At 65.3% G+C, this 165844-nt stretch carries 155 protein-coding genes, 3 tRNA genes, 2 rRNA genes, 3 pseudogenes and 2 riboswitches (2 of these 165 running past the window's edge); of the genes and pseudogenes, 84 read left to right on the top strand and 79 right to left on the bottom strand.

Annotation, left to right across the window (positions count from 1 at the left end; genetic code table 11):
- From ACV7JP_RS01595 to ACV7JP_RS01580, 4 genes are all read left to right on the top strand, one after another.
- Positions 1 to 1170: ribosomal RNA gene (locus ACV7JP_RS01595) — 23S ribosomal RNA — on the top strand; it begins 1768 nt to the left of the window's first position.
- Between the two features lie 154 nt (positions 1171 to 1324).
- A 5S ribosomal RNA gene (rrf, locus tag ACV7JP_RS01590) occupies positions 1325 to 1440 on the top strand.
- Positions 1441 to 1559: 119 nt separating this feature from the next.
- Positions 1560 to 1636, top strand: a tRNA-Met gene (locus ACV7JP_RS01585).
- Between the two features lie 498 nt (positions 1637 to 2134).
- Positions 2135 to 2449, top strand: a complete 315-nt coding sequence (locus tag ACV7JP_RS01580) for a hypothetical protein (RefSeq protein ID WP_457797534.1) — start codon at positions 2135 to 2137, stop codon at positions 2447 to 2449.
- A gap of 265 nt (positions 2450 to 2714) precedes the next feature.
- On the opposite strand, the gene ACV7JP_RS01575 is transcribed toward ACV7JP_RS01580, so the two are convergent.
- The 17 genes from ACV7JP_RS01575 to ACV7JP_RS01495 form a co-directional block, all read right to left on the bottom strand.
- Positions 2715 to 3320 (bottom strand): toxin-activating lysine-acyltransferase, encoded by a 606-nt coding sequence (locus ACV7JP_RS01575; RefSeq protein WP_457797533.1) that lies wholly within the window; start codon positions 3318 to 3320, stop codon positions 2715 to 2717.
- Positions 3321 to 3569: 249 nt separating this feature from the next.
- Positions 3570 to 5015 (bottom strand): TolC family outer membrane protein, encoded by a 1446-nt coding sequence (locus ACV7JP_RS01570; RefSeq protein ID WP_457797532.1) that lies wholly within the window; start codon positions 5013 to 5015, stop codon positions 3570 to 3572.
- 34 nt (positions 5016 to 5049) lie between these two features.
- Positions 5050 to 6507 (bottom strand): HlyD family type I secretion periplasmic adaptor subunit, encoded by a 1458-nt coding sequence (locus tag ACV7JP_RS01565; protein ID WP_457797531.1) that lies wholly within the window; start codon positions 6505 to 6507, stop codon positions 5050 to 5052.
- Positions 6504 to 8660 carry a type I secretion system permease/ATPase gene (locus ACV7JP_RS01560; RefSeq protein ID WP_457797530.1) on the bottom strand — a complete coding sequence of 719 codons (2157 nt, stop codon included), beginning with the start codon at positions 8658 to 8660 and terminating at the stop codon, positions 6504 to 6506. Before ACV7JP_RS01560 ends, ACV7JP_RS01565 begins: the two co-directional genes overlap by 4 nt.
- Positions 8661 to 8786: 126 nt before the next feature.
- The gene (locus tag ACV7JP_RS01555; protein ID WP_457797529.1) at positions 8787 to 9374 is read right to left on the bottom strand and encodes a hypothetical protein; all 588 of its coding nucleotides are present in this window, start codon (positions 9372 to 9374) and stop codon (positions 8787 to 8789) included.
- Between the two features lie 1171 nt (positions 9375 to 10545).
- Positions 10546 to 11850, bottom strand: a complete 1305-nt coding sequence (locus ACV7JP_RS01550) for a cobyrinate a,c-diamide synthase (RefSeq protein WP_457797528.1) — start codon at positions 11848 to 11850, stop codon at positions 10546 to 10548.
- The gene (gene cobM, locus ACV7JP_RS01545) at positions 11847 to 12611 is read right to left on the bottom strand and encodes a precorrin-4 C(11)-methyltransferase (protein WP_457797527.1); all 765 of its coding nucleotides are present in this window, start codon (positions 12609 to 12611) and stop codon (positions 11847 to 11849) included. Before cobM ends, ACV7JP_RS01550 begins: the two co-directional genes overlap by 4 nt.
- Entirely contained in the window at positions 12608 to 12997 is a 390-nt protein-coding gene (locus ACV7JP_RS01540; protein WP_457797526.1) for a cobalamin biosynthesis protein, read from the bottom strand. Before ACV7JP_RS01540 ends, cobM begins: the two co-directional genes overlap by 4 nt.
- A gap of 151 nt (positions 12998 to 13148) precedes the next feature.
- The gene (cbiE, locus tag ACV7JP_RS01535) at positions 13149 to 14351 is read right to left on the bottom strand and encodes a precorrin-6y C5,15-methyltransferase (decarboxylating) subunit CbiE (RefSeq protein WP_457799012.1); all 1203 of its coding nucleotides are present in this window, start codon (positions 14349 to 14351) and stop codon (positions 13149 to 13151) included.
- Complete coding sequence (gene cobJ, locus ACV7JP_RS01530) at positions 14351 to 15103, bottom strand: precorrin-3B C(17)-methyltransferase (protein WP_457797525.1); 753 nt, start codon at positions 15101 to 15103, stop codon at positions 14351 to 14353. Before cobJ ends, cbiE begins: the two co-directional genes overlap by 1 nt.
- Positions 15100 to 15864 (bottom strand): precorrin-2 C(20)-methyltransferase, encoded by a 765-nt coding sequence (locus tag ACV7JP_RS01525; RefSeq protein ID WP_457797524.1) that lies wholly within the window; start codon positions 15862 to 15864, stop codon positions 15100 to 15102. Before ACV7JP_RS01525 ends, cobJ begins: the two co-directional genes overlap by 4 nt.
- Entirely contained in the window at positions 15861 to 16493 is a 633-nt protein-coding gene (locus ACV7JP_RS01520; RefSeq protein ID WP_457797523.1) for a precorrin-8X methylmutase, read from the bottom strand. Before ACV7JP_RS01520 ends, ACV7JP_RS01525 begins: the two co-directional genes overlap by 4 nt.
- Positions 16478 to 17758: a precorrin-3B synthase gene (locus ACV7JP_RS01515; RefSeq protein WP_457797522.1), complete on the bottom strand. Its 1281-nt coding sequence runs from the start codon at positions 17756 to 17758 to the stop codon at positions 16478 to 16480. Before ACV7JP_RS01515 ends, ACV7JP_RS01520 begins: the two co-directional genes overlap by 16 nt.
- Complete coding sequence (gene cobN, locus ACV7JP_RS01510) at positions 17742 to 21104, bottom strand: cobaltochelatase subunit CobN (protein ID WP_457797521.1); 3363 nt, start codon at positions 21102 to 21104, stop codon at positions 17742 to 17744. Before cobN ends, ACV7JP_RS01515 begins: the two co-directional genes overlap by 17 nt.
- A 6-nt stretch (positions 21105 to 21110) precedes the next feature.
- Entirely contained in the window at positions 21111 to 22181 is a 1071-nt protein-coding gene (cobW, locus tag ACV7JP_RS01505; protein ID WP_457797520.1) for a cobalamin biosynthesis protein CobW, read from the bottom strand.
- A complete protein-coding gene (locus ACV7JP_RS01500; protein ID WP_457797519.1) occupies positions 22142 to 22810 on the bottom strand; it encodes a CbtA family protein in 669 nt (222 codons plus the stop codon). The genes cobW and ACV7JP_RS01500 overlap by 40 nt, the downstream gene beginning before the upstream one ends.
- An 18-nt stretch (positions 22811 to 22828) precedes the next feature.
- Positions 22829 to 23008: a CbtB domain-containing protein gene (locus ACV7JP_RS01495; RefSeq protein WP_457797518.1), complete on the bottom strand. Its 180-nt coding sequence runs from the start codon at positions 23006 to 23008 to the stop codon at positions 22829 to 22831.
- 49 nt (positions 23009 to 23057) lie between these two features.
- A riboswitch (cobalamin riboswitch) is annotated at positions 23058 to 23251 on the bottom strand.
- A gap of 37 nt (positions 23252 to 23288) precedes the next feature.
- On the opposite strand from ACV7JP_RS01495, the gene cobO reads away from it, so the two are divergent.
- Positions 23289 to 23906 carry a cob(I)yrinic acid a,c-diamide adenosyltransferase gene (gene cobO, locus ACV7JP_RS01490; RefSeq protein WP_457797517.1) on the top strand — a complete coding sequence of 206 codons (618 nt, stop codon included), beginning with the start codon at positions 23289 to 23291 and terminating at the stop codon, positions 23904 to 23906.
- 198 nt (positions 23907 to 24104) lie between these two features.
- Here the strand turns inward: cobO and ACV7JP_RS01485 are convergent, their stop codons facing one another.
- Positions 24105 to 24299 carry a hypothetical protein gene (locus ACV7JP_RS01485; protein WP_457797516.1) on the bottom strand — a complete coding sequence of 65 codons (195 nt, stop codon included), beginning with the start codon at positions 24297 to 24299 and terminating at the stop codon, positions 24105 to 24107.
- A gap of 458 nt (positions 24300 to 24757) precedes the next feature.
- On the opposite strand from ACV7JP_RS01485, the gene ACV7JP_RS01480 reads away from it, so the two are divergent.
- The 16 genes from ACV7JP_RS01480 to ACV7JP_RS01405 all read left to right on the top strand — a co-directional run bounded on the left by ACV7JP_RS01480 (position 24758) and on the right by ACV7JP_RS01405 (position 42816).
- On the top strand, positions 24758 to 25774 hold the full coding sequence (locus tag ACV7JP_RS01480) for a 30S ribosomal protein S2 (protein WP_457797515.1): 1017 nt from the start codon (positions 24758 to 24760) through the stop codon (positions 25772 to 25774).
- A 135-nt stretch (positions 25775 to 25909) separates the two neighbouring features.
- Complete coding sequence (gene tsf / locus ACV7JP_RS01475; RefSeq protein ID WP_457797514.1) at positions 25910 to 26836, top strand: translation elongation factor Ts; 927 nt, start codon at positions 25910 to 25912, stop codon at positions 26834 to 26836.
- A gap of 789 nt (positions 26837 to 27625) precedes the next feature.
- On the top strand, positions 27626 to 28036 hold the full coding sequence (locus ACV7JP_RS01470; RefSeq protein ID WP_457797513.1) for a hypothetical protein: 411 nt from the start codon (positions 27626 to 27628) through the stop codon (positions 28034 to 28036).
- Positions 28037 to 28247: 211 nt separating this feature from the next.
- Positions 28248 to 29144, top strand: a complete 897-nt coding sequence (locus ACV7JP_RS01465) for an SDR family oxidoreductase (RefSeq protein WP_457799011.1) — start codon at positions 28248 to 28250, stop codon at positions 29142 to 29144.
- A gap of 97 nt (positions 29145 to 29241) precedes the next feature.
- Positions 29242 to 29967: a UMP kinase gene (pyrH, locus tag ACV7JP_RS01460; protein WP_457797512.1), complete on the top strand. Its 726-nt coding sequence runs from the start codon at positions 29242 to 29244 to the stop codon at positions 29965 to 29967.
- A gap of 152 nt (positions 29968 to 30119) precedes the next feature.
- Complete coding sequence (gene frr / locus ACV7JP_RS01455; protein ID WP_457797511.1) at positions 30120 to 30680, top strand: ribosome recycling factor; 561 nt, start codon at positions 30120 to 30122, stop codon at positions 30678 to 30680.
- 80 nt (positions 30681 to 30760) lie between these two features.
- Entirely contained in the window at positions 30761 to 31537 is a 777-nt protein-coding gene (locus ACV7JP_RS01450; protein ID WP_457799010.1) for an isoprenyl transferase, read from the top strand.
- A 13-nt stretch (positions 31538 to 31550) separates the two neighbouring features.
- The gene (locus ACV7JP_RS01445; RefSeq protein WP_457797510.1) at positions 31551 to 32405 is read left to right on the top strand and encodes a phosphatidate cytidylyltransferase; all 855 of its coding nucleotides are present in this window, start codon (positions 31551 to 31553) and stop codon (positions 32403 to 32405) included.
- A gap of 7 nt (positions 32406 to 32412) precedes the next feature.
- Positions 32413 to 33645 carry a 1-deoxy-D-xylulose-5-phosphate reductoisomerase gene (gene dxr / locus ACV7JP_RS01440; protein ID WP_457797509.1) on the top strand — a complete coding sequence of 411 codons (1233 nt, stop codon included), beginning with the start codon at positions 32413 to 32415 and terminating at the stop codon, positions 33643 to 33645.
- Positions 33646 to 33721: 76 nt separating this feature from the next.
- Positions 33722 to 34861, top strand: coding sequence for a M50 family metallopeptidase (locus ACV7JP_RS01435; RefSeq protein WP_457799009.1), 1140 nt, complete (start codon positions 33722 to 33724; stop codon positions 34859 to 34861).
- Positions 34862 to 35149: 288 nt separating this feature from the next.
- Positions 35150 to 37645 carry an outer membrane protein assembly factor BamA gene (gene bamA, locus ACV7JP_RS01430; RefSeq protein ID WP_457797508.1) on the top strand — a complete coding sequence of 832 codons (2496 nt, stop codon included), beginning with the start codon at positions 35150 to 35152 and terminating at the stop codon, positions 37643 to 37645.
- 73 nt (positions 37646 to 37718) lie between these two features.
- Positions 37719 to 38780 carry a UDP-3-O-(3-hydroxymyristoyl)glucosamine N-acyltransferase gene (gene lpxD / locus ACV7JP_RS01425; RefSeq protein WP_457797507.1) on the top strand — a complete coding sequence of 354 codons (1062 nt, stop codon included), beginning with the start codon at positions 37719 to 37721 and terminating at the stop codon, positions 38778 to 38780.
- A 50-nt stretch (positions 38781 to 38830) separates the two neighbouring features.
- Positions 38831 to 39295, top strand: a complete 465-nt coding sequence (fabZ, locus tag ACV7JP_RS01420; RefSeq protein ID WP_457797506.1) for a 3-hydroxyacyl-ACP dehydratase FabZ — start codon at positions 38831 to 38833, stop codon at positions 39293 to 39295.
- A 22-nt stretch (positions 39296 to 39317) separates the two neighbouring features.
- A complete protein-coding gene (gene lpxA / locus ACV7JP_RS01415; protein ID WP_457797505.1) occupies positions 39318 to 40118 on the top strand; it encodes an acyl-ACP--UDP-N-acetylglucosamine O-acyltransferase in 801 nt (266 codons plus the stop codon).
- Positions 40115 to 41254 carry a lipid-A-disaccharide synthase gene (gene lpxB, locus ACV7JP_RS01410; RefSeq protein WP_457797504.1) on the top strand — a complete coding sequence of 380 codons (1140 nt, stop codon included), beginning with the start codon at positions 40115 to 40117 and terminating at the stop codon, positions 41252 to 41254. Before lpxA ends, lpxB begins: the two co-directional genes overlap by 4 nt.
- Before the next feature lie 131 nt (positions 41255 to 41385).
- A complete protein-coding gene (locus ACV7JP_RS01405; protein ID WP_457797503.1) occupies positions 41386 to 42816 on the top strand; it encodes an amino acid permease in 1431 nt (476 codons plus the stop codon).
- A 229-nt stretch (positions 42817 to 43045) separates the two neighbouring features.
- Here the strand turns inward: ACV7JP_RS01405 and ACV7JP_RS01400 are convergent, their stop codons facing one another.
- From ACV7JP_RS01400 to ACV7JP_RS01390, 3 genes are all read right to left on the bottom strand, one after another.
- Positions 43046 to 44377, bottom strand: a complete 1332-nt coding sequence (locus ACV7JP_RS01400) for an AmpG family muropeptide MFS transporter (protein ID WP_457797502.1) — start codon at positions 44375 to 44377, stop codon at positions 43046 to 43048.
- 100 nt (positions 44378 to 44477) lie between these two features.
- Positions 44478 to 44885, bottom strand: a complete 408-nt coding sequence (locus tag ACV7JP_RS01395; RefSeq protein ID WP_457797501.1) for a VOC family protein — start codon at positions 44883 to 44885, stop codon at positions 44478 to 44480.
- The gene (locus ACV7JP_RS01390) at positions 44882 to 45871 is read right to left on the bottom strand and encodes a small ribosomal subunit Rsm22 family protein (RefSeq protein WP_457797500.1); all 990 of its coding nucleotides are present in this window, start codon (positions 45869 to 45871) and stop codon (positions 44882 to 44884) included. Before ACV7JP_RS01390 ends, ACV7JP_RS01395 begins: the two co-directional genes overlap by 4 nt.
- Positions 45872 to 46016: 145 nt before the next feature.
- On the opposite strand from ACV7JP_RS01390, the gene leuC reads away from it, so the two are divergent.
- The 3 genes from leuC (at position 46017) to ACV7JP_RS01375 (ending at position 49901) form a co-directional block, all read left to right on the top strand.
- On the top strand, positions 46017 to 47432 hold the full coding sequence (gene leuC, locus ACV7JP_RS01385; protein WP_457797499.1) for a 3-isopropylmalate dehydratase large subunit: 1416 nt from the start codon (positions 46017 to 46019) through the stop codon (positions 47430 to 47432).
- Positions 47433 to 47637: 205 nt separating this feature from the next.
- On the top strand, positions 47638 to 48084 hold the full coding sequence (locus ACV7JP_RS01380; RefSeq protein ID WP_457797498.1) for a metallopeptidase family protein: 447 nt from the start codon (positions 47638 to 47640) through the stop codon (positions 48082 to 48084).
- A gap of 110 nt (positions 48085 to 48194) precedes the next feature.
- The gene (locus ACV7JP_RS01375; protein ID WP_457797497.1) at positions 48195 to 49901 is read left to right on the top strand and encodes a class I SAM-dependent methyltransferase; all 1707 of its coding nucleotides are present in this window, start codon (positions 48195 to 48197) and stop codon (positions 49899 to 49901) included.
- Between the two features lie 3 nt (positions 49902 to 49904).
- Here the strand turns inward: ACV7JP_RS01375 and ACV7JP_RS01370 are convergent, their stop codons facing one another.
- Complete coding sequence (locus ACV7JP_RS01370) at positions 49905 to 52325, bottom strand: glycosyltransferase family 4 protein (protein WP_457797496.1); 2421 nt, start codon at positions 52323 to 52325, stop codon at positions 49905 to 49907.
- Between the two features lie 158 nt (positions 52326 to 52483).
- Between ACV7JP_RS01370 and ACV7JP_RS01365 the strand changes: the two genes are divergently transcribed.
- From ACV7JP_RS01365 to ACV7JP_RS01345, 5 genes are all read left to right on the top strand, one after another.
- On the top strand, positions 52484 to 54175 hold the full coding sequence (locus ACV7JP_RS01365; RefSeq protein WP_457797495.1) for a glycosyltransferase family 4 protein: 1692 nt from the start codon (positions 52484 to 52486) through the stop codon (positions 54173 to 54175).
- A gap of 15 nt (positions 54176 to 54190) precedes the next feature.
- A complete protein-coding gene (locus ACV7JP_RS01360; protein WP_457797494.1) occupies positions 54191 to 57061 on the top strand; it encodes a glycosyltransferase family 4 protein in 2871 nt (956 codons plus the stop codon).
- 98 nt (positions 57062 to 57159) lie between these two features.
- Positions 57160 to 57393 carry a hypothetical protein gene (locus ACV7JP_RS01355; protein ID WP_457797493.1) on the top strand — a complete coding sequence of 78 codons (234 nt, stop codon included), beginning with the start codon at positions 57160 to 57162 and terminating at the stop codon, positions 57391 to 57393.
- Between the two features lie 306 nt (positions 57394 to 57699).
- A complete protein-coding gene (locus ACV7JP_RS01350) occupies positions 57700 to 58128 on the top strand; it encodes a hypothetical protein (RefSeq protein WP_457797492.1) in 429 nt (142 codons plus the stop codon).
- Positions 58129 to 58157: 29 nt separating this feature from the next.
- Positions 58158 to 60008 (top strand): FG-GAP-like repeat-containing protein, encoded by a 1851-nt coding sequence (locus ACV7JP_RS01345; RefSeq protein ID WP_457797491.1) that lies wholly within the window; start codon positions 58158 to 58160, stop codon positions 60006 to 60008.
- 229 nt (positions 60009 to 60237) lie between these two features.
- Here the strand turns inward: ACV7JP_RS01345 and ACV7JP_RS01340 are convergent, their stop codons facing one another.
- Complete coding sequence (locus tag ACV7JP_RS01340; RefSeq protein ID WP_457797490.1) at positions 60238 to 60954, bottom strand: hypothetical protein; 717 nt, start codon at positions 60952 to 60954, stop codon at positions 60238 to 60240.
- Between the two features lie 242 nt (positions 60955 to 61196).
- Here ACV7JP_RS01340 and ACV7JP_RS01335 point away from each other — a divergent pair, with 242 nt between their 5' ends.
- The gene (locus ACV7JP_RS01335; protein WP_457797489.1) at positions 61197 to 61457 is read left to right on the top strand and encodes a hypothetical protein; all 261 of its coding nucleotides are present in this window, start codon (positions 61197 to 61199) and stop codon (positions 61455 to 61457) included.
- Between the two features lie 12 nt (positions 61458 to 61469).
- On the opposite strand, the gene ACV7JP_RS01330 is transcribed toward ACV7JP_RS01335, so the two are convergent.
- From ACV7JP_RS01330 to ACV7JP_RS01315, 4 genes are all read right to left on the bottom strand, one after another.
- Positions 61470 to 62126, bottom strand: a complete 657-nt coding sequence (locus ACV7JP_RS01330) for a hypothetical protein (protein WP_457797488.1) — start codon at positions 62124 to 62126, stop codon at positions 61470 to 61472.
- Complete coding sequence (gspM, locus tag ACV7JP_RS01325; RefSeq protein WP_457797487.1) at positions 62123 to 62713, bottom strand: type II secretion system protein GspM; 591 nt, start codon at positions 62711 to 62713, stop codon at positions 62123 to 62125. Before gspM ends, ACV7JP_RS01330 begins: the two co-directional genes overlap by 4 nt.
- The gene (locus ACV7JP_RS01320; protein WP_457797486.1) at positions 62710 to 63840 is read right to left on the bottom strand and encodes a PilN domain-containing protein; all 1131 of its coding nucleotides are present in this window, start codon (positions 63838 to 63840) and stop codon (positions 62710 to 62712) included. The genes gspM and ACV7JP_RS01320 overlap by 4 nt, the downstream gene beginning before the upstream one ends.
- 129 nt (positions 63841 to 63969) lie before the next feature.
- On the bottom strand, positions 63970 to 64674 hold the full coding sequence (locus tag ACV7JP_RS01315) for a DUF1190 domain-containing protein (RefSeq protein WP_457797485.1): 705 nt from the start codon (positions 64672 to 64674) through the stop codon (positions 63970 to 63972).
- A 142-nt stretch (positions 64675 to 64816) separates the two neighbouring features.
- On the opposite strand from ACV7JP_RS01315, the gene ACV7JP_RS01310 reads away from it, so the two are divergent.
- The 5 genes from ACV7JP_RS01310 to ACV7JP_RS01290 are packed head-to-tail and all read left to right on the top strand — an operon-like array spanning position 64817 to position 69305.
- Positions 64817 to 66571, top strand: a complete 1755-nt coding sequence (locus ACV7JP_RS01310) for a GspE/PulE family protein (protein ID WP_457797484.1) — start codon at positions 64817 to 64819, stop codon at positions 66569 to 66571.
- 4 nt (positions 66572 to 66575) lie between these two features.
- The gene (locus ACV7JP_RS01305) at positions 66576 to 67793 is read left to right on the top strand and encodes a type II secretion system F family protein (protein ID WP_457797483.1); all 1218 of its coding nucleotides are present in this window, start codon (positions 66576 to 66578) and stop codon (positions 67791 to 67793) included.
- Positions 67793 to 68254 carry a GspH/FimT family pseudopilin gene (locus tag ACV7JP_RS01300; RefSeq protein ID WP_457797482.1) on the top strand — a complete coding sequence of 154 codons (462 nt, stop codon included), beginning with the start codon at positions 67793 to 67795 and terminating at the stop codon, positions 68252 to 68254. Before ACV7JP_RS01305 ends, ACV7JP_RS01300 begins: the two co-directional genes overlap by 1 nt.
- A complete protein-coding gene (locus ACV7JP_RS01295) occupies positions 68239 to 68655 on the top strand; it encodes a type II secretion system protein (RefSeq protein ID WP_457797481.1) in 417 nt (138 codons plus the stop codon). Before ACV7JP_RS01300 ends, ACV7JP_RS01295 begins: the two co-directional genes overlap by 16 nt.
- On the top strand, positions 68652 to 69305 hold the full coding sequence (locus ACV7JP_RS01290; RefSeq protein ID WP_457797480.1) for a prepilin-type N-terminal cleavage/methylation domain-containing protein: 654 nt from the start codon (positions 68652 to 68654) through the stop codon (positions 69303 to 69305). Before ACV7JP_RS01295 ends, ACV7JP_RS01290 begins: the two co-directional genes overlap by 4 nt.
- 10 nt (positions 69306 to 69315) lie before the next feature.
- Here the strand turns inward: ACV7JP_RS01290 and ACV7JP_RS01285 are convergent, their stop codons facing one another.
- Positions 69316 to 69876, bottom strand: a complete 561-nt coding sequence (locus ACV7JP_RS01285) for a prepilin peptidase (protein WP_457797479.1) — start codon at positions 69874 to 69876, stop codon at positions 69316 to 69318.
- Positions 69877 to 70291: 415 nt separating this feature from the next.
- Here ACV7JP_RS01285 and gspD point away from each other — a divergent pair, with 415 nt between their 5' ends.
- Positions 70292 to 72640, top strand: a complete 2349-nt coding sequence (gspD, locus tag ACV7JP_RS01280) for a type II secretion system secretin GspD (protein WP_457797478.1) — start codon at positions 70292 to 70294, stop codon at positions 72638 to 72640.
- Between the two features lie 19 nt (positions 72641 to 72659).
- Here gspD and ACV7JP_RS01275 read toward each other — a convergent pair whose 3' ends face one another.
- From ACV7JP_RS01275 to ACV7JP_RS01265, 3 genes are read right to left on the bottom strand one after another with little or no spacing between them, the layout of a single operon-like run.
- Positions 72660 to 73628, bottom strand: coding sequence for a type II secretion system protein GspK (locus ACV7JP_RS01275; RefSeq protein ID WP_457797477.1), 969 nt, complete (start codon positions 73626 to 73628; stop codon positions 72660 to 72662).
- Positions 73625 to 74107: a type II secretion system major pseudopilin GspG gene (gene gspG, locus ACV7JP_RS01270; RefSeq protein WP_457797476.1), complete on the bottom strand. Its 483-nt coding sequence runs from the start codon at positions 74105 to 74107 to the stop codon at positions 73625 to 73627. The genes ACV7JP_RS01275 and gspG overlap by 4 nt, the downstream gene beginning before the upstream one ends.
- A gap of 46 nt (positions 74108 to 74153) precedes the next feature.
- A complete protein-coding gene (locus tag ACV7JP_RS01265) occupies positions 74154 to 74528 on the bottom strand; it encodes a hypothetical protein (protein WP_457797475.1) in 375 nt (124 codons plus the stop codon).
- 340 nt (positions 74529 to 74868) lie between these two features.
- Here ACV7JP_RS01265 and ACV7JP_RS01260 point away from each other — a divergent pair, with 340 nt between their 5' ends.
- A complete protein-coding gene (locus ACV7JP_RS01260; protein WP_457797474.1) occupies positions 74869 to 75960 on the top strand; it encodes a fatty acid desaturase in 1092 nt (363 codons plus the stop codon).
- 235 nt (positions 75961 to 76195) lie between these two features.
- Positions 76196 to 76366 (top strand): hypothetical protein, encoded by a 171-nt coding sequence (locus ACV7JP_RS01255; RefSeq protein WP_457797473.1) that lies wholly within the window; start codon positions 76196 to 76198, stop codon positions 76364 to 76366.
- On the opposite strand, the gene ACV7JP_RS01250 is transcribed toward ACV7JP_RS01255, so the two are convergent.
- Positions 76363 to 76617 carry a hypothetical protein gene (locus ACV7JP_RS01250; RefSeq protein WP_457797472.1) on the bottom strand — a complete coding sequence of 85 codons (255 nt, stop codon included), beginning with the start codon at positions 76615 to 76617 and terminating at the stop codon, positions 76363 to 76365. The genes ACV7JP_RS01255 and ACV7JP_RS01250 overlap by 4 nt on opposite strands.
- 68 nt (positions 76618 to 76685) lie before the next feature.
- Positions 76686 to 77009, bottom strand: a complete 324-nt coding sequence (locus ACV7JP_RS01245; protein WP_457797471.1) for a hypothetical protein — start codon at positions 77007 to 77009, stop codon at positions 76686 to 76688.
- 381 nt (positions 77010 to 77390) lie between these two features.
- Between ACV7JP_RS01245 and ACV7JP_RS01240 the strand changes: the two genes are divergently transcribed.
- On the top strand, positions 77391 to 77513 hold the full coding sequence (locus ACV7JP_RS01240; protein WP_457797470.1) for a hypothetical protein: 123 nt from the start codon (positions 77391 to 77393) through the stop codon (positions 77511 to 77513).
- Positions 77514 to 77593: 80 nt separating this feature from the next.
- Here ACV7JP_RS01240 and ACV7JP_RS01235 read toward each other — a convergent pair whose 3' ends face one another.
- A complete protein-coding gene (locus tag ACV7JP_RS01235; protein ID WP_457797469.1) occupies positions 77594 to 79126 on the bottom strand; it encodes a L,D-transpeptidase in 1533 nt (510 codons plus the stop codon).
- A 288-nt stretch (positions 79127 to 79414) separates the two neighbouring features.
- On the opposite strand from ACV7JP_RS01235, the gene ACV7JP_RS01230 reads away from it, so the two are divergent.
- Positions 79415 to 79663: a hypothetical protein gene (locus ACV7JP_RS01230; RefSeq protein WP_457797468.1), complete on the top strand. Its 249-nt coding sequence runs from the start codon at positions 79415 to 79417 to the stop codon at positions 79661 to 79663.
- A gap of 14 nt (positions 79664 to 79677) precedes the next feature.
- On the opposite strand, the gene ACV7JP_RS01225 is transcribed toward ACV7JP_RS01230, so the two are convergent.
- A complete protein-coding gene (locus tag ACV7JP_RS01225; RefSeq protein ID WP_457797467.1) occupies positions 79678 to 80610 on the bottom strand; it encodes a magnesium transporter in 933 nt (310 codons plus the stop codon).
- 280 nt (positions 80611 to 80890) lie between these two features.
- On the opposite strand from ACV7JP_RS01225, the gene ACV7JP_RS01220 reads away from it, so the two are divergent.
- Together ACV7JP_RS01220 and ACV7JP_RS01215 are read left to right on the top strand one after the other, a co-directional pair.
- Complete coding sequence (locus ACV7JP_RS01220) at positions 80891 to 81232, top strand: DUF5132 domain-containing protein (protein WP_457797466.1); 342 nt, start codon at positions 80891 to 80893, stop codon at positions 81230 to 81232.
- A 2-nt stretch (positions 81233 to 81234) separates the two neighbouring features.
- Entirely contained in the window at positions 81235 to 81663 is a 429-nt protein-coding gene (locus ACV7JP_RS01215; protein ID WP_457797465.1) for an HMA2 domain-containing protein, read from the top strand.
- 2 nt (positions 81664 to 81665) lie between these two features.
- Here the strand turns inward: ACV7JP_RS01215 and metK are convergent, their stop codons facing one another.
- The 10 genes from metK to ACV7JP_RS01165 all read right to left on the bottom strand — a co-directional run bounded on the left by metK (position 81666) and on the right by ACV7JP_RS01165 (position 95384).
- Positions 81666 to 82841: a methionine adenosyltransferase gene (gene metK, locus ACV7JP_RS01210; RefSeq protein ID WP_457797464.1), complete on the bottom strand. Its 1176-nt coding sequence runs from the start codon at positions 82839 to 82841 to the stop codon at positions 81666 to 81668.
- Complete coding sequence (locus ACV7JP_RS01205) at positions 82831 to 85830, bottom strand: HAD-IC family P-type ATPase (RefSeq protein WP_457797463.1); 3000 nt, start codon at positions 85828 to 85830, stop codon at positions 82831 to 82833. Before ACV7JP_RS01205 ends, metK begins: the two co-directional genes overlap by 11 nt.
- Before the next feature lie 157 nt (positions 85831 to 85987).
- Complete coding sequence (locus ACV7JP_RS01200; RefSeq protein WP_457797462.1) at positions 85988 to 86506, bottom strand: NADH-quinone oxidoreductase subunit B family protein; 519 nt, start codon at positions 86504 to 86506, stop codon at positions 85988 to 85990.
- Between the two features lie 13 nt (positions 86507 to 86519).
- A complete protein-coding gene (locus ACV7JP_RS01195) occupies positions 86520 to 88034 on the bottom strand; it encodes a hydrogenase large subunit (protein WP_457797461.1) in 1515 nt (504 codons plus the stop codon).
- Between the two features lie 19 nt (positions 88035 to 88053).
- Positions 88054 to 89502 carry a hydrogenase 4 subunit F gene (locus ACV7JP_RS01190; RefSeq protein WP_457797460.1) on the bottom strand — a complete coding sequence of 483 codons (1449 nt, stop codon included), beginning with the start codon at positions 89500 to 89502 and terminating at the stop codon, positions 88054 to 88056.
- Positions 89499 to 90161, bottom strand: coding sequence for a hydrogenase-4 component E (locus ACV7JP_RS01185; RefSeq protein ID WP_457797459.1), 663 nt, complete (start codon positions 90159 to 90161; stop codon positions 89499 to 89501). The genes ACV7JP_RS01190 and ACV7JP_RS01185 overlap by 4 nt, the downstream gene beginning before the upstream one ends.
- Positions 90162 to 91115, bottom strand: coding sequence for a respiratory chain complex I subunit 1 family protein (locus tag ACV7JP_RS01180; RefSeq protein WP_457797458.1), 954 nt, complete (start codon positions 91113 to 91115; stop codon positions 90162 to 90164).
- Entirely contained in the window at positions 91112 to 93109 is a 1998-nt protein-coding gene (gene hyfB / locus ACV7JP_RS01175) for a hydrogenase 4 subunit B (RefSeq protein ID WP_457797457.1), read from the bottom strand. The genes ACV7JP_RS01180 and hyfB overlap by 4 nt, the downstream gene beginning before the upstream one ends.
- A gap of 71 nt (positions 93110 to 93180) precedes the next feature.
- The gene (locus ACV7JP_RS01170) at positions 93181 to 94827 is read right to left on the bottom strand and encodes a SulP family inorganic anion transporter (RefSeq protein WP_457797456.1); all 1647 of its coding nucleotides are present in this window, start codon (positions 94825 to 94827) and stop codon (positions 93181 to 93183) included.
- A gap of 287 nt (positions 94828 to 95114) precedes the next feature.
- Complete coding sequence (locus ACV7JP_RS01165; RefSeq protein ID WP_457797455.1) at positions 95115 to 95384, bottom strand: hypothetical protein; 270 nt, start codon at positions 95382 to 95384, stop codon at positions 95115 to 95117.
- Positions 95385 to 96565: 1181 nt separating this feature from the next.
- Here ACV7JP_RS01165 and ACV7JP_RS01160 point away from each other — a divergent pair.
- The 5 genes from ACV7JP_RS01160 to ACV7JP_RS01140 are packed head-to-tail and all read left to right on the top strand — an operon-like array spanning position 96566 to position 101008.
- Positions 96566 to 97369, top strand: a complete 804-nt coding sequence (locus ACV7JP_RS01160) for a cytochrome c oxidase subunit II (protein WP_457797454.1) — start codon at positions 96566 to 96568, stop codon at positions 97367 to 97369.
- Between the two features lie 19 nt (positions 97370 to 97388).
- A complete protein-coding gene (locus ACV7JP_RS01155) occupies positions 97389 to 99152 on the top strand; it encodes a cytochrome c oxidase subunit I (protein WP_457797453.1) in 1764 nt (587 codons plus the stop codon).
- Positions 99149 to 99853: a cytochrome c oxidase subunit 3 gene (locus ACV7JP_RS01150; protein WP_457797452.1), complete on the top strand. Its 705-nt coding sequence runs from the start codon at positions 99149 to 99151 to the stop codon at positions 99851 to 99853. The genes ACV7JP_RS01155 and ACV7JP_RS01150 overlap by 4 nt, the downstream gene beginning before the upstream one ends.
- A 15-nt stretch (positions 99854 to 99868) precedes the next feature.
- On the top strand, positions 99869 to 100594 hold the full coding sequence (locus ACV7JP_RS01145; RefSeq protein ID WP_457797451.1) for a heme-copper oxidase subunit III family protein: 726 nt from the start codon (positions 99869 to 99871) through the stop codon (positions 100592 to 100594).
- A gap of 27 nt (positions 100595 to 100621) precedes the next feature.
- Positions 100622 to 101008, top strand: coding sequence for a cytochrome C oxidase subunit IV family protein (locus ACV7JP_RS01140; RefSeq protein ID WP_457797450.1), 387 nt, complete (start codon positions 100622 to 100624; stop codon positions 101006 to 101008).
- Here ACV7JP_RS01140 and ACV7JP_RS01135 read toward each other — a convergent pair.
- Both ACV7JP_RS01135 and ACV7JP_RS01130 read right to left on the bottom strand, forming a co-directional pair.
- Entirely contained in the window at positions 101005 to 101454 is a 450-nt protein-coding gene (locus ACV7JP_RS01135; protein ID WP_457797449.1) for a universal stress protein, read from the bottom strand. The two genes, ACV7JP_RS01140 and ACV7JP_RS01135, sit on opposite strands and share 4 nt — an antisense overlap.
- A gap of 82 nt (positions 101455 to 101536) precedes the next feature.
- Complete coding sequence (locus tag ACV7JP_RS01130; RefSeq protein ID WP_457799008.1) at positions 101537 to 102667, bottom strand: HupE/UreJ family protein; 1131 nt, start codon at positions 102665 to 102667, stop codon at positions 101537 to 101539.
- Between the two features lie 185 nt (positions 102668 to 102852).
- Between ACV7JP_RS01130 and ACV7JP_RS01125 the strand changes: the two genes are divergently transcribed.
- Both ACV7JP_RS01125 and ACV7JP_RS01120 read left to right on the top strand, forming a co-directional pair.
- Complete coding sequence (locus ACV7JP_RS01125) at positions 102853 to 103377, top strand: copper resistance CopC family protein (protein WP_457797448.1); 525 nt, start codon at positions 102853 to 102855, stop codon at positions 103375 to 103377.
- An 86-nt stretch (positions 103378 to 103463) separates the two neighbouring features.
- Complete coding sequence (locus ACV7JP_RS01120; RefSeq protein WP_457797447.1) at positions 103464 to 104033, top strand: hypothetical protein; 570 nt, start codon at positions 103464 to 103466, stop codon at positions 104031 to 104033.
- 47 nt (positions 104034 to 104080) lie between these two features.
- Here the strand turns inward: ACV7JP_RS01120 and ACV7JP_RS01115 are convergent, their stop codons facing one another.
- Complete coding sequence (locus ACV7JP_RS01115) at positions 104081 to 105157, bottom strand: PepSY-associated TM helix domain-containing protein (RefSeq protein ID WP_457797446.1); 1077 nt, start codon at positions 105155 to 105157, stop codon at positions 104081 to 104083.
- 36 nt (positions 105158 to 105193) lie between these two features.
- On the opposite strand from ACV7JP_RS01115, the gene ACV7JP_RS01110 reads away from it, so the two are divergent.
- From ACV7JP_RS01110 to ACV7JP_RS01100, 3 genes are read left to right on the top strand one after another with little or no spacing between them, the layout of a single operon-like run.
- Positions 105194 to 105625 (top strand): hypothetical protein, encoded by a 432-nt coding sequence (locus ACV7JP_RS01110; protein ID WP_457797445.1) that lies wholly within the window; start codon positions 105194 to 105196, stop codon positions 105623 to 105625.
- 24 nt (positions 105626 to 105649) lie between these two features.
- Positions 105650 to 106804 (top strand): tyrosine-type recombinase/integrase, encoded by a 1155-nt coding sequence (locus tag ACV7JP_RS01105; protein ID WP_457797444.1) that lies wholly within the window; start codon positions 105650 to 105652, stop codon positions 106802 to 106804.
- Positions 106795 to 107094, top strand: a complete 300-nt coding sequence (locus ACV7JP_RS01100; protein ID WP_457797443.1) for a hypothetical protein — start codon at positions 106795 to 106797, stop codon at positions 107092 to 107094. The genes ACV7JP_RS01105 and ACV7JP_RS01100 overlap by 10 nt, the downstream gene beginning before the upstream one ends.
- A 177-nt stretch (positions 107095 to 107271) precedes the next feature.
- On the opposite strand, the gene ACV7JP_RS01095 is transcribed toward ACV7JP_RS01100, so the two are convergent.
- Together ACV7JP_RS01095 and ACV7JP_RS01090 are read right to left on the bottom strand one after the other, a co-directional pair.
- A complete protein-coding gene (locus tag ACV7JP_RS01095; RefSeq protein WP_457797442.1) occupies positions 107272 to 107964 on the bottom strand; it encodes a hypothetical protein in 693 nt (230 codons plus the stop codon).
- A gap of 88 nt (positions 107965 to 108052) precedes the next feature.
- The gene (locus ACV7JP_RS01090) at positions 108053 to 108304 is read right to left on the bottom strand and encodes a helix-turn-helix domain-containing protein (protein ID WP_457797441.1); all 252 of its coding nucleotides are present in this window, start codon (positions 108302 to 108304) and stop codon (positions 108053 to 108055) included.
- A 222-nt stretch (positions 108305 to 108526) separates the two neighbouring features.
- Between ACV7JP_RS01090 and ACV7JP_RS01085 the strand changes: the two genes are divergently transcribed.
- The 5 genes from ACV7JP_RS01085 to ACV7JP_RS01065 all read left to right on the top strand — a co-directional run bounded on the left by ACV7JP_RS01085 (position 108527) and on the right by ACV7JP_RS01065 (position 110298).
- Complete coding sequence (locus ACV7JP_RS01085) at positions 108527 to 108745, top strand: hypothetical protein (protein ID WP_457797440.1); 219 nt, start codon at positions 108527 to 108529, stop codon at positions 108743 to 108745.
- A complete protein-coding gene (locus ACV7JP_RS01080) occupies positions 108742 to 109068 on the top strand; it encodes a hypothetical protein (RefSeq protein WP_457797439.1) in 327 nt (108 codons plus the stop codon). Before ACV7JP_RS01085 ends, ACV7JP_RS01080 begins: the two co-directional genes overlap by 4 nt.
- Positions 109069 to 109096: 28 nt before the next feature.
- Complete coding sequence (locus ACV7JP_RS01075; protein ID WP_457797438.1) at positions 109097 to 109255, top strand: hypothetical protein; 159 nt, start codon at positions 109097 to 109099, stop codon at positions 109253 to 109255.
- Positions 109256 to 109466: 211 nt separating this feature from the next.
- Positions 109467 to 110105 carry a hypothetical protein gene (locus ACV7JP_RS01070; RefSeq protein WP_457797437.1) on the top strand — a complete coding sequence of 213 codons (639 nt, stop codon included), beginning with the start codon at positions 109467 to 109469 and terminating at the stop codon, positions 110103 to 110105.
- Positions 110086 to 110298 carry a hypothetical protein gene (locus ACV7JP_RS01065; RefSeq protein WP_457797436.1) on the top strand — a complete coding sequence of 71 codons (213 nt, stop codon included), beginning with the start codon at positions 110086 to 110088 and terminating at the stop codon, positions 110296 to 110298. The genes ACV7JP_RS01070 and ACV7JP_RS01065 overlap by 20 nt, the downstream gene beginning before the upstream one ends.
- 272 nt (positions 110299 to 110570) lie before the next feature.
- Here ACV7JP_RS01065 and ACV7JP_RS01060 read toward each other — a convergent pair.
- Positions 110571 to 110838: pseudogene (locus ACV7JP_RS01060) on the bottom strand (con-10 family general stress protein).
- Positions 110839 to 111086: 248 nt separating this feature from the next.
- Between ACV7JP_RS01060 and ACV7JP_RS01055 the strand changes: the two are divergent.
- Positions 111087 to 111392 carry a hypothetical protein gene (locus tag ACV7JP_RS01055; RefSeq protein ID WP_457797435.1) on the top strand — a complete coding sequence of 102 codons (306 nt, stop codon included), beginning with the start codon at positions 111087 to 111089 and terminating at the stop codon, positions 111390 to 111392.
- Between the two features lie 212 nt (positions 111393 to 111604).
- Here ACV7JP_RS01055 and ACV7JP_RS01050 read toward each other — a convergent pair.
- A tRNA-Glu gene (locus tag ACV7JP_RS01050) sits at positions 111605 to 111680 on the bottom strand.
- A 111-nt stretch (positions 111681 to 111791) separates the two neighbouring features.
- Positions 111792 to 111920, bottom strand: a complete 129-nt coding sequence (locus ACV7JP_RS01045) for a hypothetical protein (protein ID WP_457797434.1) — start codon at positions 111918 to 111920, stop codon at positions 111792 to 111794.
- Positions 111921 to 112068: 148 nt separating this feature from the next.
- Here ACV7JP_RS01045 and ACV7JP_RS01040 point away from each other — a divergent pair, with 148 nt between their 5' ends.
- Positions 112069 to 113919: an ABC-F family ATP-binding cassette domain-containing protein gene (locus ACV7JP_RS01040; RefSeq protein ID WP_457797433.1), complete on the top strand. Its 1851-nt coding sequence runs from the start codon at positions 112069 to 112071 to the stop codon at positions 113917 to 113919.
- A gap of 188 nt (positions 113920 to 114107) precedes the next feature.
- Here the strand turns inward: ACV7JP_RS01040 and ACV7JP_RS01035 are convergent.
- Positions 114108 to 114334, bottom strand: a pseudogene (locus ACV7JP_RS01035) (endonuclease domain-containing protein).
- A 253-nt stretch (positions 114335 to 114587) separates the two neighbouring features.
- Positions 114588 to 114863 carry a GNAT family N-acetyltransferase gene (locus ACV7JP_RS01030; RefSeq protein ID WP_457797432.1) on the bottom strand — a complete coding sequence of 92 codons (276 nt, stop codon included), beginning with the start codon at positions 114861 to 114863 and terminating at the stop codon, positions 114588 to 114590.
- A gap of 151 nt (positions 114864 to 115014) precedes the next feature.
- Between ACV7JP_RS01030 and proS the strand changes: the two genes are divergently transcribed.
- The 3 genes from proS to ACV7JP_RS01015 all read left to right on the top strand — a co-directional run bounded on the left by proS (position 115015) and on the right by ACV7JP_RS01015 (position 118450).
- The gene (gene proS / locus ACV7JP_RS01025) at positions 115015 to 116358 is read left to right on the top strand and encodes a proline--tRNA ligase (RefSeq protein WP_457797431.1); all 1344 of its coding nucleotides are present in this window, start codon (positions 115015 to 115017) and stop codon (positions 116356 to 116358) included.
- 106 nt (positions 116359 to 116464) lie between these two features.
- Complete coding sequence (locus tag ACV7JP_RS01020) at positions 116465 to 117748, top strand: lipoprotein-releasing ABC transporter permease subunit (RefSeq protein ID WP_457797430.1); 1284 nt, start codon at positions 116465 to 116467, stop codon at positions 117746 to 117748.
- An 18-nt stretch (positions 117749 to 117766) separates the two neighbouring features.
- Positions 117767 to 118450, top strand: coding sequence for an ABC transporter ATP-binding protein (locus ACV7JP_RS01015; RefSeq protein WP_457797429.1), 684 nt, complete (start codon positions 117767 to 117769; stop codon positions 118448 to 118450).
- Between the two features lie 78 nt (positions 118451 to 118528).
- Here the strand turns inward: ACV7JP_RS01015 and ACV7JP_RS01010 are convergent, their stop codons facing one another.
- A complete protein-coding gene (locus ACV7JP_RS01010) occupies positions 118529 to 119098 on the bottom strand; it encodes a hypothetical protein (protein ID WP_457797428.1) in 570 nt (189 codons plus the stop codon).
- A gap of 393 nt (positions 119099 to 119491) precedes the next feature.
- On the opposite strand from ACV7JP_RS01010, the gene ACV7JP_RS01005 reads away from it, so the two are divergent.
- The gene (locus ACV7JP_RS01005) at positions 119492 to 120181 is read left to right on the top strand and encodes an enoyl-CoA hydratase-related protein (protein ID WP_457797427.1); all 690 of its coding nucleotides are present in this window, start codon (positions 119492 to 119494) and stop codon (positions 120179 to 120181) included.
- Positions 120182 to 120260: 79 nt separating this feature from the next.
- On the opposite strand, the gene ACV7JP_RS01000 is transcribed toward ACV7JP_RS01005, so the two are convergent.
- From ACV7JP_RS01000 to ACV7JP_RS00985, 4 genes are all read right to left on the bottom strand, one after another.
- The gene (locus ACV7JP_RS01000) at positions 120261 to 122555 is read right to left on the bottom strand and encodes a putative bifunctional diguanylate cyclase/phosphodiesterase (protein WP_457797426.1); all 2295 of its coding nucleotides are present in this window, start codon (positions 122553 to 122555) and stop codon (positions 120261 to 120263) included.
- A 22-nt stretch (positions 122556 to 122577) separates the two neighbouring features.
- Positions 122578 to 123507: a crotonase/enoyl-CoA hydratase family protein gene (locus tag ACV7JP_RS00995; RefSeq protein ID WP_457797425.1), complete on the bottom strand. Its 930-nt coding sequence runs from the start codon at positions 123505 to 123507 to the stop codon at positions 122578 to 122580.
- A 294-nt stretch (positions 123508 to 123801) separates the two neighbouring features.
- The gene (locus ACV7JP_RS00990; protein ID WP_457797424.1) at positions 123802 to 125142 is read right to left on the bottom strand and encodes a multicopper oxidase family protein; all 1341 of its coding nucleotides are present in this window, start codon (positions 125140 to 125142) and stop codon (positions 123802 to 123804) included.
- Positions 125143 to 125230: 88 nt separating this feature from the next.
- Positions 125231 to 125842 (bottom strand): MliC family protein, encoded by a 612-nt coding sequence (locus tag ACV7JP_RS00985; protein WP_457797423.1) that lies wholly within the window; start codon positions 125840 to 125842, stop codon positions 125231 to 125233.
- Positions 125843 to 126088: 246 nt separating this feature from the next.
- On the opposite strand from ACV7JP_RS00985, the gene ACV7JP_RS00980 reads away from it, so the two are divergent.
- From ACV7JP_RS00980 to ACV7JP_RS00965, 4 genes are all read left to right on the top strand, one after another.
- A tRNA-Leu gene (locus tag ACV7JP_RS00980) sits at positions 126089 to 126173 on the top strand.
- An 80-nt stretch (positions 126174 to 126253) separates the two neighbouring features.
- Complete coding sequence (tig, locus tag ACV7JP_RS00975; protein WP_457797422.1) at positions 126254 to 127603, top strand: trigger factor; 1350 nt, start codon at positions 126254 to 126256, stop codon at positions 127601 to 127603.
- Positions 127604 to 127883: 280 nt separating this feature from the next.
- Positions 127884 to 128516, top strand: coding sequence for an ATP-dependent Clp endopeptidase proteolytic subunit ClpP (clpP, locus tag ACV7JP_RS00970; protein WP_457797421.1), 633 nt, complete (start codon positions 127884 to 127886; stop codon positions 128514 to 128516).
- A 256-nt stretch (positions 128517 to 128772) separates the two neighbouring features.
- On the top strand, positions 128773 to 130782 hold the full coding sequence (locus ACV7JP_RS00965) for an acetyl-CoA carboxylase biotin carboxylase subunit (RefSeq protein WP_457797420.1): 2010 nt from the start codon (positions 128773 to 128775) through the stop codon (positions 130780 to 130782).
- Positions 130783 to 130917: 135 nt separating this feature from the next.
- Here the strand turns inward: ACV7JP_RS00965 and ACV7JP_RS00960 are convergent.
- Positions 130918 to 131676 (bottom strand): annotated as a pseudogene (locus ACV7JP_RS00960) (IS5 family transposase).
- Between the two features lie 33 nt (positions 131677 to 131709).
- Here ACV7JP_RS00960 and ACV7JP_RS00955 point away from each other — a divergent pair.
- Positions 131710 to 133185: a MerR family transcriptional regulator gene (locus ACV7JP_RS00955; RefSeq protein WP_457797419.1), complete on the top strand. Its 1476-nt coding sequence runs from the start codon at positions 131710 to 131712 to the stop codon at positions 133183 to 133185.
- A 120-nt stretch (positions 133186 to 133305) separates the two neighbouring features.
- Here the strand turns inward: ACV7JP_RS00955 and ACV7JP_RS00950 are convergent, their stop codons facing one another.
- From ACV7JP_RS00950 to recQ, 4 genes are all read right to left on the bottom strand, one after another.
- Positions 133306 to 134004, bottom strand: coding sequence for a DUF2490 domain-containing protein (locus ACV7JP_RS00950; protein WP_457797418.1), 699 nt, complete (start codon positions 134002 to 134004; stop codon positions 133306 to 133308).
- Between the two features lie 254 nt (positions 134005 to 134258).
- On the bottom strand, positions 134259 to 135497 hold the full coding sequence (locus tag ACV7JP_RS00945; protein WP_457797417.1) for an HlyD family efflux transporter periplasmic adaptor subunit: 1239 nt from the start codon (positions 135495 to 135497) through the stop codon (positions 134259 to 134261).
- Between the two features lie 2 nt (positions 135498 to 135499).
- The gene (locus ACV7JP_RS00940) at positions 135500 to 137086 is read right to left on the bottom strand and encodes an efflux transporter outer membrane subunit (protein WP_457797416.1); all 1587 of its coding nucleotides are present in this window, start codon (positions 137084 to 137086) and stop codon (positions 135500 to 135502) included.
- Positions 137087 to 137109: 23 nt separating this feature from the next.
- Positions 137110 to 137170: riboswitch (Fluoride riboswitch) on the bottom strand.
- A 258-nt stretch (positions 137171 to 137428) separates the two neighbouring features.
- Positions 137429 to 139228 (bottom strand): DNA helicase RecQ, encoded by a 1800-nt coding sequence (gene recQ / locus ACV7JP_RS00935; protein WP_457797415.1) that lies wholly within the window; start codon positions 139226 to 139228, stop codon positions 137429 to 137431.
- A gap of 334 nt (positions 139229 to 139562) precedes the next feature.
- On the opposite strand from recQ, the gene ACV7JP_RS00930 reads away from it, so the two are divergent.
- Positions 139563 to 140732 carry a zinc-dependent alcohol dehydrogenase gene (locus ACV7JP_RS00930; protein WP_457797414.1) on the top strand — a complete coding sequence of 390 codons (1170 nt, stop codon included), beginning with the start codon at positions 139563 to 139565 and terminating at the stop codon, positions 140730 to 140732.
- 138 nt (positions 140733 to 140870) lie between these two features.
- Here ACV7JP_RS00930 and ACV7JP_RS00925 read toward each other — a convergent pair whose 3' ends face one another.
- The 3 genes from ACV7JP_RS00925 to ACV7JP_RS00915 are packed head-to-tail and all read right to left on the bottom strand — an operon-like array spanning position 140871 to position 142725.
- Entirely contained in the window at positions 140871 to 141059 is a 189-nt protein-coding gene (locus ACV7JP_RS00925) for a hypothetical protein (RefSeq protein WP_457797413.1), read from the bottom strand.
- A gap of 3 nt (positions 141060 to 141062) precedes the next feature.
- On the bottom strand, positions 141063 to 142184 hold the full coding sequence (recF, locus tag ACV7JP_RS00920) for a DNA replication/repair protein RecF (protein ID WP_457797412.1): 1122 nt from the start codon (positions 142182 to 142184) through the stop codon (positions 141063 to 141065).
- A 16-nt stretch (positions 142185 to 142200) separates the two neighbouring features.
- Positions 142201 to 142725: a DUF3124 domain-containing protein gene (locus ACV7JP_RS00915; RefSeq protein ID WP_457797411.1), complete on the bottom strand. Its 525-nt coding sequence runs from the start codon at positions 142723 to 142725 to the stop codon at positions 142201 to 142203.
- A gap of 237 nt (positions 142726 to 142962) precedes the next feature.
- Here ACV7JP_RS00915 and coaBC point away from each other — a divergent pair, with 237 nt between their 5' ends.
- The 6 genes from coaBC to dnaA all read left to right on the top strand — a co-directional run bounded on the left by coaBC (position 142963) and on the right by dnaA (position 148801).
- Positions 142963 to 144225: a bifunctional phosphopantothenoylcysteine decarboxylase/phosphopantothenate--cysteine ligase CoaBC gene (gene coaBC, locus ACV7JP_RS00910; protein WP_457797410.1), complete on the top strand. Its 1263-nt coding sequence runs from the start codon at positions 142963 to 142965 to the stop codon at positions 144223 to 144225.
- Positions 144222 to 144686, top strand: a complete 465-nt coding sequence (dut, locus tag ACV7JP_RS00905; RefSeq protein ID WP_457797409.1) for a dUTP diphosphatase — start codon at positions 144222 to 144224, stop codon at positions 144684 to 144686. Before coaBC ends, dut begins: the two co-directional genes overlap by 4 nt.
- Positions 144683 to 145120 (top strand): RrF2 family transcriptional regulator, encoded by a 438-nt coding sequence (locus ACV7JP_RS00900; protein WP_457797408.1) that lies wholly within the window; start codon positions 144683 to 144685, stop codon positions 145118 to 145120. The genes dut and ACV7JP_RS00900 overlap by 4 nt, the downstream gene beginning before the upstream one ends.
- A 40-nt stretch (positions 145121 to 145160) precedes the next feature.
- Complete coding sequence (locus tag ACV7JP_RS00895; protein ID WP_457797407.1) at positions 145161 to 145934, top strand: enoyl-CoA hydratase; 774 nt, start codon at positions 145161 to 145163, stop codon at positions 145932 to 145934.
- Positions 145935 to 146070: 136 nt separating this feature from the next.
- The gene (gene rpsT, locus ACV7JP_RS00890) at positions 146071 to 146343 is read left to right on the top strand and encodes a 30S ribosomal protein S20 (RefSeq protein WP_457797406.1); all 273 of its coding nucleotides are present in this window, start codon (positions 146071 to 146073) and stop codon (positions 146341 to 146343) included.
- Between the two features lie 949 nt (positions 146344 to 147292).
- Positions 147293 to 148801: a chromosomal replication initiator protein DnaA gene (dnaA, locus tag ACV7JP_RS00885; protein WP_457797405.1), complete on the top strand. Its 1509-nt coding sequence runs from the start codon at positions 147293 to 147295 to the stop codon at positions 148799 to 148801.
- A 244-nt stretch (positions 148802 to 149045) separates the two neighbouring features.
- Here dnaA and ACV7JP_RS00880 read toward each other — a convergent pair whose 3' ends face one another.
- Positions 149046 to 150125: a polyamine ABC transporter substrate-binding protein gene (locus ACV7JP_RS00880; protein WP_457797404.1), complete on the bottom strand. Its 1080-nt coding sequence runs from the start codon at positions 150123 to 150125 to the stop codon at positions 149046 to 149048.
- A gap of 94 nt (positions 150126 to 150219) precedes the next feature.
- Here ACV7JP_RS00880 and ACV7JP_RS00875 point away from each other — a divergent pair, with 94 nt between their 5' ends.
- Entirely contained in the window at positions 150220 to 150693 is a 474-nt protein-coding gene (locus tag ACV7JP_RS00875; RefSeq protein WP_457797403.1) for an MmcB family DNA repair protein, read from the top strand.
- Between the two features lie 38 nt (positions 150694 to 150731).
- On the opposite strand, the gene ACV7JP_RS00870 is transcribed toward ACV7JP_RS00875, so the two are convergent.
- The 7 genes from ACV7JP_RS00870 to yajC all read right to left on the bottom strand — a co-directional run bounded on the left by ACV7JP_RS00870 (position 150732) and on the right by yajC (position 157440).
- The gene (locus tag ACV7JP_RS00870; RefSeq protein WP_457797402.1) at positions 150732 to 151325 is read right to left on the bottom strand and encodes an ActR/PrrA/RegA family redox response regulator transcription factor; all 594 of its coding nucleotides are present in this window, start codon (positions 151323 to 151325) and stop codon (positions 150732 to 150734) included.
- 78 nt (positions 151326 to 151403) lie between these two features.
- Positions 151404 to 152738, bottom strand: a complete 1335-nt coding sequence (locus tag ACV7JP_RS00865; protein WP_457797401.1) for an ActS/PrrB/RegB family redox-sensitive histidine kinase — start codon at positions 152736 to 152738, stop codon at positions 151404 to 151406.
- A gap of 39 nt (positions 152739 to 152777) precedes the next feature.
- Positions 152778 to 153584, bottom strand: coding sequence for a phytoene/squalene synthase family protein (locus tag ACV7JP_RS00860; protein ID WP_457797400.1), 807 nt, complete (start codon positions 153582 to 153584; stop codon positions 152778 to 152780).
- Between the two features lie 148 nt (positions 153585 to 153732).
- On the bottom strand, positions 153733 to 154107 hold the full coding sequence (locus ACV7JP_RS00855) for an Mth938-like domain-containing protein (RefSeq protein WP_457797399.1): 375 nt from the start codon (positions 154105 to 154107) through the stop codon (positions 153733 to 153735).
- 25 nt (positions 154108 to 154132) lie between these two features.
- Positions 154133 to 155227 (bottom strand): protein translocase subunit SecF, encoded by a 1095-nt coding sequence (gene secF / locus ACV7JP_RS00850; RefSeq protein ID WP_457797398.1) that lies wholly within the window; start codon positions 155225 to 155227, stop codon positions 154133 to 154135.
- Between the two features lie 15 nt (positions 155228 to 155242).
- On the bottom strand, positions 155243 to 156832 hold the full coding sequence (gene secD, locus ACV7JP_RS00845) for a protein translocase subunit SecD (protein ID WP_457797397.1): 1590 nt from the start codon (positions 156830 to 156832) through the stop codon (positions 155243 to 155245).
- Between the two features lie 47 nt (positions 156833 to 156879).
- On the bottom strand, positions 156880 to 157440 hold the full coding sequence (gene yajC, locus ACV7JP_RS00840) for a preprotein translocase subunit YajC (RefSeq protein ID WP_457797396.1): 561 nt from the start codon (positions 157438 to 157440) through the stop codon (positions 156880 to 156882).
- A 390-nt stretch (positions 157441 to 157830) separates the two neighbouring features.
- On the opposite strand from yajC, the gene ACV7JP_RS00835 reads away from it, so the two are divergent.
- A complete protein-coding gene (locus ACV7JP_RS00835; RefSeq protein ID WP_457797395.1) occupies positions 157831 to 158145 on the top strand; it encodes a hypothetical protein in 315 nt (104 codons plus the stop codon).
- Positions 158146 to 158240: 95 nt separating this feature from the next.
- Positions 158241 to 158657 (top strand): hypothetical protein, encoded by a 417-nt coding sequence (locus tag ACV7JP_RS00830; RefSeq protein WP_457797394.1) that lies wholly within the window; start codon positions 158241 to 158243, stop codon positions 158655 to 158657.
- A gap of 103 nt (positions 158658 to 158760) precedes the next feature.
- On the opposite strand, the gene argE is transcribed toward ACV7JP_RS00830, so the two are convergent.
- The gene (gene argE / locus ACV7JP_RS00825; RefSeq protein ID WP_457797393.1) at positions 158761 to 159918 is read right to left on the bottom strand and encodes an acetylornithine deacetylase; all 1158 of its coding nucleotides are present in this window, start codon (positions 159916 to 159918) and stop codon (positions 158761 to 158763) included.
- On the bottom strand, positions 159918 to 160310 hold the full coding sequence (apaG, locus tag ACV7JP_RS00820) for a Co2+/Mg2+ efflux protein ApaG (protein ID WP_457797392.1): 393 nt from the start codon (positions 160308 to 160310) through the stop codon (positions 159918 to 159920). The genes argE and apaG overlap by 1 nt, the downstream gene beginning before the upstream one ends.
- 202 nt (positions 160311 to 160512) lie before the next feature.
- On the opposite strand from apaG, the gene ACV7JP_RS00815 reads away from it, so the two are divergent.
- From ACV7JP_RS00815 to ACV7JP_RS00790, 6 genes are all read left to right on the top strand, one after another.
- Positions 160513 to 160884, top strand: coding sequence for a hypothetical protein (locus tag ACV7JP_RS00815; protein ID WP_457797391.1), 372 nt, complete (start codon positions 160513 to 160515; stop codon positions 160882 to 160884).
- A 134-nt stretch (positions 160885 to 161018) separates the two neighbouring features.
- A complete protein-coding gene (locus ACV7JP_RS00810; RefSeq protein ID WP_457797390.1) occupies positions 161019 to 163466 on the top strand; it encodes a TonB-dependent receptor family protein in 2448 nt (815 codons plus the stop codon).
- A gap of 98 nt (positions 163467 to 163564) precedes the next feature.
- Positions 163565 to 163984, top strand: coding sequence for a DUF2946 family protein (locus ACV7JP_RS00805; RefSeq protein WP_457797389.1), 420 nt, complete (start codon positions 163565 to 163567; stop codon positions 163982 to 163984).
- Between the two features lie 113 nt (positions 163985 to 164097).
- Positions 164098 to 164310 (top strand): hypothetical protein, encoded by a 213-nt coding sequence (locus tag ACV7JP_RS00800; RefSeq protein WP_457797388.1) that lies wholly within the window; start codon positions 164098 to 164100, stop codon positions 164308 to 164310.
- An 18-nt stretch (positions 164311 to 164328) separates the two neighbouring features.
- Positions 164329 to 164742, top strand: a complete 414-nt coding sequence (locus ACV7JP_RS00795) for a hypothetical protein (protein WP_457797387.1) — start codon at positions 164329 to 164331, stop codon at positions 164740 to 164742.
- 97 nt (positions 164743 to 164839) lie between these two features.
- Positions 164840 to 164974 (top strand): hypothetical protein, encoded by a 135-nt coding sequence (locus ACV7JP_RS00790; RefSeq protein ID WP_457797386.1) that lies wholly within the window; start codon positions 164840 to 164842, stop codon positions 164972 to 164974.
- A gap of 15 nt (positions 164975 to 164989) precedes the next feature.
- Here ACV7JP_RS00790 and ACV7JP_RS00785 read toward each other — a convergent pair whose 3' ends face one another.
- Positions 164990 to 165844, bottom strand: the 3' portion of a protein-coding gene (locus ACV7JP_RS00785) for an O-succinylhomoserine sulfhydrylase (protein WP_457797385.1). It continues 339 nt past the right edge of the window; only the last 855 of its 1194 coding nucleotides appear in the window; the start codon falls outside the window, past its right edge; its stop codon occupies positions 164990 to 164992.

The raw sequence follows: 165844 nt of genomic DNA, 5'->3' as shown, positions 1-165844 counted from the left end.
GTAACTTCGGGATAAGGAGGCCTTCGGCTCGCGCAAGCGGGTCGGAGGGCACAGACCAGGGGTGGCAACTGTTTAACAAAAACACAGGGCTCTGCGAAATCGCAAGATGACGTATAGGGTCTGACGCCTGCCCGGTGCCGGAAGGTTAAGAGGAGGTGCAAGCCTTGAATTGAAGCCCCGGTAAACGGCGGCCGTAAATATAACGGTCCTAAGGTAGCGAAATTCCTTGTCGGGTAAGTTCCGACCTGCACGAATGGCGTAATGACTTCCCCGCTGTCTCCAACGTCAGCTCAGTGAAATTGAATTCCCCGTGAAGATGCGGGGTTCCTGCGGTCAGACGGAAAGACCCCGTGCACCTTTACTGTAACTTTGCATTGGCATTCGTGTCGGCATGTGTAGGATAGGTGGTAGGCTTTGAAGCATGGGCGCCAGCTCGTGTGGAGCCACCCTTGAAATACCACCCTTATCGTCATGGATGTCTAACCGGGCGCCGTCATCCGGCGTCGGGACAATGCATGGTAGGCAGTTTGACTGGGGCGGTCGCCTCCCAAAGAGTAACGGAGGCGCGCGATGGTGGGCTCAGAGCGGTCGGAAATCGCTCGTCGAGTGCAATGGCATAAGCCTGCCTGACTGCGAGACAGACAAGTCGAGCAGAGACGAAAGTCGGTCATAGTGATCCGGTGGTCCCTCGTGGAAGGGCCATCGCTCAACGGATAAAAGGTACGCCGGGGATAACAGGCTGATAACCCCAAGAGTCCATATCGACGGGGTTGTTTGGCACCTCGATGTCGGCTCATCACATCCTGGGGCTGGAGAAGGTCCCAAGGGTTCGGCTGTTCGCCGATTAAAGTGGTACGTGAGCTGGGTTCAGAACGTCGTGAGACAGTTCGGTCCCTATCTGCCGTGGGTGTAGGAGAATTGAGAGGATTTGTCCCTAGTACGAGAGGACCGGGATGAACATACCTCTGGTGGACCTGTTGTGGCGCCAGCCGCAGTGCAGGGTAGCTATGTATGGACGGGATAACCGCTGAAGGCATCTAAGCGGGAAACCCACCTCAAAACCAGTTCTCCCTCGAGAGCCGTGGAAGACGACCACGTTGATAGGCCGGGTGTGGAAGCGCAGCAATGTGTGAAGCTTACCGGTACTAATCGCTCAATTGGCTTGATCGCTCTCATTTATCAACGCCCATCGCGCAACAACGGCGCAATGAGCAAACGGAAAGACCGGAAGCGAAATAGCGAATAGGGAGTAGCGAATAGCAATAATTCCATTCGCCACTCCCTATTCGCTATTCGCCCCTTGCTTCGAAATGTGTTTCGCCGGCCTGGTGGCCTTCGGCGAAGCGATCAGACCCGATCCCATCCCGAACTCGGCCGTCAAACGCTTCCGCGCCAATGGTACTATGTCTCAAGACCTGGGAGAGTAGGTCGTCGCCAGGCCTGCCAAACACATCAAATCCTCTTCAGCGATCGCGCATGCAAATGGCAAGCGAATAGGGAGTGGCGAATAGCGAGTAGACTAAACTATTCGCCATTCGCCACTCCCTATTCGCTCCTGCCGCGGGGTGGAGCAGCCCGGTAGCTCGTCAGGCTCATAACCTGAAGGTCGTAGGTTCAAATCCTACCCCCGCATCCAGGAAAACAAACCCATTCGCCATCCCCCTACGCCGTCGTTGACCGCAGACGGACGCGCGCGTAACCTCCATAAAGCAGTGGGTTCCTTCACAATAAATCTTTACCCAGGATTCTCGCTTCTCCTCCGCCCAGTTGCCCGCAATCCGTCCCGCTCCCCCCCCCAGACAAGGCGACCAAAGGTCAATCTTGCCAACTCAATGCCTCGAACTGGTCGCGGAATTGTGATAGGCGAGGCCCCTCAAAGCCCGGCGGCCTTGGTTAGACTGACCCTGAAGCGGTTCGCCCAAATCCTTTCGCGTCGGGAACAGAAGCGTCGCTTCGGCCGAGCCGCTGGCATGTCGCCGTAAGGCTAGTCGTACGTCACATGCTTGCGCATCGACAGAGACTCGTTCCGTCTGGCGCCGTGATCGAAAGGCGGAGTGGGAGCACAAACATGTTGAAGGATCGATTCCTCAGGCGCCTTGGCAAGAAAGCCCGAAAAGGACTGCGGGGATGGCCAATGGCGACGATTGCCTTCTATGGTCCGAACCTAAGCCAAGCGACAAAGGTCGTTGTCGGCGTCGCGCCATCCGAGAATGGGGCGATCGAAACGTTGCGCGATTGGAAGGTTGAACAGGGCGACGTCCGCGCCAAGCCTGAAATTATTCGTGGAATACTTCAATTTATTGAGAAGCATGAGGTGCGAACCGTGACCATGACCGATGGCGTGATCGGGTGTCCTCATCAGGAAGGAATCGATTATGAAGGCGAATGGCGCCCGATCTGCGAATTTTGGCGCGGACGGGATCGCTTTACGGGACAGATCGTCCATTGACCTTGGGGAAATCAATATAGCGGCGCAACGAGACCCCGATCACGCCTAGGACGCGGCTCCGCGGCAGGGCGCCGCGCGGCGTTTCGGGGCCCGCCTCACGGCGGAGCGCCGCAGCCGCTGCGGCCCGGCGAAGCCGTGAGGAGCATGGCGCATCTGCGCGCCGTCCCGATCCTCGGCTCGTCCCGGCCCCCGCCGAGCGTCATGGGCTGAGGCGAGCTACGCCCGAGAGTCGCGGGCGTTTTTCAGTCGCGCATTTGCCCGGCCGCTATTCCGTCTTTGCTTCTTTCGCCGCGGGAGCGGAGGCGACCAGGCGTTTCAGGAGCTCGGGGTCGACCATGCGCCCGACAATGGGGTGGATGCGCACATCGCCCTGCTTCACAACCTGGCTGAAATTGGCGAGCACGGCGGAGGCGAGTTTCTGCGAGGGCGCGATCACGTCGAGCAGCCAGGCCTTGTCGCCGCTCGCCCAGTCCTCGGGCTTGAGGCGGATCGGAAAGACGCCGGCCTTAATCTGCTCGCGGATTTTAGCGTCGACCTCGTCCGAAACGCTCGCCCAGATGGCGACGCCAGCCATTTGTGCGCCCGCTTGCGGCTCGTCTCCCTCGATGTCGCCTTTCGCCGGCGCCACGGAAGCGATGGCGATGCGATCGCGCATAAGCGGATCGATGACGAGCGATTGCAGATCGGCGAGAGACTGGTGCCGATAGCGCGGCACGGCCGACATGGCGAGCACGATCTGCCCCGCCGCCGCATGCAGTCGCGCGCGAATGTCCGCAATCTGCCGTTCGGCGGCTTTCTTGTCGGCTGGCGGCGACGCCCCGTTACCCTCCGCGCCATTGCCCTTGTTAAAAAGACCTTGCTCCATCGCCATAATTTACTCCCGCAATTCATTTCAGACCGCAGCATTCATGCCCAACAAATGCGAGCCTTACAATAGGGAAGCGGAGCCGAAAGGCGAGATTATTGCGCGCGGAATCGAAGCAGCCTGAAAAGAAAAACAGAAACGCGCGGTTACGACAGGCGCGAATGCAGTCCCCCGCTCATCAGCGTTCAGACGAGGCTTCGCCTCGTATCCTGGATCACGCTGCGTTTAGGCGGAATCGCCTGAACGCAGTCGAATCTATTCTCCACTTGGCGTCGATGCGCCGAACCATTTGTCTTTGACTTGTTCGAAATGCTCGGCAGGCCGATAGGCGGGGGCGTGGCTCGCCAGCATCCCGGCGGAGAGTTGGCCGGTCGCGGCCAGTATGGCGTAGGACGCGACAATCTGATCGCGTTGAGCGGTGACGAGATTGACGCGGGCGTCGAGCAGGGCCTGCTGGGCGTTGAGCACGTCGAGCGTGGTGCGCTGGCCGAAAAACGCTTCGTCGCGCACCCCTTTCAGGGCGGCTTCCGCGGATTTAACGGCCGCGAGCGTCGCAGCGATGGAAGCCTTGGCGGTTTTGAACTGGCTGAAAGCCTGCACGACATTGGCGCGAACGGCGTTGCGCTGGGCGATGGCGTGGATGCGCGCCTGACCGAGCTGCTCCTTCGCCTGCCGGATCGAGGAATATTCGGCGCCGCCCTGATAGAGCGGCACATTGAGCTGGCCGCCGACCTGCGCGGAGAGTTGGCGTGTGCCGGGAATCCCGAGATAAGAATCGATCTGCTGATTGACTTGGACAGTCACCGCCGCGGTCGGCAGCAGCGCGCCTTCCTGCACCTTGACGGCCGCCTCGGCGGCGTCGATCTGATGCAGGGCCGCGGCGATCCCCGGATGCTGCGTCATCGCCTGTTCCACGGCCTCGTCGCGAGACTTCGGCAGCAAGGCGTCGATTGGCGCGGCCGGCTCGAGCCGCGTCGGCGCTTCGCCGATCACGCGGACATAATTCGCGACGCTGATTTCGAGGGATCCCTGCGCGATCGCGAGATCCGAATGGGCCTTCGCCAGCGAGGCTTGGGATTGCGCCACATCCGTCACCGTCACCTCGCCGACGGAGAAGCGGTCGCGCGTCACGCGCAACTGTTCGAGGAGCACGGCGATATTGCTCTTGCGCAGACGAAGCACCGCCGTGTCGCGCAGAACATTCATATAGGCGGTCGCCGCGTCGAGCAGCGTTTCCTGTTCCGAACCCCGCATCGCCTCGCGGGCCGCAAGGACGCCGGACTCGGCCTGTCGAATGGAATTATCGGTTCGCCAGCCGTCGAATATGGGCGCCGAGAGGCCGAAGGAGGCGCCGCGCGGATAGCCGAAAAGCTGTTCCTCGGAGAAAAGGCGCAGGTTGTTGCGATCGCGTCCGGCCGGCTGCCGAATCTTCGAGAATTGCGGTCCGCCGTTGACGGAGACGTTCGCCCGGGGACGCATGCCCGCCGCGGCTTTCGGAACGTCCTCGTCACGGACTCGAACATTGGCGCGCTGTTCATTGAGGTCGGGATTGGCGACATAGGCCTTGGCCATGGCGCCCGCTATTGTTTCGGCGGCGGATTGCCCGGGCGCATATGCGAGGCTCGCGGCGAAGAGGACGCCGAGCGCGCGCGCGCAAAGCCGGCCTTGCGGACTATCTTCAAAACTTCTGTTTGAATACATGTCGCCAACAATCGAAATTGACTCGACAATCCGTCTATCTTTCCTTCATCGCGCGCGACGCCGTCTCGACGAGCGGTGAAAACAGATATTCGAGAATCCGTCGCTTGCCCGTTCGGATCTCCACAGTGACCGCCATGCCCGGAGTCAGCGGCACGTCCACCCCGTCGATATTCATCGACGATCGCTCGGTGACGAGCGTTATCGGGAAGACGAGGTTCTGGGTGCGTTGCGCGCCGGCAAAACCATTCGACTTTGGCGGATGAACGAGATTCCCCTCGATATTCTGGGCGTCCGGCTCCGGAATTGCGTCATGGGCGACGCGCGTGACGCGGGCGTCGAGCGTTCCATAGCGGGTAAACGGAAAGGACTCGATCTTCACGACCGCCGTCTGGTCGCGCTTCACGAAGCCGATGTCCTTATTCTGGAGGTAGCATTCGACTTCCAGCGTGGCGTCGTCGGGAACGATGCGCATCAATTCCTCACTGGTGTTGAGCACCTGATTCCTGGTGGTCACGGAAAGCCCCAGCACCGTCCCGGAGATGGGGCTTTTCAAAACCATGTGCCCCGTCTTCTCATGCGCTTTGACGAACTTCTGGCGGAGGTCGTCGATTTGCCGCTCGACCTCTGAAAGCTTTTGATCGTTCTCGGCGAGAAAGGCGCGGATCGCCTTGCGTCGCTCCTTGACGAGCACATCGGCCGCGGCGCGCGCCTCGGCGAGCTGTCCTTTTTGCGTCGCGAGGGCGGTCTGCTGAGTCTGCAACGACTCGATGGCGTCGATGACGGCCGCCCTGGGCGCCGAGCCGCGGGCAAGAAGGTTCTGACGCATGGTCACGCGCTGCCGGAGCGTCGTTATCAGCGCTTCCTGCGCGCGCAAGGTCGCTTCGAGGCGACGTTCCTCTTCTTTCCTTTGGGCAAGTTGCGCGTCCAGGCTTTGAATGGCCGCATGGAGCTGCGCGAGGTCGCCGTGAAGCACGCGCTCTTCCCGCTGGCGCATGGCGGCGGGCATATCCGTCGGCCAGGCAATCGGAAGCGGGTCGGAAAGACGCATCCTTTCCACCGCGTCGATCGCCATTCGCCGGCGCAGGCTCTCGGCGCGGAACGCCGCGAGCGCGCTTTCTGAGGCCTCTTCATCCGCGCGCGCTTCCGCCGCGTCGAGCTCCACCAGCAGATCGCCAGTCTGAACATGTTGCCCGTTCTCGACGTGAACCGCGACGACGCGGCCCGTCTCCAGCGGCTGAATGGTCTTGACGCGGCCGGTCGGCTGGATCTTCCCTTGAGCGATGGCGATGATGTCGATTTCTCCGAAATAGCTCCATGTAAGGGCGAAGGCCGCAAGCAGGCAGATCGACCAGATCAATGTGATGCGAACCGGAGAGGGCGGCGTCTCGAGGATGGCGAGCGCGGCCGGCAGGAATTCGCGGTCGTCGCGCACGCCTTTGGCGAGAAGGGTCCGTTTCGCCCAGTTGCGCCAGCCAATGGCGTCGCTGATCATGACGCCCTCGTCAGATCGTTCTGCAACGACCAGAGATGGGCGTAGAGACCTTTCGGGTTGCGCAGCAATTCGTCGTGAGGCCCGACCTCGACGATCCTGCCCTCGTCCATTCCGATGATGCGGTTGCAGTGACGCACGGCCTGGAGTCGATGCGCGATGATGATCACCGTGCGTCCTTTGACGATCTGGAACATATTCTTCTGGATCAACTGCTCGCTTTCATAGTCGAGCGCGCTCGTCGCTTCGTCGAAAATCAGAATGGGCGGATTGGTGGCGAGCGCCCGCGCGATGGCGATGCGTTGGCGTTGGCCGCCGGAGAGATTGGCGCCGCGCTCCTCGATGATCGTGTCGTAGCCCTGCGGCAGACGCGTGATGAATTCGTCGGCGCCCGACAGGCGCGCCACGGCCATTGCTTGCGCTCGCGTCATCGTCGGATTGGCGAGGACGATGTTGTCGTGAAGCGAGCGGTTGAAAAGGAGGTTCTCTTGCAGCACGACGCCGATCTGCGCGCGCAGCCAGGCCGGATTGGCCTGCGAGACGTCGACGCCGTCGACGAGAACCTGACCGGCCTCGGGCATGTAGAAGCGCTGAACGAGCTTGGCGAGAGTGGACTTTCCCGATCCCGACCGACCGACGACGCCGATGACCTCGCCAGGCCGGATCGCGAGGGTGACGCCCTTGAGGATCTCCGGCCCGCCAGGTTTATAGCGGAAGGTCACGTTGCGGAATTCAACCGCGCCCTTGGCCGGCGGCAGGCTGCCATGGGCGAGATTGAGCGGTTCGGTCGGCGTGTTGAGAATGTCGCCAAGCCGGTCGATTGAAATCTGAACCTGCTGGAAGTCTTGCCAAATTTGCGAGAGCCGCAGGATCGGCTGGGCGACCTGTCCGGAGATCATGTTGAAGGCGACGAGTTCGCCCACTGATATTTCGCCGTCAATGACGGCCTTCGCGCCGAAGAGCAGCAGAGCGGCGTTGGTGAGCTTGGTCACATATTGGATGGCCATCTGCCCGCCCGAGCCGATCAGCCCGGCGTCGAAAGAAGAGCTGACATAGGCGGCGAGCCTCTCCTCCCATTGCGACTGGATCATCGGCTCGACGGCCGCGGCCTTGATCGTCTGCACGCCCACGATCGCCTCGACCAGCATTTGCTGACTTTCCGCGCCGCGATTGAATTTCTCCTTGATCGTCTCCCGCAGGATCGGCCGCACCAGAGCGGCGATGAGGATGTAAAGCGGGATCGACGCCAGCACGATCAGCGTCAGCTTCCACGAATAAGCGAGAAGAACGACGATGAAGACGACGGTGAAAAGAATATCGAGCGCCGAAAACAATCCCTGGCCGGTGAGGAAGGAACGAATGGTCTCGAGCTCGCGCACCCGCGCGACGGTCTGTCCCGCCGAGCGCGTCTCGAAATAGTTCATCGGCAGGCGGAAGAGATGGAAGAACAGTCGCCGGCCGAGCTCGACGTCGATACGGTTTGTCGTGTGGGACAGCGCATAGCTGCGCAAATACTGAAGGACGACGTCGAATATGCCCACCACCGCCAGGCCGCCAACCAGAACGAAGAGCGTATCGTAGCCTTTGTGGCTCAGCACCTTGTCGATGACGACTTGGAAAAACAGCGGCGTCACCAAGGCGAAGATCTGCACGAAGAAGGAAGCGAGCATGACGTGGGAGAGCGGGCGCCGGTAACGCCAGATCGACGGCAGGAACCATTTGAGGCTGAAGGTTTGCGGATCGACGCCGGCGCCTTGAAACCGGCGGGAGACGAGAATCGCCTCGCCCGCGCATTCCTCGAAGAGCTGATCGAGCGGCAGCATGCGGTCGCGCCGGGTGATCGGGTCGACAAGCCTGAACGCGCCCGACGGCATCAGACCGCCAAAGACTTCATAGGCGCCGCTGCGCATCTTCAGTATCGAGGGCGCCGGAAGCGCCGCCAATCTTTCCTTCTTCAGCTTGGAAATGATGCGCGCCTTCAGTCCCACGATCTGCGTGGCGCGGACAATGGCGCCCGAATCCGCCAACGCCTCTCCGAGCGCGAGTTCCCGGCGCAGCAAGGCTGGATCCGCCATGATGCGAAAATAGGCCGCGATTCCGGTCAGCGCCTGCAAGCCGGAATCCGCTTTCGCCTTTGTATCGGAGGCGTCAGCCATGACGGCGGACGGCTAATGACGGCGAAGCGGCGTTACGCGCGGATGCGCTTTCAACATGCCGGGTCGAACGAAAGCCAACTCTCTTGGAAACCCTCATCACAAACGCACCGACGCTTCGCAATAAAATCAGCTCGCGGGAGCGGCCAGGATCGAATCGGCGCTCGCCGTCGACGGAGTCGCGATTATCGCTTCGGCCGCCGCGATATGCGGATCGAGCAGCGCCGTCCACGTATTGAAAATCGCCGTCGCCGCCGGGCTTTCCGCCAGAAAGCGCGCGTCGCCCGGCAGGATCGACGACGCATAGCTTGGCTGCGCGTCCTGATAGATGAACGGCGTCGCCGCCGAGATCGGCGACAAGGATATTGTCGCGGCATAGGGCTTATCGCCAAAGGCTGACATATCCGCCTTGGATATGGTCGATATCGGATCGACCGGATAAAGATCGGTAGGCACGACGGCGCTTGTCGTCTCATCCGCCGGCGTCGAGGGCGGAATGTCGGCGGTCGTTATTGGATCGATCGGATAAAGATCGGTGGGCACGACGGCGCTTGTCGTCTCGTCCGCCGGCGTCGAGGGCGGGATATCGGCGGTCGTTATTGGATCGACCGGATAAAGATCGGTGGGCACGGCGGCGCTTGTCGTCTCGTCCGCCGGCGTCGAGGGCGGGATGTCGGCGGTCGTTATTGGATCGACTGGATAAAGATCAGTAGGCACGACGGCGCCGGTCGGCTCACTCGATGGCGCCGAGGGCGGCTCCGCCGGATGAAGATCGACAGGCGCAGCGGCGCTTGTGAGGGCGCCCAACGGCTTTGACGGCGGAGGATCGTCGGATGTCGGCGGCTCTTTCGTCGAGAGGGCGGATGCAGAGGCTTGGGCGCTCGTCCCGAGCAAGGATCCGCTTGCGGACGCGCTCCCGTCGGAAGACTCCGGGAGGGGCGGCAATTCAGCCGATTTCTCCCACGAGACCTCTACTTGCGGGGAGGAAAGCGCGCTTGTCGAAGCGTCCCCCCCATCCAGCGTCAGCCCCGCGCTCGTGCTCCCATCCAGATTTTTTTCAACGCCGGACGACGCGGCGGTTTGCTGGATTAATAGGAAGAAGAGAGCGACATTGGGATCGAACCCCGCATTGACGAGAAAAATATAAGGCAGCCAAAAGTTCGGAGTGTCTCCCGCCGCGGGCGGGATTGATCCGTCGCCGGCTGAGGTCGCCGCGGCGACTGAAGTCCCATCCGCGCCGATGAAGTCGGATTTGTCGCTCGGCATTCGAAATAACCTCGCTCAATTATTACTTAGCTATTTGCGCGCATGAAGCCGCAATTTCTGTTGAGAATGGTCGATGAGCGTCACCGTAGCAGAATGAAGGCGCCCGTCAATGATTGAATTTACGAGGTTTTCCCCGCTGGACGACCAGACGCCGACCGCCGCGCCTATCTCGATATAAATGCTTATGTTTTCACCTCGGTCATCCGGCGGCTTCGGCGTAGCGGACTACAGCTTTTCCGAAAGCGCCGGGCTTCGGAAGCGGCGGCGACCGAGCGATTCCGGTCTTGTCGGCTCCTTCTGCGGACACGCTGATCAGGGATGACGGCGAACCGCTCCAAGGTTGGCGAAGGCGATAATGCGCTTGCGGGCGCGGCCGGCACTGACACACATCGGTCATCTATCATGACCTTCGGCATAAGACATTGATTCCGATTTCGCTTCTCGGCCCTGCGACAATCTGTCCCGTTTCTAATGCCAGGTTTGTCACGGACAGGCTTGACACTTGTGCAATGCAGCAATATAACAGTGCGACGCAGCGAGAGTTGTCTCGCTCCGTAGCCCTCCTTGGGCGTTTCCTCCCTTGACTTGGGCCGCTGGCTTTCCGGCGGCCCTTTTTTTGCGCTCATCCGATCAAATGGAAGAAGGAGCCGGAGACGCGGCCCTGCCTGAGGCCGGCGGGCGCATCGTCCTCGCTATAGGCGTCTCTCGCCAGCGCAAAGGGGTCGCCGGATTCTTTCAGCACCGACGCATAGTGAAATTCGTGACCGCGCAGCGCGCCCCCCGCCGGGCCGAGAACATGATCCGCGGCAAGGCGCGCGCGGCGATAGCCGAGACGCAATTTTCGCTTCGCGAAGCTCGTCTCGAGCGCGAGCAGCCCCGCCATTTCATGCGCGTCGCCCCCGGCGTCGACGAGCGCCCGCCCGAGGACCATGTAACCTCCGCATTCGCCGTGAACCGGGCGGGTCTCGGCGAACCGCCTGAGTCCGGCGAGAAACCGCCCCGCCTGGGCGAGACGGCCGGCATGCAGCTCCGGATAGCCGCCCGGAAGCCAGCATAGGTCGCAATCGGGAGGCGGGGGATCGTCGGCAAGAGGGGAGAAGAAAAAAAGCTCGGCGCCGGCCATGCGCCAGGCGCGAGAGAGATGCGGGTAGAAAAAGGAAAAGGCGTCGTCCCGCGCCACGGCGATTCGCTGTCCTGGCGGCCGAAACGCCGCCGCCGGCGCGCAAAGGGGCGGCGCGGCCGCGCCGGCGGCCGCGGCGAGGGCGGCGAGATCCACATGCGCCTCGATGAAATCGGCGAGCGCCTCCAATCGCATCTCGAGATCCGACGTCTCCTCCGCCTGGACAAGGCCGAGGTGACGCTCCGGCAGCCCGACGCGGTCGTCGCGCGGAAGAGCGCCGAAGACCGGGAATCCCATCCCCTTCAGGCCGGATGCGACAAGGCGGCGATGTCGCTCGCCGCCGACCCGGTTCAAAACGACGCCGGCGATGCTGATCCTCGTATCGTATGTCGCGAGGCCGTGAATGACCGCCGCGCCGGTCTGCGCCTGGCCGGAGACGTCATGCGCCAGCAGGACCGGCCAGCCGAGGAGCGCGGCAATGTCCGCGCTTGCGCCAATGCCGCCGGCCCCGCCGGGGGCGCCGTCGAACAGGCCCATCGCGCCTTCGGCGATGATGATATCCGCGCCTTTGCCGGCGCTCGCCGCGAGCTCGGCGATCCGCGCGGGCTCCATGGCCCAGGAATCGAGATTGAGGCTGTCGCGCCCGGTCGCGGCCGCATGGAAGGCGGGGTCGATATAATCCGGCCCGCATTTCACGGCGCCGACCCGCAGGCCGCGCCGCGTCAGGGCGCGCATCAGCCCGAGCGCAAGCGTCGTCTTGCCGGACCCGGAGCGCGCCGCGCCGATCAGCAGGCCGGGGGTCGTCACGCGCCGCCTCTCGGTCGGAAGCGCCGGTCATAGCCCGCGTCGTAAAGCGCGCTTTCGCGGAAATCCTCGGCCCCGAGCGATGGGCCGACAAGGATGAGCGCGGTGCGCTCCATGGGCGCTTCGGCGGCGCGCGATTCGATGTCCGACAGAGAGCCCCGGACGATGCGCTCGTCGGGCCAGGAGGCGCGATAAACGAGCGCGACGGGACAATCGGCGCCGTAGAAGGGCGTCAATTCCTCGACGACCTGCGAGAGGACGTGAATGGAAAGATGGATGGCGAGCGTCGCGCCGGATTGCGCGAAGGTCGCGAGCTTCTCGCGCTCGGGCATGGCGGAGGCGCGGCCCGAGACGCGCGTGAGCACGAGAGACTGAGCGACCTCGGGCAAGGTGAGCTCGCGGCCGAGCGCGCTCGCCGCCGCCGAGAAGGCGGGGACGCCGGGCGTCATCGTATAGGGAATGTCGAGCGCGCGCAGCCGGCGCGTCTGTTCGCCCGTCGCGCTCCAGATTGAGAGATCGCCCGAATGCAGCCTTGCGACGTCAAGCCCGGCGTCATGCGCCGCCTTCATCTCGGCGACGATGTCGTCGAGGGAGAGCGGCGCCGTGTCGACGATGCGCGCGCCCGGGGGGCAATGCGCAAGAATTCCAGCGGGAACCAGCGAACCGGCGTAAAGACAGACAGGGCAGCGCGCGATCAGCTCGCGGCCGCGAATGGTCAGTAGATCGGCGGCGCCGGGGCCGGCGCCGATGAAATGCACGGTCATTCTTCTTCCTCGGCGCTGACGGCGAGCGCGCAGGCGGCGTAAGGCGTCGCGACGCGCGGCGCTAATAATCTGCTTCCTTTTCCCGCGCCGACGAGCGCGGCGGCTTCCGCCACGCTGCCGACGCCGAACATGGCCTGCACGCGCGGGGAATGCGTGGGCGCGGCGCCTCTGCGCGCCTTCAGCGCGTCGAGCGGGAGAAAGACGAGCTCGACGCCGAGCGTCTTCGCCGCGTCGTGCAGGCCTTGCTCCTGCGCCTTGCTGTCGAGCGTGCAGAGCGACACTTGCGAGAGCGGCGCGCCGTGCCGCGCGGCGACCGCGCGCACCAGATCGACGATCGCCTCCGCCGCCACGCCGCGACGCGCGCCAATTCCCGCCGCATATCTCATACGGTTTCCGCCTGATCGCTTCGCGACAATGCTGGCGCCGTCATTGCGCGGAGCGAAGCGACGAAGCAATCCAGGGCCGTCATCACGGCTCTGGATTGCTTCGCTCCGCTCGCAATGACGGCGCAGGAGAATGAATCAAACGGAACCGGTATCACGGCTTCGTCACGCGCCATTGCAGCACCCCCATGGCGGGATCGAGCGCGTGAAAACGCCCCACGGGCCGCGCGCGCGCGACCTGCAAATGGGTGAGATCGCCACCTTTGTTCTCGAAAGCTTGCGCGAGCAGCGCCTGCGTTTCGAGCGTCACCGCGTTGACGACGATCCGCCCCTGCGCGCGAAGTGCGTTCCAGGCGGCTTCGAGCATTTCCGAATTCGCGCCGCCGCCGATGAAGATCGCGTCGGGCCGACGCAGATCGCCGAGCGCACGCGGCGCGGCGGCGACCACGATTTCGAGGTCGGGGACGCCGAGCGCGAGCGCGTTGCGCGAAATGCGCGCCGCGCGTTCGGCGTCGCGTTCGAGCGCGACGGCCCGATTGGAAGGATGGCTGAGCATCCATTCGATGCAGATGGACCCCGCGCCCGCGCCGATGTCCCACAAGGTCTCGCCCTTGCGCGGCGCCAGCGCCGAGAGAGTCACGGCGCGGATTTCGCGCTTGGTGAGCTGCCCGTCATTCTCGAACCAATCGTCGGGCAGGCCCGGCGCCAATGGAATGAGGCGGGCGCCCGGCTCGGCGACGATTTCGAGGGCGACCGTATTGAGCGTGGCGACGTCGTTCAGGGCGAAAGCGTCGGCGCGCGTTTCGCGAACGCGCTCGCGCGGTCCGCCGAGACGTTCGAGCACGACGAGGCGCGAGGCGCCCATGCCGTTGGATGCGAGATGGCGCGCGATCCGCGCCGGCGTGGTTTCGTCCCAGGATAAAGCGATGATGCGCGCGCGGGGCTGAAGATGCGGCGTGACGCGTTCGAAGGCGCGGCCATGCAGTGACAGGAGCGCGCAATCCTGCTGGCTCCAGGCGAGCCGCGACGCCGCGAGCGAGAAGGCCGAAGGGGAGGGGATGCAGAAGACTTCCCCGCGCGCGACATGGCGCGAGATAAGGTCGCCGACGCCGTAGAAGAACGGATCGCCGGACGCGAGCACGACGGTCGGCTCGCCGCGCCGCGCAAGGATTCGCGGCATGGCGTCGGCGAGGGGCGACGGCCATTGCAGGCGTTCGGCCGCGCTTTCGCCGATCAAAGCGAGATGCCGCGCGCCGCCGACGATCAGCGTCGCTTGCGAGAGAAGCGTGCGCGCCGCCGGCGGCAGCGATTCCGCGCCGTCCTCGCCAATGCCGACGATGGAGAGCCATTTCTCCATCACGGCGCCTTTCGCGACGTATAGACCCAATCGCGCGCGTCCTCGCGCGCAATGCGCTTCGTGCCGCTCGCGCCGATGACGACGAGAGTCGACATGTCGACTTGTCCCGGATCGACGGCCCCGAGCGAGGCGAGGATGATTTCCTCCTTCTCCCGCCCCACCGATTTCGCGAGGCCAACGAAAGTCTCGCCCGGCAGGAAGCGGCGCAGCAGCGCGAAGGCGTCGGCGATGCGCGTCGGCCGGGCGCGCGAAGCGGGATTGTAAAGCGCGATGACGAAGTCGCCGCGCGCCGCATGTTCGAGCCGCCTCTCGATCACGTCCCACGGCTTGAGATTGTCGGACAAGGAAATGGCGCAGAAATCATGGCCGAGCGGCGCGCCGAGACGCGCGGCGGCGGCCTGCATGGCGGAGACGCCGGGAATGACGCGGATGTCGAGATCGCGCCATTCGCGCGGGCCGTGATCGACCGCTTCGAACACGGCGGCCGCCATGGCGAAGACACCGGGATCGCCGCCCGAGACGACCGCGACGATGCGGCCTTGCATCGTGCGCGCCAGCGCCTCGCGGGCGCGGTCGATCTCGACGCGATTGTCGCTGGGAAGGCGCGCCTGGCCGTCGCGCCGAGGGACGCGCGCCACATAGGGCGCGTAGCCGATAATGTCCTGCGCCTGCGCCAGCGCCTCCCGCGCTTCCAGAGTCAGCCAGCGCTCGTCCGCCGGACCCAGACCGACGATGTAAAGCGCGCCGCTCACGGACGGCGCCCTTGTCCGGGCACGAGGGCCATGGAGAAATAAGGCGCGACGTCGTCCTGCTTCTCGGCAAGACGCATGATCTTCTCGCCGGACATGGTGCCGCGCTCGACATAGATCGCGCGCGAAATAACGCCCGCGCGCGTCATGGCGCGGCGCAGCTTCGGGAAATTGCCGCCGAGCTTCATCACCACGGCCGCATCCGTCGTCTTGAGGCGTTCGGCCAGCGTGTCTTCGTCGAGCGTCGCGGGAAGGACGGTGAGAACATCGTCGCCCCAGGTCATGGGCTGGCGCGCGGCGGCGAAACATCCGGACATGCCGGAGACGCCCGCGCAGATCTCGACGCGAAAGCGCCCGTCCAGCCGCGTGAACATATGCATGAAGGAGCCGTAGAGCAGGGGATCGCCCTCGCAGAGAAGCGCGACGTCGCGGCCTTGCTCCAGCGCGGCGCCGAGGCGCTGCGCGCTCTCTTCATAGAAGCCGGCGAGCGCCGAGACATAGTCGGGCTCGTCGAAGGGAAGCTCCGTCGTCACCGGGTAGAGGAGCGGCATCTCCTCGCAACTGGGCGTGAAATAGCGTTCGGCGATCCTGCGCGCATTGCTGGGCCGGCCCCGCTTGCCGAAATAGGCGACGATCCGCGCTTCGCCGATGAGGCGCGCGGCCTTTACGGTGACGAGCTCCGGATCGCCGGGGCCGAGGCCCACGCCGATCAGCGCGCCGAGCGTCGCGGCGCGCGCCTGCGATTTTTCCGCGAGCGCGCTCATTCCTTCTCGCTCGCGAGCGCGTTGATCGCCGCGGCGGCCATGGCGCTGCCGCCCTTGCGGCCCCTGACGATCGCATAAGGTATCCGCCCGTCGGCGGCGAGCGCCTCCTTCGACTCCGCCGCGCCCACGAAGCCGACCGGCGCGCCGATGACGGCGGCGGGGCGCGCCACGCCTTCGTCCAGCATCTCGAGCAGGCGAAAAAGCGAGGTCGGCGCATTGCCGATGGCGACGACGGCGCCGTCGAGGCGATCGCGCCACAGCTCCATCGCGGCGGCGCTGCGCGTATTGCCGAGCCTGGCGGCCAACGCCGCGACTTCGGGTTCGGCGAGCGTGCAGACGACCGCATTATTGGCGGGCAGGCGCGCGCGCGTCACGCCATGCGCCACCATGTTGGCGTCGCACAGAATGGGCGCGCCCTTGCGCAGCGCGGCCCTGGCCGTCGCGACGAAGGCAGGCGAGAATTCAATGTCGCCGGCAAGCTCGACCATGCCGCAGGCATGGATCATGCGCACCGCGACTTTCTCTTCCTCGGCCGTGAAGCGCGCGAGATCGGCCTCCGCGCGAATGATCGCGAAGGATCGCTCGTAGATCGCCGCGCCGTCGCGGATGTAACTCAAGGCGTCGGACATTTGCATTCCTCCGCGCGCGCCGAGAGCGCGCGTTCGACGGCGTCGATGTCGAGACCGCGCGAGACCGGCGCGTCGCTCGCGCCGCCATTATCGACGAGATCGAAGCGGCCCTCATTGGCGACGAATGTGACGGGCGCGGCGCCCGGCCTTGCGCAGCCCTTCGCGCAGCCGGAAATATGAAGGCCGACGCCGTCCGTCCCTGCAAGCTTTTGCGCCAGCGGCGCGAGCCGCGCAAGGGCCGTGCGCGTCTCTCCTCGCGCCTGGGGGCATTCGGGCGCGCCGGGGCAGGCGACGACGGCGAGACGGGGATCGTCCGCCGAGACGATGAGATCGAGCGCGCGGGCCGCCTGGAGCATGCGCTGCGCGGCTCTAAGATCATATGCGCCGATCATGAACAGGCGCCAATGAGTCGGGGCGAGAACGCCGTCGCCATGGCTTTCCGCGAGATCGGCAAGGGCCGCGAGCTCATGCGCGCGCCAGCGGCCAAACGGCGCGGCCACGCCGACGAAGGCGAAGCCCGCTTCCTCTCGCGCGCCGAAAGCGGACCGGGGCGAAACGGGCGCCCGCCATTTATAGGGCTGCATGTCCAGCCCCGCTTCGCGCAGCACGGGGTCGAGTCCGAGCGCCGAAACGACATGTCGCATGCGCCGTAATTGCAAGGGCCGTTCGGCGCGCAGCGCCATGAAGGCGCGCATGAGCTTGCGGGCCGTCTCCGGCGCGTCTTCCGCCGCGACGATGGCGCCGCGATCAGGCGCGCCCGCCACGCAAATGGCGGCGCGCGCGGCGTCGATCGCCTCGATGCGGATATCGGCTTGCGCATCTGCAAGCGTGACGCCGCCCGTATCGATCGAGATCAGAAATTTCGGCGGCAAGGCGCGCAGGGCGGCGTCGTTTTCCCTCACATGCGACAGAGCCAGCGCGAGCGCGTTCGCGTCGAAGGCCGATGGGGCGCCGAGACCCATATAGCCGCCTTGCAATATATCCACGAGGGAGTCCCGCGCGGGGTGATAAAGTTCGTGCGCCTGCAGGCGACGGCGCGCCTCGTCCAGCGTCGACGGCGTCAGGCCACGAAGCTGGAGCTGCGAGCGCTGTGTGAGATCCACCCGTCCGTTGCCGCAGCTCGCCGAAATCTCGGCGACGGCGCGCAACTGCTTCGAGGCGAGCCTTGCATGCGTCGGCCTGGCGCGGATGAGCAGGCCGTCGCCGCTCTCCATGGGCCGATGCGCGCTCGGGCACCAGCCCTTGATCTCAAAGCCCGGCGGCATCACGTCCTCCGACGCTGGTCAAAACATCCAGCGTGCTGTTGCGCCGGGTCCGCCACAGCTCTCTCGCGCGGGCTTCGCTGAAGACATGCGCGATCGCCTCCAATGCGCGCGGGTTTTCGCGCGCAAGAAAGTCGCGCACTCTATCGTCGCCGAGTGTCGCCGAGAAGGCGAGGTCGAATTGCGCGTCGCTGACGAGGCCGCTCGCGGCCGCGAAAGCGTAGAGATTGTCCACGCCTTCCGCGATCTCGGCGCCGCCGCGATGGCCGTGGCGCATTTGCCCCTCGAGCCAGCGGGGATTGGCGAGGCGCATGCGCAGCACGCGGGCGATCTCGTCCCGCAAGGGCCGCGCGCGCAGGCGGTCGGGGCGCGTCGCGTCGAGACGCAGGAAATCGGCCTCGCCGCCGAGCATCTTGTTGGCCGCCGCGAAGCCGCCTTCGAAATCCGCGAAAGCGGGTCCGGTCAGCGCGTCGACCTCGGCCATGTCCTGCACATGCACATGCGCGTCGGCGCGCGCGACTTGCTTGCTGAAGGCCTCGAAAGCGGGCGCGCTTTCGCCGGCGCGGTCGAACGCATGGCCGCCGGCCTCGAGATAAGCGCGCGCGAGATCGTCCCGCGACGACCACTCGCCCCGCACGATCCGGTCGGCGACGCCGAGGCCGTAGGTTCCCTGCGCGGCGCCGAAGATTCGGGCGAGGTCCTGGGACTCCTTCAGCGGATTGAAATCGGCGTCCTCGTCGAGCGCCGCGACGGCGCGCACGGCGTCGTCGAACAGCGCGATGAGGCCGGGGAACATGTCGCGGAAGAGGCCCGAGACATGCAGCGTCACGTCGACGCGCGGAAAATCGAGCCTGGCCTGCGGCAGGATCTCGAAGCCGATCACGCGCGCGCTCGCCGCATCCCAGCGCGGCGTGACGCCGAGAAGCGCGAGGGCCTGCGCGAAATCCTCGCCGCCGGTGCGGATTGTCGCGCTGCCCCAGAGGTCGAGCATGACATGACGCGGGAATTCGCCATGAATCTGCGCATGGCGCGTCGTGATTTCATGCGCCGCGCGCCGGCCGATGTCATAGGCGGTCTGCGTGGGCGCGTGGCGCGGATCAATGCAGAAGAGATTGCGGCCGGTGGGGATCACGTCCGCGCGGCCGCGCGAGGGCGCGCCGGCGGGGCCCGGCTCGATGAAGCGGCCGGCGAGCGCGGCGACGAGCGCGCGGCGTTCGTTCCTCGCGCAGGCGCTTCGCGTCGGATCGTCGCCGTCGCGGCCATAGACGTGCAGCCCGTCGCCGATGCGCATCTCCTTGAGGTCGCACATCCAGGCGTCGAGGCGCGTCAGCGTCTCCGCAAGATCGGTCTCGCGCGTCACGCCGCATTCCGCCGCGAGACCACTGCGTTCCGCCTCGTCGAGAATGGCGCCCGCGACAAGCTTGGCGCGGCGAGGATCCAGCGCGGCGGCGGTGGCGTATTCGTCGAGCAGCGTCTCGACGGTCGCGGCGGCGTCGAAGAGTTCCGCCTTGACGAGAGGCGGCGTGAGATGGCCGATCGTCACGGCGCTCGTGCGGCGCTTGGCCTGCGCGGCTTCGCCCGGATCGTTGACGATGAAGGGATAGACGAGCGGCGTCGGGCCGAGCACGGCTTCGGGCGCACAGCCTTGCGAGAGCATCACGGATTTGCCCGGCAGCCATTCGAGCGTGCCATGCGCGCCGAGATGGATGAGCGCGTCGATTTTCCGCGCGTGACGCAGCCAGAGATAGAAGGCGACATAGGCGTGGCGCGGCGGCCGCTGCATGTCGTGATAGGCTTCGTAGCGCGCCGCGCGCGCGCCGCGATCGGGCTGCAGCGCGATGACGAGATTGCCGTCGACGATGCAGGAGAAGCGGAAGGCGTCGCCGACAATGGCGGGGTCGTCCTGGGGCGAGCCCCATGTTTCGGCGACGGAAGCGGCGAATTCGGCGGGGAGATCGGCGAGAAGGGACGCATAGGCGTCGAGAGGGAAGTCGACGGCGTAGGCCTGATCCTCCAATAAACGCATTAAGGAAGGCGCGCCGTCATTGCGAGCGCAGCGAAGCAATCCAGGACGATGAGAGGAATGCTGGATTGCTTCGCCTTCGGCTCGCAATGACGGTTGAGAGTCTGGCGCATAGCCCGCTTCGCGCAGCGCCTCGACGATCTCCGTAACGCTCGCTTCGGCGTCGAGCCCGATCGCATAGCCGCCGCGTCCGCGCCGCGCGGGATAGTCGGAGAGGATGAGCGCAAGGCTCTTTTCCGCATTCGGCTTACGGCGCAGCCGCGCCCAATTCGCTGCGAGCTCGGCGACGAAAGCGATGCGCGACGCGTCCGGCGCGTGACGCGGCTCTTCGAGCTCGGCGGCGCCGCGCGCGGCGATTTCCTTGAAGGAGATGGCGCGGGTGAAGATGCGGCCGTCGACCTCCGGCAGCACGACGTTCATGGCGAGATCGGCGCCATTGGCGCCGCGCGCGGAGACTCGCCACGCCTCACGCGCGCAGGTCGCGAGCGCGACTTGCAGCACGGGCGCGTCGGCGCGGTCGAGCACGGAGCTTGAGTCGCGGCGCGCCGAGAAGGCGGTGGCGTTGAGGATGACGTCGGGCGCGAAGCGGTCGAGCGCCTGCGCCGCGAAGGCTTCGCTCTCCGGCTCCTTCAGGCTCGCGACATACAGCGCCTCGACCGCGAAGCCGCGTTCGGCGAGCGCATCGGCGAGCGCGACGATCGGCGCGACGTCGTCGGCAAGATATAGCGAGCGGTAGAAAACGACGATCGCGCGCGGCGCGTCGCTTCCGCCTTCGCGGCAGGCTTGCGCGAAGCGGCCGGCATTGGCGACGGGAACGCTCTCTCGCCATTCGGCCGGCCTTCCGGCGAGCGTCGACGCATAGCCGAGGAAGGCGCGCAGATTCTGCGGCCCGCCATGCTGGAAGAAGCGCCAGATGCGGTTCAGCGCTTGCGGGTCGAGCGTCGAGGCTTGCGTGAGACGGCTGTCCTCGACCGTGTCGCCGGGCAGGATGGCGAGCGGAATCTTGTGCATGCGCGCGAGCGCTTCGAGCCGCTCGACGCCATAGGCCCAATAATCCTTGCCGCCGAGCAGCCGCACGACGATGAGCCTGGCGTGTCGCGCCACCGTCTCGAGATAGAGATCGACGGAATAGGGGTGCTTCAATTGCGCGAGCGGCGCGCAGCGCAAGCTCGGCAAGGAAGCCGCGTCGCGCGCATGCAGCCGCGCGACAAGGCGAAGCTCGGAGTCCGAGAAGGAAAGGAACACAATGTCGGCCGGGGTCTGGCCGAGATCCGTCGCCGCGCCGGCGTCGTCGAGATTATGAAGATCGCGCGGGAGAAGATGCATGGCGCGTCACGGCTGCGCCAGCATGGCGGTTATGGCGTCCCGGTCGAGGCCTTTTTCGCCGATGACGACGAGACGGCTCGCGCGTGGCTCGCCGGGCTTCCAGGCGCGGTCGAAATGATGCTGGATTCGCGCGCCGACGCCCTGCACGAGAAGCCGCATCGGTTTGCCCGCGACTTCCACGAAGCCCTTCACGCGCAGCACGTCATGCGCGCGCGCGACTTCGGCGAGCCGTGCGGCGAGCCTCGCCGGATCCGGCGTCGCGGGAACGCTCACGACGAAACTGTCGAAATCGTCATGATCGTGATCCGGCTCCGCGTCGTGATGCGACGGGCGGTTGTCGAGATCGCTTTCCGCGGCGGCGGCGAGGCCGAGCAGCACGATCGGATCGACGCGGCCGTCGCGCGCGCGCACGACCTTCACGGCGTCGCGCGCGCCTTGCGAGAGCCGCAAGGCGACCGACGCTTCTTCCGCGGCGTCGAGCAGATCCGTCTTGTTGAGGATGACGAGATCGGCGCAGGCGAGCTGATCCTCGAAGACTTCCTCGAGCGGATTGTCGTGGTCGATCGTCTCCGTCTCGGCGCGCGTGCGCGCGACGGCGTCGAGATCGTCGGCGAAGCGGCCTTCCGCGACGGCCTTTCCGTCGATGACCGCGATGACGCCGTCCACGGTGAGCCTGGATCGGATCGCCGGCCAGTCGAATGCCTTCACCAGCGGCTTGGGCAGAGCGAGGCCGGAGGTCTCGATGATGATATGGTCGGGCCGTTTCTCATGCGACAGCAGGGCCTCGATCGCCGGCGCGAAGTCGTCGGCGACGGTGCAGCAGAGGCAGCCATTCGCCAGCTCGACGATGTTCTCCTCGGGGCAATTCTCGACGCCGCAGGCGCGAAGAATTTCTCCGTCGACGCCGACGTCGCCGAACTCGTTGATGACGAGCGCGAGACGGCGGTCGCGCGCATTTTCGAGCACATGGCGAATGAGCGTCGTCTTGCCGGCGCCGAGAAAGCCCGTGACGATGGTCGCCGGAATTTTCGCAGCGTTCACGCCGCCTCCGTTTCGTCGCCGGAAGCAAGGCGCCATATCAGGCCCGCAAGGGCGCCGGCGAGAACCCAGCTCAATGCTTGCACGGCTAGGGAGGACGCCGCGAAGCGCGCCGCGAGTTCGGCCGGGACCGCGCTTTCGGGCGCGGCGGGCGTGGGCCAGAAGAAATGCGGCGCGACGAGCAGCGCGGCGCCGATCGCTTTCGCGATCGTCGCGTGGATGCGCAGCAGCGCGTAAAGTCCCACGCCCGTTGAGGCGGCCGTGGCGAGCCACCAGATTTGGCGCCCCGCGAGATCGGTCTCCGCCGCGCCCGGCAATTGCGGCGCGAGGCCGAGGCTCGTGGCGAGCCCCGTGGCCGCAAAGGCGCAGGCGCCCCAAAGCGCGGCGCGGCGCGACCCGATGGCTTCGCCCGCCAAGAGCATGCAGGCGAGGAGGATCAGCGCATAGCCGGTCGAGACGGCGATGGTCGCCACGCTCGTCGCGGCGGTCCGGCGCAGACCCTCGAAGGCGGAGGCGTGCTCCGCCGAAGCCTCATGGGCGCGCTGGGCCGCCTCATAAACCTCCGCGGCGAGAATGAGGGGCGTCGTGGTGACATGCTGCAGGGCCGCGACGGCGAGGCCCGCAACAATGCCGGCGACAAGGCCGGCCGCCAGAAGGCGCGCGATCACGGTTCGCGTGAAAGGCGGTCAATGGCAGGGGAAGGAGAGCGCGTGGCGCGAATCATGCGCCGCGTCGTGGACGCTCTCGGAATTCGCGAATCCCGCGCCAAAGACGAGGCCGAAGCCGAGGATGAGCGCCACGAAGGCGGCCTTCAGCGTCTCGGTCCTCGAGGTTGCGAATGTGCGGGCGGCGGCGCTGGTCTTCATTCTTGTCTCCCTGCCGCCCCACCGGCGGCGAAAAATTGCGACAGGCGATCGGATGATCGCCGGGACGGCAGGTCTCCTGGCTTCCGGACGCGTCATCCGCGCCGCCTTCCCAGGCTTTCGCCCAGTGGCTGATGGCGCGGCCATTTCCGGTTACAGTTGCGGGGGCAGCCGCGGATTAGGGCGAGGCCCGCACCGCGTTCCCTGTTCGCCTCCTTGCGAAGGACCGTCTTTTCCACTCATATGCGCGCCTCGCGCCGACGTCAAACGGCAAGGAACGGCCTTGACAGAAGATCAGGAAAAAGAAGCCGCCCGCCGCCATCGCGAGAAGATGGAGAAGCGCAAGGCGGCGCAGGACGCCGAGGTCGCGTCGAAGACCGTCGCGCGGAAGGGCCTGCTGATGGTTCACACCGGGCCGGGCAAGGGCAAGTCGACCGCGGCCTTCGGCTTGGCGTTGCGCGCCCTCGGCCATGGCTGGAAGGTTGGCGTTGTGCAATTCGGCAAGGGCGCCTGGCGCTCGGGCGAGCGCGACATGCTCGAGAAGCTCGGCGCCGTATCCTGGCACACGCTCGGCGAGGGCTTCACCTGGGAGACGCAGGACCGCGCCCGGGACGAGGCGGCCGCGCGGCGCGCCTGGGAAAAGGCCTGCGAGCTGATGGACGATCCCCAAATTCGCCTGCTGGTGCTCGACGAATTGAACATCGCGCTGCGTTACGACCATCTCCCGCTGGAGGAGACGCTGGCGCGGCTGGCGGCGCGCCGCGACGATCTGCATGTGGTCGTGACCGGCCGCAACGCGAAGCCGGAACTCGTCGCGGCGGCTGATCTGGTCACCGAGATGACGCCCGTGAAGCACCATTTCGCGGCCGGCGTGAAGGCGCAGGAAGGGATCGAGTTCTGAGGGGGGATTTCCGGGCGGGCGGACCAGGCCGCGGGCGCGCAATCGAAACAGGACAAGACAGCGCCAGAAACAAGGAGGCCGACGCTCGACCTTGTCGAGAGCGTCGGCTCCCATTTGTCGGTCTATTCCAAGGAAACGACCGACCCTGCAAAGACAAGACCGGGAGCGGAAGCTCCCGGCAAGTCGATCGCAGGGGTATTACTGAATCATGCGCGCGGTGGCGCCGGTGCCGGCGGTGCCGAGAGCGTCGCGGCCATTGCCCGTGCCGTTCGTGCCCTCGGGGGAGATCCAGTCCGGAACCCAAGTGAGAGCGACGACGACGAAGCCGACGAAGGCGGCGACCCAGATCAGCATCTTGCCGATATCGCCGGAGCTGTGAACGTTGACGGCCATGCGTTTTCCCCCTGTTTGATTTTTTACCTGAATGCTTGCCGCATCGAGGTAACCCTAGCTCGATTCAAAACGCTTGGCAATGTGCCTGCGGCGCCTATTTTTAGGCATTCAAAAACGGACATTTACTAATTAGATTCAGTTACTTAACATGCGACAACTGGTCGCGGGCGGAAAATTTTTTGCGTCGCAATATAGAAAGATTGGATGGGGCGACGCCTTCTGTGGCGCCACTCTCCGGCCGACTTTCTTGATCCTTGTCGGCGCGCGCCCTTCCGGCCCCGCCGGAGGCCCTTCCGCGGGCGGGCGGCGACCCCTTGCTCCTTTCCGGCGCTTCGCATATAAGCCGGCGCATTCCACAGGCGAAGGTCATGCGGCGTCTGATCTAAGACGTCGTTTCCGGTGGCCGGCTTCCGGCCTCTTACCTTGCTTTCGCCGAGGCTCAACCGGAGAAAAGAAAAATGGCGCTTCCTGACTTCACCATGCGCGGCCTTCTCGAGGCGGGCGCGCACTTCGGCCACCAGGCGCATCGCTGGAACCCGAAGATGGCTCCCTATATTTTCGGCGCGCGCAACAACATCCACATCATCGACCTCGCCCAGACCGTGCCGCTGCTGCACCAGGCGCTGAAGACGGTCTCGGACACGGTGGCCAAGGGCGGCCGCGTCCTCTTCGTCGGCACCAAGCGCCAGGCCCAGGACCAGATCGCCGACGCCGCCAGGCGCAGCGCGCAATATTACATCAATTCCCGCTGGCTCGGCGGCACGCTGACGAATTGGAAGACCATTTCCGGCTCGATCAACCGCCTGCGCAAGCTCGACGAACTGCTCTCCGCCGGCGCCCAGGGCGTCACCAAGAAAGAGCGCCTGCTGCTGACGCGCGAGCGCGACAAGCTCGAAAAGGCGCTCGGCGGCATCAAGGACATGGGCGGCACGCCGGACCTGATCTTCGTCATCGACACCAATAAGGAGCAACTGGCGATCAAGGAGGCGAACCGCCTCAAGATCCCGGTCGTTGCGATCCTCGACACCAATTGCGATCCGGACGGCGTCAGCTATCCGATCCCGGGCAATGACGACGCCGGCCGGGCCATCGCGCTCTATTGCGACCTCGTCGCCAAGGCGGCGATCGACGGCATCGGGCGCAGCCAGGGCGCGCTGGGCGTCGATCTCGGCGCGTCGGAATCGCCGGAAGCCGAGCCGGCCGTGGCGGCTTCGGAGGCCGGCGAGGCCTATGAGTCGGCGGAGGCCTTCGAGCTGCTCGCCGCCCCGCGCGGCGCGCCGGACGATCTCGCCAAGCTCAACGGCGTCGGCCCGCAGCTCGTCAAGAAGCTGAACGACGCCGGCGTCTTTCACTATTGGCAGCTTGCCGCGATGACGCCGGCGGATGTCGAGAAGGTCGACTCGGAACTCAAGCTCAACGGCCGCATCGCCCGCGACGGCTGGATCGATCAGGCGCGCGCGCTGCTGTCCGCGTAAGCCTGACTGTCATCTTCCGCTTCTACCTCGGGCGCCGGCTCTCACTGAGCCGGCGCCCGTCGCAATAAACGCCCCGAGAGCCCGGGAAGCCGCGGTCCGACGCGCTTCCGCACGGCGAAACAGAAGGATTTCAACATGGCCACGATTACCGCCGCCCTCGTCAAGGAACTGCGCGAAAGCACCGGCGCCGGCATGATGGACTGCAAGGCCGCGCTGACCGCGACCGACGGCGAATTCGAGGCCGCGGTCGACTGGCTGCGCAAGAAGGGCCTCTCCAAGGCCGCCAAGAAGGCCGACCGCGTCGCCGCCGAGGGCCTCGTTGCCGCGCTGACCGGCGACAAGACCGGCGTCGTCGTCGAGGTGAACTCCGAGACCGACTTCGTCTCGCGCAACGCCGACTTCCAGACGCTCGTGAGGAACATCGCCGAGGTCGCGCTGAAGAGCGGCAAGACCGACGCGGCGGCGCTCGCCGCCGAAGGCTATCCCGGCGGCGGCACGGTGGCCGAGAACGTCACCAGCGCCATCGCCACGATCGGCGAGAATCTGACGCTGCGCCGCGCTGCGTCGCTGACGGTGGGCGACGGCGTCGTCGGCCGCTACGTGCACGGCCAGGTGGTCGACGGCCAGGGCAAGATCGCGGTGATCGTCGCGCTGGAATCGACCGGCGACAAGGAAGTGCTGGCCAAGCTTGCCCGCGAGATCGCCATGCATGTCGCTTCCGCCAATCCGCAGGCGCTGGACGCGTCCGGCCTCGACCCGGCGGTCGTGGAGCGCGAGGCCAACCTGCTGCGCGAGAAGAACGCCGGCAAGCCCGACAACGTGCTCGCCAAGATCGTCGAGTCCGGCATCAAGACCTTCGCCAAGGAAGTCTGCCTGCTCGACCAGCCCTCGAACCATCCGGAGCATAACGGCAAGACCGTCGCTCAGGCCGTGAAGGAGCTGGAAGGCAAGGCCGGCGCCCCGATCGCCATCAAGGGTTTCGTTCGCTATGCGCTTGGCGAAGGCATCGAGAAGCAGACGAGCGACTTCGCGGCGGAGGTCGCGGCGGCTGCGAAGGGGTAATACGGTTTCCGCCTGATTGCTTCGCGACAATGCTCGCGCCGTCATTGCGAGGAGCGAAGCGACGAAGCAATCCAGGGGCGTCATCACGGCTCTGGATTGCTTCGCTCCGCTCGCAATGAAGGCGCACGAGAATGAATCAAACGGAACCCGACCGCGCGTGAGCAAGGAGTGGATGAGGGCGGATGCAGGCGCTGCGTCCGCCTTTTTGTTTGTGCGATCTTGGGCCCGTTATGGGCGCCGACGCCCGTGATGCGAGCTGCGGGATTGGCGGCGTGGATGATGTCGATCGAGTAAATCCCGCCGCAAAAAGCCTTCTGATAAGCGCGTAAACTGTTCTCCATTAACGAAATAATTATACGTTGGATTGTTGCAATTTTATTTGTTGACGTCAATTTAATCGCTTATTAAGTTATGCCTTGTTGCACGAGAGACGCTTTTTTGGAGGGGTAAGATGCGGCTTTGGCTTTTTGTTCTGTATGTGTTTGTTGTTTTTGCAAAATCGCAAGCTTTTTCTCAAACAATACAAGAGACTGGCGCTGATTTTAGTCGATCAGTTAATTCCGTAAGATTGATAAAAGGGAGGTAATTCTATCGTTCTTGATGTGAATGATTCATTTATTATTGTATGGCGATTTTCTTGGTCGGATTCTCTTCAGAGGATCGATGTAGCTGTTATGGACGGTGCAAGGGCAGTTTATGGCTCTTGTAAATCAAACAAGCACCCAAAAGTGGGTGATCGAAGAGAGACTTGGCTAACGTTCGAATTTCCTGAGTCAGAGCGGTCAGAAATTGCTGGTTCTGGTCAGGCGTGGCGACTGCGAGAGCGAGGCCCGCGCCTATGCGGAGAAACTTGCCGGATTGGCCGGAGACGATTTGCAATCCTTGCTCCGGATCGCCTTCCCGCTCATCGAAGGCGATGTCGTTTCGCCGTCCGGAACGGCGAAAGTCGTTGTGAACCCGGAATACGCAATGCTTGGAGCGGATCTGATGATGCGAGCCGAGCGGCTTCTTTCCGAAGACATTTCCGCGAGCTTTCGCTTCTCCTTTTACGAACGCCTGACGAAAGCGCTGTTGGGGGCGGGCCGCGCGTCGCATGCGCATGAAAAGGCCGAGGCCGCGCGCGAATGGGGGAAAAAGGCCGGCGTCTCCGACGAAGCGCTGGCGAGGCTGGAGAGCATGATCGGCGCAATAGGTCCGTGACAGTCGGACCTAGCGGGCGTCATTCATTCCAGCCTCATCGCCGCGCCTGTCGCGGCCGCGCCCATGCGAAACAATTCCTTTCCCCCCGCGTTTCGCCCCACTGGCGGGCGCCGGGAGGTTTGTCATGGCTGCGCAGCAACAGTCGGTTCAAGAAACCATCCAGGAAAATGTCTCGGTTCATGGCATAGAAAACGAAGCGCCCTTGCCGGCGATGGACACGCAGGCGGACGGGCTGAAGGATCCGCGCGAACTCTATCCCAAGCCCCCCTTCGAGAAGCAGCCTCAGCCCTGGCCGGGGCTGGCTTGCAAGATGCGGCCGATCCCGGATCATGGCGAGAGGAGCTATCGCGGGTCGGGGCGGCTCGCGGGGCGCAAGGCGCTGATCACCGGCGGCGATTCCGGCATCGGCCGCGCGGCGGCGATCGCCTTCGCCCGCGAAGGGGCGGATGTCGCGATCAACTATTTGCCTGATGAGGAGCCGGACGCGCAGGAGGTCGCCGCGCTGATCCGCGACGCCGGCGGAAAGGCCGCGCCGCTCCCGGGCGACATTCGAGATGAAATGTTCTGCAAGCGGCTCGTCGAGGACGCGGTGAACGCGCTCGGCGGGCTCGACATTCTCGTCAATAACGCCGCCCGCCAGCATGTGCATGAATCCATCCTGGAGATCACGACGGAGGACCTCGACTGGACCTTCCGCACCAATCTCTATGCGCTGTTCTGGATCACCAAGGCGGCGATCCCGCATATGCGGCCCGGCTCGGCCATCATCAACACGACCTCGATCACCGCCTATCAGTCCTCGCAGCATCTGCTCGATTATGCGGTGACCAAGGCGGGCGTCATGAATTTCACCTGGGGCCTCGCCAAGCAGCTCGCCTCCAAGGGCATTCGCGTCAACGCCGTCGCGCCGGGGCCGTTCTGGACGCCGCTCCAGCCCTCGGGCGGGCAGACGCAGGAGCATCTCACGCAGTTCGGCGGCGACACGCCGCTCGGCCGGCCGGGCCAGCCGGCGGAGATCGCGCCGCTCTATGTTCTGCTGGCGTCGACCGAGTCGAGCTACGCGACGGGCCAGGTCTTCGGCGCGACGGGCGGGGAGGTCGGGCCGTAACCCTTTGTTCAGCCGGGCGTGACGAGGGTCACTTGCGGGGGCGGCGCGTCATTCGTATGTAGATTGCGCCCCGCCCAAGCCAGCAAAGAGACCCGTCATGACCGATCACGCATCGAGCCGATACAAACGCGTGGTCGTGAAGCTTTCGGGCGAGGCGCTGCAGGGCGCGTCGTCGCATGGCCTTGACGCCGGCACGCTGGCGCGCATCGCCAAGGATCTCGCCACGGCCTCCGAGGCCGGCCATGAAGTCGCGGTCGTCGTGGGCGGGGGAAACTTCTTCCGCGGCATCAAGGGGGCGGATACGGGCATTGAGCGCGCCCGCGCGGACTCGATCGGGATGCTCGCGACCGTGATGAACGGTCTCGCGCTGGAGCAGGCGATCGAGATGCAGGGGCGGCCGGCCCGCTGCCTCTCCGCCATTCCCATGCCGGCGCTCTGCGAATCCTTCTCGCGCCGCGCCGCGCTGCATCATCTCAACAAGGGCCGCGTGGTGATCGCGGCCGGCGGCACCGGCAATCCCTTCTTCACCACCGACACCGGGGCGGTGCTGCGCGCCGCCGAGCTTTCCGCCGACGCCGTGCTCAAGGCGACGCAGGTCGACGGGGTCTATACGGCCGACCCCAAGCGCGACCCGTCGGCCAAGCGCTATGACCGCCTGACCCATGACGAGGCCATCGCCCGGAACCTCGCCGTGATGGACACCGCCGCCTTCGCGCTTGCGCGGGAGAACAAGATACCCATTATTGTGTTCTCGATCGCGGAGCCCGGGGCCATCGCCTCGGTTCTTTCCGGCGGGGGGCGCTCAACTCTCGTTGCGCCTTAATTGCGCGCCTCTTTCTGGCGCGCGAACCAAAAAACATGCCATAAGGGACTCCTCGCTTCGCGGACCGAAGCGTATCGCGGGTTCCGGTGGAATGGATCGCCGCCCCGCGCGCGCTTGCCGCGCCGGCGGCGAAAAGACAGGTTACGGAGATCATGACGGATAAATTCGATCTCGCCGATTTGAAGCGCCGCATGCAGGGCGCCATCGCGACGCTGAAGCATGAATTCGGCGGCCTGCGCACGGGCCGCGCCGCGGCGAGCCTTCTCGATCCGGTGCATGTCGACGCCTATGGCCAGGTTTCGCCCCTCAATCAGGTCGCGACCGTCAGCGTGCCGGAGCCGCGCATGCTCTCCGTGCAGGTATGGGACAAGGCGCTGGTCATCGCCGTCGACAAGGCGATACGCGAGGCCAATCTCGGCCTGCAGCCGACCGTCGAGGGCCAGACGCTGCGCATCCGCATGCCGGAGCTGAACGAGCAGCGCCGCAAGGAGCTGGTGAAGGTCGCGCATAAATACGCGGAGGAGGCGCGCGTCGCCGTCCGCCATGTCCGCCGGGACGGCATCGACATTCTAAAGAAGCTCCTCAAGGATCACGCCATCCCCGAGGATGACGAGAAGCGGCACGAGACCGAGGTCCAGAAGGCGACCGACGAGGCGGTGAAGGAGATCGACGCCGCGCTGGCCGCCAAGGAAAAGGAAATTATGCAGGTCTAGCTCTTTCAAGCGACCAATCGAGCGCGACAGCGCGCGCCCGCCTCCTTTGCTAAGATCGGCCGGCGATTCGGAATGCAATGATGGCGGAAGGCGATTTTCTCGAAATGGCGGCGACCGCACTCGGCATTCAGCCGGCTCCGCGCCATGTCGCGCTGATCATGGACGGCAATGGCCGCTGGGCCGCCGCCCGCGGCCTGCCGCGTTTCGAAGGCCATCGCCGTGGGGTGGAGGCCCTGCGCCGGGCGGTGCGCGCCGCGATCGACCTCAAGATTTCCTATCTCACGGTCTATTCCTTCTCGGCCGAGAACTGGTCGCGGCCGCGCGAGGAGGTGCAGAGCCTTCTGGGCCTGCTGCACCGCTTCATCCGCAATGACCTCGCCGAGCTTCACGCCAATAATGTGCGGGTGCGCGTGATCGGCGCCAGGGACGATCTCGCGCCGGAAATCGCCGATCTCCTCAAGGAGGCGGAGCAGGTGACGCAGGCCAATACGGGCCTGACGCTTGTCGTCGCCTTCAATTACGGCTCCCGGCAGGAAATCGCCGCCGCGGCCCGCGCGCTGGCGGAAATGGTGGCCGAGGGCCGCCTCAAGCCGCAGGACATCGACGCGGCGGCCATCGCCGCGCGGCTCGACACGGCCGACATACCGGACCCCGACCTCATCATCCGCACCTCCGGCGAGCAGCGCCTGTCGAATTTCCTGCTATGGCAGGCCGCTTATGCGGAATTCGTCTTCCTGCCGATCCTTTGGCCGGATTTCGACCGCGCCGCCATGATCGCCGCGCTTCAGGAATATGCGCATCGCGAGCGGCGCTTCGGCCGCGTCGAACCGCCGCGCAGCGCCAAGACGGCGTCATGAGCGAGGCGTCGTCATGAGCGAGGCGGTCGAGAAGAAAGCCGCCGCCAAGGGCGGCTTCGCCGATCTCGGCCCGCGGGTCGCGTCGGCCGTCGTCCTGATCGCGGCCGCGATTTTCACCCTCTATGTCGGGGGGGACGTCTTCGCCTTTTTCTGGCTCCTCGCCGGCTTCGCGGTGAATTGGGAGTGGCAGGGGCTTATCGGCGGCGAGCGGCGCATGGCGCGGGTCGTCGCCGGCGGGGCCGCCGTCGCGGCCGCCGCCGCCTTCGGTCGCGCGGGGCTTGCCGGCGTGGCGGCGCTGGAAGTCGCCGCTTTCGCGGGCGTCGCCGCCATTCTTGCGGGACCGGAACGGCGCCTCTGGGCCGCCGCCGGCGTGGCCTATTCCGGCGTCCTGGCCTTTTCGGCTTGCTGGCTGCGGGAGTCGCCGGATTTCGGCCTGCTCGCCATCGCTTTTCTCTTCTCCATCGTGTGGGGCACGGATGTTTTTGCCTATTTCGGCGGCAGGCTGATCGGCGGACCGAAGCTTTGGCCGCGCGTCTCCGCCGGAAAAACCTGGTCCGGCACGATCACGGGCGTGGTGAGCGGCGCGTTTCTCGGGCTGGCGACGGCCTATTTTGGGGGTGGCCCGCCGCTTGCGAGCGTGGGGACCTTCCTGGTCGCGCTGGCCGCGGCCGCCATCTCACAGACGGGCGACCTGTTCGAATCTTCGGTCAAGCGCCGCTTCGGCGTCAAGGATTCGAGCCAGCTCATTCCCGGCCATGGCGGCGTGATGGACCGCCTGGACGGATTCATCTTCGCCTGCGCTTTCGCCGCGGCGCTCGGATTGGCGAGAGGAAACCCGTCGGCGGCGGCGAACCTCTTTTTCTGGTGACGGACTGATGGCTTCGAAGAACGGACATTCCAACGGCCGCGCGAAGGCCCCGCGTCGTATCGTCCTGTTGGGCGCGACGGGCTCCGTCGGCCGCTCCACGGTCGATCTGCTGGCGCGCGATCCCGAAGGCTTTTCCGTTTCCGCCGTCGCGGGGGGACGGGACGCCAAGGCGCTGGCCGACGTCGCCCGCCGCACCAAGGCGGAGTTTGCGGCGATCCGGGACGAGAGCGCCTATTCCGAACTGAAGGACGCTCTCGCCGGGACCAATATCCAGGTCGCCGCCGGCCGCGAGGCGATCATCGAAGCGGCGCTGCGCGAGGCGGACCTCGTCGTGTCCGCCATTGTCGGCGCCGCCGGCGTCGAGCCCACCCACGCGGCGCTTTCCGCGGGGCGCGACGTGGCGCTCGCCAACAAGGAATGCCTCGTCTGCGCCGGCGCGCCCTTCATGCGCACGGCGAAGGAGACGCAGGCGCGGCTCCTGCCCGTGGACAGCGAGCACAACGCCATTTTCCAGGCGCTCGGCGGGGAGGATCCGTCCCGGATCGAGCGCATGATCGTCACCGCCTCGGGCGGCCCGTTCCGCACCTGGAGCAGGGAGCGCATCGCCGCGGCGACGGTCGAGGAGGCGCTCAATCACCCGAACTGGGCGATGGGTCCGAAGATCACGGTCGACTCGGCCGGCATGATGAACAAGGGCCTGGAACTCATCGAGGCGCACCATCTCTTCGGCGTGCCGGCGGAGAAGCTCGAGGTGGTCGTCCACCCGCAATCCATCGTCCACGGCCTCGTCGCCTTTTCGGACGGCTCCGTCACCGCGGGCATGGCGCCGCCGGACATGCGCGTGCCGATCGCCCATTGCCTGGGCTATCCGGACCGCCTCGCCACCCCCGCGCCGCGGCTGGATTTCGCGAAAATCGCGACGCTGACCTTCGAAGCCCCTGATTTCGAGCGCTTTCCGGCGCTGAAGCTGGCCCTCGACGCGCTGGCGCATGGCGGCGGCCTGACCAATGTCCTTAACGCGGCGAATGAAATCGCCGTCGAAGCCTTCCTCGATCGCCGGATCTCCTTCTCCGGGATCGCCCGGCACGTGGCCGAGGCCTGCGAGGCCGCGCTGCGCGACGGATATGCGCAAGCGCCTGACAGCGTTGAGGAAGCGCTCGGCGTTGACCATATTGTCAGAGAAAGGTCCCGGGCCGTCTTGGCCGTTGACGCGCCTTCGGGCATGTTAACGCTTCAGTAACCAAACCCACGCCTCACGTCGGCGCGGGTCTTGGCCCGAGTGGAGCGTTGGAGGCGAGACCGTGCTGGATCTGTTGATGACCTTTGCAACCTACGTGATCCCGTTCGTCATCGTCCTGAGCGTGGTTGTCTTCATCCATGAATACGGCCACTTCATCGTCGGGCGCTGGTGCGGGGTCCAGGTGGACGCCTTTTCCATCGGCTTCGGTCCCGAGCTTTGGGCCAGGATCGACCGCCACGGCACGCGCTGGCGCATCGCGGCCATTCCGCTGGGCGGCTATGTGAAGTTCCATGGCGACGCCAATGGCGCCAGCGTTCCGGACCCGGACGCGGTGGGGTCCATGCCCGCCGCCGAGCGCGCCGTGACTTTCGCCGCCCAGCCGGTCTGGAAGCGTTCGGCCATCGTCTTCGCCGGCCCCTTCGCCAATTTTCTGCTCGCCATCGCCATTTTCGCGGGCCTGTTCGCCTTTTACGGACGCACTGTGCTCGCGCCGCGCATTGGCTCGGTGGTCGCCGGCGGCGTCGGCGAGGCGGCGGGCTTCATGCCCGGCGACCTGGTGCTGACGATCGACGGCGCGCCGATCCCGACCTTCTCCAAAGTGCAGGAAATCGTTTCGGTTTCCGCCAATACGAAGCTCGTCTTCGTGGTCCGCCGCAATGACCGGGACGTGACCATCCGGGCGACGCCCGCCTGGCGCGAGGTCGAGAGCGCGGCCGGCAAGGTCCGCATCGGCATGCTCGGCCTCAAGGCCTCGACGGCGCCGGCCGATGTGCATGAGGAGCGCTACGGCCCGGTCGAGTCGCTGGGCATGGCGATTGAAGAGACCTGGCAGGTCGTGCGTCGCACCGGCGTCTATGTCGCCGGCCTGATCTCCGGCCGCGAGAGCGCCGACCAGCTTTCCGGTCCGATCGGCATCGCGCAGATTTCCGGCCAGATGGCGCAGGCGGCGACCAAGGTCGGGCTCGCGCCCTTCCTCAACCTCATCGCCATCCTCTCCGTGTCGATCGGCCTGCTCAATCTGATGCCGGTTCCGCTCCTCGACGGCGGCCATCTGCTGTTCTTCGGCATCGAGGCGGTCCGCGGCCGCGCGCTCAACGAGCGCGCCCAGGAAGTCGCCTTCCGCGTCGGGCTGGCCATGGTCGGCGTGCTGATGATCTTCTCCACCTATAACGACATCGCCCGCCTTGTTCAGCGGCTGGCCGGCGGCGCGTCCTGAGCTTGGTCCGGCTCAAGGCGGATTATGGCGAAACCGCGGCCGCGCGCCGCGGTTTTTGCAATTTTATTGACGCTGTTTGGGGTCGGTTAACCAAGCGCTGACCATGAATCGTGGCTTTGACGCCACGCCTTCGACAAATTGAGCGAACAGATTTTATTCTCGATTTGCAGGGGTGTTTAAACCCTGTAGAAGATTCGGCGAACCCGGAATGGCGCGGTTCGTCCGCGTGGAATGAATGAATTCGCGCCGCGCTCCGGGCGGCGAAGTTGCGACGAGGACCAGCTTTACATGCAATCCATCAGCGGCATTTGGAAATCTTCGTCACTTCTGATCGTCGCGTTGGCGGCAATGGTGGCGTTTTCCGCGCCGGCCGCGGCGGGCATCATCGTCCAGGGCAACACCCGCGCCGACGCGGAGACGATCCGCTCCTATTTCACCGGCACGAGCCCCGCCGAAATCGACAAGGGGCTCGAGGCGCTGCGCGAAAGCGGCCGCTTCGCCACGGTTTCCGCAAGCCGCAAGGGCGGCGACGTCATCATCCGCGTGACCGAGGGCAATCAGATCAACCGCGTGGTGATCGAGGGGAACAGCAAGGTCAAGACCGAGAATCTCGAGCCCGAGCTGCGCACCAAGTCCCGCGGCGCCTTCAATCCGCAGGTCGCGGAGGCCGACGTCGCGCGCCTGACCGAAATCTATCGCCGCGCCGGCCGCGCCGCCGTGAAGGTCTCCTATCGCACCGTCGAGCTGCCCAATGGCCGCGTCGACGTCGTCTTCACCGTCGTCGAAGGCGACAAGACCGGCATCAAGGAGATCCGGTTCGTCGGCAACAATGTCTACTCCAACCGCCGCCTCGTCGGCCTGATGGAGTCGACCGAGATGAATTTCATGTCGTTCTTCAAGACGAGCGACGTGTACGATCCCGACCGCGTCGCCGGCGATCTCGAGCTCGTTCGCCGCTTCTATCTGAAGAACGGCTACGCGGACTTCCGCGTCGTGAGCTCGGACGCCCAATATGATCCCGCCCAGCAGGGCTACATCATCACCATCGTCGTCGAAGAAGGCCCGCAATATCGCGTCTCCTCGGTCGAGGTGGAGTCGCATCTGCCGGATGTCGACGGAGCCGCGCTGCAGGACGCTCTGCATCTCTCGCCCGGCGACGTTTATAACGGCGACGCCGTCGAGAAGTCGGTCGAGTCGCTGACCCGCGAGGTCGCCAGGAAGGGCTACGCCTTCACCCAGGCCCGCCCGCGCGGCGAGCGCAATCCGGCCGCCCAGACGGTGGCGATCCGCTTCGTGCTGGACGAGGGTCCGCGCGTCTATATCGAGCGCATCAATATACGCGGCAACACGCGCACGCGCGATTATGTGATTCGGCGCGAGTTCGACATTGGCGAGGGCGACGCCTACAACCGCGTCCTCATCGATCGCGCCGAGCGCCGCCTCAACGGCCTCGGCTACTTCAAGAAGGTCAAGATCACCAACGAGCCGGGCTCGTCGCCCGATCGCGTGATCGTCAATGTCGATGTCGAGGATCAGCCCACCGGCAATTTCGGCGTCTCGGGCGGCTATTCCACGAACCAGGGCTTCATCGCGGAAGTCTCGGTTTCGGAAAGCAACTTCATGGGCCGCGGCCAGGCGGTGCGCCTGTCGGTGCAGGCCGGCCAGATCGCGCGCGGCGTGACGTTCAGCTTCACCGAGCCTTACTTCCTCGACCAGCGCATCTCCGCGGGCTTCGACGTCTTCGCGCGCCGGCAGGACGCCTATAACTACTCGATCTACAGCTCGACCTCGATCGGCGGCACGGTTCGCTTCGGCATCCCGGTCACCGACGAGTTGAGCTTCTCGCCGCGCTACTCCATCTATCAGACCACGATCTCGATCCCGAACTCGAACGACAAGCCGTATAACGACTGTATCATTCCGACGGCGGTGACGCCCGGCTTCTCGCCCTTCTTCCCGATGGCGGCCGGCTATCCGAACCTGTTCTACAACTGTCAGTCGAATGGCGAAGCGTCTTTGGCGATCAAGGAGTCGCAAGGCACGATCGTGACCTCCCAGATCGGCTATTCGCTGAACTACACGACGATCGACAACTTTCGGAACCCGCATAATGGCTGGCTCGTCAATTTCAGCCAGGACGCGGCGGGTCTCGGCGGCTATTCGCGCTACCTCCGCACGACCGGCGACATCCGCTACTTCCACGAGATCCCCTATCTCGACGACGTGGTCGGCATCGCCCGCCTGCAGGGCGGCGACCTGACGGCGTTCGGCGGCTACACGCCCCGCATCCAGGACAATTTCAACCTGGGTCCGAGCCTGGTTCGCGGCTTCGCGCCGGGCGGCATCGGTCCGCGCGACTCGAACATCTTCACGACCTATAATTCGCGTTACGGCAACTCGCTCGGCGGCTCCAACTATATTGGCGGCTCGCTCGAAGTGCAGTTCCCGCTATGGGGCCTGCCCAAGGATCTGGGTCTGAGGGGCGCTCTGTTCGCGGACGCCGGCAGCCTCTGGAATTTCCAGGGCCGCACGAACTTCAGCAACAACCTGCCGACAATCCCGAACGTGACCTGTCTCGCGGCCTATACGCCGCAAGCGGCCTTCGGCCAGGGAACCTGCGTCGTGCCCGCGTCGAACGAATTCCGCTTGCGTTCCTCCGTCGGCGCCTCGGTGCTGTGGAACTCTCCCATGGGTCCGATCCGCTTCGACTATGCGGTCGTGACCTCCAAGGCCCCGCAGGACATCACGCAGAATTTCCGCTTCACCGGCGGCACCAACTTCTGATGCGCATCGCGGCGCGCCGGGCGCATTGCGTCCGGCGCGCCTCAATCTGTCCGGCATTGGGCGAGCGGCTCGCATGAGCGTGGCGGCCTTCTTTCACCTCTCTCGCCCTTACACGGTCGCGGAAATCGCCGAGCTTGCCGGCGCCGCGATTCATGCGGCCGCCGCGCCGCCGGAGGCCGCCGCCGTCATTACGGGCGTCGCGCCTCTCGCCGCCGGACATAATGGCGATCTCTGCTTTTTCGCCTCCCCGCGCTATGCGAGGGAACTTGCCTCCTGTCGGGCGACCGCCTGCTTCATCCGGCCGCGTCACGCGCATCTGCTGCCTGAGCGCATCACCGGGCTTCTCGTCGGCGATCCCCAGCGCGCCATGGCGCTCGCCGCCGCGCAGCTCTTTCCGAACGCCTTGCGGCCTGAATCGCTCTTTCGCGCCACCGGCGTATCGCCCGGCGCCGTCGTGCATCCGGAGGCGCGGCTCGAGCCGGGCGTGATCGTCGATCCGGGAGCCTTTATCGGCCCGGGCGCCGAGATCGGCGCGGGCACGATCATCGGCCCTCAGGCGGCGATCGGCCCCAATGTCCGCATCGGCCGCGACTGCTCCATCGGCGCGCTGGCGAGCGTCATCTGCTCTCTCATCGGCGACCGCGTCATCATCCATCCGGGCGCGAGGCTCGGTCAGGACGGTTTCGGCTTCGCCAGGGGCGACAAGGGCTGGCTCAAGACGCCCCAGCTCGGCCGCGTCATCGTGCAGGACGACGTCGAAATCGGCGCGAACGCCACGATCGACCGGGGCGCGACGCGCGACACGATCATCGGCGAGGGCACGAAAATCGACAATCTCGTGCAGATCGCCCACAATGTCGTCATCGGCCGCTTCTGCGCCATCGTCGCGCAGGCGGGCGTCGCCGGCTCCAGCGTGATCGGCGACTATGTGGCGCTCGGCGGCCAATCGGCGATTGCGGGCCATCTGACGATCGGCGAGGGAGCGGCGGTCGCGGCGAAGTCGGGCGTGATGCGCGACGTGCCGCCCGGCGCCCGCTATGGCGGCGCGCCCGCGCGCCCGTTGCGCCGCTTCCTGCGGGCCGAGGCGCTGCTTGACAGGATGGCGCGACGCGACAAGCCCGACGAGGCGATATAAAAGACCCCCAAGGGGCGCGGCAGACGCCCGACTCGCGAAAGGGGGAGACAATGTCTGGAACGGAAGCTGGCGCGACGCTGGAAAGCGCCGATATTCTCGAAATCATGCGCAGCCTGCCGCATCGCTATCCATTTCTGCTCGTGGACCGCATCATCGACATTCGCGGCGACGAGTCCTGCGTCGGCGTCAAGAACGTCACGGTCAACGAGCCGCAATTCATGGGGCATTTTCCGGAGCGGCCGGTGATGCCCGGCGTGCTGCTCGTCGAGGCCATGGCCCAGACCGCCGGCGTGATCGTCATGCGCGCGCAGGGACAGGTGGAGCGTCCCAAGCTCGTTTATTTCATGACGATCGACGGCGCGAAGTTCCGTAAGCCCGTGACCCCCGGCGACCGCGTCGAGTTTCGCATGACCAAGACCGCGCAGAAGCGGAACATCTGGTGGTATCAGGGCAGGGCGACGGTCGACGGCGCGCTCGTCTGCGAGGCGCAGATCAGCGCGATGATGGGCGTTTGAGGCCGGCGCGGCGGCGCGCAAGATGAGAACCACGGTTCATCCGACAGCGATCGTCGAAGCAGGCGCCCATTTGCATGACGGCGTCCTCATCGGCCCCTTCTGCCATATCGGCGCCGAGGTCGAGATCGGCGCGAATTCGAAGCTGCAATCGCATGTCGTCATCGCCGGCCGCGCCACGATCGGCGCGCGCGCGCGGATATTTCCTTTCGTCTCCATCGGGACGCCGTCGCAGGACTTGAAGGCCGCGCTCGCCGAAGGCAGCGTGACGATCGGCGCGGACTGCGTCATTCGCGAGGGCGTCACCATCAATTCGGGCGTGGGCGCCGGCACGCGCATCGGCGCCGGCTGCGCCTTTCTCGCCTATTCGCATGTCGCGCATGATTGCCTTCTCGGCGACGGCGTCGTTCTGGCCAACCAGGCGCTGCTCGGCGGCCATGTCGAGATCGGCGATCATGCGTCGATCGGCGGTGGGACGGCCGTGCATCAGAATGTGCGGATCGGCGCGCACGCCTTCATCGGCGGACTGGCTGGCGTCGAAGGCGACGTGATCCCCTTCGGACTCGCCGGCGGCAATCGCGCGCATCTTTTTGGGATCAATGTCGTGGGTCTACGCCGGCGGGGCTTTTCCCCCGAGCGCGTTGCGCGATTGCGGGAGGCTTATCGCCGGCTTTTCCTCGCCGCCGGCGGGCGCGCCTTGAGCGAGCGCGTCGAAGACGCCGCCGCCAGTGCGGCGGACCCCGATATCGCCGAGATCGTCTCCTTTCTCCGCGCCCCCGCGCGGCGACCGCTTTGCGCGCCGCGCGCGCGCGGCGAACCGGCGTGAGGGCGCCGCATATTTTCATCATCGCCGGAGAGGCTTCCGGCGATGTCCTGGGCGCGTCTCTCATGCGCGCCTTGCGCGACGCGCGTAGCGGCGTCGCCTTCTCCGGCGTCGGCGGCGCGGCGATGGCGCGGGAAGGGCTCGCTTCCCTTTTTCCCATGGCGGACATCGCGGTGATGGGCCTGGCGCCGGTCATTGCGCGCCTGCCGGCGCTTCTCGCGCGCATTGACGAGACGGCGCGCGCCGTGCTGAAGGCGAAGCCCGATTGCCTCGTCATCGTCGATGCGCCGGATTTCACGCATCGCGTCGCGCGCAAGGTGCGCCGCGCGCTTCCCGATCTGCCGATCATCGACTATGTCAGCCCCACGGTCTGGGCGTGGCGGCCGGGCCGCGCGAGAAAGATGCGCGCTTATGTCGATTGCGTGCTCGCGCTGCTGCCTTTCGAGCCGGCCGCCCATGCGCGGCTCGGCGGGCCGCGCTGCGTCTATGTCGGCCATCCGCTGGTCGAGCATTTGGAGGAACTTGCGCCCGACGACGCGCGCGCCGGGAAACCGCTCCTGCTCGTTCTTCCCGGCTCGCGCCTCGCCGAGGTCGAACGCATGACGGCGCTTTATGGGCGGACGCTCGCTCTGCTCCTGCGCGATCATCCGGCGCTCGAGGTCGCCATTCCCGTGGCGCCGAATATGGAGACGGCCTTGCGCGAGGCGCTGCGCTTCTGGCCGTGCGAGCCACGTCTCCTCGCGCAATCCGAAAAATTTCCGGCTTTTCGGCAGGCGCGCGCGGCGCTCGTCACGTCGGGCGTCGCGACGCTGGAGCTTGCCCTTGCGGATACGCCCATGGCGGTCGCCTATCGCGTTTCGCGAATGGAATCCTGGCTGCGCTTTCTCATCGACGTTCACTCGATCGTGTTGCCCAATCTCGTCATCGGCGAGAATGCGGTTCCCGAATTTCTGCAGGAGGAGGCGACGCCGCATGCGCTCGCCGGCGCCCTCGCGCCGCTCCTCACAGGCGGTCCGGCGCGTGAGGCGCAGCGCGCGGCGCTCGCCCGCGTTCGCGAAAGACTGACCGAAGCCGGAAGCAATCCCAGCGCGCGCGCGGCCAAAATCGTGCTGGAATATGTCCGGGACGGCCGCGCCTGACGGCGTGTGCGGACGCACAGCCGCGTCGAGGCTTTTCCGCTTGTATCTTTATGCGCCGCAACCATAATCGGCGCGAACGCCCCGCGTGGCCGCGCTCCCTTGCGCCGCGCATTTGCGAAAGGCAGACGCTCTTGTCCGACGTCGCGAGAAAGCTTTATCTCACGCGCAAATCCGTCGTCGCCATCATAGCGGCGCATGACGCCGGGAAGGACGGCGACGGACTGAAGCGCGCGCTCGGCTGGGCGTCCTTGATGGCGCTCGGCATTGGCGGCATTATCGGCGCGGGCATTTTCGTGCTCACCGGCACGGCGGCCGCCAATTACGCCGGACCGGGCGTGATGGTTTCCTTCATCCTGTCGGGTCTCGCCTGCGCCTTCGTCGCGCTGTGCTACGCGGAGCTCGCCGCGCTCATTCCCGTATCGGGGAGCGCCTATACCTACACCTATGTCACGCTCGGCGAGATTTTCGCCTGGATCATCGGCTGGAATCTCGTGCTGGAATACGCCGCCGGCGCCGCGACCGTCGCGGTCGGCTGGGCGGGCTATTTCAACCGCGTGATGCAGGGGCTGGGAATCCATGTCCCGCCGGAATTCACCAGCGCCTATCTCGCTTCGCCGAACGGATTCTTCAACGTTCCGGCGGCCGGCGTCGTCTTGCTGCTGACCTTGCTGCTCGTGCGCGGCACGAGCGAGTCGACGCTGTTCAACAATGTCATCGTCGCCTTGAAGGTCATCGTCGTGCTGATGGTGATCGCCTTCGGCGCGGCGCATGTGAACGTCGCCAACTGGACGCCTTTGATCCCGGAGAACGCCGGCGAGTTCGGCGTCTTCGGCTGGAGCGGCGTGGCGCGCGGCGCGTCGGTCGTCTTCTTCGCTTATGTCGGCTTCGACTCGGTCTCGACCGCGGCGCAGGAGGCGCATACGCCGCAACGCGACGTCCCCATCGGCATTGTCGGTTCGCTCATCATCTGCACGATCCTCTACGTCGCGGTCGCGGCGGTCGCGACCGGCGTCGTGAACTACAAGGAGCTCGGCGTGCCGGATCCGATGGCGCTGGTCTCGGACCGCACAGGCGTGTCCTGGCTCGCCTGGGTGGTGAAGCTCGGCGCGCTTGCGGGCTTGACGACGGCCATTCTCGCGCTGCTCTACGGCCAGACGCGCATTTTCTTCACGATGGCGCATGACGGGCTGCTGCCGCCCGTCTTCGCGAGGCTGCACAGCCGCTATCGCACGCCGGCCGTAAGCCAGTTGCTGGTCGGCGTCGTGGTGGCGCTCGCCGCCGGCCTGCTGCCGATCGACATTCTCGGCGAGATGGTGAGCATCGGCACGCTGGCGGCTTTCGCGCTCGTCTGCATCGCGGTCATTTATCTGCGCAGATCGCATCCCGAGCTGCACCGTCCCTTCCGCGCCCCCGGCATTCCGGTGATGCCGATCCTCGGCATTCTGTCCTGCCTTGCGCTCATGGTCGCGCTGCCGCTCGACACCTGGCTCCGGCTGCTGGTCTGGACGGGACTGGGCCTCGCCATCTACATGTTCTACGGAATCAACCATGCGAGGCGATGATACGGCGCGCGGCTCGCGAGAAAAATCCTTCCCCCTTACGGGGGAGGGCGGCTCTGCGAAGCAGGGCCGGGTGGAGTCACATCCAACCAATGTTATGGCGGCGATAAACCCCACCCGGCGGTCTTCGACCGCCGGTCTCCCCGTAAAGGGGAGGTATGGGGGCTAAGGTCCGAGAGAGTGTTGTTCGCCCGACGCCCTGGCCTTCTCCTCGCGCGCGGGGAGAGGGAAATCAATCCGTCTCCGCCGCGCGCTCCGGGCTTGTCTCCGCGAGGACGCCGCCGCCCAAGCGCTCCTGCTCGCGCCAGACCCACCAGGCGAGAATCGCGACGGGAAGGCCCATCAGCGACGTCCCGACGAAAAAGGCCGGGAAGCCGGTTTCCTTGATGATGAAGCCGGACGCGCCGGCGAGCAGGCTGCCGGGCAGGGCGCAGAGCGAGGTGAGCAGCGCATATTGGCTGGTCGCGAATTCGGTCGAAACCAGCGACGACATGTAGATGATCAGCACCACCTGCGCGAAGGCGTAGGCGAACCCGTCGACGCCGACGGCGACGGCGAAATCCGTGAAGTCGCGGCCATGCGCCGCGAGCCAGGCGAGCGAGAGATGCGAGGCCGAGCCGGCGATCGTGCCGATCAGGAGGCTCGTCGTCATCCCGAAGCGGCGCACGACGAGACCGGCGAGCAGCGTGCCGGCGAGGGCGATCCAGAAGCCGAAAACCTTGGTGACGGTCGCGATGTCCGCCTCGGAAAAATTCAGGCTCTTGAAGAGCGGCATGGCCATGGCGCCGGAGACATAGCCCGGCATGCGGAAGCCCGCGATGAGAAGGAGAATGGCGAGCGCCATCGGTCCGAGCCGGCGCCAAAGCTCCTTGATGGGCTCGGTGACGGTGAAGAGGAAGTCCGGCCGTTCGCGATGCGGCACCAGATCCGAAGGCGGCTCCGGCGCCAGGAAGGCGGCGGCGAGTCCGACGAGCATGATCGCCGCCATGCAGAGATAGGCGACGCGCCAGCCATAGAAATTCGCAACGTATAGCGCGCCCGCGCCCGCCGCGAGCGTCCCCACGCGATAGCCCATCTCCGCGACCGACGTCATGAAGGCGAGTTTCTCCTTCGGCGCCACGGTGATGCGCCAGCCGTCCACGGTGATGTCCTGCGTCGCGCCGGCGATTCCGAGCGCGAAGGAAAAGAGCGCCGTCCAAGCGAGCCAGTTCCCCGGGTCGCCATAGGCGACGCCGATCAGCGCGAGAATCGTGGCGATCTGCGAGACGACGATCCAGCCGCGCCGGCGCCCGAGAAGCTTCGAGAAAAACGGCGCGTCATATTCGTCGAGAAAAGGCGCCCAGACCCATTTGAACTTGTAGGCGAGCGTCATCTCGCTCAGGAGTCCGATGGTCTCGATCGGGACCTTGGCCTCGTAGAGCCAGGCCGACTGCGTGCTGTAGACCAGCAGGAACGGGAGGCCGGTCGAAAAGCCCAGCGCGACGGCGGCGCCGATGCGGCGCGGGTCGTTCTTCAGATGGGCGAGGAAGGCGGTCTTGTCGGAAGGCGCGGCGATGTCGTGCAAGGCGGCCTCTCACTTCGTTATGGCCGGCGCGGCGGCCGAAGCGTGAGCGTAAACCATGACGGAGCAGGGTGACAGATCGACGTCGCGCGCGGCGAGCGCGCTACTTGTCCAGCGGTCCGTTCAAAATCCAGCGATGGCCGAAAGGATCCTTCAGGCTGGCATAACGCGTGCCCCAGAAGGAGTTCATCGGCTGCGTCTCGATCTTCGCGCCGAGCTTGGCCGCGCGGGCGCAGATTTCGTCGACCTGCCTCGCCGAGTCATATTCGAGGCTGACCGAGACTGTCGCGCTGTCGCCGGGCATGGGCACGCGCGTCTGGCCGAATTCGGGGAAGAAGTCGGCCAGCATCACCGACCCGCCATTGATCAGCAATTCGCAGTGGGCGATGCGCAGCCCGTCGACGGAGGGCATGATGGCGCGCTGTTTGGCGTCGAAGGCGCCCGTATAGAAGGCAATCGCCGCGGCGGCGGGGCTGACGGTCAGATAAGGCGCAACCCTCGGTCGATTCATCCAGCGTCCTCCGCCCGGGCCGCCAAGGCGTCCCCCCAGTCCTTCTTCCTGATCCCTTCATAACGAGCCTTGTCCCGCTTTGGCAGGAAAATTTCGTGTAATCCGCTCGTCTGGCAAAGCTTTAGCGTCACCCCCGCCTTGTTGTGGCGCGCCGGCGCGAGAATGCGCGCGGGCGCATTTTCGCCGAAGCGGGCAGCAATGAGATAGCAGAATTTCTCGTCTTCAAAGGGCGCGTCGGCTCCTTTGAGCAATTTATGTTCCCTTGAGCGCGGCAGGCGCGCCGAGAAATGGCACCAGTCCGGGGGCGGGAGCGGGCAAGGCCGGGCGTGCGGGCAGGGGGCGAGGATCGCCGCGCCGTTCTGGATCAGCCGGGCGCGGACGCGCATCAGCCGCTCATGGTCGCGGGGCGTGCCGGGCTCGACGATGGCGAGCGCGCGGCCCGTGCGCGTCCACAGGGCGTCAGCGAGCGGGGCGAGGTCGGTCTCGGCCAATTCGGTAAGCGCATAGGCGAGGACGACGAGATCGGCCTTTCCGACCGACCCCGGCAGGCGCGTAATGTCGGCCGTCGTGATCGTCGCCCCCGCGACGGGTCCGGCGCCGCTCTCGGCGGCGAGCGTCGCGGCGAGCGCCAGAAAGGCGCGGCTGCGGTCCACCATCTCGACCTTTCCGATTTCCGGCCACACCGCGCTCGCGGCATAGGCGCCGGCGCCGGCGCCGCAACCGACGTCGAGGACGCTTTGCGGCGCGAATTTGGGCTGCTCCTCCGCAAGTCGCGCCAGCGCGGCGGCGATGGCGGCGTAGGTCGCCGGCAGGCGGGTGAGCGCATAAGCGAGGGCGTCGGTCTCGTCGCGGACGGCCTCGATCGTGGGCCTATGGGCGCGGTAGCTCTCCGAAAGCCGCCGCGCGCTCTCCGTCAGCGCCTTGCGTGGACGGCGCTCGAGCTGCGCGGCGATCGCCGCGGCGAGACCCTCGGGGAGGGCGGTCACAAGAGCCTCGGGGCGGGGCGGGGGCGCGAACTCTCTTCCATGACGCTCGCGTTACGGATAGAAGACCCTCAATTCAAGAGGCTCCCCTCTCCCCGCGCGCGGGGAGATTAAGGGAGGGGCCGCGCAAGCGGCGAGAGGAAAGATCATGTCCAATTCGACAGGGCCGCGCACGCTTTACGACAAGATCTGGGACGACCATGTCGTCGACCGCCAGGATGACGGCGCCTGCCTGCTCTATATCGACCGCCACCTCGTCCATGAGGTGACGAGCCCGCAGGCTTTCGAGGGGCTGCGCATGTCGGGCCGCAAGGTTCGCGCGCCGCGCAAGACGCTCGCGGTCGTCGATCACAATGTTCCGACCACCGACCGCTCGCTCCCCATCGAGGATCCGGAGAGCAAGGCGCAGGTCGAGCAGCTCGCCGCCAACGCCAAGGAGTTCGGCGTCGAATATTATGACGAGCACGATCAGCGTCAGGGCGTCGTGCACATTGTCGGGCCGGAGCAGGGCTTCACGCTGCCGGGCATGACCATCGTCTGCGGCGACAGCCATACCTCGACGCACGGGGCTTTTGGCGCGCTTGCGCATGGCATCGGCACGTCGGAGGTCGAGCACGTCCTCGCGACCCAGACGCTGATCCAGAAGAAGGCCAAGAACATGCTGGTGCAGGTCGACGGCAGGCTCGCCGACGGCGCCACGGCCAAGGACATCATCCTCGCCATCATCGGCGAGATCGGCACGGCCGGCGGCACCGGCTACGTCATCGAATATGCGGGCGAGGCGATCCGCGACCTTTCCATGGAAGGCCGCATGACCGTCTGCAACATGTCGATCGAAGGCGGCGCCCGCGCCGGCCTCATCGCGCCCGACGAGAAGACCTTCGCCTATATCAAGGATCGCCCCAAGGCGCCCAAAAGCGAGGCCTTCGACATGGCGCGCAAATATTGGGAGACGCTCTTTTCGGACGAGGGCGCGCATTTCGACAAGATCATCAGGCTCGACGCCGCCAGCCTGCCGCCGATCGTCACCTGGGGCACGAGCCCCGAGGATGTCGCGCGCATCGACGGCCTGGTCCCGACGCCCGATTCCGCCAAGACGCCGCAGAAGCGCGCGGCCATCGAGCGCGCGCTGGCCTATATGGGCCTTAAGGGCGGGGAGAAGATGACCGATATCGAGATCGACCGCGCCTTCATCGGCTCCTGCACCAACGGCCGCATCGAGGATCTGCGCGCCGCCGCCAGGATGGTGGAAGGCAAGAAGGTCCATGCGCGCGTCAACGCCATGGTGGTGCCGGGCTCGGGCCTTGTGAAGGCGCAGGCCGAGGCCGAGGGGCTCGACAAGATCTTCCTCGCCGCCGGCTTCGAATGGCGCGAGCCGGGCTGCTCCATGTGCCTCGCCATGAATCCGGACCGTCTGGCGCCGGGCGAGCGCTGCGCCTCGACCTCGAACCGCAATTTCGAAGGCCGGCAGGGCTTCAAGGGCCGCACCCATCTCGTCTCGCCGGCCATGGCGGCGGCGGCTGCGATCGCGGGGCGTTTCGTGGATGTGCGGAATTGGCGGTGATTTTATTCGTTCGCCGAAGCAGGTAGCTCTCGACGCCCCCCGTCATTGCGAGCGGAGCGAAGCAATCCAGCGCCACATCACGCCCTGGATTGCTTCGTCGCTTACGCTCCTCGCAACGACGGCCCGAGCCTCGCGCGCCGGCCGGCCGGCCTCAATCTCCAGAAATGCCCTTCGCCGGCGCGTCGTGGAGTGGCATAGTCGCCGCATGTCCGACACGTCTTACGATTGGGCGCGGCTCAGCGCTCCCACCCTTTCCGAAATCGAATCGCTCGCGGACGCCGCCTTTGCCGCGCTGCCGGAAAAATTCAGGCGCCTGTGCGAAGGCGTCGTGTTCCGCGTCGAGGACTTTCCCGACGAGGAGACGCTCGACGAGATGGAATGCGAGACGGAATTCGATCTTCTGGGTCTTTTTCGGGGACGCGGCCTCGTCGCCGGGGCGCATCTTTCCGAGACCGGCGCGGAGCCGAACATGGTCTGGCTTTACCGCCGGCCGATTCTCGATTTCTGGGCGGAGGGCGAAGACACGCTCGGCGACATCGTCACCCATGTGCTCGTTCATGAGATCGGCCACCATTTCGGCCTGTCGGACGCGGATATGGAAGAGATCGAGCGCAGAGCGGGCGCGCATGGCGGGAGGCTCGACGATCGATAGGCGGCTCGGCCGTTTGCCGGGGATCGGCCAAGGCGGCGCCTGTCCGGCGTTTTTGCAAATCGCCGCTTGCCCGATATGATCCGCGCTCGCGCCCCGGACGGTGACCGTAGATGATCGATCTGGCGAAAAGAGATTACTGGACTTGCTACGTTCCCTTCATGCATCCGGAGAGCCCCGCGCCTTTCTTCGAGCGCGCCTTTCAGCAATATGGCGTGCGCACGCAGTCAGGCGTCGTCGAGATCAGGAGCATGCTCTCGAGCTACGAGCTCTCGATTCTGTTCGCGCTGGCGAAGGATTATTGGCGCGGCGAAGGCGAGATCGTCGATCTCGGCTGCCTGTACGGATTGACGACGCGCTGCTTCGCGGAAGGCGTGAAGCTCAATGAAGCTGTCGCGGAAGAACGCAAGGCGAAGCGGATATACGCCTATGATCTCTTTCTGGCGCAGGAATATGAGTGGTGGACGCAGGCCAGCGAGACCATTCACGCCGGGAGCTGGTTCGCCGAGTTCCTGGCCGTCAACCAGGACGAACTCGCCTATATTGCGCCGTGTCCCGGCGATCTGCTGAAAATGAGCTGGGGCGCCAAGCCGATCGAGATTCTCATGATCGACGCGGCCAAGACATGGTCGCTCAACCATTTCGTCGTGAGCCGCATGTTCCCGCGCCTCATTCCTGGAAGAAGCGTGGTCGTTCAGCAGGACTATATGCATTTCGTCGAATACTGGATCGCGATCACGATGGAGTATTTCGCCGATTATTTTCAGCCGCTCGATTTCGTCTACGGCGCTTCGGGCCTCTTTCTCGCAACGAAGGCCGTCCCCGAGGAGGCCGCCGCCTTCGATCTTTCAACTCTGCCGGCGCGCGAAAAAATTCGCCTGATGGATCAGGCGATTTCGAAGGCGCCGCCTTCGGGCGCCGAGGTCCTGAAGACCGCGAAGTCGAAGCTGCTCGCCGATCTCGGATGGGCGTCCGAAGCGCAGGCGCTGCTTGCGACGGTCCGAACCGACAAGATCGCGCCGGAAAGCTATGACGATTTTTCCACCATCGCGGAGAGCTGCGTCGCGAGCGTGCGCGTCGCGATCGCGCAAGCGCCCGTAGCGGCGATCGAAGATGCGCCTTCCTCCGCCCGAATGGCGGCGTCGCTGAATGAACAGCTCTTTCCGAACGTCATCCTCGATAATTGGCAGATGATGCCTTGGGAGCAGATCGCCTTGACGGGCGTCCTCTCGCGCCTGCGGCCCAGGGGCGCGATCGAGATCGGCGTCTATTACGGCGGCAGCCTGTCGCTCGCCGCGCCCTATTGCGAGAAGATCGTCGCGATCGACATCGATCCCGAGGTCCGCAACCGCTTCGCGCCGCCGCCAAACGCCGACATCTGGATCGAGCCGTCGTCGGAGGCCGTGCCGAAGGCTTTCGCGCATTTCGACGCGTTGGGCGTGCCGGTCAATTATGTGCTGATCGACGCGGATCATTCGGTAGAGGGCGTGATGCGCGACATCAATCTCGTGCTGGATTACAGACCGAAGGAGCCCATGCTCGTGCTGATGCACGACTCCGGCAACCCCGCGACCCGGCAAGGCATTCTCTCGGTCGATTGGGCGCGCAATCCTCATGTGCGCCTCGTCGACGTCGATTTTGTGCCGGGTCAGATCATCGAGCACAGCGTCGCGGGCGGGCGAGCGGAAATCTGGGGCGGATTGGCGCTCGCCTTCCTTCACCCCGAGGAGCGGGAAGGGCGGCCCGTGATCCGCGAGTCGGCGCGCACGTCGATCGCCTGCATTCATCGCTGCGCCAGGGATCTTTCGATCCTGCAGTAAGGCCTATGCGACCCGCCGGTTTTGCAGATCGTGAAGAATCTGCCGCAATCGCCGGTCGATGCGACGGGCGAAGGCGTCGAGCGAGAAATCCGCTTCGACATGGGCCTTGGCCACGCTCGCCATTCTTTCGCGACCCGCGCGGTCCTCGCGCATCCATCTCATGGCCGCGACGCTCGCCGTGAAATCCGGCTCCGCCCATGTCTGGCTGGCCGAGGCGCGGTGATATTGGCCATGCTCGATATTGACGGGCGCGTAGGGAATGAGACAGGCCGTCGCGTCGTCGCAGAAATCCATATTGCCGGAATAGGCCGTGGCGATGACGGGCGTTCCCACCGTCATCGCCTCGAGAATGTGGTAGCCGAAGCCCTCTGCCCGATGGAGCGAGACGAGACAGTCCGCGCCTTCCAGCAAGGCGGAATGATCGGCGTCGTCGAGAAAGCGATCCATCCAGACGATGCGCGGACATTGCGCTGCGATCCGCGCGATCTGTTCGAAGACGCGCCGTTCATCGGCGTCGCCGACGAGACCGAGGCTATGCGCCTTGACGACGAGCTTCGCCTTTCCGTCATCCGGGAAAGCGTGCAGGAAGGCGCGGACGACGCCGAGCGGATTCTTGCGATGGACGCCCGACAGGGCGTCGCATGCGGTGATGAAGACGAAATCGTCCGCGCTCGCGATTCCCGCATAGGCGCGGTTTCGGGCGGCGGCGCGGCCGATGGATTGCAGGGGCCGGGAGGCGGCGCCGACGATCTGCGTCTTGCCGGGCGCGCCGATCGCCTCCGCGACGAAGCGGGAGGCCGCCCAGATCTCGTCGACCAGCGATCTTCCCAGAAGCTGGGAGGGGCCAAGCCGCGGCGTTTCGAGATAGGGCATGCCGATCACATGGCCGCCGCTGAAAGCGTCCGGCAAATAGGCGAAGGCGCCCGGCGTCTCTTCCAGATTGAGATGCAATATGTTGACGCGCGCGCGTCCGAGCGCGGCGGCTCGCGTTTCTTCCTGCGCTCGCACGGCGTTGGGATGGTCGAGCGTGAAGTCGCAGAAGCGCGTCGAGACGTCCAATCTTTCGAGCGCGCGGGCGAGCGCCCGGCAACTGTCAGAAATGCCGAGGCGGCGGCTGAAAGGGCCGATCAATTGGACATCGACCGTCGCGTCATCGGAAAAGAAGACGGCGGGAGACAGGATGCGGTCGCCGCGCGCCGACAGGAAGCGAAATCGCCTCGCTCGGAAGTCGTAGCCTTGCGCCGCCAGGCAGGCGCGCCAATCGGCGCTGGAAAAAGCGAGCGGTCCGAAGACGCGTCGCAGCGTTTCGTCGAAGGGCGCGTTCGGGCCCGCAAGGAAGCGGCCGACCCAGGCCGCGGGCATGAAGCCGAGAAAATGCGGGTTCGTCGTCGCGAACAAGAGCACGGCGAGATAAGCAAGCCGGCGCTCCGCTTCGCCGCCGGAAACGAGGCTTTTGAGAAAAGGGTTGCCGCAGAGAAAGCGGCGCATGAAGCGCGACAGCGGAAAGGGAGCGCCCTTATCCGCTTCTTCGCAGCAGCGGAGCCCGTCCATGTGAGGCTCGGGAACGAGACAGTCCTCGACGCCGAATGTCGCGCTTTCAAAGGCCGCCCAGAGATAGGCCTTTTCGAACGCGTCCGCGCCCTCGGGCGGCGCGCATTGCAGAAGCTTTTGAGCCAGAGAGTCGGCGAGCGGGCTCGACGCGTCCGGGCCCTCGTTCAACAAAGCGAGATCGTACGCCGGCAGGGGCGCGCGCAATCGGCCGCGGCGCCGCACATGGTTCTCGATGTAATATTTAAGAAAGGCGGCGTAATCCTCTTGCGAAACCGTGGTTTCGTATCGCGCCGCGACGCCGTGGCGGTGACGGATATGATCGAGATAGGCGGATAGCGGCCGACCGAGGATATTCGGCGGGCTTTCGACGGGCGACGGCGCGAACAGGCGATCATATGCCCTGGCTTCCGACCGCGGCGCGGGCGCCGCGCGTCGCGGCGGGGCGTCGGCGGCGAGCAGGGATGAGAAGGTGGCCTGAAGATAGGCTTCCGCGCCCAGCGGCTTTTCCGCGACGACGGCGAAGGGAGCTTTCCTCAGCTCGTAGCGGCGGCTTCGAAGCGCGAAGGCGCGCGCCGATTCAGCGGCGAGCGGCGGAGCCTCCGGCGGGAGATTGAGCTGGAAGGCGTAGCGTCCATCCCCGATGCCAGCTTCTTCAAGATCCGGGCGAAAAAGATTCGCCAGGCATTGACCGGCAAATCGGCCGCCGATGAAAACGTCGATGAGCAGACGCTCTTCGGGACGATCCGGGCGCCACGCCCATCCCCGAACGGCGCCATGCCGGGTTTCGTCGAGATGGCCCGCGACCTCGACCCCGCGCCAGGCTCGCCAGGCCTGCGCAAGGCCCGAGCGCGTCGATCGCAACCAGGAAGCCATCGGAAAATCCATCGAAGCGCATAACCGATCGAACTGCCTAGCAAATTCAGCAATCATCCGCTACGTCTGGACCGTCGCGGCGCGATGAAATATCAACCAAATCTGTTGATTACTCGGTCACGCCGCGCCCGCCCTCCCGTTTTCGGAGACGTTCGCCTTTGAAAATCTTGATCGTTTCCAATCTTTATCCGCCGCGCGCGGTTGGCGGGGCGGAGCTCGTGGCGCACCGGCACGCGCTGGAATTGATGCGGCGCGGGCATGAGGTTCGCGTTTTTGCCGGGCGTCCGCCGAAATCGAGTCAGTCCGGCGGCGAGATGGATATGGAGGTTGTCGACGGACTCGACGTATATTTGCTGTCGATCCGCTCGCTCGAGCCCGCTCGGGCCTTCCATTGGGACGCCGCCGGGCGGCGCTTCCGGGCGGTCCTGCACGAATTTCGTCCGGAGGCGATCCATTTCCACAATCTCTCCGGCCTTGGGGTCAATCTCATTCTCGAAGCGAAGCGCTTCGGCGCGCGGACGGTTTGCACCGTGCATGATCATTGGGGATTCTGCGCGAAGAACACCCGCTATCGCGACGCCGGATATGTCTGCGACGATTTCGAGGAATGCCATTTCTGCCTTTCGAACGTTTCCGACGAGGACGGCAAGGCGCTGCCGACGCGCTTGCGGCGCGACTATGTGAAGGCCTGTCTCTCTCAGGTCGACCATCTTGTCTTTCCAAGCCGATATCTCGAGCGCGCCTACGCCGCCGCGGGATTCGAAACCGGCGGCGCTTTTGTCCAGAGCAATGGCGTGGAGCCGGGAAGATTCGATGCGTCTCCCCGCCCCGCGGAAAGCGGCCCGCTTCAATTCGCCTTCATCGGCTATCTTGGCGCCCATAAGGGCGTCGATCTCCTGCTCGACATGGCCGAGCGCCTTCTCGCGGAGCCGTCGCTCGCGGGACGATGGCGGCTTTCGATCGCGGGCGACGGGCATTTGCGGGCGCGCGTCGCGCATTTCGCCGAGGAGACGCCGCATAGGGAACATGTGACCTATCTGGGCAAGCTCGAGACGAACGAAATTCCGGCGCTTTTCGTCGCGTCGGACGTAGCGGTGCTGCCGTCGGTGTGGCCGGAGAACGAACCTGTCGTCATGCTGGAGGCGATCGCCGCGGGGCGCGCGCAGCTTGCGAGCCGCATCGGAGGGCATCCCGAACTCGTCGCGGACGGAGAATCCGGCTTTCTGTTCGAGAGCGGCGATCTCGACTCGCTCGTGGCCAAGGCGGTCGACTATATCGAGGCGCCGGCGCTTGCGCGCCGCCATGGCGATTTCAACCGGGCGAGGCGCGAGTCCTTCGCGCAGGAAGCCGCGGTTTCGGCCTATGAAAGAATTTACGCGTCGGCGCCCCGAGACGCCGTCCGCACGGACAGGATCGTGCTGTGCGCCGGGCCATGGCCGACGCTCGAAACCGCGCAGCTCTTCAACAACTTCTCCATCTTCGAAGGAAAGGGCAAGCTGCGTTTCATATATGCGGAATGGGCGGACGCGCATCTATGGGAGCAGGCTGCGGCGCTGTTTTTCTGGCCGCAGGAGGTCGATCCGCGATTCGCTCTTCGGGCCGCGCGCATGAACATGCCCGTCATCGCGCCCGCGGGCGGCGCGTTGGCCCGGCTATGTGAAGAGGAGGGGCTGGGCGGCTTCGCATATAACGATTTTCCGGAAGCCGTCGCGGTTCTGACGTCGCTTGTTGAAAGAGAAGAGCGTCCGCCGCGCGACAGAACGGGCTTTGCGAAGAATCTCATCGACTGCGCCGCCGCGCTGGTCGAGGCGCGGGCTTTCGGGCTCGCAGCCGAGCGCCCCGCCATCTGACGCCGGAACGCCGGAATGTCCGCTCCCGCCCCACATATTCTGATATGCAACGAGCGCATCGTCTTCCGCTTCGGGGTCGATCGCATTCTCATCGAATTGGCGCGGACGCTCGTCTCGCAAGGCTGGCGCGTCACCTTCGCCTGCCTGCGTTGCGAGCTGGAAGTGGTGCGCGCGATCTCTCCGCATGTTCATGTCATTGAAAATGACGGCGGGGATCTTTTCGAGGTCGAGGCGGCCTGCGCCCGCTATCTCGACGCGGCCTGGGACGAGATCGGGAAAGACGCGCCGGTCGACGCCGTCCTTTGCGGCGGATTTCCTTTCTTTCATGTCGCCGCGCTTGGCGAGCGGCGCGGCGTTCCGTCGATCTTTATCGACGCCGGCGCGGTTCCGCATGACGGATTGGACGAATCCCGCGTTGCGGCGCAAAGGGCCGTGCGGCGCTTGCGCGCCTTGTCGCTTCCCCATTTCGACAGAGTCCTGCCGATCAGCGAGTTTCTCAAGGAAAGCCAGACGATTCCCGATCGCGGCTCGGGCGCCGGCGTAAAGGTCGTGCCGCTCGGCGTGGATCATTTGGCGGGAAAGGTTTTCACCGCCGGCGAGGCGCTGTCGCGAGAGGAGCGGTTGCAGATCGAGCGCCTCGAGCGCCTCGTCGCGCGCAACGCGTCGCTCATTCTCAACCTCGGACGATTCGAGGCCGACGGATATAAGAACTCCGGCGGATCTTTCCTGCTTCTGCGCGAATTGCTGCGCCGCGCGCGCGACGCCGATGGCGGCGACATTCAATTGCTGGTCCTGGGCAAGCCGCAGGAGATCGCGGTTCCGCAGGATTTGCAGAACCATGTGATCCGACTCGGAACCCCGAGCGACGACGCTTTGAGCCGCATCATGAGGCTCGCCCACGCCGGCTTCAGCCCCTCGCTTTGGGAGGGCTTCAATCTGCCGATCGGCGAGATGCAGATCGTCGGGAGGCCGGCTTTCGCCTTCAATGTCGGCGCGCATCCGGAAGTCATTCTGCATCCCTGGTTTCTCTGCGCCTCGGTCGAAGAGGCCGCTGAGAAGATCGAACGCGCGCTTGCCGGCCGGCTTCCGGACGGCGTCTTCGAGGAGAAGCGCATCGAGGCCTATCGCGCGCGCTTCGCCTGGCGGCGCGCGAACGACGCCTATCGCGCGCAACTGCTCGACGCGATCGCGCGAAAGCAGAAGCGCGAACCCTGGAAGCTGCTCTTCATCGACGTTTCCAATTCGTCGCGCGACACGGCGAATTCCGGGGTCGTGCGGGTCGCGCGGCGGCTCTCGGCGCAATTGCAGGCGCGACGCGACGCGCAACTCTTCTTCGTTGATTGGGATGCGGAGCGCCAAGCCTATCGCTTCGTTTCCGGCGAAGGCGAGCGCCTGCTGAAGGCCTATCACGGTCCCCGCGCCGTCTTCGGCGCGCTCGCGGCGCAAAATGAGTCGGAGGCGACGCCCGAGGCCATGCTCTCGCGCCTGCCGGATTCGCCCGCGCGCCGCGCGACCCTGCTTCTGCCGGAGGTCGTCCTGGACGGCGAAGCGGTCAATCGAATCGACTGGGCGCGGCGCAACGGCCTGCGAACGGCCGCGATCCTCTATGATCTGATCCCCGTCGACTTCCCTCAATATTGCGGGGAGGCGTTGCGCGACGCCTTTCCTTCCTACATTGCGGCGCTCGCCTCGGTGGATCGCCTGGTCGCGATCTCGGCCTACAGCCTCGAGCGCTTCAAGACCTATGCCGAGCGCAGCGACCTCCGCATAAGCGCGCGGATGGCGGTTGCATGGCTCCCCGGGCAGCTCGCCGCCACGAAGCGCGTCCTGGCGCCGGGCCGGCGCGCCGAGCCTGTTTCGATCGTCTGCGTCTCGACCATCGAGCCGCGCAAGAACCATCGCGCGCTTCTCGACGCCTATCGCGCGCTCCGGCGCGCGGCGCCGCGCCTCGATCTGCGTTTGACGCTCATCGGCAATCTGTATCGCGGCGCCGACGATCTGGCCCAAACCATTCGAGACGCCATGGCGGACGATCCGACCATTCGCTGGCGCGTGGCTGTCTCGGACGAGGAACTGATCGCGGAAATGCGCGACGCCGCCTTCACGGTCTATCCGTCGCTGGTCGAGGGCTTCGGCCTGCCGATCCTCGAAAGCCTGTGGGCCGGCAAGCCCTGCATCTGCCATGACAAGGGCGTGATGGCGGAGCTGGCGGCGGGCGGCGGGTGTCTCGCCGTCGACATGACCGACGCCGACGCGCTGGCCGCGGCGATGGAGGCCCTCGCCGCCGAGGAAGGCTTGCAGTCGCGCCTTGCGCGAGAGGCGCGCGCAAGGGAGATTTCCGACTGGTCGGATTACGCGCGGGAGATCTGCCGCCTGCTCTGGACGGGCGCGGCGGCGCCGATCGCGGCGGATCATGCGCGGCCGGCCGCCGACCGGGCGCGGGTGGAGCGCGACGCCTATTTCCTGCGCCATCGCTTGAACGGCCTCGGATTGCTGGGAGAAAAGCCCGCCCGGCCGAACGAGCCCGTTCCCGAGCCGGCCGGCGCCGCGAAGCCCGTTTCCGCGTCCGCCGTCGACGGCGCCGCGTCGCCGGGGAGGTCGAAACTGTTCGGGACGTCCTGGTGGAGCCGGCTTCTGCGCGGGCGGCTCACGGCCCGCAAAGTGCGAGCCTCGGGCCTGTTCGACGCCGAATGGTATCTCGCCAAATATTCCGACGTGCGCGCGGCGGGCGTCGAGCCGCTCGAACATTTCGTCAATCATGGGCATCGCGAGGGGCGGTCGCCCGGCCCGGCTTTCGACGCGCAGGACTATCTTGCGCGGAATCCGGCGATTCAACAGACGGATCTTTCGCCATTCGAGCATTTCCTCGCGCGACGCGGGCGTTGATGACGCCGACCGCGCCGCGCGCAATTTCCGCCGCTTGACGCCCGCGCGCGCGCCGATGATTTTGTGATCCGGACCGGCAACCCAGGAGGAGCGCGCCGATGCGGAAGGTCATCTCTGTCTTTTTCTTTTTTCTTGCGACGATGAGCAGCGGATTCGCCGATTGCCCGCCGGGATTCGAGATGAAGAACGGTCGTTGCGACATAAAGACGGATTGCCCGCCGGGAATGACCATGCGCGACGGACATTGCGTCAGCGCCGCCGCCTGCCCGTACGGCACGCAATATCTCGACGGCTTTTGCGTCGCTAAGCCGCAAACGGGCGCGCCGAAGTAGCGCCGCGCCGCAATAACATGACGGAGGCTCGCCCCCACCCGACTCCCCCCATAGCTCGCCGCTTGCCGCGGGCGTCTTTCAGACGCCCTTTGACGAGACCGTCCCCCTTGTAAGGGCGAGGGACTTGCTCATGCCCGGCCTTCACCCGATCGCGCGGCGCCGCCTATAGCCTCGCCGTGGAGGCGGTGCTACAGTCAAGCAATGAATCGCAATACGGTTCATCGCATTGATGATTGCGCCAGCTCCGTAGGGCGTTCGACGCCGGGGCGAGCGGCAGGCCGCTTGGATTATTTCGGGGGAAGCTCAATGAGGATTCGAGCCTACGCGATCCTTTCACGACGCTTTGGAACGGCATATGCGCTCGGCGCCGGTCTCGGGCTGTTTCTCGCCGTCCATCCGGCTTTGAGCGCGGACGACGCGGCGCCGGCCGAAGCGGCTCCGGCGGTCCCGGCGGTCGAACCGCAGGCGATGAAGGGTTACGTCGATCCGGCGACCGGCAAGGTTTCGGGCGTGCCGCCCGCCGGCGTAACGCCTCCGGCGCTTTCCGAGGCGGAGAAGAACGCCGTGAGCACTTCCAGCGAGGGCCTGCGCGAGGTCCGCAATACGGGGCCCGGCGGCGGCTACAAGGTCGATCTTCAAGGCCGTTTCCGCAGCCCGCTGGTGGGCGAGATGGAGGCGTCGGGCCAGGTGAAGGCCTACCATCCCCATCAGCCCTTCGCGACGAACGTCCAATAAGTCTTTTTCAGATCGGCCTGGAGGCCCACATGCTTTCGCGCAAGAACTTGATGCGGGCCGTGTCGCCCCTTTGCGTTTTTCTCCCCCTGGCCGCGGCGGCGCCCGCCGACGCCGCCAAGGTCGTCATCATTCCTGGCGCGGGATTCTCGGACGCGACGCCGGCGGCGCCCGTGGGCGGCAATACCGGCACGACGGTGGGCGCGCAGCGCCTGATCGCCTTTCAGGCGGCCGCGGACGTCTGGGGGGCGCAATTGGCGAGCCCGGTCGACATCCGCGTCGACGCGCAGTTCTCGCCCCTGTCCTGCTCGGCCAATTCGGGAACGCTCGGCTCCGCGGGGCCGACGACCGTTCACAACGGCTTCGCCAATGCGCCGCGCGCCAGCACCTGGTACACCCAGGCGGAGGCGAATTCGATCGCCGGCGTGGATCTCGACACGTCGAACAACGACATCGCGACGAACTTCAATTCGAATCTCGGCACGCCGGGCTGCCTGGAAACCAGCGGCTGGTATTACGGGCTGGATCGCAAGCCGCCGAGCGGCAAGTTCGACTTCGTGACGATTCTCATCCACGAGCTCGGCCACGGCCTCGGCTTCCTGAGCCTGGTCAATCTCACGACCGGCGCGAAGTTCAACGGCCTCGACGACGCCTATATGATCAATCTGGAGAATCACGGCGCGTCGCCGCCGGATTATCCCAGCATGACCAATGCGCAACGCGTCACGGCCTCGACCTCGAACGGCAATCTGCACTGGACGGGGCCCAATCTGCGCGCCGCGAGCAATCTGCTGACCGCCGGCGCCGTGGGCGACCATGTGCGCATCTATGCGCCGAGCGCGGCGGCGCCTGGTTCCTCGGTCTCGCATTTCGACACGGTTCTGACGCCGAACCAGATCATGGAGCCGTTCTACACGGTGGCGCTGATGTCGCCCATTCTCGAGCGGCCGCTGTTCCGGGATCTCTCCTGGAAGCTGGTGACGCCGCGCGTCGATTTCAGCGGCGAAGGGCGCAGCGACATCCTCTGGCGCGACACGTCGAACGGCAACGCGGTCGTTTCGCTGATGAACGGCGCGGCGGTCGTCTCGTCGTCCCTTGCCGCCAGTTTGCCAAATAGCTGGGTCGTGCAGGGGACAGGCGATTTCAACTTCGACGGCAGAAGCGACATTCTGTGGCGCGATACCGGCAACGGCAACACGGTGCTCTCGCTGATGAACGGCCCGACGGTCACTTCGTCGACGCTTGTCGCCAGCCTGCCGCTGAGCTGGATCGTATCGGGCATCGGCGACTTCGACGCGGACGGGAGGGCCGATATTCTCTGGCGAGACACAAGCAACGGCAATGCGGTCGTGTCGCTGATGAATGGCGCCGTCGTCAGGTCGTCCACTTTGGCGGCCAGCTTGCCAACGACGTGGTTAGTAGCGTCTACCGGCGATTTCAACGGCGACGGCAAGGCGGATATCCTTTGGCGAGATACGACCAATGGAAATGTCGTGGTTTCATTGATGAATGGCGCGGTAGTCATCTCGTCGACTCTTGTCGCGGCTTTGCCGCTGAGCTGGACCGTCGCAGGAACTGGCGATTTCAACGCCGATGGACGGCGCGACATTCTTTGGCGAGATACGAGCAATGGCAATGCAGTCGTCTCTTTGATGAATGGGGCGACGGTCATGTCTTCCACGCTCCTTGCCAGCTTGCCCCTGACTTGGTCGGTGGCGCAGGTCTCTGACTTCAACTCGGATGGCAAAACCGATGTGCTCTGGCGCGATTCGAGCAATGGGAATGCGGTTGTCTCGCTGGTGAATGGGACAACGATCACCTCGTCGACGCTCGTCGCCGCGCTCCCCAATTCCTGGGTCGTCCAGGGAACGAACGCAAACTAGTGGTTTTCCGTCACTCGAATTGCCGGCCTTTTTGTTGAGTTTTCCGCCGTCATTGCGAGCGAAGCGAAGCAATCCAGAGCCCCGGCGACGCCCCTGGATTGCTTCGCTTCGCTCGCAATGACGACCGCGACAAATTGGCGTGGGAAAATTTACGCTCTCGAATGTTCGGCCGCCTTATCCATCGGCTGGACCAGCGTTGAGGCGATATAGTCGCCTCCTCGCGCCGAAATCAGCGTCTTCGGGCGACAATCGTCGATCTCTCGATCCGCTGCCCATGAAATTCGATCGCGCAGGGCACGAATTCCAAAGAGAAGCCCATATTATCGAAAACACGCCTGTAAAGTCCTCTGGACAACGCGTACCAGACATAGTCGGCCTCGGCATTGTCCCAAGATATGGCTGGCTTTAGAAACTCTTCCTCGGAATCATGAACCGGCGTGAAGCCGATCACGACAATATCCGTCGAGAGGCGACAGCATGCGCCAATCGCCGTCACCGGGTCCGCCAAATGTTCGAAAATGGCGCCCGCGACAACGACGTCAAACCGGTCCGATACGGACAAGAGCCCGTCAATGGAGCCATAATGTGCTTGAACCTTCGAGTTGAACGCGTGATGAACATACCAGAAGCTGTTCTTGACCCGGTCCAAACCCAGCTTGCCTTGAGCTGACCACTCGCGCTTATTGATCCAGTATCGCCCATCTTTGAAGGGCACTCGTTCCGTGTCCGACATTTCGGCGGCGTCATGAGCGACGACTCTGGACGCTCCGGCTTGTTCCGCGCTGAAAGCAAGAAAGCCGGACGCGGTGCCCAGGTCGAACACCGTTCGGTTTTTCAAGTCGACGCCGCCGACATATTCCTCAAACTTGCCTCGGAGGTCCCACGCACCTTCCACATGGCCGCGCCGAGGCAAATCAAAACTGTGATAAAATTCGCAGTTTTCCAAGAGCGGTTGCGGCCATGGAGCCTGTAGTAAAAGACGAGTCATCGAAAAAATATGCCGTAAAGGTCGAAGGTCCGCAATCTTTTATCCCAGCGTCGGAATATTGCCCTCTGGCCGATAAGAGCCATGGCGCCTATGTAGATCGCGGACGTTGGGAGACGACTTCCATGAAGAGCGGCGCATCTGCGTTTTATATGCCCCAGTCCTTGTCTTTAGCGGCTTTCCGCCTGGGGTCCGCTGTCTTGATGGCGACGCAGCCCGCCTTTTGCGCGGTTTCCGCCGAGAGGGGACAGGGCGGCGATCGGCTGCTCGTAGCGGAAGGCCTGACCGGCCATATCGATCCCAAGACGGGCAAGATCGTCCCGCCGCCCGAAGGCGCGCCGCCGCCGCCTCAGTCTCCGTCAGAGAAGGACGCAACCAGCACGTCCAGCGAGGGGTTGAAGGAGGAGCGGGGCTCCGATGGCGGAAGCAAGGTCGACCTCAAGGGGCGCTTCCAGAACCGGTGACTTTCGCGCATCTCATTCCGAGCGGATCACGGGCGGCGGCGGTGGCGGCGGCGGCATGAGTCCGGCGGGCTCCGGGACCGCCATTTGCGGGTCCGGATAGAGCGTCACCTTCGCCGTCTGCCCGCCATTCTTGAGAATGATCTCGGCGCGATCGATCGCGGCGAGGGTCCATGATTCGACGGTGTCGCCGATCTTTCTCCACGCGCCCTCGGGCGCTTCCGGCGAGACGATGAAGGCTTGGCTCGTCTTCTTGTTTTTCACGATGGCGCCGACAACGACCCCGGCCGGCGCGGCGGAGATCGGCCCAAGCTCGGGCGACGCCGCAGGCTTGGCGCTTTTCGGCGCGGGCCGGCGGCTCTTGATGAAAATCGGCCGGGACAGCGTCTCCACGTCGGCGCTTGCGGGCTTGGGCGGATCGAGCTCGACCACTGCGAGCGTCGGCGGCGTCCAATCCTGCGCCGCGACGTCCGTATCCGAGCCGGCGGGCCCGAAAATGGCGTAGGCGGCGAAGAGCGCCGATCCGACGCTCATGGCTCCGAGGAACGCCAGGATCATGCCCGAGAGAGGCGAGAGATGGGCGGCCTGCAAGGGCGCGGCGGCCTCTCTCGCCAGCGCGCCGGCCCTGCCGGAAATTTCCGCGAGACGCGGCTTGATCTCGAAGCGGCTCACGGACGTCCCTTCTGCGGCGCGCCGCCGAACACGTCGAATTGGGCCTCGATCTCCGGCTCGCCCGGCGTGGTCGGGGCGCCCCAGAACATCGCCTGACCGCGCAAGGTCGCGGCCGTGATGATCATGAGGGGCGGCGCGCCTTCAAGCGCCCGCGCCAGCGCGTGGACATTCTCATAGGCGCCCGAGACGTCGATGCGCGCGCCGACGAGCGTGACGCCCTGGAACGGCTTTTCGGGCAGCATCTGGATGGACCGCACCGTGACCTGGGCGGCTTCGGCGATCGATTTCAGCCGCGCCTGAAGATTGGCGTTGATGACGCCGTCGCTGTCGCCGTCCAGAAGCTCGCCGCGTCCGTTGATGTCGGCGACCTGGCGCGCATATTCCTGGATCTGCTCCTCATGCGAGGCGACCGCCTCATAGCGCGCCAGCGTCTGGCGCCGTTGCGCGATGGCCTCGGCGCCGTCGGCGATCATCCGCCGCGGCGGCTCGATGAAGATCAAGTAGAAAAGCGCGAGCGCCAGCAGATTGACGCCCGCGAAAATTGCGCGGCGGCCGGCGGGGGCGTCTGCAACGGACTTCCAGTTCATTTGGCGGCCGCCTGCTTCTTTTGTTCCAGCTTCGTTTGCAGCGAGAAGCCCTCGCGCTTTTCTCGCGGGTCGGGGGTGATCGGCGCCGTCAGCCCGGCGTCGGCGAAGAGGGGAGATTTGTTGAAGAGCGCCGGCAGACCGACCGCGGAGTCCGCGAAGCCGACCAGATCGAGCGCCCTTTCATTGAGCTTGGGCTCGGAGAGGCGAAAATCCGTCACGAAGGCCCCGTCGGGCAGGATGCGCGCGGTTTCCTCCCAGAGATCCGCGAATTGCGGGTCGTTGCGGCGCGCATTGCGCAGCACCGAGAGCAGGCGGCTTTCGGACGACGCGCGATCCACGACTTGCCGCACGCGCGCGGCGCGCGCCGCCGCTTCCTGAATCTTCGCGTCCAGTTCGTCGTTCAGCGCGGACTGGCGCCAGAGCGTCCCGCCGACGCCGATCGCGCCGAAAAGCGCCGTCGCCGCGCAGAGGCCGAGCGCGATGTTGCGGGCCCTGTAAGAGGTTTCGGCGGCGCGTTCGAGCGCGATCGCCGGCGCTTCATTCACGGTCTCCTTCAATCCGACGGGCCGGATGAAGGAGACGTCGGAGAGGGAAATCCCCGCATCGGCGATCGCGTTCTCAATGAAGTCGCGGCGCAGGATCCACAGGCTCACGCGCAGCTTGTCGGGGGACGCCGGATGCTTTGTCGTGGAATGGCCATAGAAGACGTCGGCGAGACGGAAGGGCGTCTTGCGCTCGATGTCGGCCGCGAGCAGCTTGGGAAGATTGTTGAGCGCCACGGCGGGAATGTCGAAGCGGCGCACGAAGAACGCGGCGCCGTCGATCTCCAGGCCGATCTTCGCCGCATGGCGGGCGACGCCCCGGCGCGCCAGCGCTTCTTCGAGAGAGGAGGCGGCGATTTCGTCCGCCGAGACGTTCCAGACGGGCGCGCCGCGCTGGCTCACGCACCAGAGGTCGCGATCTCCAGCCCGCAGGATCAGCTCTCTGTCTCCGCGGTCGGTGAGCCAGGCGACGGTCTCCGGCGAGAAAAAGCTGAAGAACTCGCGACGATACCAAGCGAAAAACCGCTTGGCCGCGGCTTTCAGCGAGCCCTCGATCACATCCCGCGTCCAGAACTCGCTCGACAAGGACAGGCGACCCCGCGCGAATATGAACGAAACGGCGCGTCATCACGCGCCGACGACGAAAGCCGGGGGACCATAGCCGCCAGCCTTTGCGCTGGCAACGTAACGGAAGCCGTTCGCCCCGCGCCGGCCCTATTCCACGAACGGCGCCGCCTTGAGGCGGGCGCGGCGCTGCTCCGGCGTCTCCATGGCGTCGGAGTCGCGCGTCGCGCCCTCGATCGCGCCGAGGGCGGAGGCCGTGAAGGTCGTGACGCTTCCGAGCTTGCGCTTCGGGAAGGGCTCGAAGCGGTCCGCCGACAGAATGGCTGGATTTTCCTGGGCCTCGCCAAGGCGCGCCGGCTCGTCGCGGCGCGCCTCATAGGGCCGAGCAACCGGAAAATAGGGGAAGATCCGCGCCCGCATGTCGATGGCGAGCGTCGGGGCGGCTTCCGCGCCCTTCGCGGAGCCGATCATTTCAACGCCGAGCGCCATGGGCGTGTAGACAGGCGCGGCGTCGTCCGGCGCATAGGCCATGGCGTCGCCTTCCCGCGCCTCGGCGCGGATCGCTTCGCATAGTCGGAATTTGAGCCGGCACTCGCTCGCCGAAGCGAAGCGCGGCGCGCGGTCGCGAAGCTGCAGCCGCGCATTCTGGAAGGCCGCCGCGCATTCGCGCAGCGTGAACGCGCCGGAGGCCGCGCAGGCCTCGCGCGTCGCGAAGAAATAGATCTTTCCCGGCCCGGCGGCCCTCGCCGCCCCGGCGTCTCCTGTCGCCGCGAGCAGGGCGATGGCGATCGCCAGACGGCGGGATGCGCTCAGACGCGCGCGGTTCTCGGCGGCGGACGCTTGAGTGCTCGACATCGACAAATAATCACTCGACTCATGCTCAGGCTGGTGATGCAATTGACTCGCAAATGTGTCATTCCCACGTCGAAGCTTGGGATGCGGTCACGGCCCGGACGGAGCGGGCGCTTGACCGGTTGATTCCATTGAAGGGTCGTTGATGAAGGCGCAAACGGAGATTTCCGGGGGGAGCGCCGCGGCCGGCGCGATCTCCTGGCCGGACGCCAATAGTCCCGCTTTCGCCGAGGCCTTCGGCGCCTTTCTTCTGCGCGAGAAGGCCATCGACGAGCTCGCTATCCAGCGCTCGCAGCGCGCGGCCGCGCAGAGCGGCGAGCGGTTCGATCATGTGCTCACCAAGCTCGGCCTCGTCTCCGAGGCCGATCTCTGCGCGCATCTCGGCAAGTTTCTCGAAATTCCCCAGCTCGAGCCCGGGGACGTGCCGATGGAGCCGCCGCTGCGCGGCGAGATTCCCGAAAGGTTCATTCACGCCAACCGGCTCCTGCCGCTCTCGGCGGCGGACGGCCAGCTCAGGCTCGGCGTCGTCGATCCGCTTGATCTCGAGCCAGTGCAGGCGCTTGCCTATTCCACGGGCTATCGGATCGAGCTGCGGCTCGCGACGCCCGCGCAATTCGACAAGGCGTGGTCTTCGCTTTACGGCGCGCGTCAGGACGGCGTCTCCCTCGTCGACAGCGACGCGCGCGCCAATGACGCGAGCGAATTCGATCTGCAGCGCCTGCGCGACATCGCCAATGAGGCGCCGGTCGTGCGCCGCGTGAACCAGATCGTCGCCGACGCGATCGAGGCGCGCGCGTCGGATATCCATATCGAGCCGTCGCTGGAGGCGGTGCAGGTTCGCTACCGCATCGACGGCGCGCTGCGAACGGCCGAGGTTTTGCCGCCGGGCCTCAAGGCGGCCATCGCCTCGCGCATCAAGATCATGGCGCGGCTAGACATCGCCGAGCGGCGCCTGCCGCAGGACGGCCGCATCAAGCTCGCCATTCGCGGCGTCGACATCGATTTCCGCGTCTCGACCCTGCCCACCGCGCATGGCGAGAGCATCGTGCTGCGCATTCTCGACCGCAGCCAGATCGCGCTCGATTTCGACAAGCTCGGCTTCGAGCCGAAGACGACCGCGCAATTGCGCCATGTGATGCGCAATCCGAACGGCATCGTGCTCGTCACGGGCCCGACAGGCAGCGGCAAGACGACGACGCTCTACACGGCGCTCAAGGAGCTCACCACGCCGGACGTAAAGGTCTTCACGGTCGAGGACCCGATCGAATATCAGCTCGCGGGCGTCAATCAAGTGCAGGTGCAGCCGGCGATCGGGCTCGATTTTCCCAATACGCTGCGCGCCATTCTGCGTCAGGACCCCGACATCATCATGATCGGCGAAATCCGCGACGCGGAGACGGCGAAGATCGCCATTCAGGCCTCGCTCACCGGCCATCTCGTCTTCTCGACGCTGCACACCAACAGCGCCGCCGCGTCGATCACGCGCCTCATCGACATGGGCGTCGAGAATTATCTCATCGCCTCGACCGTGAAGGCGGTGCTCGCCCAGCGCCTCGTGCGCAAGCTGTGTCCGCATTGCGCCGCGCCGATGGAGACGCGCGCGCAAATGCGCGCGCAATTTTCGGGGGAGGGCTTCGCCGAGGGACCCGACAGGCTGTCCTCGCCCAGAGGCTGTCCGCATTGCCGCAATCTCGGCTATTCCGGCCGCTCCACCATCGCCGAGCTGCTTATCATGAACGAGCGCATGCAGCGGCTCGTCTGCGAAAGCGCGCCCGACGCGCAATTGGAGGCGGCGGCGCGCGAGAATGGCATGACAACCATGCATCAATGCGGCATGGCCAAGGCGTGGCGCGGCGAAACGACGATCGAGGAAGTCGCGCGCGTCACGCGGGTCGAATAGCGCCATGCCGACGTACAAATATCGCGCCTATAGCGGCGCGGGCGATCTGCTCGAAGGCGAGATCGAGGCGCGCACGAGCGAGGAGGCGGAAGACGCGCTGTTCCGGCGCGGCCTCACGCCTTTCGAAACGCGCGAGGCGAAGCCCGCCGGCGCGGCGCGCATGCAGATTTCCTTCGGCAAGCGCGGATTGAACGCAGCGCAGATCGCCTCCTTCACCCGCGAATTCGCGACGCTGGAGCAGGCCGACGTGCCGCTCGATCAGAGCTTGCGCATTCTCTCGGCGCAAGGCGCCACGCCGGCGCTGCGCGCCCTCGCGCAGGAAATTCTCTCGCGCATCGTCGACGGCGCCTCCCTGTCCGACGCGCTGACGCGGCGGCCCGACATTTTCGGCCCGGAATATGTGAATGTCGTGCGCGAGGGCGAGACGGTCGGCAAGGTCGGTCCGGCGCTCTCCGATCTCGCCGACATGCTGGAGCGGCGTCTCGAATTGCGCGCGCGCGTCCAGAGCGCGCTCATCTATCCGGCGCTGCTGATCACGCTCGCCATCATCTCGACGGGCGTCGTTCTCGGCACGCTCGTGCCGAGCATCGCGCCGATCTTCGCTGACAATGGCAAGGAGATGCCGTCGGGGCTGCAATTCATTCTCGATTTGCAGGCGAACGCCGGCGCGATCGGCCTCATCCTCGCGATCGCCGGCGGCGCGGCGGTTCTGTTCTACAAAATGGCGCAGACGCGTCCGGCCTGGCGGATCGCCGTCGCCCGCTTCTATTTGCGCATTCCCGTCGTCGGTCCGATGCTGGCGCAATTCGCCACGGCGCGTTTCTCGCGCACGCTCGGCTCCATGTTGAATGCGGGCGTGCCGTTGCTGCAAGGGCTCGAGAGCGCGCGGACGGCCGTCGCCAATGATTTTCTCAACAGCGAGCTCGCCGATGTGATCGAGGCGGTGCGGGGCGGCGCCAGCCTCAGCGGCGCGATCGGCGGCGTGCCCTATATCCCGCCCGTCGCGACGCAGATGATCACGATCGGCGAGGAGACCGCGCAGCTCGGCGACATGCTGCTGCGCGTCGCCACCATGTTCGAGCGGCAGACGCAGCGCTCGATCGAACGGGCGATGGGCCTGCTGACTCCGGCGCTCACCATCTTCATCGCCGCGGTGGTCGGCGGTCTCATCATGACGGTGATGGACGCGGTGCTCAGCATCAACGATCTCGCGGTGAAGTGATGCGGCGGCTTCGTCCCCGACAGCGCCGCCGCGCCGGCTTCACCATGCTGGAGTCGCTCGTCGTTCTCGCGCTGGTCGCGCTGCTCGCCGGCATGTCGTCGCAACTTCTGCGTCCGCCCTCGGCGCGGATGCGGCTGGAGAGCGCGGCGCGCTCTTTCTGCGCGACCTTGCGCGCGACGCGCGCGCGCGCCATCGCCACGAATGGCGAGGCGGCCGTCGTCGTCGATCTCTTCAGCAAGACCTATGCGTCTCCGGTCGGCGGCGTCGGCCAGTTGCCCGCCGACGCTTTCCTGACGCTCGATGTCGCCAGCACGCAGCGGCTTTCGGAACGCACAGGCGCCATAACATTTTTTCCCGACGGCGCATCGACGGGTGGCGACATGACGCTGCAATTGCCCGAGGCGCGCGCGACGGTCGCGGTCAATTGGCTGACGGGCGAGGCCTCATGCGCCTTCCTCTGACGTCCCGGCGGGGCTTCTCGCTCATCGAGTCGCTCGCGGCCTTCGCCATTCTCGCCATGACGCTGACGCAATTGCTCAACGGCGTCAGCGGCGGCGCCCGCAACGAGGCGCGCGCGGACTTCCTGTTCCGCGCGGCGCGGCAAGGCGCATCGCATCTCGATGCGCTGGGCGTCGACGGCCCGCCGCCCTTCGGCGAGACGAGCGGCCGCTATCCGGACGGGCTCTACTGGTTTTTGTCGGTGACGCCGGGGCGAAGCGTCGCCGGGGCGATCGGCGGCGCGCCCGTCGCCACAAGCTTCCATGCGCGACTCGAAATCAGGAAGCCCTCGGGCCGCGGCGAAAGCTTCACGCTTTCGGCCGTGAAGATCAAGGCGCTCGAACCGCGGCCCCTCGGCCAATGAAGCGGCGCGCGCGCGACGGCTTCACGCTTCTGGAGCTTCTCCTCGCGATCAGCCTGCTCTCGCTGATCACGGCCTCGATCATGGGCGGGATTCATCTCGGCGCGCGCGCCTGGGATGCGACGCGCGCGAGCGACGCGCTCGACGAGGTCGAGAACGCCGCGCGCGCGACGGCGGCCCTGATCGGACGGGGCTACGCCGTCGCGACCGAGCAGACGCAGCAGCAAGTCATGTCGGAGGGCCCGCCGCCGCCCTTCGCCGGAACGGCGAACGCCGCGAGCTTCGTCGCGCTGAGCGAGGGGGGCGCGCAATGGGGCGGGCTCATTCTCACCGAGATCGGCGTGGACGCCGCGCCCGGAGGCTCCGAGCTCGCCGTCTGGACGAAGCCCTACCGCCCGCGCGAAGGGCTCGCCATCGGCCGCGGCGCGATGACGAAGACGGTCGTGCTGAAGGACGTCGCCTTTTTCGAGCTCTCCTATTTCGGCGCGCAACAGGCGCAGCAGGGCTTGGCTCAGCAACGGCGGCCGCCCGCATGGAGCCGCGCCTGGGCCAGCCGCGCGGGCCTGCCCGAGCTTGTCACGGTCAAGATCGGCGCGAACCGTCTCGGAAGAGTGGTCGAAATCCAGGCCACCGTGGCGCTCCGGCAGAGATGAGGGCCGGAAATCATCCCGCCTCGAGCGGCCCGAAGACCCAGACGAGCCACAAGCCCAGCGCCAGATGCGGGCCGAAGGGGATAGGGTGGCGGGCGCTTTCCAGGGCGCCCTGGCGCATCGCGACGACGGCCGAGAGCAGGGCGGAGAACACGCTGTAGACGAGCGCGCTCGGCAGGCCGGGGAAGCCGATCCAGATCCCCGCGAGCGCAAAGAGCCTGGCGTCGCCCTCGCCGACGCCGGGCGCCCCGCGCAAGGCCTCGTAGCAATAGGCGACCAGCCGCAGCGACGCATAGGCCGCCGCTCCCGCGGCGAGCCGCGCCGGGGTCTCCTGCGGGGCGCTCGCAAGCGCGGTCGCGACGCCGCAGAGGCCGAGCGCGAGCAGGGGGCCGTCGGGAATGACGAAATAGCGCGCGTCGAAAAGCGCGATCAGGGAGAGGCCCGCGAGGAGGGCGAAACTCGGCGCGAGGAAATATCCGACGGCCGGCCCCTCGGCGAGGTGGGCGAGCAGGGCGAAAATCGCCGCCCAGGCGGCGGGGGCGAGGGGGCGGCCGTCGCCGCGGGCGAAGAGCATGTCGCGCGCCAGGGGCGCAAGCGCGCGGCGCCGGCGGCGGCAGGCCGGTCCCGTTAAGGTTAACGAAAAGCAACGGCCGTCGAGCTTTCCCGTCAATTCGCCGTCCCACCCTTTTCCGCGCCGCGCGCGCCGCCTCCATATTGCGGGCCTTAGCCCTTGTCGGCCAAGGCGTAGCGCGCGCCGGCGGCGGGCGCAATTTTCTTCCCGAGGCCTGAATTGTGACGAAATTGTCCGCCGGCGGGACGATCCGGCCGCATCGGCCCCGCGTGGCGGAGCTTTCGTAAACGTGTTAAGTCCGTGGTCAAGACAGTTCAGAGCCGCGTTCGAACGACAGGTTGTAGATTTGCGTTTGGTCCTACGAGCATCTGCCCTGGCTCTCGCTGTCGCGTGCGTCGCGGGTTGTGAGACCTCGACAGTGGGCGGCGGACCGCCGATCGCGGAATGGAACGTGGAGCCGATGTCGCGCTCGCCGCGAGGCGAGGGGGGCGGCGCGCGCTCCGACGGATTGCTGCGCCCGCGCACGGCGTCGGGGCGGGCCATCGTCGCGACGGGCACCGGCAGGTTCATCGGCTCGGCGCGCGGCCGCGCCGCCGCTTCCGATCCCGCGGGGGAGGACGGCGTCACCCTCAATCTCGTGAACCTGCCCATCGCCCAGGCCGCCAAGATCGTCATCGGCGACATTGTGGGGGCGGATTTCGTCGTCGACCCGAAGCTCGACGGCAAGGTCACGGTTCATACCGCCAATCCCGTGCGCAAGAGCGCCGCGCTCGACCTCTTCCAATCCGCGCTGCGGGTTTCGGGCGCCTCCGTCGTCAAGTCGGGCAATATCTACAAGATCGTTCCGACCGAGCAGGCGGCGATCTCGGGCGAGGTCATCTCCAGCGATCCCGTCTCGCCGGAGGCGAGCCCGCTCGGCGAAGGCGCGCGCGTCGTGCAACTGCGCTACGTCGCGGCGTCCGAGATGAAGCGCGTGCTGGAGCCGATCGCCGCGCGCGGCAGCATCGTGCGCGCCGACGACGCGCGCAACACCTTGACGCTTTCCGGCACGCCGCAGGATATTGCGACGCTGATGGACGCGATCGCCATGTTCGACATCGACACGATGAAGGGCATGTCATTCGCGCTCGTTCCCGTCCGCAGCGGCGACGCCGACATGCTCGCCGACGATCTCAAAAACGTGTTCGGCTCCGAGAAGGAAGGGCCGATGGGCGGCATGATCCGCTTCATCGGCAACAAGCGGCTCTCCGCCATCCTCGTCATCTCCTCGCAGCCTCAATATATCTCTCGCGCGCGCGCCTGGATCGACAAGCTGGACGCCCGCGCCGAGCACGCCGAGAAGCAGTTTTTCACCTACCGGGTCCAGAACCGTCCGGCCAAGGAGCTGATGGTGGTTCTCACCTCCATTTTCGGCTCCAAAGGGCAGGCCGACGCAAGCGTCTCGCCGCGCTTCGGCCAAGCGGCCATGTCGTCGGGCGGTCTGGGCGGCGGCCAGGCGCCGACGAGTCCGCTCGGCGCGCTGTCGGCCTCGGGCCCGACAGGGGGCGCCGGCGGCTTGGGGACCAATGGCGGCCTGGGGGCGAGCGGCGGCCTGGGCTCCGGAAATGGCGGCGGTCTGGGGACGAGCGGCGGCGGCGGTTTCGGAGGCGGCGGCTTTGGCGGCTCGGGCGGTCCGAGCGGCGTCAGCGGGCTGAGCGTTCCCGGCGGACAGCAGAACGGTCCGGGCGCAGGGCCGACGCCAGCGGTCAGCCTTGACAGTGACCGCTACAAGATCGGCGTCGACGACGCGAAAAACGCGCTCATCGTCATGGCGACGCCGGAGGATTACCGGCGCATCCGTCAGGTCATTGAGGGCCTCGACGTATTGCCGAACCAGATCTTCCTCGAAGCCACCATCGCTGAAGTGCGGCTCAACGACTCGCTGCGTTTCGGCGTGCGCTGGTTCATGCAGAACCACTCCAACCTCTTCGGTTTCTCGAGCGGCCAGGGGCAGGCGCCCGCGCCCAACAACAAGATCGGCCCCCAAAACCTTCTCGGCGCGCCGGTCGGCGCGGTGTTTCCCGGTTTCGCCTATGCGTTCAACTCGCTCAATCAGCAAGTCACGTTGAACGCGCTCAACGCCATCACCGACGTCAACATCATCTCGACCCCGTCGCTGACCGTGCTCGACAATCGCGAGGCGATGCTGCAGGTCGGCGACCAGATTCCCGTGCAGACGCTGACCAGCGTCTCGGCGATCGGCAACACTTTCAACTCGGTCAATTACACCAATACCGGCGTCATTTTGAAAATCACGCCGCATATCAGCGAGAGCGGGCGCGTGATGCTCGAACTCGAGCAGGAAGTCTCCAATGTCGATCCCAACACGCCGATCGGCAGCACGACGCCGACGATCCAGCAGCGCCGCGTGAAAACGCAGGTTGTGGTGAATGATAATGAATCGCTCATGCTGGGCGGCCTCGTGAAGGATCAGACCGGCCGCATCGCCGCGCAGGTTCCCGTCGTCGGCGACGTGCCGATCTTCGGCAATGCGTTCAAGGACAAGAACGACGTGATCGACAAGAGCGAGCTGGTCATCATGATCACGCCGCATGTCGTGCGCTCGCTGAGCGAGGGCCGCGAGATCACCGAGGAATATAAGCGCAAGCTGCTCGACATCTCGACGCGCGCCATCGGCCGCCCGCACGATATCGAGCAATCGGCGCGGCGCACGCTGCTCGATCCCTGGTCGAAGAGCCCCTGGCGAGCCGATCGCGACACGCGCTGAGCTTGCCGGAAATCTCGGTTCAACAGTCGGGAACGCCGGCGCCGTTCGTCGCGACGATATCGCGCAGACGATCGGCGTAACGCGATTGGCCGCGTCTCATTTCCTTCACGGCGAAGGGTCTGCCGTTCGCCGGCCGCAAATCGAGTATGGCGTCCCTGGCGACGGTCTGGCCCGTCGCGAGCACGGCTTCCGCGTGGACAAGATAGGCGCCGTGATCCGCCGGCTGCCGGATATTTATCGGGAAACGCGGATCGTTGCGGGCGAGCTTGTTGGGGTAGGGCGCGCCGATGAGCGATCGGACTTCCTGAAGCGGGTATCCGGCGAGCGCCGCGAAGAGGGCGGGCGGCGCGGCGCGCGGATCCACGCCGGGGCTTCTTGAATGCACGGTGGCGAAGGGCGCCAGATCGCGAAACAGCGCCGCATTCACGCCGCTCACCTGATCGAGCTCCATCACCGTCTCGAACAGGCCTTCCTTGGGATCGATCGGCTTGTCGGAGCTCCGAGTCTGGCGAATCTGCCCGACGCCCGCCGGCGCGGTGCGGAAGGCCACAATCGACCTCGCGACGTTCTGCGCGGCGCGCTCGTCGAGACCCAGACCGACCAGCGCCAATTGGATCAGTTCGGGCGTGGCGGCGTTGAGGTCGATCTTGCCGCCTTCCTCCTCGACGGCGAGGGCGACGGCGGCGCGATCGAGGACGCAAAAGCGCGGCGCGCCGTCATAGGCTTCCGCCTCTCCGGCCTGCGTGGGCGCCGCGTCCTTTCTTGAAAGCAGCGTAAGGGTCGCGAGATTGATCGCGCTCTCGGCGATGAAGCCCGCTTCCGTCGCGCTCGCAATGTTGTGGGCGGTCTGCAAGCGCAGCCGGCCGTTCGTCATAAAGGCGACGACCAGAATGGCGATGAGCCCCGCGCCCCAGACCACGGCGAGCAGGGCGAACCCCGCGCGCTTTTTCCGGATGCGCGCGGCGGCAGGCCTATTGCCCGGCGTCACTTCGCCTGGGCGCCGCGCGACAGGGCGCCCGCGCCGCCTTCGCGGCCCTCCGGTCCCATCGACCCAATGTCATAGGGGCCGTTCTGTCCGGGCGCGCGGTAGAGATAGGGATGGCCCCATGGATCTTTCGGCACGCCGGCCGATTTCAGATAGGGGCCGCTCCAGGATGAGACGCCGGCGGGCCGTTGCGCCAGCGCGTTGAGCCCTTCCTCGCTCGTCGGATAGCGGCCGGCGTCGAGATAGAAGAGATCGAGCGCGCTCGCCAGATTTTCCATCTGGATCTGCGCGGTCTTGACCTTCGATTCGGAAAGATAGTTCAACACTCGCGGCCCGACGAGGCCGACGATCGATCCGATGATCGCGAGAACGACCAGCATCTCGACCAGCGTGAAGCCGGCGCGACGGCGCCGCGCCCCGATGAGGCGCGCGCGTCTTGCCGCCGGCGATTTGAAGGAGCGTTCCGGACCCTTGTGCAGCATGTCGTTCCCTGTCTTTGCGCGGCTTCTCAATTTCAAAGCGCCTGGCTCAAAGCTCGATGTAAATATCGCATCCATAGGTCGAGGTCGGATTGCCATAGGCGTCCTCGATCTTGTTCCAGCATTTTCCGACGCCCGCGATCATCCGGTAGACGAAGACGCCCTCCGCCTCGACGACGCGTCTCTCGGGCGCTTTTTGCCTGCCTAGATAATTGAAATATGACACCGCGATATCGTCGCCGCATCGATACATCGCGCCGCGGTCGAGGAGGAAGACCGCGTTGCGGTCCTTCGCCGCGCTGACGCAATAGGAATAATGCGTCAGCGCCTCCGGCTTGATGCTGATTTGCGCGCGCGAAGGAGCGTCCGAAAGTAACAATGCGCCAAGCGTCAATGTCGAGACCAACGCAATTATCCGCCGCATTGCCTGCTCGCTCCGACGATCCGGAACCAAATGAGACGCCATCTGTATGGCCCTTTTGCGTGCGGCGCAATTGTGCGGCGCGCGGCGGCCGGCGGCCTTGGGCCGCTTGCGCCGGACGGCGCGGCGCCGCGGCAAGTAGAAACGCCGATCGGCCCTTGCTGCTTTGCACAATAAGCTCGGTTTCGAATAGTTATAAAATGCAGCCGGCAAGGATTCCGGCCGCGGCCGAACGGGAAAACTCGATTTTTAACGGAATGGGTTTGACAAGAGCTCGGCCATAGTCGAATGGAACGCTGCGGCGTAACGACAACAAGCCTATTCAGGCGCTGCGGGGAACAAGTTGAGCGACACGATGGAACTGACGGCCGGAGCCCGCGACATGGGCGGTCCGGACGCGAGAGCGCTGGCGCAGCGCATGGCGACATTGAAGACGGAAGCGCGCGAAAAGGGCTATTTCGACGTCTCGATCCGAGAACAGGCGCTCCGTTGCGCGGAGCTCGTCGGCGTTCCCGCCTTGGCCTTCTATCTGCTGGCGCAAGGCGGCTTCGCCGCCTTTGTCGGCTTCCTGGCGCTGGGGCTTCATTACCCGCGCACGGCCTATCTCGGCCATGATCTCGCGCATAACCAGTGGGGTCCGCGCGACGACGCGAAGCCCCGCTTCATGCTGCGCGCCGTGGCGCTGTTCCAGGGCTTCGGATCCTCCTGGTGGGTCGAAAAGCACGAGCTGCATCATTCCTTCCCCAATGCTTGCCGCATGAGCGAGGGCGGCGTCCTCACCCCGATCGACGGCGACATCGATTCCGTTCCGTGGATCGTCTGGGACAAGTCGCTGGTCGAATATAACGCCGTCGCGGCGACGTCGCCCTGGAAGGCGAAGCTGTTCCTCGCCTTGCGGCGCCTGCAGGTGCTGCTCTTCTTCCCGCTGCTCTCGCTGGCGCGCTTCAATTGGAGCTGGCAGAGCATCGAGACGGCGTTCCGCAGGGACAAGTCGCTCGAGGGCGCGCTCTGCATCGCCCATTGGATCCTGGGTCTGGCGCTTGCGGGCTTCCTCACGCCCGGGCCGGTCTGGACGGGTTGGGCCTGGTTCGTCGGCGCGCAGCTTTTCGGCGGCTTCATCCTCGCTTTCGTCTTCGTGCTCAACCATACGGGGATGGAGGTCTATGAGGCGACCGCCGCCAAGGGCTTCTACGACCGTCAGGCGCGTTCGACGCGCAACACGCCGAGCTCCGTCTTCTTCGATTGGCTGACCGGCGGCCTCAACAGCCAGATCGAGCACCACATGTTTCCGACCATGGCGCGCCGCAATCTGACGAAGATGCGCGAAGCGACCCGCAAAGCCATGCTGGAATGCGGCTACGCCTATGAGGAGCTCGGGAACAGGGAGGCCATGCAGGCCGTCCTCGGCGCGCTCAGCGCCGCCGCAAAAGCGTGACGAAGGTCGCGAGAGCGGCCGCCGCCCTGCCGTCCCGCACGCCAAAAGGCGGGGGCGGGGCGGCGGCCGGCGACGATCTCGTTTCGCTAATTTGGCTTCCCGCCAAGCATATTTCCAGAAGCTCAGCTTTGGTTAAGCTTCGCCCCGGAAAGCCTTGATTTTGCTCTTGCGAGCGCCCCGCCCTTGGTGTTCACTTTCCTTCAATGACAACGTTAATTTATTGAGAGGCCTCCGTATGGAGAACAGGATTGTCGCTCTCTATAAGGTGGTCGCTTATTTCGCCATACTTTGGGCCGCGTGCCAGCCCGGGCCTTCCGAGGAGAATTTTTCGTGGCGCGCGAGCTACGATATCCAGCTCTGTGAAACGAGCGTGATCGCCGCCGCTGCGGCGACGCCGCTACGCTAGTCTATCGACGAGATTTTGATCGGCGCGTCGAGGTCCGCATAGGCGACCTTGATGCCGGCCTTCTCAACCGCAGCCTCGTTCGGGTACCAGGTCGATTCATGGTCGAGCCCGCCATATTTATTGAAAACCATCACATATTTGGCCTTGAAATCGACCTCGCAACGCAAGCCCTTGCCCGGATTGTCGATCGGCCGCAGCTTTCCGTCCCAGTCGATGAAGTAGCCTCCGGGCGTCTCGATAGAATCCGACATTTCTCGTCCTCCTCCCGACAAACTCATTCGATAGGGGGAAGAAGCACTTATCGGGCCATCCGCGCCTTTCAGTTCTGCGCCTGCTCCACCTGCGCGGCGCATTCCCGCGCGAAGGCCGCGCGCTTCTTGCCCGTCAGCTTCCGGGCGGAGGCGGCGCGCTCGCAAAGGTCCGCGACGGCGACCCTCGTGCATTTGTCCATGAAGGCGTCGAAGGCCGGGCCTGAGAGGAACTGATCCTGCGCTTCGGCGGCGCAGGCCGCGGCGGGGCTCATCGGACGCTCGAAAGCCGCGGGGATCGGGACGGGGGCCGCCGCCATATAGGCCGAGGCCATTGTGGAGACGGCGGCCAAAGCGGCGGCGAGGGCCGCCACGGGCAGGAAACGCTTGAACATGGGCTACTCTTCGAGACGGCAACCGAAAATTGGGTCCATCTTTAACAATCCATTAACGCTTGGCAAGAAGCCGTCTTGAAATACAGGGCTTCGAACTCGGGTTAATTTCAGCTCACTTTCCGCCGTCATGCCCGCGCATGTCGCGGGCGTCCGCGCCGGCCGATCGCAAAACGCATCGCGCGGAGACGGTATGTTCGGCTCATGTTCTTAGATTTGATCGTGGCGTGGCGTGGATGGCCGCGACAAGCGCGGCCATGACGCGGTGAGAAGACGCGCCGTTAATCTGGATTCGGAGCCCTGTCTTGAAATATGGCGAATGCCGGCGCCGTCTCTTGCAGACCGCCAAAGGAAGGTTCAAGAAAGGATGCGGGGACGTTTCCAATGAGCGCGCAAGGCGACGACAGAGACCAAAGCGGGCCGCCGCGCCGGCGTTACGACTGGCCGAGCGTCGCGCTCTTCGTGATTTTTCTCGGCGCATTCGTCTATGCGCTGTTGCGGCGCTGAGAGCGCTTGAATCGCCGGCCTTTTTGCTCCTTTCAACCGTCATCGCTCGCAATGACCGCGAAGAATGACGCAGGCTGCCGCTACCGCAATCGGATTACGAGGTCCGTGCCGACATTGCCCGTCTCGCCGCTCAGCGGCTGATCGGAGATGATGATGGAGGCCCCGGTCCAAAGACGCTCGGAGATGCGCTCTCGAATGTCTTCCGGAATCTCGACGCGCTCGAGCGCCTCTTCCGCGCTCGACGACAGGGCCGAATAGGCGGGGAAGAAGTCATAGGGCGACCCGCCTGCGGCCTTGGCTTTCTTGCGCTCGCTCGGTTCGTCGCCGCTCCGCGAAGCGATCGAGACGACCGACCATTTCAGCGATCCGTCATCCGCATCGGCGGCCGTCGCGATATAAAGATGCGATCCGAGCGGCGTCTTGGGATCGCGCACATTCGCCGGGGCGTCGAAGACCGGCGCCAGACCCTGGCGCACATAGACGCGCTTATCCGCCTTGCTGATCAGCACGGAAACGGGCGCGGTCCGGAATTCGGCTTCCTTTTCAGCGGCCTGGGCGGCCTCGAACGCCTTCGCCGCGACCTGCCAACGCTGATAGGCCTCGCTCGTCTCGCGCGCATTCGCCTCCGACGCTTTCCTGACGGCGTCGAGCTTCGCCGCCGCGGCGGCGCCCTCTTCCTCGGCCTTCGCCTTTGTGGCCTCGACGGTTTCCCTGGCGGCGGCCTCCGCGCTCTCGAAGGACTTCATGGCCGCTTCCGCCTTTGCCTGCGCCGCGGCTTCGGCGGCCTTCAGCTCGTCGGCGAGGCGCAGCGCTTCCGTCTCCTTGCCGTCGACGGCCAGGAAAGCTTCGGCGTCCGCTTTGGCGGCCGCTTTTCTGTCGGCGGTCGCCTTGGCCTTGAGCCGTTCCGCATATTGGCGGGGATTGAGCTTTGGGGGTTCGGGCGGGGGCGAGGCGGTTGCGCTGGCGGCGGCGCCGGCGTCCGCCAATATTTGCAGCTTGGGCGTCGGCAGCAGCGAATGCGCGAAGGGAGCGGGCGTCACGTCATAGGGCGCGATCACCACGCGCTCGCCGATTCGGGTCATGCCCCAGAGCTTGAACGCGAAGTCCGACGGGAGGCGCACGCAGCCATGCGAGGCCGGATGACCCGGCACGACGCCGAGATGCATGGCGATCCCGGACCAGGTGAGCCGCTGCATGAAGGGCATTGGCGCGCCGGAATAGATGTTCGACGCATGCATGCGTTCGCGGCCGATAATGGTGTAGATGCCCTTCGGCGTGTCGTGGCCCGCCATGCCGGTCGAGACCGCCGAGCGGGTGACGAGCCCCTGATGGTTGTAGATCGAGACGCTCTGGTCCGCGATCGAGACGACGGCGAAGAGCGGCCGTTCGAGCCTGCCGGGCGCGGTTGGCTGCGTCGCGCAGCGGTCCCGGCCTTTCTTGGAGGCGCGGTCTTCGCAACCGCGTTGCGCGCCTTGCGCTTGCGGGTCGCCGAAGCCGATCTCGACGAAGGCGAGCTTCTCCCCCGCTTGCGCGGCCGGAAAGCAAAACGCCGACAGGAGCGCGGCGCCGAAAGCCCAAGAGAGATCGCCGCCAAAATATCTGCGCGGCCGCATGAAACTCCTCCGAATCAGGTCGGGCGCCGATTCCGTTGGCGCGAGCAAAGGAAGAGACGCAAAATCAAGAAGCTGGGAGCGCATTTCTTAGCGGAGGCCTTCCGCCCCTCGGATTCTAGAGCGCGCGGCGAAAAAGGGGAAACCGGCTTTTTTCGCGCGCTATAGGAAAACGCCGCCGCGCCGAATGCGCCCATCCGGCCCGATAAGACGACCGCACAAATAAGGCATTTGTTTACCTTTGTTTCTCAACCTGAGCCATGTCCCGTTGATAATTTCGCCGCTGATCGGATGTCTGAGGAAACCCCAGGAAGATGGTTCGAGGCCCGCGAGGCCAGCCTCGCCGCCGGCGATCGGTTGCTTTGGCTTTCGCTCGTGCTGGCGGTCGTCGGCGGCGGCGCGTGGCAGGTCTGGCGGCATGATGTGTGGAGGAGCGAAGCGCCGGTCCTCGCCATTGCGCATCCGGCGCTCGTCCATCCAAAAGGCCGGCCCGCGATCGACTTCGCGCCGACGGCCTCGATCAGACGGCGCGCGGAATAGGCCCGCAGGGGCGCTCAGAAGACAAAGATCGACGCGACGACGAAATAGGTCAGCAGCGAAAACGAATCCTGAACGACCGTGGCGACGGGCCCGGAGCCGAGCGCCGCGTCATAGCCAAGCCGCGCGAAGAGCCAGGGCATCAGAAAGCCGAAGGCCGTGGCGATCGTGCTGGCGACGGCCAGGGCGATGGCGACCGTCGTGGCGAGGCCTAGGCTCGAGAAAGCCAGCCAGATGAAGGGGAAAGCGAAGCCGCCGAGCGTGCAGCCGAGCAGGGCGCCCGTGCCGAGCTCCCCGAAGAACAGCGGCAGCAGCGCGGAATTCGTCAAGGAAAGGCCGCGGACGACCACGGTTTCCGACTGCGTGCCGACCGAGTCGGCGAGATAGACGATCGCCGGAATAAAGAAGGCCACGGCGACATGGGCGCTGAGAGAGGCCTCGAAGCGCGACATCATCGCCGTCGAGGCAGCCATGCCCGCCATGCCGAAAAGGAGCCAGGGCAATCGATACAGAGCGCGGCGGTGCGGCGGCGCCGTGAGCGCGTCCATGGCGTTCTCGGATTTGTGCAGAATGCCCGCCATCTGGTGGAGGTCCTCCACATGCTCGTCGCGCAGGATCATCATCAGCGCGCGCGGGGGGACGGCGCCCAGCAGGCGGCCCTCGCCGTCGCAGACGGCGAGGGTGGAAAGGCCGGAGCGAATGGCCTGGCTCGCGGCGTCCTCGCGGTCCATGTCGAGCGGGACGCGATAGGCTTCCGCGTCCCGCGCAATCGCGGTCAGCGGCGTCTCCTCGGCGGCGCCGAGCAGGTCCCGCATCGCCGCGACGCCGGCGAGCCGGCCGTCTCGCGCGAGCAGGAAGACATGCGACGCGTCCTCATATCGCTGGCCGATAAGGCGCGCGCGGAACTGCCCCGCCGTCTCCCACTGAGCGGCGAGGGGGATCGCGGACACGAGATAATGCGCGACGAATTGGGATGCCGCTCCGTCACGGAGCAAAGCGTCTGTCATGGGACGATGCGGCCTCGGTTCTGGCGCGGGGTCTTCTCTTCAGAAGCCGGCTGCATCTTACGAAAATGTGACGTTGCGGACGGTCTTTTTGTCGCGCTCAAGGAAATTTAAACTGTCATACAACCTTTGCGGCGGCGTCACACCTTGGCGTTTCTTCATCAACGGGAGACGCCGCGAAAGCGAGGCGCGAGCGCGCTTTCGCTTCCGGCCGGGAGACGAATGGATGAAGCCTTGGGGATTCGCGTTGGGCGCGCTGATGGGCGCCGCGGCGACCTTTTTGCTGACACGGGACGGCAAGCGGGCGCGGCCCGTGGCGAAAGCCGCGCTCAAGGCGGCGATGATGGCTTATCAGGAAGCGCGGATGCAAAGCGCAGAACTGATGGAAGCCGCGGAGGACCTCTTCGCCGAGGCGAAGGCGGAGGCCACGGCGGAGATTTTCGCGAACATGATGGCGAAGGCGCAGAAGGCGCCCGCCGACGTGAAAGCTCCGCCCCCGGGCGAAGGCTCGGTTCCGCCGGGGGGCGCGGCGCCCGAGGCCCCGCATCCGACCGGGGAGGGAGCCTGACCATGAGCGCGGAGCCGCCGGCCGCCGAGGTCTCCCATGCAATGCCGGGCCGGACGCGGCTGCGCATCGCGGACCGCCGCGGCGACGCCGCCTTTTTCGCCACCGTCGCGAGCGGGCTGTCGGCGCTGCCCGGCGTTCAGAAGGTGGAAGTCACGCCGCTGACCGGCAGCGTGCTGATCCGTCATTGGGGATCTTTGGAAAAGCTCGGCGCGGCCGCGCGGGACGCCGGAATTTTCAACCTCTCCAAAGCGCCGGCTGCGCCCGAAGCGGCGACCGGGCCGGCGTTCGATCCCAGGCTTCTCGCCGCTGCGGCGCTCGGCGGCCTGGCGCTTTGGCAGATGTCGCGCGAAAAACTCTTTCCGCCGGCGCTGACCCTTCTCTGGTATGCGGCGCATCTCGGCGGCCTGTGGAGAACGCCGGAGGGCGAATAGGCTCAGCCCCGCAGCGCCTCGGCGAGGTCGGTCGCCTCCCAGGGCAGGTCGAGTTCGGCGCGGCCGAAATGGCCGTAATTTGCGAGCCGCAGATAGAAGCCGGCGGGTCCGGCGGCGCGCGGCCGCGTCCGTAGGCGGAAGCGTCGAACGATCGCCGCGGGGCGGAAATCGAGGGCGGCGGATAGGCGCTTCGCGATCTCCCGATCGCTCCGCCGGCCGGAGCCGTAGGTCTCGACCGAGAGGCTCAGCGGTTCCGCCTGTCCGATCGCGTAGGCGACGTGGACCTCGCAGCGATCGGCGAGCCCCGCCGCGACGATGTTCTTGGCGGCGTAGCGCGCGGCATAGGCGCCTGCGCGGTCGATGCGCGAGGGATCCTTGCCGGAGAGCGCGGAGCCGCTCATCCGCGCGATCTCGCCATAGGAATCGATGCCGTTCTTGCGTCCCGTCAGACCGGCATGGCGCGCGGGGCCGCCGATTTCGAGCGGACCGGCCGCGTTGACGACGACGCGCGTCTGCGCGTCCGGGCGAAATTCGTCACAAGCCAAAGCCTCCAGCGCGAGCGCGCGCAGCCTTTCCGGCGCGTCGGGCCCGGCGGCGGCGTCAAGGGCGACGCTGAGCGAGAGGCTATGGATCCGCGTCGGGCGGGCGTCGCGATATTCGACCGAGACTTGGGTCTTGGCGTCCGGCGAGAGCGCGCCGAAGCCGCCGCGCCGCGCCGCGTCGAGCGCCTTCGCGATCTTATGCGCGCAGGAGATCGGCGCCGGCATGAGCGCCGCCGTGTCGCGGCAAGCATAGCCGAAGACATTGGCCTGCTCATGCGCGACGCGCCGCGCGATCGCCTCCTCATCGCCCTCGGCCGGCTCGGACTCGCGCGCCTCGAGCGGCATCTCGGCGAAGCTCGTGAGGATCGAGCAGGTGCGGGCGTCGAAGCCCTCGGAGGCGTAGCCCGCATCGGCGATGACCTTGCGCGCGAGCGACGGCAGATCGACCCGCGCATCGGCGGCGTATCGCGCCGCGAGAAAAACGACGCCCGTCGCCAGCGCGCATTCCACGACGACGCGCGCGCTCTCGTCCTCTCGCAGCAGCGCGTCCACCGCCGCATCGCTGATCTGGTCGCAAAGCTTGTCGGGATGGCCGGGCGTGACCGACTCGGAGGTGAAGATCATGTCAGACGACATAGCTTGCTCCATCATGGCGCGCGACGCGCGCGTCGCCCGTGCGCGTCTCGACGACGCGGCCGATGACGTCGTTTGCGAGCGAGCAGCCGATCGCGACCGCGCCGATGCGCAGCAGGTCCGCGGCGCCCAGCGGCGCCAGTCCCAGAAGGCGGCGCGTCGGCGGCAGCAATTGCGCGACGCCCTGCAGGAGCATGGATGCGCCCACGCCCGCATAGAGCTGCGGGCTCGGCCGGCGGCCGAACTCCGCCGAAAGGCCGCGCGTTTCGGACCGGCAGGAGACGGCGTGCAGCAACTGGCCGAGCGTCAATCCGTGGAAGGTGACGGTGCTGGCGCGCGCGCCCCCGCCGGCGCCGCCGGCGCTGTAATAGCCGAGGAGCGCCGCAATCCCCATCACCGAGCCTTCGCGCAGGACCCGGCGGAAGTCGCTCGGCCCCATGATCGGCGCGCCGGGGTCATGCGGCGGCTGGTCGAGAACGTCCGCCTCCGGCGGTTCGAGGCCGAGGGCGAGCGCGGGCAAGGCGTCCGTCGCGAGATTGAGCCAAAGGAGCTGCATGGGCGTCAGCGGCTCGTTGGCGTTGAGCAGGGCGGCGCCCAGCATGGTGAAGGTTTCGGACGCGTTGGTGGAGACGAGATAGCGCAGCACCTTGCGGATATTCGCATAGGTTGCGCGGCCCAGTCGGATCGCCTCGACGACGCCGTCCATGTCGTCGCTCGCGAGCACGATGTCGGCCACCTGGCGCGCGACGTCGGCGCCCTCGCCGCCCATGGCGACGCCGACATCCGCGGCGCGCAGGGCCGGGCCGTCATTCACCCCGTCGCCGGTCATGGCGACGATGCGGCCGTTCGCCTGAAGCGCCTTGACGATATTGAGCTTGTCGACCGGGCTCACGCGCGCGAAGACATGCGGCTGCGCGGCGAGGGCCGCCAGAAGCTCCGGCGGCAAATTGGCGATCTGACCCGCTTCCAGCACGCGCAATTCGCCGCCGTCATTGAGGTCGAGATTGCGGGCGATGGCGAAGGCCGTCGCGCTCTGATCGCCCGTGATCATCACCGTGCGCACGCCGGCGCGGTGCAATCGCTTCAGCGCGGGCCGCACGCTGGCGCGCACCGGATTGGCCATGCCGGCGAGGCCGAGCCAGACGAGATCGCGCTCGTCGCGCGGGTCGCCGCCGCCTTCGCGACAGGCGACGCCGAGCACGCGCAACGCGTCTCCGGCCATGCGCTCATTCGCCTTGACAATGCGGGCGCGCGCCGCCTCGTCCAGATCGACGACGCCCTGGGCGGTTTGCATTTGCGCGCAGCGCGCCAGCACTTCGACGGGATCGCCCTTCACGCAGAGAAGGCGCGCGCCTTCCGACGTTTCGCAAAGCGCGCTCATGCGCTTGCGGCCGTCGCCCCGCGCCGCGCCCGACAGCACGCGCGCGGAGAGACGCAGCGCGACCGGATCGACGCCGAGCGCGACGCCCGCGGAAAGCAGCGCGGTTTCGGTCGGCGTGCCGTCCAGGTCGAATCCTTGCCCGCCGCGCGTGGCGATCGCGTCGCTGCACAGCGTCGCGACCTCGAAGAGCCGCCGGGCTTGTTCGCGTAGCGCGCCATCCGTCGCCGCGCCATTCAGTTGCAGGAGGCCGTCGCGCAATTCGAGCGCCGCGCCGTCTATATGGACGGCGACGGCCGCCATGCGGTTCTCGGTGAGCGTGCCCGTCTTGTCGAGGCCGACGATCTCGACCGCGCCCAGCGTCTCGACCGCGTCGATCTTGCGCACCAGCACCTTGCGCTTGCGCATATCCTGAACGCCGATCGCGAGCGTCGTCGTCGCGACGGCCGGGAGCCCCTCCGGGATGGCGGCGACGGCAAGGGAGATCGCGCCCCGCAGCGTCTGCGCCAGCGGATGGCCGCGCATCATGCCGAGCGCGAAAACGATCGCGCAGATGAGTCCGTTGACGATCACGAGCTCGCGCCCGACCTCGCCCAATTCGCGCTGGATCGGCGTCTCCGGGGGACGCACGGCGCCGAGCAGCTCCTGCACGCGCCCGATCTCCGTCCGGGGGCCGACCGCGGTGACGATCGCGGCGCCGGAGCCGCCCGTGACGGCCGTGCCGCGAAAGACCATGTTGCGGCGGTCGGAGACGACGGTCTCCGGCGGCAGGAGCGCATGGGCGTCCTTCAGGGCCGGATGCGCCTCGCCGGTCAAGGGCGACTCGTTGACGCTGAGGTCGTCGCTTTCGATCAGGCGCGCATCGGCCGGCACCAAGGCGCCGCGCTCGATCGCCAGAAGATCGCCGACCGTCAGCTCAGATGAGTCGATCGTGATGCGCGCGCCGTCGCGGATGACGGTCGCGGGCTGCGGCCCCTCTTCCATGAGGCTCAGGATCGTGCGATCCGCCTCGCGCTCGGTCTTCGTGGCGATGCCGGCGTTCACCAGCACGACGGCGGCGATCATGACGGCGTCGGCGATCCCGCCGGTCGCGAGCGACATCGCCGCCGAGACCGCCAGCAGCGCGATGGGCAGGCTCGTCATCTGCTCGGCGAAAATGGCCATGGCGGAGCGCGGCTCCGCGCGCCGCAGCTCGTTCCGCCCCCATCTGGCGAGGCGCTCCGTCGCTTCCCGCGCCGTCAGGCCGTCGACGAGGCGCGCGCCGAGCCTCGCGGCGACGGCCTCGATCGGCGCGGCGTGAGAGCCTGTTTCCTCTTCGGGTGGGCTTGCCGGAGAGACGGCGGCGCTCTCGGGCGCGGCGATCGCCATTCCCATCGCCGCCGCGTCGAGCGCCGCGGCGAGCGACGCCATGGTCGCGGGAAACCGAAACTCGATCAGAGCCGATCCGGTGAGATGGCCGATCCTCACGGCGACGACTCCCGGCTGCCGCCGCAGGGACGTTTCGACGCGGGCGCGCGCCGCTTCGTCCGCGACGAGGCCGCCATGCCGCAAGCGCACCCGGCCCGGAACGGCGTCATGCACGACGCGCGCGCCGCCGGTTTCTCGGCTTTCCATGAGATGGGGAGGCTTGGTCAGAAACATCCGGCGGCCAGGGTCATCGAACTCGGCCGTCTTGTCTATTCGGCGAAGATGACAGCTCGGCGCCAGGCGCCCGATCCGGCGCGGGCCGCCGCCCGCAACATGCGGGGCCGACGCGCCGAAAGGCGCCGCTCTACCGCCCGACTTGCTCAACGAGCGCGATCAATCCCTTGAGCAGCGCAATCGGGTCGGGAGGGCAGCCGCGGATATGGAGGTCGACAGGCACGACCTTCGCCACGGCGCCCACACAGGCGTAGCCGCCCGCGAAAACGCCGCCGTCAAAGGCGCAGTCGCCGACCGCCACCACCCATTTCGGGTCGGGCGTCGCATTATATGTCCGCTCCAGCGCCTCGCGCATGTTCTTGGTGACGGGGCCCGTGACCAGCAGCACGTCGGCGTGGCGCGGCGAGGCGACAAAGCGCAGGCCGAAGCGTTCAATGTCGTAAAAAGCGTTGTTCAACGCATGGATTTCGAGCTCGCAGCCATTGCACGAGCCGGCGTCGACCGCGCGGATGGAAAGGCTGCGGCCGAGCTTGTTCCTGACCGCGCTGTCCAGCGTATAGCCCAGCTCGGCGATCGAGGCGGCTTCGGGCTCGGGCGGCGGCTCGGTCAGAGCGCGGCGCAGCAGGCCCTGAAGAAGAAATTTCTGCATCGCGGCGTCCGCCCTAGAGATCGTGCCCCGAATAGGAGCAGTTGAAGGATTTGTTGCAGAGGGGGAAATCCGCGACGATGTTGCCCTTGATCGCGGCTTCGAGGAGCGGCCACTGGAACCAGGAAGGATCGCGCAGGTGACAATGCGCGATCGCGCCGTCTTCGCCAATGCGCACAAAGGCGAAAATGTCGCCGCGAAAGCCCTCGACGAGCGCGGCGCCTTCGCGCATTGCGCCCCGCTCGGCGCGCCATTCCGCCAGGATCGGCCCTTGCGGCGCAAGGTCGAGTATCTGCGTCACAATATCGAGCGATGCGCGGATCTCGTCGAAACGAACCCAGACGCGCGCATCGACGTCGCCCTCGCGCGAGCCGCCCGTCTTAAAGGAGAGGCTGGGATAAGGCGCGTAGCCGATCGCCTTGCGGGCGTCGAAGTCGCGGCCCGACGCCCGGCCGATGAAGCCTCCGCAAGCATATTGTCTTGCGAGCGCGGCGCCGACGACGCCCGTCCCGACCGTGCGGTCCTGCAACGACGTCGTGTCGCCGAAGAGCGCCACGAGGCGCGGCGTCATGAGACGAATCCAGTCCAGCATCCCGCGCAGAATCGAAACGCCCTCCATCGGCAGGTCTCGCGCCGCGCCGCCGGGAATGACGCAATCCATCATCAGTCGGTGGCCGAAGCATTCCTTCGCCGCTCTGAGGATCTTCTCGCGAATGAGGCCGCATTGCGCCTGCATCAATGCGAAGGCCGCGTCGTTGCAGACGGCTCCGATGTCGCCGAAATGATTGGCGAGCCGCTCGAGCTCCGCCATCAGCGCGCGCAGGTGAAGCGCGCGCGGCGGAACGTCGATTTCGAGCGCCGATTCGACGGCCTGCGAGAAGGCGAGCGCATACGCCACCGTGCTGTCGCCCGAGACGCGGCCCGCCAGACGCGCGCCGCGCTCGATCGGGGCGCCGAGCATTAATTGATCGACGCCCTTATGCGTGAAGCCGAGCCGCTCCTCGAGCCGTACGATCACTTCGCCGTTGGCGGTGAAGCGAAAATGCCCCGGTTCGATAATTCCCGCGTGAACCGGACCAACGGGAATCTGGTGCAGGCCCTCGCCCGTCGCGGGCAGAAACGCATAGGGATCCGCGGCCGACTCCGCCGGCGTGCGCCCGCCGCCGGGCGCGCGCACGCCCCAGCGGCCGTGATCGAGCCAGCGCCGGCTATCTGGCGCGCCTTCGGCGACGAGTCCGTAAAGATCGCGGATCGCGCGCTCGAGGCGCAGCGCCGGCGGATGCGCGCGCCCGACCGACGGAAAATGGCCGTCCGGGCAATCGAGCGAGATGATCCGTATCGGCGCGTCCGGCTGGAACAGCGTCATATGAACCTGCGCGCCGTCGCTCCAGAGGCTCAGGAGATCGCAGCGGCCCGCGGCGAGCTCGTTGATCGCCGCGCGCCAACTCGCCTGGTCCGCCAGCCTGCGCGGCCAGGGGCGGCATTCCGGCGTGACGGGCGAGGCGGCGCTTTCCTTACGCATGACGTTCATCGGCTTTGTCCTTCGGCGCTCAACCCAGAAGCCGCGCCACATTCTGGAACCAGGAGACGAGATGCGAGGGGAGATAAAGACCCGCAAGCAGCACGAGGGCCAGATGCGCGTAGAGCGGCGCCGCCGACGCCTCGACCTTCCCCCGGCTTTCCGTCGGCTCGCCGAAGGCCATGCCGATCAATCTTAAAAGGATCGCGCCGAAAGCGACAAGCAGGCCGACGACAAGCGGAATGGCGAGCAGCGGCTGCTGCGCGAAGGCCGAGCTGACGACAAGAAACTCGCTCAGGAATATGCCCATCGGCGGCATGCCGACAATCGCCATGACGCCGATGACAAATCCCCAGCCGAGCGCCGGATGGCTTTCGGTCAGCCCCCTGATATCGGCGATTTTTTGCGTGCCTTTCGCCTGCGCGATGTGGCCGACCGCGAAGAAGATCGCCGATTTGGCGAGGCTGTGCATCGTCATGTGCATGAGCCCCGCGAAATTGGCGAGCGGACCGCCAATGCCGAAAGCGAAAGCGATAATGCCCATATGCTCGATGGAGGAATAGGCGAAAAGCCTTTTGACGTCGTCGCGCCGGTAGAGCATGACGGAGGCGAAGATCAGCGAGGCGAGGCCGAGCGCGATCAGCAAGGGACCCGGCGTCATCGCCGCCGCATTGGCGGCGAGCAGCATCTTGAAGCGAAGCACGGCATATAGCGCGACATTCAAAAGCAGGCCCGACAGCACCGCGGAAATCGGCGTCGGCCCCTCGGCGTGGGCGTCGGGGAGCCATGCATGCATCGGCGCGAGACCGACCTTCGTGCCATAGCCCAACATTAGAAAGACGAAGGCGAGGTTGAGCAGGCGCGGACTGAATTGAGCGGCGGATTGCTGCAGCGACGTCCACACCATCGCGTCATATCCTTGGCCGATCACGGGCTCCGCCGCCAGATAGACGAGAATTGTGCCAAACAGCGCGAGCGCGATGCCGACGCTTCCGAGAATGAAGTATTTCCACGCGGCTTCGAGCGCGTGGGGCGTTCGGTAGACGCCGACCATCAGCACGGTCGAGAGCGTCGCCACTTCGACGGCCACCCACATGAGGCCGATATTCGCCGCGAGCAGCGCCAGATTCATCGCGCACATCAGCGCCTGATACATCGCGTGATAAAAACGCAGATTGGCCGCCGTCAGCTTGCCGCAATCGATCTCGTGACGGATGTAGCTCGCGCTGTAGACGCTCGTCGTGAGGCCGATGAAGGTCGAGAGGACGACGAAGACGATGTTGAGATCGTCGACAAAGAGATAGGCGCCGGCTTCCGGCTCGGTGAACAGCAGAATGAGGGCGAAGAAGAAGGTGACGCCGGACGCGGCGATGTTGATCTGGGACGCCCGTTGATAGTCCGGCTGAAAAGCCAGCGCGCCGGCGGCCGCCGCGGGCACGGAGACAAGCGCGTTGGAGATCAGGAGAAGATTATTCGTCATTTGCCCTCTCTGCGAACGCGATGGAGCTGATAGAGGTCGACCGTGTCGAAGCGCTCACGAATGCGGAACAGGAAGATTCCGATGACGATGAAAGCGATCAGCACCGAGAAGGCGACGCTTATTTCTACGACGAGCGGCATGCCGTTGGCGCCGGCCGCGGCGAGCATCAGGCCGTTCTCCAGCGACATGAAGCCGATGATCTGACTGACGGCGTTGCGCCGGGTGACCATTATGAGAAGGCCGAGCAGCACGATGGCGAGCGCGAAGGCGATGTCCTCGCGCGCCAGCGGATCGGCGCCCGGCGTCGCCGGCAGCATCACGACGAGCGAAAGCGCCGTGAGGAATATTCCGACGAGCATGGTGACTCCGACGCCGCCGATCATTTCGACCGTGCGATGGATGCGCAGGCGCTTGATGATCGCGCGCAGGCTGATCGGAATGACCAGCGCCTTGAAGATGAGCGCGATCCCGGCGGTGACGTAGAGATGCGGCGCCCGCTGAACATGCGCCTGCCAGGCCACGGACAAGGTGAGGATGAGCGCATGCATCGCGAAGATGTTGATGAGACCGGAGAGACGGTCCTGATAGAGCAGCATGAAGCTCACGAGCACGAGCGCGCCCGCGAGAAGTTGCGCGATGTCGAGCGAGAGATGCTCCATCTAGAGGCTCCAGGTGACGAAGACGAGCAGCGTTCCGAGCAGCCCGAGCATCAGGCCCACGCCAAGAAAGTCGGGGACGCGAAAAACGCGCATCTTCGCCGTCGACGTCTCGAAGAAGGCGAGAAGAAAGCCGGCGACGGCGAGCTTCAGCGCGTAAGTCGCGCCGCCTGTCGCCATCGCCTCGAGTCCCGCGCCATGGGGCGCAATGCCCCAGGGGAAGAAAATGCAGCCGACCAGCGAGACATAGAGCAGCAGCTTGAGCGCCGCGGCGAGCTCGATGAGGGCGAGATGACGTCCGGAATATTCGAGAATCATCGCCTCATGCACCATCGTCAGCTCGAGATGCGTCGCCGGGTTGTCGACCGGAATCCGGCCATTCTCGGCGATGGCGACGATCAGAAGGCCGACGAGCGCCATGCCGATCGAGACGCGCAATTCGACATTGGCGAGCATATGCGCGGCGATCGCGGAGAGCTGCGTCGAGCCGGCGACCAGCGAGACGGTGAAGACGATCATGATCGTCGCGGGCTCGGCGAGCGAGCCGAACATCGCCTCGCGGCTTGACCCGATTCCGCCGAAGCTCGTGCCGACATCCATGCCGGCGAGCGCGAGCAGGAAACGCGCGCTGCCGAGCAGCGCGATGATGGCGATCAGATCGGCCGACCAACTGAATGGCAGGCCCAATGCGAAAGTGGGGGTGAGCGAGGCGGCGACCCATGTCGCCGCGAAGATGAAGTAAGGCGCCGCGCGATAGAATGGCGACGCGTTCTCCGCGAGAACGGTCTCCTTGCGAAGAAGACGCAAGAGATCCCGCCATGGTTGGAGGATCGGCGGCCCCTGCCGGCGCAGCAGGCGCGCCTTGATCTTCCGCAGGAAGCCGATAAGCAGCGGCGCGAGCGCCAGCACGAGCGCCATCTGAAAGAATTGCGCGAGCAAGCCGAGGATGGCCGTCATTTCGCCACCCCCACGAGCAGCAGCACGAGCGCGCCGAAGACCAGAGTGAGATATTCCTGGATCGACAGGAAATTAAGCACGTTCATCCGGTTTGCGGCGCGCGAGACGAACCGGGTGATCGGAAGATAGAGATAGTGGAAGATGCGGTCGTGAATCTGGACGCTGAACCGCGCGGGGCGCGTCTCTCCCGGCAGCGGCATGTCGAGACTTTCGCGCACGCCGAAAGCGATGACGCCGAGCGTCCGCCGGACGGGCTGCGCGAAGCTCGAACCCGTATACTGCGCGGCCGCGCTCGGCTCGATATATCCGCAATCCCATGCGGGCGCGCGCCGCGTGGCTTTCGATCCGTATTTGTGAATAAGCCAGCGCGCGCTCCAGGCCGAGGCGAGAATGAACAAGAAGACGAGAAGGCCGTTATAGGAGCTGCGGCTTTCCGCGACCGGCGCCATTGAAAGCCAGGGAATCTGGTTTTGCGCCGGCATTCGGCCGTCGACGAACTGGCTCGCGGCCGGCGAGATCGTGTCGATGAAAACGCCGGGGAGCACGCCGGCCAGGAGCGACAGGCCCAGCAGAAACGACATGGCGCCCAGCGACCAGCGATCGACGTCGCGCGCCTCCCGCGCCTGCGCCGAGCGCGGGCGGCCGAGAAAGACGACGCCAAAGGCGCGGATGTAGCAGCCGGCGCCGAGCGCCGCGCTCAAGGCCAGCGCGACGCCCACCGCCGGCACAAGCAGCTTCAACACCCATTGCGGCATGGACGGGCTGAGCAGAATCGCCTGAAAGACGAGCCATTCCGAGGCAAAGCCGTTGAGCGGCGGCAGCGCGGCGATTGCAAAGCAGCCGCCCAGAAAGAGGAAGGCGGTCTTCGGCATGGCGTGGATCAATCCGCCGAGCCGCTCGATATTGCGCTCGCCGGTCGCGGCGACGACCGCGCCCGCGCCGAAGAACAGCAGGCTCTTGAACAGCGAATGATTGAAGACATGGAACAGCGCCGCGCTGAAGGCGAGCGCCGCGGGCACGGGGAGGCCGTTCGCCTTGAAGGCCAGCGACAGGCCGAGCGCGATGAAGATGACGCCGATATTCTCGATGGTGCTGTAGGCGAGCAGCTTCTTCAGATCGGTCTGCACCGTCGCGAACAGAACGCCGACGAGCGCGCTGAGCGCGCCGAAGGTCATCGGCTCGACGCTCCACCAGAAAGCCGGCGCGCCCAGAAGATCGAAAGCGACGCGGATGAAGCCGTAGACGGCCGCCTTCGTCATGACGCCGCTCATCAGCGCCGAGACATGACTGGGCGCCGCCGGATGCGCGAGCGGCAGCCAGATATGCAGCGGCGCGAGTCCGGCCTTCGAGCCCGTTCCGACGAGAACGAGCGCCAGCACGAGCCCCGCCTTCCATGCGTCTTTCGGGGCCTCCCGGATCGAGGCGAAATCATAGGCGCCGCCGACGCCGCCCAGAACGCCGAACGCCAGCAGCAAGGCGAGCGTGCCGAAGCTCGCCATCAGGAGATAGATGTAGCCGGCCTGGCGGTTTGCATGCTCGTGGTGATGCGCGAGAACCAGCGCCCAGGAGGCGAGCGACATGAATTCCCAGGCTATGAGAAAGGTAAAGGCGTCGTCCGCGAGCACGACGAGGTTCATCCCCGCGAGAAAGGCCGCATAAAAGGGCGCGACGCGCATCGGGTTCTTTTCATGCGCGCCGTAGCCGACGGCATAGGCGCTCGCGGCGGCGCCGCCGAGATTCACCACCGCGACGAAGAAGGCGCTCAGCACGTCGAGACGCAGCCGCATGCCGATCCATGGCAGACCGAGCGGCAGGCGCGCCTCGAGAATATTCGCGCCGCGCGGCGCGATCGCGGCGACGAGCAGCGTCGCGCAAATTACGAGGCAAGCGCGGTAGACCAGCTCGGCGATGCGGGGCCGCCTGGGGTTGCAGACCGCGAAGACGCTCACGCCGAGCAGCGCGCCGACGCAGGCCAAAGCGAGGTAAAGGGGCATTTAGGTTCCTTGCCTTTGGCGCGGCGCGGGAGGCCGGCGCGCCGGCGTTTCAGACGGGCGGGCGCGCGGGCTCAGCAGGCGCGCTTTCTGGGCGCAAGGGGGTGGTTCGAGCTGGCGACATGGGCGTCGAGACCGAGGATTTCGGCGTGGCCGCCTTTGTTCTCGTAGTCTTCACAGAAGTGATGGAGATTCTCCATCACCGTGTGATCGACCAGCGCGGCGTTCGAGAGATCGATGAACACCGTCTGGCCCGGCGGCGCCTTGGCGAGGTCGTTCTTCAGGGCGAGATAATTGCCGAAGAACGCGGCGCCGCTCACCCGGACATGGAAGACGCCGGGCTCCGTTTCGGCGACGTCGCGCTCGATCTTGAAAACCGCGCGCCAATTCACCGCGCGCCAGAAGTGGAAGACGAATTCCGCGAAGATGCCGATCGCGACGCCGATGAGGAGATCAGTGGCCAATACGCCGATGATCGTAATGACGAAGACGCCGAGCTGATCCCATCCGATCTCCAGCGTTTTCTTGAACTGGCTGGGCGAGGCGAGACGAAAGCCGGTGAAGACGAGCAGCGCCGCGAGCGCCGCAAGCGGGATTTCGTGCACGAGGCGCGGAAACAGCGCCACGAAAACGAGCAGAAACAGGCCATGGAAGAAATTGGCCCAGCCCGTGCGCGCGCCATTGTTCACATTGGCCGAACTGCGGACGATCTCCGCGATCATCGGCAGGCCGCCGATCATGCCGCAGATCACATTGCCCACGCCGACGGCCGCCACGTCGCGATTGAGATCGGAGGAGCGCTTATAGGGATCGAGCTTGTCGACGGCCGCCGCCGACAACAGGCTCTCCAGGCTGCCGACGAGACAGATCGCGACGACCTGCTGCCAGAACAAGGCGTGGCCGATCAGCGAAAAATCCGGAAAGGCGAAGCCCGAGAAGAAATTCTGGGGGATGGTGACGAGGAATTTCGGGCCGATCGTGAACTCGTGATGCGGCAGGAACTGATTATCCGGCAGGAAAAGATAAATATGCTCGTCGTCGAGATCGAAATATTGGCCGAGCGCCATGCCGGCCAGGACGACGACGAGCGGCGCCGGGACCATCTTGAGATAAGGATTTTTGACCAGTTGCCAGGCGACGAGAATGAGCAGGCCGGCGACGCCGATGGTCGCCACTTCCGGATTCATGTCGCGCAGGCTCGAGGGAATGGCGGCGATCGTCTCGAAGAGAGACTGCGCCTCCGGCTTCACGCCGAGCATCACATGAACCTGCTTGGCCATGATGATGACGCCGATCGCCGCCAGCATGCCATGCACGGCCGAGGATGGAAAGAAGGCGCTCATCTTGCCGGCCTTCATCAGGCCCATGAGAATCTGGATGACGCTGGCGCAGACAATGGCGGCGAGCGTGTAATGATAGCCGGCCTTGGCGTCGCCTTCGCCGAGCGCCTGCACGGAGTCGAGGATAACGACGATCAGGCCGGCGGCGGGGCCGGCGATCGTGACATATGAGCCGTTGATGCGGGAAACGAGCAGGCCGCCGACGATCGCGGTGACGATGCCGGCCTGCGGCGGAAAGCCGGAAGCCATGGCGATGCCAAGACATAAGGGCAGCGCGATCAGAAAGACGAGAAAGCCGGAAATGATGTCCGCTTTCCAGTTCTCCGCGAGACCTGCAAAGCCCTCTTTCGGGGAAGCGGCTATGATTGTCGCACTCGTCATGATTTTCGGGGGCTCCATTTCTCCGCCGTCGGCGGGTCGAAATTTCTGGCCGCTTTCGAATGGCGATCGGCGAGGATTAACGAGGTTCAAAATAGGAAGAGGCTGTTTCCGTAAAATCTCAGGAGCCGGAGCTATATTTCTGTTGCATTTCCGCACGCGCCTTAGTTTCGCCCGGTTTGGCGGCCGCAAGGCAAGGGCGACGCCAATGCTGTTCGGCGCGGCTCCGGATTCGAGCGGCGGCGAAGAGGCGGCGTAGGCTGTCGATCCCCGCGCCGGCCGAGCTTCGCTCAAGCGGTCGACATCGGACCGCCTTGCGCCGCCTGAAACTGCACCAAATCGGCGGCGAGATATTCGGCGCTGTTCCCGCATTCTGGACAGACGGCGCGAAACAGCGCCGTTCCGGATATTTGGAGCGCGCCCGTATTTGTCGGCTCGTTCAAAATCGCGAAATGCCGACGGCAATGCGCGCACGCGAAACCGAGATACCAATCCCCCGGGATCAGACTCGACAACGGCGCGGCGTCATAGCTTCCCGTGAACTGAATGCCTTGAGCCATCGCGACGCCCCTTTGTTTCCCCACGAGCCTTCGCGGCTCCCGCAGGAAATAATGTGGAGCGGGCGAAAGCCTTGGATCAGTCCTCGGCCGCCTTCCTGAGCGCAAAATACCGAGCGATCCTGAGCGCCGCCGGATCGGAGGCGGCGCGATCAGCTCCTCGTCCAAGGCGACGCGCGCGCGGCTAACCGGAGCGCCCGGTCGGACCGCCACGAGGCGCATTGGATGGAACTTGCCTCCGCCTGCTCTCCGAGGCGCCGCGCTCGCCTTACGCGCTCCGCCAACCCGCATTGCTTGGACTGGTCCGATTGAGCGCGTCTCCCGGGTATGGCATGCTCCACGCATGTTCATCCGAAGCGAAATCTCTTACGCCCTCATGCTCTCCGTTCTCGTCGGCGTGTTTATCGTCGCGCTTTGGCTTGCGGCCGCCTAAGCGGGTCTGCTGCGCCGGGAAAGAAGAGGATCAGGCAGTCAAGCCTGTGGGCAATGCGCTGTTCGGCTTACGCTATGAGCGCCGGCGTCCAAGCCTCGCAGGCGGCTCGACGATCCGCTTCCTCGCCGCCGCCTCGCCCTCACCCCGACCCTCTCCCCGCGCGTGGGAGAGGGGGAGGCCGCCGCGGGAGAACTGGCGCCGCCCCCTCTCGCCGCCTGCGGGGAGAGGGCTGGGGTGAGGGGCGAAGCCGCATCATGAAAGCAGGGAAATTTCGACCTCGATCTGAACCCGGCAGTTTGACGCCAAATAAATCGAGGCGAAGCTTCCAAGCTATAGCACGAACCTTAAGGCGCAATATTGGTTACTTCAATAATGGCGGATTGGCCCGCCCGGCCGCTTAAGGAGTTGGAGCCATGGTTGCGGTGGAGAGTCTCTATCTTGCGGCGCTTCTAAGCGCCTTCATTGGGTTGATCGCGTTGTTTGTCTTGTCCGGCGCGGAGGTCGCGCGCACGGCGGGGATGAAAAACTTTCTCGTCGGCGTCATTGTAACCGCCGCGCTCGTGTCTGTCGGATCGCTCTTTGTATATGCATTGAGCCCGCACGCCGCCGCGCGCTCCGTTTACGGTTCGGCTCTCGCTTCGTCGACGGAATTGGCGAGGGAAAGCTAAAAGACATGCGCGAGCCAGGCTGGCTAGTTGCCCGAGCGCCCGTTCGTCCTAATTGAGGAGGTCTAGAAGAGAGGTGATGGCGGATGATGGTCGCTTTTTTTATGGCCCTTGTCGTCGTGGCCTCGCTGGCGTTTCATTTTCTAAGCCCTTGGCGGCCGACACCGATCGCTTCAAATTGGGGCTTCATTGACGACACGCTGGCGCTGACCTTCCTCGTAACGAGCTTTGGCTTCGTCGCTGTCGTCCTGTTCATGTCCTACTGCCTGTACAGGTTCCGACATCAATCTGGCCGGCGCTCGACTTATGAGCCGGAGAATCGAAGGCTCGAGCTTTTGCTCGGCGGGATAACGACCGCCGCCGTGATCCTCCTGCTCGCGCCCGGCCTTTCCGTCTGGACGAGTTTCATCACGCCGCCGGCGGGCGCGATGGAGGTGGAGGCCGTCGGCGCCCAGTGGAGCTGGAGCTTCCGCCTTCCGGGCGCCGACAAGCAGTTTGGCGCGACCGACGTTCGGTTCATCGACGCGAACAACGCGTTGGGCGTCAGTCCGGCCGATCCGAGAGGGCGCGACGATCTGATCGTCACCAATGGCGAGCTGCATCTGCCGGAGGGCAGGCCCGTCAAGGTGCTGCTGCGCTCCGTCGACGTTCTGCACGACTTCTACGTGCCGCAAATTCGCGCCAAGATGGACCTCGTCCCAGGCATGGAAACCTATTTCTGGTTCACGCCGACCAAAACCGGCCAGTTCGAGATCCTCTGCGTCGCCTATTGCGGCGTCGGCCATCCCCAAATGCGCGGCGTGCTGATCATCGATTCGGACAGCGACTATCGAAACTGGCTGGCGGCGCAGCAGACATTCGCGCAAATGCGCAAGGCCGGGGCCTTTTGACTTGCGGGAGGGAGTGCTGATGACCGACGCCTCGATCGAGGAGGATGGCGTTCCGTCCCAGGAAGTCGAGGACGTGGAGCTGTATCACCCGACGTCGTGGGTGACGAAATATGTTTTTTCGCAAGACGCCAAGGTCATCGCGATTCAATACGCCTGCACCGCCATCGCGGTCGGCGTCCTGGCGCTCGTTCTTTCCTGGCTGATCAGGCTGCAGCTCGCCTTTCCGGGCGCCATCCCTTTCATCGACGCCAATGTCTATTATCAGGCCGTGACCATGCATGGCATGATCATGGTCGTCTATATGCTCACGGCGATCTTTCTCGGCGGCTTCGGCAATTATCTCATTCCGCTCATGATCGGCGCGAGGGACATGGTCTTTCCTTTCGTCAATATGCTGAGCTACTGGGTCTATCTGCTGGCGACGCTCGTTCTCGTCGCGAGCTATTTCGTCCCCGGCGGCCCGACCGGCGCCGGCTGGACGCTCTATCCGCCTCAGGCGATCCTCACCGGAACGCCGGGCCATGAATGGGGCATCATATTGATGCTCTCATCGCTTATCCTGTTCATCGTGGGCTTCACGATGGGCGGCCTCAACTATGTCGTCACCGTGCTGCAGGCGCGCACGCGCGGCATGACGCTCATGCGCATGCCGCTGACCGTCTGGGGAATTTTCACGGCGGCGGTCATGGCGCTTCTCGCCTTTCCCGGTCTGTTCGTCGCCTGCGTGATGCTGCTGCTCGACCGCACCTTGGGCACAAGCTTCTTCGTTCCCGCGATCGTCGAGATGGGGGAGCGGCGCGACTATAGCGGCGGCAGCCCTATTCTCTTCCAGCACCTCTTCTGGTTCTTTGGCCACCCCGAAGTCTATATCGTCGCCCTGCCGGCTTTCGGCATGGTGTCCGATCTCATCAGCGTCCACGCGCGCAAGAACATCTTCGGCTATCGCATGATGGTCTGGGCGATCCTCGCGATCGGCGTGCTGAGCATGGTCGTCTGGGGCCATCATATGTACGTGAGCGGCATGAATCCGCTCTTCGGCTTCTTCTTCGCCGTCACGACGCTCGCCATCGCCGTGCCGACGGCCTTGAAGGTCTATAATTGGGTGGTGACGCTCTGGCGGTCGGACATTCATTTCACGTCGGCGATGCTGTTCGCGCTGGGCTTTCTCGTCACTTTCGTCAATGGCGGCATTACGGGGCTCTATCTCGGCAACGTCATCGTCGACGTGCCGCTCTCGGCGACGCTTTTCGTCGTGGCGCATTTCCATATGGTCATGGGGGTCGCACCCGTCCTCGTCATCTTCGGCGCCATCTATCATTGGTTCCCGAAGATCACCGGCCGCATGATGGACGAGCGCCTCGGCAGGATCCATTTCTGGATCACCTTTCTCGGCGCCTACGCCGTCTTCTTCCCCATGCACTATCTCGGGCTCGTCGGCGTGCCGCGCCGCTTTTACGAATTGGGCGATATCGCCTTCGTCCCGCATTCGGCCGTGGGGCTGAATATCTTCATGTCGGTGACGGCGCTGGTCGTCGGCTTTTCGCAGCTCATTTTCTTCTACAATGTCTTTATAAGCCTGAAGCGAGGCGCGCCGGCCGGCGGCAATCCCTGGCGCGCCGCCTCGCTGGAGTGGCAGACTCCCGAGACGCCGCCGGGCCACGGCAATTGGGGGGACGAGCTCCCGATCGTCTATCGCTGGCCTTACGGTTACAGCATTCCCGGCGCGCCGGACGATTTCGTTCCGCAAAACGCGCCGCCGCTCGCCGGAGAGCATGCGACATGAGCGTCATGGGCCTCTTCTTCATCTTCGTCTTTTCCGTCGCGCTCGCTTATCTCTGGCGGGAAGGCGTATTGGAGGCGCCGTGGCTGCGGGAGGGCGAGATCGCCGCCTATCGCGGGAAAAGCGGGCGTCCCCCCAATGCGGCGAAAGCCGGTCTTGTCGTCTTTCTCGCCGTGGCGCTGTGTCTCTTCTCGCTGCTCACCGCCGCTTTCTTGATGCGGATGGGCGCATATGATTGGCAATCTCCTCCGTTGCCGCGAATCCTTTGGTTCAATACGGCCGCGCTCGTCGCAGCGAGCGGCGCGCTGCATGTCGCGAGCGCCTCGGCGAAGGACGGTTCCAGCGAGCGGATGAAGAACGCTCTTTGGGCCGGCGCCGCCGCGAGCGTAATTTTCCTGTTCGGGCAGCTATGGGCGTGGCGAGAAATGATCGCCGACGGCTTCTACGCGTCGCGGAATCCGGCGAACGCATTTTTCTTCCTGCTTACCGGCGCCCATGCGATTCATTTGATCGGCGGACTTGCCGCGCTCTTCAGGACGATGTTTCACGCTTTATCGAAAGCGCCGGGCAAATCGCTGGCGACGACGGTGGAACTCTGCGCCGCATATTGGCATTTTCTTCTCGCAGTCTGGTTGCTTCTCTTTGCGCTGCTTATAGGGTGGGGCGATGGTTTCGGCGCCATTTGCCGCCGTCTCCTTGCATGAGGAAAGGATCGCCGCATGGCCCTCGACTCGGTTGGACGCGTGACCAAGGTCGAACCGAAACGGCGTACCGGCCTGAGCGGCGTCGTCGCGGACTGGTCCTCGGATCAGCGTTCCTTCAAGAGCGCTTCCTGGGGCAAGGCGATGATGTGGATCTTCCTCGTCAGCGACACTTTCATCTTCAGTTGCTTTCTCATCTCCTACATGACGGTGCGCATGTCGACGACCGTCCCATGGCCGAATCCGAGCGAAATCTTCGCGCTCGACATTGGCGGCCGGAAAATTCCGCTCATACTGATCGCGATCATGACGTTCGTCTTGATCACCAGCTCCGGCACGATGGCGATCGCGGTCAATTGCGCCTATGCGCGGGACCGCCGAAAGGCGGCGCTGATGATGCTGGCGACGGCTTTTTTCGGCGCGACATTCGTCGGCATGCAGGCGTTCGAGTGGACGAAGCTCATTCAGGAAGGGGTGCGCCCCTGGGGCAATCCGTTCGGCGCCGCGCAATTCGGCGCCTCTTTCTTCATGATCACGGGCTTTCACGGCTTCCACGTGTCAATGGGCGTGATCTTTCTTCTCATTATCGCGCGCGCCGTCTGGCGCGGCGATTACGACCGAGGCAAGCCCGGCTTCTTCACGAGCCGGAAGGGCCGGTACGAGATCGTGGAGATCATGGGGCTGTATTGGCACTTCGTGGACTTGGTCTGGGTCTTCATCTTCGCATTCTTCTACCTGTGGTAAGGTCGAGCCCTTCGTGAGGAGCAAGAGATGGAAGCCGCCGAAACCAAGACGCCGGTCACAATCGCCGCGCCGCCCGAAGTCCACGGCCAGCAGCATCCGATCGCGCTTTATCTCCTGGTGTGGGTCTTGCTGTTCGTTTTGAGCGCATGCTCCTATCTCGTCGATTATTTCGATTTCCAGGGCTATCTGAGGTGGGGGCTGATCGTCCTGTTCATGCTGCTGAAGGCGGGGTTGATCGTCGCCGTCTTCATGCATATGGCGTGGGAGCGGCTGGCGCTCGTCGCCGCCATTCTCGTCCCGCCGCTTGCCGTCCTTGTCTTTGTCGCGACGATGGCGCTCGAAGGCGACTACACCAAGTTCACTCGCATGGCCTTCTTCGCTTCGGAGCCGCCGCCGCATATCGAGACGCGTTAGCGCACGACGAGAACCGGACAGGTCGCATGCTTGGTGACCGCGCTGGCGTTTGAGCCAATCAAAAATCGATCCCTGCCGGGCCGATGCGAGCATAAGACGATGAGGTCGCTCTTCCAGCGTTCGGCCTCCTCGAGGATCGTTTGATAAATGGGACCAAACAGCAGCGCCGTGCTGACGCGCGCCGCGGGGCGCTCAATTTCGGCGGCGACCGATGCGAGCTCGCTTTCGAGGCCGCGCCGAATGGTTTCATCGAAATCCCGAGGTAGATAATCGAGGAACTTAATGGGGGTCAGCGATTGCACATTGAGCAGTTTGAGGTCGGCGTCGAAAGCCTTGGCCAGGGCCTCGGCATAGCCAACGCCAAGCGTTGTCATCTGGGGCTCTGCAAGATCGATGGGGACGAGGAGTCTCGTGAGCATAGCCTTGGTTCCCAAGCGGCCGAGCATTTGCCATTCACATATAGGGCTGACTTGCCGCTCAAGGCGTCTTTTTCGGTTCTCGGGATGCGTCTTACTTTCTCAGCGCGCTCTATGCGGGCGGCGCGAACAGCCAGTAGGCGCCCAAACAGGCGATGATCCCGGAGCAAATCTGCACCAGACGCGGGTTTCTTTGTCCGTTGAAAAACTTCCTGTCGATCAGCACAAGCAGCGGAATGACCGCCATCACGACGCCGATCTGGCCAACCTCGACGCCGAGATTGAAGCTCGCCAGCGCCGGCACGATCGCGCGTTGCGGCACGCCCATTTCGATGAGGCCGCTGGCGAAGCCGAAGCCATGGACGAAGCCGAAGAAGAATGTGTCGCGCCAGCGCCCGTCGACCTTGCGCGTAAAGAAGTTTTCGATGGCGACATAAATAATGGAGAGCGCGATCGCCGCCTCTGTCCAGGAACTGGGAATCTCGACCAGTTGAAGGGCCGCCAGCGACAAGGTGATCGAATGCGAGACGGTGAAGGCGGTCACGATCTTGACGACCGGCCAGGCGCGCGACGCCCACAGAACGACCGCGAGCAAAAAGCACAGATGGTCGTACCCCGTCATGATGTGCTCGACGCCGGCCGCAAAGAATTTGGGCGCGAGCCGCCAGGGAGAGAGCAACGGCTTCGAGAGATCGATGAGCGCGTCGCCGGGGTAGATCATCACCTGACCCGGCGCCGGCTCGCTGCCCATTCGTTGCGCTTCGGTCAGCTCCGATTCGTCGCCCTTCTCGCCAATGCTGACGAGATGTTTCGCGCGAGGTCCCTGCGCCTTCAGAAGCTCGAAAGGATTATAGAAAATCGGCCCCGCCACGGCGGCGCAATCCATCCTTAGAACGGCCTTGGAATCATAAGGGTTGGTCGGGTCTTCGCCAACGGAGACGACGGCGCTCGGACAGGTTTGCCCTTGCTCGTTTTGCAGTGCGACGCGCTTCTGGATGAATTCGCCGATCATGGCCTCGATGACGCCCGGCTCGGTGAGATCGACGTCTTTCAGGTCCTTCTTGTTCTCGGCGAACATCCGCTCGATGTCGGCGCCCAGGAAACCGACATCGACGCGATAATGGCCGTTCCCTTCCGGCACGATGCGGCTGCTGGAAATATTGGCCGTATGGGCGCTCGCCGCCGTCGCGAGCAGGAAGATCGCCCAAAGCGCCGCGAGCGCGATTGGCGCGGACCGCACCATCATCGCTAGGACTCCCTTGACGCGCTGGAAAGACGCTCGGTATGCATTATGGTCAGATAGTGCATATCTCAAGCGGAATGACAAGGTTAAGTCCACATCTTGGCGGGACGCTGATAAATTGGTGAGCAGGCGGGGCGGAAAGCGCCGGAAGCAAACTGCGGACTTCTTGTCGAAGGTCGGACTTCATGACGAAAGTGGAATACAGGGACCGGAACAATTTCGTCCGCAAGCAAATCGCGTGTTTCGTCGCGGCCCTTCTGTCGGTCGCAACAGCCGCCGAGCGCGCAACGGCATATTGGAACAGCCTTGCGCCCGGGGAAGCTGAGCGAACGCAGCCGGGCGCCGCACGCGCGATCGAGCTCCGGAGCCCATCGCCGCCGCACAGGCGGGCTCAGAGGCCGATAATTCTGGCGCATGCGATCGTCGTGCGCACGTCTCCGCCGCAAAGCGGAGTCGCCGAAGCGAATATAGGCAAAGTCGACGTCTGGTACGATGCGGGCATTCGTGACGCCTTCGCCGCCCTGGCGGTCGTCAGCGCGTCCGGCGAACGGGTGGATAAGCGCGACGCGGCGATCGACAGCGCCGATCCGGCCCATGTCTCGGTAAGCGTCAACCCGTTGGCAGCGGGCAAATACACCGTGCGCTACCGGGCATTGTCCGCGGACGGCCATCTGGTGAGCGGCGCCTGGGAGTTCGAGGTGCGGCCGTGAATAGCCGGGAGAGAGCAAGGCTTCTCGCCTTGCTCCGTTAAGAAAAGCGTCGAAAGCGCTGTCGAGAGGAAAGGGAAGCCCAAGCGATGAGCCCGACTGGTCGGCTGAACGTGATTTTGTTCACGGGTATCGTTCTACTCGTGGGCGTCAACGGCGTCGTTTTCACTTATGGATGGTGGGGACCGGCCTTCAATCAATATGTCAGCGATTTTTGGAAAGCCCATACGCTGAAACCCGCCGTCAAGGCGGGCGACCGCACGATATCGGAATGCCTGGGCGTGAGCGATTTCTACTCGGTCCACCTTACCACATACTTTCTGGCGGACTCCGCTGAAAGCGCGGGAGGGGCGACGGACGATATGAGCAGATATGACGAATATTGCGACCGGGTTCCGGGAACCGGCAAGGTCATTTTCTCGATCACGCTCATGGAAAAGGAAGCAAGGGGCGAATCCGTCGCGCTCGCATTCTATCAAGAGGAATCGGAGGGCGCTCTCAAGCAGATAAATTCGCTGCCGTCGAAACCCTATCCGAGCGGATTTGCAACTTTGGACGCAATGGTCCCCCACAAAGGAAAATATGTTCTCAAGGTTGCTTTCGGCGAAGCCAGGAACAAGGAAGACACGATCGAGATACCGGTCCTCGTCGGACAATAAGCGGCGGTTCGACGAACGCCCCATGGGAGGTGGAAAAGACCGGCCACTCAGAACGCCGATCGCCTTCGCGTTCGGCGTTTTTGCAGCCACCGCGTAACGCCTGTCGCATAGAGGATGAGAGGCGACAGGCCGATCAGAAGGGCGATCGGACGGCCCAAACCTCCAAAGGCCTCGCCGCTATGAATCGGGAACAGCCATTCGAGAAACGTTTCACCGCCCGAAAAACGGCTCCGGTCCTGTACAGATAAAACCTGGCCGGTATATTGGTCGACGCCGACGTTCCGATAGGTCTTGGTTTGATTCGGCTCGCCGTCCGATTGCTTGCCGACGACGTAAACAGCCTTTGGCGTATTCGGAAAGAGAATCCAGTGAAGCCTGCCGTCGGGGAATATCGTATTCGCGATCGCCGCCGCCTCGCCGGCGCCGATGGGGGAGCGCCCGGAGCCCGGCGTCGATTTCCCGAAATCCGGCTCCGCCCGAACCGGGGAAAATAGATTGGCGACGGAGCGCGTCGCCGGCTTGAAGATCATGGCGACGCCGGTGAACAGCGTGATCAACAGAAAGACGGCGCAATAGACGCCCAGGCTCTTGTGCAAATCATAAACGACCCTCTCGGAGCTTGCGCCCCATTTGACCTTCAAGCCCAATCGCCAATTGCCGTTGGGCGGCCACCAGAGATACAATCCCAGGAGGACGGAGAAGAAAAGCACAATGCCGAGGGCGCCGACGACATAAGCATTGTTGACGCCGAGCAGCAATGTCCAGTGGAAGGTCATGAGAATTGGGACGAGGGGCTGCGACAGCGGATCGTCGCCATGCAGAAAAAGCCGTTGTCCTTTGACTTTCGCCCGATAGGGGTCGACGAATATTTCGTAGACATAGGTGTCGAGATCATCCGTCTCGACGATATAGGTTATCGCCGCCGCTGATCCTGCCTGGCGCGGCATGGTCAGTCTTTCCATCTTGCCGTCCGGCGGCATAGCGGCGGCCGCCGCGGCGACAATCTCGTCGATGGGACGATAGGCGGCGTCTCGCTGCGGCCTTTCCACGCGCATGATGGACGCGTTCAGTTGTTCGTCGATGGTCTCACGGTAGGCCAGGATCGCCCCGCTGAGACCGATCAAGACGAAGACCGCTCCCACGGATAGACCGATGGCGCGATGGATGCGCAGAAACAGCGCGCGCCCGCCGCCGCGCGCCCGCTCAATGCGGGGGATAGACGCCGCATCGGTTTCAGTAACGCTGTCGTTCATCCCGGGACGGCTCTATTTCTTTTTGCGCTTTCGTTCTTCGACGATCGCGAGAACGACGCCGCCGACAATGATCGCGATCCAGGTAGGGCCGATCAAGAGCCAAGTCTGCTCGCTCCACGTGGCGGTCGCCTTGCGGTTAGGCGCGAGAAAATCGACGCTTCGGATGAGTATGATAGAAAATACGTTTTATCATACTTGCCGTCAAGAAACAGCCGGGTAAAGATTCCGGGCGGAGCGGCGTTTGGCCAATCGAAATTTGAAGGCGCGCTAATCGATGGACCGACGCTTGCCTCGCCCGTCGCCTCTCGCTCAGCGAGCGGGGGCGTCGACGCTTATTGAACGATAGTTGGGCACACAGCCCTGTTGGGCGGGTTTCTTGTTTGTAACTTGTTGATTTCTTTGGCGCTCCCAAGGGGATTCGAACCCCTGAAATGGGTGGCGCGGCGCTACATCGGCGGCGAGAAATATATCGTCGAGACCATCGGCGCGGCCGACGATGTCCAGGACGCCGACGGCAAGACGATCCTGAATTTCAACCAGGCGCAGGCTAAGGCGCGCGAACTCTCGCAGCAAATGCGCGGCGCAGCGCCGTCCGCGCCCTTCACTGTCAACCTCGCACTGGACGAATATCTCGCGCGGCTTGAGGCGGAACATTCAAAGAGCCTGGGCGACGCCAGAAACCGCGCCGACAATCTGATCCGGCCGGCGCTTGGCAACCGCTTCGTTCGCGACCTCGACCGCGACGCCATCACGAAATGGCGAAACGACATAGCGAAGCGCCCGCGCCACGTTCGCGGCAAGGCTGGAAAGAAGGCCAGAGCCCTACCGGCGCCGCAGACGGAGGAGGAGAAGCGCCGGAGGCAGGCCAGCGCGAATCGGACGCTCACGACGCTGCGCGCGGCTCTCAATCAGGCGTTCCGCGACGGCAAGGCGGCCTCCGACACGGCCTGGCGCGCGGTGAAGCCCTTCCGGGAAGTCGATGCGGCCCGCGTCCGCTACTTTACGGTCGACGAATCCCGGCGTCTTGTGAACGCTGCGCAAGGCGACTTTCGCCAGCTTGTGAATGCTGCGCTGTTCACCGGTGCGCGCTATGGCGAACTCGCCCGCATGCGCGTTGCCGACTTTAGTCACAACGCCGGGACGCTATTTGTCGCCAAGAGCAAGAGCGGCAAGGCGCGCCATGTCGTTCTCACGGAGGAGGGGCAGGCGTTCTTTCGCCAGCTATCTGCAGGACGCGAGGCGGGAGAGCTCATGTTGGAAAGGGAGGGCGGCAGCGCCTGGGGGCCGTCGCACCAGTTACGGCCGATGAAAGAGGCTTGTTCGGGTGCGAGGATCAAGCCGGCGGCCGGGTTCCATATCCTGCGCCATATCTATGCCTCGCTCCTGGCGATGGCCGGCGCGCCGCTGAATGTCATTGCTCAGAACCTCGGCCATGCCGACACGCGCAGGGACACGCGGCGGACTTGTTGCGCGGCTATCTCGCTTGCGAAAATCCCGACGACATCCGCATGCGACTGAAGATTGCTGCATGGGTCCTAAATATCGATCTCGACGCACTCGGCGAGATGATCATGATTCTCGACATCCGCGCCAAGCCCGAGGCCGTTCACGCCGAGCTGTCGCGGCTCGTCGATCCAATCACGCATGCGCCGCTGACCGATTGGGTTCCGTTCCCGACCGTCATCTCGCAATGGGTTAGGGAGTCTGGCGCCGTCGTGGTCAGCCTCGCCTATGAGGCGCGCGGATACTTCATGCAGAACAGCGTCCCGAGCCCGTTCAGCCCCTCGAGCTTCATCACGATAGTCTGACATAAAGCGCATTAGGTAGACCGGCACGGCGCCGACCTCGCGATCGACGCGCTGAAAAAATTCATGGTCGCTATGTCGCGAGGCGGTGCGGGGAGGGCTTAGGCGCTTATGGACGCATAGAACGCAGCGGGGGCCTTCAGTGTCTCGCCGAGGACCAGCCGCTCTCGATTGGTCACATTAGCTCCGAACATGCGCGGCCCGCTCCAGCTCGTGCAAGGCCGCAAGGACGTGTTTCGTCACCGCTTCCAAATGACCCAATTTCTGCTCTTGGAGAACTTTCTCGAGATGGTCGGCCGCATTTGCCGCATGAGGGCTGATTCTCGCCTCGTCGGCTGCTTCGGTATCCGCCAGCGCGAGATCGGTGTGAAAGGAAAGGACCTGGAAAAGCTTTAACATTTCCTGGGCCATGGGCTCATAGCGCCGCAGCGCCGCAAGCGCTTCGTCGTAAGCTCTTTCAGACTTCGCATAGGCGGCCCGGCGATTTCTCTCGGCGCTTTCAGCCTTTGCCTCCAGCGCCTTTCCCGCGGCGGCGTCATACGCCGCTTGCGAACCTTGTAGCCTGGTTTCTTCGGCGCTGATCGCCGCCGAGGCCGTGCGCTGGCCGCTTTCGCTGCCATGTGCGAGCGACTCCGCAAGCGCACTTTGCGCCTGCGCGAGATTTTCAATCGCTTGCGCCAGGTTAGTGCGCGCCTCCTCCTTAGCCGCTTCAAGAGGGGGTTGTTGCGGCGTATGTAGGGCCGCCCTAATCACATCGCGGATGGCGTCCTTTTTCTCGTCACCCGGCGGCGTTTCAGCCCGATTTAAGAGGTCGAGGAGAAAGGCTGCAGTCTCGCGACTGAGACTGAGGTTCAGAGCGGAATTCTCTTTCATTTCATCGTCTCCGTTCGACCTAGATGGGATGCGGAGACCGAATTGAAACGGCCACGGGTCGGTAGGGCGTTAAGGATTATCAACGCCTTTATGTTGTCGCCTTCTGCAGCCTCACTCCCGGCCCGCCGCCGTTCTCGGGGATGAACTCGACGCCGGCCGCCTCAAGGGCGGCGCGGATATCTGCCAGGGTCCGATCATATGGCTGGCGCTTCTCTGCCTCGAAATCAGCGAGAGCCGCGAGTGATACGCCGGAACGCTCGGCAAGGTCACCGCGCGACCAGTTGAGCAAGGCCCGAGCCGCACGGCTTTGAGACGGAAGAAGCATCTTTTTTTCTGACATTAGATATTTTCACTTGTCTTCCGCTAATCCTCAGTTATTTTATCCAACGTTAGGCCTTCTGCCAACATCAAACAACGCGGAAACAGCCATTTCCGCGAACGCCGGAGGCTTGCCCAATGCTCGCCGCCTTCCTTGTCGCTTCCCCCTGTCTCTTCCTCGCGCTCGTCGGCCTCGCCGTAGAGACGCCGCGCGTTGTCGCCGCCGTCCGCAACGGAGGCCGCCGTGATTGACCCGATCGAACGCCGCCACATCGCAATGCGCATCGCCGCCTTGCTCCCGCCGGATCGTGAAAGCGCCGATTCCATAATCGGCCTTGTCGCCGATCTCCAGGACTGGCTGGACGCGCCCGCGCAGTCGAGACCGTCCGCAGATCACGGCGCCGCGATGGCCCCCGGCGATCTTCTCGAAATGCTGCGCGCCGAGAAGGAGGATAGGCCATGAAGCCAATCTTTCTGACAGAAGAGCCGGCGCGCCGCGGTTTCCTGCGCACCCTGATCACCGCCCCAGCCGCCGCGCTTGCGACGCATCGGCTTATCCTGCCTGGCGAGACGTCGCCTAAAGAACGCGCGCGCCGAGCCTGGGCGGAGTTTTCCGCAGCGATGCGCGAAATGACCGCCGGCGATGACGGATGGGTCATTCTCGGCGCGGGCGAGCGGAAGCCTTTTCGTTACCTTGGGCGGCCTTATACCGCGCCACGAAGGGCAAGACGCGGCCGGTCGATCGCAAGGGCGGTTGGCGCTTCCCGTCGAGATTCCCGCCCGTGATGGTCGCGGCCGAATGAAGGAGGAAGAGATGAGCTACAGGACCCCGATTGATCTCGCCGACCTCAGCCTGCCGGCGCTCATCGCGCGAACCTGGCGCATCAAGGCCGCCCGGATGCTCTACCGTGCGGCGAACGCCATCATGGCGCTCGCCGAGCGTGTCTTGCCCGAGGACCTTCGCCGATGGTGAGACAGCCGTTGCCCGCCCGCTACGACCACGCCGCCATCATGCGGGACGCTCACAAGCGTTTCGCGGACGGGGCGCCGCCTCGGGCTCAAGCGGAGATGGTCGCAGTGTCTGCAGACAGCCTGGGCGGATATCGGCGCTCGCCAACCAATTCTCCAACCTTTATCCACATGAACTGCGTTGGGCGTTTTATGCGACCCAGGGCGTTGCGGCAGTGCTTGTCTTCATCGGCGCGGTTTTATTGGAGGCCGTCGACGAAAATGCTGCTGATGCGCTTAATCGCGCGAATGAGCTTCTTGGCAGTCTTGAAGAACGGGAGAAGGAGATCGAGTCCCTCAGGAATGACTTCAAATGGTTTACTCGTCTTTACGCGACCGCGGGCGCTCTTCGGGACATCGTTGAAAGCGTGATTGTTCACGGGCCGGGCGATGGCGTTAGTCAGAAAAACCGCTTTGGCGCCATGCTCGACGTTGTTCGCTCTTGGAAGCCCGGCCAGGGCCATGTCGGTGCCGCGTTTCAAATGCGGCGTGAGATCGTCGCTGGGGACACCTCAGAGCGAGAAGCTAGGGCGCTTTTTGATTCTCCTGATGCCGGCCGCCACGAGACGGACCGCCGCCACTACCGGTCGATAGCGTCAATACCCATCAGATTGGTCGACGAGCCAATCGTTGGCATTCTTGTGGCCACCAGTGACGTGCCGCAAAGATTCCGTTTACGTCAACCCGACGAGGCGGCCATGGATCCAGTCGAACCTTTAAGAATTCTGGCAAATGCTCTTGCCTTCGCGAGTAAAACAACCGACTTTCACTGTAGGCTGGCCGAGGTCGAGAATCATGAAGCAGAAAAAGAATGACGCATGGCCGACGTCCGATATCGAGACGATCGACCGCAAGATTTCCGAGCGTCTTCAGCGCGTTGCGACTGGTAACGCTACCTCGCAGGAAATTAGCGAGGCAAGCGGCTTGATCCGGGAGCGCGCCGATTTCATGATGCCGGGAATTTTCCGAACCACGACCGCGCTTAAAGGCGTGAAGAAAGCTAGCTAAAGTTCGGCCGCCTGCGGTCACTTGATAATTCCGCAGCATGCCCACCCGCTACACAGGCCCCGCCATGGACCTCGCCAACCTCCGTAGCCTCGGCATGCGCGCGGTGGATGTCGCGGTTCTGCCCGAGGAATTTACGGCTTGAGCGCGAGCCAGAGCGCCCAGGCCGTTTCAGTCGGCAGAGAAGCGACGTTTGCCAACGGTTTGCACTATGAGTGCACTGACGCTGTAGCTGCAAGCTTGGCAGGTCGAAATTGCTGAACGAGAACTGCTAGCTAGCTTTTGCCCGTTTGTCGGCTCTTATGCGAGGCGCCACCACCTTTTTGCCAGCTTCAGCCGCGAGCGCATGGTCTCGGGAAAACGAGCGGTTCGTGGGGTTCACCGATTGCCCGCCCTTTCGGCCGGCCTTTGACGCCAATTGAGCGTCCTGCGAAAGCTGCGCTTCTCGGCCGGCACGCTCTTGCCGCCCTTGCGCGCGATCTCGCGCTGCCGCGCGGGATCCATGCTCGCGAATCCCCGCTTGCTCTTCTTGGGCTCATCCATGATCCGCTGCCCCGATCATACCAAAATAGCCAAGCTAAAACGTATGGTTATGATTCGAGCAAGCGTGGCTGTTGGCGGGTGGCGCCGCGGCGCCAAGCATCGCGGACAGCGCTCGCGCATGGACCTTGCCGCGCAGCTTCGGCGCACTGGCAGGGCCCGGCGCTCCTGCTAGGGCCTGTGGACACGCGAGCGATAGGCCCGATATCAGTCCTGCAGTTCGAAAGATGGTGGCGGAGATGGAACGCTCAATGATTGACGTGTATCTCGCGCAAGCCGAGCGGCATATCGCAACCGGTGAAAAGGCTATAAAAGCCCAACGCTTGCTGGTCTTAAAAATTGGAAATGGCGGCCGCGACGCCTTGCGCGCCAGAAGGTTGCTTGCCCAGTACGAGGAAATCCAGCAATTGCAAATCGCAGCTCGCGATCGGCTGCGCGAGGAGCTGCTCAAGAGTTGCGGAGGCTCGATAACGTCAGTGACGCCCAAACGTCCGCCATCAAAAAGCAATTCCTATAAGTTGCGTGTTTGTTCGACATTCGTGCATGCCGTGCAATAAGTCCCCGCCGGAGCATCAGAATTATCACGTTCCGGAAGCGTTCTCTTTAGGCTCGCCGTTTTGGGCGAGCGAGACGAGGTGAAGTTGGGAGTGGCCGGGGCGCTTGACTGCGCATTGCTGCGTCATTCCCCACACCCGCATATTGGACAAATCTTGGACAAAAGCCGATTTTGAGGCTTGCCGATTTGTGCGCAAGTCATTGATTTTAAAGGTGGCGCGCCCAAGGGGATTCGAACCCCTGTTTTCGCCGTGAAAGGGCGACGTCCTAGGCCTCTAGACGATGGGCGCGGGGCTTGCGTCGCCGATCGCGGCGCAGGCGAGGGCTGTATAGAGGGGCGCGGGGCGCAAGACAAGTCTCCGGGCGTGCTTTCCTGCGAGCGCCGGCGCGGCCTCATATGTTCAGACGCCCCACTTCAATGCTTCATAAGCGTGCAGCGCGATGCGCGTCGCGTAGATGCCGACCAGCGCGAAACCGAAGGCTTTCACGGTGATCCACAGATAGGCTTCTATGTCCGGGTGCATGACCAAGGCCTTTCGTCTCAGTTCAATGCCCCTTGGGCTCCCTTCCTTTCGCCGCTTGAATAGGCACGCAAGCAAAGAGCGTGCCGTCACTCGCTCGCGGTTGTCGTCCGCCCCATGGAAATCTGCCGGCGCGCCTGTTACAGGGCTTGCGGCCATGCTTACCATCAACGATCTCACTTACCGGCTCGGCGGCCGGCTCATCTTCGATCATGCGGGCGTGTTTCTGCCGGGCCGCTCGCGCGCGGGCTTCGTCGGGCGCAACGGCGCGGGCAAGACGACGCTCTTCCGTCTCATCGCCGGGGAGATTGCCGCCGAATCGGGCAATATCGCACTGCCCGCGCGCACGCGGCTCGGAAGGGTGGAGCAGGAGGCGCCGGGCGGGCCGACGAAGCTCATCGACTTCGTGCTGGCGGCGGACGCCGAGCGCGCCGACCTGCTGGCGCGCGCCGAGACGGCGCAGGACGCTCACGACATCGCCGAGATTCAGACGCGGCTCGCCGATATCGACGCCCATTCCGCGCCGGCGCGCGCCGCGGCGATCCTGCACGGCCTCGGCTTCGACGCCGAGGCCCAGCAGCGGCCGCTGTCGGAATTCTCCGGCGGCTGGCGCATGCGCGTCGCGCTGGCGGCGGTGCTGTTCTCCGCGCCCGATCTGCTGCTGCTCGACGAGCCGACCAACTATCTCGATCTCGAAGGCGCGCTCTGGCTCGTGGATTATCTCGCCCGCTACCCCGCGAGCGTGATCGTCATCAGCCATGACCGCGACCTCCTCGACGACGTCGCCACGCATATTCTGCATCTCGAACGCGGCAAGCTGACGCTCTACAAAGGCGACTACACTTCCTTCGAGAAGCAGCGGCGCGAGGCGGCGCTGCTCGCGGCCAAGGGCGCCAAAAAGCAGGAGGAGCGGCGCAAGCATTTGCAGGCTTTCGTCGACCGCTTCCGGGCCAAGGCGACCAAGGCGCGCCAGGCGCAGTCGCGCCTCAAAATGCTGGAGAAGATGGAGCCGGTCGCGGCCATCGTCGAGGACGGCGTTCTGCCGATCCATCTGCCTTCGCCCGAGAAGCCGCTCTCGCCGCCGATCATCTCGCTCGACAAGGCGAGCGTGGGCTATCGCGAGCGCGTGGTGCTGTCGCGCCTGACGCTTTCCATCTCCAATGACGATCGCATCGGCTTGCTTGGCGCCAATGGCAACGGCAAATCGACCTTCGCGAAGCTCCTGGGCGGGCGGCTCGAGCCCATGGCCGGCAAAATGGTGCGCGCGGCGAAGCTGGAAGCCGGCTTCTTCGCCCAGCATCAGGTGGACGACCTCAACGAGAACGACACGCCCTATCTCGTCTTCTCGCGGCTGATGCCCGACGCCCCGGAAGCGCGCGTGCGGGCAAGAGCGGCGCAGGCGGGATTTTCCGGCGCGCGTGCGGATACGAAGGTCGCGCATCTCTCGGGCGGCGAGAAGGCGCGGCTGCTCATGGGCGTGACGTCCTTCAACGCGCCGCATCTTCTCATTCTCGACGAGCCGACGAACCATCTCGACATTGACAGCCGCGCCGCGCTGATCGAGTCCATCAACGAATATGAGGGCGCCGTCGTGCTCGTCTCGCATGACCGTTATCTGCTCGAGGCTTGCGCCGACCGGCTATGGCTCGTGGATCAGGGCGCGGTGAAGCCCTTCGACGGCGATATGGATGAATACGCCAGGCTCGTTCTGTCGAGGACGAAAACGGAGGAGCCGAAGCGCGAGGCGCCGCCTTCGCTCGCGCCGGAGACGGCGCCGAAGCGGAGGGATGCGGGCTTCTACCGCCGCAAGCTCGCCGAAGCCGAAGCAAAGGTCGAGAAATTCGCGCAGCTCCTCGCGCGGGTGGACGAGGCGCTCGCCGCCCCGGACGCCTTCTCCCGCAATCCGCAGGAGGCCGCCAAGTTGGCGGCGCAGCGGGAGGAGCTGGCGAAGGCGCTGGCCGTCGCCGAGGAGCAGTGGCTGGAACTCGCGGCGGAGGTGGAGGGGTAGCCTTCATCCGACCGTCTTCGGCGAGGAGGAAAAGGAGTCGCCCGCCCGACTGAAGCAATAAATTGTAACTCGAACATGCCGGCTTTTTCCTTCTCCCGCCTGCGGGAGAAGGTGGCCCTCGCGTCAGCGAGGGTCGGATGAGGGCGCTCGCAGCCACTTGGCCAGATCATTGAGGGCCGCCCCGCCGATCACCCGTTCATTATCCAGCCGCAAGACCTGCCAGCCATTTGTCTCGAACCAGGCGTCCCGCCGGGATCATGGACCTGCTGCTCTGGCTCCTCATGCGGCCGGCCGTCAAGTTCGATGACGATCCGGCGCTCAATGCAGGCGAAGTCCGCGATATAGGCCCGACCGGAACCTGCCGTCGGAACTTCATTCCCTCGAAGCCGCGCCCGCGCAGGCAGCGCCACAGCATCTCCTCGGCGACTGTCATGTTGCGGCGGAGTTGGCGGGCTTGGGTGAAGCGGGCTCTTGGCGTGCCGTCGCGCATGAGTTTCGCTTTCATCCGACCGCCTTCGGCGGCCACCTTCTCCCGCTCGCGGGAGAAGGAGTCGATCGCCGCGCGCGCGAATCGCTAATCACTATACATATAGCTCGAACATGGCGGTTACCCCTTCTCCCGCCTGCGGGAGAAGGTGGCCCTCGCGTCAGCGAGGGTCGGATGAGGGCTACCCTTCCAAATCCGCGAACTCCCGGCGCCGCTTCAGATAAGCCGCCACGAAAGAGCAGGTCGCCCGCACCTTCAGCCCGCGCTCGCGGGCGGCGAGCAGGGCGCCGTGGATCAGCTTCGAGGCCGCCCCGCGCCCCCGCAGCGCCGGGGGCGTTTCGGTGTGGGTGAAGGTCATCACCCGGCCTTCCAGCATATATTCCGCAAGCGCCAGCGACCCGTCAATTTCCAGTTCAAAGCGGTTTTTCGCGGGGTTGTGGCGCACTTCCTGATCCATGCGATCCTCCTGATCCGCCCCCGACGTGGCTCCCCGGCGGCGGAAAGGGAAGGGCGGCCCTCCCACAGCTTGCCTTTTCCCGCGCCCCGCGCTTCAACCGCCCGCGCGCCGTCGCTATGCTCGGCGTCCTCGAATCGAGAATGGAACACCCATGCGCCTGTCCCGTTACTTCCTGCCCATCCTGCGCGAGACGCCCAAAGAGGCCGAGATCGTCTCGCACCGGCTGATGCTGCGGGCGGGCATGATCCGGCAGGAATCGGCCGGCATCTACGCCTGGCTGCCGCTGGGGCTGAAGGTTCTCAACAATATCACCCGCATCATCCGCGAGGAGCAGAACCGGGCGGGCGCCATTGAGTGCCTCATGCCCGTGATCCAGTCGGCGGATCTCTGGCGCGAATCCGGCCGCTACGACGCCTATGGCAAGGAGATGCTGCGCATCCAGGACCGCCATGAGCGCGAAATGCTCTTCGGCCCGACCAATGAGGAGATGATAACGGAGATTTTCCGCGCTTATGTGCGCTCTTACAAGGATCTGCCGCTCAATCTCTACCACATTCAATGGAAGTTTCGCGACGAGGTGCGCCCGCGCTTCGGCGTCATGCGCTCGCGCGAGTTCCTCATGAAGGACGCCTATTCCTTCGACCTCACCGCCGAGGGCAGCCGTCACTCCTACAACAAGATGTTCGCGGCTTATCTCCGCACCTTCGCGCGCATGGGGCTCACGGCGATTCCGATGGCCGCCGACACCGGCCCCATTGGCGGCAATCTTTCCCACGAATTCATCATTCTCGCCGACACGGGCGAGAGCGAGGTTTACTGCCACAAGGATTTCCTCTCCTTCGCGCCGCCTTCAGCCGACGTCGATTTCGACGACGTCGCGGCGCTTCAGGGCATTTTCGACAAATGGACGAGCCGCTACGCCGCGACGAGCGAGATGCATGACGCGGCCGCCTTCGCGGCCGTGCCGGACGACGCCAAGGTCTCGGCGCGCGGCATCGAGGTCGGCCATATTTTCTACTTCGGAACCAAATATTCGGAGCCCATGAAGGCCGTGGTGAACGGTCCGGACGGCAAGGAGGTCGTCGTGCAGATGGGTTCCTACGGCATCGGCCCCTCGCGTCTCGTCGCCGCCATCATCGAGGCGGGCCATGACGAGGCGGGCATCGTCTGGCCGGAGACGGTCGCGCCCTTCCATGTCGGCGTGGCGGACCTTAAGGTCGGCGACGCGGCGACGGGCAAGGTCTGCGGCGAGCTCGTCGAGCAGTTCGAAAACGCCGGGCTGGAAGTTCTTCACGACGATCGGGACGAGCGGCCGGGCGCGAAATTCGCGACGCTCGATCTGATCGGCCTGCCCTGGCAGATACTCGTCGGGCCGAAGGGCCTGGCCGAGGGCAGGGTGGAAGTGAAGCGCCGCAAGACCGGCGAGCGCGAGACGCTCGCCCCGGCGGACGCCGTGGCCCGCATCGTCGAGGCGGTGAAGGGCGCGCGCAATTGACGGGCCCTTTGAAACAAGGGCGTCGGAGGCGGCGCCTCGCTCCTTCTCCGCGTTTCGCGGGGAGAGGGAGCGAACCCGGATGCTTCCGGCATGAGAAGGCGCGCGCATGAGCGATACGGCGGAGTCGGCAAAAAGCTCGGGCGGCGCCTTCTCGCCCTTTGAGTGGATGGTGGCGCTGCGCTATGTCCGCGCGCGCCGCGCCGACGGCTTCGTTTCCGTCATTGCGGGCTTCTCCTTCCTCGGCATCATGCTCGGCGTCGCGACCCTGATTGTCGTCACCTCGGTGATGAACGGCTTTCATCGCGAGCTGATGGACAAGATCATGGGCGTCAACGGCCACGCCTTTCTGCAGGCCGTGGAGACGCCCTTCACGGATTGGGACGACGTCTCCGCCAGGACGGAAAAAGTGTCGGGCGTGAAGCTCGCCATCCCCATGGTCGAAGGGGCGGCGGGCATTTCCACCCAATTCGGCCAATCGGGCGTGCTCGTGCGCGGCGTGCGGGAGAAGGATCTCGTGCGCCTGCCGGGCATTGCGGGCAATGTGAAGATCGGCGCGCTCGCCGGCTTCGACAAAGGGGAGGGCGTCGCCATTGGCCAGCGCCTCGCCGAGACGCTCGGCGTCACGGTCGGCGACAAGGTCAGCCTTCTCATCGCCAAGGGCGCCCAGACGCCCTTCGGCGTCGCGCCGCGCATCAAGGCCTATGCGGTCTCGGCGATCTTCTCGATCGGCATGTCGGAATTCGACAATGTCTTCGTCTATATGCCGCTCGCCGAGGCGCAGAGCTTCTTCAACAAGGAGAAGGAGGCGACGGTCGTCGAGATCTTCGTCGAGGACCCCGAGCAGATGGACCTTTTCCGCGCGCGTTTCGAGAAGGCGGTCACCCGGCCGGTGATCATCACGGATTGGCGCCAGCGCAACAAGACCTTCTTCGACACGCTTCAGGTCGAGAAGAACATCCTCTTCATCATCCTGACGCTCATCGTCATCGTCGCGGCCTTCAACATCATTTCGGGCCTGACGATGCTGGTGAAGGACAAGACGCAGGACATCGCCATCCTGCGCACCATGGGCGCCTCGCGCGGCGCGGTGCTGCGCGTCTTCCTCATCATCGGCGCCTCGATCGGCGTCGTCGGCACGATTGCGGGCTTCCTCCTCGGCCTGCTCATCGCCGAGAATCTCGACACGATCCGCGTCTTCCTGAACAAGGCCTTCGACGCCAATCTGTTTCCGGCGGAATTCTATTTCCTGTCGCGGCTGCCTGCGATCGTCGACACGCGGGAGGTGACGGTGATCGTCGTCATGACCCTCGTCATCGCCGTGCTCGCCTCGATCTTCCCCGCCTGGAAGGCCGCTTCGCTCGACCCGATCGAGGCGCTAAGGCACGAGTGAGCGCAAGAAAGTGAAGGCATGAGCGACGCCGTTCTCGAATTGCGCAATATTGCGCGCCATTATCGCGAGGGCGCGGCGCGCCTCGATATTCTCGTGGACATCAATCTGTCGATCTATCCGGGAGAAACGGTGGCGCTGGTCGCGCCGTCAGGAGCCGGAAAGTCGACGCTCCTGCACATCGCCGGCCTGCTGGAGCGCGCCGACGCCGGCGAGACTCTGATCAATTCCGCCCCGACCTCGCGGATGAGCGATTCCGAGCGCACTAATCTGCGCCGCGCGACGATCGGCTTCATCTATCAGTTCCATCATCTGCTGCCGGAATTCTCGGCGCTGGAGAACATCGCGCTTCCGCAGATGATCAACGGCCTCGACCGCAAGGAGGCTCAGCGCCGGGCGCAGCAATTGCTGGACTATTTGCGGCTCGGCGCCCGCGCGTCGCATCGGCCGTCGGAACTGTCGGGCGGCGAGCAGCAGCGGGTCGCCATCGCCCGCGCCGTCGCCAACGCGCCGCATCTGCTGCTCGCCGACGAGCCGACCGGCAATCTCGATCCGCGCACGGCGGACCATGTTTTCGCGACGCTGATGACGCTCGCCCGCCAGTCGGGCCTCGCCGCGCTCATCGCCACGCATAATCTCGAGCTCGCCGAACAGATGGACCGCCGCGTCACGCTGCGCGACGGCCGTATCGAGGAGCTTCCCTGACGGAAAAGGAAGAAGCCGGGCGAGCCCGGCTTCAAGCGAAACCGGCGCCGGCTCAGCCGGCGCCGGGAAGGCCCTTGATCAGGCGGCCTTCTTCTTGTCGATGAACTGGTTCTTATACCAGAGGCCGAAGCCGACGGTCGCCAGCACGCCGAAGAAGATGGCGATGGTCATGTCCTTGCCGGCGGTGAGGCCGACCGAGAAGGGGAAACGGGCGATATATTCTTTAGATCCGTCGTCGCTGCGCGCCTTCACGATGCCGATATATTTGCCCTCGTTCGCAAAGTTGTGATCGAAGGTCAGCGTGCCCGTCTTGTACTTCTTCGGGGCTGAATAATACTCGGTGTTCGCTTCCAGATTCTCGTTGTCGTCCTTCTGGCCGACGTCGCGCAGCACGCGCATTTCGAGATTCATGTCGCGCAGCTCGTCCTGCTGGGCGTCGAGCGTGATGATCGTCGGACCGGCGTCCGGAATGTCGTCGCAGAACTGCTCGCGGGATTTGAGGGGCTGGTAGCCCGTGAAACTCATCGTGTCCGGCCCGATCTTCATCAGGCACTGGCCCTGGTTGGAGCCGACGTCGCCGTGAGCGTGCGCCTGCGCCACCCAACCGACCGTCGCCAGCGTCATGGCGACGAGAAAGCGCATCTTCATCCTGTTTTCTCCCTCTAATCAATTACAGCCGCTTCTTTGCCGAGCGGTTGTCTCGTTCAGTTCGCCGCCATCGCCGCGCCCCCGGGAAAGAATCGCGATGCGCTCCCGCCAACGAAAGCGGGGACGCCATTAGCAGCTTGTAGTTAGCATATATCAATTCAAGGGGGGCTGTCCCGCGACCTTCAGCCACACGCGGCCGTCCCCGCGTCAAGGACGCCGCCGCCGGCCGCGCAAGGCCGCGTTTCCGCTGGCGGCGGCGTCCGGAACTTTCCGCCGTTAACCCTAAGCCCTTTCAATTCCCGGCCTGCGTCCATTTGGCTTAGTTATTTCGTTGAGGTTGCGTTAAGATTTCCTTAACTAATGGCTAGACGCCGGTTCAGCCCAGAGGCCACCATGGGAATCGTATCGAGTAGGGATTGGCAGGCGCGTGACCCGAGCCAGGCGGGCGTCAAGCGGACCTGGCTGCGCAAGCGAGATACGCTCGTCGTCTCCAAATCGCACGCAGGCTTCGACCGCGCGAGCGTCGACGCCATCGTCGGCTTGTTGCGCGAGATCGAAAAGGGCGCGCATCCCTCCCTGAAATTCCTGGTTTTTGACTTCGCGCAGGGCGGAGTCCAGGCGACCCGGGCGCCGGAGGGCTTCGCGGATATGGTCGACGCCAATGCGGAGCTGATCGTCGACACGCCCGTCATCACCTTCGGCTGGGCGCGCTCATTGATGAACGGCCTCGATTTCGATTTCGCCATGAACTGCTCGGCGCTCGTCGCCGAGACGGGCGCGCGCTTTTCCTTCGCCGGCGATCCGTTCGATCTGTTCGGGCTTTATGCCGCGCTCGGCCGGCGCGTCGGCTTCGCCAAGGCGGAAAGAATCGTCGAAAGCGAGCGGACGCTGTCCCCGGCTGAAGCCAAGGAGTTGATGCTCGTCAAGGAAGTTGTGCCCGCCCAGCCGAATTTCGAGGGGATCGCGGCCTATCTCGCGCAATTCGAGCGGCGCTACAATGCGTCGCACGCGATCTTTCGGGCGCAGCGCATGGCGGAGCCGCCTATCGATCGGCGGCCCGTGCAGATGGCGGAGCGCGGCTAGCCTTTCTCCGCGAGAGCCGCGCGCCAAAAAAAGCCGCGCCGTCGAGCCCCGCGCAGGACCTGCGGCGGGAAGGACACGGTCAGGCGGCGACGTCCTCGAGCCGGGGAGCATCCGCCCATTCCTCGAGAAGCGGCAGCAGCTCCTCGACGGGCCGCGGCTTGCTGTAGAGAAATCCCTGGATCAGGAAGATATTCTTACTTGCCATGAAGGCGAGCTGGGCGTGGGTCTCGACGCCTTCCGCCACGAGGTCGAGGTCGAGATCGCGGGCGAGCGCCGATATCGCGCCGATGATCGCCTGCGTTTTCGGCGAGTCGATCGCCTCGCGGGAAAAGGCCCGGTCGATCTTCACTTTCTTGACCGGGAAGCGGTTGAGATAGCTCAAGCTGCTATAGCCCGTGCCGAAGTCGTCGAGAGCGAGCCGCGCGCCGAGCGCGGCGATCGACGCCAGTTTGGCCTCCACGTCCATGGTGGGCGAGATGAGCGCCGATTCCGTGATCTCCAGCTCGAGCCTGTCCGGCGCAAGGCCCGACTCCCGCAGCGCCGCGGCGATGGCGTCCACGAGATCCGGCTCCTGGAACTGGAGCGGCGCGAGATTGACCGCGACGCGGATATGCGGCGGCCAGGCGGCCGCGTCCCGGCAGGCCTGGCGAAGCGCCCAGGCGCCGATGTCCACGATCAGTCCGGTCTCTTCGGCGATGGGGATGAAGACGCCCGGCGACACCATCCCGCGCTGCGGATGGCGCCAGCGCAGCAGCGCCTCCATGGCGACGACCAGGCCACGGCGCGAATCCACGATCGGCTGGTAGAAGACGCTCAGCTCGTTTCTCGCCAGCGCCTCGCGCAGCTCGTCCTCGATCTGGCGCTTCTTGAGCAGCTCCTCCTGCATTTCGGGGGAATACCAGACCGCCGCGCCGCGCGCGCCCGACTTCGCCTTGTAGAGGCCGAGATCGCTGCATTTCAGCAGGCCGATCGGCGTGCTGGCGTCGGTGGGCGCGATCGCGACGCCGACGCTCGCGCCCACCATGATGCGGTGGCCGTCGATGAGGAAGGGCCGGCGCATCTCGGTCAGAATGCGGTTGGTCATCGCCTCGATTTGCGCCGTCGTCGGCGACTCCCGCATGAGCACGCAGAATTCGTCGCCGCCGAGCCGCGCGACGAGATCCGGCGTCGGCGCGCAGGCGCTCAGGCGCGCGCCCACATGGGCGAGGAGCTGATCGCCGATCACATGGCCCAGCGTGTCGTTGACCTCCTTGAAGCGGTCGAGATCGATGTTGAGCAGCGCGGCGGTGCGGCCGCCCTGTTTGAGATTCGACAGGTCCTCGCCGAGCGTGTCCTGGAACTGATAGCGGTTGGGCAGGCCGGTGAGCTCGTCGAAATGCGCGATGCGCTCGATTTCCCGAAGCGCCCTCTGCTTCGTCGTCACATCCTCGATGACGGTGATGAAGGAGCCGCCTTCGCCGCGCTCGCAATGAAAATCGAAATAGCGGTCCCCGATCTTGTGCATGAACACATTGGCGTGGGACATGACCGCGTGGCGCATCCATCTCTCGGTGAACAGCGCCGTCTCGGCCGGCGTCATGGCGACGCTGCGGCAGATGGCGTGGGCCAGCGCGTCCAGCCGGATCGGCGTCGCCGCCGCGACGATCCCGAAAAACTCCACGATGCGCCGATTTATGACCGTGATCGTCAGATTGGCGTCGCCCATGCAGAGGCCGTGGGTCATCGAGTTCAGGGCGATGCTGAACTTCTGACGCTGACGCATGGCGTCGAGGCCGTTGCGAAGGGCCGACTCCAGATGGCCCTGGAGAAATTTGGTCGTCTTGAAGACCGACAGCGCGCCGAAGAACAGAAAGGCGGAGATGCCCCAGTACCAGGGCGAGAAATTGACGAGCAGCGTGAAGGCGAGGGGCATGCAGGTGCCCATTACCTGCCAGAAGACGATATTGGGCCGCGCGGCGTTGCGGGCCGCCAGATTGCCGGTGACGCCGGTCATGATGATCACGCCGTAATAGCCGATCATCTCCTTGTGATGGTAATTGAACAGGATCGCCGCCGAAAAGCCGAGCAGCGCCATGAAGATGATCGCGCCCGTCGCATAGCGCCGCTCCCATTTCGCGGCTTCGAGCCGGCGTTTCTGGATGGGGGCGCGCTGATGTCCCAGAAGCACTTTCACGCGGTACGCGCCGATCGCGGTCATCAGCGCGACGAGCCCCAGATAGGAGGCGTTGCCGGTGGAGAGCCAGGCGATGGTGGGAACGAGAACGCCGGACAATATGCCGGTGATCAGCGTATGCGTCGTGTCGAACAGAGTCTCGACGAGATCCGCGTAGATTTCCGCTTCGGCGGACGCCTTGGGATTGGTCGAGACTTTCATCACAAGTCCGTTCTCCCCGCCGTCAGAAAGAGCTCGATTCGAACGAATGCTCGGGCTTCGAGGCCCTGTCCTTCGCGCCGATCAGGCGCCTCTGGGCGCGCACAAGCCGCTCCATGTGCCTGAGATCCCGCTCCTCGATGCGCGCCGAACATTCGGCCCACAGCTCCGTGATGCGAATGAGCTCGTCATGGGTGATCGGATGGCTGCGGCGGCGCGCCTCCGCGATGGCGCGGCGGCGGCGCCATTTCTTGTCGCCGGCCTCGCGCATCCACTCTATCGCGGCGGCCCGCGCCCCCTCCGGCGGCGCCACCTGGTCGATCACCTCGAGTTCGAACATTTCCCTGCCCGAATAAGTTTGGCCGCTCATGATGATTTGCTGGGTCAGCGCGGGGCCGACTCTGCGCGTCAGCATAGTGACCGCGCCCATTCCCGGAAAGGTGTTGAAGGCGACTTCCGGGAGGCCGAAGACGGCGTTTTCCTCGGCGAGGATGAAATCGAAGGCCAGCGCCGCCTCGAGCGCGCCGCCCAGGCACTGTCCATGCACCGCGCAAAGCGTGACGATCGGCAAATCCAGGCTTTGCGAATAGCTGTAGACGAGGTCGACGCAGGCATGGGCGTAGGTGACGAGCGTGGCGAGGTCTTGCCGCCGGATGGCGGCCGCGAAGGTCGCGAGGTCGCCGCCCAGCGAGAACACGCCGGGCCGCTTGGCCGCCATGACCAGATAGCGGAACGGGAACTCCTTCGTGCGCCCGGACTCATAGAGCGCCCGCAGCGAATCGCGCAGTTGCAGCAATTCGACCAGCATGGCGAGAGAATAGCATTGCGGCGCGTCTTCCCGGTAATTCATCCAGATCGACGCGGTTTCGGAATGGTGCTCGATGTCGAGCGTCTCGAAGCGCCAGTTCGGAAATTCCTTGGGATCCTTGGGGCCGCGGAAGACAATTTCCGTCATCGACGTCTCTCAAAAGCATTTCCGCGGCCGGCGCGGGACCGCGCCGCGCCTTCGCCGAAATGACGGCCGCCGGAGAAATCTGGTCTCGGGGCGAGGGGAGGGTTCATGCATCCGTCCGGCGCGCGATGAGCGGGAACGCGCCTGCGTTCTGCATGTCTCGCGGTTGGCAATTTAGGGTTGTATTTTAGCCTGTCGCCAATTATCCGGGGCAAATCTGAAAAAAATGGAAAAATCCCTTTTTTATTTCAATGGGATGAGAAAGTTTCTTACTTTTCAGCGGGATGTGGCCCGAAACTAGGAGATTTCGAACCAGGTCGCGAGGCCCGCGGCCTCATGCTCCAGAATATCGTCGTGAATCGCCCATTTGCCCGGGCTGTCCGCGATAAAGGAGACATGTTTCGCCTTTCCGGCCGGAACGATCACGCCGTTGCGCCAATAGGGCTCCCAGCCGTCGTCGAGATCGTGCAGCAGGCGCATGGCGTGGCCGTGCACATGCATGGCGAGTGGAACCGCCGCCTTGTTGACGTAGCCGAGCGTCACCGGCGTCCCCTGCTTCGCCTTGAAGAGCGGGGGACCGTCATAGGCTTTCGCCGCGGCGCCGTTGATCGTCCATGCCGGGCCGCCCGCCGGACCCGGCGCGATGACGAGATCGACCTTCCTGGCGTTGTTGAGTTTGATCTCCGGCGGCAGCGCCGGGTTCTGGGGCAGCGAGTAGACGAGGCCGCGCTTTTCCGCCCTCGCGCCTTTCGCCGTCGCGACCAGAAGATCGCCTTCCGACCCGTCGGCCCCGCGCATGAACAGGCGCGCCTTGGCGCCTTCCGCCGCCGGCATGTCGAAGATCAGCTCGAAACGCGCGCCCGGCGCGACGGGAATGCTTTTGCGGACGGGCTCGAAGGCGTCGCAGGGCTGGCTGTCGATCGCGACGACGAATGGCTGCACGCCGTCGAAGGTCAGAATCATGATTCGGGCGTTCGCCAGATTGGCGAGCCGAAGCCTCACCCGGGAGTTCGCCTCGAACTCCCGAATCGCCGGCGCCGCCTTGCCGTTGACGGCGAGGAGCGGCCCGATTCGCCCCGGCCCGCGCGCTTCCTCCGGATTGCCGAAGCCGCCTTCGAGTTTGCCCTGGGCGTCGAGCCGCCAATCGTCGAGGACGAGGAGCAGGTCGTGGTCGGCGGGGAGCGGCTCCGGCTCGTCGACGATCAGGAGTCCCTTGAGCCCGCGGCCCATCAACTCCGGCGTCCTGCCATAGACGCTCGGGCGGTAGCAGAAGAGGCCGGGCTCCGTGAGCTTGCGGCGATAATCGAAGAAGCCGCCCGGCGCGACGGCGGCCTGGGTGAGCGGCGCGACGCCGTCCATGGCGTTCTCGCCCCGCAGCCCGTGCCAGTGGATCGAGGCGGGCAGGTCGGTCTTGTTTGCGAAGCGGACGAAAAGCTCCTGGCCCTGCTTGTAGCGCAGGACGGGGCCGGGCGCGGCGCCGTCGAAGCCAAGAATTTCAGTCTCGCCTGTCCCGATTCGCGTCCTGCCGGGGCGCGCCTCGATGATGCGCGGCCCGATCGGCGACGTCCCGAGCGCCGGGAGCGGGACGACGCTGGCGGCGACGCCGGTCAGAAAGGCGCGGCGGTTGGGCGGTCGCATGGGCTTCATCCTTCGGCGCCGGGCGGGGAGCGGCGATTCGCGGCAAGATCTATGGCGCGGGGAGGCGCGGCGGGCAATTGCCGGCTCCTCACCCGCCTTCCTGCATCTCGCAGTTCAGCGTCGGCTTTCCCGGCAGATCGAGCGTCGCGTCCTTGCCCTTGTTCCAGAACTGCGCCTCGCCGATCCCGAACGGGCCCGCATAGCGCGCGCCGGAGGCGGCGGCCGCCTGGGTCAGAACGACCGCCTTGTCGCGCCAGGCGAGAAAGCTGAAGGAAGGGTCGCTATTGACGAAAGTGACCGCGATCAGCCCGTCGAAGCCAGTGCAGGCGGCGATGAACGGCCCGAGGCTGATCCCCTCCGAATCCTTCGTCCGCGCGTCGGCGTAGCCCTGCCGCAGATGGAAGACGCGCTCGATCAGCGTTCTTTGCAGGCAGGGCTTCGCGTCCCCGCAGGCGGCGACCGTCTTGCGGAAGCTCGCCTGGCTCCGGGTCAGCGCGTCTTTCTGGGCTGGCGTCAGACGCGGCCCGGCGGCGATGAGGTCGGCGAGGCGCGCGACCTCCTTTTGGAGCGCGGCGAGAGTCGGATCCTCGAAGAGAGGCTTCGCCGGCGTCCTGGGGGCCGCCATGCGATCGGAGGGGCTCCCCAAGGCGGCGGCGCTGGAGAAAAAGAGAAGGAAAGCCGTGGCGGCCGCTCGAATCATGAAGTTCTCTCCAGGATCGGTCCGGTGGAATGTAACATGCGCGCATTTTTTTCGAGCATCCCGCGCGGGCCATGCTATAGAGCGGCGCCCGCGCTCGCGGGCCCTCGAGCGCATTCCGCGAAAGTCGATCGGCTTTGCGGCGAGAATCCGCTCCAGTCTATTGAGTTGGCGCGATTTCCCGTCACCCGCGTCCTGCGGGCGGAAAGCGCGCTATGTTTCGCGGCGGGTCCAGACGGGGCCGCTCTCGCGGGCGTGGCGGAACTGGTAGACGCGCCGGATTTAGGTTCCGGTGACGAAAGTCGTGGGGGTTCGACTCCCTCCGCCCGCACCAAATGCCGCAGTTTCGCGGGAATTATCGCAAAGCCGCCGTCGCGCGCACGGGCGGCTTCGAAGTTGTAGAAGGCGATCGACATGCAAGTGACGCAAACCTCCTCGCAGGGTTTGAAGCAGGAATTCAAGGTCGTGCTGCCCGCGGCCGACCTCGCCGCCAAGCTCGGCGCCCAGCTCGCCGAGATGCAGGCCAAGGCCCAGATCAAGGGCTTCCGCCCCGGCAAGGCGCCGATCGCCCATCTCAAGAAGCTTTACGGCAAGAGCATCATGGGCGACGTTCTGCAGGACGCCGTCAATGAGGCGAACCGCAAGATTGTCGAGGACAACGAGCTGCGAATCGCCGTCGAGCCGAAGCTGGATTTCCCCGGCGGGCAGGAGGAGGTCGAGCGCGCGCTCGCGGCCGAGGGGGACCTCGCCTTCACCGTCACCTTCGAGACGCTGCCGAAATTCGAGATCGGCTCTTTCGACGACATCTCGCTCGCGCGCCCGGTCGCCGAGGTCTCCGAGGAGGACATCGACGCCGCCCTGAAGAACCTCGCCGACCGCATTCAGGAATTCGAGCCGCGCGAGGAAGGCGCGAAAGCCGAGTCCGGCGACAAGCTCACGATCGACTTCACCGGCAAGCTCGACGGCGCGCCCTTCGAGGGCGGCGCCGGCGGCGACATCGACATCGTGCTCGGCTCCAACACCTTCATCCCGGGCTTCGAGGACCAGCTCGTCGGCGCCGGGGCGGGCGAACAGCGCCTGGTCAAGGTCACGTTCCCGGAGGATTATTCGGCCAAGCATCTCGCCGGCAAGGAAGCCGAGTTCGACGTCGCCGTGAAGGCGGTCGCCGCGCCGAAGCCCGTTGAGATCGGCGAGGATCTCGCCACCAAATATGGCTTCGAGAATTTCGACGCCATGAAGGAGGCGGTGAAGGGCAATCTCGAGGCCGACTTCCACAAGGTCTCGCGCGACAAGCTGAAGCGCGCTTTGCTCGACGCGCTCGACAGCCGCTACGCCTTCGAGCTGCCCGAAACGCTCGTCGAGCAGGAGTTCAGCAATATCTGGGGCCAGCACGAGGCCGAGAGCCGCCGCGCCGGGCAGCCGGTCGCCGAAGAGGGCAAGACCGAGGACGAGACCCGGGCGGAGTTCCGCAAGATCGCCGAGCGCCGCGTGCGCCTTGGCCTCGTTCTTGCCGAAATCGGCCAGAGCGCCGGCGTGAAGGTCGAGGACAAGGATTTGACCGACGCGCTGATCGAGCGCGCGCGCATGTTCCCGGGCCAGGAAAAGCAGGTCTGGGACTTCTACCGCAACAACGAGCAGGCGCTCGCCCAGTTGCGGGCGCCGATCTATGAAGAGCGCGTCGTCGATCACCTCTCGAAGCTGATCAAGATCACGGACAAGGCCGTGACCAAGGACGAACTCTTCAAGGAGGAAGAGGAAGCCTGAGGGGTTGCGCAATCGGCCGAACGCCGGGCGTGAGCAAAGCTCTCCCCTTTTACAGGGGATTCTTGGCGCCGACCTTGCCTGAGGCCTATCCGGCCCGGAAGCGTAGGCTTCATTTGCGTCCCGGCGTGCTCCGGCATATGAGGGGACCAGAATTTCCGACAGGGGCCCTCTGTCGGCGAGACCACATTGAGACGGTCGCGAGGCAAGTTTGGGACATTGCCTCGCGGACGGTCTAATTTGCGCGTTTTCCTCAAGGAGAGCGCGCCGGGAAGGCGATGCGATGCGTGATCCGATCGAGGTCTACAACCAGTATCTCATTCCGCAGGTGATCGAGAATACGTCGCGCGGCGAGCGCGGCTTCGACATCTATTCGCGCCTGTTGCGCGAGCGGATCATCTTCCTGACCGGGCCGGTCGAGGACCATATGGCCTCGGTGATCATCGCCCAGCTCCTCTTCCTCGAATCGGAAAATCCGAAGAAGGAAATTTCCCTCTACATCAACTCGCCGGGCGGCGTGGTGACCGCGGGACTCGCGATCTACGACACGATGCAGTTCATCAAGCCGAAGGTCTCGACGCTCTGCGTGGGTCAGGCGGCGTCGATGGGCTCGCTTCTGCTCTGCGCCGGCGAGGCGGGATTGCGCTACGCGCTGCCCAACGCCCGCGTCATGCTGCATCAGCCCTCCGGCGGCTTCCAGGGCCAGGCCTCGGACATTCAGCGTCACGCGGAAGACATTCTGAAGGTCAAGAAGCGCCTGAACGACATTTATGTCCGTCACACGGGCAAGGACTATGAGACGATCGAGCGCACGCTCGACCGCGACCACTTCATGTCCGCGGAAGAGGCGAAGGATTTCGGCATCGTCGACAGCGTGCAGGTGAAGCGCGCCGACGACGAGGCCGAGGCGAAGTGATCATCCCCTCTCCCCGCTTGCGGGGAGAGGGTTAGGGTGAGGGGCAAAGGGTCGCGCGACCATGCGGGTTTTGGCGCGCGGCTCTCAAGCGTTTGGGGAGTCGCTCGCCCCTCACCCCAGCCCTCTCCGCGCATGCGGGGAGAGGGGGCCAGCGTCGCAAGGCTTTAAGCGCGCGGCGAAAATAATGACGTCCGCCATTCTTTCGGGAAAAAGCGCGGGCGGCGAGGTGAGAGAGACGAGGGCTTAGGGCGCGCGCATGTTTCGCAAGATTTTGATCGCCAATCGTGGCGAAATCGCCTGCCGCATCATCCGGACGGCGAAGAAGATGGGCATCGCCACGGTCGCGGTCTATTCGGACGCCGACGCCGACGCGCTGCATGTGGAGATGGCGGACGAGGCGATCCATCTCGGCCCGCCGCCGGCCGCGCAATCCTATCTGCTCATCGACAAGATCATCGCGGCCTGCAAGCAGACGGGCGCCGAGGCCGTGCATCCGGGCTATGGCTTTCTCTCCGAGCGCGCGGCCTTCGCCAATGCGCTGAAGGAGGCGGGCATTGTCTTCATCGGCCCCAACCCGCGCGCCATCGAGGCGATGGGCGACAAGATCGAGTCGAAGAAATTCGCCTCGGCCGCCAAGGTCAGTGTCGTGCCGGGCTATCTCGGCGTGATCGAGACGCCGGAGGAGGCGATCAAGATTGCGGACGACATTGGCTATCCCGTCATGCTGAAGGCGTCGGCCGGCGGCGGCGGCAAGGGCATGCGCATCGCCTACAAAGCCGACGAAGTCGCGGAAGGTTTTACGCGCGCTCGTTCGGAAGCGGCGTCGTCCTTCGGCGACGACCGCGTTTTCATCGAGAAGTTCATCCAGAATCCGCGCCACATCGAAATCCAGGTGCTCGGCGACAAGCACGGCAACGTCATCCACCTCAATGAGCGCGAATGCTCGATCCAGCGCCGCAATCAGAAAGTGATTGAGGAGGCGCCGTCGCCGCTGCTCGACGAGGCGACCCGCGCCGAAATGGGCGCGCAGGCCGTCGCGCTCGCCAAGGCGGTGGATTACGACTCGGCCGGCACGGTGGAGTTCGTCGCGGGCCAGGATAAAAGCTTCTACTTCCTTGAGATGAACACCCGCCTGCAGGTGGAGCATCCTGTCACCGAGCTCATCACGGGCGTCGATCTCGTCGAGCAGATGATCCGCGTCGCCGCCGGCGAGCCGCTGCAGCTCTCGCAGTCGCAGGTGAAGATCAATGGCTGGGCGGTCGAGAGCCGCATCTACGCCGAGGACCCGACCCGAAACTTCCTGCCCTCGATCGGCCGCCTGGTGAAATACCGCCCGCCGGAGGAGAAGAAGGATAACGGCGTCACGGTGCGCAACGACACGGGCGTCACCGAGGGGCGCGAAATCTCGATCCATTATGATCCGATGATCGCCAAGCTCGTCACCCACGCGCCGGACCGTCTCGGCGCCATCGTGGCGCAGGCCGACGCGCTCGACCGCTTCGTGATCGAGGGCATCCGCCACAACATTCCCTTCCTGTCGACGCTGATGCAGATGGAGCGCTGGCGCTCCGGCGGCTTGTCGACCGGCTTCATCGCCGAGGAATTCCCGGAGGGCTTCGCGGCGCCGGAGCCCAAGGGCGATCTCGCTTTGACCCTCGCCGCCGTCGCGACGCTGATCGATCACATCGGCAACGCCCGCAAGCGCCTGATCACCGGCCAGCTCATGAACGGCCGCCCGGTGGAATTCACGCGCGATCGCGTCTGCATGCTGGGCGAGGCGCGCTATGACGTCGCGCTCGAAGAGCAGGGCGAGGCGCTCGTCGTGCGCTTCGCGGAGGGCGACAATCGCGCCCATCGCGTCTCGTCGCATTGGCGTCCGGGCGAGCCGGTCTTCAAGGGCGATGTCGACGGCCGGGCCGTTTATGTGCAGGTTCGTCCGATTCTCAACGGCTATGAGCTCGCCCATCAGGGCGTCAGCGTCCAGGCGCGCGTCTATACGCAGCGCGAGGCCGAACTCGTCGCTTTCATGCCGAAGAAGAAGGACGCCGGCGCCTCCAAGCATCTGCTGTGCCCGATGCCGGGCCTCGTGAAGACCATCGATGTGAAGGAAGGCCAGGAGGTCAAGGCCGGCGAGGCGCTCTGCATGGTGGAAGCCATGAAGATGGAGAACGTGCTGCGCGCCGAGCGCGACGTCACCATCAAGAAGATCATCGCCAAGCCCGGCGACAGCCTCGCGGTCGACGCGGTGATCATGGAATTCGCGTAAGCGGCCCTTCTCGAAAAGCGAAACGCGGCCTTTCGGGACCGCGTTAGATCGCCAACAAACCTCCGAGGGCAGCCTCGTCCTTCGAGACGCGAGCTTTGCTCGCTCCTCAGGATGAGGCCTAGGCTGTGTGGACAGTTATCTGAGCCATAGGACGATTGCGGCGAGGGTTACGACCGCTCGATAGTTTCGGGCGGTTTTTCGAAGCGGGTTGCAACGCGGCGGAACTGCTTGAGTTTTGAGAAGCAGCATTCGACGAGATGGCGCTGAGTATAAAGATGCTTGTCGAGCGGATATTTGAGCGCACGTGACGGGTTGTTTGGGATGACGGCAAGCGCGCCCTTCGCGGCGATGGCTTGGCGCAAATAATTGGCGTCATAGGCGGTATCGGCCATGACGACCTCTGCGGGCAGTCCCTCGATCAACGCCACGGCTTGCGGGGCGTCGCCCTTCTGACCGGCGGTCAGCGTGAACCGCAGGACATCCCAAGCCGCGAACGGCCAGATGTATCTTGGTGCTCAGGCCGCCGCGCGAACGCCCGATCGCCTGATCTTCAGGCCCCCTTTTTCGCCCCGGCAGCGTGCTGATGCGCCCGGACGATCGTGGAGTCGACGATCAGATATTCGAAGTCAGAATCGTCAGACATCGCCTCGAAAACCCGATGCCAGACCCCTTGGCGCTCCATCGACTGAAGCGCCGAAACACACTGTTCCACTCCCCAAACGCTTCCGGAAGATCGCGCCAGGGGGAACCCGTGCGCACGATCCACAGCACGCCCTCCACAAACATCCGGTTGTCGCGGCCGGTCGAGCCCTTCTGGTCAGGCCGGCCAATGATCAGCGGAGCCATCCGCTCCCACGCCGTGTCCGTCAAAACCAATCGATCCATCACACCCAAGGCCGCCTCCCCAAAAGAAGTCTTGAATCTGATTTGCGACCAAATGGGAATCCCTTAGAGTCCACAGGACCTAGCCGTTGCGCAGAAGCACGACGGCGTCAGCCCACTTTATCAGCAAACCGACGCGGCCTTTCGGGGCCGCGTTTTTGTTTGCGCGTATGCGCCATGAGCTGCGCGCCCTCTCCCCGTGCGAGGGAGAAGGGCGAGCAGCTTCACAAATCTCAGAGCGCGCGACGAAAAAGAAAACCGACCTTTCGCGAGAAAATGTTCGCCGCGATGGGCGATTTTGCAGCGGTATCCGGCGAAAAGCCAAGTTATGGCGCCGCTTTGCCTCTCATTCTGGCCTTCCCGTTTTCACGGCTAGTTCTCTTGACCCGTCCCTTGGGACATACCCTAGAAATGTTCTTAGGAGGGGTTTCAGTGTCACGTTTCTCCAGGAAAGACGAATTGCTCACCGCCGCGGAATGCGCGGCCAGCATCGGCCTCACCGTGCGCGCGCTGCGCGTCTATGAGCGCCATGGTCTCGTCGCGCCGAAGCGGACGGAAAAGGGCTGGCGGCTCTATGGCGCGGCTGAGATTGCGCGGCTGCATGAAATCCTCGCGCTCAAGCAACTTGGTTTGAGCTTATCGCGCATCGCCGAGCTGCTGAAAGGGCGTGACAACGATCTGGATCGCGCATTCGCCATGCAGGAAACGTCACTGCTTGCAATGAGGCGAGGAGCGGAGCGCGGGCTGGCCCTCGTGGCCATCGCGCGTAATCGGATCGGGGCAGGGGAAATCTTATCCGTGACCGAACTCGTCAACCTTGCAAAGGAGACGCAGATGACCGAGCCGCTTTTCGACGCCATTGCGCAAAAACGCTACGAGCAGGCGCGTCCACGCAAAGCCGTTCCCATCGATCCGGCTTTACTGGACCGCTATGTCGGTCATTACAAATCGGAATTCGGCGTCGTTTGGGACGTGGCGCGCCGAGGAGACAAGTTGTTGTTCAAGAATCCCGGCTGGCCGGTCGCAACCGAGGCTCTGCCGGAGAGCAATTATCAGTTCTTCTTCTCGCGCTGGCCGACTCAGGTGAGCTTTCATGTTCCGCCGGAAGGCGCGGTCGAGAGATTCACGCTTCATCATGGCGGCTTTGAAAGCCTCGCTTATCGAATCGACCGGGCGGAAGCGGAGAAGGAGGCGGCCGTCCTGGCGAGCCGCATCAAGAACAAGACGCCAAACCCCGGCAGTGAACAAATACTTCGTCGCATCATTGCGAGCCTGCAATCCGGCGACGTCGATTTCGACCAGTTCATCGAAAGCCTTTCGTCACATCTTCGACGGGCGTTGCCGGCCGTCCTTGAGGAATTCTCCACAAAGGGCGTATTGCGCGAAATTGCGTTCCGGGGAGTCGGCAAGATGGGCGGCGACGTCTATGACGTCAAATTCGACAATGAGAATACGGAACGGCGCATCGGCCTCGCGCCGGACGGTAAGATCAGGTTCCTATTCTGGCGGCCAATGCCGTGACTCACCGTCATTGCGAAAAGCGCAAGCGACGAAGCAATCCAGGGCCGCGGCGTGGCTCTGGATTGCTTCGCTGCGCTCGCAATGACGGGGAGGCCGTCGCGTCGAGCGCGCGATCCGGGCCTACAGATTGAGAAACATGCTGATCGAAAGGATGTGATTCATCCGGTGGTCGAAGCGCTGCTCGCGTTGCGTGACGGCGCGCGACAGGATCAACTGGTTCATATAGCCGATTTCGACCCGCATTTGCTTGCTGAACGTATAGCCGAGGCCCGCAAAGCCGCGATTCTGGTCGAAGCCGAAGCGCGTGGTCGGAGCCGTGGAGTTCAGCCGCATAAAGGCTTCATCCCATAGCACGACGCTGACGGGCGAGCCTTCGCTGATGGGGCGAGAAAAGCGCACCAGCTCGCGCAGGCGCCATTCAACGGGATCGACGCCGTCGATGAAGCGCTGCTCGAGACGGGTGCGGCTGGAGAGATCGCCGAAAGACGCCTTGTCGGTGAGAAGCAATTGCTGCCAGATGCGATGCTCGTTGATCATCCGGCGGCCTTGCGGATAGGTCGAGACATAGGCGTAGCCCAGCCAGACGCTCGCGCGATCGGTGAGTTGATAGCCGACGCCCGTGCGCGCCAGCCCTTGGTCGGCGGCGCCGGCATTGTCGCGAAAGCGGCCCTGTCCCTCGGCCCACCACCGCCATTTGTCGAGCCTGGGGTCGATCGAACCGAGATTGACGTTGGCCGTGATGTTTTCCCAGATACGGAAATCGTCGTCCGCCGCGACGGCGGGGGAGGCCGCGCCAAGGCAGGCGACGGCGGCGGCCATGACGACTCTCTCTCGTAGCTCTTTCTTCGACATTCCCGCGCGCTCGAATGACCGGTCCTGCAAGGATACGCCCCGGACTTTGTCTCTTTCCCGGCGAAAATCGCCGCCTCTCGGGGAAATCGCGGGGGAGAGACATTTACGTCACACCCCTATCGATCCGCAGGCGTCCGGCCAAGCGCCACGTCGATCGATCGCCTTGGCGCCATGTCACGCCATCTCGGCGCGCCTCAGGCTTGAAGATTCAATCGCGGCGATCAATCCTGCGCCATGGCGGCGCAGCTTCCGTCCCAGCCGTCCTTGGCGACCAGATTGTCGCGCACGATCTTGTCGGCGCGCGCCTTGGCCTCGGCGAGATCCTTGTCGAACACCTCGGTCGAATATTCGCTTGTCGACGTCTTCACGACGGAGTCGTTCATCGGCTTCGCTTCGGCGCCGACATTGATCGAGGTGACGGTCGAGAGGCCGGGCCGCAGCGGCGTCTTCTTCAGCTCTTCGGGGTCGATCGCGATGCGCACGGGCACGCGCTGCACGATGCGGATGAAATTGCCGGTGGCGTTGTCCGGCGGCAGCGTCGCGAAGACGCTGCCGGAGCCCGGCACGAGACCCTCGACCGCGCCGTGGAAGGTCGCGCTCGATCCGTAAAGATCGACCTTGATGATTGCGGGCTGGCCGGGGCGAATCCGCTCCATGCGGTTTTCCCAGAGATTCGCTTCGACCCATAAGTGATCGAGCGGCACGATGTTCAGGATCTGGTCGCCCGGCCGCACGCGCTGGCCGACCTGCACGCGGCGCTTGGCGACGTAGCCCGTCGCCGGCGCGCGGATGTTCTGGCGCAAATATTCGATATAGGCGTCGTTGAAGCGGGCCTTGGCGAATTCGACGTCGGGATGGTTCATCGGCGTCACGCCGCCGACGCGCGACTCGATCGCGGCGAGCTCGGCGCGCGCCTCGCGCAGATCGGCTTCCTGCGCATTCAGCGTATCCTCGGTGTTTTGCAGCAATTGGCGCGAGGCGGCGCCGCTGGTCGCGGCCTGCCGATAGCGCGCGAGATCGTGCCGCGTGCGCTCGCGGATCGCGATGCGCGACGTGACCTTCTGGCAAATCTGCCGGCGGCCGGCGAAAAGCGCGGCGACATTTCGCACGGCGCGGCCGAGCTCCGCCTCCGCCTGCCCCAGCGCGGCGCGGGCGCGCTGCGCGTCGAGCCGCACGAGCGCGTCGCCCTTCTTCACGAGCTGCGTTTCTTCCGCCAAAACTTGCGCGACGACGCCGGTCGCGTCGGACTGCACGGGAATGACGTTGCCGGTGACGAAGGCGTTGTCGGTCGTCACCCAGTCGCGGTCAAAAGCGACATAGCGGAACGTTTCCGCCAGCGCGCCGACGGCGACGCCGACCGCGAGAAGCTTGAGCAGGAAGTTCCGCCGCGCGCGAATGCTCTTGCGCGAGAGCGTCGGAGTGGCCGCTTTCGGCGCCTCTATTGTCGCTTCGTCGCTCAAGACTAGCCTCCTCCAAGCGATTGGACGGCGTTGACGACCGGGTTGATCGGATCCGTCTCTGGAGCGGGCCTCGGCGCATCGGCCGCGGGACCGGCGTCATAGCCGCCGCCAAGCGCCTGAAAGAGATCGACGGCCGCGATAAGCCTGTCGCCTTCCAGACCGCGCTGGATGAAAATCGCGTCGAGCAGGTCGGCATATTCCTGCACGACTTCGCGGCGGTCCCGCAAGCCGTCGCGCAGACGCGCGCGCGCGAGCTCCAGCTCCGCCTTGCGCGCTTTGATGAAGCGCGACTGGGATTCGAACTCGCTCTTATAGCGTTTGAGATTGGCCAGAGCGTCGGCCGTCTGCTGCGCGGCGGCGAGCAGAGTTTCGTTGTAGACGTCAACCGCCTGGTCATAATCGGCGCGCTGCGCTTCGAGATTGCCGGTGAGCCGGCCGCCCTGGAAAATCGGCAGATGCAGGCCGGGCGCGACATTGTAGACCATGGCGCCGGGATTGAAGAGATAGCCCCCGAGCTTTGAAAATTGCGTCGAGGTGACGGAGGCCTCGAGCCCCGCCGAGACCGAGAGGTCGATCGAGGGCAGGAACATGGTCTTGGCGGCATGAATGCGGTCCGCCCAGGCCTCCGCGCGGCGCAGCGCCGCCATCAGATCGGGGCGATGCGCGAGAAGCTCGATGGGCAAGCGCTTCGGCAAGGCGGGCTGCGCGGGCGCCACGGATTTCTTGCCCGCGAAGAGGCTGCGGGCGTAGTCCGGCCCTTCGCCCATGAGCCGGGCCAGAGCGTTTTCCTGGATGGCGATGGCGGCCGCGAGCGAGGCTTCGCGCCGCGTGGCGGTTTCTTCGTTGGTGCGCGCAATCTGGACGATATCCAGCGCTTCCAGGCCGGTATTGTACCGCGTTTCCGCGAGCGCCCGCAGCTCGCGCCGCAGCTTCGTGAGCTCTTTCGCCAGCTTGAGTTGCTCGGCGAGGATGGAGCCGCGCAGATAGGCCCGCGCGACGCCCGTCGTCAGCAGCAGGCGAGTCTGCTCCAATTCGCCTTCCTGGGCCAGCGCGTCGCCGATCGCCGCGTCGAGCAATGCGCGGTTCTTTCCCCAGAAGTCCAGCTCCCATTTCGCGGAGATGGGATTGAGGAAGGCCGCCGATTTTTCGAGGCCCGCCTGTTTCGGATTGAGTCCCGCCGCGACGCCGTGCTCGGCGTAGCGATACTGCTTGTAGGAGAAGTCGGTCTCGACATAAGGCGTCAGACGCGAGCTCGCAATATCGATCCCGGCCTCGGCCTCTTTCAGCGTGTCGGCGGCCTTTCTGAGGTTCTGATTGTCCTCGAGCGCCTTCTCGACGATTCGGTCGAGCTCCGCGCTATGAAAGGCGCGCCACCATTGCTGGCCGGGCCAGCCTTTTTCGCCGCTGACGCTTCGGACGCCGGAAGCCGCGATGGTGCGGCTCATCGACGGCGCTTCGATGAATTGCGCGCGCTCCTCCTGCGCCGTCGGCATGCAGCCCGAGAGAAAGAGGGAGAAACCCGCTATAGCGGCGCGACGATCGAACCCCTCAAAATCGACATCAGCGCGGAAATGACCGCTACGACGCATACGACTCCCCTTTTTGCGAATCCTCGCGGGCAGGAGTCATCAGCCTCTTCGGCGGTTTCGGGGAACTCCATCCCCCTTTTTCTGTCGGGCAATTTTACCGAAAGCCTATCCCAAGGCAAGGCGTTGTTGGTCAATTGGCCGTCGTCCACAGCTAATCGCGCTTTCCCCCTGGCGCAATCGCAGCGAGCGACGGGAAATCGCGAGAACCAAACGAGGACGCGCGATAAGAACAGGATATTCGCGCCGAGCGGGAGGGCTCACGGCGAGAACGGCGTGGCTTGGGAACGTTGGAGCGCGCGTCAACTTAGCCATCCACGGAGCTCGCGGGGATGAGGGCGCGCTTTATCGGAGCGCTTCTTCCAACGTCTCCAGAAAGGCGTCGCCAAATTGCGCGAGCTTGCGCTCGCCGACGCCATGCACGGAGAGCATCTCGTCCAGTGTCGCGGGACGCTTTTCCGCCATGTCGATCAGCGTGCGGTCGGCGAAGATGACATAGGCGGGCACGCCCTCCTCCTGAGCGAGTTCGCGCCGCTTGCGCTTGAGCGCCGCAAGGATGCGGTCCGTCGCTTCGTCGAGATTGGCCGAGGCCTTCTCTCGCCGCTCGAGGCGCGCCAGCGGATCGCTACGCAGCATGATCGTCTCACGCCCGAAGAGAATGTCTTCACCTTTCGCCGTCAGCGCAAAACCTCCATGTTCGGCGCTCGCTGTCTGCAAGGCGCCGGCGGCGAAGAGCTGGCGCAGGATCGAGGCCCATTCCTGTTTCGAATGTTCCTTGCCGACGCCGAAGGTCTTGATCGCGTCGTGCCCGTGGCGGCGCACCGCGTCGGTCATCTCGCCGCGCAGCACGTCGGCGAGGTAGTTCGCGCCGAAGCGCTGGCCGGTGCGATAGACGGCCGAGAGCGCCTTTTGCGCGGGGATGAGGCCGTCAAAGACCGCGACCTTGCCTTGGCAGACGTCGCAACGCCCGCAGGGCGGCGCCTCCTCGGCGAAATAGGCGAGCAGCGTCTGGCGGCGGCATTGCGGCGTCTCGCAGAGCATGGCGAGCGCCGAGAAGCGGTCATGCTCGACGCGCCGGCGCGCCTCGCTCACCTCCTTGGAGTCGATCTGCCTTCGGCGGAAAGCCATGTCGTCGAGGCCGTACAGCGTCAGCGTGTCGGCGGGCAGCCCGTCGCGTCCGGCGCGGCCGATCTCCTGATAGTAGCTCTCGACGGAGGAGGGCATGTCCGCATGCGCGACAAAGCGCACGTCCGGCTTGTTGACGCCCATGCCGAAGGCGATGGTCGCGACGGCGACGACGCCGTCCTCCCGCAGGAAGCGATCCTGGTTGCGGTTGCGCGTCTCCTGGTCGAGGCCCGCATGGTAGGGCAGCGCATCGCGGCCCTGACCGACGAAATAGGCGGCGAGGTCTTCCGTGCGTTGCCGCGACGAGCAGTAGACGATGCCGCTCTCGCCCTTGTGCCGTTCGAGAAAGCGCGACAATTGCCGGCGCGGCTGATCCTTCAGCGCGAAATTGAGCGCAATGTTCGGCCGGTCGAAACTGTGCAGGAAGAGCTTGGGCGGCGAGGGGAACAGGCGCTTCGCAATGTCCTCGCGCGTCGCGGCGTCCGCGGTGGCGGTGAGGCCGATCACCTGAATATTCCCCAGCGCCTCCGCCGCGCGGCCGATCTCGCGATATTCGGGGCGGAAATCGTGCCCCCATTCCGAAACGCAATGCGCCTCGTCGATGGCGAGGCGACGCGGCCGCGCGCGGCGCAGATCGGCGATGAGGCCGTCCATCATCAGGCGTTCGGGCGAGACATAGAGCAGCCGCAGAGCGCCGTCGCGCATCGCGCGGCGGGCTTCGTCATTCTCCTCTGCGCCGTTCACGGAGTTGAGGGTCGCCGCGGAAACCCCCAAGGCCCGCATCTGCTTCACCTGATCGCGCATCAGCGCGATGAGCGGCGAGACCACGACGGTGAGCGCGCCCTCCATGATGGCGGGGAGCTGGTAGCACATGGATTTGCCGCTGCCCGTCGGCATGATCGCGAGCACCGGCCCGCCGTCGAGCGCGGCCGCGACGATCTCCGCCTGGCCGGGGCGGAAATCGTCATAGCCGAAAACGGATTTGAGCAGCGCGCGGGCTTGCGGGGGAAGGTTGGGCATGGCTGCGCAATAGCACAGGCGAGGGTCGCCGGGCCATGCCTCCGCCCGTCATTGCCAGCCGCAGGCGAAGCAATCCAGAGCCACGCCGCGGTCCTAGATTGCTTCGTCGGCTTCGCCTCTTCGCAATGACGCTCGCGGCCCCGGATTGCCTCGCCCGTCATTGCGAGCGAAGCGAAGCAATCCAGAGCGCCATCGCGGCTCTGGATCGCTTCATCGGCTCCGCCTCCCCGTGACATTCCCTGGAACGATCTCATCCCGCGCAAGTTCAGCACAGAGGCGCGCGCTCGGGCGTGTGGGGCTTTTGCCGCGTCGGACCGAAACGGGAGCATTCCGCATGAAAGCGCTCACCTATAACGGCAAAGGCGACATTCGCTGCGAAAACGTCCCCGATCCGGCGATCGAAGATCCGCGCGACGTGGTGATCAAGGTCACGGCCTGCGCAATTTGCGGCTCCGACCTTCACATTTATGACGGCGTCATTCCGCAGATGCGGCGCGGCGACGTCCTCGGCCACGAAACCATGGGCGAGGTCGTGGAGGTCGGTTCGGCGGTGAAGAAGCTGAAGGTCGGCGACCGCGTCGTCGTGCCCTTCACGATCTCGTGCGGCGAATGCTATTTCTGCCAGCGCGGCTTTTATTCCGCCTGCGAACGCACCAATCCCGACCATGCAAAGGCCGAGACGCTCTGGGGCCATTCGCCCGCGGGGCTCTTCGGCTATTCGCATCTCCTCGGCGGCTATCGCGGCGGACAGGCCGAATATCTGCGCGTGCCCCATGCGGATGTCGGTCCCATCAAGATCCCCGATTCGCTCGCCGACGATCAGGCGCTCTTTCTTTCCGATATTTTCCCGACCGGCTACATGGCCGCGGAGTTCTGCGACATCAAAGGCGGCGAGACCATCGCCATCTGGGGCTGCGGGCCGGTCGGGCAATTCGCGATTCGCAGCGCCTTCTTGCTCGGCGCCGAGCGCGTCATCGCCATCGATCACGTGCCGGAGCGCCTTGCGCTCGCGGAGATGGCGGGCGCGGAGACGCTCGACTTCCACAAGGTCGACGTCTATGAGGCGATCAACAGCATGACGAAGGGGCGCGGCGCCGACGCCTGCATCGACGCGGTCGGGACGGAGCCCGACCCGACGGGAAGCATCGACTCCTTCATCGACCGCGTGAAGGTCGCGGCGTTCCTCGGCACCGACCAGCCGCATGTGCTGCGCCAGGCGGTCCAATGCTGCCGCAATTTCGGAACCGTCTCCATCGTCGGCGTCTATGGCGGCTTTGTCGACAAATTCCCGATGGGCTCGGCCATTAATCGCGGGCTCACCTTCCGCATGGCGCAGACGCCCGTGCAGCGCTATCTGCCGCGCCTGCTCGAGCGCATCGAGAAGGGCGACATCGATCCGTCCTTCGTTGTCACGCATCGCGGCGCGCTGGAGGAGGGGCCGGAGCTTTACAAGACCTTCCGCAACCGCAAGGATGGCTGCGTCAAGGTGATGCTGCAGCCGTGAGGGGCTTTGTCACTCGCCGAACGGCAATCTCGGGCGGCGAGGCGGCCCATACCTCCCCGTAAAGAAGGCCGTCATGGCCGGGCTGGTCCCGGCCATCCATGACGGCGCGCAAGAGCGAAAAGAAAAAACCGTTCCGTTTCACGCGAGCATTTTATGCGCGATCCACCCGATCAGCAGCGCGACGAGCGTGGTGAAGACCGACATGCCGGCCCAGACGGAAAGGCCGGTGATGGGGCCGGCTTCCCTGAAGGTGTTGCGCAGGCTGGCGTTGAGGATGATCCAAGGCGCCGCGACCCCGGCGATGATCGCATACCAGTGCCAGTCCATTCGTCACCTCCGTCTCTCGATGCGCCCCGGCGTCACATGCAGCATTTCCGCGCGGCCTTCCAGCGACGCGAACAGCAGCGGGTCCGCGCCCGTCATCCATATCTGCCCGCCCAACGTTTCAAGTTCTTGAAACAGAGCCTCGCGCCGTTTCGGATCGAAATGCGCGGCGACTTCGTCGAGCAGAAGCAGCGGCGCTTTTCCGGTCATCTCCCCGACAAGGCGGGCGTGGGCGAGCGTCAGCCCCATTAGCAGCGCTTTCTGCTCGCCCGTCGAGCAGTCGCGCGCGGCTTCGTCCTTCGGGCCGTGGCGCACGGCGAGGTCGCTCGTCTGCGGGCCGGCGAGCGTGCGGCCGGCGGCGGCGTCGCGGCGTCGCGTCCGGCTCAGCGTCTCTCGGAAACGCTCCTCCACGGCGAGCGCCGGCGCCTCGGCGAGCATATTCTCGATTTCGCCCTCGATTGAAATCTCCGCCCATGGAAAGACGCTCTCGCTCGCGACGATGAGCGACGCCAGACGAGAGACGGTCTCGCGCCGCGCCGCCGCGACGGCGACGCCAAGCGCCGCGATCTCATGCTCGGCGGCGTCGAGCCAGCGCCGGTCGGAGACGCCCTCCTCGAGGAGGCGGTTGCGGTTGCGTAAAGCGCGCTCGAGCTTGTTGACGCGCGCCCCATGGTCCGCGTCGACTCCAAGCGCGAGGCGGTCGAGAAAGCGGCGGCGATCGCCCGCCGGCCCGTTGAAAAGCCCGTCCATCGCGGGCGTGAGCCACAAGACGCGCAGATGGTCGGCGAAGGCGCGGGCGGAGGCGACCGGCGCGCGCTCGATGCGGAACTGGCGCTCGCCTTCGGGCGTGAGCCCGTGGCCGAGCTGCGCCGTCGCGCCGTCGCTTTCTAGCTCGATGGAAACCGCGAAGCCGCCCGCGCCGTCGCGCCGCGCGCATTCGCCGAGCTCGGCGCGCCGCAAGCCGCGGCCGGGCGAGAAAAGCGAGAGCGCCTCCAGCACATTGGTCTTTCCGGCTCCGTTTTCGCCCGTGAGCGCGACGAGCCGCGCGCCGATCCCGCAACGGGCCGACGCATAGGATCGATAGTCGGAAAGCGACAGGCGCCCCACGAGCGGCGCGGGCTGGCTCATTGCGGCGACAGATAGGTCATTGCGGACGCGAGACCCGCCGACCCGGAGAGAGAAAGCTGTAGCTATGCGTGCCGACAAAGGACGCCATCGCCGCCTCCACAACCGGCTCGTCGGAGCCTGCCGGCATGGACCAGTCGACCGTGAAGCTCGCCCCCACGCCCGCGCGCACGTCGTCCTGGGCGACGGCGATCTGCATCGAGGCGTAGGGTTTCAGATAGACGGGCTCGGACACGTAAGTCTCGACGACCTCGCCCGCGCCGCTGCGATAATCGATCCTGTCGACGGCGAGAACATTCGTCGCCGAGGCGTTGTGGATCGAGAGCGTGCCCGAGAAATTCAGACGGGTGACGCCGCCATGGCCGATGAGCGTCGAATGCAGCGGCACGAAAGTGCGGCCGCGGTCCGCCAGCTTCCGCTCCGGCGCGGCCGTCGCGGCGTCGGGCGGAATATTGACGGCCGGACGCTCCTTGTCGCGGGCGACGGCGGGCCAGCCGGCGGCGAGGAGGAAGCCGAGCGCGAGGAGGCGCGATATCGTCTGCATGTCTTGGGGCCTGCGGCGGGATGACAATCTTCCCCGATCTCTATCAAGCCTCCGCCATCATTGCGAGGAGGCGGAGCCGACGAAATAAACCGGGGATCGACGCGGCTCCGGACGGCTTCGCGTCGCTCGCAATGGCGGGAGGGCCTTCGGACGTTCCGAGGCTCCTCGCCATGGCCGCTTTGGCCTCGCGCCCAAAATCTGTATTCTCCGCGCGCGTCGAGCAGGGGAGCCTTCGGCTTGTCGGGTCAAAACATAGCGCAAAGCCTTGACGATAAGAGCATCCTGCTCATCGTCGGGGGTGGGATCGCGGCCTATAAGTCGCTCGACCTCGTGCGCCGCCTGCGCGAGCGCGGCGCGCGCGTGCGCGTCGTGATGACGGCGGCGGCGAAGGAGTTCGTCACGCCGCTCGCCTTTGTCAGCCTGACGAACGACAAGGTTTATGACGAGCTGTTTTCCGCGACCGACGAGCATGAGATGGGCCATATCCAGCTCTCGCGCGGAGCCGATCTCGTCGTCGTCGCGCCGGCGACGGCGCATCTTCTCGCGCGCGCCGCCCAAGGCTTGTGCGACGACCTCGCGACGACGCTTCTGCTCGCGACGGACAAGCGCGCGCTCTATGCGCCCGCGATGAATCTGCGCATGTGGCTCGCGCCCGCGACCCGGCGCAATGTCGAGGCGCTGAAGCGGGACGGCGCGCTGTTCGTCGGCCCCAATGACGGCGCGATGGCCTGCGGCGAATATGGGCCGGGCCGCATGGCCGAGCCGCAGGAGATCGTCGCGGCGATCGAGCAGGCGCTGAAGGGCGAGACGAGACTGGCGCCGCCGGACGTCCCGGGCCTGTTATCGGGCCGCCACGTCGTCGTCACCTCCGGACCGACGCATGAGGCGATCGACCCGGTGCGCTACATCGCCAACCGTTCCTCCGGCAAGCAGGGTCACGCCATTGCGGCGGCGGCGGCGGCGGCGGGGGCGCGCGTCACGCTCGTCTCCGGCCCCGTGACGCTGCCCGATCCGCCGGGCTGCGACGTCTTTCATATAGAGAGCGCGCGCGAGATGTTCGCCGCGGTGGCGCGGGCCATGCCCGCCGATCTTTTCATCGGCGCCGCGGCCGTCGCCGATTGGCGCGTCGAGACGGCCCGCGACAAGATAAAGAAAGAGCAGGGGGCGGCGGCTCCGGCGTTCTCGCTCGTCGAGAATCCCGACATTCTCGCGGCCGTTTCCCGCGCCGCGAGCCGGCCGCGCCTCGTCGTGGGCTTCGCGGCTGAGACGCGCGACATCGTCGCCCACGCCAGGGAAAAGCTCCTGCGCAAGGGTTGCGACCTCATCGTCGCCAATGACGTTTCCGAAGGGTCGGGCGTCTTCGGCGGCGATCTCAACGAGGCGCATCTCGTCTCGCGCGCGGGGGTCGAGAGCTGGCCGCGCATGAGCAAGGAGGCGGTGGCGAAAGCGCTCGTCGCGCGCCTCGCGGACATGCTGAAAGAAAACGAGGCGGCCGAATGAAACTCTCCATCCGACGCCTCACGAATGGCGAGGGCTTGCCGATGCCGGCCTATGCGAGCGAGGGCGCCGCCGGTCTGGACCTCTATGCGGCGCTGCCGGCGGGGCAGAAGCTCGTGCTGGAGCCGGGCGCGCGCGACCTCATTCCGACCGGAATCCAGATCGCCCTGCCGGCGGGCTATGAGGCGCAGCTACGGCCGCGCTCGGGCCTCGCCGTCGAATTCGGAGTCACGGTGCTGAACGCGCCGGGCACGATCGATAGCGACTATCGCGGCGAGGTGAAGGCGCTGCTCGTCAATCATGGCGGCCAGCCCTTCGAGATCACGCGCGGCATGCGCATCGCGCAGCTCGTCGTGGCGCCGGTTGCGCGCGCCGTTCTGATCGAGGCGGAGGCGCTCGGGGAGACGGCGCGCGGGGCGGGGGGCTTCGGCTCCACGGGCGTCGGCGGAGAGGCGGGCGAATGAGGCTGCTGCCGAGGCCCGCGAGATTTGCGCTGATGGCGGCGCTCGACGTCGCGCTTCATGCGCGCGGGCGCCCCGTCTCGTCGAAAGAACTCGCCGCGCGGCACGATTTGCCGCCGCGCCGGCTGGAGACGCTGCTGCAGGCGCTTGTGCGCGCGGGCATATTGAAAAGCGTGCGCGGTCCCGCGGGCGGCTATGAGCTGGCTCGGGAACGGCGCCGCCTTTGCGTCGGCGAGATCGTCCGCGTCGCCTTGCGGGCCGAGGAGGACGAGGACCAGTCGCCGGCGCTGCTCGTCGCCGTCCTCGAGCCGCTGATCGCCGAAACCGAGGAGGCGGCGCTGTCCCGCCTCGACGACATCACGCTGGAGGATCTCTACGCCCGGGCCGTCGCCAAAGGCTTCGGCGAGAAACAGCCGGCGAGCGATTTCGACATATAGCGTGACGCGAAGCAGCCGACCGGCGCGTAAGGAGGCCAAAATGAGCTATGAGACGATCCAAGTCGAAACCCATGGCCGCGTCGGCCTCGTGCGGCTCGACCGGCCGCAGGCCTTGAACGCCCTCAATGCGCTCCTCATCAGCGAGATCGACTGCGCTTTGGCGGGCTTCGAGAAGGATGACGGGATCGGCTGCGTGGTGATCACCGGCTCGGAGAAGGCCTTCGCCGCCGGCGCCGACATCAAGGAGATGAAGGACAAGGGCTTCGCCGACGCCTTTCTCGACGATTTCATCGGCCGCTGGGATACGGTGGCGCGCGCCCGCAAGCCGATCGTCGCCGCCGTGGCGGGCTTCGCGCTGGGCGGGGGCTGCGAGCTCGCCATGATGTGCGACTTCATCATCGCCGCCGATACGGCCCAGTTCGGGCAGCCCGAGATCAAGATCGGCGTGATTCCGGGCGCCGGCGGCACCCAGCGCCTCACAAGGGCCGTCGGCAAAGCCAAGGCCATGGACCTCGTCCTCACGGGACGGATGATGGGAGCGGAGGAAGCCGAGCGCGCCGGGCTCGTGGCGCGCATCGTCCCCGCCGCGGAACTCGTGCCCGAGGCGCTGAAGGCCGGCGCGGCGATCGCCGCCATGTCGCTCCCGGCGGCGCTGATGGCCAAGGAGGCGGTCAACGCCGCCTTCGAGACGACCCTCGCCGAGGGCGTCCGCTATGAGCGCCGACTGTTTTATTCCCTGTTCGCTACGGAAGACCAGAAAGAGGGCATGGCCGCCTTCGTGGAAAAACGTAAACCCGCCTTCCGCAACCGTTAGCCCCGTCGCCCCCGCCGTCGCCATTGACGAAATCGGGGCTCGCGCTTATAAGGCGCGCGACGTGGCCGCGATTTCGCGGCCGCAACGTTTTCTGGCGGCCATGAGTCGCTCTTACAGCTTCGAGGACAGATAGAACATGGCCAATACCGCTTCGGCCAAGAAAGCCGTTCGCAAGATCGAACGCCGCACCGCCGTCAACCGCGCCCGTCGTAGCCGCGTGCGCACTTTCGTGCGCAAGGTCGAAGAGGCCATCGCCTCCGGCGATGCTGCCCTCGCGGCGACCGCCCTGCAGAACGCCGTGCCGGAGATGATGCGCGCGGCGCAGAAGGGCGTCATTCACAAGAACACCGCTTCGCGCAAAGTGTCGCGTCTGAGCGCCCGCGTGAAGGCGCTGGCCGCCAACGCCTGAAACAATTTGCGCCTTTAACGTGCAGGGCCGCCCATTTTTAGGACGGGCCTGCCAATGAAAAAAGCCCGGCTGAGCCGGGCTTTTTTCATTTCATCCTTGAACGGGGATGTCGCATGACCTCCGGGTGACACGGTCGTTAAAAAATTTCTCGCCTAAAAGTTGCGCGCAATCAATATGCTCCCGATTCAATCCTTTGCAACTAAGCCGTCATTTGGAGGACATCGACGTCCCTCTTGACAGCTTCGCGACACGCTTTTCGCGCCGCCTTGCGGGCTTTTTCGGCAAAAGCCTGGGACCAATTAGTACGAACGTCGAATCATCAGTTTACAGCTGAAAACGTGGCGTTAGCGCTGTATCGGCGCCACAGTCGCGGCGAAACAGAGACCACGCGATGATGAGGATCATTGCGCGAACTGGGGCGCGCGTGTAGGGTCTATGCATCGAACGAAAGCGGTCGACGTCACAGTATCAGCTGCAGGCCAAGCGCGACGAAAGGAGCGACGAAATGTCGATATCCTGCCTCGAAAAGCCAAGGCTTTTGGCGGGTGATCGCTTTCCTTCCCGTTCGATGTGAAATTCAAAAGATCGGTTTGCAGGACTGTCGCATTGTCGATCGTCCTGCTGGGCGTTGAAGATCCGGGATCTGCGCGATCCTGGAAACCGGGGGTTTTGTCATGACGGAACTGCGGCCAGCCAATGTTATTGGAGTGCTGCGTATCGCGCGCGCGGATTTTGCGCGGCGCTCTTTTGTTTCCGTTCCCGGCATGAGTCTCGATAACGCGATTTCCCGAACCGGCGGCGCGAGTTTCGCCGTCGGCCCGCCTTGTTAAGCCGGCGACGACTCCCGCCGTCCGACGACCCATCTCAGCAAGCCTAATCTCGATAGCGCGCCCGCCTGCGTTTCTCGCCGGCGCTCAACGGCGCTCGCATTTCTTCGAAAAGGTCGCGAATGACTGATCGTGAATCCATGAACGACGGAATTTCCGTCGAGGACCAGAAACGCTGGGAGCGCGTACGCGAGCGTCTGCGCGCGGAACTCGGGGACGCGGTCTATAATTCCTGGTTCACCAGGCTCGAGCTCGAACGTCTCGAAGGCGAGACGATCTTTCTCACCGTGCCGACCAAATTTCTCAAGAGCTGGGTGCAGTCCCATTACGCCTCGCGCATCAAGGCGCGCGTCGCGAGCGAGTTCGACGTCGTCGACCGCGTCTCGATCGACGTGCGCTCCTCCGCGCGCAAGACGAAGGCGCGCGAGGCGGGCGGCGAGCGGGAGACGGAGCCCGCGCCCGCGGGAATCGGTCCTTCCGAGAAGCGGCAGGCGGCGTATGAAGCCGGGATAGAGGCGCCCAACGCCGCTCCGGCGGCGCGCCGCGCCATGCGCGCATCCGCGCCGCGCGGCGAAAACGATTCCGTCGTCGGCTCGCCGCTCGACCGGCGTCTTTCCTTCTCGACCTTCCTCGTCGGCCCGTCAAACCAGCTCGCTTACGCCGCCGCCTGTCGCGTCGCGGAAGCGCGGCCGGGCGAGACGCCCATGTTCAATCCGCTCTATGCGCATGCCGCGGTCGGCCTCGGCAAGACGCATCTCCTGCAGGCGCTCGCGCATGCGACGAACGACAATCGCCGCCGCGCCGTCTATCTCACGGCGGAGCGCTTCATGAGCGGCTTCGTGTCGTCGCTCAACAATCAGACCGCCATCGCCTTCAAGGAGCGCCTGCGCGCCATCGACATGCTGATCATCGACGACGTGCAGTTCCTGCAGGGAAAGTCGATCCAGCAGGAATTCTGCCATACGCTCAACGCGCTGATCGACGCCGGGCGTCAGGTCGTCGTCGCCGCCGACCGTCCGCCGTCGGATCTCGAGACGCTCGACGAGCGCGTGCTGTCGCGCTTCAAGGGCGGCCTTTGCGTCGATATCGGCCCGCTCGACGAATTGCTGCGCGTCAAGATACTCCAGGCCCGCATCGCGGCCGCGCAGGAGACGCAGCCCGGCTTCCATGCGCCGCCGGATGTCGTCAATTACGTCGCGCGCACCATCGTGACCAATGGGCGCGATCTGGAAGGCGCGGTGAACCGTCTTCTCGCGCATGTCACGCTCAACGGCGCGCCGCTCACCGTCGAGACCGCCGAGACCGCGATACGCGACCTCGTGCGCACGCAGGAGCCCAAGCGCGTCAAGATCGACGACATTCAGAAGCTCGTCGCTTCGCATTACAACATCTCGCGGGCGGACATCCTGTCGTCGCGACGCACCGCCAATGTCGTGCGCCCACGCCAGATCGCCATGTATTTATCGAAGCAACTGACGCTGCGCTCGCTGCCCGAGATCGGCCGCCGCTTCGGCGGGCGCGATCACACGACCGTGCTGCACGCGGTGCGTAAGATCGAGGAGCTCGTCGCCAAGGACAAGAGCCTTGCGGAGGTCATCGAGCTGCTTAGAAGAATTCTGAGCGAGCAGTGACGGACCCGCCGGTTGCGCCCGACAAGGCGCTCCATTTGCGAGGGCGAAGCCGACGAAGCAATCCAGCGTCCGCTATGGCCGCTTCTGGATTGCTTCGCTTCGCTCGCAATGACGAAGCGGCGCGTGAGGCGCCCTCTGTCCCTCGGCCGTTTTGCGAGGAGGCGAAGCCGACGAAGCAATCCAGGGCGGCGTCGAGACGTTTGGATCGCTCGCTCGCAGATGACGATGTGGGGCCTGGGATCGCCTACCGCCCCGTCTTCACCATCGTCCAAAGCCGGGTGATGAATTTCTGCTCCGGCTGGTTCGGCGTGGTAACGGTGAAGAGCCGGCGCATGGTCGCCTCGCTCGGATAGACCGAGGGGTCCTCGGCGATCGACTTGTCGATAAGCGGGCGCGAGGGGCCGACGCCATTTGCGAAATTGGTCGCCCCGGTGTTGCGCGCCGCAATGTCGGGCCGCAGCAAATAGTCGATGAAAAGATAGGCCTCGGCGACATGCGGCGCGTCGACAGGGATGGCCAGATTGTCCATCGACATCAGCGTGCCTTCGCTCGGGATCGCATAGGCGATCTCGACGTCGGAGCCCGCCTCGCGGGCGCGATTGCGCGCCTGCAGGCTGTCGCCGGCCCAGCCGATCGCCAGGCAGATGTCGCCATTTGCGAGCGCGTTGATATATTCGGACGAATTGAATTTCTTGATGTAGCGCCTGAGGCCGGCGAGATGGTCGGCGGCGCGCTTCAGGTCGGCTTCGCTCTTCGAGTTCGGATCGAGCTTGAGATAGTTCAGCGTGATCGCGAAAATGTCTTCGGGACTATCGAGCACATAGACGCCGCAATCCGCGATCTTCTTCAGATTCTCGGGTTTGAGCGCCTGATCCCAGCTCGTGATCGGCTTGCCGATGCGCTCATTGATCTTCGCGACATTGTAGGCGACGCCCGTCGTGTACCACATATAGTTGATGGCGTGCGCGCTGCCGGGATCGTAGCGGGATAGACGGCCGTCGATCTCGCTCCAGATATTGCCGGCGTTCGCCAGCCGCTTGCGGTCGATCGGCTGCAACACGCCCGCTTTGATCTGGCGCTGAAGGAAGGTGGCCGACGGCACGACAATGTCATAGCCCGTCGCGCCGGCGAGCAGCCGGGACTCGAGCATCTCGTTCGAGTCGTAGGTGTCGTAGACGACCTTGACGCCCGTCTCTCGGGTGAAGTCCTCGAGCACGCCGGGGTCGATATAGTCGCTCCAATTGAAGATGTTGACCACGCGCTCGGCGGCGAGCGCGGGCGCGCAGGCAAGAGCGATCACGAAAGCGGCGAAAAGTTTCTTCATGGAGCGGGCCGGATGCGGACGCGCGCTTGCGCGGCGGATGTGAGCCGGCAGATTATCACGCCTGCGGGCGAATTGGCGACGCGGAGAAAAGCGCATGCGATCCGATTGGGTCGAGCAGGGAGAGGCGCGCGGGCGCCCCGAAGCCACGCGGCATGTCACGCGCGGTGCGCGACGCTATCTGCGGGCCTGCGGCTTCGCCGTCATCGGCGAATTGCCGCTGCCCAACGGCCGCCGCGCCGATCTCGTGGCGCTCGCGCCCGATGGCGGCCTGCGGATCGTCGAGGTGAAATCCTCGCTCGAGGATTTTCGCGCCGATCAGAAATGGGGCGGCTATCGCGACTATTGCGACCGCTTCTATTTCGCGGTTCCCGTCGATCTCGACGCCGCGCCGTTTCCTGAGGACGCCGGCCTCATCGTCGCCGACGGGCATGGGGCGATCCTCGCGCGTGAAGCCCCGATTCTGCGATTGGCCCCCGCGAGCCGGAAAGCCATGCTGGTGCGTTTCGGCGCCTTGGCCGCGGAGCGCTATTGCGCGCTGGCTTTCGGGGATGAGCGTCCCGACCGCTAGAGGCGCTGCGGCGCCCCTTGCAATGATGGCGGGGCGGGCTAGCGGGGCGCGCGCTTCGCCAGGATGCGCTGGAGCGTGCGGCGGTGCATGTTGAGGCGGCGGGCCGTCTCGGAGACGTTGCGGTCGCAGGACTCGAAGACGCGCTGAATATGCTCCCAGCGGACGCGGTCCGCCGACATGGGGTTTTCCTGCGCGTCGGGCTTGTCGATCGTCGTCGCCATCAGCGCGTGGTAGATTTCGTCCGCATCGGCGGGCTTGGCCAGATAGTCGAAGGCTCCGAGCTTCACCGCGGTGACGGCGGTCGCGATATTGCCGTAGCCCGTCAGGATGATGCCGCGCGCGTCGGGACGCGCCTCCTTCAGCTTCTGGATGACGTCCAGGCCGTTGCCGTCATTGAGGCGCATGTCGACGATCGCGAAGGCGGGCGGCGCATCCTCCAGCGCCGCGAGGCCTTCCGCGACGGTTTCGCATTGCGTGACCAGGAATCCGCGCTGCTCCATGGCGCGCGCGAGGCGATGCAGGAAGGGCTTGTCGTCGTCGAGGATGAGAAGGGAGCGGTCCTCGGGCGGAGCCGGCGCGGCGAGCGCTTCGGCGTCGTCCTGTTCCGTATCTCCGATGTCTTCGCGGTTCATGCCCCGACGTCTCCCAGCGTGATTTTTATCAAAGGTTACTCCAAGGATACTTCGCCGTCGACTCCGCGGCCCCGCCGGTTAAGCTTCCGACGCGGCGAGCTTCGCCGCCGGAATCTCGAGCGCCGCGCGCGGCCAGGTCACCTTCACCACGGCCCCGGTGCGCGGCGGCGAGACGTTATAGGTCTCGACCGTCGCGCCGGAGCGCTCCAGCAGAGTCTTGGCGATGAAGAGGCCGAGGCCGAGGCCCGACTGGCCGTCGTTCTTCGTGCGGCGCCCGGTCGGGCGGCCGCGCAGATAGGGATCGCCGAGCTTGTCGAGAATGGCCGGGGAAAAGCCCGGTCCGTCATCCTCGATCGAGATCGTGACGAGATCGCGAGTCCACCAGGCGTCGATGCGCACGCGAGTCTCGGCGAAGTCGATGGCGTTTTCGACCAGATTGCCGAGGCCATAGAGAATGCCGGGGTTGCGCGCCAGCGCCGGCGGCGGGGCGGAGCCCGCGCCGCGCTTGGCGATCTCGAGCCTGACGCCGAATTCGCGCTGCGGCTCGACCACTTCCTCGATCAGCGTATCGATCGAGAGGACGTTCATCATCGTCCCCTGGTCCGCGCCGAGCGAGGCGAGCTTGCCGAGAATTTCGCGGCAGCGGCCGGCCTCTTGCGCGAGCAGGTCGAGATCGTCCTTCAAGCCTTCCGCCGCGCTGTTGGATGAGCTCTTCTGCAATTCGCGAATGATGAGCGTGATCGTGGCCAGCGGAGTGCCGAGCTCATGCGCCGTGGCCGCGGCGAGTCCGTCGAGCTGCGAGAGATGCTGTTCGCGCTCCAGCACCAGCTCGGTCGCGGCGAGCGCGGTGGCGAGCAGGCGCCCTTCGTCCGAAACGCGCGCGGCGTAAAGCGCGATGAAGGCGGCGGAGAGCGCGAGCGACGCCCAGATGCTGGCGCGATAGAGCAGCGGGAATCTCAATTGCTCGTTCTCGTGCCAGGGGAGCGGCTCGAATTCGACGCAGAGGAAGGTCGCGGCCGCCAGCATGGTGATGCCCAGGAACAGCGTCAGATTGCGCGGCAGCGAGACGGCGGAGATCGTCACCGGCGCGAGCAGCAGCATGACGAAGGGGTTCGTGACGCCGCCGGTGAGATAGAGCAGGAAGCTCAGTTGCACGAGATCGTAGCAGAGCAGCACCACCGCCTCGAGGTCGCTGAGGCGGAAGGTGCCCGACGTGCCGAAGCGCAGGCCGAAATTCAGCGTGCCCGAGGCCACGATGAAGACGAAGCAGAGACCGACGGGGAAATCGAAGTCGAGGATGAAATAGACGACGAGACAGGCGATGGCCTGACCGATGATCGCGATCCAGCGCAGGAAGATCAGCGTGCCGACGCGCAGGCGGCGGCTGTCTTCGTCATAGACGTCGGGTCTCATGGGCTCTCCCCTCGCAACGGACCCTCCGATCGGCGCGCGTCACAGACCGACGCCCCGGGCGGCGCGCCATAGCCGCCATTGCCGCCGCAAGGGCGAAGGCTCCGTCAGGCCGCGCAAAGGATCGTAATCCTTCCGCGCCATGCGCTCCAGATAAACGGGAACCGTCGCGGCGGGCAACAAGGCCTCGCGGCCCTTTGCGAGGCCGCGCGCGGCTCGGCGGGCGGAATCGTATCGCGCCTGCGCCATGTCGCGCAGCTCGGCGAGCGCCGCGCGCAAGGGCGCCGCGTTCGAATGGATGTCGGCGCCGTGCCTGGCGAGAAGATCGGCGGGGATGAAGGGCCCCGACGGCCGCCTCAGCACGCGCGCGACGCCGAGGGAGATCCCGGCTTCGTCGAAGGCCGGCGAGCTGGGCGCGCCGAGAATGCGCGCCGCCCAACGCATCGGCCCGCCGCTCGTCATGCGGCAATAGTCCTCGAGCGTCGCGACGTCCGGCGTCTGGTCGTCATAGAGATCGGCGACATGGGCCTCGGCCAGCGCGGCCACTTCGTCGAGGGGAAGCTCGAAGCGCCGGATCGTGTCGATGAGCGCGTCGGCGACCGGATGGGCGCGGGCTCCGTCCGACGCGGGGTCGGACAGCGCGTCGGCCCACCAGCGCAGGCGCATCTCGCCGAGGAGCGGCTGCGAGACCTTGGCGGGCGCCTCGGCGCATTCGAGCGCATAGGCGTAAATCGCGTGGATATGCCGGCGCGCCGGCGCGGGCGCGAAGAGGCTCGCCAGCCAAAGGTCGCGGTCGCCCGCGCGCAGCAGCGCCTCGCAATGGGCGTAATGCTCGGGCGCGGCGGTCATGCGCGCCCGCCTTTCGTCGTTCCTGGCGCGCGACGCGCGTTCGGCGGTCCGGAGGCGGATTCCATGGGCGCCGGCCACGGCTCCGGATTTCCGCTCGGGCCTTTGGCCCGCGGGGAATGACGGTCGCGCGGTCCGGGAATATCAGCCATCACACGGCGATCAACAGCGCGCCAACGCGGCGGCCTTCGTCGAGAAGCATATTGTAGGTGCGGACGGCGGCGCCCGTCGCCATCGTCTCGCAGCCGACGTCGGCGTCGCGCAGCTTCGCGCGCAGGGGAGCGGCGAGGGGCATGAGATCCTTGCCCATGCCGACGATGAAGAGATCGAGCCCGCCGCTCTCGGCGAGCGCGAGATCGATCGTCGCCGCGTCGATCTCCTTCCAGCTCGTGGACGCCACAGCGCGGATCCCGGTCGGCAGGGCCAGGATCGAGCCGCGATGCGACATGTCGGCGAAGCGGAAGCCGCCATTGCCATAATCGTCGATCTTGTAGCGGCCCGGGACATAGCCCTGCGGGGCGGTCATGCAGCGCGCCTTCCTTGCTGAGCGCTTATCTCGGGCGATTGCGGCGCGTCGTCGATTTCGGCTTGCCGGGCTGCTTCGTCGCGGGGCGCTTCGGCGCGACGGGGACCGGCGCGTCGCCGATCTCGTCGGACATGGAGGCGGCGTAGAGCGCCGCCGAGCCGTCATATTCGGCCTCGACCCCCGCCTCCTCGGCCTCCTCCTTCTGCTCGACCTTGCGGTCCACGTCCTCGTTGCGCAGGCCCAGATAGATCAGCATGGGCGAGCAGATGAAGATCGACGAATAGGTCGCGACGAAAATGCCCCAGATCATCGCCAGCGAGAAGGAGCGGATGACCTGGCCGCCGAAAGCGACGAGCGCGATGAGGGCGAGCATGACGGTGGTCGCCGTCATGATGGTGCGCGGCAGCACCGCGTTGATCGACATATCGATCATCTGCGCCGTCGCCATCTTTTTGTATTTGCGCATGTTCTCGCGGATACGGTCGAGCACCACGACGGTTTCGTTGAGCGAGTAGCCGACGATGGTCAGAATCGCCGCGATCGAGGTCGTGTTGAATTCGAGCTGCGTGATCGAGAAGAAGCCGACCGTGAGCAGAAGATCGTGCATCGTCGCGATGACCGCGCCTATGGCGAACTGCCATTCGAAGCGAAACCAAAGATAGGTCAGCACCGCGACGATCGAGAGGACAACGCCGAGCGTGCCGGACTGGACCAGCTCGTTCGAGACGCGCGGGCCGACGACTTCGACGCGGCGCAGCTCATATTGGCCGCCGACGGCGCCGCGGACCTTTTCCACCGCCGCCTGCTGCGCGACGTCGCCGCCCGATTGCAGCCCGAAGCGCAGCGTCGCGTCGGCGGGGTTGCCGAAAGCCTGCACCTCGATGTCGCCAAGCTTCAGACCTTCGCTGATCGTGCGCAGCGTCCCGACCTCGGCCGCGCCCGATTTGGCGCGCAGCTCGATGACCGTGCCGCCCGCGAAATCGATGCCGAAATTCATGCCCTTGAAGATGAAGAGCGCGACGGCGACGAGCGACAGCAGGGCCGAGAAGGGATAGCTCACGCGCCGGAAGCGCATGAAGGGGAATTTCGTGTTCTCCGGAGCGAGGCGCAGGAGTTTCATCGGTCGTTTCGCCTCTTAGATCGGCAGCTTCGTCGGACGCGCATAGTGATACCAGACCGCGATCATCATGCGGGTCATGGTCACGGCGGTGACGATGGTCGTGAGAATGCCGAGCGCCAGCGACACGGCGAAGCCGCGCACCGGGCCGGAGCCCAGGAAATAGAGGATCGCCGCGGCGACGAACATGGTGACGTTCGAGTCGACGATGGTCGCGAAGGCGCGGTTGAAGCCCGCGTCGAGCGAGGCGAGGATCGAGCGGCCCGCATGGTTCTCCTCGCGGATGCGCTCATAGATCAGCACGTTCGAGTCCACCGCCATGCCGATCGTCAGCACGATCCCCGCGATGCCGGGCAGCGTCAGCGTCGAGCCGAGCAGCACGAGGCCGGCGAAGATGAAGGCGATGTGGACGAAGAGCGCGAGATTCGCGAAGACGCCGAAGACGCCGTAGGTGATCAGCATATAGGCGACGACGAGGCCCGCGCCGACATAGGCCGCGCGCTTGCCGGCGTCGATCGCGTCCTGGCCGAGGCCGGGGCCGACCGTGCGCTCCTCGATGATGTTGAGCTTGGCGGGCAGGGCGCCGGCGCGGAGCAGGATCGCGAGGTTGTTCGCCTGCTCGACCGTGAAATGGCCGGAAATCTGGCCCGAGCCGCCGGTGATCGGCGTGAGGATACGCGGCGCCGAGATCACCTTGTTGTCGAGCACGATGGCGAAGAGGCGGCCGACATTCTTCGAGGTGACGTCGCCGAATTTCTGCGCGCCGCGAATGTTGAAGCGGAAATTGACGACGGGCTCGCCGCTGCGCTGCTGGTCGAAGCCGGGCTGGGCGTCGGTCAAATCCTCGCCCTGCACCATGACCTGCTTCTCGATCGGCAGCTTGCCCGGATCGTCGACCTGATCCAGCTCCTCGACCTCCGACGGGTTCTGGCCCGGCTCCGCGACGAGGCGGAATTCGAGCTTCGCGGTCTGACCAAGAATCTCCTTGAGCGTCTGCGGGTCCTGAAGGCCCGGCACCTGCACGAGGACGCGGTCGTCGCCCTGGCGCTGGATCGACGGCTCGCGCGTGCCGAGCGCGTCGACGCGGCGGCGGATGACTTCGATCGACTGCTCGACGGCCTTGCGCGACTTGTCGCGCAGGCCCGTGTCGGTGACGGTGATGCGGATCAGCCCTTCGGGCGTGGAATCGACGTCGAGCGGCGACTGGCCGCCAATGTTCGAGCTGTAGCTGTTGCGCAGCAGCCGGAACTTCGGAAGAACCTTCTCGCGATCCGCCGCGTCGGCGACGCGAAGCTGCACGCCCCGCGCCGTCGCGCCGATGCCGCCCGTGATCGCGACCTTCTCCTCGCGGAGAATGCGGCGGGCGTCGTCGCGCAGATTCTTCACCTGGGTGGTGACGAGGTCCGCCTGATCGACCTCCAGCATGACATGTGAGCCGCCCTGCAGATCGAGGCCGAGCACGATGGTCGGCGGCATGAGCCAGGACGGCAGCCGCGAGGCGAGCGCCTGATAATTCGACGGCGACAATGCGCTCGGAACCACCACGAGGACGGCGGCGAGCGTCATCGCCACGATTGCAAGGAATTTCCAGGTCGAGAATCGCAGCATCGTGTCGCTATTTCGTCAGAGAGGTCGAAGCGCTCGGAGGCGGTCCGTCAGGATTTGGCCTTCGTCTGGGTCGGCTTGGCGGCGGGCTTGGCGGCGGGTTTGGCCGGGGCCTTGTCGGGGGCCGGCGCCGGCGCCGGCGCATCCTTCACCGGCTCCCCCTTGGCGCGCACTTCGGCGATCGCGGAGCGCAAGAGGCGGATGCGAACGTTCTGCGCGATCTCGAGCTCGATCTCGCTGTCGTCGATCGCTCGCGCGACCTTGCCGACGAGGCCGCCCGTGGTGACGATCGTGTCGCCGCGCCGAACATTGCGCAGCGCCTCCAGCGCCGCCTTTTCCTTGCGGGCGCGGGGGCGGATGACGAGGATATAGACAATGCCCATCACGACGAAGATCGGGACGAGCTGCGCCATCAGGTCGGGCAGCGACGGCGGCTGCTGGTTCTGATCGCTGGCGCCGACGCTCGTCTGCGTCTCCTGGGCCGGCTGCGGATGCGGGGCGGCGGGCGCGGGGGGAGGCGGCGGCGTCGGGGCGGCGGGCGCGGGAGCGGTCTCGGCGGGGGCTGCCGCCGGCTGTTCGGTTTGCGCCATGGCGTCCGTGATCAGTTTCATCGCAGCGTCTCTAAGGTAGCGGCGCGACGCGCGTCTTGAGAGCGTCGGGCGGGCGTCGGAATGGGCGCGGACTATAGCCGCTCGACTTACGAAAGCAATGCCGGATGGCGCGGTTTCGGGCGCTCGCCCCATGCGTTTGCGGCTAAATGAGGCGCCGCGCCGAAGATCGCGCAAGCGGGCTCCGCCGCGCCGCCGCGCCGTCGCGCCGGGAAAAATGGAATCGACGCTTTTCCCGCGACGGGCGGGTTCCGGCCGATTTCAGCGCGATCCAGGAAGCGGAACAGCTCGGCCGATTCCGGCGTTCACGCCTGGTTCAGGCGCCGGAGCGGATGCTCCCGGCGAACCTGACAGCAAGAAGGACTTGCGGGTCATGACTTGGGAGAAACGTCCATGATCAGGAAGATTGCCTGTGCGGCCCTCGCGACCGGTCTCCTCTTCGCTTCTCCGGCGGCCAATGCTGGCGGCTGGGGGCACGGCGGACATGGCGGCTGGGGACATGGCGGCGGTTGGGGAGGACATGGCGGCTGGGGAGGACACGGCGGCTGGGGACACGGTGGTTGGGGCCATGGCTGGCGTGGCGGACATTGGGGCGGCGGTTACGGCTGGCGCGGCCATGGCTATGCCGCCCGGCCCTATGGCTGGTACGGCGGTCACGGCGGCGCCTGCTGGCGCTGGTGGTACGGCCGCTGGGTCTGGGCCTGCTGAGGGCGGCGGACGCATCTTGCGGGTTCGCGCCGTCGGCGCGGACCCGCGCTTTTGACGAGCGCGCCAGCGTCGAGCGGGCTGGAAAGGAATAGGGAATGTTTGCTTGGAAAAGTTTTGCATTGGCCGCCGCCATGATTGGCGCGCTGACGGCGACGGCGAGCGCGGAGGGCTGGAGCGGCGGCGGCTATAATAGCGGCGGCGGCGGCCGGGGCGGCTATGAGGACGCGCAACGCCGCTCGTCCGACGACCGCGCCGGCTGGGACCGCGACGGGCGCGGGCAAGGCGGCCAAGGATATGGCGGCCAAGGCTATGGCGACCGGGATCGCAATGCGCGCGGCTGGGACGGGGACCGCTATCGCGACGGCCAGCGCTACGGCGATCGTTTCGGACCGCGGCCTGGCTGGGGCGGCGGCGGCCAGCGCTGGTGGCGCGGCCGCTGGTGGGCTCCGGGCGTCGGCGCGTGCTGGCGCTGGAGCCCCTGGCGCCAGAACTGGAAATGGGTCTGCGGCTAGATGTGAGCGCGAGAGGGCGTCAAGTCCAGAGTTTGAAGCGCGTCTCGCGAAAGGCCGATTTTTCGCGATTTCGCCGGCGCTTTGAGAAACCGGACTGGAGGCCTCAGGCCTCCAGCTCCTTCGCCAGCGCGCGCATGAAGTCGACGCAGGCGGCGAGCTCCGAGATGTCAATATATTCGTCAGGCTGGTGGGCCTGGTCGATGCGGCCGGGGCCGCAGACGACGGTCGGCACGCCGGCGCGCTGGAAATGTCCGGCCTCGGTGGCGTAGGGCACGGCGATCGTATTGTTGCGGCGCGCGAGGCGCAGCGCCAGCGTCTCGGCGCCGGAGCCCGGCTGCGGCGCGAGGCCCGGAACCTTCACGAGCGTGTCGAGATCGACGCCGCATTGCGGAAAATGCGCGAAGATCGTCTTGCGCAGCTCTTCGACATAGGGCGCGAACCTGTCCTGCGCGAGCATGGGATCCGCGTTGGGCAGGCCGCGAAACTCCCATTCGAACTCGCAATCCTTGGCGACGATGTTGCGCGCCGTGCCGCCCCTGATGACGCCGACATGGATGGTCGAGTAAGGCGGATCGAAGCGGCCGGAAGGATCGCCTTCCGCGCGCAACGCCTCCGAAATGCGCTCCAGCTCCGTCACCAGCCGGCAGGCGACATGCACGGCGCTGACGCCGCGATGCAGATTGGCGGAGTGGATCTCGAAGCCCCGCACGCGGGCAAGATGCGTGGTGACGCTCTTATGCGCGTCGGCGACCTGCATGGAGGTCGGCTCGCCGACGATCACGGCGTTGGGGCGGGGGAGGCCGACGCCGAGCCGCGCGATCATGTCGAGCGGGCCGAGACAGGTCGTCTCTTCGTCGTAGGACAGCAGAATATGGATGGGGCGCGCGAGCGCCGCCTTCTTGAATTCGGGGATCATCGCCAGAGCGACGGCGCCGAAGCCCTTCATGTCCACTGCGCCGCGCCCATAGAGGCGGCCGCCCTCGCGCCGCAGCGAGAAGGGGTCCGAGCTCCATTCCTGCCCCTCGACCGGCACGACGTCGGTATGGCCGGAGAGAAGCACGCCGCCCGCCTCCATCGGCCCGATCGTGGCGAAAATCGCCGCCTTGTCGCCGGCGGCGTTCGGCGCGCGGGCGAAAGGCACGCTCTGCTCGCGCAGATAGGCTTCCACGAAATCGATGAGCTGGAGGTTCGACTTCGCGCTTTCCGTATCGAAAGCGACGAGCCGGGCGGTCATGTCGATCGCGCGTTCGAGGGCGTCCATCAGTTCAATGTCGGATTGGACATGGGACTGTCCAGGGAGAAAGCCGGAATTTCGACGTCGAAGGTCTCGCCCAAATCCGTGACCATTCGATAACTGCCCTGCATCAGGCCCGAGGGCGTGGTGAGCGGGCATCCCGACGCGTATCGGAAGGTCTCGCCGGGCTCGAGCACGGGCTGCTCGCCGATGACGCCGGGACCGCGCACCTCCTCGCGCCGGCCGTTGGCGTCGATGATGATCCAATGGCGCGACAGGAGCTGCACGCGCGTGCGCCCGAGATTCGCGATCTCGATCGTGTAGGACCAGAAGAAGCGGCCTTGATCGGGGTCGGATCGGTCGGGCAGGAAGTCCGGCAGCGCCGTGACCTGAATGTCTCGGGTGATGGCGATATACATAGCGGGCCAAGCTTAGAACGGCTTCTTCGAAAGGGGAATGTCTTTCTATCGGCGCCGGAGCCGTGGAACGGCGCTTCCTTAGGCGCCGGCGGTCTGTGACAAATCCGACACATCCGTTTGAATTCTGGCCCGCGCCGACCATGCGTCCTTGGATTCTGGCCGAGCCTAAGCGATTAATTCAGCAACCATGTGTGGAACGAAGATGCGTTTGTCGTCGCTGCGCGCTCTGATCCTTGTCCTGGCGATGGTCGTGCAGACCGTCGCCGGCGGCTGGGGCGTCGCGCGGGCGGCGGCCGGCCCGGTCGAGGCCGGCGTTTCCGTTCATTGCATGATGCAGGGCGGGTCGGACGACGCGGGAGACGCGCGCCGCGACGGCCCCCGTCACATGTGCGACTCCTGCCTGCTTTGCGCCGGGCCGCCTTTGGTTTCCCTCGCCGGTTTCGCGCCTGTTTCCCCCGCCCCGCGCGCCGTCCGCGCGGCGGGATTCGTTTTATCGAGCGCGCAAGGCTTCGAAGCGCGGATCGCCGAGGCCTCGCTCGCGCGCGGCCCGCCGGCCGTCGCGTTCGACGCGTAAGGCGCCGGCCGCCGCCGGCGCGCGTCCTTCCTTCAAAGCTAGAAGCGGTTTCGCCGCTTCTCCCGCCCAACGTCCCGCATCGCCTCATGGCCCGCCCTCACAGGCGGAATGCGGACGCGTCCGGAAACAGCAATATGACCCGTCGTGCTCACCTTCTCGGGGCGGCCTCGGCCAACGCCCTTGCTCTGTTTTTCGCGGCCTCGGCCCTCGCGCAGCAATCCCTGCCGACGATCGACGTCGGCGCGGCGCGCGGTCCCGTGCGGCCGTCGCATTCCGCCCCGCCGCGCAGCTCGGCGCCCGCGCGCATCGCGGCGCCGGCCCCGGGTCCCGTGACGGCGCCGGCTTCGCCGCTCGTCGCCGCGGCGCCGGGCTTTTCTCCCAGGAAGCTGAGCGAGCCCGTCTATCGCGATCCCACCGGCCAGACCTTCACGACGGTGGGCGGCAAGGACTTCGAAAATCGTCCCGTGGCGACGGTTCGCGAGATGCTGCAATACAGCCCCGGCGTGTCCTTCAAGCAGGGCAACGGCCCGCGCGACGTCGTGATCTCGATCCGCGGCTCCTCGGCGCGCAACGGCTTCGGCGTGCGCAACATCGTCCTGCTGGAGGACGGCTTCTCCGTGACGCAGCCCGACGGCCTGTCGCGCACCGATCTCACCGACCCCCACGCCTATGCGGGCGTCGACGTCTATCGCGGTCCGTCCTCGGCGCTGTTCGGCAATTTCGCCAATGGCGGCGCCATCAATTTCCGCACGCGCACGGGCGCCGAGATCGACGGCTTCGAGACCGGGCATGAATTCGGCTCGTACGGCTATCTCAACAACTTCATCACGGCCGGCAAGAAGGTCGGCGACGTCGACGTCGCGGTCTTCGCGAGCGACGTGCGCGCCGACGGCTGGACCTTCCATTCCCGCAGCGACACCCAGACCGTCAACGCGACCGCGCGCTGGCAGGTGACGCCGAACGACCTGCTCACCTTCAAATTCATCCACAACCAGCTCTATGGCGACCTCTCGTCCCGCTTGTCGCTCAACCAGTATTATCTCAACCCCTATCAGCGCGGATGCTACGCCCTCCCGCAAGGTGGCCCCGCCGCGCAGATCGCGCAGGCGCTCTGCGGCAGCGCCAACGTGTCGATCAACGGCCTGAACGGCCCGGGCCAGATCAATTATCGCACCACCGCCTTTCTCGCCGGCTTCAACCGCAACGACCGCCGGGACGTGCTGGGTCTGCGCTGGGAGCATGACTTCGACGCCAACACCAAGTGGCGCACGCAGGTCATCTATGACGACAAGAACATCATCCAGCCGACCGGCGCCACCGCCGCCCTTCAGGACGAGCCCGCGGTCAACGCCAGCACGGACATCACCCAGCTCGGCACGCTCGCCGGCTTCGAGGCGCGGCATTTCGCGGGCCTCTATTTCAACCGCACGCGCTATACGAGCTACACCAACAACACGCTCTTCGTCGGCAATGGCGCGACCGGCGCCCTTCAGGCCAAGCAGAACGCCATGATGCAGAATCTCGGCGGGCGCGGCCGCGAGGAGGTGGCGCTCTCCAAGGATGTGACGATGGTGCTCGGCCTCGCCGCGGAGATGACGAAGATCGCGGCGATCCAGGAGCAATATAGCTATGTGACGACCGGCGCCCGGGCGGCGCAGCTAACCAATCTGCAGCCGGCGGTGACCGTCAACAAGACCTACTGGAATTTCGGTCCCGAGGCCTCGGTGACCTGGCGCGTCCTGCCCGAGTTGATGACGCATTTCCGCGCCTCGAGCGGCTATGGCACGCCCAATCCGGGCCAGCTCTTCATCACGCAGTCAGGCGTGCCCGGCCCCAATGTCAATCTGAAGACGCAGCGCAACACCGGCATCGACATCGGCTTCGACTGGCGCCCGCACGAGACGCTGCTCTTCAGCCTCACGGGCTTTCACGAATGGTATCAGAACGAGCAGCTCACCCAGGCGCCGGGCGCCGGCCTGCAGAACTATACCTTCAACGCGCCGGGCTCCGTCCATCGCGGCGTCGAGACCCTGCTCGACTGGCGGCCCTTCGAGGGCTGGCGCGTCATGGCCAACTACACCTACAACAACCAGATCTTCACGCAGTTCACGGAGCTGCTGGGCACGGCCAATCCCGGCGGCCGGACCGGCTATTTCGATCGCGCCGGCTACAAGATCCCGGGCGTCGCGCCGCATAACGCCACGGCGCGGCTCTCCTACGATCAGCCCTATGGCGACTTCAGGGGGCTCGGCGCCTTTGTCGAGTATAACTATCAAAGCTCCTATTTCATCGACAACGGCAACGTGCTGACGATACCGAGCTACGGCCTCGTCAACGCCAATCTGCATTTTGATCGCGATCTCGAATTCGGGCCGCTGAAGCATCTGGCCGTCTATTTCGAGGTCCGCAACATCTTCGACCGCAACTGGGTCGCCTCGGCGAACAATATCCAGAACACGGCCGCGCTGGTGAACGGCGTCGTGGTGCAGAACGGCTACGCCCAACTCGCGCAGAACGGCACGGGCTCGATCTACGCCGGCAATCCGCGCCTCTTCCAGGGCGGCGTCCGGTTCAAATTCTAAGAAGCCGGGACGCCGCGCGTGGCGCGCGTGCGGCGTCTTGCCGCAATGTCGCGGGCGCCTGACGAGCCAGCTTGCCGAGGCGCTCGCTTTTTGCTTGTATGAACTTGCGCGAGAAATCTCTGCGCAAATCCGACTCGGGCTTTGGTTTCATGCCTCGTAGATGGTTCACGGCGATTTTGTTCGTGCTGGCGCTGGCCGTTCAGGCCTGCCTGCCGGTCGCGAACGGCGTCGCCGCGGCGCGCGGGGCGGACATCCATGGCCTGAGCGAAATCTGCCTGAAAGCGGGCGGCTCGGATCATGGCGGCCATCATGCGCCGGGGCATGTCCATGGGCGTCACGACTGCGCCCTCTGCCAGGCCTTCTGCGACGGCGTCGCGCCGGTCGCGGCCCGTCCGTTCTCCGTCGGCATGGCGCCCGCCCAATGGAAAGACGTCCCTTGGGCGGTGGCGGACCGCGCCCTGCCAGCGCCCCCGCGCGACTATGGCCGGCAAGCGCGCGCGCCGCCTAGCTTCTCCTGATTTTCGCCACATTTGTCATTGGGATGTCGTGAGCCGCGTATAGGCGTGCGCGCGTCCCCATGGCTGAGCGACGAATAGAGCCGTCCCCAATCGGCGATGCGGGAGAAACGCCTATGATCAAGAAGCGGCCGAGCGGTCGCGATTGCGCGCTGGCGCAATCAACCCTCGAATTTTTGAAAGAGCGCGAGCTGCGCGAACGGGAGCTTGTCGCCTCGGCGTCTCCCGCCATTGCCCCGGTCGTCGCCATGTGGCGGGACGCCCGGAGGGGCGCCATTCGCCTGATCGATCTGGAGCGCCGGGCGCGTTTCGCCCGCCTCGGCGTCTAAGAGAGATCGATCGCCTCGATGACGCAGTCGCTTTCTTCCCTGCGCCTCGGCGCGGCGCGCCGCTTTGCGCACGCGCTGCTGCTGGCGGCGGCCCTGCTCGCGAACGCGCCCTTCGCCGCGCCGCTCGCGCTGGGCCTGGGCGGAGCGAAGGAAAGGCTTGCGTCGGCTTTCGTCTGTTTCGCGTCGGGCGCGCCCATGCCCGACGCGCAGTCGGGGCGGCCGGGCTCCGCCAGCGACCGCGGCATTGATTGCGTCCTGTGCCAGACGCTCTGCCGCGGCGTCGCGCCCTTGGCGGCGCGGCCCGGTCTTGTCGGCGCGGCGCCCATCCCTGGCGTCTCCCTCCGCCTCGGGATGGTGGCGGACCGCGTCGCGCCGACGCCCAGGCCCCGACGGTCCAACCGGGCGCGGGCGCCGCCCTCCTCCCTGACCTAGCCCCCGAGCGGATTTGCGTCGGCGCTTGTCGCCTCCTTGGGGCGCCGGCGCAAATCCAGGGTCCATGGAAGCCGCGATGCGCGGCGTGGAGAAACGCATGTCTGAAACAGTTTTTGCGGTCAGCCTGGAAATCGTCGCCGCCGTTCTGGCCGCGAGCTTCTTCGTCGTCGACTGCCTGCGCCAGGAAGCCGCCGCGGCGATTCGCGTCGCGGCGGGGAAACAGCGGCGCTGACAAGGGAAGGGCGCGTCAGCCGCGCCCGGCCGCCGCGAGCCCCGCCGCCAGATCCTCGATGAGGTCGTCGGCGTCCTCCAGCCCCACCGACAGGCGCAGCATGCCGTCGCCAATGCCGAGCGTGGCGCGGGCCTCGGGCGTCAGGCGCTGATGGGTCGTCGTCGCGGGATGGGTGAGGAGGCTCTTCGCGTCGCCGAGATTGTTGGAAATCTTGATCACCTGAAGGGCGTTGGCGAGCTTGAAGGCCGCCGCCTTGCTCTCGAGGAAGAAGCTTACCAGCGTGCCGCCGCCCAGCATCTGCCGGCGCGCCAGCTCCGTCTGCCGATGGTCCTTGCGGAAGGGATAGAGCACTCTGGTCACGCCCTTTCGCTCGGCCAGGAAGTCGGCGATCTTGGCCGCGGTCGCGGTCTGCTGGGCGACGCGCAGCGGCAGCGTCTCCAGGCCCTTGAGCATCACCCAGGCGTTGAAGGGCGACATGGCCGGGCCGGTCTGGCGCAGGAAATTATGGATGTTCTCCTCGATGATCGCCCGCGAGGAGAGGATGATTCCGCCCAGACATCGGCCCTGGCCGTCAATATGCTTGGTGGCGGAATAGACGACGACGTCCGCGCCGAAATCGAAGGGCTTCTGCAGCAGCGGCGTCGCGAAGACATTGTCGACGACGAGCCGCGCGCCGGCATTGTGGGCGAGGTCGGCGATGGCCTTGAGATCGTAGACCTCGAGGCCCGGATTGGTCGGGCTTTCGAGGAAGAAGAGCTTGGTCTCGGGCCGGACCGCCGCTTTCCATTGCGCAAGGTCGGCGCCGTCGACGAGCGTGGAGGCGACGCCGAAGCGCGGCAGCAGGTCCTCGACGACATAGAGGCAGGAGCC

Source organism: Methylocystis sp. S23 (assembly GCF_054106005.1).
This window is presented reverse-complemented; position numbering and strand designations above follow the sequence as displayed.

What these genes read in the sequence shown, in the direction of transcription:
- ACV7JP_RS01515 (WP_457797522.1), bottom strand. Translation starts at nt 17,758, where the DNA reads ATGCCGCCGGGCTTTGAGATCAAGGGCTGGTGCCCGAGCGCGCATCGG.
- ACV7JP_RS00950 (WP_457797418.1), bottom strand. Translation starts at nt 134,004, where the DNA reads ATGGCCGCCGCCGTCGCCTGCCTTGGCGCGGCCTCCCCCGCCGTCGCG.
- ACV7JP_RS01375 (WP_457797497.1), top strand. Translation starts at nt 48,195, where the DNA reads ATGATCGATCTGGCGAAAAGAGATTACTGGACTTGCTACGTTCCCTTC.
- ACV7JP_RS01150 (WP_457797452.1), top strand. Translation starts at nt 99,149, where the DNA reads ATGAGCGTCATGGGCCTCTTCTTCATCTTCGTCTTTTCCGTCGCGCTC.
- ACV7JP_RS01255 (WP_457797473.1), top strand. Translation starts at nt 76,196, where the DNA reads ATGGAGAACAGGATTGTCGCTCTCTATAAGGTGGTCGCTTATTTCGCC.
- ACV7JP_RS01005 (WP_457797427.1), top strand. Translation starts at nt 119,492, where the DNA reads ATGGGAATCGTATCGAGTAGGGATTGGCAGGCGCGTGACCCGAGCCAG.
- ACV7JP_RS01145 (WP_457797451.1), top strand. Translation starts at nt 99,869, where the DNA reads ATGGCCCTCGACTCGGTTGGACGCGTGACCAAGGTCGAACCGAAACGG.
- ACV7JP_RS00985 (WP_457797423.1), bottom strand. Translation starts at nt 125,842, where the DNA reads ATGATTCGAGCGGCCGCCACGGCTTTCCTTCTCTTTTTCTCCAGCGCC.
- ACV7JP_RS01130 (WP_457799008.1), bottom strand. Translation starts at nt 102,667, where the DNA reads ATGGTGCGGTCCGCGCCAATCGCGCTCGCGGCGCTTTGGGCGATCTTC.
- frr (WP_457797511.1), top strand. Translation starts at nt 30,120, where the DNA reads ATGACGGATAAATTCGATCTCGCCGATTTGAAGCGCCGCATGCAGGGC.
- ACV7JP_RS01010 (WP_457797428.1), bottom strand. Translation starts at nt 119,098, where the DNA reads ATGAAGATGCGCTTTCTCGTCGCCATGACGCTGGCGACGGTCGGTTGG.
- ACV7JP_RS00915 (WP_457797411.1), bottom strand. Translation starts at nt 142,725, where the DNA reads ATGCAGACGATATCGCGCCTCCTCGCGCTCGGCTTCCTCCTCGCCGCC.
- ACV7JP_RS00810 (WP_457797390.1), top strand. Translation starts at nt 161,019, where the DNA reads ATGACCCGTCGTGCTCACCTTCTCGGGGCGGCCTCGGCCAACGCCCTT.
- rpsT (WP_457797406.1), top strand. Translation starts at nt 146,071, where the DNA reads ATGGCCAATACCGCTTCGGCCAAGAAAGCCGTTCGCAAGATCGAACGC.
- ACV7JP_RS01185 (WP_457797459.1), bottom strand. Translation starts at nt 90,161, where the DNA reads ATGGAGCATCTCTCGCTCGACATCGCGCAACTTCTCGCGGGCGCGCTC.
- ACV7JP_RS00925 (WP_457797413.1), bottom strand. Translation starts at nt 141,059, where the DNA reads ATGGACTGGCACTGGTATGCGATCATCGCCGGGGTCGCGGCGCCTTGG.
- ACV7JP_RS01075 (WP_457797438.1), top strand. Translation starts at nt 109,097, where the DNA reads ATGAGCTACAGGACCCCGATTGATCTCGCCGACCTCAGCCTGCCGGCG.
- ACV7JP_RS01180 (WP_457797458.1), bottom strand. Translation starts at nt 91,115, where the DNA reads ATGACGGCCATCCTCGGCTTGCTCGCGCAATTCTTTCAGATGGCGCTC.
- ACV7JP_RS01200 (WP_457797462.1), bottom strand. Translation starts at nt 86,506, where the DNA reads ATGCAGAAATTTCTTCTTCAGGGCCTGCTGCGCCGCGCTCTGACCGAG.
- secD (WP_457797397.1), bottom strand. Translation starts at nt 156,832, where the DNA reads ATGCTGCGATTCTCGACCTGGAAATTCCTTGCAATCGTGGCGATGACG.
- recF (WP_457797412.1), bottom strand. Translation starts at nt 142,184, where the DNA reads ATGAGCCAGCCCGCGCCGCTCGTGGGGCGCCTGTCGCTTTCCGACTAT.
- ACV7JP_RS01220 (WP_457797466.1), top strand. Translation starts at nt 80,891, where the DNA reads ATGAAGCCTTGGGGATTCGCGTTGGGCGCGCTGATGGGCGCCGCGGCG.
- ACV7JP_RS01195 (WP_457797461.1), bottom strand. Translation starts at nt 88,034, where the DNA reads ATGAACGTCATGCGTAAGGAAAGCGCCGCCTCGCCCGTCACGCCGGAA.
- ACV7JP_RS01015 (WP_457797429.1), top strand. Translation starts at nt 117,767, where the DNA reads ATGAGCGACGCCGTTCTCGAATTGCGCAATATTGCGCGCCATTATCGC.
- ACV7JP_RS00965 (WP_457797420.1), top strand. Translation starts at nt 128,773, where the DNA reads ATGTTTCGCAAGATTTTGATCGCCAATCGTGGCGAAATCGCCTGCCGC.
- ACV7JP_RS01565 (WP_457797531.1), bottom strand. Translation starts at nt 6,507, where the DNA reads ATGATCAGCGACGCCATTGGCTGGCGCAACTGGGCGAAACGGACCCTT.
- tig (WP_457797422.1), top strand. Translation starts at nt 126,254, where the DNA reads ATGCAAGTGACGCAAACCTCCTCGCAGGGTTTGAAGCAGGAATTCAAG.
- ACV7JP_RS01300 (WP_457797482.1), top strand. Translation starts at nt 67,793, where the DNA reads ATGCGGCGGCTTCGTCCCCGACAGCGCCGCCGCGCCGGCTTCACCATG.
- ACV7JP_RS01355 (WP_457797493.1), top strand. Translation starts at nt 57,160, where the DNA reads ATGCGGAAGGTCATCTCTGTCTTTTTCTTTTTTCTTGCGACGATGAGC.
- lpxD (WP_457797507.1), top strand. Translation starts at nt 37,719, where the DNA reads ATGAGCGTGGCGGCCTTCTTTCACCTCTCTCGCCCTTACACGGTCGCG.
- ACV7JP_RS01370 (WP_457797496.1), bottom strand. Translation starts at nt 52,325, where the DNA reads ATGGCTTCCTGGTTGCGATCGACGCGCTCGGGCCTTGCGCAGGCCTGG.
- ACV7JP_RS01095 (WP_457797442.1), bottom strand. Translation starts at nt 107,964, where the DNA reads ATGAAAGAGAATTCCGCTCTGAACCTCAGTCTCAGTCGCGAGACTGCA.
- ACV7JP_RS01090 (WP_457797441.1), bottom strand. Translation starts at nt 108,304, where the DNA reads ATGTCAGAAAAAAAGATGCTTCTTCCGTCTCAAAGCCGTGCGGCTCGG.
- apaG (WP_457797392.1), bottom strand. Translation starts at nt 160,310, where the DNA reads ATGTATATCGCCATCACCCGAGACATTCAGGTCACGGCGCTGCCGGAC.
- ACV7JP_RS00855 (WP_457797399.1), bottom strand. Translation starts at nt 154,107, where the DNA reads ATGACCGCCCCGCAGGGCTATGTCCCGGGCCGCTACAAGATCGACGAT.
- ACV7JP_RS01065 (WP_457797436.1), top strand. Translation starts at nt 110,086, where the DNA reads ATGAAGCAGAAAAAGAATGACGCATGGCCGACGTCCGATATCGAGACG.
- ACV7JP_RS00830 (WP_457797394.1), top strand. Translation starts at nt 158,241, where the DNA reads ATGTTTGCTTGGAAAAGTTTTGCATTGGCCGCCGCCATGATTGGCGCG.
- ACV7JP_RS01055 (WP_457797435.1), top strand. Translation starts at nt 111,087, where the DNA reads ATGATTGACGTGTATCTCGCGCAAGCCGAGCGGCATATCGCAACCGGT.
- ACV7JP_RS01100 (WP_457797443.1), top strand. Translation starts at nt 106,795, where the DNA reads ATGCGACTGAAGATTGCTGCATGGGTCCTAAATATCGATCTCGACGCA.
- ACV7JP_RS00930 (WP_457797414.1), top strand. Translation starts at nt 139,563, where the DNA reads ATGAAAGCGCTCACCTATAACGGCAAAGGCGACATTCGCTGCGAAAAC.
- ACV7JP_RS00870 (WP_457797402.1), bottom strand. Translation starts at nt 151,325, where the DNA reads ATGAACCGCGAAGACATCGGAGATACGGAACAGGACGACGCCGAAGCG.
- ACV7JP_RS01580 (WP_457797534.1), top strand. Translation starts at nt 2,135, where the DNA reads ATGGCGACGATTGCCTTCTATGGTCCGAACCTAAGCCAAGCGACAAAG.
- ACV7JP_RS01030 (WP_457797432.1), bottom strand. Translation starts at nt 114,863, where the DNA reads ATGGATCAGGAAGTGCGCCACAACCCCGCGAAAAACCGCTTTGAACTG.
- ACV7JP_RS01310 (WP_457797484.1), top strand. Translation starts at nt 64,817, where the DNA reads ATGAAGGCGCAAACGGAGATTTCCGGGGGGAGCGCCGCGGCCGGCGCG.
- ACV7JP_RS00795 (WP_457797387.1), top strand. Translation starts at nt 164,329, where the DNA reads ATGACGCAGTCGCTTTCTTCCCTGCGCCTCGGCGCGGCGCGCCGCTTT.
- ACV7JP_RS00860 (WP_457797400.1), bottom strand. Translation starts at nt 153,584, where the DNA reads ATGACCGCCGCGCCCGAGCATTACGCCCATTGCGAGGCGCTGCTGCGC.
- ACV7JP_RS00790 (WP_457797386.1), top strand. Translation starts at nt 164,840, where the DNA reads ATGTCTGAAACAGTTTTTGCGGTCAGCCTGGAAATCGTCGCCGCCGTT.
- ACV7JP_RS01315 (WP_457797485.1), bottom strand. Translation starts at nt 64,674, where the DNA reads ATGTCGAGCACTCAAGCGTCCGCCGCCGAGAACCGCGCGCGTCTGAGC.
- tsf (WP_457797514.1), top strand. Translation starts at nt 25,910, where the DNA reads ATGGCCACGATTACCGCCGCCCTCGTCAAGGAACTGCGCGAAAGCACC.
- argE (WP_457797393.1), bottom strand. Translation starts at nt 159,918, where the DNA reads ATGGACGCCCTCGAACGCGCGATCGACATGACCGCCCGGCTCGTCGCT.
- fabZ (WP_457797506.1), top strand. Translation starts at nt 38,831, where the DNA reads ATGTCTGGAACGGAAGCTGGCGCGACGCTGGAAAGCGCCGATATTCTC.
- ACV7JP_RS01265 (WP_457797475.1), bottom strand. Translation starts at nt 74,528, where the DNA reads ATGCGGCGGATAATTGCGTTGGTCTCGACATTGACGCTTGGCGCATTG.
- ACV7JP_RS00835 (WP_457797395.1), top strand. Translation starts at nt 157,831, where the DNA reads ATGATCAGGAAGATTGCCTGTGCGGCCCTCGCGACCGGTCTCCTCTTC.
- gspM (WP_457797487.1), bottom strand. Translation starts at nt 62,713, where the DNA reads ATGAACTGGAAGTCCGTTGCAGACGCCCCCGCCGGCCGCCGCGCAATT.
- ACV7JP_RS01560 (WP_457797530.1), bottom strand. Translation starts at nt 8,660, where the DNA reads ATGGCTGACGCCTCCGATACAAAGGCGAAAGCGGATTCCGGCTTGCAG.
- ACV7JP_RS01170 (WP_457797456.1), bottom strand. Translation starts at nt 94,827, where the DNA reads ATGACGAGTGCGACAATCATAGCCGCTTCCCCGAAAGAGGGCTTTGCA.
- dnaA (WP_457797405.1), top strand. Translation starts at nt 147,293, where the DNA reads ATGACTGATCGTGAATCCATGAACGACGGAATTTCCGTCGAGGACCAG.
- yajC (WP_457797396.1), bottom strand. Translation starts at nt 157,440, where the DNA reads ATGAAACTGATCACGGACGCCATGGCGCAAACCGAACAGCCGGCGGCA.
- ACV7JP_RS00865 (WP_457797401.1), bottom strand. Translation starts at nt 152,738, where the DNA reads ATGAGACCCGACGTCTATGACGAAGACAGCCGCCGCCTGCGCGTCGGC.
- ACV7JP_RS01160 (WP_457797454.1), top strand. Translation starts at nt 96,566, where the DNA reads ATGATGGTCGCTTTTTTTATGGCCCTTGTCGTCGTGGCCTCGCTGGCG.
- ACV7JP_RS01125 (WP_457797448.1), top strand. Translation starts at nt 102,853, where the DNA reads ATGACGAAAGTGGAATACAGGGACCGGAACAATTTCGTCCGCAAGCAA.
- ACV7JP_RS01360 (WP_457797494.1), top strand. Translation starts at nt 54,191, where the DNA reads ATGTCCGCTCCCGCCCCACATATTCTGATATGCAACGAGCGCATCGTC.
- ACV7JP_RS00895 (WP_457797407.1), top strand. Translation starts at nt 145,161, where the DNA reads ATGAGCTATGAGACGATCCAAGTCGAAACCCATGGCCGCGTCGGCCTC.
- ACV7JP_RS00995 (WP_457797425.1), bottom strand. Translation starts at nt 123,507, where the DNA reads ATGACGGAAATTGTCTTCCGCGGCCCCAAGGATCCCAAGGAATTTCCG.
- ACV7JP_RS01165 (WP_457797455.1), bottom strand. Translation starts at nt 95,384, where the DNA reads ATGGCTCAAGGCATTCAGTTCACGGGAAGCTATGACGCCGCGCCGTTG.
- ACV7JP_RS01120 (WP_457797447.1), top strand. Translation starts at nt 103,464, where the DNA reads ATGAGCCCGACTGGTCGGCTGAACGTGATTTTGTTCACGGGTATCGTT.
- ACV7JP_RS01230 (WP_457797468.1), top strand. Translation starts at nt 79,415, where the DNA reads ATGTCTGAGGAAACCCCAGGAAGATGGTTCGAGGCCCGCGAGGCCAGC.
- ACV7JP_RS00805 (WP_457797389.1), top strand. Translation starts at nt 163,565, where the DNA reads ATGAACTTGCGCGAGAAATCTCTGCGCAAATCCGACTCGGGCTTTGGT.
- gspG (WP_457797476.1), bottom strand. Translation starts at nt 74,107, where the DNA reads ATGCTGCACAAGGGTCCGGAACGCTCCTTCAAATCGCCGGCGGCAAGA.
- leuC (WP_457797499.1), top strand. Translation starts at nt 46,017, where the DNA reads ATGTCCAATTCGACAGGGCCGCGCACGCTTTACGACAAGATCTGGGAC.
- ACV7JP_RS01040 (WP_457797433.1), top strand. Translation starts at nt 112,069, where the DNA reads ATGCTTACCATCAACGATCTCACTTACCGGCTCGGCGGCCGGCTCATC.
- ACV7JP_RS00880 (WP_457797404.1), bottom strand. Translation starts at nt 150,125, where the DNA reads ATGAAGAAACTTTTCGCCGCTTTCGTGATCGCTCTTGCCTGCGCGCCC.
- ACV7JP_RS01155 (WP_457797453.1), top strand. Translation starts at nt 97,389, where the DNA reads ATGACCGACGCCTCGATCGAGGAGGATGGCGTTCCGTCCCAGGAAGTC.
- ACV7JP_RS01485 (WP_457797516.1), bottom strand. Translation starts at nt 24,299, where the DNA reads ATGGCCGTCAACGTTCACAGCTCCGGCGATATCGGCAAGATGCTGATC.
- ACV7JP_RS01020 (WP_457797430.1), top strand. Translation starts at nt 116,465, where the DNA reads ATGAGCGATACGGCGGAGTCGGCAAAAAGCTCGGGCGGCGCCTTCTCG.
- cobW (WP_457797520.1), bottom strand. Translation starts at nt 22,181, where the DNA reads ATGGCGCCTTGCTTCCGGCGACGAAACGGAGGCGGCGTGAACGCTGCG.
- ACV7JP_RS01285 (WP_457797479.1), bottom strand. Translation starts at nt 69,876, where the DNA reads ATGCTCTTCGCCCGCGGCGACGGCCGCCCCCTCGCCCCCGCCGCCTGG.
- ACV7JP_RS01000 (WP_457797426.1), bottom strand. Translation starts at nt 122,555, where the DNA reads ATGAAAGTCTCGACCAATCCCAAGGCGTCCGCCGAAGCGGAAATCTAC.
- cobM (WP_457797527.1), bottom strand. Translation starts at nt 12,611, where the DNA reads ATGACCGTGCATTTCATCGGCGCCGGCCCCGGCGCCGCCGATCTACTG.
- ACV7JP_RS01395 (WP_457797501.1), bottom strand. Translation starts at nt 44,885, where the DNA reads ATGAATCGACCGAGGGTTGCGCCTTATCTGACCGTCAGCCCCGCCGCC.
- ACV7JP_RS01480 (WP_457797515.1), top strand. Translation starts at nt 24,758, where the DNA reads ATGGCGCTTCCTGACTTCACCATGCGCGGCCTTCTCGAGGCGGGCGCG.
- proS (WP_457797431.1), top strand. Translation starts at nt 115,015, where the DNA reads ATGCGCCTGTCCCGTTACTTCCTGCCCATCCTGCGCGAGACGCCCAAA.
- ACV7JP_RS01240 (WP_457797470.1), top strand. Translation starts at nt 77,391, where the DNA reads ATGAGCGCGCAAGGCGACGACAGAGACCAAAGCGGGCCGCCGCGCCGG.
- ACV7JP_RS01525 (WP_457797524.1), bottom strand. Translation starts at nt 15,864, where the DNA reads ATGAGCGCGCTCGCGGAAAAATCGCAGGCGCGCGCCGCGACGCTCGGC.
- ACV7JP_RS01215 (WP_457797465.1), top strand. Translation starts at nt 81,235, where the DNA reads ATGAGCGCGGAGCCGCCGGCCGCCGAGGTCTCCCATGCAATGCCGGGC.
- ACV7JP_RS01135 (WP_457797449.1), bottom strand. Translation starts at nt 101,454, where the DNA reads ATGCTCGGCCGCTTGGGAACCAAGGCTATGCTCACGAGACTCCTCGTC.
- ACV7JP_RS01540 (WP_457797526.1), bottom strand. Translation starts at nt 12,997, where the DNA reads ATGAGATATGCGGCGGGAATTGGCGCGCGTCGCGGCGTGGCGGCGGAG.
- lpxA (WP_457797505.1), top strand. Translation starts at nt 39,318, where the DNA reads ATGAGAACCACGGTTCATCCGACAGCGATCGTCGAAGCAGGCGCCCAT.
- dxr (WP_457797509.1), top strand. Translation starts at nt 32,413, where the DNA reads ATGGCTTCGAAGAACGGACATTCCAACGGCCGCGCGAAGGCCCCGCGT.
- dut (WP_457797409.1), top strand. Translation starts at nt 144,222, where the DNA reads ATGAAACTCTCCATCCGACGCCTCACGAATGGCGAGGGCTTGCCGATG.
- ACV7JP_RS01190 (WP_457797460.1), bottom strand. Translation starts at nt 89,502, where the DNA reads ATGACGAATAATCTTCTCCTGATCTCCAACGCGCTTGTCTCCGTGCCC.
- recQ (WP_457797415.1), bottom strand. Translation starts at nt 139,228, where the DNA reads ATGCCCAACCTTCCCCCGCAAGCCCGCGCGCTGCTCAAATCCGTTTTC.
- hyfB (WP_457797457.1), bottom strand. Translation starts at nt 93,109, where the DNA reads ATGCCCCTTTACCTCGCTTTGGCCTGCGTCGGCGCGCTGCTCGGCGTG.
- ACV7JP_RS01435 (WP_457799009.1), top strand. Translation starts at nt 33,722, where the DNA reads ATGACCTTTGCAACCTACGTGATCCCGTTCGTCATCGTCCTGAGCGTG.
- ACV7JP_RS01465 (WP_457799011.1), top strand. Translation starts at nt 28,248, where the DNA reads ATGGACACGCAGGCGGACGGGCTGAAGGATCCGCGCGAACTCTATCCC.
- ACV7JP_RS01140 (WP_457797450.1), top strand. Translation starts at nt 100,622, where the DNA reads ATGGAAGCCGCCGAAACCAAGACGCCGGTCACAATCGCCGCGCCGCCC.
- ACV7JP_RS01305 (WP_457797483.1), top strand. Translation starts at nt 66,576, where the DNA reads ATGCCGACGTACAAATATCGCGCCTATAGCGGCGCGGGCGATCTGCTC.
- ACV7JP_RS00800 (WP_457797388.1), top strand. Translation starts at nt 164,098, where the DNA reads ATGATCAAGAAGCGGCCGAGCGGTCGCGATTGCGCGCTGGCGCAATCA.
- ACV7JP_RS01245 (WP_457797471.1), bottom strand. Translation starts at nt 77,009, where the DNA reads ATGTTCAAGCGTTTCCTGCCCGTGGCGGCCCTCGCCGCCGCTTTGGCC.
- ACV7JP_RS01110 (WP_457797445.1), top strand. Translation starts at nt 105,194, where the DNA reads ATGGATGCGCAGAAACAGCGCGCGCCCGCCGCCGCGCGCCCGCTCAAT.
- ACV7JP_RS00875 (WP_457797403.1), top strand. Translation starts at nt 150,220, where the DNA reads ATGCGATCCGATTGGGTCGAGCAGGGAGAGGCGCGCGGGCGCCCCGAA.
- ACV7JP_RS01380 (WP_457797498.1), top strand. Translation starts at nt 47,638, where the DNA reads ATGTCCGACACGTCTTACGATTGGGCGCGGCTCAGCGCTCCCACCCTT.
- ACV7JP_RS01235 (WP_457797469.1), bottom strand. Translation starts at nt 79,126, where the DNA reads ATGCGGCCGCGCAGATATTTTGGCGGCGATCTCTCTTGGGCTTTCGGC.
- bamA (WP_457797508.1), top strand. Translation starts at nt 35,150, where the DNA reads ATGCAATCCATCAGCGGCATTTGGAAATCTTCGTCACTTCTGATCGTC.
- ACV7JP_RS00815 (WP_457797391.1), top strand. Translation starts at nt 160,513, where the DNA reads ATGCGTTTGTCGTCGCTGCGCGCTCTGATCCTTGTCCTGGCGATGGTC.
- ACV7JP_RS01350 (WP_457797492.1), top strand. Translation starts at nt 57,700, where the DNA reads ATGAGGATTCGAGCCTACGCGATCCTTTCACGACGCTTTGGAACGGCA.
- ACV7JP_RS01450 (WP_457799010.1), top strand. Translation starts at nt 30,761, where the DNA reads ATGGCGGAAGGCGATTTTCTCGAAATGGCGGCGACCGCACTCGGCATT.
- ACV7JP_RS00900 (WP_457797408.1), top strand. Translation starts at nt 144,683, where the DNA reads ATGAGGCTGCTGCCGAGGCCCGCGAGATTTGCGCTGATGGCGGCGCTC.
- cbiE (WP_457799012.1), bottom strand. Translation starts at nt 14,351, where the DNA reads ATGGAGAAATGGCTCTCCATCGTCGGCATTGGCGAGGACGGCGCGGAA.
- ACV7JP_RS01575 (WP_457797533.1), bottom strand. Translation starts at nt 3,320, where the DNA reads ATGGCGATGGAGCAAGGTCTTTTTAACAAGGGCAATGGCGCGGAGGGT.
- ACV7JP_RS00990 (WP_457797424.1), bottom strand. Translation starts at nt 125,142, where the DNA reads ATGCGACCGCCCAACCGCCGCGCCTTTCTGACCGGCGTCGCCGCCAGC.
- ACV7JP_RS01495 (WP_457797518.1), bottom strand. Translation starts at nt 23,008, where the DNA reads ATGAAGACCAGCGCCGCCGCCCGCACATTCGCAACCTCGAGGACCGAG.
- secF (WP_457797398.1), bottom strand. Translation starts at nt 155,227, where the DNA reads ATGAAACTCCTGCGCCTCGCTCCGGAGAACACGAAATTCCCCTTCATG.
- clpP (WP_457797421.1), top strand. Translation starts at nt 127,884, where the DNA reads ATGCGTGATCCGATCGAGGTCTACAACCAGTATCTCATTCCGCAGGTG.
- ACV7JP_RS01290 (WP_457797480.1), top strand. Translation starts at nt 68,652, where the DNA reads ATGAAGCGGCGCGCGCGCGACGGCTTCACGCTTCTGGAGCTTCTCCTC.
- ACV7JP_RS00940 (WP_457797416.1), bottom strand. Translation starts at nt 137,086, where the DNA reads ATGCGTCGTAGCGGTCATTTCCGCGCTGATGTCGATTTTGAGGGGTTC.
- pyrH (WP_457797512.1), top strand. Translation starts at nt 29,242, where the DNA reads ATGACCGATCACGCATCGAGCCGATACAAACGCGTGGTCGTGAAGCTT.
- ACV7JP_RS01520 (WP_457797523.1), bottom strand. Translation starts at nt 16,493, where the DNA reads ATGTCCGACGCCTTGAGTTACATCCGCGACGGCGCGGCGATCTACGAG.
- ACV7JP_RS01345 (WP_457797491.1), top strand. Translation starts at nt 58,158, where the DNA reads ATGCTTTCGCGCAAGAACTTGATGCGGGCCGTGTCGCCCCTTTGCGTT.
- ACV7JP_RS01080 (WP_457797439.1), top strand. Translation starts at nt 108,742, where the DNA reads ATGAAGCCAATCTTTCTGACAGAAGAGCCGGCGCGCCGCGGTTTCCTG.
- ACV7JP_RS01205 (WP_457797463.1), bottom strand. Translation starts at nt 85,830, where the DNA reads ATGGAAAGCCGAGAAACCGGCGGCGCGCGCGTCGTGCATGACGCCGTT.
- ACV7JP_RS01335 (WP_457797489.1), top strand. Translation starts at nt 61,197, where the DNA reads ATGGCGACGCAGCCCGCCTTTTGCGCGGTTTCCGCCGAGAGGGGACAG.
- metK (WP_457797464.1), bottom strand. Translation starts at nt 82,841, where the DNA reads ATGTCGTCTGACATGATCTTCACCTCCGAGTCGGTCACGCCCGGCCAT.
- cobN (WP_457797521.1), bottom strand. Translation starts at nt 21,104, where the DNA reads ATGCATCTTCTCCCGCGCGATCTTCATAATCTCGACGACGCCGGCGCG.
- ACV7JP_RS01445 (WP_457797510.1), top strand. Translation starts at nt 31,551, where the DNA reads ATGAGCGAGGCGGTCGAGAAGAAAGCCGCCGCCAAGGGCGGCTTCGCC.
- ACV7JP_RS01295 (WP_457797481.1), top strand. Translation starts at nt 68,239, where the DNA reads ATGCGCCTTCCTCTGACGTCCCGGCGGGGCTTCTCGCTCATCGAGTCG.
- ACV7JP_RS01250 (WP_457797472.1), bottom strand. Translation starts at nt 76,617, where the DNA reads ATGTCGGATTCTATCGAGACGCCCGGAGGCTACTTCATCGACTGGGAC.
- ACV7JP_RS01570 (WP_457797532.1), bottom strand. Translation starts at nt 5,015, where the DNA reads ATGTATTCAAACAGAAGTTTTGAAGATAGTCCGCAAGGCCGGCTTTGC.